Origin of the sequence: Amycolatopsis iheyensis (assembly GCF_024703995.1) — a bacterium.
In the GTDB taxonomy this organism is placed as follows: domain Bacteria; phylum Actinomycetota; class Actinomycetes; order Mycobacteriales; family Pseudonocardiaceae; genus Amycolatopsis; species Amycolatopsis iheyensis.
Genome location: NZ_JAMXQV010000009.1, coordinates 56766 through 280064 on the forward strand (window position 1 = coordinate 56766; position 223299 = coordinate 280064).

Annotated in this window: 227 protein-coding genes and 3 pseudogenes (2 of these 230 running past the window's edge); 137 read left to right on the plus strand and 93 right to left on the minus strand. The window is 72.5% G+C overall.

Annotation, left to right across the window (positions count from 1 at the left end):
• From M8542_RS18995 to M8542_RS19015, 5 genes are all read right to left on the minus strand, one after another.
• A protein-coding gene (locus M8542_RS18995) for an MFS transporter (protein WP_257921533.1) crosses the window boundary here: on the minus strand, positions 1-786 show its 5' portion. It extends 573 nt beyond the left edge of the window; only the first 786 of its 1359 coding nucleotides appear in the window; its start codon is at positions 784-786; the stop codon falls past the left edge of the window.
• A gap of 19 nt (positions 787-805) precedes the next feature.
• Positions 806-1717: an amidohydrolase family protein gene (locus tag M8542_RS19000; protein ID WP_276586728.1), complete on the minus strand. Its 912-nt coding sequence runs from the start codon at positions 1715-1717 to the stop codon at positions 806-808.
• Entirely contained in the window at positions 1717-2742 is a 1026-nt protein-coding gene (locus M8542_RS19005; RefSeq protein ID WP_257921535.1) for an amidohydrolase family protein, read from the minus strand. The genes M8542_RS19000 and M8542_RS19005 overlap by 1 nt, the downstream gene beginning before the upstream one ends.
• A 165-nt stretch (positions 2743-2907) precedes the next feature.
• Positions 2908-4248: an MFS transporter gene (locus M8542_RS19010; RefSeq protein ID WP_257921536.1), complete on the minus strand. Its 1341-nt coding sequence runs from the start codon at positions 4246-4248 to the stop codon at positions 2908-2910.
• Positions 4249-4322: 74 nt separating this feature from the next.
• Positions 4323-5108, minus strand: a complete 786-nt coding sequence (locus M8542_RS19015; protein WP_257921537.1) for an NAD(P)-dependent oxidoreductase — start codon at positions 5106-5108, stop codon at positions 4323-4325.
• Between the two features lie 75 nt (positions 5109-5183).
• Here M8542_RS19015 and M8542_RS19020 point away from each other — a divergent pair, with 75 nt between their 5' ends.
• From M8542_RS19020 to M8542_RS19040, 5 genes are all read left to right on the plus strand, one after another.
• A complete protein-coding gene (locus tag M8542_RS19020; RefSeq protein ID WP_257921538.1) occupies positions 5184-5861 on the plus strand; it encodes a GntR family transcriptional regulator in 678 nt (225 codons plus the stop codon).
• 220 nt (positions 5862-6081) lie between these two features.
• Positions 6082-6786, plus strand: coding sequence for a 4-carboxy-4-hydroxy-2-oxoadipate aldolase/oxaloacetate decarboxylase (locus M8542_RS19025; RefSeq protein ID WP_257921539.1), 705 nt, complete (start codon positions 6082-6084; stop codon positions 6784-6786).
• Positions 6783-7802 (plus strand): 4-oxalomesaconate tautomerase, encoded by a 1020-nt coding sequence (locus tag M8542_RS19030; protein ID WP_257921540.1) that lies wholly within the window; start codon positions 6783-6785, stop codon positions 7800-7802. The genes M8542_RS19025 and M8542_RS19030 overlap by 4 nt, the downstream gene beginning before the upstream one ends.
• A gap of 10 nt (positions 7803-7812) precedes the next feature.
• A complete protein-coding gene (locus tag M8542_RS19035; RefSeq protein ID WP_257921541.1) occupies positions 7813-8769 on the plus strand; it encodes a catechol 2,3-dioxygenase in 957 nt (318 codons plus the stop codon).
• 155 nt (positions 8770-8924) lie between these two features.
• Positions 8925-9776, plus strand: coding sequence for a carbohydrate-binding protein (locus M8542_RS19040; protein ID WP_257921542.1), 852 nt, complete (start codon positions 8925-8927; stop codon positions 9774-9776).
• A 163-nt stretch (positions 9777-9939) separates the two neighbouring features.
• Here M8542_RS19040 and M8542_RS19045 read toward each other — a convergent pair whose 3' ends face one another.
• The 4 genes from M8542_RS19045 to M8542_RS19060 are packed head-to-tail and all read right to left on the minus strand — an operon-like array spanning position 9940 to position 13658.
• Complete coding sequence (locus M8542_RS19045) at positions 9940-10902, minus strand: LysR family transcriptional regulator (protein ID WP_257921543.1); 963 nt, start codon at positions 10900-10902, stop codon at positions 9940-9942.
• Between the two features lie 26 nt (positions 10903-10928).
• A complete protein-coding gene (locus M8542_RS19050) occupies positions 10929-11393 on the minus strand; it encodes a DUF1772 domain-containing protein (protein ID WP_257921544.1) in 465 nt (154 codons plus the stop codon).
• Positions 11394-11443: 50 nt separating this feature from the next.
• Positions 11444-13120, minus strand: coding sequence for an MOSC and FAD-binding oxidoreductase domain-containing protein (locus M8542_RS19055; protein WP_257921545.1), 1677 nt, complete (start codon positions 13118-13120; stop codon positions 11444-11446).
• Positions 13121-13133: 13 nt separating this feature from the next.
• A complete protein-coding gene (locus tag M8542_RS19060) occupies positions 13134-13658 on the minus strand; it encodes a CGNR zinc finger domain-containing protein (protein WP_257921546.1) in 525 nt (174 codons plus the stop codon).
• 68 nt (positions 13659-13726) lie between these two features.
• Here M8542_RS19060 and M8542_RS19065 point away from each other — a divergent pair, with 68 nt between their 5' ends.
• Genes M8542_RS19065 through M8542_RS19075 form a run of 3 tightly spaced genes read left to right on the plus strand, consistent with a single transcriptional unit; the run spans position 13727 to position 15810 of the window.
• A complete protein-coding gene (locus M8542_RS19065) occupies positions 13727-14596 on the plus strand; it encodes a DUF427 domain-containing protein (protein WP_257921547.1) in 870 nt (289 codons plus the stop codon).
• A gap of 1 nt (position 14597) precedes the next feature.
• Positions 14598-15305: an SDR family oxidoreductase gene (locus tag M8542_RS19070; RefSeq protein WP_257921548.1), complete on the plus strand. Its 708-nt coding sequence runs from the start codon at positions 14598-14600 to the stop codon at positions 15303-15305.
• On the plus strand, positions 15298-15810 hold the full coding sequence (locus M8542_RS19075; protein WP_308210268.1) for a VOC family protein: 513 nt from the start codon (positions 15298-15300) through the stop codon (positions 15808-15810). The genes M8542_RS19070 and M8542_RS19075 overlap by 8 nt, the downstream gene beginning before the upstream one ends.
• Here the strand turns inward: M8542_RS19075 and M8542_RS19080 are convergent.
• From M8542_RS19080 to M8542_RS19105, 6 genes are all read right to left on the minus strand, one after another.
• A complete protein-coding gene (locus tag M8542_RS19080; RefSeq protein ID WP_257921549.1) occupies positions 15776-16318 on the minus strand; it encodes a cysteine hydrolase family protein in 543 nt (180 codons plus the stop codon). The genes M8542_RS19075 and M8542_RS19080 overlap by 35 nt on opposite strands.
• An 11-nt stretch (positions 16319-16329) precedes the next feature.
• On the minus strand, positions 16330-17694 hold the full coding sequence (locus M8542_RS19085) for an MFS transporter (protein ID WP_257921550.1): 1365 nt from the start codon (positions 17692-17694) through the stop codon (positions 16330-16332).
• A 353-nt stretch (positions 17695-18047) separates the two neighbouring features.
• Entirely contained in the window at positions 18048-18491 is a 444-nt protein-coding gene (locus M8542_RS19090) for a MarR family winged helix-turn-helix transcriptional regulator (RefSeq protein WP_257921551.1), read from the minus strand.
• Positions 18492-18530: 39 nt separating this feature from the next.
• On the minus strand, positions 18531-19391 hold the full coding sequence (locus M8542_RS19095) for an NmrA family NAD(P)-binding protein (RefSeq protein ID WP_257921552.1): 861 nt from the start codon (positions 19389-19391) through the stop codon (positions 18531-18533).
• A gap of 9 nt (positions 19392-19400) precedes the next feature.
• On the minus strand, positions 19401-20168 hold the full coding sequence (locus M8542_RS19100; RefSeq protein ID WP_257921553.1) for an SDR family oxidoreductase: 768 nt from the start codon (positions 20166-20168) through the stop codon (positions 19401-19403).
• Positions 20169-20290: 122 nt separating this feature from the next.
• Entirely contained in the window at positions 20291-20593 is a 303-nt protein-coding gene (locus tag M8542_RS19105; protein ID WP_257921554.1) for a putative quinol monooxygenase, read from the minus strand.
• A 91-nt stretch (positions 20594-20684) separates the two neighbouring features.
• On the opposite strand from M8542_RS19105, the gene M8542_RS19110 reads away from it, so the two are divergent.
• From M8542_RS19110 to M8542_RS19125, 4 genes are read left to right on the plus strand one after another with little or no spacing between them, the layout of a single operon-like run.
• Complete coding sequence (locus M8542_RS19110) at positions 20685-21197, plus strand: winged helix-turn-helix transcriptional regulator (protein ID WP_257921555.1); 513 nt, start codon at positions 20685-20687, stop codon at positions 21195-21197.
• 40 nt (positions 21198-21237) lie between these two features.
• Positions 21238-22260, plus strand: a complete 1023-nt coding sequence (locus M8542_RS19115) for an LLM class flavin-dependent oxidoreductase (RefSeq protein ID WP_257921556.1) — start codon at positions 21238-21240, stop codon at positions 22258-22260.
• Between the two features lie 39 nt (positions 22261-22299).
• Entirely contained in the window at positions 22300-22899 is a 600-nt protein-coding gene (locus M8542_RS19120; protein WP_257921557.1) for a TetR/AcrR family transcriptional regulator, read from the plus strand.
• Positions 22899-23393 (plus strand): nitroreductase/quinone reductase family protein, encoded by a 495-nt coding sequence (locus M8542_RS19125; protein ID WP_257921558.1) that lies wholly within the window; start codon positions 22899-22901, stop codon positions 23391-23393. Before M8542_RS19120 ends, M8542_RS19125 begins: the two co-directional genes overlap by 1 nt.
• On the opposite strand, the gene M8542_RS19130 is transcribed toward M8542_RS19125, so the two are convergent.
• Entirely contained in the window at positions 23390-24079 is a 690-nt protein-coding gene (locus M8542_RS19130) for an IclR family transcriptional regulator (protein WP_257921559.1), read from the minus strand. The two genes, M8542_RS19125 and M8542_RS19130, sit on opposite strands and share 4 nt — an antisense overlap.
• A gap of 93 nt (positions 24080-24172) precedes the next feature.
• On the opposite strand from M8542_RS19130, the gene M8542_RS19135 reads away from it, so the two are divergent.
• The 11 genes from M8542_RS19135 to M8542_RS19185 all read left to right on the plus strand — a co-directional run bounded on the left by M8542_RS19135 (position 24173) and on the right by M8542_RS19185 (position 36530).
• Complete coding sequence (locus M8542_RS19135) at positions 24173-24562, plus strand: nuclear transport factor 2 family protein (RefSeq protein ID WP_257921560.1); 390 nt, start codon at positions 24173-24175, stop codon at positions 24560-24562.
• Positions 24563-24587: 25 nt separating this feature from the next.
• Positions 24588-25412 (plus strand): SDR family NAD(P)-dependent oxidoreductase, encoded by an 825-nt coding sequence (locus M8542_RS19140; protein ID WP_257921561.1) that lies wholly within the window; start codon positions 24588-24590, stop codon positions 25410-25412.
• Complete coding sequence (locus M8542_RS19145; protein ID WP_257921562.1) at positions 25405-26181, plus strand: SDR family NAD(P)-dependent oxidoreductase; 777 nt, start codon at positions 25405-25407, stop codon at positions 26179-26181. The genes M8542_RS19140 and M8542_RS19145 overlap by 8 nt, the downstream gene beginning before the upstream one ends.
• Positions 26178-27602 carry an FAD-dependent oxidoreductase gene (locus M8542_RS19150; protein WP_257921563.1) on the plus strand — a complete coding sequence of 475 codons (1425 nt, stop codon included), beginning with the start codon at positions 26178-26180 and terminating at the stop codon, positions 27600-27602. Before M8542_RS19145 ends, M8542_RS19150 begins: the two co-directional genes overlap by 4 nt.
• The gene (locus tag M8542_RS19155) at positions 27599-28891 is read left to right on the plus strand and encodes an MFS transporter (protein ID WP_257921564.1); all 1293 of its coding nucleotides are present in this window, start codon (positions 27599-27601) and stop codon (positions 28889-28891) included. The genes M8542_RS19150 and M8542_RS19155 overlap by 4 nt, the downstream gene beginning before the upstream one ends.
• A 32-nt stretch (positions 28892-28923) precedes the next feature.
• Positions 28924-29445, plus strand: coding sequence for a MarR family winged helix-turn-helix transcriptional regulator (locus tag M8542_RS19160; protein ID WP_257921565.1), 522 nt, complete (start codon positions 28924-28926; stop codon positions 29443-29445).
• A 130-nt stretch (positions 29446-29575) separates the two neighbouring features.
• Entirely contained in the window at positions 29576-30775 is a 1200-nt protein-coding gene (locus M8542_RS19165) for a homogentisate 1,2-dioxygenase (RefSeq protein WP_257921566.1), read from the plus strand.
• Positions 30742-31572 carry a hypothetical protein gene (locus M8542_RS19170; protein WP_372508552.1) on the plus strand — a complete coding sequence of 277 codons (831 nt, stop codon included), beginning with the start codon at positions 30742-30744 and terminating at the stop codon, positions 31570-31572. Before M8542_RS19165 ends, M8542_RS19170 begins: the two co-directional genes overlap by 34 nt.
• Positions 31569-32735 carry a fumarylacetoacetase gene (fahA, locus tag M8542_RS19175; RefSeq protein WP_257921568.1) on the plus strand — a complete coding sequence of 389 codons (1167 nt, stop codon included), beginning with the start codon at positions 31569-31571 and terminating at the stop codon, positions 32733-32735. Before M8542_RS19170 ends, fahA begins: the two co-directional genes overlap by 4 nt.
• 607 nt (positions 32736-33342) lie before the next feature.
• Complete coding sequence (locus M8542_RS19180; RefSeq protein ID WP_257921569.1) at positions 33343-34965, plus strand: GMC family oxidoreductase; 1623 nt, start codon at positions 33343-33345, stop codon at positions 34963-34965.
• Positions 34962-36530: a succinic semialdehyde dehydrogenase gene (locus M8542_RS19185; RefSeq protein ID WP_257921570.1), complete on the plus strand. Its 1569-nt coding sequence runs from the start codon at positions 34962-34964 to the stop codon at positions 36528-36530. Before M8542_RS19180 ends, M8542_RS19185 begins: the two co-directional genes overlap by 4 nt.
• Here M8542_RS19185 and M8542_RS19190 read toward each other — a convergent pair whose 3' ends face one another.
• A complete protein-coding gene (locus M8542_RS19190) occupies positions 36531-37337 on the minus strand; it encodes a glycoside hydrolase family protein (protein ID WP_257921571.1) in 807 nt (268 codons plus the stop codon).
• A gap of 87 nt (positions 37338-37424) precedes the next feature.
• A complete protein-coding gene (locus tag M8542_RS19195; RefSeq protein WP_257921572.1) occupies positions 37425-37817 on the minus strand; it encodes a DUF6069 family protein in 393 nt (130 codons plus the stop codon).
• A gap of 66 nt (positions 37818-37883) precedes the next feature.
• On the opposite strand from M8542_RS19195, the gene M8542_RS19200 reads away from it, so the two are divergent.
• A complete protein-coding gene (locus tag M8542_RS19200) occupies positions 37884-38405 on the plus strand; it encodes a MarR family winged helix-turn-helix transcriptional regulator (protein WP_257921573.1) in 522 nt (173 codons plus the stop codon).
• A 4-nt stretch (positions 38406-38409) separates the two neighbouring features.
• On the opposite strand, the gene M8542_RS19205 is transcribed toward M8542_RS19200, so the two are convergent.
• Positions 38410-39855 (minus strand): phospholipase D-like domain-containing protein, encoded by a 1446-nt coding sequence (locus M8542_RS19205; protein WP_257921574.1) that lies wholly within the window; start codon positions 39853-39855, stop codon positions 38410-38412.
• Between the two features lie 55 nt (positions 39856-39910).
• Positions 39911-40843 carry a LysR family transcriptional regulator gene (locus M8542_RS19210; protein WP_257921575.1) on the minus strand — a complete coding sequence of 311 codons (933 nt, stop codon included), beginning with the start codon at positions 40841-40843 and terminating at the stop codon, positions 39911-39913.
• Between the two features lie 82 nt (positions 40844-40925).
• Between M8542_RS19210 and M8542_RS19215 the strand changes: the two genes are divergently transcribed.
• The 3 genes from M8542_RS19215 to M8542_RS19225 are packed head-to-tail and all read left to right on the plus strand — an operon-like array spanning position 40926 to position 44324.
• Positions 40926-41645 (plus strand): succinate dehydrogenase cytochrome b subunit, encoded by a 720-nt coding sequence (locus M8542_RS19215; RefSeq protein WP_257921576.1) that lies wholly within the window; start codon positions 40926-40928, stop codon positions 41643-41645.
• Position 41646: 1 nt separating this feature from the next.
• Positions 41647-43578, plus strand: coding sequence for a fumarate reductase/succinate dehydrogenase flavoprotein subunit (locus tag M8542_RS19220; RefSeq protein ID WP_257921577.1), 1932 nt, complete (start codon positions 41647-41649; stop codon positions 43576-43578).
• Positions 43575-44324, plus strand: a complete 750-nt coding sequence (locus M8542_RS19225; protein ID WP_257921578.1) for a succinate dehydrogenase/fumarate reductase iron-sulfur subunit — start codon at positions 43575-43577, stop codon at positions 44322-44324. Before M8542_RS19220 ends, M8542_RS19225 begins: the two co-directional genes overlap by 4 nt.
• Here the strand turns inward: M8542_RS19225 and M8542_RS19230 are convergent.
• Positions 44319-45968 carry an alpha/beta fold hydrolase gene (locus M8542_RS19230; protein ID WP_308210270.1) on the minus strand — a complete coding sequence of 550 codons (1650 nt, stop codon included), beginning with the start codon at positions 45966-45968 and terminating at the stop codon, positions 44319-44321. The genes M8542_RS19225 and M8542_RS19230 overlap by 6 nt on opposite strands.
• A 211-nt stretch (positions 45969-46179) precedes the next feature.
• A complete protein-coding gene (locus M8542_RS19235) occupies positions 46180-46932 on the minus strand; it encodes an SDR family NAD(P)-dependent oxidoreductase (RefSeq protein WP_257921580.1) in 753 nt (250 codons plus the stop codon).
• Positions 46933-47003: 71 nt separating this feature from the next.
• On the opposite strand from M8542_RS19235, the gene M8542_RS19240 reads away from it, so the two are divergent.
• On the plus strand, positions 47004-47921 hold the full coding sequence (locus M8542_RS19240) for an RNA polymerase sigma-70 factor (protein WP_257921581.1): 918 nt from the start codon (positions 47004-47006) through the stop codon (positions 47919-47921).
• Between the two features lies 1 nt (position 47922).
• Here the strand turns inward: M8542_RS19240 and M8542_RS19245 are convergent, their stop codons facing one another.
• Positions 47923-48084, minus strand: coding sequence for a hypothetical protein (locus tag M8542_RS19245; RefSeq protein ID WP_257921582.1), 162 nt, complete (start codon positions 48082-48084; stop codon positions 47923-47925).
• 216 nt (positions 48085-48300) lie between these two features.
• Between M8542_RS19245 and M8542_RS19250 the strand changes: the two genes are divergently transcribed.
• Positions 48301-48909, plus strand: a complete 609-nt coding sequence (locus tag M8542_RS19250; protein WP_257921583.1) for a hypothetical protein — start codon at positions 48301-48303, stop codon at positions 48907-48909.
• Here M8542_RS19250 and M8542_RS19255 read toward each other — a convergent pair.
• On the minus strand, positions 48890-50557 hold the full coding sequence (locus M8542_RS19255; RefSeq protein ID WP_257921584.1) for an alpha/beta fold hydrolase: 1668 nt from the start codon (positions 50555-50557) through the stop codon (positions 48890-48892). The two genes, M8542_RS19250 and M8542_RS19255, sit on opposite strands and share 20 nt — an antisense overlap.
• A gap of 155 nt (positions 50558-50712) precedes the next feature.
• Here M8542_RS19255 and M8542_RS19260 point away from each other — a divergent pair, with 155 nt between their 5' ends.
• Positions 50713-51279 carry an RDD family protein gene (locus M8542_RS19260; protein WP_257921585.1) on the plus strand — a complete coding sequence of 189 codons (567 nt, stop codon included), beginning with the start codon at positions 50713-50715 and terminating at the stop codon, positions 51277-51279.
• Here the strand turns inward: M8542_RS19260 and M8542_RS19265 are convergent.
• Together M8542_RS19265 and M8542_RS19270 are read right to left on the minus strand one after the other, a co-directional pair.
• Complete coding sequence (locus tag M8542_RS19265; RefSeq protein ID WP_257921586.1) at positions 51160-51807, minus strand: response regulator; 648 nt, start codon at positions 51805-51807, stop codon at positions 51160-51162. The genes M8542_RS19260 and M8542_RS19265 overlap by 120 nt on opposite strands.
• Positions 51808-51826: 19 nt before the next feature.
• Positions 51827-53026 (minus strand): sensor histidine kinase, encoded by a 1200-nt coding sequence (locus tag M8542_RS19270; protein WP_257921587.1) that lies wholly within the window; start codon positions 53024-53026, stop codon positions 51827-51829.
• A 133-nt stretch (positions 53027-53159) separates the two neighbouring features.
• On the opposite strand from M8542_RS19270, the gene M8542_RS19275 reads away from it, so the two are divergent.
• Complete coding sequence (locus M8542_RS19275) at positions 53160-53630, plus strand: hypothetical protein (protein ID WP_257921588.1); 471 nt, start codon at positions 53160-53162, stop codon at positions 53628-53630.
• Positions 53631-53881: 251 nt separating this feature from the next.
• A complete protein-coding gene (locus M8542_RS19280; protein ID WP_257921589.1) occupies positions 53882-54232 on the plus strand; it encodes an STAS domain-containing protein in 351 nt (116 codons plus the stop codon).
• A 67-nt stretch (positions 54233-54299) separates the two neighbouring features.
• Here the strand turns inward: M8542_RS19280 and M8542_RS19285 are convergent, their stop codons facing one another.
• The 3 genes from M8542_RS19285 to M8542_RS19295 all read right to left on the minus strand — a co-directional run bounded on the left by M8542_RS19285 (position 54300) and on the right by M8542_RS19295 (position 56906).
• Positions 54300-54878: a maleylpyruvate isomerase mycothiol-dependent enzyme family protein gene (locus M8542_RS19285; RefSeq protein ID WP_257921590.1), complete on the minus strand. Its 579-nt coding sequence runs from the start codon at positions 54876-54878 to the stop codon at positions 54300-54302.
• Positions 54875-55864, minus strand: coding sequence for a carbon-nitrogen hydrolase family protein (locus tag M8542_RS19290; RefSeq protein ID WP_257921591.1), 990 nt, complete (start codon positions 55862-55864; stop codon positions 54875-54877). The genes M8542_RS19285 and M8542_RS19290 overlap by 4 nt, the downstream gene beginning before the upstream one ends.
• 76 nt (positions 55865-55940) lie before the next feature.
• A complete protein-coding gene (locus M8542_RS19295; RefSeq protein WP_257921592.1) occupies positions 55941-56906 on the minus strand; it encodes an AraC-like ligand-binding domain-containing protein in 966 nt (321 codons plus the stop codon).
• 94 nt (positions 56907-57000) lie between these two features.
• Here M8542_RS19295 and M8542_RS19300 point away from each other — a divergent pair, with 94 nt between their 5' ends.
• Complete coding sequence (locus M8542_RS19300; RefSeq protein WP_257921593.1) at positions 57001-58146, plus strand: alpha/beta hydrolase family protein; 1146 nt, start codon at positions 57001-57003, stop codon at positions 58144-58146.
• On the opposite strand, the gene M8542_RS19305 is transcribed toward M8542_RS19300, so the two are convergent.
• The 3 genes from M8542_RS19305 to M8542_RS19315 are packed head-to-tail and all read right to left on the minus strand — an operon-like array spanning position 58133 to position 59369.
• Positions 58133-58597, minus strand: a complete 465-nt coding sequence (locus tag M8542_RS19305) for a MarR family winged helix-turn-helix transcriptional regulator (RefSeq protein ID WP_257921594.1) — start codon at positions 58595-58597, stop codon at positions 58133-58135. The genes M8542_RS19300 and M8542_RS19305 overlap by 14 nt on opposite strands.
• A gap of 50 nt (positions 58598-58647) precedes the next feature.
• The gene (locus tag M8542_RS19310) at positions 58648-58806 is read right to left on the minus strand and encodes a hypothetical protein (RefSeq protein WP_257921595.1); all 159 of its coding nucleotides are present in this window, start codon (positions 58804-58806) and stop codon (positions 58648-58650) included.
• Positions 58803-59369 carry an LOG family protein gene (locus M8542_RS19315; RefSeq protein ID WP_257921596.1) on the minus strand — a complete coding sequence of 189 codons (567 nt, stop codon included), beginning with the start codon at positions 59367-59369 and terminating at the stop codon, positions 58803-58805. The genes M8542_RS19310 and M8542_RS19315 overlap by 4 nt, the downstream gene beginning before the upstream one ends.
• A 68-nt stretch (positions 59370-59437) precedes the next feature.
• Here M8542_RS19315 and M8542_RS19320 point away from each other — a divergent pair, with 68 nt between their 5' ends.
• Together M8542_RS19320 and M8542_RS19325 are read left to right on the plus strand one after the other, a co-directional pair.
• Entirely contained in the window at positions 59438-60232 is a 795-nt protein-coding gene (locus M8542_RS19320) for an alpha/beta hydrolase (RefSeq protein WP_257921597.1), read from the plus strand.
• Between the two features lie 53 nt (positions 60233-60285).
• Positions 60286-60426 carry a hypothetical protein gene (locus M8542_RS19325; protein ID WP_257921598.1) on the plus strand — a complete coding sequence of 47 codons (141 nt, stop codon included), beginning with the start codon at positions 60286-60288 and terminating at the stop codon, positions 60424-60426.
• A 9-nt stretch (positions 60427-60435) separates the two neighbouring features.
• Here M8542_RS19325 and M8542_RS19330 read toward each other — a convergent pair whose 3' ends face one another.
• The 8 genes from M8542_RS19330 to M8542_RS19365 all read right to left on the minus strand — a co-directional run bounded on the left by M8542_RS19330 (position 60436) and on the right by M8542_RS19365 (position 72261).
• Positions 60436-61290 carry a helix-turn-helix domain-containing protein gene (locus tag M8542_RS19330; protein ID WP_257921599.1) on the minus strand — a complete coding sequence of 285 codons (855 nt, stop codon included), beginning with the start codon at positions 61288-61290 and terminating at the stop codon, positions 60436-60438.
• Between the two features lie 224 nt (positions 61291-61514).
• On the minus strand, positions 61515-65825 hold the full coding sequence (eccCb, locus tag M8542_RS19335) for a type VII secretion protein EccCb (RefSeq protein WP_257921600.1): 4311 nt from the start codon (positions 65823-65825) through the stop codon (positions 61515-61517).
• 3 nt (positions 65826-65828) lie between these two features.
• Positions 65829-66215 carry an effector-associated constant component EACC1 gene (locus M8542_RS19340; RefSeq protein ID WP_257921601.1) on the minus strand — a complete coding sequence of 129 codons (387 nt, stop codon included), beginning with the start codon at positions 66213-66215 and terminating at the stop codon, positions 65829-65831.
• Between the two features lie 115 nt (positions 66216-66330).
• Positions 66331-68157, minus strand: a complete 1827-nt coding sequence (locus M8542_RS19345; protein WP_257921819.1) for an HtaA domain-containing protein — start codon at positions 68155-68157, stop codon at positions 66331-66333.
• A gap of 2 nt (positions 68158-68159) precedes the next feature.
• On the minus strand, positions 68160-68972 hold the full coding sequence (locus M8542_RS19350) for a hypothetical protein (RefSeq protein WP_257921602.1): 813 nt from the start codon (positions 68970-68972) through the stop codon (positions 68160-68162).
• A 343-nt stretch (positions 68973-69315) separates the two neighbouring features.
• Positions 69316-70095: a heme ABC transporter ATP-binding protein gene (locus M8542_RS19355; RefSeq protein ID WP_257921603.1), complete on the minus strand. Its 780-nt coding sequence runs from the start codon at positions 70093-70095 to the stop codon at positions 69316-69318.
• Positions 70096-70162: 67 nt separating this feature from the next.
• The gene (locus tag M8542_RS19360; RefSeq protein WP_257921604.1) at positions 70163-71197 is read right to left on the minus strand and encodes a FecCD family ABC transporter permease; all 1035 of its coding nucleotides are present in this window, start codon (positions 71195-71197) and stop codon (positions 70163-70165) included.
• Positions 71194-72261 (minus strand): heme/hemin ABC transporter substrate-binding protein, encoded by a 1068-nt coding sequence (locus M8542_RS19365; protein ID WP_257921605.1) that lies wholly within the window; start codon positions 72259-72261, stop codon positions 71194-71196. The genes M8542_RS19360 and M8542_RS19365 overlap by 4 nt, the downstream gene beginning before the upstream one ends.
• Before the next feature lie 85 nt (positions 72262-72346).
• Here M8542_RS19365 and M8542_RS19370 point away from each other — a divergent pair, with 85 nt between their 5' ends.
• Positions 72347-72856: a neocarzinostatin apoprotein domain-containing protein gene (locus M8542_RS19370; RefSeq protein ID WP_257921606.1), complete on the plus strand. Its 510-nt coding sequence runs from the start codon at positions 72347-72349 to the stop codon at positions 72854-72856.
• On the opposite strand, the gene M8542_RS19375 is transcribed toward M8542_RS19370, so the two are convergent.
• A complete protein-coding gene (locus M8542_RS19375; RefSeq protein WP_257921607.1) occupies positions 72843-73316 on the minus strand; it encodes a hypothetical protein in 474 nt (157 codons plus the stop codon). The genes M8542_RS19370 and M8542_RS19375 overlap by 14 nt on opposite strands.
• A gap of 122 nt (positions 73317-73438) precedes the next feature.
• Here M8542_RS19375 and M8542_RS19380 point away from each other — a divergent pair, with 122 nt between their 5' ends.
• On the plus strand, positions 73439-74614 hold the full coding sequence (locus M8542_RS19380) for an MFS transporter (RefSeq protein WP_257921608.1): 1176 nt from the start codon (positions 73439-73441) through the stop codon (positions 74612-74614).
• 4 nt (positions 74615-74618) lie between these two features.
• On the opposite strand, the gene M8542_RS19385 is transcribed toward M8542_RS19380, so the two are convergent.
• The 3 genes from M8542_RS19385 to M8542_RS19395 form a co-directional block, all read right to left on the minus strand.
• Positions 74619-75512, minus strand: a complete 894-nt coding sequence (locus tag M8542_RS19385; protein ID WP_257921609.1) for an isocitrate lyase/PEP mutase family protein — start codon at positions 75510-75512, stop codon at positions 74619-74621.
• A gap of 22 nt (positions 75513-75534) precedes the next feature.
• Complete coding sequence (locus tag M8542_RS19390) at positions 75535-76710, minus strand: sialidase family protein (RefSeq protein WP_308210269.1); 1176 nt, start codon at positions 76708-76710, stop codon at positions 75535-75537.
• A 145-nt stretch (positions 76711-76855) separates the two neighbouring features.
• The gene (locus M8542_RS19395) at positions 76856-77299 is read right to left on the minus strand and encodes a hypothetical protein (protein ID WP_257921610.1); all 444 of its coding nucleotides are present in this window, start codon (positions 77297-77299) and stop codon (positions 76856-76858) included.
• Between the two features lie 122 nt (positions 77300-77421).
• Here M8542_RS19395 and M8542_RS19400 point away from each other — a divergent pair, with 122 nt between their 5' ends.
• From M8542_RS19400 to M8542_RS19425, 5 genes are all read left to right on the plus strand, one after another.
• Positions 77422-77913: a winged helix-turn-helix transcriptional regulator gene (locus M8542_RS19400; protein WP_257921611.1), complete on the plus strand. Its 492-nt coding sequence runs from the start codon at positions 77422-77424 to the stop codon at positions 77911-77913.
• 105 nt (positions 77914-78018) lie between these two features.
• Positions 78019-78939 (plus strand): NmrA family NAD(P)-binding protein, encoded by a 921-nt coding sequence (locus M8542_RS19405; protein WP_257921612.1) that lies wholly within the window; start codon positions 78019-78021, stop codon positions 78937-78939.
• A 54-nt stretch (positions 78940-78993) separates the two neighbouring features.
• A complete protein-coding gene (locus tag M8542_RS19410) occupies positions 78994-79791 on the plus strand; it encodes an FkbM family methyltransferase (RefSeq protein ID WP_257921613.1) in 798 nt (265 codons plus the stop codon).
• 49 nt (positions 79792-79840) lie between these two features.
• Positions 79841-80695: an LLM class F420-dependent oxidoreductase gene (locus tag M8542_RS19415; protein ID WP_257921614.1), complete on the plus strand. Its 855-nt coding sequence runs from the start codon at positions 79841-79843 to the stop codon at positions 80693-80695.
• Between the two features lie 139 nt (positions 80696-80834).
• A complete protein-coding gene (locus M8542_RS19425; protein ID WP_276586730.1) occupies positions 80835-84518 on the plus strand; it encodes a CARDB domain-containing protein in 3684 nt (1227 codons plus the stop codon).
• A 42-nt stretch (positions 84519-84560) separates the two neighbouring features.
• Here M8542_RS19425 and M8542_RS19430 read toward each other — a convergent pair whose 3' ends face one another.
• The 3 genes from M8542_RS19430 to M8542_RS19440 all read right to left on the minus strand — a co-directional run bounded on the left by M8542_RS19430 (position 84561) and on the right by M8542_RS19440 (position 86602).
• Positions 84561-85706: an NAD(P)/FAD-dependent oxidoreductase gene (locus M8542_RS19430; RefSeq protein WP_257921615.1), complete on the minus strand. Its 1146-nt coding sequence runs from the start codon at positions 85704-85706 to the stop codon at positions 84561-84563.
• A 74-nt stretch (positions 85707-85780) separates the two neighbouring features.
• On the minus strand, positions 85781-86020 hold the full coding sequence (locus M8542_RS19435) for a hypothetical protein (protein WP_257921616.1): 240 nt from the start codon (positions 86018-86020) through the stop codon (positions 85781-85783).
• 231 nt (positions 86021-86251) lie between these two features.
• Positions 86252-86602 (minus strand): cupin domain-containing protein, encoded by a 351-nt coding sequence (locus tag M8542_RS19440; protein WP_257921617.1) that lies wholly within the window; start codon positions 86600-86602, stop codon positions 86252-86254.
• A gap of 71 nt (positions 86603-86673) precedes the next feature.
• On the opposite strand from M8542_RS19440, the gene M8542_RS19445 reads away from it, so the two are divergent.
• A complete protein-coding gene (locus tag M8542_RS19445) occupies positions 86674-87609 on the plus strand; it encodes a GlxA family transcriptional regulator (RefSeq protein WP_257921618.1) in 936 nt (311 codons plus the stop codon).
• A gap of 95 nt (positions 87610-87704) precedes the next feature.
• On the opposite strand, the gene M8542_RS19450 is transcribed toward M8542_RS19445, so the two are convergent.
• From M8542_RS19450 to M8542_RS19460, 3 genes are all read right to left on the minus strand, one after another.
• Complete coding sequence (locus M8542_RS19450; protein ID WP_276586731.1) at positions 87705-88328, minus strand: HAD family hydrolase; 624 nt, start codon at positions 88326-88328, stop codon at positions 87705-87707.
• 131 nt (positions 88329-88459) lie between these two features.
• Entirely contained in the window at positions 88460-89320 is an 861-nt protein-coding gene (locus M8542_RS19455) for a S1 family peptidase (protein ID WP_257921619.1), read from the minus strand.
• Positions 89321-89368: 48 nt separating this feature from the next.
• Positions 89369-90016 (minus strand): TetR/AcrR family transcriptional regulator, encoded by a 648-nt coding sequence (locus tag M8542_RS19460; RefSeq protein ID WP_257921620.1) that lies wholly within the window; start codon positions 90014-90016, stop codon positions 89369-89371.
• A gap of 106 nt (positions 90017-90122) precedes the next feature.
• Here M8542_RS19460 and M8542_RS19465 point away from each other — a divergent pair, with 106 nt between their 5' ends.
• Entirely contained in the window at positions 90123-90632 is a 510-nt protein-coding gene (locus tag M8542_RS19465) for a DUF4863 family protein (protein WP_257921621.1), read from the plus strand.
• Entirely contained in the window at positions 90629-91318 is a 690-nt protein-coding gene (locus M8542_RS19470; RefSeq protein WP_257921622.1) for a nitroreductase, read from the plus strand. Before M8542_RS19465 ends, M8542_RS19470 begins: the two co-directional genes overlap by 4 nt.
• Here the strand turns inward: M8542_RS19470 and M8542_RS19475 are convergent.
• Positions 91300-92181 (minus strand): CU044_5270 family protein, encoded by an 882-nt coding sequence (locus M8542_RS19475; protein WP_257921623.1) that lies wholly within the window; start codon positions 92179-92181, stop codon positions 91300-91302. The genes M8542_RS19470 and M8542_RS19475 overlap by 19 nt on opposite strands.
• Positions 92174-92764, minus strand: a complete 591-nt coding sequence (locus M8542_RS19480; RefSeq protein ID WP_257921624.1) for an RNA polymerase sigma factor — start codon at positions 92762-92764, stop codon at positions 92174-92176. Before M8542_RS19480 ends, M8542_RS19475 begins: the two co-directional genes overlap by 8 nt.
• A 116-nt stretch (positions 92765-92880) precedes the next feature.
• Between M8542_RS19480 and M8542_RS19485 the strand changes: the two genes are divergently transcribed.
• A complete protein-coding gene (locus tag M8542_RS19485; protein WP_257921625.1) occupies positions 92881-93894 on the plus strand; it encodes an amidohydrolase family protein in 1014 nt (337 codons plus the stop codon).
• Positions 93895-93900: 6 nt separating this feature from the next.
• Here the strand turns inward: M8542_RS19485 and M8542_RS19490 are convergent.
• Positions 93901-94829: pseudogene (locus M8542_RS19490) on the minus strand (NADP-dependent oxidoreductase).
• Positions 94830-94918: 89 nt separating this feature from the next.
• On the opposite strand from M8542_RS19490, the gene M8542_RS19495 reads away from it, so the two are divergent.
• Positions 94919-95743, plus strand: a complete 825-nt coding sequence (locus M8542_RS19495) for an AraC family transcriptional regulator (RefSeq protein ID WP_257921626.1) — start codon at positions 94919-94921, stop codon at positions 95741-95743.
• Here M8542_RS19495 and M8542_RS19500 read toward each other — a convergent pair.
• Both M8542_RS19500 and M8542_RS19505 read right to left on the minus strand, forming a co-directional pair.
• Positions 95644-96081, minus strand: a complete 438-nt coding sequence (locus tag M8542_RS19500; protein ID WP_257921627.1) for a hypothetical protein — start codon at positions 96079-96081, stop codon at positions 95644-95646. The genes M8542_RS19495 and M8542_RS19500 overlap by 100 nt on opposite strands.
• 62 nt (positions 96082-96143) lie before the next feature.
• Positions 96144-97451 carry an MFS transporter gene (locus M8542_RS19505; protein ID WP_257921628.1) on the minus strand — a complete coding sequence of 436 codons (1308 nt, stop codon included), beginning with the start codon at positions 97449-97451 and terminating at the stop codon, positions 96144-96146.
• Between the two features lie 143 nt (positions 97452-97594).
• On the opposite strand from M8542_RS19505, the gene M8542_RS19510 reads away from it, so the two are divergent.
• Complete coding sequence (locus M8542_RS19510) at positions 97595-98434, plus strand: PaaX family transcriptional regulator (RefSeq protein WP_257921629.1); 840 nt, start codon at positions 97595-97597, stop codon at positions 98432-98434.
• On the opposite strand, the gene M8542_RS19515 is transcribed toward M8542_RS19510, so the two are convergent.
• Positions 98415-98960 carry a helix-turn-helix domain-containing protein gene (locus M8542_RS19515; protein ID WP_257921630.1) on the minus strand — a complete coding sequence of 182 codons (546 nt, stop codon included), beginning with the start codon at positions 98958-98960 and terminating at the stop codon, positions 98415-98417. The genes M8542_RS19510 and M8542_RS19515 overlap by 20 nt on opposite strands.
• Positions 98961-99052: 92 nt before the next feature.
• Here M8542_RS19515 and M8542_RS19520 point away from each other — a divergent pair, with 92 nt between their 5' ends.
• From M8542_RS19520 to M8542_RS19535, 4 genes are read left to right on the plus strand one after another with little or no spacing between them, the layout of a single operon-like run.
• On the plus strand, positions 99053-99268 hold the full coding sequence (locus M8542_RS19520; RefSeq protein WP_257921631.1) for a DUF3311 domain-containing protein: 216 nt from the start codon (positions 99053-99055) through the stop codon (positions 99266-99268).
• Positions 99265-100725, plus strand: a complete 1461-nt coding sequence (locus M8542_RS19525; RefSeq protein WP_257921632.1) for a sodium:solute symporter family protein — start codon at positions 99265-99267, stop codon at positions 100723-100725. The genes M8542_RS19520 and M8542_RS19525 overlap by 4 nt, the downstream gene beginning before the upstream one ends.
• Positions 100715-101026 carry a TIGR04076 family protein gene (locus M8542_RS19530; RefSeq protein ID WP_257921633.1) on the plus strand — a complete coding sequence of 104 codons (312 nt, stop codon included), beginning with the start codon at positions 100715-100717 and terminating at the stop codon, positions 101024-101026. The genes M8542_RS19525 and M8542_RS19530 overlap by 11 nt, the downstream gene beginning before the upstream one ends.
• Positions 101023-101979, plus strand: a complete 957-nt coding sequence (locus M8542_RS19535; RefSeq protein ID WP_257921634.1) for an LLM class flavin-dependent oxidoreductase — start codon at positions 101023-101025, stop codon at positions 101977-101979. Before M8542_RS19530 ends, M8542_RS19535 begins: the two co-directional genes overlap by 4 nt.
• Before the next feature lie 24 nt (positions 101980-102003).
• Here the strand turns inward: M8542_RS19535 and M8542_RS19540 are convergent.
• Together M8542_RS19540 and M8542_RS19545 are read right to left on the minus strand one after the other, a co-directional pair.
• Positions 102004-102423 (minus strand): annotated as a pseudogene (locus M8542_RS19540) (aldo/keto reductase); the annotation flags it as partial.
• A 25-nt stretch (positions 102424-102448) separates the two neighbouring features.
• The gene (locus tag M8542_RS19545) at positions 102449-102901 is read right to left on the minus strand and encodes a VOC family protein (RefSeq protein ID WP_257921635.1); all 453 of its coding nucleotides are present in this window, start codon (positions 102899-102901) and stop codon (positions 102449-102451) included.
• A gap of 113 nt (positions 102902-103014) precedes the next feature.
• Here M8542_RS19545 and M8542_RS19550 point away from each other — a divergent pair, with 113 nt between their 5' ends.
• From M8542_RS19550 to M8542_RS19560, 3 genes are all read left to right on the plus strand, one after another.
• Positions 103015-104004: a helix-turn-helix transcriptional regulator gene (locus tag M8542_RS19550; protein WP_257921636.1), complete on the plus strand. Its 990-nt coding sequence runs from the start codon at positions 103015-103017 to the stop codon at positions 104002-104004.
• Between the two features lie 144 nt (positions 104005-104148).
• A complete protein-coding gene (locus M8542_RS19555) occupies positions 104149-105462 on the plus strand; it encodes a GH25 family lysozyme (RefSeq protein ID WP_257921637.1) in 1314 nt (437 codons plus the stop codon).
• 35 nt (positions 105463-105497) lie between these two features.
• A complete protein-coding gene (locus tag M8542_RS19560; protein WP_257921638.1) occupies positions 105498-106226 on the plus strand; it encodes a D-Ala-D-Ala carboxypeptidase family metallohydrolase in 729 nt (242 codons plus the stop codon).
• A 77-nt stretch (positions 106227-106303) separates the two neighbouring features.
• On the opposite strand, the gene M8542_RS19565 is transcribed toward M8542_RS19560, so the two are convergent.
• Together M8542_RS19565 and M8542_RS19570 are read right to left on the minus strand one after the other, a co-directional pair.
• Positions 106304-107266, minus strand: coding sequence for a helix-turn-helix domain-containing protein (locus tag M8542_RS19565; protein ID WP_257921639.1), 963 nt, complete (start codon positions 107264-107266; stop codon positions 106304-106306).
• Between the two features lie 195 nt (positions 107267-107461).
• The gene (locus M8542_RS19570) at positions 107462-108340 is read right to left on the minus strand and encodes a GntR family transcriptional regulator (protein WP_257921640.1); all 879 of its coding nucleotides are present in this window, start codon (positions 108338-108340) and stop codon (positions 107462-107464) included.
• A gap of 120 nt (positions 108341-108460) precedes the next feature.
• Here M8542_RS19570 and M8542_RS19575 point away from each other — a divergent pair, with 120 nt between their 5' ends.
• The 6 genes from M8542_RS19575 to M8542_RS19600 all read left to right on the plus strand — a co-directional run bounded on the left by M8542_RS19575 (position 108461) and on the right by M8542_RS19600 (position 113005).
• Positions 108461-109528 (plus strand): isocitrate/isopropylmalate dehydrogenase family protein, encoded by a 1068-nt coding sequence (locus M8542_RS19575; RefSeq protein WP_257921641.1) that lies wholly within the window; start codon positions 108461-108463, stop codon positions 109526-109528.
• Complete coding sequence (locus tag M8542_RS19580) at positions 109525-110874, plus strand: NAD-dependent succinate-semialdehyde dehydrogenase (protein ID WP_257921642.1); 1350 nt, start codon at positions 109525-109527, stop codon at positions 110872-110874. Before M8542_RS19575 ends, M8542_RS19580 begins: the two co-directional genes overlap by 4 nt.
• On the plus strand, positions 110871-111284 hold the full coding sequence (locus M8542_RS19585; RefSeq protein WP_257921643.1) for a cupin domain-containing protein: 414 nt from the start codon (positions 110871-110873) through the stop codon (positions 111282-111284). Before M8542_RS19580 ends, M8542_RS19585 begins: the two co-directional genes overlap by 4 nt.
• An 80-nt stretch (positions 111285-111364) precedes the next feature.
• Positions 111365-112444, plus strand: coding sequence for a hypothetical protein (locus tag M8542_RS19590; RefSeq protein ID WP_257921644.1), 1080 nt, complete (start codon positions 111365-111367; stop codon positions 112442-112444).
• Between the two features lie 10 nt (positions 112445-112454).
• On the plus strand, positions 112455-112802 hold the full coding sequence (locus M8542_RS19595; protein ID WP_257921645.1) for a TraR/DksA family transcriptional regulator: 348 nt from the start codon (positions 112455-112457) through the stop codon (positions 112800-112802).
• Positions 112799-113005, plus strand: coding sequence for a hypothetical protein (locus tag M8542_RS19600; RefSeq protein ID WP_257921646.1), 207 nt, complete (start codon positions 112799-112801; stop codon positions 113003-113005). The genes M8542_RS19595 and M8542_RS19600 overlap by 4 nt, the downstream gene beginning before the upstream one ends.
• 7 nt (positions 113006-113012) lie before the next feature.
• Here the strand turns inward: M8542_RS19600 and M8542_RS19605 are convergent, their stop codons facing one another.
• On the minus strand, positions 113013-113972 hold the full coding sequence (locus tag M8542_RS19605) for a GlxA family transcriptional regulator (RefSeq protein ID WP_257921647.1): 960 nt from the start codon (positions 113970-113972) through the stop codon (positions 113013-113015).
• Positions 113973-114065: 93 nt separating this feature from the next.
• Between M8542_RS19605 and M8542_RS19610 the strand changes: the two genes are divergently transcribed.
• The 7 genes from M8542_RS19610 (at position 114066) to M8542_RS50370 (ending at position 119980) form a co-directional block, all read left to right on the plus strand.
• On the plus strand, positions 114066-114647 hold the full coding sequence (locus M8542_RS19610) for an HD domain-containing protein (RefSeq protein ID WP_257921648.1): 582 nt from the start codon (positions 114066-114068) through the stop codon (positions 114645-114647).
• 130 nt (positions 114648-114777) lie between these two features.
• The gene (locus tag M8542_RS19615) at positions 114778-115962 is read left to right on the plus strand and encodes a lipid-transfer protein (protein ID WP_257921649.1); all 1185 of its coding nucleotides are present in this window, start codon (positions 114778-114780) and stop codon (positions 115960-115962) included.
• A gap of 1 nt (position 115963) precedes the next feature.
• Positions 115964-116425: a MaoC family dehydratase N-terminal domain-containing protein gene (locus M8542_RS19620; protein ID WP_257921650.1), complete on the plus strand. Its 462-nt coding sequence runs from the start codon at positions 115964-115966 to the stop codon at positions 116423-116425.
• Entirely contained in the window at positions 116422-116826 is a 405-nt protein-coding gene (locus tag M8542_RS19625) for a MaoC/PaaZ C-terminal domain-containing protein (RefSeq protein WP_257921651.1), read from the plus strand. Before M8542_RS19620 ends, M8542_RS19625 begins: the two co-directional genes overlap by 4 nt.
• A 15-nt stretch (positions 116827-116841) precedes the next feature.
• Complete coding sequence (locus M8542_RS19630) at positions 116842-117669, plus strand: SDR family NAD(P)-dependent oxidoreductase (RefSeq protein ID WP_257921652.1); 828 nt, start codon at positions 116842-116844, stop codon at positions 117667-117669.
• Positions 117666-118805: an acyl-CoA dehydrogenase family protein gene (locus M8542_RS19635; RefSeq protein WP_257921653.1), complete on the plus strand. Its 1140-nt coding sequence runs from the start codon at positions 117666-117668 to the stop codon at positions 118803-118805. The genes M8542_RS19630 and M8542_RS19635 overlap by 4 nt, the downstream gene beginning before the upstream one ends.
• 35 nt (positions 118806-118840) lie before the next feature.
• A complete protein-coding gene (locus M8542_RS50370) occupies positions 118841-119980 on the plus strand; it encodes a TetR/AcrR family transcriptional regulator (protein ID WP_257921654.1) in 1140 nt (379 codons plus the stop codon).
• Here M8542_RS50370 and M8542_RS19645 read toward each other — a convergent pair.
• On the minus strand, positions 119967-120896 hold the full coding sequence (locus tag M8542_RS19645) for a CocE/NonD family hydrolase (protein WP_257921655.1): 930 nt from the start codon (positions 120894-120896) through the stop codon (positions 119967-119969). The two genes, M8542_RS50370 and M8542_RS19645, sit on opposite strands and share 14 nt — an antisense overlap.
• 73 nt (positions 120897-120969) lie before the next feature.
• Positions 120970-121830, minus strand: a pseudogene (locus M8542_RS50640) (CocE/NonD family hydrolase); the annotation flags it as partial.
• Between the two features lie 104 nt (positions 121831-121934).
• Here M8542_RS50640 and M8542_RS19655 point away from each other — a divergent pair.
• The 7 genes from M8542_RS19655 (at position 121935) to M8542_RS19685 (ending at position 130607) form a co-directional block, all read left to right on the plus strand.
• A complete protein-coding gene (locus tag M8542_RS19655) occupies positions 121935-123185 on the plus strand; it encodes an MFS transporter (RefSeq protein ID WP_257921657.1) in 1251 nt (416 codons plus the stop codon).
• Between the two features lie 3 nt (positions 123186-123188).
• The gene (locus tag M8542_RS19660; protein ID WP_257921658.1) at positions 123189-124022 is read left to right on the plus strand and encodes an alpha/beta fold hydrolase; all 834 of its coding nucleotides are present in this window, start codon (positions 123189-123191) and stop codon (positions 124020-124022) included.
• 9 nt (positions 124023-124031) lie between these two features.
• Complete coding sequence (locus tag M8542_RS19665; protein ID WP_257921659.1) at positions 124032-124628, plus strand: TetR/AcrR family transcriptional regulator; 597 nt, start codon at positions 124032-124034, stop codon at positions 124626-124628.
• Positions 124629-124673: 45 nt separating this feature from the next.
• Entirely contained in the window at positions 124674-126167 is a 1494-nt protein-coding gene (locus M8542_RS19670) for a carboxylesterase/lipase family protein (protein WP_257921660.1), read from the plus strand.
• 252 nt (positions 126168-126419) lie between these two features.
• The gene (locus tag M8542_RS19675) at positions 126420-127634 is read left to right on the plus strand and encodes a PucR family transcriptional regulator (protein ID WP_257921822.1); all 1215 of its coding nucleotides are present in this window, start codon (positions 126420-126422) and stop codon (positions 127632-127634) included.
• 153 nt (positions 127635-127787) lie between these two features.
• Entirely contained in the window at positions 127788-130121 is a 2334-nt protein-coding gene (locus tag M8542_RS19680) for a molybdopterin cofactor-binding domain-containing protein (protein ID WP_257921661.1), read from the plus strand.
• Positions 130122-130130: 9 nt separating this feature from the next.
• Positions 130131-130607, plus strand: a complete 477-nt coding sequence (locus M8542_RS19685) for a (2Fe-2S)-binding protein (RefSeq protein WP_257921662.1) — start codon at positions 130131-130133, stop codon at positions 130605-130607.
• A 33-nt stretch (positions 130608-130640) separates the two neighbouring features.
• Here the strand turns inward: M8542_RS19685 and M8542_RS19690 are convergent, their stop codons facing one another.
• Both M8542_RS19690 and M8542_RS19695 read right to left on the minus strand, forming a co-directional pair.
• Positions 130641-132362 carry a BCCT family transporter gene (locus M8542_RS19690; RefSeq protein ID WP_257921663.1) on the minus strand — a complete coding sequence of 574 codons (1722 nt, stop codon included), beginning with the start codon at positions 132360-132362 and terminating at the stop codon, positions 130641-130643.
• Positions 132363-132463: 101 nt separating this feature from the next.
• A complete protein-coding gene (locus tag M8542_RS19695) occupies positions 132464-135319 on the minus strand; it encodes an AfsR/SARP family transcriptional regulator (protein WP_257921664.1) in 2856 nt (951 codons plus the stop codon).
• 122 nt (positions 135320-135441) lie between these two features.
• Between M8542_RS19695 and M8542_RS19700 the strand changes: the two genes are divergently transcribed.
• Genes M8542_RS19700 through M8542_RS19785 form a run of 18 tightly spaced genes read left to right on the plus strand, consistent with a single transcriptional unit; the run spans position 135442 to position 154741 of the window.
• Entirely contained in the window at positions 135442-136194 is a 753-nt protein-coding gene (locus M8542_RS19700) for a hypothetical protein (RefSeq protein WP_257921665.1), read from the plus strand.
• Between the two features lie 59 nt (positions 136195-136253).
• Positions 136254-137450, plus strand: coding sequence for a hypothetical protein (locus M8542_RS19705; RefSeq protein ID WP_257921666.1), 1197 nt, complete (start codon positions 136254-136256; stop codon positions 137448-137450).
• 26 nt (positions 137451-137476) lie between these two features.
• Positions 137477-137938, plus strand: a complete 462-nt coding sequence (locus M8542_RS19710; RefSeq protein WP_257921667.1) for a hypothetical protein — start codon at positions 137477-137479, stop codon at positions 137936-137938.
• Positions 137939-137950: 12 nt separating this feature from the next.
• Positions 137951-138145, plus strand: coding sequence for a hypothetical protein (locus tag M8542_RS19715; RefSeq protein WP_257921668.1), 195 nt, complete (start codon positions 137951-137953; stop codon positions 138143-138145).
• Positions 138142-140811 (plus strand): hypothetical protein, encoded by a 2670-nt coding sequence (locus tag M8542_RS19720; protein ID WP_257921669.1) that lies wholly within the window; start codon positions 138142-138144, stop codon positions 140809-140811. The genes M8542_RS19715 and M8542_RS19720 overlap by 4 nt, the downstream gene beginning before the upstream one ends.
• Positions 140808-142739: a hypothetical protein gene (locus M8542_RS19725; RefSeq protein ID WP_257921670.1), complete on the plus strand. Its 1932-nt coding sequence runs from the start codon at positions 140808-140810 to the stop codon at positions 142737-142739. The genes M8542_RS19720 and M8542_RS19725 overlap by 4 nt, the downstream gene beginning before the upstream one ends.
• The gene (locus M8542_RS19730) at positions 142736-143227 is read left to right on the plus strand and encodes a hypothetical protein (protein WP_257921671.1); all 492 of its coding nucleotides are present in this window, start codon (positions 142736-142738) and stop codon (positions 143225-143227) included. Before M8542_RS19725 ends, M8542_RS19730 begins: the two co-directional genes overlap by 4 nt.
• A gap of 11 nt (positions 143228-143238) precedes the next feature.
• Positions 143239-143784, plus strand: coding sequence for a hypothetical protein (locus tag M8542_RS19735; protein ID WP_257921672.1), 546 nt, complete (start codon positions 143239-143241; stop codon positions 143782-143784).
• Positions 143784-145844: a hypothetical protein gene (locus tag M8542_RS19740; protein ID WP_257921673.1), complete on the plus strand. Its 2061-nt coding sequence runs from the start codon at positions 143784-143786 to the stop codon at positions 145842-145844. Before M8542_RS19735 ends, M8542_RS19740 begins: the two co-directional genes overlap by 1 nt.
• Positions 145844-146179, plus strand: coding sequence for a hypothetical protein (locus M8542_RS19745; protein WP_257921674.1), 336 nt, complete (start codon positions 145844-145846; stop codon positions 146177-146179). The genes M8542_RS19740 and M8542_RS19745 overlap by 1 nt, the downstream gene beginning before the upstream one ends.
• A gap of 10 nt (positions 146180-146189) precedes the next feature.
• On the plus strand, positions 146190-146711 hold the full coding sequence (locus tag M8542_RS19750; RefSeq protein WP_257921675.1) for a hypothetical protein: 522 nt from the start codon (positions 146190-146192) through the stop codon (positions 146709-146711).
• Positions 146708-148177, plus strand: a complete 1470-nt coding sequence (locus tag M8542_RS19755) for a baseplate J/gp47 family protein (protein WP_257921676.1) — start codon at positions 146708-146710, stop codon at positions 148175-148177. Before M8542_RS19750 ends, M8542_RS19755 begins: the two co-directional genes overlap by 4 nt.
• 3 nt (positions 148178-148180) lie before the next feature.
• Positions 148181-150421, plus strand: a complete 2241-nt coding sequence (locus M8542_RS19760) for a hypothetical protein (protein WP_257921677.1) — start codon at positions 148181-148183, stop codon at positions 150419-150421.
• Positions 150418-151158 (plus strand): hypothetical protein, encoded by a 741-nt coding sequence (locus tag M8542_RS19765; RefSeq protein ID WP_257921678.1) that lies wholly within the window; start codon positions 150418-150420, stop codon positions 151156-151158. Before M8542_RS19760 ends, M8542_RS19765 begins: the two co-directional genes overlap by 4 nt.
• Positions 151158-152135: a hypothetical protein gene (locus tag M8542_RS19770; protein WP_257921679.1), complete on the plus strand. Its 978-nt coding sequence runs from the start codon at positions 151158-151160 to the stop codon at positions 152133-152135. Before M8542_RS19765 ends, M8542_RS19770 begins: the two co-directional genes overlap by 1 nt.
• Positions 152132-153067, plus strand: a complete 936-nt coding sequence (locus M8542_RS19775) for an ATP-grasp domain-containing protein (RefSeq protein WP_257921680.1) — start codon at positions 152132-152134, stop codon at positions 153065-153067. Before M8542_RS19770 ends, M8542_RS19775 begins: the two co-directional genes overlap by 4 nt.
• Positions 153064-153786 (plus strand): hypothetical protein, encoded by a 723-nt coding sequence (locus M8542_RS19780; RefSeq protein ID WP_257921681.1) that lies wholly within the window; start codon positions 153064-153066, stop codon positions 153784-153786. Before M8542_RS19775 ends, M8542_RS19780 begins: the two co-directional genes overlap by 4 nt.
• Positions 153787-153805: 19 nt before the next feature.
• On the plus strand, positions 153806-154741 hold the full coding sequence (locus M8542_RS19785) for a GH25 family lysozyme (protein ID WP_257921682.1): 936 nt from the start codon (positions 153806-153808) through the stop codon (positions 154739-154741).
• A 203-nt stretch (positions 154742-154944) separates the two neighbouring features.
• On the opposite strand, the gene M8542_RS19790 is transcribed toward M8542_RS19785, so the two are convergent.
• Genes M8542_RS19790 through M8542_RS19800 form a run of 3 tightly spaced genes read right to left on the minus strand, consistent with a single transcriptional unit; the run spans position 154945 to position 157138 of the window.
• Complete coding sequence (locus tag M8542_RS19790; RefSeq protein WP_257921683.1) at positions 154945-155862, minus strand: NADP-dependent oxidoreductase; 918 nt, start codon at positions 155860-155862, stop codon at positions 154945-154947.
• 17 nt (positions 155863-155879) lie between these two features.
• Complete coding sequence (locus M8542_RS19795) at positions 155880-156479, minus strand: HD domain-containing protein (protein WP_257921684.1); 600 nt, start codon at positions 156477-156479, stop codon at positions 155880-155882.
• A gap of 41 nt (positions 156480-156520) precedes the next feature.
• Positions 156521-157138, minus strand: a complete 618-nt coding sequence (locus M8542_RS19800) for a TetR/AcrR family transcriptional regulator (RefSeq protein WP_257921685.1) — start codon at positions 157136-157138, stop codon at positions 156521-156523.
• An 80-nt stretch (positions 157139-157218) separates the two neighbouring features.
• Between M8542_RS19800 and M8542_RS19805 the strand changes: the two genes are divergently transcribed.
• Complete coding sequence (locus M8542_RS19805) at positions 157219-158688, plus strand: FAD-dependent oxidoreductase (protein WP_257921686.1); 1470 nt, start codon at positions 157219-157221, stop codon at positions 158686-158688.
• Between the two features lie 62 nt (positions 158689-158750).
• Here M8542_RS19805 and M8542_RS19810 read toward each other — a convergent pair whose 3' ends face one another.
• Genes M8542_RS19810 through M8542_RS19820 form a run of 3 tightly spaced genes read right to left on the minus strand, consistent with a single transcriptional unit; the run spans position 158751 to position 161285 of the window.
• Positions 158751-159845 (minus strand): CaiB/BaiF CoA transferase family protein, encoded by a 1095-nt coding sequence (locus tag M8542_RS19810; RefSeq protein ID WP_257921687.1) that lies wholly within the window; start codon positions 159843-159845, stop codon positions 158751-158753.
• 1 nt (position 159846) lies between these two features.
• The gene (locus M8542_RS19815) at positions 159847-160254 is read right to left on the minus strand and encodes an enoyl-CoA hydratase-related protein (protein ID WP_257921688.1); all 408 of its coding nucleotides are present in this window, start codon (positions 160252-160254) and stop codon (positions 159847-159849) included.
• Complete coding sequence (locus M8542_RS19820) at positions 160251-161285, minus strand: phosphotransferase family protein (RefSeq protein ID WP_257921689.1); 1035 nt, start codon at positions 161283-161285, stop codon at positions 160251-160253. The genes M8542_RS19815 and M8542_RS19820 overlap by 4 nt, the downstream gene beginning before the upstream one ends.
• A 104-nt stretch (positions 161286-161389) precedes the next feature.
• Between M8542_RS19820 and M8542_RS19825 the strand changes: the two genes are divergently transcribed.
• The 4 genes from M8542_RS19825 to M8542_RS19840 all read left to right on the plus strand — a co-directional run bounded on the left by M8542_RS19825 (position 161390) and on the right by M8542_RS19840 (position 165445).
• Complete coding sequence (locus tag M8542_RS19825) at positions 161390-162229, plus strand: TetR-type transcription factor C-terminal domain-containing protein (protein ID WP_257921690.1); 840 nt, start codon at positions 161390-161392, stop codon at positions 162227-162229.
• Between the two features lie 122 nt (positions 162230-162351).
• Positions 162352-163521 (plus strand): acyl-CoA dehydrogenase family protein, encoded by a 1170-nt coding sequence (locus M8542_RS19830; protein WP_372508564.1) that lies wholly within the window; start codon positions 162352-162354, stop codon positions 163519-163521.
• Between the two features lie 83 nt (positions 163522-163604).
• Positions 163605-164243 (plus strand): GntR family transcriptional regulator, encoded by a 639-nt coding sequence (locus M8542_RS19835; protein WP_257921692.1) that lies wholly within the window; start codon positions 163605-163607, stop codon positions 164241-164243.
• On the plus strand, positions 164240-165445 hold the full coding sequence (locus M8542_RS19840; RefSeq protein ID WP_257921693.1) for an MFS transporter: 1206 nt from the start codon (positions 164240-164242) through the stop codon (positions 165443-165445). Before M8542_RS19835 ends, M8542_RS19840 begins: the two co-directional genes overlap by 4 nt.
• On the opposite strand, the gene M8542_RS19845 is transcribed toward M8542_RS19840, so the two are convergent.
• From M8542_RS19845 to M8542_RS19855, 3 genes are read right to left on the minus strand one after another with little or no spacing between them, the layout of a single operon-like run.
• Complete coding sequence (locus tag M8542_RS19845) at positions 165406-166161, minus strand: SDR family NAD(P)-dependent oxidoreductase (protein ID WP_257921694.1); 756 nt, start codon at positions 166159-166161, stop codon at positions 165406-165408. The two genes, M8542_RS19840 and M8542_RS19845, sit on opposite strands and share 40 nt — an antisense overlap.
• An 11-nt stretch (positions 166162-166172) precedes the next feature.
• Positions 166173-167165 carry an LLM class flavin-dependent oxidoreductase gene (locus M8542_RS19850; RefSeq protein ID WP_257921695.1) on the minus strand — a complete coding sequence of 331 codons (993 nt, stop codon included), beginning with the start codon at positions 167163-167165 and terminating at the stop codon, positions 166173-166175.
• 10 nt (positions 167166-167175) lie between these two features.
• Positions 167176-168705: an acyl-CoA synthetase gene (locus M8542_RS19855; RefSeq protein WP_257921696.1), complete on the minus strand. Its 1530-nt coding sequence runs from the start codon at positions 168703-168705 to the stop codon at positions 167176-167178.
• A 116-nt stretch (positions 168706-168821) separates the two neighbouring features.
• Between M8542_RS19855 and M8542_RS19860 the strand changes: the two genes are divergently transcribed.
• On the plus strand, positions 168822-169439 hold the full coding sequence (locus M8542_RS19860; RefSeq protein ID WP_257921697.1) for a TetR family transcriptional regulator: 618 nt from the start codon (positions 168822-168824) through the stop codon (positions 169437-169439).
• An 8-nt stretch (positions 169440-169447) separates the two neighbouring features.
• Here the strand turns inward: M8542_RS19860 and M8542_RS19865 are convergent, their stop codons facing one another.
• The 4 genes from M8542_RS19865 to M8542_RS19880 are packed head-to-tail and all read right to left on the minus strand — an operon-like array spanning position 169448 to position 173665.
• Positions 169448-170851 (minus strand): MmgE/PrpD family protein, encoded by a 1404-nt coding sequence (locus M8542_RS19865; protein WP_257921698.1) that lies wholly within the window; start codon positions 170849-170851, stop codon positions 169448-169450.
• Positions 170848-171669, minus strand: a complete 822-nt coding sequence (locus tag M8542_RS19870; protein ID WP_257921699.1) for a cyclase family protein — start codon at positions 171667-171669, stop codon at positions 170848-170850. The genes M8542_RS19865 and M8542_RS19870 overlap by 4 nt, the downstream gene beginning before the upstream one ends.
• Complete coding sequence (locus tag M8542_RS19875; protein ID WP_257921700.1) at positions 171666-172481, minus strand: HpcH/HpaI aldolase/citrate lyase family protein; 816 nt, start codon at positions 172479-172481, stop codon at positions 171666-171668. Before M8542_RS19875 ends, M8542_RS19870 begins: the two co-directional genes overlap by 4 nt.
• The gene (locus tag M8542_RS19880) at positions 172478-173665 is read right to left on the minus strand and encodes a CaiB/BaiF CoA transferase family protein (protein WP_257921701.1); all 1188 of its coding nucleotides are present in this window, start codon (positions 173663-173665) and stop codon (positions 172478-172480) included. Before M8542_RS19880 ends, M8542_RS19875 begins: the two co-directional genes overlap by 4 nt.
• Before the next feature lie 245 nt (positions 173666-173910).
• On the opposite strand from M8542_RS19880, the gene M8542_RS19885 reads away from it, so the two are divergent.
• The 9 genes from M8542_RS19885 to M8542_RS19925 are packed head-to-tail and all read left to right on the plus strand — an operon-like array spanning position 173911 to position 183447.
• Positions 173911-175155: an ABC transporter substrate-binding protein gene (locus tag M8542_RS19885; protein ID WP_257921702.1), complete on the plus strand. Its 1245-nt coding sequence runs from the start codon at positions 173911-173913 to the stop codon at positions 175153-175155.
• A complete protein-coding gene (locus M8542_RS19890) occupies positions 175152-176165 on the plus strand; it encodes a branched-chain amino acid ABC transporter permease (RefSeq protein WP_257921703.1) in 1014 nt (337 codons plus the stop codon). The genes M8542_RS19885 and M8542_RS19890 overlap by 4 nt, the downstream gene beginning before the upstream one ends.
• Positions 176162-177208: a branched-chain amino acid ABC transporter permease gene (locus M8542_RS19895; RefSeq protein ID WP_257921704.1), complete on the plus strand. Its 1047-nt coding sequence runs from the start codon at positions 176162-176164 to the stop codon at positions 177206-177208. The genes M8542_RS19890 and M8542_RS19895 overlap by 4 nt, the downstream gene beginning before the upstream one ends.
• On the plus strand, positions 177205-177939 hold the full coding sequence (locus M8542_RS19900) for an ABC transporter ATP-binding protein (RefSeq protein ID WP_257921705.1): 735 nt from the start codon (positions 177205-177207) through the stop codon (positions 177937-177939). Before M8542_RS19895 ends, M8542_RS19900 begins: the two co-directional genes overlap by 4 nt.
• Entirely contained in the window at positions 177926-178627 is a 702-nt protein-coding gene (locus tag M8542_RS19905; protein WP_257921706.1) for an ABC transporter ATP-binding protein, read from the plus strand. The genes M8542_RS19900 and M8542_RS19905 overlap by 14 nt, the downstream gene beginning before the upstream one ends.
• Positions 178628-178665: 38 nt before the next feature.
• Positions 178666-179958: an MmgE/PrpD family protein gene (locus M8542_RS19910; RefSeq protein WP_257921707.1), complete on the plus strand. Its 1293-nt coding sequence runs from the start codon at positions 178666-178668 to the stop codon at positions 179956-179958.
• The gene (locus M8542_RS19915) at positions 179958-180593 is read left to right on the plus strand and encodes an aspartate/glutamate racemase family protein (RefSeq protein WP_257921708.1); all 636 of its coding nucleotides are present in this window, start codon (positions 179958-179960) and stop codon (positions 180591-180593) included. The genes M8542_RS19910 and M8542_RS19915 overlap by 1 nt, the downstream gene beginning before the upstream one ends.
• Positions 180590-181969: an FAD-dependent oxidoreductase gene (locus M8542_RS19920; RefSeq protein WP_257921709.1), complete on the plus strand. Its 1380-nt coding sequence runs from the start codon at positions 180590-180592 to the stop codon at positions 181967-181969. The genes M8542_RS19915 and M8542_RS19920 overlap by 4 nt, the downstream gene beginning before the upstream one ends.
• Before the next feature lie 8 nt (positions 181970-181977).
• Positions 181978-183447 carry a dihydroorotase gene (locus tag M8542_RS19925; RefSeq protein ID WP_257921710.1) on the plus strand — a complete coding sequence of 490 codons (1470 nt, stop codon included), beginning with the start codon at positions 181978-181980 and terminating at the stop codon, positions 183445-183447.
• Positions 183448-183466: 19 nt separating this feature from the next.
• Here M8542_RS19925 and M8542_RS19930 read toward each other — a convergent pair whose 3' ends face one another.
• The 3 genes from M8542_RS19930 to M8542_RS19940 form a co-directional block, all read right to left on the minus strand.
• Entirely contained in the window at positions 183467-184285 is an 819-nt protein-coding gene (locus M8542_RS19930) for an IclR family transcriptional regulator (RefSeq protein ID WP_257921711.1), read from the minus strand.
• Between the two features lie 66 nt (positions 184286-184351).
• Positions 184352-185353 carry an SdiA-regulated/phytase-like domain-containing protein gene (locus M8542_RS19935; RefSeq protein ID WP_257921712.1) on the minus strand — a complete coding sequence of 334 codons (1002 nt, stop codon included), beginning with the start codon at positions 185351-185353 and terminating at the stop codon, positions 184352-184354.
• Positions 185354-185519: 166 nt separating this feature from the next.
• Positions 185520-185936: a hypothetical protein gene (locus M8542_RS19940; protein ID WP_257921713.1), complete on the minus strand. Its 417-nt coding sequence runs from the start codon at positions 185934-185936 to the stop codon at positions 185520-185522.
• Between the two features lie 212 nt (positions 185937-186148).
• Between M8542_RS19940 and M8542_RS19945 the strand changes: the two genes are divergently transcribed.
• The 3 genes from M8542_RS19945 (at position 186149) to M8542_RS19955 (ending at position 189143) form a co-directional block, all read left to right on the plus strand.
• Positions 186149-187438 carry an LLM class flavin-dependent oxidoreductase gene (locus M8542_RS19945; RefSeq protein WP_257921714.1) on the plus strand — a complete coding sequence of 430 codons (1290 nt, stop codon included), beginning with the start codon at positions 186149-186151 and terminating at the stop codon, positions 187436-187438.
• A gap of 74 nt (positions 187439-187512) precedes the next feature.
• On the plus strand, positions 187513-188430 hold the full coding sequence (locus M8542_RS19950) for an ABC transporter substrate-binding protein (RefSeq protein WP_257921715.1): 918 nt from the start codon (positions 187513-187515) through the stop codon (positions 188428-188430).
• Positions 188431-188897: 467 nt separating this feature from the next.
• The gene (locus M8542_RS19955; RefSeq protein ID WP_257921716.1) at positions 188898-189143 is read left to right on the plus strand and encodes a phenylacetaldoxime dehydratase family protein; all 246 of its coding nucleotides are present in this window, start codon (positions 188898-188900) and stop codon (positions 189141-189143) included.
• Here M8542_RS19955 and M8542_RS19960 read toward each other — a convergent pair whose 3' ends face one another.
• The gene (locus tag M8542_RS19960; protein WP_257921717.1) at positions 189144-190040 is read right to left on the minus strand and encodes a LysR family transcriptional regulator; all 897 of its coding nucleotides are present in this window, start codon (positions 190038-190040) and stop codon (positions 189144-189146) included.
• Between the two features lie 101 nt (positions 190041-190141).
• Between M8542_RS19960 and M8542_RS19965 the strand changes: the two genes are divergently transcribed.
• The 5 genes from M8542_RS19965 (at position 190142) to M8542_RS19985 (ending at position 193765) form a co-directional block, all read left to right on the plus strand.
• Positions 190142-190774 (plus strand): dihydrofolate reductase family protein, encoded by a 633-nt coding sequence (locus tag M8542_RS19965; protein ID WP_257921718.1) that lies wholly within the window; start codon positions 190142-190144, stop codon positions 190772-190774.
• Between the two features lie 285 nt (positions 190775-191059).
• Positions 191060-191428, plus strand: coding sequence for a roadblock/LC7 domain-containing protein (locus M8542_RS19970; protein ID WP_257921719.1), 369 nt, complete (start codon positions 191060-191062; stop codon positions 191426-191428).
• Between the two features lie 31 nt (positions 191429-191459).
• Entirely contained in the window at positions 191460-191825 is a 366-nt protein-coding gene (locus tag M8542_RS19975; RefSeq protein ID WP_257921823.1) for a hypothetical protein, read from the plus strand.
• A gap of 20 nt (positions 191826-191845) precedes the next feature.
• Positions 191846-192514 carry an ABC transporter substrate-binding protein gene (locus tag M8542_RS19980; RefSeq protein ID WP_257921720.1) on the plus strand — a complete coding sequence of 223 codons (669 nt, stop codon included), beginning with the start codon at positions 191846-191848 and terminating at the stop codon, positions 192512-192514.
• Between the two features lie 312 nt (positions 192515-192826).
• A complete protein-coding gene (locus M8542_RS19985; RefSeq protein WP_257921721.1) occupies positions 192827-193765 on the plus strand; it encodes an anti-sigma factor RsbA family regulatory protein in 939 nt (312 codons plus the stop codon).
• A gap of 404 nt (positions 193766-194169) precedes the next feature.
• On the opposite strand, the gene M8542_RS50375 is transcribed toward M8542_RS19985, so the two are convergent.
• Positions 194170-194661, minus strand: a complete 492-nt coding sequence (locus M8542_RS50375; protein WP_257921722.1) for a helix-turn-helix domain-containing protein — start codon at positions 194659-194661, stop codon at positions 194170-194172.
• 196 nt (positions 194662-194857) lie between these two features.
• On the opposite strand from M8542_RS50375, the gene M8542_RS19995 reads away from it, so the two are divergent.
• Genes M8542_RS19995 through M8542_RS20005 form a run of 3 tightly spaced genes read left to right on the plus strand, consistent with a single transcriptional unit; the run spans position 194858 to position 196937 of the window.
• A complete protein-coding gene (locus M8542_RS19995) occupies positions 194858-195877 on the plus strand; it encodes an NADH-quinone oxidoreductase subunit B family protein (RefSeq protein ID WP_257921723.1) in 1020 nt (339 codons plus the stop codon).
• Positions 195874-196356 (plus strand): NifU-related iron-sulfur-binding protein, encoded by a 483-nt coding sequence (locus tag M8542_RS20000; protein WP_257921724.1) that lies wholly within the window; start codon positions 195874-195876, stop codon positions 196354-196356. The genes M8542_RS19995 and M8542_RS20000 overlap by 4 nt, the downstream gene beginning before the upstream one ends.
• Positions 196353-196937, plus strand: a complete 585-nt coding sequence (locus M8542_RS20005; RefSeq protein WP_257921725.1) for a DUF5947 family protein — start codon at positions 196353-196355, stop codon at positions 196935-196937. The genes M8542_RS20000 and M8542_RS20005 overlap by 4 nt, the downstream gene beginning before the upstream one ends.
• Positions 196938-197082: 145 nt before the next feature.
• Here the strand turns inward: M8542_RS20005 and M8542_RS20010 are convergent, their stop codons facing one another.
• On the minus strand, positions 197083-197793 hold the full coding sequence (locus M8542_RS20010) for a GntR family transcriptional regulator (protein ID WP_257921726.1): 711 nt from the start codon (positions 197791-197793) through the stop codon (positions 197083-197085).
• 103 nt (positions 197794-197896) lie between these two features.
• Between M8542_RS20010 and M8542_RS20015 the strand changes: the two genes are divergently transcribed.
• From M8542_RS20015 to M8542_RS20040, 6 genes are all read left to right on the plus strand, one after another.
• Positions 197897-199165, plus strand: coding sequence for an MFS transporter (locus tag M8542_RS20015; protein WP_257921727.1), 1269 nt, complete (start codon positions 197897-197899; stop codon positions 199163-199165).
• Entirely contained in the window at positions 199162-200100 is a 939-nt protein-coding gene (locus tag M8542_RS20020) for an NAD(P)-dependent oxidoreductase (RefSeq protein ID WP_257921728.1), read from the plus strand. Before M8542_RS20015 ends, M8542_RS20020 begins: the two co-directional genes overlap by 4 nt.
• A 5-nt stretch (positions 200101-200105) precedes the next feature.
• Positions 200106-201476, plus strand: coding sequence for an acyclic terpene utilization AtuA family protein (locus M8542_RS20025; protein ID WP_257921729.1), 1371 nt, complete (start codon positions 200106-200108; stop codon positions 201474-201476).
• Complete coding sequence (locus tag M8542_RS20030; protein WP_257921730.1) at positions 201469-201792, plus strand: DUF4387 domain-containing protein; 324 nt, start codon at positions 201469-201471, stop codon at positions 201790-201792. The genes M8542_RS20025 and M8542_RS20030 overlap by 8 nt, the downstream gene beginning before the upstream one ends.
• Before the next feature lie 72 nt (positions 201793-201864).
• The gene (locus M8542_RS20035) at positions 201865-202263 is read left to right on the plus strand and encodes an STAS domain-containing protein (protein WP_257921731.1); all 399 of its coding nucleotides are present in this window, start codon (positions 201865-201867) and stop codon (positions 202261-202263) included.
• Positions 202264-202347: 84 nt separating this feature from the next.
• Positions 202348-202806, plus strand: coding sequence for an ATP-binding protein (locus M8542_RS20040; RefSeq protein WP_257921732.1), 459 nt, complete (start codon positions 202348-202350; stop codon positions 202804-202806).
• Between the two features lie 6 nt (positions 202807-202812).
• Here M8542_RS20040 and M8542_RS20045 read toward each other — a convergent pair whose 3' ends face one another.
• The gene (locus M8542_RS20045) at positions 202813-203553 is read right to left on the minus strand and encodes an ATP-binding protein (RefSeq protein WP_257921733.1); all 741 of its coding nucleotides are present in this window, start codon (positions 203551-203553) and stop codon (positions 202813-202815) included.
• Between the two features lie 230 nt (positions 203554-203783).
• Between M8542_RS20045 and M8542_RS50380 the strand changes: the two genes are divergently transcribed.
• On the plus strand, positions 203784-203927 hold the full coding sequence (locus M8542_RS50380; protein ID WP_257921829.1) for a hypothetical protein: 144 nt from the start codon (positions 203784-203786) through the stop codon (positions 203925-203927).
• A 39-nt stretch (positions 203928-203966) separates the two neighbouring features.
• Here M8542_RS50380 and M8542_RS20055 read toward each other — a convergent pair whose 3' ends face one another.
• The gene (locus M8542_RS20055) at positions 203967-204869 is read right to left on the minus strand and encodes an SDR family oxidoreductase (RefSeq protein WP_257921734.1); all 903 of its coding nucleotides are present in this window, start codon (positions 204867-204869) and stop codon (positions 203967-203969) included.
• Between the two features lie 98 nt (positions 204870-204967).
• On the opposite strand from M8542_RS20055, the gene M8542_RS20060 reads away from it, so the two are divergent.
• Positions 204968-205537, plus strand: a complete 570-nt coding sequence (locus M8542_RS20060) for a TetR family transcriptional regulator (RefSeq protein WP_257921735.1) — start codon at positions 204968-204970, stop codon at positions 205535-205537.
• Positions 205538-205950: 413 nt separating this feature from the next.
• Here the strand turns inward: M8542_RS20060 and eno are convergent, their stop codons facing one another.
• Positions 205951-207234, minus strand: coding sequence for a phosphopyruvate hydratase (gene eno / locus M8542_RS20065; RefSeq protein ID WP_257921736.1), 1284 nt, complete (start codon positions 207232-207234; stop codon positions 205951-205953).
• Positions 207235-207321: 87 nt separating this feature from the next.
• A complete protein-coding gene (locus M8542_RS20070; RefSeq protein ID WP_257921737.1) occupies positions 207322-207894 on the minus strand; it encodes a TetR/AcrR family transcriptional regulator in 573 nt (190 codons plus the stop codon).
• Between the two features lie 107 nt (positions 207895-208001).
• On the opposite strand from M8542_RS20070, the gene M8542_RS20075 reads away from it, so the two are divergent.
• From M8542_RS20075 to M8542_RS20095, 5 genes are all read left to right on the plus strand, one after another.
• The gene (locus M8542_RS20075) at positions 208002-208958 is read left to right on the plus strand and encodes a hypothetical protein (protein WP_257921738.1); all 957 of its coding nucleotides are present in this window, start codon (positions 208002-208004) and stop codon (positions 208956-208958) included.
• A gap of 33 nt (positions 208959-208991) precedes the next feature.
• Positions 208992-209780, plus strand: coding sequence for an alpha/beta fold hydrolase (locus M8542_RS20080; protein WP_257921739.1), 789 nt, complete (start codon positions 208992-208994; stop codon positions 209778-209780).
• A 96-nt stretch (positions 209781-209876) separates the two neighbouring features.
• Positions 209877-211190, plus strand: a complete 1314-nt coding sequence (locus M8542_RS20085; RefSeq protein WP_257921740.1) for an MFS transporter — start codon at positions 209877-209879, stop codon at positions 211188-211190.
• Positions 211187-211891, plus strand: a complete 705-nt coding sequence (locus M8542_RS20090; RefSeq protein WP_257921741.1) for an SDR family NAD(P)-dependent oxidoreductase — start codon at positions 211187-211189, stop codon at positions 211889-211891. Before M8542_RS20085 ends, M8542_RS20090 begins: the two co-directional genes overlap by 4 nt.
• Before the next feature lie 12 nt (positions 211892-211903).
• Complete coding sequence (locus tag M8542_RS20095) at positions 211904-213241, plus strand: amidase (protein WP_257921742.1); 1338 nt, start codon at positions 211904-211906, stop codon at positions 213239-213241.
• Between the two features lie 5 nt (positions 213242-213246).
• Here M8542_RS20095 and M8542_RS20100 read toward each other — a convergent pair whose 3' ends face one another.
• On the minus strand, positions 213247-213981 hold the full coding sequence (locus M8542_RS20100; RefSeq protein ID WP_257921743.1) for a FadR/GntR family transcriptional regulator: 735 nt from the start codon (positions 213979-213981) through the stop codon (positions 213247-213249).
• Between the two features lie 56 nt (positions 213982-214037).
• On the opposite strand from M8542_RS20100, the gene M8542_RS20105 reads away from it, so the two are divergent.
• The 5 genes from M8542_RS20105 to M8542_RS20125 all read left to right on the plus strand — a co-directional run bounded on the left by M8542_RS20105 (position 214038) and on the right by M8542_RS20125 (position 217296).
• A complete protein-coding gene (locus tag M8542_RS20105) occupies positions 214038-214841 on the plus strand; it encodes a polysaccharide deacetylase family protein (RefSeq protein WP_257921744.1) in 804 nt (267 codons plus the stop codon).
• The gene (locus M8542_RS20110; RefSeq protein WP_257921745.1) at positions 214838-215512 is read left to right on the plus strand and encodes an SDR family NAD(P)-dependent oxidoreductase; all 675 of its coding nucleotides are present in this window, start codon (positions 214838-214840) and stop codon (positions 215510-215512) included. The genes M8542_RS20105 and M8542_RS20110 overlap by 4 nt, the downstream gene beginning before the upstream one ends.
• 20 nt (positions 215513-215532) lie before the next feature.
• On the plus strand, positions 215533-216648 hold the full coding sequence (locus M8542_RS20115; protein WP_257921746.1) for a 3-isopropylmalate dehydrogenase: 1116 nt from the start codon (positions 215533-215535) through the stop codon (positions 216646-216648).
• A gap of 2 nt (positions 216649-216650) precedes the next feature.
• Positions 216651-217085: a hypothetical protein gene (locus M8542_RS20120; protein WP_257921747.1), complete on the plus strand. Its 435-nt coding sequence runs from the start codon at positions 216651-216653 to the stop codon at positions 217083-217085.
• Between the two features lie 82 nt (positions 217086-217167).
• On the plus strand, positions 217168-217296 hold the full coding sequence (locus M8542_RS20125; RefSeq protein ID WP_257921748.1) for a hypothetical protein: 129 nt from the start codon (positions 217168-217170) through the stop codon (positions 217294-217296).
• A gap of 41 nt (positions 217297-217337) precedes the next feature.
• Here the strand turns inward: M8542_RS20125 and M8542_RS20130 are convergent, their stop codons facing one another.
• The 4 genes from M8542_RS20130 to M8542_RS20145 form a co-directional block, all read right to left on the minus strand.
• Positions 217338-220148 (minus strand): AbfB domain-containing protein, encoded by a 2811-nt coding sequence (locus tag M8542_RS20130; protein ID WP_257921749.1) that lies wholly within the window; start codon positions 220146-220148, stop codon positions 217338-217340.
• 119 nt (positions 220149-220267) lie between these two features.
• On the minus strand, positions 220268-222124 hold the full coding sequence (locus tag M8542_RS20135) for an acetoacetate--CoA ligase (RefSeq protein ID WP_257921750.1): 1857 nt from the start codon (positions 222122-222124) through the stop codon (positions 220268-220270).
• On the minus strand, positions 222121-223041 hold the full coding sequence (locus tag M8542_RS20140; protein ID WP_257921751.1) for a VOC family protein: 921 nt from the start codon (positions 223039-223041) through the stop codon (positions 222121-222123). The genes M8542_RS20135 and M8542_RS20140 overlap by 4 nt, the downstream gene beginning before the upstream one ends.
• A gap of 17 nt (positions 223042-223058) precedes the next feature.
• On the minus strand, positions 223059-223299 hold the 3' end of the coding sequence (locus M8542_RS20145) for an acyl-CoA dehydrogenase family protein (RefSeq protein WP_257921752.1). It continues 953 nt past the right edge of the window; the window shows 241 of its 1194 coding nt (coding positions 954-1194); its start codon lies beyond the right edge, outside the window; the stop codon is at positions 223059-223061.

A 223299-nucleotide genomic window follows, 5' to 3' on the forward strand; every position in this document is an offset into this window, starting at 1 on the left:
CAGCAGCAACGTCGGCAGCAGGTACTTCTTCTTCAGCAGCAACCGCAGCGGCGCCTTCGCGACCGGCGCTTCGTCGATCGGCGGCGCGGGCTCGGGCAGCGGGCCCTTCTCCGCCGCGACGCGCTCCTCGATCTCCCGCAGCACCGCGTCCGCCTTCGCGTGTTCGCCGCGGCTTTCGTACCAGCGCGGGGATTCCTTCAGCTGCCGCGTGAACAGCACCAGCAGCACGCCGAGCGCGCCCCACAAGTAGACCAGCCGCCACGACCACGAGTTGATCGGCACCACCGCGCTCGCGATCAGGTTGGTCACCGGCGTGCCGCAGATGCCGATCACGATGGCGTAGGCCTGGTACTTGCCGCGGTTGGCCGCCGGGTACAGCTCGTTGACGTAGATGACCGCGACGACCGTCATCGCCGACAGGCCCGCCGACGTCAGGACGCGGAACACCCCCAGCGACACGACGTCCCACGAGAACACCGCCGCGAACGAGAAGACGCCGAACCACACGGTCGTCCACATCAGCGCGTTCTTGCGGCCGAAGCGGTCGGCGAGCGTGCTCGCCACGATCGAGCCGAAGAACATCCCGACGAACGACAGCGAAGTCACGTACGCGACCTGGTTGACGGTCACGCCCCACAGCTTGATCAGCTTGGGCGCGGTGGTGGCGAAGCTGTTGATGTCGGCGAACTCGAAGAAGTAGGCGAACGAGACGGCGAGGATGGTGACCTTGTGGAAGCGCGAAATCGGCAGGCGGTTCAGCCGGTTGAGCGCGTTGGCGTGCTGCATTGCATGCCCTTCGGGGGGTTCAGGCGGTTTCGCCGGGCCAGTAGAGGCGCATCGGGTTGTCGACGAGCAGCTTCCGCTGCAGTTCGGGGGTGTCCGCGATCCGCGGCACGTAGTCGACCAGCAACCCGTCGTCGGGCATGTGGTCCGTCAGGTTCGGGTGTGGCCAGTCAGTGCCCCAGAGCACCCGGTCAGGGAACTCGGTGACGACGCGGCGGGCGAAGGGCACGACATCGGTGTAGGCGTGCTTCTCGCCGTCGAGAGCTGGCGGCCCGGTCACCGTGAGCCGCTCCGGGCAGCTCACCTTGACGTGGACGTCGTTGCGGTCGACGAACGCGAGGAACCGGTCGAACTCCGGGCCGTGCACGGGTTTCGTGACATCGGGGCGTCCCATGTGGTCGATCACCAGCGGCGCGGGCAGCGAGCTGAAGAAGTCTTCCAGCTCGGGCAGGTCCGCGGCCTCGAAGTAGAGCACGACGTGCCAGCCCAGCGGCGCGATCTTCTCGGCGATCGTGCTCAGGTCTTCCTTGGGCGAGGCGTCGACGAGCCGTTTGACGAAGTTGAACCGCACCCCCCGGACGCCGGCCGCGTCGAGTTCGCGCAGCTCGGCGTCGCCGATGTCCGGCCGGACGGTCGCGATCCCGCGCGCCCGGCCGCCGGCCGCGCGGACGGCGTCGACCATCGCCGAGTTGTCCGCGCCGTGGCAGGTCGCCTGCACGATGACGGTGCGCGTGAAGCCGAGGTGGTCCCGCAGCGCGAACAACTGCTCTTTGCTCGCGTCGCAAGGTGTGTACTTGCGCTCCGGCGCGAAGGGGAACTCGGCCTGCGGGCCGAAGACGTGGCAGTGGGCGTCGACCGCGCCGTACGGCAGTGCGAAGTCCGGTGTGGACGGATTCGCGTACCAGTCGAGCCAGCCGGGCGTCTTGGTCGCCATCATCGGTTCTGTCCGGTGAGGAGGGCGTCCAGCCGCGGGTAGACGCGCCGGGCGTTGTGCTCCCGGATCGCGGCCCAGTCCTCTTCGGACAGTTTCGCGGCCTCGGCGTAGCGGCGGGTGTCGTCGAAGTGGTGACCGGTCCGCGGGTCGACGCTGCGGACGGCGCCGATCATCTCCGACGCGAAGAGGATGTTGCGCGCCGGGATGACGTCGAAGAGCAGGTCCGAACCCGGCTGGTGGTAAACGCAGGTGTCGAAGAAGACGTTGTTCAGCACGTGGTCCTCGAGCTCCGGCTTGCCCAGCGCCATCGCCAGGCCGCGGAAGCGGCCCCAGTGGTAGGGGACCGCGCCGCCACCGTGCGGGATGACCAGCCGCAGCGTCGGGAAGTCGGTGAACAGGTCGCCCTGCACGAGCTGCATGAACGCGGTCGTGTCGGCGTTGAGGTAGTGCGCGCCGGTGGTGTGGAACGCGGGGTTGACGCTCGTGCTGACGTGCACCATCGCCGGGATGTCGTACTCGACCATCTTTTCGTAGACCGGGTACCACGACCGGTCGGTGAGCGGCGGGGCGCTCCAGTGCCCGCCGCTGGGGTCGGGGTTGAGGTTCAGCGCGACGGCGCCGTACTCCTCGACGCAGCGGGTCAGCTCGGGCAGGCAGGTGGCGGGGTCGGCGCCGGGCGACTGCGGGAGCATCGCGGCCGGCGCGAACCGCTCGGGGTAGAGCGTGCTGACGCGGTGGCAGAGCTCGTTGCAGATCGACGCCCACTCGCTCGAGGTCTCGAAGCCGCCGACGTGGTGGGCCATGAACGACGCGCGGGGCGAGAAGATCGTGAGGTCGATGCCGCGTTCGTCCATCAGCTTGAGCTGGTTCGGCTCGATCGTCTCGCGCAGCTCGTCGTCGCTGATGCGCAGGTCGGCGCGGGCGGGCGCGGCGGCGCGGTCGTCGAGCGACGCGATCTGCTGGTCCCGCCACGCGGCGAGCGCGGGCGGGGCGGTCGTGTAGTGGCCGTGGCAGTCGATGATCAAGGTAGGTCCTCGTCGTTGCGCATGCTTGATAGTCGCACACTAATCGTCGAAGAAATTGTTGACAATATCTGCGACGAGATTGACTCACGGTGAGGGTGCGGCTGCACACGGGTCTGCCCTGCCCCGGCGGGGTGCCGGAGCAGGGCAGGACGGGTTGCCGGGGGCTCAGGCGTTCTGCGAGCCGTGGACCGGCGCTTGCGCGGGCCGGCCCGCGTGCGTCGAGAACCCGCCGTTGCGTCGCACGAGAGCCACCATCACCGCGCCGAGCACGCCGGCGATCGCGAACACCACGAAGCCGAACGACGACAGCCCGCCCGCCACCAGGACCCCGCCCAGCCACGGGCCGAACACCGCGCCCAGCCGGCCGACGCCGGAGACCCAGCCCAGCGCCGTCGCGCGGCTGTCGGCGGGGTAGTAGGCGCCGACCGCCGCGTAGATCAGCGTCTGCGCGCTGAACAGCCACGCGCCGGTGAGGAACACGACCACGTAGGTGACGACCAGCGGCAGGTGCACCGCCAGCAGGCCGACGCCGCCGGCGGTCAAGGCGAACCAGATGATCGCGACCGGCCGGGCGCCGAAGCGGTCCGCGAGCCGGCCGGCGACGAGCATGCCCGCGATGCCGCCCAGGTTGATCACCAGCAGGAAGCTGATCGCGGAGCCGAGGTTGTAGCCGCTGCCGCGCATCATCGTCGGCAGCCAGGTGTTCACGCCGTACACGAGCAGCAGCCCGGCGAACGAGGCGATCCAGAACAGCAGCGTCGTCGTCCGCACCGACGGCGTGAACAGCCCGCGCAGGCCGCCGCGGCGGCCTTCGGCCGGCTCCGGCGCGAACGTCTCGAGCGGGACGGCGAACTTGGCCGCGATCGCCCGCGCCCGGTCGGTCCGGCCCTTGGCCAGCAGGAACGTCATCGACTCCGGTAGCAGGAAGACGACCGCGGGCAGCACCACGACGAGCAGCAGCGCGCCGATCCAGTAGACCGAACGCCAGCCCATCGACTGGACCAGCGTCATGCCCAGCGCGCCGGCCAGCGCGCCGCCGGCCTGGTGGGCGGTCATCACGGTGGTGACGGCGAGGTTCTTGCGCCACGCCGGCGCGTACTCCATGACCATCGCGATCGCCGAGGGCAGCAGGCCGCCGAGGCCGATGCCGGCGACGAACCGCGCCGCGCCGAAGACCTCGACCGACGGGGCCGCGGCGCAGACCGCCGCGGCCAGGGAGAACACCGTGACGCCGGTGATGATGATCTTCCGGCGGCCGGTGCGGTCGGTGAGGATGCCGGCCCCGAGCGCGCCGAGCATCATGCCGAACGTCGTCAGGCTGCCGATGGTGCCGCCGCCGACCGCGGTCAGGCCGAAGCTCTTGTCGGCCAGCACGCCCGGCAGGGTCGCGCCGTAGACGAACAGGTCCAGCCCGTCGAGCAGGACGAGGACCCAGCACAACGCGGTCACCCGGATCGACAGCCGGACCGTGGCGGCGGTCGAGCCGCCGAGTTCTCGAGTGGACATCCTCGTCCCTTTCGTCCGGGGCAGCGAAGATGTCCGAAGCTACTCTGGTTGAGATATTGCCCACAAGACTCGCGTCAAGATTGTTTACAATCCTGTGAATCAGCTAGGTGGGCCAGCTGGTCCCTCGACGCGCCGGCGACGTCGGCGCGGACACCCAGCTCGCCGAGCATCTCGGCGGCCGCGGCCATCTCGGCGGTCCGCCGGACGGCGTGCGTGTAGGAGCCGTCGACGAGCCGGTCGACGGTGGCGGCGTTCGCCGCGGTGAGCTCGTCGACGATGATCTTGCGCAGCCAGTCCTCGCAGCCGGCGGCGCGGGCCGCCTGCAGGGCCTCGACGACGGCGGCGGACATGCCCTTGAAGAACACGCTCCGCAGCAGCTTGCGTTCGGCGGCCAGGCCGGCGTCCCCGGCCATGGTCTCCACCGCGGCGCCGAGGGAGTTCAGCGTGGTGGCCACGCTTTCCGCGGCGACGCCGGTGGCGAGCATCGGCACGCGCAGGCCGCGGCCGGGAACCGGCGCCATGATCGCGATGTCGGCGAACGGCACGTCGTGCCCGGCGGCGAGGGTGGCGAGCTCGCGCTTGGTGCCGGGGGAGGCGGTGTTGAGGTCGGCCCAGGCGGCGCCGGGCTTCAGGCCGGCGAGCCCGGCTTCGAGCGCGTCGACGGCCGCGGCGGCCTTGTTCACGCTGAGCACCAGGTCGGCACCCTCGGCGGCGTCGGCTTCCGAGCCGGTGGCAACCACGCCTTCGGCTGCGGGCACGGCCGGGTCGTAGCCCCGCACGACGGCCCCGGCGGCGACCAGGTCGCGGGCGAGCGCGCTGCCCGCTTCGCCGAGTCCCAGTACCGCGATGGTTGCGGACATAGCAGAATCCTCTCTACAAGCTACGATCGAGTACACGATGTGCTCGACAAAATTGTCAACAAACTGAGGTGAAGGATGACCGAGAGTGCTGCGGGCGGGCAGCCGGGGGAGCGTTCCGTGGTGGCGGCCATCCGTGACGCCATCGTCCGCGGCGAGTTCGTGCCGAACCAGAGACTGGTGGAGGCGGACCTGTCCGCCCAGTTCGCGGCGAGCCGCGCCACGGTGCGGGCGGCGCTGATCGAGCTGACGAACGAGGGGCTCGTCGAGCGGGTGCAGAACCGGGGCGCGCGCGTGCGGGCGGTGTCGCTGGAGGAGGCCGTCGAGATTTCCGAGGTGCGCATGATGCTGGAGTCGCTGTGCGCGGCGAAGGCGGCGGAGCGGATTTCCGACGCGGAGATCAACGAGCTGGAGGAGCTCGGCGAGCTGATGCAGCACGCGGTGGCGGCGGGCGACGTCGTCGGGTATTCGGGGCTCAACCAGCGGTTGCACCGGCGGGTCCGCGAAATCAGCGGCCAGAAGACGGCGGCGCAGGTGCTGGAGCGGCTGCGTGGGCAGAGCGTGCGCCACCAGTTCCGGTTGGCGATGCGCCCGGGCCGGCCGCAGGTGTCGCTGCCGGAGCACCTGGCGATCATCGACGCGATCTGCGCCCACCGCCCGGAGCGTGCGGCCGAGGCCGCGCGGGCGCACTTGGGCAGCGTCATCGAGGCCCTGAAGGCGGCCGACGCCGCGGAGGTCTCGCACCTGCGCCCGTAATCGTGGCGCGGGATGCACCGAACGCCACATTGGGGCGCTTGAGTTCTGGCCCCCGGGAGTCTTGGGCGCGCCCCAATGTGGCCTTCGGTGCGTCAGGCGCACCGAAGGGGCCCTTGGGTGCGTCAGACGCAACCAAGGCCACATTGGGGCGCTCTCAGCCATCTCGCATGCCCGCCAAAATTGTTGACAATTTCGTCTACGGAACCGTACCGTAGGCCGTATGAAGCCCGTCATCGTCACTGATCCGCCTCGTGCCGACCTCGCGCAGGTGACCCGGCTCGCTGACTACGGCGTCGCCACCGTTCACGAAGCTCTCGGGCGCTCCGGGCTGCTCGGCCCCGATCTGCGGCCCATCCAGGACGGCGCGCGCATCGGCGGCACGGCCGTCACCGCGCTCTGCTGGCCCGGCGACAACCTCATGATCCACGCCGCCGTCGAGCAGTGCCGCGAAGGCGATGTCCTCGTCGTCACCACCACTTCGCCGTGCCGCGACGGGCTTTTCGGCGAGCTGTTCGCCACCGCGCTGCGGTACCGGGGCGTGAAAGGCCTCGTCATCGACACCGGCGTCCGCGACGTCGCCGACCTGCGTGCCCTCGGCTTCCCCGTCTGGTCGGCCGCCGTCAGCGCGCAGGGCACCGTCAAGGCCACCGCTGGCGCCGTGAACGTGCCCGTCGTCATCGGCGGGCAGCTTATCCGGCCCGGTGACGCCGTCCTGGCCGACGACGACGGCGTCATGCGCGTCCGCCGCGAAGACGTCCAAAGTGGACTCGATGCTTCGCGGGCCCGGCTGGAAAAGGAAGCCGCGGCGCGGGAAGCGTTCGCCCAGGGGCAGCTCGGCCTGGACCGCTACGGGCTTCGCGAGAAGCTCGAAGCCCTCGGTGTCCGGTACCTGACCGCCGAGGAGTACGAGAAGGAGCAGGCATGACCGGCGTGCGCTGCATGCTCATGCGCGGGGGCACCTCCAAGGGCGCCTACTTCCTCGCCGAGGACCTCCCGGCCGACCCGGAAGCCCGCGACGACCTGCTCCTGCGGATCATGGGCACCCCCGACCCGCGCCAGATCGACGGCCTCGGCGGGGCCCAGCCGGTCACCAGCAAGGTCGCCATCGTGTCCGAAGCGGACGGTCCGGACCACGACGTCGACTACCTGTTCCTGCAGCTGGGTGTCGAAGAGGCCACCGTCTCCGACCGGCAGACCTGCGGCAACCTCCTGGCCGGCGTCGGGCAGTTCGCCGTCGAACGCGGGCTCGTGCCCGCCGGGCCGGAGCGCACCTCCGTGCGCGTGCGGCTGGTCAACACCGGCAGCATCGCCATCGCCGGCTTCGCCACCCCCGGCGGCGAAGTCGACTACCGCGGCGACACCGCCATCTCCGGCGTGCCCGGCACCGCCGCCCCGGTCGAGCTCGACTTCACCGAGACCGAAGGGTCCGTCTGCGGCAGCCTCCTGCCCACCGGCAACGTCCGCGACGACGTCGGCGGCATCGCCGTCACCTGCGTGGACAACGGAATGCCGGTGGTTGTCGCGCGTGCCGAAGACCTCGGCGGCGAACCGGGCATGACCGAGCGGATCGACGCGCTGCGCATCGAGGCCGGGAAGCTGATGGGCCTCGGTGACGTCCGCGGCTCGTCCGTCCCGAAGACCACGCTGGTCTCCGCCCCGCGCGATGGCGGCGCCATCGCCACCCGCACCTTCATCCCGGTCAAGCCGCACCCGTCGATCGGCGTGCTCGGCGGCGTCAGCGTCGTGACGGCGTTGCTGCTCGACGGCGCCGTCGGGGCCGAGCTCCTCCGGAAGCCGCCGGCGGGCGAGCCGATCGAGATCGAGCACCCGAGCGGCAAGCTGGCCGTGGCGATCGAGTTCGAAGAGTCCCGCGTCCGCCGGTCGACGGTCATCCGCACCGCGCGGAAGTTGTTCGACGGCACCGTTTTCCCCCGTTCCTGAGGAGCCATCGATGCCCCAGCCCTCGCCGCGTCACGAGATCGCCCACCTCGGCCACGTCGAGCTGTTCACCCCGGAACCCGAGAAGAGCCTGGACTTCTTCGTCCGCGTGCTCGGCCTGACCGAGAACGGCGCCGACGGCGACTCCGTCTACCTGCGCACCTGGGACGACTACGAGCACCACAGCCTGAAGCTCACCGCGGCGAAGACGTCCGGCGTCGGGCGGACTGCGGTGCGCGCCACCAGCGAGGAAGCCCTCAAGCGGCGGGTCGTCGCGCTGGAGGAGCGCGGGCTGGGCGTCGGCTGGGAGGACGGCGACGCCGGCATCGGCCCGACGTACGTGTTCCGCGACCCGGACGGCCACGAGCTCGAGGTCTACTGGGAGACCGAGCGCTACCGGCCGCCGGAGCACCTGCGGCCCGCGTTGAAGAACCAGGCTCAGGCCTACCCGGGGCGCGGTGTCGGGGTGCGCCGCCTCGACCACGTCAACTACCTGGCCCGCGAGGCCGAGGTCAACGGCCGGTTCGTCTGCGACGCGCTCGGCGGCCGGGTGACCGAGCAGATCCAGCTCGACAGCGGCGTGATTTCCGGGCAGTGGACGCACTTCGCGCAGAAGTCGTACGACATCGTGTACACGAACGACTGGACGAAATCGAGCGGCCGGCTGCACCACATCGCGTTCGCCACCGACACGCGCGAGGACATCCTGCGCGCGGCCGACATCGCGCTCGACAACGGCGTCCACATCGAGACCGGGCCGCACAAGCACGCGATCCAGCAGACGTTCTTCCTCTACGTGTACGAGCCGGGCGGCAACCGCGTCGAGCTGTGCAACCCGACCGGGCGGCTGATCTTCGCGCCGGACTGGGAGCCGGTCACCTGGACCGAAGCCGAGCGGGCCAAGGGGCAGGCGTGGGGGCTGAAGACGATCGAGTCGTTCCACACGCACGGCACGCCACCGGTGGACTGACGCTGCCCCGAACGGCGGCATAACGTCGCGGCGCGCGGGATCGCATGCCCCGCGCGACCTGCGGCGACGCCGGACACCCCGACGAAAGTCGCTGCCGCGCAACGGAAAACCCGGCTTAGCATCCGCCTCCCGAGTCTTCAGGAGGAGATGCGCCGATGCGGAAGCTGCTTGCCGTCCTCTGTTCCGCCCTCGTGACCACGGTCGCCCTCGCCGCACCGGCGTCGGCGGCGCCCGCGACCGTGCCCGGCCTGACCGGCGCCGCCGCAAAGGCCGCCGCCGGGCCGATGGCCGACCGGTTCTACCAGGTGCGCCGGGAGCGAGCCGCCCAGCAGCGGCACACCTTCTGGGGTCCCGAACCGCAGCTGAACACCGGCGCGGACGGGCTGGTGGTCACCCAGAGCGTCACGCCGGGCCTGCGGGTGTCGAACCGGTCGGACGTCATCTACGCGCCGACGATGAAACCCACCGGGCATTCGTGCGTGGAGGTGGTGACCGCGTACGGCCTGGGTGAAGCCGCGCAGGTCTGGGCGTGGGACTGGTGCCGTTCGGTGGCGCCGGCCAAGGTCGTCCCGATCGACAGCGCTTTCCTGGCCACCTACACCAGCACGGTGAACGGGCACCCGGCCTACACCGTGCAGGAGGTCCGGACCAGCGCGTCGGGCAACAAGTGGACGGCGTCGCTGTACAACGTGAAGACGGGTGCGTGGGACACGCTGTTCACCCAGAGCGGCAGCGACCAGAGTTCGCTGAACGAGGGCTGGGACATCTTCGAGCTGTACTCGACGCGTGACCCCGCGACGGGCAACGCGTACTACTGCGCGGACGCGCGGGGCGCGGTGTTCGAGTCCAGCTCGCTGAAGCTGCGCGTGGGCGGCCAGTGGGTGGCGGCATCGCCGACGAACTCCCCGCTGCGGCCGACGGCGAACCCGCGGCCGGCTGACTACGACTGTTCGACGTTGCGGTTCGAGGTGCCGTCGCCGAACTCGGCGTGGCGGGTGACGGTGTGAGGTCGGCGGGTGGGCGCCGCGGCGGTGCGCGTTCGAGGTGCCGTCGCCGGAGCCTGCCTGGCGGGTGAGGTCAGCCGGTCGGCAGGAGCTGGCGGCCGCCGTACCACCAGTGGTTGAAGGTGGCGTCGCAACCCTGCCGGGCGGTGGCGGTTGGCGAGTGAGGTCAGCCGGTCGGCAGGAGCTGGCGGCCGCCGTCGTGCCACCAGTGGTCGAACGCCGCGCTGCAGCCCTGCCGGCCGGCGTAGTGGTCGACCACCGCCGCGTGGATCTCCGCGGCGTGCGCGGCCACCGCCGTGCCCGGGCGGTAGCAGAGCCGCAGCTCCTGCCACAGCGGGGCGCCTTCGATCGCGCGCACCGCGATCGCCGGCCGGTCTTCGCGGGTCGCGAGGGCCGGTGCCACCGCCATGCCCGCGCGGACCAGGTCCAGCAGCGTCGCCAGGCACTGTGGCCGGTGTGGCTGGTCCAGTGCGATGCCGTGGCGGTGGCACACGCGCTGCAGGTACGCCGACCACCGCGTGGTGCCCGGCGGGTCGTCGGCCCACGGGTGCTCGCCCAGCCCGGCGAACGGGACCGCGCGGGCGCCGGCGAGCGGGTGCCCGGGGGCGAGGATCACGAACACCGGCTCTCGCGGGTGGATCACCAGCGTCTCGACGCCGTCGGGGACCACCGGGTCCGGCAGCGGCGGCAGGTAGACCAGCGCGAGGTCGAGCCCGCCCGCGGCCAGCCGGGCGAGCGTGGCGGTCTCGTCCTGGTCTTCGTGCACGCTCACGCCGTGGCTCCACGGCACCTCACGCAGCCACCGCGCCAGCGCGAGGTGCAGGAAACCGCAGTACCCGCCCAGCCGCAGCGGCCCGGCGGGCGCCCGCCGCTCACCGATCCGTTCGGTCAGCGCGGAAACCCCGGCGAGCACGGTCCGGGCCTCGGCGACGACGTCCGCGCCGAGCCGCGTCGGGACGCAGCCGGTGGGGGAGCGCACGAACAGCGCTCCGCCGACCGAGCGTTCGACGCGCCGCAGCAACCCGGACAGCGCGGGCTGCGAAACGTGCAGCACCCGGGCGGCGCGGCTGAGACTGCGCGCGTCGGCGACCGCGACGAGTGCGCGCAGGTGACGCAGTTCGAGCTCCACGGCCCCTCCGCATGTCCGGGTGGCGCTCAGCCGGATCCACTGTAGGCCCGTTGATCAGCGGGGACATCCGACCTGAGTCGGGCGGTCGCGGCGAACCCGGCGGCAGCGACCGCCAGTCCGGCACGCACCCAGTCCCAGCGGTTCCAGTCGGCCAGCGCCCTGGCGACGTCGCCGGGTGGGAAGCCGGGGTCCAGGAGCGCGAGGTTGGCGGGCACGAAGTAGGCCAGCAGCGCGAACGTCCCGATCAGGCACGCGGTCGCGCCCACCCAGGGCCACGCCGGGCGCCGGAAAGCCGCGATCGTGGTCAGGATCAGCGAAGCCAGCTCGAAGGGGAAGACCGTCGCGCCCGTGGCGGGGCCCTCGGTGGCGAACCGGGCGAGGAATGCCTCCGGGGACGCGGCCTGCCAGGACGGGACGATGACGATCTGGGTCAGCAGCGCGCCCCCGGCGAAGGCGGCGGTGGTGGCGGTCGCGAGAGTGCCGAGTTTCATGCCCTTCTGACGAGCCACCGCCCGGGGTTGTGACCGGAGTCGACATGTCGTCAGAGGTCCAGCACGACGTCCTCGGCGGGCCGGGCGCAGCAGATCAGCGCCTCGCCCGCCGCCGCGGGTTCGAGTGGCTCCGGGGCGTACTCCACGCCGCCCGAGAGCACCGGTGTCACGCACGTGTGGCAGACCCCCGTCCGGCACGACCAGCGCGTCGGGACGTCGCACGCCTCGGCGAACTCGAGCAGGCTCGGGTAGCTCTCGCGCCACGGCACCGTCAGGCCGCTGCGGGCGAACGTCACCGCGGGGCCCGGGCCCGGCGAGCCCGCCGGGGGATGCGGGGCCGTCCGCACCGCGTCGGTGATCCCGGGGTTGATCGCCGAGACGCCGCCGAACAGTTCACTGTGGACACGGGACGCGTCGATGCCCAGGGACACCAGGGCTTCCCGCATCGCCGTCATGAACGCGTCCGGCCCGCACAGGTAGGCGGTCGCCTCGCACGGAAGGTCCAAAGTGGACAATGTGGCGACCGTGAGGCGACCGGTCTCCGCCGTGTAGTACACGTGTTCGTGGGCGTTCGGAAGGTCTGTCAGCAGCCGGTGCGCCTCGTCGGCGAACGCGTGCTCCGCCGCCGAACGGGTGGTGTGCAGCCACCAGACCTCCCGTTCGCTTCGGCTCGCCGCCAGCGCGTGCAGCATCGCCAGCACCGGCGTCACGCCGATCCCCGCCGACAGCAGGACCACCGGGCCGTCACCGGCGGCCAGGACGAAGTCGCCACGCGGGGCCGCGACCTCCACCGTCGCACCCGCCGCCAGCCGCGTGTGGAGGTAGCCGCTCACCACCCCGTCGCGCTTGACGCTGATGCGGTACGCGTGCTCGGACGGCGCCGCCGAGAGCGAGTAGCTGCGGACCGGCGCCGGGTCGCCGGCCCCGGGCACGCGCAGCGTCAGGTACTGGCCCGGTTCGGGCCGGGGGAGTGGCGCGCCGTCGTCGGCGGTCAGGTGGATCGACGCCACCGACGCGCTTTCGGGCACCACCCGGGCCACCCGCAACGGCCGAAACCCGCGCCACCCGGCCGGTGCGGGAGCGGGCGCGGCCGCCAGCAGGTCGCGGAACGACGCCTGCCAGCCCGGGCTCAGCGCGGGGACGTCGACCGCCTTGCGCAGCGTCTCGGGGTCGCGGTCCGGCAGGTAGAGCAGCGCGTCGACGTCGGCGACGCTCAGCTCGTGCCGCCCGGTCCGGGTGCGGACGATCTCGTCGCCGGCCTGGACGTGCCCTTCGGTGATGACCCGCAGGTAGAACCCCGGCCGGTGGTGGGCGACCAGCAGGGCCGGCATCCGCGGCTCGCCCAGGCGCATCCCGACGCGGAAGCACGTCACGCGCGGCTGGGTGACCTCGAACTCGGCCTCGCCGACGCGGTACCGGTCGCCGATGTGCACCTCGTCGTCGGGCAGGCCGTCGACGGTGAAGTTCTCGCCGAACTGGCCGTCTTCGAGGTCTTCGCGGCCGAGGAAACGCCGCCAGTGCTCGTAGGACTCGCGCTGGTACACCAGCACCGCGCGGATCTCGCCGCCGTGCCCGCCCAGGTCGCCCTGGCCGTCGCCGTCGACGTTGAGCCTCCGGACCAGCCGCGGGCCCTCGACCGGGTACTTGAAGATTCCCGTGTGGACGGTCCGGCCCTGCCAGGTCACGTCCTTCGGCAGGCCGACGTTGAGGGAAACCAGCCGTGCCATGTGTTCGTCTCCTTCAGTCCGCGGCCGTGCGGGAGCGCTGGTAGTGCCGCCGGGCCTTCATGCGGTTCCCGCAGACGGCCATCGAGCACCAGCGGGCGCTGTTGGGCTTGCTGTGGTCGATCAGGAACAGCCGGCACTCCGGGTTGGCGCACGGGCGCAGCCGGCCGGGGCTCGACTTGGCCAGCGCGTCCCACGCGAGCACGGCCCGCGCGGCGGCGGCCCGGCCGGCCGGGACGTTCAGGTGCCACTCGACGCCGTCTTCGCCGAAGGACGCCCGGTAACCGGCGCCGTCGACGAACGCGCCCGCCGCGGCCGGTCCCACCTCGCCGCGCACGATCCGCTGGAGCACGGACCGCGCTTCGACCAGCGCGCGGTGCTCGTTGTCGGTTGCCGGCTGCCCGTGGGCGGCGAGCCACTCCCGGGCAGCCGCCGGGTCCGCGAGGTCGTCACCCGGGATGCCGTCGTGCACCGGCGTGGTGTTCAGCAGGTCCAGCAGCAGCGTCTCGTCGCTCATCGTCGGCCTAACCTCCAAACTCATGCTTGACAGGTTACACCACCGATGCTTCCATGTCTAACCATCAAAGTTCTTCAGAAAGGTTAGAAGTCATGGGACTGGCCTGGCAGCAAGGACCACTGGCCACGCGGGCCGTGGGGCACTTCCTGGTCGAGCAGCCGCTGCCCGAGCGGCTGCTGTTCGCCGAGCCGCTGCGGCGGCGGATGCGCGTGCGGTTCGGCGGCGAGTGGGTGGCCGACAGCGAGGACGTCGTCCTGCTGCACGAGCCCGGTCGCTACCCGGTGGCGTACTTCCCGCTCGCCGACGTCCGCGAAGGCGTGCTCGCCGCCGAGAACCGGACGACGACGCACCGCGAGCTCGGGCCGGCCGAGTGGTTCACCGTCCAGGCGGCGGGCAAGCAGGCGCCGCGCGCGGCCTGGCGCTACACCGGCCTCCCGGGTCACGCGGACGTCCTGCGCGACCGCGTCGCCTTCGCCTGGCGGGCGATGGACGCCTTCTACGAGGAGGACGAGCGGATCGTCGGGCACGCCGCCGACCCGTACCACCGCGTCGACATCCGGCGGACTTCGCGGCACCTCGTCGTGCGCGACGGAGACCGCGTCGTCGCCGAAACCCGGCGCCCGGTCGTGCTGTACGAGTCCGGCTTCGCGCCGCGCTGGTACGTGCCGCGCGAGGACATCGACCTGACCGCGCTGACGCCGGTCGACGGCGAGACCTTCTGCCCGTACAAGGGGTTGGCCGGCTACTTCGACATCGGCTCCGGCAAGCGCGCCGCCTGGTCGTACCCCGAGGCGTGGCCCGAGGTCGAGCGGGTGTCCGGGTTCGTGTCCTTCGAGCCGGACGTCGTCGAGGTGACCCTCGACGGCCGGAAGCTGGCCCTCGAACCGGGCCAGACCGTCACGCCGCACGGCATCGACCGCGGCCTGGACCCCAGCGAGCTGCTCGCCGGAAAGGGGAACTGAGATGACTTCGCTGACGGACCGCACGGTTCTCGTCATCGGCCGCGGCAGCGGGATCGCCCGCGCGGTGACCCTCGCCGTCCGCGCCGCCGGGGCCACCGTCGTGGTCGCAGGCCGGGACGAAAAGACCTTGGTCTACGACGATCCGGGGATCAGCACCGCGCAGGTCGACCTCACCGACGAGGCTTCGGTGGCCGCGCTGGCGCACCGGCTCGGCTCGGTCGACCACATCGTCTCGACGGCCTCGGCCCGCGCCCGCGGCATGGTGGGCGAGCTCGCCCACGACGTCGTGCTCCGGTCGTTCGACGTCAAGGTGCTCGGCCCGCTGCTGCTGGCCAAGCACTTCGCGCCGCGGCTGCCCGAAGACGGCTCGTTCGTCTTCTTCTCCGGATCGTCGGCGCGCAAGCCCACCACGGGCATGCTCGCGGTCGGCGCCACCAACGCCGCGGTCGACGCGCTCACCCGCGGTCTCGCGGTCGAGCTGGCGCCGATCCGGGTGAACGCGATCTCGCCGGGCACCGTCGACACCGGGGCCTACGACGCTCTCGGCGACGAGAAGAAGGCCGCGCTGTTCGCGACCCGCGCGGCCACCAGCCCCGCCCGGCGCGTCGGCCGCTCCGAGGACATCGCCGAGGCGGTGGTGTTCGCGCTGGGCGCCACGTTCCTGACCGGGGTCTCCCTCGGCGTCGACGGTGGTGAACCCCTTGTCTGAGCTGGAGTTCCGCCTCGAAGTCCTCACCCTGCCCGTCGCCGACGTCGACCGGGCGAAGCGGTTCTACACCGAGCGGGCCGGCTTCACCCTCGACGTCGACTACCAGCCGAACAGCGGGTTCCGCGTGGTCCAGCTGACCCCGCCCGGCTCGGCGGCGTCGATCCAGCTCGGCACCGGGCTGACCGACGCGGCCCCCGGCTCGGCCCGGGCGGGCTACCTGGTGGTGGCCGACATCGAAGCAGCGCACGGTGAGCTGGCCGGCCGCGGCGTGCCGGTCGGTTCGTTGCGGCACAAGAAGTCGGCGGACTGGCAGGGTGACTTCGCGCCCGGCGCCGACCCGGACCGGCGCGACTACGCGAGCTTCTTCGACTTCGCCGACCCGGACGGCAACACGTGGACCGTCCAGGAGCGCGGATCGAGCAGTTCATCCCGGACGTTCCCGCTGATCACCCAAGGCGTATACGCGCGCTCTACTTCGTCCCGGCCCACTCATCGACCGTCGTGACCCGGCCGCGGCGGGCCAGGACGTCGGTCAGCAGGGTGTCGTGCAGTGCCGGGTTCGGGTCGGCGCACGCGTCGCCCAGGACGGTGAGCTCGTAGTCGAGGTCGGCGGCCCGCAGGGCCGTCGAGAGGACCACGCCGCCGGTGGCGATGCCGGCCAGCACGAGGTGCGTGACGTCCTGGGCGGCGAGGATCTGGTCCAGGTCGTTGCCGGCGAAGGCGCTGACGCGGTTCTTGAACACGACGATCTCGCCGTCGGCCGGGGCGACGTCGGGGTGGATCTCGGCGCCGGGGTCGTCGGCGGTGTAGAGGTGCGCGGGCACGGCGCCGAAGATCCGGTTGCGCGGGTGGACGTCGGTGTGCCCGGCCCGCAGCCGCAGGGCGACGTGGACGACGAGGACACCGGTGGCGCGGGCCGCCCGGAGCGCGTGGACGGCGCGGGGCAGGTAGTCGTCGTCCACCCGGGACAGCGGCGAGCGCTGGAGGTCCATCGAGAGCAGGGCGGTGGCCATGGGAGGCCTTTCTACGCGGGGCCGCGAAGGCGGCCGAGGGAGCGGTCGAAGAGCGTCACGAGCAGGTAGAGCCCGCCGGCGGCGAGCATCACCCAGGCCAGCGTGTGCATGCCGCCGGTGTCGGCGTGCGGGCCGAAGGAGGCGGCGGTCGCGGAGGAGGCGATCATCGAGCCGACGTAGGCGAAGGTGCGCAGCAGACCGGCGGACGACGCGGTGCGTTCGGGATCGGACTGGAAGTAGACGGAGTTCTGCAGCGCCAGGTTGTTCAGTCCCTGCGGGAGGCCGAAGATCAGGGCCACCAGCACAAGCATCCACAGTGGACTGCTGCCGGTGAGGGTGAGCAGCACGACGCAGGCGGCGATCTGCCCGACGGCGCCGAGCAGCAGCTTGCCGCGCACCCCGCGGCGCCGGCCGGAGACGATCGAGACGCCGATCGCGGTGAGGAACATGGGGATCTGCACCAGACCGGCGTCGAAGGCGGAAAGCCCGAAGCCTTCCTCGGTCCACTCGCTGAAGCCGTAGAGGAAGGCGTACGCGACGACGTAGGCGACGACCGCGCGGCCGTAGGTGGCCAGCAGCGGGGTGTTGCCGCCGAGCACCCGCAGGTCGATGAACGGCGTGGGGGTCCGCAGTTCCCGGACGGCGAACGCCCCGCCCACCAGGACGGTGAGCACCGGCAGGTACCAGGTGCTCACGTGCGGGTTCATCAGGAACAGCAGCAACGACGTGAGGGTCGCGGCGAACAGGCCCATGCCGGGCAGGTCGAGCCGGCTCAGGTCGCCGCGTCGCACGGACTCCTTGGGGAGGCGCAGGAAACCGAGGACGATGGCGGCGGCCGCGAGCGGGACGTTGAGCGCGAAGGTGGCTCGCCAGCCGCCGACGCCGATGAGCAGCCCCCCGAGCAACGGCCCGACGACGGCGATGGTCTGGTTCGCCACGGCGAGCGCGGTGAGCACGCCCTGCGGGTTGTCCTCGCCGGTGCGCTCGGCTTCGCTGCGCAGCAAGGCCATGGCGGCGGGATAGCCGGCACAGGTCCCGAACCCGAGCAGCACCCGGGCGGCGATCAGCACCCCGAGGTTCGGGGCGACGGCCCCGAGCACACCGGCGAGGCCGACGAGGCTGGTGCCGGCGAGGAAGAGCCGCCGCGGCCCGAAGAGATCGATGAGCCGCCCGACGACGGGCTGGCCCAGGGAGGTGGCGAGGTAGAGGGCGGAGACGAGCCACGCGGTTTGCGCGGGCGGCGCGCCGAGCGCCCAGCCGATGGGGATCAGGGCGACCGAGATGATGGTGGAGTTGATCGGATTCAGGACCGAGCCCAGCATCATCGCGGGCAGCAGCCGCCGGTCGAAGCCGGGTTTGGTGGCTTGGTCAGTCATGGCTCGGCCCCCTTTGCGGGTGCCGTCGGTCGGGGCTGGTCGTGGGGATGGGGGTTCGGTCGCCGCTCCGCCCGCCGGGCGGTCGCCGCCGGCCGGTGTCCGGGCTTGCCGCGAGAACACGAGCCTGCCCGCCGCGCCGAGCGGGCGCGGGTGGCCGCCGGTCGGGGTTCAGTGTGGGGCCGGTTGCTTGGCCGTTGGGGTGTGGCCGCCGGTCGGGGTCGAGGTTCGGTGCGGGGCCGGTTGTCTGGCCGCTGGGCTGTGGCCGCCGGCTCGGGCCCAGGCCGGCCGCGGGCCTGCCACCGCGCCGGCCGACCCCGCGCGACCGCCGGGTGAAGTGCTGCTTCGTCGTGCGCTCAGTCATCGATCAACCGGCCCAGCACCGACATCGCCGCGAGCACCGTCTGCCGGTCCTTCTCGCTGCACCTCTCCTGCAGCTTCTCCGCCAGCCACTCGCCCCGGGCCTGGCGCCCTTCCTCGACCCGGCGGCGGCCCTCTTCCGTCAGCGTGAGCAGCTGGCGACGGCCGTCTTCGGGGTCGGGGTGGCGCTCCACCAGGCCGCGCTCGGCCAGTGCGGTGATCGTCGCCGTCATCGACTGGTGGCGGACGCTTTCGATCTTCGCCAGGTCGCCCGCCGTGAGGCCGGGTGAGTCGGCCACCCGGCCCAGGTGCGCCAGCGCGGACGCCTGGCCCAGCGTCATGTCCTCGGGCTGGGCGGCACGCAGGATGCGCCGCCGCAGCCGGCTGATGACCGCGCGGACCGCCTCGGAAGCCTCGACGGAGGAAGGGGACAAGCTCATGGTCCACACCGTATATCGCGCAGCTAAAACTGTACAGTTTTAGCTGCGGAACTCACCTCGGTTCCGCTTGACGAACTCCTCGACGGTCAGCGGCTCGACGCCGGTCAGCGTCCGGACGACGTCGTTCGTGCCGGCGAAGATCCCGTTCCGGTAGTCGACCGCGACGTTGACCAGGTGCTGGACGCGGTGCGCCGGGTGCCCGCGCCGCTCGAGGTCGGCGCGGAACTCGTCGAGGCCGACCGGCACGTAGGTGAACTTCCGGCCCAGCGCGCGGCTCATCGCCTCGGTGATCGCGTGGTGGTCGAGCTCGACCGGGCCGAACAGCGGGTACGTCTTCCCGGCGTGGGGCGCGGGGTCCGCGAGGACGGCGGCGATCACCCGTCCCTGGTCCTCGGCGGCGATCGGCGCGTGGCGCGCGTCGGCGAACGGGAGCCGCAGCTCGCCGGCCGCGAAGTCCGGGAACAGGACCAGCCACTCGGCGAAGAACGTCGGCCGCAGGTGCGTCACGGTCCCGGCGAAGTGGTCGAGCAGCCGCTCGCCGAGCCAGTGCTGGCAGGCGGCGTTGCTGCCGGCGTCGCGCCGCGCCGAGATCTGCGACATGTTCACCAGTGCGCCGACGCCGTTCTCCTCGGCGGCCTGCAGCAACACGGCGGTGGCGTCCAGCAGCCCCGGCGCGATGGGGTGGACGAAGTAGGCCGCGTCGACACCTTCGGTCGCCCGGGAAACGGCGTCGAGGTCGTGCAGGTCCCCGACGACGACGTCGGCGCCCGCGGCGGTGAGCCGCTCGGCGCGTTCGTCGGCGCGGTGGACCAGCGCCCGCACGCGGTGTCCCCGCTCCAGCAGTGCGCGCACGGCGTACCCGCCGGTGCGCCCGGCGGCGCCGGTGATCAGGATGGTCATCGCGCGCCCCTACCAGTCCAGCCCGGCCGGCCGGAACGGCTCGGTCTCCGGGGCTTCCTTGCGGGCACGCAGCACCTTCTCGGCCGGCGGGCCGACGGGCACGCGCAGCGGCGGGTCGGGCCGTTCGATCGTGTCGGCGACGACCGCGGCGACCTCTCCGGCCGTGACGACCTCGCCGCGCAGCGCGCCGAGCTGCCGGTACAGCGGGAGGTACGGGTCGTCGTCGGCGAAGAACGTCTTGGCGCCGGCGGCCCCGTCGGTGGCGACCGCGCCCGGCTGCACGATGCTCACGCCGACGCCGAAGTGGCCCGCCTCGATGGCCAGCCCTTCGGCGAACGCTTCGAGCGCCCATTTGCTGGCGCTGTAGGGCGTGATGATCGGCAGGGCGATCCGGCCCTGGACGCTGGAGACGAACACGAGCCGGCCGGCACCGCGTTCCCGCATGGCCGGCAGCACGGCCTGCGCCACCCGCAGCGCGCCGAAAGTGTTGAGCCGGAACAGTTCTTCGACCTCGTCGAGCGGCACGGTCTCCAGCGGCGCGCGGACGGTCGCGCCGGCGTTGCTGACGAGCACGTCGATCTCCCCGGCGGCCGCGATGGCCGTCGAGACGCTGTCGGCGTCGGTGACGTCGAGCCGCAGCCGCTGGTCGACGGGCAGGTCGGCCAGGGTTTCGAGCCGCCGCGCGGTGGCGACGACCCGGTGCCCCCGCCTCGCGAGTTCGACGGCGACGGCCCGGCCGATGCCCCGGGACGCGCCGGTGATGAGCACGGACGACATGGTGGTTCTCCTTGGGTGGTGACGAATGCGCCGCCACAGCGGCGCCGATCAGGCGCGGGCTGTCTTCCCGCACGAAGTGCGCGCCCGGCACGGTCACTTCGGTCTGGCAGCCGGCGCGTCGGTCACGAGGTCGCGTCGCCGACGAGGGTGCCCCTCATCAGCCAGGTCGGTCCTTCGGCGTACGCGCCCGCTTCGGCGAAGAACGCGCCGAAGTAGGGGCCGGTGGCGTGGGCTTCGAACGCGGCGACGTCGGCGTAGACCTCGTTCAGGTAGTAGACGTCCGGGTCCCGCTCGTCGGCGATCACCTCGAACCGGTGCGAGCCGGACTCGTGGGTGAGCGAGTCGCGCGCGGTGCGCCGGGCCGCCTCGACGAAGTCGTCGCGGTGCTCCGGCTGGACGGTGAAGGACACCAGGAACTGGTACATGGGAGCCTCCCGGGAGTGCAGTTCATTCACTGAACTCCGACCGTAGCACAGCTCAGTTCAATGAACGAACTGCACGAGGTAGAGTGGGCACATGGCACTGCCCAGCACCTACGCGGAGCGCAACTGCTCGTTGTCCCGGGCCCTGGAAGTGGTCGGCGAGCGGTGGACGTTGCTGATCGTCCGCGACGCCTTCCACGGCGTCCGGCGCTTCGGCGACTTCGCCACCCAGCTCGGCATCCCGCGCGCCGTCCTGACCGCCCGGCTGAAGACGCTGGTCCGGGAGGGCGTGCTGGTGCGCGACGACGAGAGCGCCGAGTACCGGCTGACCGAACGCGGCGTCGCGCTGTGGCCGGTCGTGCGGGCCCTGATGCACTGGGGTGACGAGGCGTACTCACCCGCGGGACCGAAGCGCGACCTGCGCCACGATGCCGACGGCGGCCTGATCGACGCCGGGAACCGCTGCCGGGCGTGCGGCGCCGTCGTCCCGGTGCCGGAGATCCGGATCGAGCCCGGCCCGGGCTACGAGCCCTCGACCGCCGAGAAGGACCCCGTGTCCGAACAGATGAGCCGCCCGCGCCTGTTGCTCGAACCACTCGCGCGGTAGACGCGGGAATCAAACCCGGCCGCCCGGCGCTGGAGGTGGCGTGAAGAACATCGGTTTTCTCTCGTTCGGCCACTGGTCGGCGAGCCCGCACTCGGAGACCCGCTCCGCCGCGGACTTCCTGCACCAGTCGATCGACCTGGCCGTCGCGGCCGAGGAGCTCGGCGTGGACGGCGCGTACTTCCGCGTGCACCACTTCGCGCGGCAGGCGGCGAGCCCGTTCCCGCTGCTCTCGGCGATCGGCGCACGCACGTCGAAGATCGAGCTCGGCACCGGCGTCATCGACATGCGCTACGAGAACCCGCTGTACATGATCGAGGACGCGGGCGCGGCCGACCTCATCTCCGGCGGCCGGCTCCAGCTCGGCATCAGCCGGGGATCCCCCGAGCAGGTCGTCGACGGCTGGCGGTACTTCGGCTACGCCCCGGTCGAGGGCGAGACCGACGCCGACATGGCCCGCGAGCGCACCGAGGTCTTCCTCAAGCTCCTCGAAGGCGAGGGCTTCGCCCAGCCGAACCCGCGGCCGATGTTCGCCAACCCGCCCGGCCTGCTGCGGCTCGAGCCGCACTCCGAGGGCCTGCGCGAGCGCATCTGGTGGGGCTCCGGTTCGAACGCGACCGCCGTCTGGGCCGCGAAGCTCGGCATGAACCTGCAGAGCTCGACGCTCAAGGACGACGAGACCGGCGAGCCGCTGCACGTCCAGCAGCGCAAGCAGATCGAGGCCTACCGCGAAGCGTGGAAGGAAGCCGGGCACGAGCGCGAGCCGCGGGTTTCGGTCAGCCGCAGCATCTTCGCGCTGACCAACGACGTCGACCGCGCCTACTTCGGCCGCGACCGCAACTCGCGCGACCAGGTCGGCATGATCGACGAGAACACCCGCGCGATCTTCGGGCGGTCCTACGCCGCCGAGCCGGACGAGCTGGTGCGCGAGCTCAAGGCCGACGAGGCGATCCAGGTCGCGGACACGCTGCTGCTGACCATCCCGAACCAGCTCGGTGTCGAGTACAACGCCCACGTGCTGGAGAGCATCCTCACCCACGTCGCGCCGGAGCTCGGCTGGCGCTGAGGTCTATCACCCGTTTCCATCACTTGATAGAATCGGGTGGTGGGTGAGACCGAGCAGCGGCTGGTGGCCGCCGCCGAGCGCCTGTTCGCCGAACACGGCGTCGGCGCGGTCTCGCTGCGCACGGTGATGCAGGCCGCCGGGACGAATGTGGCGGCGATCCACTACCACTTCGGCTCCAAGGAAGGCCTGCTCGACGCAGTCCTGCGCAGCCGGCTCGACCAGGTGGCGGCGGAGCGTCAGGCGGCGCTCCCGGCGGTCGACGTCACGGTGGCCGACCTCGCGCACGCGTTCGTGCGGCCGGTGGTCGCGGTCCTCGAGGCGGGCGGCGAGCACTGGATCCGCCTGGTCGGCCGCCTGCTCGCCACCGGCGACGACGGCCTCGCCACGCTGTCGGAGTCGTTCCTGCGGCGCAACGCCGCGTTCGTCGCCCTGCTGGAGCGGCTGAGCCCGGGTGTGCCGCGCCGGACGCTGAACTTCCGCCTGACCCAGGCCATGCACCTCACGCTCACGGTCCTGGGCGACATCGACCGCACCCGCCGCCTGCAGGCTTCGGACGCGACGACCGAGGAGGTCGTCGCCGACCTCGCCGACGTCGTGACGTCCGTGCTCGCCGGGCCGCCGACCGCGAGGAGCACGTGATGGGACGCTTCAGCCTGCCCGAAGAGACCCCGCCGGGCCTGGACTCACCGGTGACCGCACGCGTGATCAAGCACGCGGCCCGGCTCCAGGTGAAGCTCTTCCGGCTGACCAACGGCCGCGTCGGCGCGAAGTGGCGGATCGGCGCGGGTTTCCGCAAGCCGGTGCCGACACTGCTGCTGGAACACCGCGGCCGCAAGTCGGGCCGGCTGTTCACGACTCCCTTGCTGTACTTGGCTTCCGGGCCGGACCTGGTGATCGTCGGGTCCCAGGGCGGGCTGCCGAAGCACCCTCAGTGGTACTTCAACCTGCTGGCCGAGCCCGCAACGCACGTCCACCTGCGTAAGCGGCGGGCGGTCGCGGTTACGGCGCGAGTGGTCGCGGGGGAGGAGCGGGACGCGCTCTGGCCGCGGCTGGTCGAGCTGTATGCGGACTTCGCGAAGTACCAGGCGTGGACCGAGCGGGAGATTCCGGTCGTGGTGCTCAGCCCGCGCTAACCCAGCAGCGCCCCCAGCCGCTGGGCGGCGGCGACCACCAGCCGCCCCAGTTCGTCGGGATCGGGTGCCTCGAACAGGGACAGTCCGATGCTCGTCTCCGGGTGGTCGCGCCCGGCCGGGACCATTGCCGAGATTCCCGTGATGCCCGGCGCTATCTCGCCCTTCGACACCGCGAAACCCCGCTCCCGCGCCGAAGTCACCTCTGCGCGCTCGCCTGGCACGAACGGTCCCGCCGCCAGCAACGCCAAGCCCGCCGAGCCGCGGCCGATCGGGTCCAGCTGGCCCGTGCGGAACGCCACGTGCATCGCCGCGCGCCGCGGCTCTACGATCATCAGCATCCGGACCTGCTCCGCGTTCTCGCGCACCACCAGGTGCGCCGACGCCTGCGCCGAGTCCGACAGCTCCTCCAGCACTGGCCTCGCGAGCGTGCGCAGGTCCTGCTCCACCGGCTCCGCCAGCCGCACCAGGCCAGTGCCCAGCGAGATGCGCTTGAAGCGGTCGCGGCGGCACAGGTAGTGCGCTTCCAGGGTCCGCACGAGCCGGTGCGCGACCGTGCGGTGCACGCCGATGCCGTCCGCGATTTCGGTCAGCGTCAGGCCGCCCGGGTGCTGAACGAGCAGCTCCAGCACCTGCAGCCCGTGGTGCAACGTCTTCGAAGTCCCGGACGCGGGCAGCGTCGATTCCACACACGGCTCCCTTGACGACACGAAAGTGGCGACCTACTGTCCTACACATATTAGCACGCCGCGTGCGAATATAGCACACCAACGGAGGTTCCGATGCGGGTGGCGACCGAAGACGTCGTGGCCGTGCACCAGCTCTACGGCGCCCAGAGCCACGCCATCGACTCGGGCCGCGCCGCCGAGTGGGCCGCCACCTTCACCGAAGACGGCGAATTCCACTCGCCGACCTACCCCGAGCCCGCCGCCGGCACCGGTGAGCTGACCGCGTTCGCCGAGCGCTTCCACGCGTCCGGGGAGACGCTCAGGCACGTGATCAGCACGATCCACGTCCGCCCCGGCGACACCTCGGACACCCTGCGCGCCGACGCCTACCTGCAGATCGTCGCCGCCACGCGCTTGGTGCGGCTGACCGTCCTCGAGGACGAACTGGCCCGCACCGATGGCGGCTGGCGCGTCCGGCGGCGCACCGTCCATCGCGATTCATGACCCACCACGAAAGAGAGAAACGACGATGACGACCCACGAGCCCACCGGTCCCGGGCGGGTCCTGCACCAGCCGGTCAGCACGCGCTACCCCGAGTTCCCCGGCAAGGTCGCCGTGGTCACCGGCGCCGCCCGCGGCATGGGTGCCCGCTTCACCGCCGCGCTGGCCACCCGTGGCGTCGACGTCGTCGGCGGCGACATCGACGGCGATGCCATGGCCGCCACCGCGGCCGAACTGAGCGGCGAGGAATCCCTGGAGGCCAAGCCCGGCCGGATCGTGGCCGCGACCCTCGACGTCACTCGGGCCGGCGACCACCTCGCCCTGGCCCAGCGCGCGATCGACGAGTTCGGCCGGATCGACTTCTGGGTCAACAACGCCGGCGTCTTCCCGTTCGCCGAGGTCCCCGAGATCACCCCGGAGCAGATCCGCGCGACGTTGTCGGTCAACGTCGAAGGCGTGCTGTTCGGCGCGCAGGCCGCGGCGAAGCACATGAACCCCGGCGGCGCGATCGTCAACATGTCCTCCGTGTCGGCCGTGCGCGTGCGCAAGGGCCGCGGGGCCTACTGCAGCTCCAAGGCCGCCGTCGCGCACCTGACCGAGTCGCTCGCCGTCGAGCTGGGCGACCAGGGTCTGCGCGTGAACTCGATCGCGCCCGGCTACATCGACACCGAGATGACCCGCTGGATCCAGGACGACGCCCCGGCGCTGGCCAAGGCCCTCGACGCCGTGCCGCTGCACCGGATCGGCTCGCCCGAGGAGGTCGCGGGCGTGCTGCTGTTCCTGCTGTCGGACAGCGCGCGGTACGTGACCGGGCACAGCATCGCCGTCGACGGTGGTTCCCGGCATGTCTGAGTACCCGGACGTCGTCCTGGTCACCGGCGCGGCGGGCGGCATGGGCGCGGCCCACGCCCGCGCGCTCGGTGCCCGGGGCGTGCACGTCTGCGTCGCCGACGTCGCCGATCCTGCGCCGGTCGTCGACGAGATCGTCGGGGACGGCGGCTCGGCGTCGGCGCACCATCTCGACGTCACCGATGCCGCGCAGTGGACCGCGGTCATCGGCGAAATCCGCGCGCGGCAGGGGAAACTCGGCGGGCTGGTCAACAACGCCGGGATCTCGCGGCGGCTCGAGTTCATGGACACGACCGCCGAAGTGTGGGACCAGGTCGTCGCGGTCAACCTGAGCGGGCCGTTCCACGGGATGCGCGCGGCCGCGCCGCTGATGCGGGACTCCGGTGGCGGCTCGATCGTCAACATCTCGTCGATCTCCGGGCAGATCGGCTACTTCTCACCCGCGTACTCGGCCAGTAAATGGGGCCTCACCGGGCTGTCGAAGTCGGCCGCCGGGAACTTCGCGAAGTGGGGCATCCGGGTCAACTCCGTCCACCCCGGACTCGTCGGCACGGCGCTGCTGCAAGGCGCCGACAGCTTCGTCAAGTCCGCTGTGGACAGTGTGCCGGCCGGACGCATGGGGCGTCCGGAGGAGATCACCGACGCCGTGTTGTTCCTGCTGTCGGAAAGGTCCACGTACATGACCGGCAGCGAGGTCACCGTCGACGGCGGCCTCGTCTCCAACGGGCTCTACCACCGCATCGTCGCGGAATCGGGAGGTGACCTCGGATGAGCGCCGAGGAGTACGACGTCGTCGTCGTGGGTGGCGGGGGAGCGGGGCTCGCCGCTGCCGTGTCCGCGGCCGAGCACGGCGCGTCCGTCCTGCTGTTCGAGGCCGAGAAGGAACTCGGTGGCTCGACGCAGCTGTCGGCGGGCATGTTCACCGCCGCCGGCACCAGTGTCCAAAGGGGACTGGGTATCGAGGACACGCCGGCGAAGTTCTTCCAGCACTACATGGACCTCAACCAGTGGCAGCTCAAGCCCGGCCTGGTGCGCGCGTTCTGCGAGGAGTCCGGCCCGGCGCTCGAATGGCTGATCGGGCTGGGCGCCGAGATCCCGGCGAAGGTGTCGCACAACGCGCATTCGCCGGGCCTGACGCGGGCCGGCGTCGAGGACGTCTGGCGTGCGCACGTGCCGAAGGACCAGGGCTACGGCCTCGTCCAGGTGCTCGACCGGGCCCGGCGCAAAGCCGGTGTCGAAGCCGTGCTGAACACGCGGGTCGAGCGGCTGCTCATCGAGGGCGGGCGCGTCACCGGCGTGGTCGCCGACGGGATCGAGGTGCCGGCGAAGTCCGTGATCATCACGACCGGCGGCTTCGCGCAGGACCCGGCGCTGGTCACGCGGCACTACCCGGCCGCCGACGCCGCGGGCGAGGACCTCTTCGTCGTCGCGGCGGACGGCTCGCGGGGTGACCACCTGGCGTTCGGCGAGCAGGTCGACGCCGCGATCGCCGGTGACGGCTGGGGCCTGCTGCTGCCGACCGCGTACTTCCAGCGGCTGCACCACTGGCAGTCCGGTTTCCCGCCGGTGTCGCGGGTGCTGGTCAACGCCCACGGCCGCCGGTTCATGGACGAAGACGCCTCTTACGCCGTCTCCGGCGGGATCATCGACGCCCAGCACGGTCCCGTGTGGACGGTCTTCGACGAGCGGGCCCGCACCACCCTGCCCGCCGGCTACGCGCACTGGGACGCCGGCCACGTCCTCGCCGAGGCCGAAGCGGGCCGCACGATCCGCGCCGGCAGCGTCGAAGAGCTGGCCGGGAAACTCGGCGTGCCCGCCGACGCGTTGCGGGCGACGATCGACCGCTGGAACACCAACCTGCCCGAGGACCCGGACTTCCTGCGGCACGAAACGCTGGCCGCCAAGGGCCGCACCGAACCACCCGAGCCGATCGGGAAGGCGCCGTTCTACGCGGCACGCACGCTGCCCGCCGAGCTCGTCTGCACCCACGCCGGACTCGAGATCGACGGCACCGCCGCCGTCCTCGACGCGCGCGGGGAGCGCGTGCCCGGCCTGTTCGCCGCGGGGGAGGCCGGAGCCGGTGTGCTCGGGCCGCGGTACGTCGGCGGCGGGAACGCCGTCGCCAACGCCATCACCATGGGCCGGGTCGCCGGCCGCACCGCCACTCACTCACCGTCGAGGAGCACCCCATGACCGTCCAGACGTCCGCCGGGGTCGGGAGAAGCACCGTCCGCAAGGTCGGGCTGCGCATCATGCCGATCGTCGGCCTGCTCTACATCTTCAACTACATGGACCGTGCGAACATCGGCTACGCCCAGCTCGGCATGGGCAAGGAGCTGGCGATCGACGCGGCGACGTTCGGCGCCGCGTCGGCGATCTTCTTCCTCGCCTACGTCGTGTTCGAAGTGCCGAGCAACATGATCATGAAGAAGGTCGGCGCGCGGCTGTGGCTGAGCCGGATCGCGGTCAGCTGGGGCATCGTCACGGTCGTCACCGGGTTCGTCGCGAGCACGACGCACCTGATCATCGCGCGGATCGTGCTCGGCATCGCCGAAGCCGGCCTCTTCCCGGGCCTGCTGCTGTACCTGACGCTGTGGTTCCGCGGCAAGGAACGCGGCCGCGCGATCGCCACGCTCGCCCTGGCCCAGCCGATCGCGCTGATCCTCGGCAGCCTGACCGGCGGCTGGATCCTCGACCACGCGCACTGGCTCGGGATGAGCAGCTGGCAGTGGGTGTTCGTGCTGCAGGGCGCGCCGGCCGTGCTCATCGGCGTCGTCACGTTCCTGTGGCTGCCGGACAAGCCCGCCGACGCGAAGTTCCTCACCACCGAGGAGCGCACCTGGCTGCAGACCGAGATCGACAAGGAGTACGTGCCGGAGGAGAAGGAGACCTTCCTCGGCCAGCTGCGCGCGGTGCGCGACGGCAAGGTGCTGCACCTGGCGTTCTCGAACCTGTTCATCGCGTGCGGCCTGTACGGGCTGACGTTCTTTCTGCCGCTGATCGTCAAGCAGCTCGACCCGAAGTACTCCTCGACCAACATCGGGCTGCTCGGCGCCATCCCGTACGTCGTCGGCGCGGTCGGCATGCTGCTGCTGGCCCGCAACTCCGACCGGACCGGCGAACGCAAGGGGCACGTGATCGCCTTGGTGCTCGTGGCGGCGCTGGGCTTCTTCGGCGCCATCATGTTCAAGTCGGTGCCGGTGCTGTCACTGGTGAGTCTGTCGCTGGCGGCGGTCGGCGTGCTCGGCTACCTGGCGCCGTACTGGGCGATGGCGTCGAAGGTGCTGTCGAAGGAGCACACGGCGGTCGGGCTGGCCGCCATCAACTCGATCGCGGCGCTGGGCGGGTTCTTCGGCCCGTACGCGATCGGGCTCGCGGCGACGGACACCGACGTCACGGTCGGGCTGTACTTCCCGATCGGCTGCCTGGTGCTCTCGGCGATCATGCTCGCGTTCCTCAAGGTGCCGCGCGAGCGCAACTAGTTTCGAGTTTGACTATTTGTTAGGGTCGAGGGATGGACAGGGAGCTGGACTTCTGGTCGTTCGTCGAGCTGGCCAACCGCCGGCTCTCGAGCGAGTACGGCTTCCGCCACCAGCTCGCCACCGAGGTGCTGCTCACCCTCAACCGGGCGTCCGACCTGGTCACCTACGACCTCGAAGCCGCCGTGCACCGGCCGCGCGGCCGGTCGTGGTCGGCGTTCCGGCTGCTGTTCGTGGTGTGGCTCGCCGGGCCGCTGGAGCCGAAGAGCGCCGCCCGGCTCACCGGGATGAGCCGGGCGGCGGTCTCCAACCTGATGAAGACGCTCGTCGCGGACGGCCTGCTCGACCGCATCCCGGACGAGCGTGACGGCCGCTCGGTGCAGCTGTCGCTGACCGAGGCGGGCCACGAAGAGATGGTTTCGGTGTTCCGCGAGCACAACGAACGCGAGTTCGGCTGGACGGACGCGCTCACCGAGACCGAACAGCGCATCCTGGTGATGCTGCTGGGCAAGCTGATCACCAGCCGGGCCGAGTTCGACACCCGCAGCCGCAGCTAGCCGCCCTGCCGCAGCGGTCGTGAGTGTTTAGGGCGGTTAGACCCGCCCTAAACACTCACGACGACTTGCGCCGAACCTTGAAGATAGTAAAACTCTGAACTATATTGAGTCGACCGGCTAGGAGGCGACCATGGCGTACTACCGCCGCGCGGGGACCATCCCGCCGAAGCGGCACACGCAGCACCGCACCCCCGAGGGCGGGCTGTACTACGAAGAGCTGATGGGCGAGGAGGGGTTCTCGTCGGACTCGTCGCTGCTCTACCACCGCGGGGTGCCGTCGGCGATCGTCGACGCGACGCCGTGGGAGCTGCCGGACCAGACGCTCACCGAGAACCGCCCCCTGGTGCCGCGCCACCTGAAGCTGCACGAGCTGTTCGCGGGCAACGACTGGAAGAGCGCCGACGTCGTCACCGGCCGCCGGCTGGTGCTGGGCAACGGCGACGTGCGCATCTCCTACGTCGCGGCGGGGGAGACGTCGCCGCTCTACCGCAACGCCGTCGGCGACGAGTGCGTGTACGTCGAGTCCGGCGGGGCGCGGGTCGAGACGGTGTTCGGCGTGCTGGAGGCGAGGCAGGGCGACTACGTGATCCTGCCGCGCGCGACCACGCACCGCTGGGTGCCCACCGGTGACGAGCCGCTGCGCGCGTACGTCGTCGAGGCGAACTCGCACATCACGCCGCCGAAGCGCTACCTCTCGAAGTTCGGCCAGCTGCTGGAGCACGCGCCCTACTGCGAGCGCGACCTGCACGGGCCCGACGAGCCGTTCCTGGCCGAGGGCGAGGACGTCGAGGTGCTCGTCAAGCACCGCGGCTCGCGCGGCATCACCGGCACCCGGTACGTCTACCCGACGCACCCCTTCGACGTCGTCGGCTGGGACGGGTTCCTCTACCCGTACACCTTCAACATCGCCGACTTCGAGCCGATCACCGGCCGCGTGCACCAGCCGCCGCCCGTGCACCAGGTGTTCGAGGGGACCAACTTCGTCATCTGCAACTTCGTCCCGCGCAAGGTCGACTACCACCCCCTCTCGGTGCCGGTGCCGTACTACCACTCCAATGTGGACTCCGACGAGGTGATGTTCTACTGCGGCGGGAACTACGAGGCCCGCAAGGGCTCCGGCATCGCGCAGGGTTCGATCAGCCTGCACCCGGGTGGGCACAGCCACGGCCCGCAGCCCGGCGCGGTCGAGCGGTCGCTCGGCGCGGAGTTCTTCGACGAGCTGGCCGTCATGGTCGACACCTTCCGCCCGCTCGAACTCGGTGAGGGCGGGCTCGTGAGCGAAGACCCCGGCTACGCGTGGACCTGGTCCGGACGGGGGCCGGTCGCGTGATCCCCGCACTCTTCGCCGGGCTGTGCGACGACGCCGCGGTGTTCCCGCCCGGGCTCGCGCCGCTGCCGGACGCCGTCGCCGCGCACGACGTCCACGAGAAGTCCTGGTACGCCGACCTCGTCGGCCCGCTGGTGCTCGCCGCCCCGGCGTTGGACGCGCTGGGCGACCTGCTCGGGGCGCGCGACACGCCGTTGCCGGTCGCGGTGACGCTGCCGGGCGGGCCCGCGCAGCTGCCCGGCGTGCTCGACGCCGCGAAGGTGCTGCCGGTGGACCTGCGGGCGCTGGAGATCGCCGTGCCGGACGAGCTGGGCGTCGACGAGGTGCTCGCCGCGATCTCGGCGGCCACCGCGCCGGTGTACGTCGAGATCCCGCGGGACGACCGCCGGCTCCCGCTGCTGGACGCGCTGGCCGGGACGGGTCACCGGGCCAAGTTCCGGACCGGCGGGGTGCGGGCCGACCTGTACCCGTCCGAGGCCGAGCTGGCCGCGGCGATCTGCGCCGCGATCGACGCCGGTGTCCCGTTCAAGGCGACCGCCGGGCTGCACCACGCGCTCCGCAACACCGACCCCGAAACCGGGTTCGAGCAGCACGGGTTCCTCAACCTGCTGCTGGCCGCCGGTGACCCGGACAACGCCGAAGCGCACCTCGCCGAGCGTGACGGCGCGGCCGTCGCGGCGCTGGTCCGGAACCTGGACGACGGTGCCCGCGGGCGGTTCACGTCGTTCGGCACGTGCAGCATCAGCGACCCCCTGACCGAGCTGGCCGGCCTCGGCCTGCTGCCCCGAGGAGAGGCATGACCACGATCGACATCCCGGCCGGCTCCCCGTTCGGGACCGGCAACCTGCCCTACGGCGTGTTCTCGACCGCGGGGGGCGCGCCGCGCGTCGGCGTGCGGGTCGGGGACTCGGTGCTGGACCTGGCGGTCGCGCTGGGCGACGACGTGTTCACCGCGCCGTCGCTGAACCCCTTCATGGCGCAGGGTTACGACCGCTGGGTGGCGGTCCGCTCCCGGCTGACGTCGCTGGTGGCCGGCGAGGTCCCGGACGACGCCGTGCACGCGGTCGCCGACGTGACGATGCACCTGCCGTTCGAGGTTGCGGACTACGTCGACTTCTACGCGTCGGAGCACCACGCGTCGAACGTCGGCCGGCTGTTCCGGCCGGACGCGGAACCGCTGCTGCCCAACTGGAAGCACCTGCCGGTCGGCTACCACGGCCGGGCCGGGACGGTGCTGGTCTCGGGCACCGACATCGTCCGCCCGAGCGGCCAGCGCAAGGGCGACCCGGCGCCGGTGTTCGGCCCGAGCACCCGGCTGGACATCGAGGCGGAGCTGGGGTTCGTCGTCGGCACGGGCACGCCGTTGCACACCCCGATCACCCCGGACGACTTCCCCCGGCACGTGTTCGGCGCGGTGCTGCTCAACGACTGGTCGGCACGCGACATCCAGGCGTGGGAGTACGTGCCGCTGGGCCCGAACCTCGGCAAGAGCTTCGCGACGTCGATCTCGGCGTGGGTGGTCCCGATCCTCGCCCTGGAGGCGGCGCGGGTCCCGCTGCCCGGGCAGGACCCGGAGCCGCTGCCGTACCTGCGGGAGAGCCGCCCGTGGGGGCTCGACATCGAGCTGGTGGTGGCGTGGAACGGCGAGGAGGTCAGCCGGCCGCCGTACCGCGAGATGTACTGGTCGCCGGCGCAGATGCTGGCCCACCTGACGGTGAACGGCGCTTCGTCGCGGACGGGTGACCTGTACGGGTCGGGGACGATCTCGGGGCCGGAGAAGCGGCAGCGCGGGGCGTTCCTGGAGCTGAGCTGGGGTGGTGCCGAGCCGCTGACCGTGCAGGGGGAGGAGCGGAGCTTCCTGCTCGACGGGGACGAGGTCGTGATCACCGCGACCGCGCCGGGCGTGGGTGGTGACCGGATCGGGTTCGGGGAGGTGCGCGGGCGGATCCTGCCCGCGGACTGACCTGGCCGCCCGGCCCCGTGCGGTGAATGAAGCTTCTATGTCAAGTTGCTTCGTGTAGCTGGTGTTGGTGGTCGGCGAGCAGGGCTCGGTAGCTGGTGTTGGTGAGGTGGGCAGGTCGGGTTCGCGCAGCGCGGCGCGGGCGACGGCCCGGGCGTCGATCGGGCCGGACTAGCCGCGAGTGCGGGCCGAGGCCCAGCCTCAGCGGCGCAGGAGTCCGTCGGGGTGGCGGGCACGGTCTGCTGGGCGAGTTTGCGGCCGGTGCCGTCGACCGCGACGGCGGTGCGGCTGGACTCGTGCGGATCGATTCCGATGACCACCACGGCAGTGGTGCGTGTCTGTCCCTTTCTTCACAAGCCACTACCGGCAACCTCATTCAGAGCCACCACGTGATCAAGACCGGACCCTGGCCGCAGCTCGTGCGGCAGCTCCAACCCTGACACTGAGACTCGTTCATGTCCTCGGACGACATAAATGAGTCATTCACCACGTCCGGGCGAGCCGCCATCCGGCCGAACCCGGCGTTGCGCTCCCGGGCCCCCGCGCTATACGGTGAACCGAACTAGAACAGGTTTCAGTTTCGGAAGCCGGGCCGGAGCGAGGAGCGGACATGGCGAAGCGGGGCGACGAGGCCGACTACGTGGTCGTGGGATCGGGTAGCTCCGGTGCCGCCATCGCGGGGCGGCTGGCCGAGGCCGGGGCCAGTGTGATCGTCCTGGAAGCGGGCAAGACCGACGAGAAGCTGATGGTCAGGAAGCCCGGTCTCGTCGGCCCGATGCACGCCGTGCCGCAGCTCAAGAAGCCCTTCGACTGGGGCTTCTACTCCGTGCCGCAGAAACACGTTCTCGATCGCACGATGCCCGTGCCGCGGGGCAAGGTCGTCGGCGGGTCCAGCTCCATCAACGGCATGGTCTACGTCCGCGGCAACCGGGCCAACTTCGACTCCTGGGCTGCCGAAGGCAACACCGGCTGGGACGCCGAAAGCGTCAACGCCGCGTACAAGCGCATGGAGGACTTCGAGGACGGCGAGAACGCCTTCCGCGGCGCGGGCGGCCCGATCCGGGTCACCCGCAACAAGATCCCCCAGGAGGGCTCGCTCCAGTTCATCGAAGCCACCTCCGACGCCCTCGGCTGCAAGATCCTCGACGACTACAACGCCGAGTCCCAAGAGGGCGTCAGCCGGATGCAGCAGAACGCCGCCGACGGCCTGCGCTACAGCGCCTCACGCGGCTACCTGCACCACCTCGCGCCCGCGTCACTCGAGCTGCAGTCGCGGGTGCTGGTGACGAAGGTCGTCCTCGAAAACGGGCGCGCGCGAGGCGTCGAGGTCGTCGACGCCGATGGCACGCACCGCACCGTCCGGGCCGGCAAGGAGGTCATCCTCTCCGCCGGGTTCATCGGCTCCGCGCAGCTGCTGATGCTCTCGGGCATCGGCCACGCCGAGCACCTCAAGGAACACGGCATCGACGTCGTCGCGGACCTGCCGGTCGGGGACAACCTGCACGACCACATGTTCCACGCGCTGACCTTCCGCGTCTCCTCCAGCAAGAACCGCGGCACACCGGCCTACTTCGCGCGCGGCCTGGCGCGCGAGCTGATGCGCCCCGGCACCACCTTCCTGGCGAACTCCGTCTTCGAGGCAGTCGCGTTCCTGCGCACCTCGCAGGCCGCCGACGTCCCCGACCTGCAGCTGCACCTGCTGCCCTGGGCCTACGTCACGCCCAACCAGGACGCGCCGATCCGCCACGACGTCGACAAGCGGCCCGCGCTCACCGTGCTGACCACGCTGATCTACCCCAAGAGCCGCGGCACGCTCCGGCTCGCCTCGGCCGATCCGGCGGCCGCGCCGCTCGTCGACCCGCAGTACCTCGCCGACCCGGCCGACCTCGAAGTGCTGGGCGAGGGCTCGGAGATGGCGCGCGAGATCTTCGCGTCGAAGGCGTTCAAGGGCACGGTCAAGGAAGAGCTGCACCCGGGCGAAGCCCTCAAGGGCCAGGAACTGCGCGACGCGATCCTCAACCGCGCGACGTCGGTCTACCACGGTGTCGGCACCTGCCGGATGGGTGTCGACGAGCTCGCCGTCGTCACGCCCGACCTCAAGGTCCGCGGGGTCGAGGGCCTGCGGGTCTGCGACGCCTCGATCATGCCGTCGATCACCGGCGGCAACACCAACGCCCCCGCCATCATGATCGGCGAGCTGGGCGCCCAGCTGGTCCTCGGGAGCCGGTCATGACCCTCACCCCGCTCGAGCTCACCCGGCCGGCGTCGGTCACCGACGCGTTCCTGCGGGAGCTGGTCGCACGGGTGCCGGGCGGCGAGACGTGGGAGCTCACCGAGGTCTACACCGGCGAGAAGCTCGTCGGGCTGCCGCAGTCGACGCCCGACGACATCGAGCGCGCGTTCGCCGTCGCCCGCGAGGCGCAGCGCAAGTGGGCCGCGACGCCGCTCAAGCAGCGGCTGGCGGTGTTCAAGCGGGCGCACGCGCTGTTCGTCGACAACGCGCGGAACGTCGCCGACCTGATCCAGGTCGAGAGCGGCAAGAACCGGCGGATGGCCATCGAGGAGACCTGCGACCCGCCGATGGTGATGAGCCACTACCTGCGGCGGGCGGGCAAGCTGCTGGCGCCGGTGAAACGCGGCGGACCGGTCCCGCTGGTGACGTCGGCGACCGAGATCCGGCAGCCCAAGGGCGTCGTCGGGATCATCGCGCCGTGGAACTTCCCGTTCGCCACCGGCATTTCCGACGCGATCCCGGCGCTGATGGCCGGCAACGCGGTGGTGCTCAAGCCGGACAACAAGACGGCGCTCTCGCCGCTCTACGGCATCCGGCTGCTCGAAGAGGCAGGCCTGCCCGAGGGGCTGTTCCAGGTCGTCTGCGGTGAGGGCCCGGACGTCGGCCCGACGCTCATCGACCAGGCCGACTACGTGATGTTCACCGGCTCCACGGCGACCGGCCGGGTGATCGGCGAACGCGCCGGGCGCAACCTCATCGGCTGCTGCCTGGAGCTCGGCGGCAAGAACCCGATGCTGGTGCTCGAAGACGCCGACCTCGAGGAAACCGTGCGGGGCGCGATCTTCGGCGCGTTCGGCAACACCGGCCAGATCTGCATGCACATCGAGCGGATCTACCTGCCGGAGTCCCGGTACGAGGAGTTCAAGCAGGCGTTCGTGGCGGCGACCGAAGCACTCGACGTCCGGGCGGCCTACGACTTCGGGCCGGACATGGGCTCGCTCGTCTCACCCGACCACATGCACCGCGTCAAGTCCCATGTGGACGATGCCATCGCGCGGGGTGCGACCGTGCTGACGGGCGGCAAGCCGCGCCCCGACCTCGGCCCGGCGTTCTTCGAGCCGACGATCCTCGAAGGTGTCACGAAGGACATGGTCTGCGGCGTCACCGAAACGTTCGGACCCGTGGTCGCGCTGCACAAGTACCGCACCGTCGACGAGGCCGTCGCGCTGGCGAACGACACCGACTACGGCCTCAACGCGTCGGTCTGGAGCCGTGACGTCGCCGGGGCGCGTGCGGTGGCCGCGCGCCTGGAGTCCGGCAACGTCAACATCAACGACATCCTCGCGACGGCGTTCGCGGCGAAGAGCACCCCGTCGGGCGGGGTGAAGAGCTCCGGTGTCGGCGCGCGCCACGGTGACCAGGGCCTGCTCAAGTACACCGACGGGAAGAACCTGGCGGTGCTGAAGAAGCAGGTCATGGGGGCGCGGCCCGGGCAGTCCTACGAAAAGTACGTCGAGGGCATGCTTTCCGGGCTGAAGCTCATGCGGCGGCTGCGCATCCGGTAGTCACGTGGCGCGGTAGGCGGCGCCGCTCGCGTTGGGCGTGGTGCCGGAGTAGAGGCCGGTCGGGGTGGTCGAGGTCGACAGCGAGAACCAGGCGTAGCGCTCGACGTACGACGTCCCGTTCAGCATCGCCGTCGACTTCTTCACGAAGTCCGTTTGCTGCGCGGCCGACGGATAACGCGGGGTGCTGCCGGAAAAGTCGATCAGGGCGTACTCGGTGAGCCACACGGGCAGGTGGTAGCGGTCGTGCACCCGCTGCAGGTAGCCCTGCAGCTGCCCGGTGGCGGCCGTCGAGAAGTCGCCGCCGTACCAGTGCAGCGGGATGAAGTCGACGCGGTAGCCGCGTGCGGCCGCGCCGCTCATGAACCGGTCGAGCCAGCCGCCCGCGACGTCGCCGCCGAAGGCCACGGCCGGCGCGCCGAGGCGCAGCCCGGTGGACTGCAGCCGCGGCCACAGGTCGAGCGCGGTCTCGACGGGCATGCTCGCCTGCCCGGCCAGGTCGGGCTCGTTGAACCCGAGCAGCGTGCTGCCCGCAGCCTTGGCGCGGTCGAGCTGGTCCTGCGTGACGGAGCCGCGGCCCCAGATCATCGGCACGAACTCCGTGCCGGCCGGTTTCGCGATGCCCTGCGGATCGGCTGCCCAGGTGTAGAACCAGCGCGCGCCGACGTCGGCTAAATCGGCGGTGGCGCCGGCGAAGGGATTCGCGCTGACGCCCTTCTTGGCACTTGCCCCGGCGGCGGGCGCGGCCAGGCCGCCGAGGGTGAGCAGGACGACCGCCGCGACGGCGAAGACCTTCCGCAGGTGATTCACACACCGATTGAGCGCGCTTTCCCGACGTGGGGCAAGAACCCGGCCGATGCCGGGGGACGAACAGGAAACCGCGGTGCCCGATCGGCCTCAGCGGAGTCGTCGCGCCCGGAACGCCGTGACGACGGCGGTCGCGACCACGAGGTGCATCAGCATCAGCCCGACGACGTTGGCGGCGGTGGCGCCCGCCATCAGCAGCAGCAGGTCCGGGACCCAGGTCAGGACCAGCACCGACGGGACGACGATGCGCAGCGCCTTCGGGGCCCGGCGGGCGATCAGGATCCAGCCGGCCGCGCCGGCGAGCAGCCCGGCGACGGTCGCCGGCAGGAAGGCGGGGGCGTTGAGGCCCATGCCGATGCCGCCGTCGTCGAGGGACGACGCCACGAGCGCGATCACGGTGTTCACGGCGGCGGCCGCCACGACGGCGAGGCCGAGGCGCAGTGCGGTGACCGACGTCGGGGTGGCGGTGGTGGTCGTGGTCATCGCTTCCTCCTTGGGTTGCGTGTTCAACCCAAACGGTAGGTTGGGTTGCGTGTTAAAGTCAAGTCCGTGAGTGAGGAAGCGGCGCCGGCCCGCGGGCTGGGCGAAGACGAGCACCGGGCGTGGATCAACCTGGTCAAGGTCCTGCTCACGCTGCCGGGGGTGCTGGAGAGCCAGCTGCTGCGCGACTCGGACCTCACACTGCTCGGCTACATGATCCTGGCGCGGCTTTCGGTCGTGCCGGAGGAAACCCTGCGGATGAGCGAGATCGCGGAGATGGCCAACGGGTCACTCCCGCGGATCTCCCACGCGGTGGCCCGGCTGGAGGACCGGGGCTGGGTGACGCGCAAGGTCTGCACGGGCCAGGGCCGCCGCTTCACGACGGCGACCCTGACCGACGCGGGCCGCGCGCACCTGCTGGCGTCATCGCCCGAGCACGTCACGCTGGTCCGGCGGCTGGTCGTCGACCCCCTCGGCGCCGACTTCGTGCCCATCGGCGACGCGGTGGCGAAGATCGTCGAAACCCTCGGGTTGCCGACCGAGGTGTTGAAGCCGGGCGAAGAGGTGGCCGGCCGCCGTCCCGGCGACTAGGGCCTCAGCCGTCCACCAGCAGTCCTCGGAGCGGGCCTTGCAGCCGGCCGGCTCGGCGTGACACGCCCGGCAGCAGCACCAGCCGGTGCGTGCGGCGCTCGCCCCGGCGTTCCCGCTCGGCTTGTTCCTCCGCCAGCGGCCGCCACAGCCGGTCGACGACGTCGGCCGGATCCCCGGCTACTTCCGAAATCGGGCGGCCCAGGTGCTCGGCCCACAGACGCAGCCGCGTGGTGCGGACCAGTTCCCGGTCGTCGGTCGCGATGTTGACCTCGGTGTCGTTGAACAGCGAGTGCTCGTTGAGGTTCGCCGAGCCCAGCGTCAGCCACTCGTCGTCCACGATGCCGAGTTTCGCGTGCACGTAGACCGGTGCCGCGGAATCCCCGTCGTGCGCGCTGATCGTCGTCGCCAGCAGGCGGCCGTGGCCGTCGTCGGCGTCGATGAGGCGGCCCAGCTGGCCGCGCGTGGTGTCGGCGCCGTTGCTCGGCTTGCGCGGCAGCAGCAGGACCACGCGGAACCGGTCGTCCGGCGGGGTGCGCAGCTTGTCGAGCAGCACCTCGGCGATCTCGGGCGACCACAGGAACTGGTTCTCCAGGTAGATCAGCCGCCGCGCCGAGCGCAGTGCGCGCAGGTAGCCGTCGAGGATCGTGAACTCGCCCTTCGGCGCGAAGCCGTAGGTGCCGTCCGGCACGGTCCGCAGCAGCTGGACGGCGGTGTCGCCGGCCGGCTCCGGCACCGCGGGCGCCGGCAGCTGTTCGCCGGCGACCTCGGTCCACCGTGCCCGGAAGTGCCCGGCGACGTCGGCGACGACCGGTCCTTCGAGCCGGGAAACCAGGTCGTGCCAGCCGATCGAGCGCGGTGGGTGGGCGGGGCTGTCGTGCCGGTCGCCCTCCAGCGCGGTGAAGTCCACGCCGCCGGCGAACGCGACCGCGTCGTCGACCACCACCAGCTTCTCGTGGTGGCAGTGCATGGTCCGCTCCCGCGAGTCCAGCACGCAGCGCACGGCCGAGCCGTCGGTGAACTTCCGCTGCTCCGCCTTGGCCAGGCCCCGCGTCGGCTGGAACGCCGGGAGCGGCGGTCCCGCCCAGAGCAGCACCCGGACCTCGACGCCGCGAGCCGCGGTTTCGGCGAGCAGCTCACGCAGCGTCAGCGCGCCCGGCTCGCGGGTCAGCCGGAAGTCCGCGCTCGCGTGCCAGTTGGCGATGTGCACGTGGGACGTCGCCCGCCGGATGGCGGCTTCGATCGACGGCAACGCTTCCTCGCCGTCGACCAGCACTTCGACGTGGTTGCCGGCGCGGACCGCGGCCCGCCCGCCGAGCCGGTCTTCCGCGCCGCCCGGCTCGAGCACGTCACCCCAGCCGAGCTTGCGCAGCCGCCGGCGGTGGTGGGCGCACAAGACGCTTTCGAGCCGGTCTCCGAGCCGTTCGTCCACCTTGTCGAGAAAGGGCTTCACCGTCCCATGTCACTACAGATCGGCCGGGTTCGCCGCGCAGTGACGCTCCGCCTCATCAGGGTGACGCACGGTCGGAACCCACCAGGGGTTCGATGCCGGGCGGCAGGTGCGCGGGGTCGGTGACGAACCCGAGGATCGCCGCGCGCAGCGCGCGCACCGCCCGCGTGGGCTCGACTTCCTTGCGGTAGGCGAGCTGCACGATGCGCGTCATGCCCGCGTCGGCGGCGAACCGTGTCATCCGGAACCGGGCGCCCGCCACGGTGCTCGGCACCACCGCCGCCCCCACCCCGGCCCGCACCAGTTCGAGCACGGCGTCCATCTCACCGCCTTCGATGGCGAACGACGGCTCGAAACCCGCGGCCCGGCAGGCGTTCACCGTCGCCTCCCGGACGTCGTAGCCGCGCCGGAACATCACCAGCGGCACGTCGGCCAGCTCGCGGACGTCGAGCCGGGCCTTCGCCGGGCCGTCCCCGGAGTCGATCAGCACCAGCTCTTCGAGCAGCAGCTGCGTCGACGCCAGCCGCTGGTCGCCCGGATTCCGGGCGCCGGCCAGCAAAGCGAGGTCGAGCGCGCCTTCGGAAAGCCCTTGCCGCAGGTCGCCGGACCCGCTTTCGTGCAGCTCCAGCTGGATGCCCGGGTACCGCCGCCGGAACGCGGCCAGCATCGGCGGCAGCAGGCCCGTGCACAGGCTGGGTGGCGCGCCGAGGCGGACCCGGCCGCGGTCGAGCTCGTCGAGCTCCCGGATCGCGCGCCGCGCGCTTTCGCTCTCCGCGAGGATCCGCCGGGCGAACGGCAGCAGCGTCTCACCGGCCTCGGTGAGCGAGACGTTGCCGCGGATCCGGTGGAACAGCGGCGCGCCCAGGTCGTGTTCGAGCGCCCGGATCTGCTGCGACAGCGAAGGCTGCGCGACCCGCATCTGCTCGGCCGCGCGCGTGAAGTGACGGTGTTCGGCGACGGCGACGAAGTACGCGAGCTGGTGTGGCTGCATGCCTCGATGATAGGTGATGGCTATCGAGTGCAGAGTCATGATGTCTTTGACCTCTGGTGAATGGGCTCCTAACGTCAGTCGAGTGGTAAACGACCTCGCAGACCGGCCCGCGGTGCGGCGGCGCCGCTCGGGTGCCCGGCAGTTCTGGGACTCGACGATCGGCAAGAAGAGCGTCATGGCGGTCAGCGGCGCGCTCCTGCTGGCGTTCGTGTTCGCGCACATGGTCGGCAACCTGAAGACCTTCCTCGGCGCCGACGACCTCAACCACTACGCGCACTGGCTGCGCACCATCGGCGAGCCGGTCCTGCACTACAGCTGGTTCCTCTGGATCCAGCGGGTGGGCCTGCTGATCGCGCTGGTCCTGCACGTGACCGCGGCCGTGCAGCTGGTGAAGCGCGACCGCGCCGCCCGCCCGGTGCGCTACGTCCACCGGCGCCCGGTGCGCGCGACGTTCGCGGTGCGCACGATGCGCTGGGGCGGCGCGACGCTCGCCGTGTTCGTCGTTTGGCACATCCTCGACTTCACGGTGGGGAAGGTGAACCAGGACTTCGTGCCCGGTGACCCGTACCACAACCTCGTCGCGGACTTCCAGGTCTGGTGGGTGAACGTCATCTACCTCGTCGCGCTCGCGATGCTGGGCCTGCACATCCACCACGGCTTCGCCAGCGCCGCCCGCACCCTGGGGGTCGCGAGCGTGCGGCGCGAGCGGGCGATCAAGCTTGTGGGCAGCTCGATGGCGGTCGCGGTCGCGGGCGGCTACGCCCTGGTCCCGGTCGCGATCATGACGGGACTGGTGCGCTGACATGACCGACTACACCACCGGCGACCCGATCGCCGACACCAAGGCGCCGGCCGGGCCGATCGAAAACCGGTGGAGCGAACGGAAGTTCTCGGCGAAGCTGGTCAACCCGGCGAACCGGCGCAAGCACCGCGTGATCGTGGTGGGCACCGGCCTGGCCGGCGGCTCGGCGGGGGCGACGCTGGCCGAGCAGGGCTACCACGTCGTGCAGTTCTGCTTCCAGGACTCGCCGCGGCGCGCGCACTCGGTGGCCGCGCAGGGCGGGATCAACGCCGCGAAGAACTATCGCAACGACGGCGACTCCGTGTACCGCCTGTTCTACGACACGGTGAAGGGCGGCGACTTCCGGTCGCGGGAGTCCAATGTGTACCGGCTGGCCGAGGTGTCGGCGCAGATCATCGACCAGGCCGTCGCGCAGGGAGTGCCGTTCGCCCGCGAGTACGGCGGCCTGCTCGACACCCGCTCGTTCGGCGGGGTCCAGGTGCAGCGCACGTTCTACGCGCGCGGCCAGACCGGGCAGCAGCTGCTGATCGGCGCCTACCAGGCGTTGTCGCGGCAGATCGACGCGGGCAACGTCGAGCTGCACCCGCGGACCGAGATGCTCGACCTGGTCGTCGCCGACGGGCGGGCGCGGGGGATCGTCGCCCGCAACCTGGTCACCGGCGAGATCGAGACGCACCTCGCCGACGCCGTCGTGCTGGCGACCGGCGGGTACGGCAACGTCTTCTACCTGTCCACCAACGCGAAGGGCTCCAACGCCACCGCGATCTGGCGGGCGCACAAGCGCGGCGCGTACCTGGCGAACCCGTGCTTCACCCAGATCCACCCGACGTGCATCCCGCGCTCGGGCGAGCACCAGTCGAAGCTGACGCTGATGAGCGAGTCGCTGCGCAACGACGGCCGCATCTGGGTGCCCCGGGCGAAGGGCGACACCCGGCCGCCGGGGGAGATCCCCGAAGACGAGCGCGACTACTACCTCGAACGGCAGTACCCCAGCTTCGGCAACCTCGTGCCACGCGACATCGCGTCGCGGGCCGCGAAGAACATGTGCGACGCTGGGTACGGCGTCGGTCCCGGCGGGCTCGGGGTGTACCTCGACTTCGCCGACGCCATCGCGCGGATGGGCCGCCCGGCCGTGGAGGCCAAGTACGGCAACCTCTTCGACATGTACGAGCGCATCACCGCGGAGAACCCGTACGAGGTGCCGATGCGCATCTACCCGGCCATCCACTACACGATGGGCGGCCTGTGGGTCGACTACGACCTGCAGAGCACGATCCCCGGCCTGTTCGTGATCGGCGAGGCCAACTTCTCCGACCACGGCGCCAACCGCCTCGGCGCGTCCGCGCTGATGCAGGGCCTGGCCGACGGCTACTTCGTGCTGCCCGCCACCCTCAACGACTACATCGGCCGAGGCGGCTTCACCGAGGTCGCCCCCGACGTGGTCACCCAGGTCGAAACCGAGGTGCGCGACCGCGTCGAGCGGCTGCTGGCGGTGAACGGCACGCGCAGCGTCGACTCGTTCCACCGCGAGCTGGGCATGCTGCTGTGGGACCACTGCGGGATGTCCCGCTCCCGCGAAGGGCTGCGGAAGGCGCTGGACCGGGTTCCCGGGCTGCGCGCCGAATTCTGGCGAGACGTCCGCATCCCCGGCTCCGGCGACCAGCTCAACCAGGAGCTGGAAAAGGCGGGCCGCGTCGCCGACTTCCTGGAGCTGGCCGAGCTGCTGCTCGTCGACGCGATCGCGCGGGAGGAGTCCTGCGGCGGGCACTTCCGCGAAGAACACCAGACCCCGGACGGCGAGGCGCAGCGCGACGACGAGGGCTTCTCGTTCGTCGCCGCGTGGGAGTACGGCGGGCCGGACGCGCCACCCGTGCTGCACCGCGAAGAGCTCGTCTTCGAGCACGTCCACCCGACCCAGCGGAGCTACAAATGAACCTCACCGTCCGCATCTGGCGCCAGGCCGGCCCGGCCACCGAAGGCCGGCTCGTCTCCTACCCGGTCGACGGCATCAGCCCGGACATGTCCTTCCTCGAGATGCTGGACGTGCTCAACCAGGAGCTCATCGAGAACGGCGAGGAGCCGGTCGCCTTCGACCACGACTGCCGGGAGGGCATCTGCGGCTCCTGCGGGGTCGTGATCAACGGGCAGGCGCACGGGCCCGAGCGCACGACGTCGTGCCAGCTGCACATGCGCTCGTTCGCCGACGGCGACGTCGTGGACGTGGAACCGTGGCGCGCCAAGGGGTTCCCGGTGATCAAGGACCTCGTCGTCGACCGCTCGGCGCTCGACCGGATCGTCCAGGCCGGTGGTTACGTCAGCACGCCGACCGGCAGCGCCCCCGACGCGCACGCGACGCCCGTGCCCAAGCCGGACGCGGACCTGGCCTTCGACAACGCGACCTGCATCGGTTGCGGCGCCTGCGTGGCGGCGTGCCCGAACGGTTCGGCGACGCTGTTCACCGCGGCGAAGGTGACGCACCTGTCGCTGCTGCCGCAGGGACAGCCGGAGCGTGCCCAGCGCGTGCTCGACATGGTGGACACCATGGACGCCGAGGGCTTCGGCGGCTGCACCAACACCGGCGAATGCGTGGCCTCCTGCCCCAAGGGCATCCCGTTCGCCAGCATCACCACCCTGAACCGCGAATTCCTGAAGGCCAGCCGGGCCGGCCGCCGCTCATGAGCGGCGGTTGACCGCGCTGATCGAGTCCTGCAAGCGCTGCCGTTCGGTCGACCGCGCGTCCCGCGGCGCCGGGGCCGCCGGCGCGTCTGGCTGACCGGCCGGGCCGGCGACGGGGAAGACCTCCTTCTCGCCGGGCAGCGGGACACCGGGGCAGATGATCGCCGCGGGCCGCGGGCCGCCGAGGAAGAAGCCGTTCACCAGTTCGTCCACACAGGAATTGCCGCTGACGGCGTACTGGCCGTGGAACGGCGAATCCGCGACGGACAACATCGGGACGCCGGCCGCCCGGGCCGCCGCCTCGGCCTGCTCGTAGCCGGTCTGCGGGTCGAACTCGCCCTGGACGACGAGCACGTTCTTCGCCGCCTGCGCCGGGAGCTTCGGCAGCGGGTGACGGGGGAGGTCCGACCAGTAGCCGCACGGCTCGCTGAGGCCGTAGGCCCACCCGAACAGCGGGTAGGCCGGGCCCTGCCGGTCGCTGAGGAGCTTGTACCAGGTCGCCGCCCGGGCCGGCTGGTCGCCGCACGCCACGGCCAGCCGCGTGCCGGGCACGTCGACGTAGTCCGGCCGGGGCTCGGCGGCCACGTCGGCGACGGTCAGCTCGGCCGCCGGGACACCGAACTCGGCGCGCGAGGCGCGATCGAGGTCATCGTCGAGGGCGGTGGGCGGCGGGGCCGTGCCGGTCATCGCCGCCACGCCCTTGGTGAGCACCAGGGCGGTGGCCAGCCACTGCCGGGTGCTGCCGTTGCCGACGAAGAGGTGGTCGAAGACGTCCGGCGGCACGCCTTTGCCCTTGAAGAAGACGCGCAGCTTCTCCCACGTCTTCCGGACGTCGACGGCGCTCTTGCCGAGCTGGTCGGGGAACCGCCGGGCGAGCCACGGCGCGTAGACCCGGTCGAACTGGCGCTGGTCGATCGCCGGGAAGGCCTCGAAAGCGGCCTGGAGCCGGCCTTCGAAGTTCACGCTCGAGTCGAGGACGACCTTGCCGGCGTGCTCGGGGAACAGGGACGCGTACTTGGCGCCGAGCCAGGTGCCGTAGGAGTAGCCGAGGTAGTTCAGCTTCTCGTCGTGCAGGAGGGCGCGGATCAGGTCCATGTCGTGCGCGGTCTGCCAGGTGGTGACGAACGGCGCGAGCGCGTCGCTCTGGCAGGCCTCGGCGAGGACGCGCGGGGTCCGCTGGTGCAGCGCGATGCTGCGGGCCGAGCGGTCACGGGCGTCGAGGTCGTCGTCCTGCGGCAGCCGCCCGGTCGGCACCCGGCAGACGAACCCGGCGTCGGCGGTGCCTTCCTGGCCGGTGCCCCGCGGGTCCATGCCGACGAAGTCGTAGTGCTCGTTGACGGCGGGTTCGAGGCCGGCCAGCGCACCGGCGAGCGAGGTGCCCTGCCCACCGGGCCCGCCCGGGTTGACGAGAACGGCCCCATCCCGCCGCCCGGCGGCCTTGACCCGGCTGACGGAGACCTGGAGATCGACGCCGGTCGGCGCGGCCCAGTCCCGCGGAACGGTGATCTTCGCGCACTCGGCCGGCCGCGCGCCCGGCTTGAAGGGGCAGGCGCCCCAGCTGACCTGCTGGGTGAGGTAAGGAGCGAGCGGATCGGGAGTGGTGGCGGCGGCGGGCGCGGTCGCGACGACCACCATCGACACGGCCACCGCCAGCCCAGCACGGGACGTTCGCACCGCGGTCTTCCTTCCTCGCGCAGCTCAGCCAAGGATCACCCAAGCACGGCGGGATGGTCGGGGGCAGCGCGAAACCGGGAGTCCGCTCGATCCGGTGACGATCTTGACGGTGGGTGGCGTGCGGCCGGCCACCGGTACCTCGGGCGTGCCGGCGGGGTGCCGGTCGGCACCGGCCGCTGACCCCTCACCACGGCACAGGACCGTCCTCCCCGAAGAACCCGCCGGTCGGTCCGTCCGCGCCGAGCGTCGCCATCCGCACCACCACCGCGGCACCCTGCGCCGTGGTCAGGAACCCGGTGTGGTTGTTGATGTCGGTGGCCACGAAACCGGGGGAGACGGCATTGACGAGCACACCGTCCTTGCGCAGCTCGTTGGCGTACTGCACGGTCAGCGCGTTCAGCGCGGTCTTGGACGGCGAGTACGCCGCCGACGCCGGCAGCCGCGTCAGCGGGCCGTCCGGGTCGCTCGCCAGGGCCAGCGAAGCCGCGCCGCTGCTGACGTTGACGATCCGCGGCGACGGCGACCGCCGCAGCAGCGGGAGCAGCGCGTTCGTCACCGCGATCACCCCGAAGACGTTGGTCTCGAACACCGCCCGGACCATCGCCGGGTCGACCGTGCTCGGCACCTGGTCGACGGCGTCGGCGGGCGAGACCGGCCCGGAACCGGTGATGCCGGCGTTGTTGACCAGCACGTCGAGCCGGCCGAAACGCGCCTCGACCTGCTGCGCCACCGCCCGGATGGTCGCCGGGCCGGTGACGTCGAGCTCGACGGCGTGCGTGTCGCCGCCGATCGCCGCGGCGGCCTCCGCGCCGCGGTCGTGGTCGCGCGCGCCGAGCAGGACCGTCATGCCGAGGCCGGCGAGCTGCTCCGCGGTCGCGCGGCCGATGCCCTTGTTCGCCCCGGTGACCAGGGCGACCTGCGTGGTGTGTTCGTTCATGCCCCCGAGACGAAACAGCCTCCTCCTTCTGTGACATGTCACAGCCGGCCGGGCTGTCTCGTCTCGAGGGCATGACCCCAGCCGAGGAGTTCGAGCACCTCCGGCCGCTGCTGTTCTCGATCGCCTACCGGATCCTCGGCAGCGTGAGCGAGGCCGAGGACGCGGTCCAGGAAACCTGGCTGCGCTACGAAGCCAGCCCGACGCGGGCGGCGTCGCCCAAGGCGTTCCTGTCCGCGACGGTGTCCCGGATCGCGATCGACGTCCTGCGGTCGGCGCGCGTCCGGCGGGAGGCCTACGTCGGGCAGTGGTTTCCCGAGCCGCTGCTGACCGACCCCTACGAAGACCCGGCGCGCGCGGCGGAGCTGGCGGACTCGCTGTCGATGGCGGCGTTGCTGCTGCTGGAGCGGCTCAGCCCGCTCGAACGGGCGGTCTTCGTGCTGCGGGAGGTGTTCGGGTTCGGGTTCGGCGACGTCGCGTCGGCGGTGGGCCGCTCGGAGGCGGCCTGCCGGCAGCTCGCGGTGCGGGCGCGCCGCCACATGGACGCGGGCCGCGCGCGGTTCGCGGCCGACCGCCGGGAGCGGGCCGAGCTCGCCGAGCGCTTCTTCGACGCGTTCCGCGAAGGGGACTTCGACGGGCTGCGGGCCCTGCTCGCGGCCGACGTGCGGATGGTCGGCGACAGCGGCGGCAAGGCGCCGCAGTGGGGCGAGAGCCTCTTCGGCGCCGAAAAGGTGGCCCGGCTGGTGACGGCGATCGTCGGGCCGTTCCTGCGGATCGGCGGCGTCGTCGAAACGCGGGAGGTGAACGGCCAGCCGGGCGCGATCCTGCGCGACCGCGACGGCAAGGTCGTCAACACCCTGGCGCTGGACATCCTGGACGGCCGGGTCCAGACCATTCGCGCGGTCCTGAACCCGGACAAGCTGACGCACCTCGGCCCGGTGGCGAACGCCTGGGCGGTGGTCCGCGAGACGAACCGCGCCCGCCGGCGGTGAGTCAGCGCTTGCGGCCGAGGGCCTCCCGCTTCACGAAGCCGATGACGGCGGTGGCGACGAACAGCACCGCGCCGATGATGATCAGCCAGAACAGGCCCTTGATCGCGATGCCGAGAACCACGACGACGGCCCAGATCACGAGGAGCCCGACGAGAAGACCCATGGCGGTGTCCCTTCCGAAGACGGTGCCCGGAGAGATACCCGCTGCGCGGCCGGCTACACGTGGTCCGCCCGCGGTGCCGGAAATGCACCGCGCCGTCCGTTGTGGACGCGTACGTCGGCGGGCGTACCCGAAGTGTCGCTTTCGCGCCGACGCGCACAGGCGGCCCGCCGCGGGAAGGTCGAGCCGTCACCCGCACCGGCTCGAAGGAGTCCCATCGTGTCCAGCACGCGCACCCCGGCGATCGCCGGCTCGGCCGTCTTCCTGCTCGCTTACCTCGCCGTCAGCTTCACCGGCCCGCTCGCCGACCGGAGCCTGCCGCTGCCCGACGCGCCGGCCGCCGACGTCGCGGCCTACTACGGCGCCAACCCCCTCGCCGCCGTGGTCGTCGCCGGGCTGCAGGCCGTGTCCGTGCTCGGGTTCGCCGTCTTCGCGCGGGCCTTCGAACGGCGGTCCGTGCGTGCGGTGGCGGGGGTTTCCGTGCTGGCGATGCTGGTTTCGTGCGCGCTCTCGGTCGTCCTGGCGGCCGTCGCCGGGTCCGCGTCGCTCGACACCGTGCAGGCGCTGCGGCTGGGGAGCTTCTACGCCGGTGGGGTCGGCAACGTCGTCACCCTGGGCGTCTTCGTGCTCCTCGCCGCGAAGGGCGGGGCGCCGGCCCGCTGGTTCGGGTACGTGGCCGGCGCCCTGGCGACGCTTTCGGTGCTGTCATTGGCGTTCTACTACGCGAGCGCCCTCCTGCCGGTGGGCCGGGTCCTGTCGATGGTCTGGACGGTCGTCGTCGCCGTCCTGCTCACCCGGCAGCGGGCCGTCACCGGTTCAGCGCGCTGACCTCGTCCCGGACCCGGGTGCGCACCGCGGCCTTCTCGTCCGACAGTCGCGTTTGGACAGCCGTAGCTCCGCGCACCGGGCCGGCGACCGGGTACACCCGGTCCTCGCCCGGCAGCGGGACGCCCGGGCAGGTCGTGGCGCGTGGCCGGGAGTTCTTGGTGAGGAAGACGTTCACCAGCCCGTCGACGCACGGGTTGCCGGCCAGCGCGTACTGGCCGTGGAACGGCGAGTCGTCCACCGATACCAGCGGCACGCCGGCCGAACGCGCACCCGCCGACGCCTGCTCGTAGCCCGTCTGCGGGTCGAATTCGCCCTGCACGACCAGGATGTTCCCGGCCACCGACGCCGGCACCCCGGGCAGTTCGTGCTGTGGCGCGTCCGACCAGAAGCCGCAGGTCTCGCCGAGACCGTAGGCCCAGCCGAAGAGCGGGTACCGCGGGCCCTGCCGGTCGCTGAGCCGCCGGTACCAGGCCGCGGACCGGGTCGGCTGGTCGCCGCACGCGACGGCGAACCGGGTGCCGGGCCGCTGGGTGTAGTCGGGCGCCGCCGCGGCCACCCTGGCCGGCGTCACCTCGGCGGCCGGAACCCCGAACGCCTGGTGCGCCACGGTGTCCAGCTGCGCCGCGAACGCGGGCGGGGGCGTGGCGGCGGTCCCGTCGAGCGCAGCCGCGCCCTGGAGGAAGACCAGCGCGCCGAGCAGCCACTGGATCTCGCTGCCGTTGCCGACGAAGATGCCGTCGAAGGTGTCGGGGGAGACGTCGTGACTGCCGTAGTAGGCGCGGACGCGCTCCCACTTCGCCTTGACCTCGGCGGGTGTCGCACCCAGCTGCGCGGCGAAGTTCCGGGCCAGCCACGGCACGTAGACGTCGTCGAACTGCCGCTGGTCGATCACCGGGAACGCCTCGAAGTCGGCCTGCAGCCGGCCGTCGAAGTCGACGCTGGAGTCGAGCACGGTCTTGCCGGTGTGCTCCGGGAAGAGCGACGCGTACTTCGCGCCGAGCCAGGTGCCGTAGGAGTAGCCGAGGTAGTTGAGCTTCTCGTCGCCGAGCAGGCTCCGGATCAGGTCCATGTCGTGGGCGGTCTGCCAGGTCGTGACGTACGGCGCGAGCGCGTCGCTCTGGCACGCCTCCGCCGTGGCCCGCGGCACCTGCTGGTGGGCCGCGACGCTCGCCGCCGAGCGGTCCCGGGCGTCGAGCGGGCCCTTCGGCAGCCGGCCGACCGGGACCTGGCACTGGAAACCCGCGTCGGCGGTGCCCGCGTGCCCCGTGCCGCGCGGATCCATGCCGACGAAGTCGTACCGCGCGTGCACCGACGGCTCCAGCGCGGCGAGCGAGCCCGCCAGCGGCGTGCCCTGGCCGCCCGGCCCGCCGGGGTTGAGCAGGAGCGCGCCCTCGCGCTCGCCGGTCGCGGCGGCGCGGCTGATCGACACCTGGAGGTCGGTGCCCGCGGCGGGGTCGGCCCAGTCGCGGGGCACGGTGACGAGCGCGCACTGCACGGGTTCGTCCTGCGCGCCCGGTTTGAACGGGCAGGCGCCCCAGTCGAGCTGCTGGCCGGTGTAGGGCGTGAGGGGATCGGCGGTCGCGATGGGCGTCGCGGCCGCGAAGAGCGCGACGGTCGCGGCCGCCAGTCCTGTCCGGGAGATGCGCACCGGGGGTCCTTTCCGTGGGCGGTGGGTGCGCCCGAGCCTGGCCCGGCCGCGGCCGCCGGTGATCAGCCCGGAGGACGAACTCGCGGCGCCGGCCTCGGCCCCGGGTATGAGACGCTCAGCGCGCGCGGCGCCGCCGGGACCGAGATCATGGGCCCATGACCGGTTCCCGGCCGGGGCCCGGCGTCGTCGGGCGCCGCCTCGTGCAGTTCCTGCTGGACGAGTTCCTCGTCTTCGTGCCGATGCTGCTGCTCGCGATCGCGGTCGTGTGGGTGTTCCACCCGCACGGCACGGGCCTGCTGCTGTTCCTCAAGGTCGTCGTCTACACCATGCTGGCGCTGGACTTCCTCGGCCTGGTGTTCGTCAACGTGTGGTGGCCCTACCGGCACGGCGGCCAGACCCCGGCGATGCGCTGGCTGCGCCTGCGGATCGAGACGCTGGACGGCGGGCACCCGTCGCTGGGCGCGTTCGCGCTCCGGGACCTGCTGATGGTCGTCGACGGTTTCGCGTGGGGGCTGGCCGGGATCGTCTTGATGCTGTGCACCCGGCGGCGCCAGCGCTTCGGCGACATCGTCGCGCGCACGGTGGTCGTGCGGGTGCCGCGCTCAGCGCACCAGCCCGCTTTCCCAGGCCCAGATGGCGATCTCGGTGCGGTTGCGGGCGCCGAGCTTGCGCTTGGCCGCGCCGATGTGCGTCTTGACGGTGGGCAGCGACACCACGAGTGACCGGCAGATCTCGTCGTTCGTCTCGCCGCGCGCGACCGCCTTCACGACGTCGAGCTCGCGTGGGGTGAGCGGGCTTTCCGGTTCGCTCGCGCGGGGATCGCGGCGCGCGAAGTGCGCGAGCAGCTTCGTCGTGATGGCGGGGGAGACGAGCGCTTCGCCGTGGGCGGCCGCGTGCACCGCTTCGATCAGCAGGTTCGGCCCGGCGTCCTTGAGCAGGAACCCGCAGGCGCCGGCGCGCAGGGCCGCGTGGACGTTCTCGTCGAGCCCGAACGTCGTCACCATCACCACGTGCAGCGGGTCCGGGACGTCCGGGCCGGCCAGCAGCTCGGTCGCCCGCAGCCCGTCCACGACGGGCATCCGGATGTCCATCAGCGTGACGTCCGGGCGCAGGTCCCGGGCCAGGCGCACGGCCTGGTCCCCGTCGGCGGCCTCGCCGACGACCTCGAGGTCGGGCTCGCCTTCGAGGATCAGCCGGAACCCCGCGCGGACCATCGCCTGGTCGTCGGCGATCAGCACTCGCGTCGGCACCCGGCCCCTTCCCTCGCCCTCACCCCGGTTCGAGCGGCAGCCGCGCGACGACGCGCCAGCGCTGCCCGTCCGCCGGTCCCGCGTGCACCGTACCGCCCACCGCCGCCACCCGCTCCGCCATCCCGAGCAGGCCGTAGCCACCGCGGCGGGCGGGCCGGGCGGCGCCGTCGTTGACCACCTCGATCCGCAGCTCACCCGGCGGTTCGTGGTGGACGAGCACGCGGACCTCGGCGGCGTCGGGCGCGTGCCGGCGGACGTTGGTCAGCGACTCGGTGAGCAGCCGGTGCGCGGTGGTCACCACCTCCGGCGCGACCGCGACCGCGGCGAGATCGGCGCCGAGGTCGAGGTGGACGCGGTCGTCGTCGGGGACGGCGCGGTCCACGGCGGTGGCGAGGTCGGCGGGCGGGACGAACAGGTCCTCTTCGCCGGTGCGCAGCGCGCCGACGAGCCGGCGCATCGCGGCCAGCGCCGCCGCCCCCGCGGTTTCCAGCTCGGCGAACGTCGCGGCGTCGCCGCCGGTGCGCTCGGCGACCCGGTGCGCGGCCTGCACCCGCACGACGATGCCGGTGATCTGGTGGGCCACCAGGTCGTGCAGTTCGCGGGCCAGCCGCAGCCGCTCGGTGCCGCGGGCTTCGAGGACCTCGACGCGGTGGCGGACGTCGGCGTCGCGCAGGACCAGGCCGCCGGCCAGCGCCGCGCCCCAGACCACCGCCGCGCCGGCCGAGTAGAGCGCGGCCGGGGTGTCGGCGCCGTAGCGCAGGATCGGGCCGAGGGTGACCGCGGCGCCGCCGAGCACCGCCTGGGCGGTGGCCGCGCGCGGCGAAAGCCGGTGGCAGCAGGCCCCGACGAGCAACGCGATCGCGAACGCTTCGGCCGCGCCGGGCTGGGGCGGGAGACGTGAGCCGGCCGCGGCGATCCCGGCGGTGATCCCGGTGCTCAGCAAGGAAAGCCCGGAGACGGCGCCGGCCAGGACGGCGATCCGGTCGGGGAACCGCCGTCGCAGCACGGCCAGCAACGCCACCACCGGGCCGACCCCCGGCGCGAACTCGAGCGCGATGGTGGCCAGCTCACCCCGCACCGGCCCGGTCCCGACCGCGAAAACCAGGTCGAGCACCACGAGCGTGCCGAGCACGACGGCTTCGGCGACGAAGGGCCCGCGGCGGCCGGTCCAGGGGATGCGGGCCGGTTGCCTCGGGAGGTCGTGGCCTCGGGCGCTCATGCGCCGATCGTGCCCCACCCGGCGGCGTCGCGCCGCCTTCGCGCCGAGATCTCGTACCGGGGTATGAGAGCGCGGCCGGATCTCGTGCCCGCGGCTGATCTTGCGGGCGGCCGAGCCCCGCAGACTCGGGGCCATGACCGACCACAACGGAGGCATTCCGATGCGCGAGGCGGACGTCATGACGAGCCCACGACCGGCGGGCGGCCGAATCGAAGGCCTGCCCGGCTGGTACTTCCTGCTGGTGGGACTGCTCGTCGCGAGCACCGATCTGAGCCAGCAGTTCAGCGATCGGTACGCGTGGGCGGCGTTGCTGCCGGTCGCGGTCCTCGCGGTGCACCTGACCCTGTGGTTCACGCTGCTGTCCCGGCGGCGGAAGTACCTGCGCGCGGTGTGGCGCAGCAAGCAGGCGCTGGGGCTCGTCGCGGTGCTGTTCGTGCTGCGGCTGCTGCTGCAGGTGGGGCTCACGAAGCTCACCGACGAGGCGGCCCCGCTGCACAGCTACCGGCACCTGGTCATCGGCCTGGTGATGCTGGTCGTGACGACCGCCGGCGCGTGGTTCGACCAGTGGCTGGTGCTGCGGGTGGTGAACCGGGACGCGCGCTGAGGGCGGGCCACGGAAGGGGCACAGTCCGGGCCGGACGCTGCCACGCGGGTCCGGGGGCGGTACCGTCGACGGGCAGCGGTTCAGTCCGGTAGCCGTCGCACCGCGACCCGCGGCCCCCGTTCCGGGGCCGGCGTGGGACTGGACTGGTGCACGGGCGGTTTGGCCTCACACCCCTTCGAGGAGGCCAAACCATGGTTTCGATCCCCGTTCCGCCGCCCCGGGACAGAGCGGGCCCGGCCGGAACGTTCGAAGTGAGCAAGACCCCGGAAGCCAGCGTGGTCGCGGCGGCCGGCGAGCTCGACCTCGCCGTCAGCGACCGGCTCACCGCCCTGCTGGACCGGGAAGTCCGCGCGATGCCCCCGGCGCTGCTGTTCGACGCCACGGCGGTGACGTTCTGCGCCGCCCGGGTGCTGACGGTCCTGCTGGACACGACGGCGGACGCGAGCGTGCTCGGGGTGCCGTTCGCGGTCGCGGGCCGCAGCCGCGCGTTGCTGCGGCCGGTCACGGTGCTGCGGCTGGAGCAGGTGCTGCCGATTCACGAGGACACCGATGAGGCGCTCGCTTGGCTCGGGCTGCTGCCGCGGTTGACTGAGCCCGTTTAGCCGGTCACGAGCCACGGCGCCGGTCCGCGCGAACTCCGAACTGGATGCCAGTTCGCCGCGCCGCCGGTCAGGAGCGCCAGCGCCACCCGGTCTGCCGCGGGCGTCCGGGCAGGTCGGCGCGGTCGGTGGCCCACTTCAGCGCCGTCCACGGGTCGACGTCACCCAAACTGGGCGCCGCCGTCGGGAACAGCTCCTTCAGCAGGTGCGTGCACAGCTCCGGCGGTGGGGTGAGCGAGCGGCCGAGCCCGCGGGCGATGTCTTCGCCGTGGACCAGCAGCTCGCCGCAGCCCAGCGCGGCGAACTCGGCCGGGCCCGCCGGGCCGGTCGGGTGGAACGCCCGCACCGACGCCTCCGTCGTCCGCACGACCGCGGCCAGGATCGCCGCTCCGGCCAAGGCGAACTCGAGGGCGTCGGCGGGCGATGACCCGTCCTCCGCGACCGCCAGGAACCGCACGTACCGGTCGGCCGGGCGGGCGACCAGCTGACCCGCGTAGGACACCAGGCAGTCCCCGATGTGCGCGGCGGTCTGCTGCGCGGCCCAGTCACCCGTGCCGGGCAGGGCGGCCCAGTCGCGGTCGGTCTCGGGCGTCAGGACTTCGCGGACGGCCGCGATCGCGGCGTCCAGATCGGCGGCAGGAGTGATCACCGGGGAACCGTAGCGGGCACCGGCTCTTCCGGCTCCAGCGCGGTGTACACCGCCGGCGGCGCCGGGTTGCGGCTGATCAGCAGCCGGAAGACGTCCGGGCGGGCGTAGTGGCCCACCGGGTCGGCCGCCGACTTGGCGATCGCGATCAGCGCCGGGTCGAGGTCGGCGTAGAGGATGCCTTCCTCGGTCTCGGGTAGCGGCTCGGCCAGGGGCGTGCCTTCCGGCCCGTAGATCCGGGCGAAGCCGCCGCCGAGGCCGAGGAGCTGCCGCTGGGTGTCGTCGGCGCAGAACAGGTCCTGGCCGGCGGTGCCGACGACCGCGCACGGGGCGACCACGAACGTCTGGCCTTCGACGGCGTAGAGCAGGCTCGCCGCGGTGTTGACCTCGGGGCCGAGCGCGGTCGCGGCGCCCCGGTAGACGGAGAAGCTCGGCCACGCGGCGACGTGGATCTGCTCGCCCATGCTGTACATCGCGTACTTCGTCAGCGGCTGCAGGTGCTCCCAGCAGTTCAGGGCGCCGATCCTGCCGAGGCTCGTGTCGTGCACCTGCAGGTCGCTGCCGTCGCCCTCACCGAACACCGAGCGTTCGACGTGGGTCGGCTTGAGCTTGCGCCGCACGGCGACCAGCTCGCCGGTGTCGGACACGAAGGCCTGCGCCATGTACAGGCTGCCGCCGGCGCGCTCGCTGAACCCGAACACGACGTGCGTGCGGTGCGCGGCGGCGGCCTCGCGGATCCGGTCCATCTCGGCGCCGTCGCGGGTCATCGAGTTCGCCGCGTAGCGCGGGACGAACCGCATGCCCGCGGCGGGCGAGCCGAGCCAGATCCACCACGGGTAGCCGGGCAGGAAGGTCTCGCCGAAGGTGACCAGCTGCGCGCCACCCGCGGCGGCTTCCCCGATCAGGCCGGCGAGCTGCTCGACGCCGGCGGCGAGATCGAGCCACCGGGGCTCGGCCTGCACGGCGGCGACGCGAACCGGTGCGTCCATGGCATACCTCCATCGCTGGGTCTGCCGACCACGATGGGCCCCGGGCGGGCGGGGTAGCTGACCGCGCGTGCCGTGGTCACCGACCGCGCGTGCCAGGCCGGTGCCGCCGTCGGTACTCGCCCGGCGTGCACCCCGCTGCGGCCCGGAACGCCCGGTGGAAGCCCGAATCGCTCTCGAAACCGCACGCCGCGGCCACCGCCGCGATCGGGCGGTGCGGCGCGGCCACCAGCATGGCCCGGGCCCGCTCGAGCCGGATCCGGCGCAGGCGCGCGGCGACGCCGTCCTCGCCCAGCACGCGGTAGAGCGTGCGGCGGGACATCGCGCAGGCGGCCGCGACGCGCTCGGCGTCGAGCCGCGGGTCGTCGGCGTGCTCGCGTAGGTAGCGCTCGACGCGCTCGCGAGCCAACGCGGTGGCCGCGTCCTCGGCCGGGGCCGCGCGGCCGGCGAGGGCCGCGGCGGCGGTGAGCAGCCCCAGCGCGTGCGGGACCAGCAGCAGGGCCTCGTCGCCGCCCGGGCCGACCGTGCGTGCCAACGACGTCAGGAACGCCGGGACCGGGGCCGCCGGACCGGCGCCGGCGAGGGCCCGGGCGGTCAGCTCGCGGGTGTCGCGCACCGGGAGGCGGGCCTTCGGCACCTGGACGACCAGCTGCTGGAAGGGCCCGTCGAAGTGCAGGGTGTAGGGCCGGGTGCTGTCGTAGAACGCCATGTCGCCGCCGGCCAGCAGCGCGACGCGACCGTCCTGCTCGACGCGGCCGCGACCCCGCAGCTGGATGCTGGCGAGCAGGTACTCGTCGGCGCTGCGGCCGATCAGCGACGGCGTGCGCCGGACGTGCTGGCCGTCGGCCAGGACGGTGGACAGCTCCAGGTCACCGACCGGCGCGTGCCGGATCCGGCCCCGGAACCCGCGGTCGGCGACCCGCTCGGCGGTCAGCGGCACGAACGTCGCGGAGATCAGCTCGCGCCAGTACGCGAACGCCTCCCGCGCCGGCACCGTCGTGGTGGCCAGCTCGGCGAAGGCGTGGCGGTCCACGGCCGGCGGCATCGCCCGATTGTCGGCGACGGGTGCGGCGTCGTCCAGTTGCCGGTTGGTCCAGGACCGTGATAGTCATGAATCTGGACTAACTGAAGGGGGTGCCATGGCCGTCATCGAGCTGACCACGTTCACCGTCCGGCCCGACCGCACCGCGGCGATGCTCGCCGCGCGCCCCGGGATGGTGGCCGCGTTCCGCGAGGGCCGCCGCGGGTTCGTCTCGGCCAAGCTGGTGCGCCTCGACGCCGCCACCTGGCTCGACGTCGTCGAGTGGACCGACGACACCGCGTGGGACGAGTCGAAGGCCAAGGGCGGCGACGACCCGCGGGTCGCGGAGTTCTTCGCCACGATCGACGCGCTGGTCAGCGCCCGCCGCGGCGCCCGGTACGACGACGAGCAGGACGGCCCGCGGCCGGTGCGCACCATCGCCTACGGGCCGCACCCGGCGCAGGTGGGGGAGCTGTACCTGCCGGCGGGCGCCGGGCCGTTCCCGGTCGTCGTGCTGCTGCACGGCGGGTACTGGACGGCGATGTTCGACCGCCGCCCGATGACCCGCCTCGCCGACGACCTGGTCGCCCGCGGGTACGCCGTCTGGAACGCCGGCTACCGCCGGCTCGGCGACGGCGGCGGCTGGCCCGCCACGTTCGAAGACACCGCGGCGGCCGTCGACGCCGTCGCCGGCCTGGACCCGGCGCTGGACCGCACCCGCGTCGCGGTGGTCGGGCACTCCGCGGGCGGCCAGCTCGCGGCGTGGACGGCGCACCGCGCGGCCCTGCCCGCCGACGCGGTGGGCGCGGCGCCCGCGGTGGTGCCGGTCGCGGCGGTGTCGCTGGCGGGCGTCCTGGACCTGGCGGAAGCCGACCGGACGCGGTTCGGCACGGTCCTGGCCGACCCGGACGCCGAGCCCCCGGCCGGGGCGCCGGAGCCGGCGTATCCCGAACTCTGGCCCGCGGTCGCGGCGGAGGTCGGCGAAGGCGTGGTGAACCTGCTGCTGGGCGGCCACCTCGACGCCGTCCCGAAGCGCTACGCCACGACGTCGCCGAGCGCGCTCGAACCCGCGGGAGTCCCGGTCCTCGCGGTGCACGGCGAAGCCGACGACATCGTCCCGCCGTCGTACAGCCGCACCTACGCCGAGCACGCGCCGGACGCCCGCCACCTCGCGGTCGAGGGCGGCCACTTCGAGGTCATCGACCCCGGCCACGACAGCTGGCGGCAGGTGCTCGAGTGGCTCGCCGAGGTCACTCCGCGCTGACGGCGTCGCGCTGGTGCGCGGTGATGTCGGCCAGCGTGCGCTTGAACCGCTCGTAGCCGGCCTGCCCGAGCCGGCCGGCGTGCCGCTGCTGGATGGCGGCCATGATGGTGTCCGCGGCCCGCATCTGGGCGAGGCCGCGCGCGGTGGGGCAGATCAGCTTCGCGCGGCGGTCGGTCGGGTCCGGCCGCCGCTCGACGTAGCCGAGCGCCACCAGCTCGTCGATGAGCGTGCCGATGATCTGCTTGTACTGTCCGGAAAGCCGGGAGAGCTCGGTCGCGCGCACACCGCCGGGATCCAGGTAGGCGAGCACGGCCCCGTGCCGGTGCTTGAGGTCGTCGAAACCCTGCTCGGCGAGCGTGGCGAAGAGCTCGCGCTGCACCGCGAACAGGAGCCGTCCCGCGAGGACGCCCAGGTCGGGGTCCGTCGCGTTCCGCTCCGCGCGGGTGACCATCCGCCGCTCCTTCACCGGTGTCCTTGGCCGACACCTTAGCGAGCGGCCGCTCAGCTGGGCGGTTCCACCTCGCCGGCGTCTTCGTGGACGTCCTGCGTGTCGGGCTTTTCGCGCTCGGGCTCCGGGATCTCGATGTCGAGGTCGACGTCCGGGGTGCCGGGCGGGCGCGGAACGTCGGGGGTCAGGGGGCCTTCGTCGGATTCGCTCATGGGCCCGGGGTACCCGGTGGACGGTGGTCCGAAGCCGCGGACTCCTCGAGGTGCGCGAAAACGGCCGCGCCGTCGGCGGCGATGTGGACCAGGTCCGTCAGCGGGAGCGGCAGGAAGCCCTCGTCCTCCATGCGGCGCAGCTGCAGGATCAAGCCGTCGTAGAAGCCTTCGGTGTTGAGCAGCACCACGGGCTTGCGGTGCAGGCCGTGCTTGCGCAGCTCGAGGACCTCCGTCGCCTCGTCGAGGGTGCCGAGGCCGCCGGCCAGCACCACGATCGCCTCGGACCGCGACAGCAGCAAAGCCTTGCGCTCGGCCAGGTTCTCGGTGATCACCAGCTCGTCGGTGTCCTCGCGGGCGTGCTCGCGCAGCAGCTCGACCGAGATGCCGACCAGCCGGCCGCCACTCGCCCGGACGCCGTCGGCGACGACCTTCATCAGGCCGCTGTCGGAGCCACCCCAGACGAGCGTGTGGCCACCTTTGCCGAGCAGCTCGGCGAACTCGCGGGCGGGCCGGGTGTAGCGCTCGCCGAGGTCGGCGGCGGAGAGGAAGACGCAGATGTGCACGCACCCGAGGCTACCCGGGCACCGTCCACTCGGGAGCGAACGGCGGGGCGGCGGCGGAGAATGCGGGCATGCAGGTGGTCGTGCGGGTGGCGCTGGTCGTCGCGGTGGTCGTGCTGGTGGTGCTCGCGCTCGCTTGGGTCTTCCAGCGGCGGCTGATCTACCTGCCCGACACCACAACCGTGCCGCCGGCCGCCGAGGTGCTGCCCGGCGGCGAGGACGTCCGCCTGCGCACGAGCGACGGCCTCGACCTCGGCGCCTGGTTCGTCGCACCGCCGGGCGCGCCGGCAGCCGTCCTGGTGGCCAACGGCAACGCCGGCAACCGGGCCGGCCGGGCCCCGCTGGCCGCGAAGCTCGCGCGGGCCGGCCTGGCGGTGCTGGTGTTCGACTACCGCGGGTACGGCGACAACCCCGGCGATCCCAGCGAAGCGGGCCTCGCGCTGGACGTCCGCGCGGCGTACCGGTTCCTGACCGGGCGGACGCCCGCGCCGATCATCTTCTACGGCGAGAGCCTCGGGTGCGCGGTGGTGGCCGAGCTCGCCCTCGAACACCCGCCGGCCGGGCTGCTGCTGCGGTCGCCGTTCGTGGATCTGGCTTCGGTGGGCGCGGAAAGCTACCCGTTCCTGCCGGTGCGGTTGTTGCTGCGCGACCGGTTCCCGGTCCGCGACGAGGTGACGCGCCTGAAGGTGCCGACGGTCGTGGTCGTGGGCGGGCGGGATTCGGTCGTGCCGCCGGAGCAGAGCCGGGCGGTGGCCGCGGCGGCGTCGGCGCGGCTGGTGGAGGTGCCGGGGGCCGACCACAACGATCCGGTGCTGGCCGACGGCCCGGAGCTCGTGGACGCTGTGCGGTCGCTGGTGCCGCGGTAGCCGATCACCGGATCGGGATGTTTGCCCTTCGCCAACCGGGGCATGCCTCGACCATGGTTGAAGCGGGCATCACCGAGATGACAGGCCGGGCCGGGGCCATCGCCGCGTTGCGACGGGTACTTCTCGCCTTCGGGGTCGGCGGGGCGCTGGCGTGCCTCGCCTGGATGGCGTTGTGGCTCGCCATGCACCTTTAGTCAGGCCGCTCAGGAGCGGGGCAGCGGTTCGGCGTTCCACGACGCCAGGATCCGCAGGGCTTCGTGCGCCGGGGAGCCCGGCTCGGCGGTCAGGACCATCAGGCGCTGGCCACTGCCGTCGGGGCTGTCCCAGACGTCGCAATCGAGGGTCAGCTCGCCGACCACCGGGTGGCGGTAGCGCTTGACGCCGTAGCCCGCGGCCGTCACGTGGTGGGCCGCCCACCACGTGCGGAACTCCGGGTGATGGATGGAGAGGTCACCGACCAGGTCCGCCAGCTCCGGCGCGTCCGGGTCGCGCGCGGCTTCCAGGTGCAGGGCGGCGACGGCCGTGCGGGCGGCCTCCGGCCAGTCGACGTGCAGCGCACGCATCCGCTCGTCGGCGAACAGCAGCCGGACGTAGTTGCGGTGGTTCGCCGGGTGGGCGGCGAAGTCGGTGAACAGCGCCGCGGCCGATTCGTTCCAGGCCAGGATGTCCATCCGGCGGCCGAGCACCATCGCGGGCGTCTCGCCGAGCCGGTCGAGAAGCCGTTTCACCGCGGGACGCAGCTTTTCCGCCGACCGGCGCCGCGGCCGCCGGAACGGCTTGCCCGCCAGTTCGTAGAGGTAGGCCTGCTGGTCGTCGTCGAGCCGGAGGGCGCGCACGAGGGTGGGGAGCACGGCCGCGGAGGCGGGCACCCGGCCTTGTTCGAGCCGCGTCAGGTAGTCGACGCTGATCGCGGCGAGCTGGGCCACCTCTTCCCGCCGCAACCCGGCGACCCGACGTCGCGTGCCGGGTTCGGGAAGCCCGACATCCCGCGGCTCGAGCTGGCCGCGGCGGGCTTTGAGGAAGTCGCCGAGTTCGCGCGGCCGGCCGGTCGGGTCCATGGGGTCATTGTCTCCCGGTTGCGCGTGGAGAGGGTGGTCAGGATCCTTCCCCGGCTGGGTCGGTCGGGTCGGCTGGGTGGGCTGGCTGGCTGGGTCGGGCTGGGGCGGTAGCGCCGGGTCGGGCTGGGCTGGGTCGGTCGTGCTGGGCAGGGCCCGGTCGGCCGGGTCGTGCCGGCACCAACCGCCGCGGCCACACCGGCGAGTCATCTCCCCGCCGAAAGCACTCAGCCCTTGGCCTCCGCACCCACCTCGGTCTCCGCCGGCCGCGGATCCACCACCGCGTCCTGGTCGATCCACGAGACCTGGATCAGCTGCTTGCCGAACTTGCGGCTGACCAGCGTGCCGCGCCCCGGCGGCATGGCGCCCGCGCGGACCGTGCCGACCAGCGCGCCCTCTTCGCGCGAGCCATTCATCACCAGGCCCGGCTGCGCGACCTCGCGGAGCTTGCCGATGATCGGGTCGTACAACGCCTTGCTCCCGCCGCCGGCGCGCCGGACCACCACCAGGTGCAGGCCGACGTCCTTGGCCTGGGGCAGGAACTCGGCCAGTGGCCGCAGCGGGTTGCTCGTCGAGGTGGCCACCAGGTCGTAGTCGTCGACCAGGATGAACAGCTCCGGGCCCGTCCACCACGACCGGTTCCGCAGCTGCTCCTGCGTGATGTCCGGGCCGGGCAGGCGCCGCTGCATCGAACCGTGTACGTCGCTGATCATCCCCTCCAGCTGCGTGGACGACACCGCGTAACCGAGCAGGGCGTCGCCCTGCAGGTAGCCGAGCATCGTGCGCCGGTAGTCCACCAGCAGGATGACCGCTTCCTTCGGGGTGTAGCGCTCGGCGATCCCGCGGGCGATCTGGCGCAGCAGGTTCGTCTTCCCGGACTCGCCGTCGGCGAAGGCGTAGAAGTGCGGCTCGGCGTTGAAGTCGAGGTACACCGGTTGCAGGGCCTCTTCGTCGACGCCGATCGGGATCAGCCGGGTGTCGCGGGCCGTGTCGGCCTCGAGGAGGTCGTCGTAGTCGATCAGCTGCGGCAGCAACCGGACTTCCGGGGCGGCCGGGCCGGTCCAGGCCGCCTTGATCCGCGTCACCGCGTCGGCCGTCCCGGCGGCCGTGGTGGCGGGGTCGCTCGAACCGTCGATGCGCGGCAGGCACGTGAGCATGTGCAGCTTCTCGCGGCTGAGCCCGCGACCCGGCTGGTGCGGCGGCACCTTCACCGCGGTGCGCCGGTCGATGTCCGACTCGGTCGGGTCCCCGAGGCGCAGCTCGAACCGCGTGCCCAGCAGGTCCTTCACCGCCGGGCGGATGTCGGCCCACCGGTTGGCCGCGAGGACCACGTGGATGCCGTAGGACAGCCCCAGGGCGGCGAGCCGCGTGATCGTGGCTTCGAGCTCTTCGAAGTCGTCGCGCAGGGCCCGCCAGTTGTCGACGATCAGGAACGCGTCGCCGAACGGGTCCTGCTCCGGGCCGATCTCCCCGCGCCGCTTGCGGGCGCGGAACTCGGTCATCGAGTCGATGCCCAGCTCCCGGAACCGCCCTTCGCGCTCGCTGAGCAGGGCGGTCAGCTCGGCCACGATCCGCCGGGCCTTGTCCGGCTCGCGCCGGGCGACCGCGACCCCGCCCACGTGCGGCAGGTCGGCCAGCGCGGCGAGCCCGCCGCCGCCGAGGTCGAGGCAGTAGAACTGGGCCTCGGCCGGGGTGTGGGTCAGCGCCGTCGACAGGATCAGCGTCCGCAGCATCGTCGACTTGCCGGACTGGGGTCCGCCGACGATGACGCCGTGGCCGGCGGCACCGGAGAAGTCGGCCCACAGCGGGTCGCGCCGCTGTTCGTACGGGCGGTCGATGATGCCCAGCGGCACCTGCAGCCGCCCGGCGCCGGCGAAGCCGGCGGGCGACAGGCCCCGGTCCCCGGTCGGGCCCAGGTCCGGCAGCAGCGCGTCCAGCGGGTACGGGTCCCGCAGCGGCGGCAGCCACACCTCGTGCGCGGGCGGGCCCAGCTCGGCCAGCCGCGACACGACCACGTCCAGCTCGGTGCCGGGCGCGGCCGCGTCGTCCTCGACCGGCAGCGGGTCGGAGACGTAGGCGGTCTTGAACCGCACCGGGTCGTCGGTGCCGATGCGCAGGTACCCGGACCCGGGGATGCGGGGCAGCTCGTAGGCGTCGGGGACGTTGATGACCGAGCGGGACTCGCTGGCCGACAGCGTGCGCAGCGCGATCCGGTACGACAGGTGCGTGTCGAGCCCCCGCAGCCGGCCCTCCTCGAGCCGTTGCGAGGACAGCAGCAGGTACATCCCCAGGGAGCGGCCCACCCGGCCGATCGCGACGAACACGTCGACGAAGTCCGGCTTCGCCACCAGCAGCTCGGCGAACTCGTCGACCACGATGAACAACGCGGGCAGCGGGTCGAGGCCGGCGCCGTTCTCACGGGCCTCGTTGTACTTCCAGACGTTCTGGTGGCCGCCGTTCTGCCGCAGCACCTCCTGGCGGCGGTTCATCTCGCCGAGCAGCGCCTCCTGAGCGCGGTCCAGCAGCGCGACGTCGTCGGCGAGGTTGGTGATGACCGCGGAGACGTGCGGCGCCCGCTCGAGGCCGCGGAACGTCGCACCGCCCTTGAAGTCGATGAGCACGGCGTTCAGCTCGGCCGGCGAATGGGTCGTCAGCAGGCCGAGCATCAGCGTGCGGAGGAACTCGGACTTGCCGGACCCGGTCGCGCCGACGCACAGGCCGTGCGGGCCCATGCCCTCCTGCGCGGACTCCTTGAGGTCGAGCTCGACCGGCCGGCCGTCCTCGCCGACGCCGAAGGGCACGCGGTAGCGCTGCCGGATCGGACGCCGCCGCCAGGCCTGCTGGATGTCGAAGGTCGCCGGGGTGCCGGGGATGCCGAGCAGCTCCAGCAGCGACGGGTCGGACAGCAGCGGGTCCGGCGCCTCGACCGGCTCGCCGGTGAACGCGGCGCTCTCCAGCGTGGCGATGATCTGCTGCAGGTCGGCTTCGGAGTCCGGGCGGCCCGGGAGCGCGGTGAGGAACCGCTTGCCGTTGTAGAGGCCCCAGCCGACCCGGTCCGGCAGGGTGGCGGCGAGCTCGGGATCGAGCTTCGACTCCGCCGGGTCGGTGAGCACGAGCTCGATGCGCGCGCCGAGCAGCCGTTCGATCTCGGCCGGGATCTCCGCCCAGTGGCGGGCGGTGACGACGACGTGCACGCCCATGTCGAGGCCGCTGCCGGCGATCTTCTTCATCGCCTGGCGCAGCCCGGGCACCTCTTCGTCGAACTGGTCCCAGCCGTCGACGACGACGAACAGGTCGGCGTTGTCCCCCGGCGGCAGCTTGCCGAGCTCGCGCACCCTGCGGAACTGGGCGAAGTCGTTCAGCCGCGCGGCGCGGAAGAGCTTGTGGCGCCGGGTGATCTCGGCGTCGATCCGGCCGAGCAGCCGCTCGATCCGGTCGCCGTCGAACGGGCTGACGACCTCGCGCACCTCGGGCCCGGACAGCCCGCTGAACTGCCCACCGGAGTCGAAGCAGTAGAAGGCCACCTCGCCCGGGGCGTTGCCGGCCCGCAGGCCTTCGAGCATCGTCCGGACCAGCACGGACTTCCCGGACCAGATCTTGCCGACGACGCCGATGTGCCCGTCCTGGCCGGTGAAGTTCACCCGCAGCACGTCGTCGCCGGGACGCCCGGAGCGGTACGCCTGTCCGATCGGCACGACGAGCGCGCCCGGCACCGCCGGCCCCGGGCTCGCGAGCAGTTCCTCGAGGCGCGGCGACTCCGCGTACTCGTCGACGATCAGCCGCCGCGACTTGACGTTCGCGATCTTGAACGAGCCTTCGGCGGTGTTGTACCGGCTCGGCAGCTGGATGCGGTCCGCGTCGTCGCGGCGGCGGAGCTCGTCGTAGACGTAGGTGTAGAGGTCCTCGGCGGTGATGACGTCCGCGTCGCCGCGGGCCGCGACGCCGCCGCTGAGGCCCTTGATGACCGCGTCGGTGAAGATCGAGAACGGCTGCGGCTCGTTGAGCACCAGCTTTTCGTCTTCGTACGCGCGTTCCACCGCGTTGGTGGCCGTCATGATGTAGGTGCCCTTGCCGAGGCTGTCGACGATCTCGACCCGGCTCTCGGACTTGGCGGCCGGCAGCCGCAGGGCGATCCCGCTGTAGCAGCAGTCGAGCAGGACGGCCTTGTTCCGCGCCGGGCATTCGCGCAGCAGGCTGTGGACGAGCGTCGCCGGCACGGCGGTCGACCAGGGCCGGTGGGATTCCGTGTCGTTGGTGGCGAAGAAGAGCTGACGGTCGGCGTTCTTGATGCCGTGCCCGGAGATGTAGAGCAGCACGAGGTCGTCGGGCGAGCAGTCGCCGAACAGCTTCTCCATCTCGTACTCGACCAGCGACTTCCGGTTGTCGAGCACGACCGACACGGTGTCGAACTCGCCGATCGCGGGATCCTGCAGCAGCTGGGCCAGCTGCTGGGTCTCCTGGACCGGGGCACGCAGGTTCGGCAGCTTGGGGTCGACGTAGCGCGACGTCGCGACGAGCAGGGCCAGGCGTCGTCCCATGGCCTACTTTTCCGGCGTGTCTTCGGCGGCCCTGTGCTCTGCGACTGCTTGGTGCTTTTCGACGATGAGCTCGATGACGCGGCGCTGGTCGGCCCCGGACAGCGCGGTCAGCTCGACCTTGTCCTCGCCCTGGACCCACGTCACCGACCGGGCCTTCGAGCGGCCGAGCCACGCGACGATCACGCGGTACACCGCGGCGACCGTGCCACCGGAGAGCACCAGGTCGCCGAGGGCGGTGCCGAGACCGGACTTCGCACCCGGCTCCGCGGCTTCTTCGACGCGGCCGACCCGCACGTCACCCAGGTCGCGGAGATCTTCGTAGAGCGCTGTCGTCGCGTCGTCCAGCAGGTCCGGGTCCGCGGCGTCCACCCGCAGCACGACGTCGTTCATCAGCGCCCTCCCACCCTGTTCGCGCGATAGCCGTGCCAGCCTACGACAGGTCGTCTCGCGCGCGCAGGCAGTGACCGGAACCGGGGCGGCCGGTCGCCCGGCCGCCCCGCCACGCTCACCGGCCGCGCGCCACCCGCCGCCTGGCCAGCAGCACCAGCCCGCCGCCGCCGGCCAGCAGGGCGATGCCCCAGTAGAGGCCGGTCAGGGAGACGCCGGTGTCGGCCAGCCCGGCCGGGCGGAACGCGACGTCCGGCACGAGGTCACCACCCCCGCCCGCGGCCGGGGCGCCCGCGCCGGGGCCGCCCGCCGGGGGCAGGGTCGCGCACTGGGCCGCGAGGGTGACCGTCGGCTCGTCGAGGACGTCACCGGCCTGGTAGAAGTTCGCGAACGCGTCCGCGCTGGTCAGCGTCGCCTTGATCGCCGACACCGTGAGCGTGCCCGCGCCGGGGGTCTTGACCGCCGAGGCCAGGTCGAGGTTCGCCAGTGCGACGCCCGGCTTGCTGACCGGCGGGGACGGTGCGCCCGCGGTCGTCCGCAGGTCGACGTCGGCGTAGAGCGTGCCCTTGCCCCCGGCGACCGTGATCTTCGGGTTCGCCAGCGTCAGGGTGAAGAAGTGCGCCGGGTAGCTGAAGGTGATCTTGCCGGTGAACGCCGTTGTGAACTCGCTGTCCGAGGTCAGCGTGCCGCTGGCGAGCGGGAACCGGTAGGCGCCGGTGGGGATCGCCTTGCCGGCGACCTCGTCGACGTTCGTGATCTCCGCGCCGCCGTCGGCCGTGATCGCGTTGCCCGTCCCGCCGCCGACGTAGGAGCGGAAGCTCTTCTTGAAGCCCCACAACAGGTTTCCCTGCGCGATGGTGCCGGGGGAGAGGGTGCAGGCCGTCGGTGGCGGGGTGGTCGTCGACGTCGACGTCGGCGGGGTCGTGGTCGGCGTCGTCGAGGTCGGCGGGGTGCCTGGGAAGACGAGCCGCCCGGCGTCGAGGTCGGTCCCGGCCGGGTAGAAGCCCGCGAACGCGCCCGCGCCCGCCTCGGTCAGCTTGGCCGAAGCCAGCTCGACGACGACGTTCTCGCCGTCCTTCGTCGCCGGCTTCACGGTGATGTCGGCGAAGTCCACTTCGGACGGTTCGCGGACCTGCTGAGGTGCGTCCTTGGTGCCGTAGAAGCGGTAGCCGATCGACGCGCTCAGCTTGCCGGTGCCGTCGCCGGCCAAGGTCACCTTCGGGTTGGCGAGGCTGAACTGCCAGATCATGTGCGGTTCGAGGGTGAACACGACCCGGCCGCCGAAGGAGGCGCTGCCCTTGGTGCCGTCCCACGTCGCCGGCCCGGCGGGCCAGCGGTAGGGCAGCGGCGCGGTGTTCGGCGCGGCGTCGTCGAGGGTGGCGCCCCGGTCCGGGGTGATGGTGCCGCCGAACCGGCTGATGTACGCGCGCCAGCTTTGCTTGAGGCCCCAGGCGAAACCGGCGCCCGAGGTGCCGGGGCCGGGGTCGCCGAGGCCGGTGAACTTCAGCGGTGTGGTGCTGTCCCAGGTCAGGTCCGGGGTGTCCCAGCCGAACACGTACACGCTGAACGGCTGGGTCTTGGCGTTGTAGGTCGTGCCGGCCGAGGTGTACTCGGCCTTCACCGTGACCGTGAGTTCCCAGCTGCCGTCGGCGTTCAGCGGGATCTGCGTTCCCACCGGGTCCTTCTTGACGAGCTTGCTGACCTGGAACCCGGTGGCGGTCCGGGCGCGCACGTCGTCCTTGGCCGGGCCGACGCGGACGCCGAAGCCCTTGCCGTCGTTGGCGGCCGGGTCGAACCCGCTGCCCTTGACGGTGATCGACGTGCCGGCCGGGTCGAGCCCGGTCGCCGGGGTGACGGTCACCGCCGGGCCGGCGGCCAGCGCCGGGGGGACGACGAGGCAGCCGAGCAGCGTCGCGGCACCGGCCGCGACGAGCAGTCTTCGCATCTTCACGAGGGAGTTCCTTCCTGGTTCCTGAGGGTGCGACGGCGTCGCAGGAGGGGTGGGACGAGCAGGGCGGCGGCGGTGACGAGCAGCGCGGCGCCGGCCACCACCCACCACCAGGCGCCGCGGGCGGGCTCGGCGACCGCCGCGGGCACGGGGGTCGGCGTGGGTGTCGGTGTCGCGCTGGCGAGGGCGCTCGACGTCGGCGTCGAGGGGGTCGTCGTCGGGCTCGGCGGCGGCGCGCTGGTGACCGGCGCGGCGTGCTCCGGCGCGGCCTGCTTCGGCACGGCGAACGACACCGGCGTGAAGGTTTCGTTGTTCGCGTTGGCCACGCCGTGCGCGCCGACCGTGATGAGTCCACAGCGGACTTTCAGGCAGTCGACGTCGACGACCGCGCCGTCGCGGTCGGTGGCGCGGAACTTCGCGCCGGGCACCACGAGCTGGGTGCTCCAGCCGCCATCGGCGCCGATGACACCGCCGTTGGCCGAGCCGGCGGTGTCGCCGCCCGGGAAGGCGATGAACCGCTGGAACCCGCGGTTGTCCTTGGCTTCCTTGTCCGGCACGTACCGGTAGGTCGCCCCGGCGGAGCCGCCCTTGCTGGGCTGCCACGCGCCGTCGGCGACCCAGCCGAACAGCAGGTAGATCCCGCCGAAGCCCTTCGGGACGGACTGGAACCCGCTGCCGCGCACGGTGAGCACGGTGGCGTAGGCGGGATCGGCGGTCGCGGGGGACACGCTGACCCGCGCCGCCGCATGAGCGGGCGGGGCGAGCACCAGCGGCAGCAGGGCCGCGGCCAGGACCAGGCCGGTTCGGCGCATGGGGGTTCTCCTAGGCGGATCGGTGGGGGACGGGGCGGCAGGTTTGGGTGGCGGCGTGGTTTGGTGGGTTGTGGCGAGGGCCGGGTTGGTTTGGCGCGTGGTTTCCTGGCGGGTCGGCGGTCGGCGGCGTGGTTTGGTGAGTTGCGGCGAGGACCGGGTTGGTTGGCGCATGGGTTGTGCTAGGCGGGTCGGCGGGCGGCGGGCGGCGGCCTGGTTTGTTGGGTTGCGGTGAGGGCCGGGTTGGTTTGGCGGGGGCCTGGCCGGGTCGGCGGTCGGCGGCGGGTGGCAGCGCGGTCTGGCGGGCCGCGGCGAGGACCGGGCCGGTTCGGCGCATGGGGTTCTCCTAAGCGGGCCGGTGCGGCAAAACGACAGGGCGGCCGGTGCGCGGGTGCGGGAACACCTCGACCGGATGCCGGTAGACCTCGCTGAGCAAGGCCTCGGTGAGCACCTCCGCCGGCGGGCCGGTCGCGGCGACAGCCCCGGCGGACAGCAGGGCGATCCGGTCGGCGTGCGCGGCGGCCAGGCCGAGGTCGTGGAGCACCACGAGCACGGCGTCGCCCGCGGCCGCCCGTGTGGCGGCCAGCGTCATGACCCGCTCGGTGTGCCCCAGGTCCAGCGCGGCGGTCGGCTCGTCGAGCAGGAGCAACGGCGCTTCCTGGGCCAGCACCCGGGAAAGCGCGGCGCGGGCCTGCTCGCCACCGGAGAGCGTGGGGAAGCGACGGTGCGCGAAGCCGGTCATCTCGGTGGCGGCCAGCGCCCGCTCGATCGACCTCTTGTCGCCGGCTTCGGCCGCCGTGCCGCGCCACGGTGCCCGGCCCATCGCGACGACTTCCTCAACGGTGAACGGAAAGGTGACGGTGGTGCGCTGGGGGAGCACCGCCCGCCGCCGGGCCTGCTCGACCAGTGACCAATCCGCCAGCCGGCGCTCGGCGAGCCGCACCTCGCCCGACGCCGGCTCGAGGTCGCCGGCCAGCAGCGCCAGGGCCGTCGACTTGCCGGCGCCGTTCGGCCCGGCCAGCACGAGGACTTCGCCGGCCCGGACGTCGAGCGAAACCCCGGCCAGCAACCGGCGTCCTTCGACGGCGTACGTGACATCGGCCAGCGCGGCCGCGCTCTCGCTCATGTCGGGCCCCCGGGCCGGTGGTCGGCGAGCAGGGCAGGCGTTCCGGCGCCGTTCGCCGCGCGCTCGCTCATGCCCAGCCCCCGGCCCGGCGGCGCGTCCGCAGCAGCAGCCAGAAGAACACCGGTCCGCCGACGATCGCGGTGAGGATGCCGATCGGCAGGTCGGCGTAGTCGAACGTGGTGCGGGCCGCCAGATCGGCCGCGGCCAGCAGCACCGCGCCCGCCAGCAGCGATGCCGGCACCAGCACCCGGTGGCCGGGCCCGGTGAGCATCCGCACCGCGTGCGGCACGATCAGCCCGACGAACCCGATCACGCCGGAGTAGCACACCGCGGCCGACACCATCAGCGCCACCACCACGATCCCGGTGGCGCGCAGGCGTTCCACGTGCACGCCGAGGTGCCGCGCCGGGCGTTCGCCGAGCGTGAGCAGGTCCAGCTTGCGCGCCATGAGCAGCGAAATCACCACGCCGGCGACGACCAGCGGCAGGATCGACCCGACGTAGGGCCAGCGCGCCGAAGCCAGCGAACCCAGCTGCCAGAACACGATCTGCTCACGCGCGGCCTGATCGCCCGAGAACAGCAGGAACGCGATCACCGCGCTCGCCACGGCGTTGACCGCGACGCCGGTGAGGATGAGCGTCACGACTTCGCTGCGCCCGCCGGAGCGGGACAGGAAGTACACGGTCAGCGTCGTCACCAGGCCGCCCACGAACCCCAGCGCCGGCGTGGTGAACGCGCCGAAGAACGTCCAACCGGCCACAATGGACAGACTGGCGCCGACCGCCGCGCCGGCGGACACGCCGACCACCGCGGGCTCGGCCAGCGGGTTGCCGAACAGGCCCTGCATCAGCGCTCCGGCGACCCCGAGCACGCCGCCGACGAGCAGGCCGAGCACCACCCGCGGGAACCGGACCTGCCAGAGCGTGCCCTCGGCGAACGGGTCGGCCAGGCCCGGCCCGAGCCCGATGTGGTGCAGCAGCGACGTGACGACGTCGGCGACCGGGATGGCGAACTGGCCGGTGCCCGCCGACACGCAGGCCACGACGACCAGGGCGATCGTGAGCCCGGCGAAGAGCGCGGTCACCTTGACCGGACGGCTCATCCGCCCGCTCCCGGGGCGTACAGCGCGCGGGCGAGCGCGTCGAGCACGCCGGGGGTGCGCGGCCCGAAGCTCAGGATTTCGCTGTCGGCCATGTCGACGAACCGGCGGTGCAGCCCGGCCGGCGTCTGCGCGACCCCGGGGACCTGCAGCAGCCCGTCGGGGCCGCCGACCGACTCGAGTCCCTTGGTCATCAGCAGGATGACGTCCGGGCGGGCCTTGACGAGGGCTTCCGGCGTCATCGGCCGCATCCCCTCGACCCCGGCCTCGCTCGCGACGTCGACGGCGCCGAGTGCGGTGATCAGCGAATCGGCGCCGGAGCCGCGGCCGAACAGGTAGTACACGCCGGCCTGCCCACGCAGGTAGAGGAACACCACACGCAGCTTCCGCGCCGGCTCGGCGGGCGCCAGCCGGGTGATCTCGGCCTTCTTGGTCGCGATGTCCTCGTCGAGCCGCGCCGAAAGCCGTTGTCCCGCTTCGGGAACGCCGAGCGCCGCCGCGGTGTCGTGCACGAGCGCGCCGACGTTGTCCATCGTCCGCTTCGGATCGAGCACCACCACCGGGATGCCGGAGTCGCGCAGCTGCAGCACGACGTCCCAGGGCCCGAGCGTGGTGTCGGTGAGGATCACGGTCGGGCGCAGTGCCATGATCGCTTCGGCGTTGAGCTGGTGACCGTTGCGCGTGACGAGCGGAAGCCGTTGCGCCGCCGGGAATCCCGTCGAGACGTCGCGGCCGACGACCCGGTCGCCGAGGCCGAGCCCGAACACCGTCGCGGCGAGCGTGCCCGCCATGTCGAAGGCGAGCACCCGGCTCGTGTCGGTGACGGTGACGCGGGTGCCCTGGTGGTCGGTCACCGTCACCGGCAGGTGCTGCGCCGGTGGCGGCGCGGATATGTCGGCTTGGGCGAGCACCGCGGAGCTCGGCCCGGTCCGGGACTTCGGGTCCGGCACCGGTTTCAGTGCGGCGAGCGGCTCCGCGGTGTGCGGTGCCGCGGGAGCCGTCGCGCAGCCGGCCACGGCGGTGATCAGCAACAGGACGGCAGCGGGCAGCAACCCCCTTGACAACATTAGGTTAGCCTAACCATATTGATCGCGAGAAGGTAAGCCTTACCTAAGCTCGTTACGCTGTCGTGATCGAAGGGAACTCCCCGTCATGTCGAAGAGATCCGTCCTGCGCGTCGCCGTCGTCGCCACCGCGATCGCCGCCGTCGCCGGCACGGCCGCGGCGCCCGCACTGGCCTCCGCCGGCTCCGCCACGCACAACGGCTTCACCCTCAGCGCGTCCAACGCCACCGGCCTGGCCGCGGCCGGCGAGACCATCACGGTCACCGGCAGCGGCTACAACCCCGCGAACGGCTACTACGTGGCGCTGTGCGCGGTGCCCGAGGACTACTCCTACGGCACCAAGCCGAGCCCGTGCGCGGGTGGCGACGGCCAGGGCGGCACCGGCGTCGGGCCGTCGGCGTGGGTGACGAACCTCCCGGGCGGCACGGCGACGATCGCCGCGAACGGCACGTTCACCGCGCGGATCCGCGTCGCTCAGGCGAACAGCGGCCTCGACTGCGGCGACGCGGCGGTCACCTGCGCGATCGTTTCGCGGCGCGACCACCTCTCGGCCGCGGACCGCACGGCCGACGTGTTCATCCCGGTCACCTTCTCCTGAGTGCCGCCGCGGGGCGCGGTTCGCGCCCCGCGCGCGGTTTCCGGCGCCGGTAGACGACGAGCAGGAGGGCCACCCCGACGACGCTCAGGACGTGGGTCGCGATCCGGCCGGTGACCGGCAGGCCGCGGACGAGATCACTCACCGAGGCGACCCCGAGCACGACGGTCAAGCCGCAGTAGACCGGCAGCCAGAGGCCCGCCAGCCGCGGGTAAAGCGCCACGACCAGCAGTCCGGCGCCCAGCGCGAGGTTCCAGGAAACCCCGGCGAAGCTCGGCTGGGCGGGGTGGGTCATCCCGGCCATGCCGGGCATCCCCGCCATGTCGGCGTGCGGGTCGGCGGGCAGGAACAGCGCACCGAACCCGAGCCCGGCCTGCACGAGGGCGAGCAGGGCGAGGACGTACCGCGCGAGCCACTTCTCGGGCGCGGCCAGCCGGGTTCCGTCGGCGAGAAGTGTCGTCACACTGGGGGATACGGCTGGCGGGCCCGATCGGTTGAAAGTGATCTTGAACCGCGTTCGGGGGACTTCGGCACTGATCCTCCACGGTTGACCTCGACCAAGGTTCAGGTCTTAGCGTCGCCACTATGACCGAAACGACTGTCACCGGCGTCGCGCGACCACCGCGGCCGCTGGTGGCGACCCTCCTCGGCGTCAGCACCATGACGATCATGGCCAGCGCCACCATCACCCCGGCGCTGCCCGGGATGGAACGCCACTTCGCCGGCCAGCCGCACGCCGAGCTCCTCGTTCGGCTGGTGCTCACCATGCCCGGGTTGGCGATCATGGTCTCGGCGCCGCTGCTGGCCCGGCTCAGCGGGCGGACCGGGCGCGTTCCGGTGCTCGCCGCGTGCCTGGTGCTCTACACCCTCGGTGGGGGCTCCGGTCTGTTCTTGGACTCCCTGCCCGCGTTGCTCGCCGGGCGGGCGCTGCTCGGCGTCGGCATCGCGGGTGTGATGACGACGTCGACCGCGTTGCTCGCGGACCACCACGACACCAGTGACCACGGGCGGGTGCTCGGGTTGCAGGGGGCGGCGATGGGCTTCGGCGGGGTCGTCGCGCTGCTGCTGGGCGGGGTGCTGGCGGCTGTCGACTGGCGGGGCCCGTTCGCCGTCTACCTGCTCGCTCTGCCGCTGCTCGTCCTGGTGCTGCGGTACGTGCCCGAAGCCGATGCGCAGCAGCCGCCCGACGCTGAAACGGCGACGCCGTGGCAGCCGCGGCTGCTCGGCCGGTACGCGGTCATGTTCCTCGGCGTGGTCGTCTTCTACACCGTGCCGACGCAGGCGCCGTTCTGGCTCGCCGAGGTCGGCGGTGCGGGCCCGGCGGCCGCCGGGGCGCTCATCGCCGCGGTGAACCTGGTGATGACGGTCGTGGGCTTGAACTTCCGGTGGCTGCGGGCGCGGTGGGACTTCCCGGTGCTGGTGACCGCCATGTTCGTGGCCTTCGCGGTGGGGCTGGTCGTGCTCGGTGTGGCGGGTGGCCTGGCGACGGCGGCCGTCGGCATGGTGGTGGTCGGCGTCGGGATCGGCCTGCAGAACCCGGCCGTCAACGGCTGGGTGGTGGCCTCGGTGGCGCCGGGCACGCGGACGAAAGCCTTGGGGCTGCTCACCTCGGCGTTGTTCCTGGGGCAGTTCGCGTCACCGCTGCTCGCGCAGCCGGTGGCCGACGCGGTGGGCTTGGGGCGGACGTTCGTCTTCGCCGGGGTGCTCGCCGCCGTCGTCGGCGTGGTCGTGGCGGTGGTGCACTTCCTACGTCGCCGGTGACGGGTCAGCCGTTGCCGAAGCGGTCGCCGATTTCTTCGACCTCCGGCAAACCGACCTGCGCGGCGAAGTCGGTCAGACCGGGCAGGTCGCCGACCACTTCGGCCGGTGTCCCGTCGACGGCGATGCGCGCCAGCACCGCGCGCATCGCCCCGGTGGCCGCCAGCAACGCCGACAGCGGGCAGATCACCAGCCGGAACCCCAGCTCGCGCAGCCTTTCCCGGCCCAGCGGCGGGGTCTTGCCGCCCTCGGCCCAGTTGAACAGCAGCGGCACGTCGCGGAACGTGTCCGCCACCCGCTCGATCTCCGCCTCGGACTGCAACGCCTCCACGAACAGCAGGTCGGCGCCCGCGTCCCGGTACCGCCGCGCCCGCTCGATGGCCGCGTCGAGGCCTTCGACCGCGCGGGCGTCGGTCCGCGCGATCAGCACGAAGTCCGGGTCGTGGCGGGCGGCGACCGCGGCCCGCACCCGGTCGGTCATCGTCTCGGCCGGCACGACGCGCTTGCCCTCCAGGTGCCCGCAGCGCTTCGGCGCGACCTGGTCCTCGAGGTGGATTCCGGCGATCCCGGCGGCCTCGTACTCGCGGACCGTGCGGATGACGTTCAGCGCGTTGCCGTAGCCGGTGTCGGCGTCGGCGATCACCGGCACCTCGACCGCCGACCGGATCCGGGCCGCCGCCTGGACCATCTCGGTCATCGTCAGCAGCCCGACGTCGGGCCGGCCGAGCAGCGACGCCGTCGTGCCGAAGCCGGTCATGTAGACCGCCGGGAACCCCGCCGCCTCGACCAGCCGGGCGCTCAGCGCGTCGAACGCGCCCGGCGCGACGACCGGCTCGTCGCCGGCCAGCAGCTCCCGCAACCGCGCCGGACCGGGCACCCGCGGCCCGAGCAGATCGGCCACGTCGATCACCTCCCGACGAAACTCACCGTACCTGCCCCAGCGGGATCCGCTGGAACACGATGGTCTCGTACGGGCCGGCCGCGCCCGTCTCGTACAGCACCCCGACCGTGCCGGGATCGGCCTGCACGAGGTCGGAGTAGGCCGCCGGGCCGCCGGTGAGCGTGCGGCCGGGACGCCAGGTGTGGCCGCGGTCGGTGCTCAGCCGCAGCTGCAGCACCGCGCGCGTGGCCGGGTCGGCCGGGCCGGAGTACACCAGCAGCCACGGGATCGTCGTCTGCAGCACGCTGCCCTCGACCTTGGTCCCGGACACCGCCGGCTGGACCTGGTACGGCTTCACCAGCGTCCTGCCGCCGTCGACGCTGTAGCCGTCGACGCGGTGCTCGGCCGCGGAGCCCTGGTTGCGGCTGGAGAAGTAGAGCGTGCCGTCGGGCAGCTCGGTCGCGGTCGTCTCGTTCGCGGCGACGACGCCGTCGGTGCGGTCGTCGGTGAAGCCGATGTGCCAGGTGCGGCCGTTGTCGTCGCTGTAGAGGTCGTGACCGCCGTAGTACTTCGCCTCGGTGCCGACGTCGGCCGAGCCGGCGGGCGGGGAGCTCGAGTGGTTGGCGGGCACGATGATCCGGCCGGCGTGCCGGCCGTGGCGCAGCAGCGTCGCGTGCCCGGGCCCGGTCGCGTACCAGCGCCAGCCCGGCAGCTTCGCCTCCGCGGTGATGTCGCGCGCCGGGGACCACGTGCGGCCGTTGTCCTTGCTGCGCAGGACGAACACGCGGCGGGTGTCCTGCGCGGACGCCTGGCCGGACATGATCTGCTTCTCCGACACAGGTCCGTTGTGGACGGTCAGCAGGACGAGCTCGCCGTCGCGGGCGAGCACCGGGGTCGGGTTGCCGGCGGTGGCGTCGCCGTTGCTGTCCACCACCGACAGCGCGCCCCACGTGCAGCCGCCGTCGCGCGAGGTGCGCGAGACCGTCTGGATGGCGCCGGAGTCGCCGGCCGAGTCGCGCCGGCCTTCGGCGAACGCGACCAGCGCGCCGTTCGCGGCGCGGACCACCGCGGGGATGCGGAAGGTGTCGTAGCCCTCGGTGCCCGAGGTGAAGGGGACCGAGGACGCGCACCCGGGCGTGGCCGACGCCGCGGGGGCGAAGGGCAGCCAGACCATGGCCGCCGCGAGCAGCATCGTGCCGAACCTGCGAATCGATGACACCGGCTCCGCCTCCTGGGGACTGGGGGAGAGGACATGGGATGTCGGACGTCCTATGTCTGGACAACCTAGGCAGCCGGTGCGCCGCCGTCAAGAAGAACGCTGAGCGCCCGGACGGGCACTCAGCGCGAAGGGGGAACGGGTCGGGTTACCGCGGGCAGGGGCCGAAGAACAGGCACTCGACCAGCGCGCGGACGTCGTGGGCCCGCGCCCGCGGCTCGAGGTCGTCGAGCTCGGCCGTCAGTGCGGGGAGGTCGACCGTGCCGCGTGCGGTGAGCGGGTACTGCCGTTCGGTGGTGTCGTGCGCGGCGCAGCCGCTGCCGTGCAGGTTGCCCGCGGGAACGGCGGCGAACACGACGTCGCCTTCGTTGTCGAAGGTGAAGTAGCACTGCAGGACCGACGGGGTCGCATCGCCGACGGTGTTGGTCCGCGCCCCGCCGAAGCTCGCCGGGTACGACCAGCCGGCGGTGGGATCGTCGAGGAACTTGGCGTCGCCGGGCCCGGCGTCCCCGTCGAGCCGCCAGCCGCGTCCGATGAGGTGGTCGTGCACCTCGAGCTGGCGGGCGATGAGCAGGTCGGTCGGCGTGGTCATGGCGGTTCCCTTCGGGTGGGGCGGGGCCCCTCCCAGTGTGGCCGAGCCGGCCGTCCACGATCGGGTGACCGTCGACGGCTGACTTGTGCCCGGTATAGTCAGCGCGGTTCCCAGGAGGTGCCGTGTCGCAGGAAGTCATGACCCTGGCCGGCCGGCGGGCCGACCGCGACGGCTGGTCCGCCGCCGGGTGGTGCCCGATCGAGCGCGCGCTGGAGCTGGTCGGCACCCGGTCGGCGATGGTGCTGCTGCGGGAGGTCTACTTCGGCGGCCGCCGCTTCGACGAGCTGGTCCGCCACGCCGGGGTGACCGAGGCGGTGGCGGCCAAGCGGCTCAAGCAGCTGGTCGAGGCCGGCGTGCTGGCCCGCACACCATACCGGGAGCCGGGGCAGCGGGTGCGGTACGAGTACGTCCTGACCGAGCGCGGCGGTGAGCTGTTCCCGCTGCTGCTGGGCCTCAAGCGGTTCGGGGAGCAGCTGCCGCGGGAGGAGCCGGGCGAGCTGCGCCTGACGCACGCCGGCTGCGGGGCCCGGGTCGAGTCGCAGGTGCGCTGTGAAGCCGGGCACGAGGTGCCGCCCGGCGAGACGGTCGCGCGTGTCGTGAACCTCCGGGACTGAGTTCTCCCGCGGACACCCGGTATCGACGTCGGTCCAGCTGACTTGACAAAACAAAAGTCAGCTAGCAGGGTGGCGGAACACCGACGGCGAAAGGGAAGCACGACGATGACGAACGTCAGCCCGGTCCTGGTCACCGGGGCCACGGGCCGCCACGGCAGCACCGGCGCGCACGTGGTGCGGCGGCTGCGGGAAGAAGGGCGGGCCGTGCGGGTGCTCGCGCGCACGCCCGGTGAACGCACCGAGGCGCTGGCCGGGCTGGGCGCCGAGATCGTGCGCGGCGACCTGCGCGACCGCCGGAGCCTGGTCCCCGCGCTCGACGGCGTCGAGCTGGCGTACTTCACCTACCCGATCGACGCGGGCGTGGTCGGCGCGGCGGCGAACTACGCCGCGGCGGTGCGCGAAGCCGGTGGCCGCCCGCGCACGGTCGTCATGTCGATGGGGCCGGCGCACCCCCGGCACCCGAGCGACCGCGGGCGTGACCAGTGGCTGGCCGAAGAGGTCCTGCAGTGGGCCGGGCTGGACCTGCTGGTCCTGCGCGTGGCCGCCGCGTTCCACGAGAACATCCCGGTGCTGCACGGTCGCTCGGTCGGCCGCGAAGGCGTCATCCGCAACTGCTTCGGCGACGCCGAGGTCGCCTGGATCAACGGGGCCGACGCGGGCGAGCTCGCCGTCGCCGCGCTGCTGCACCCCGAGCGGTTCGACGGCCCGGTGTGCCACCCCGCCGGGTCGGAGCAGTTCAGCCACGCCGGCATCGCCGCGTTGCTGGCCGAGGATCTGGGCCGCCCGGTGCGGTTCGAAGCGATTTCCCGTGAGCAGTGGCGACAGGAGCTGACCGAGTTGTCCACTGTGGATACTTCCGGCGTGGTCAACCCGGACATGGCGGCACACATCTCCGCGGTGGCGTCGGCGGTCGCGGACCGCGGTCCCACCCGCGCCGCCGACGCCGCGGCGCTGACCGCTCTGATCGGGCGCCCGCCGGTGCCGCTGCGGGACTACCTGCGGACCAGCCGGAAAGCGTTCGCCTGAATCCCGCCGGAAGGGGGTGGACCGCGGGCGCCGGTTCCTGGTAAGCCTCTGCGCGTGACCCTGGACGCGATCGCCCTGCACAGCATCAATCCCTGGGAAGTGTCGTTCCTGCGCGAAGAGGTGGGCGGGTACTTCGCCCACGGCGTCGACCTCGAGCCCGGCTCGATCGTCCTCGACGTCGGCGCCAACGTCGGGGTCTTCTCGGCCGCCGTCTACGAGCGGCTGGACGGCGAAGTGCGGATCTACGCCTTCGAGCCGCTGCCGCCCCTGCACGAGACGCTCGACCGCAACGGCCGCGAGTTCTTCGGCGGCCGGCTGACGGCGTTGCCGTTCGGGCTGGCCGACGCCGAAGCCGAACTCGACTTCAGCTACTTCCCGGCGGCGACGATCTTCTCCTCGTCCACGCGCGACGAAGGCAACGTCGAGGCCGAGCGGCGCCGAGTCACGGCGGGCATCGTCGAGATGATCCGCGCGGGCGGCCTCGGCCCGGCGCTGCGCCGCGTGCCGGCGCCCGTCCTGCGCGGGATCGTGGGCCGCAAGCTGCGGGTGATGCGGGAGCTGGAGACCCACCGCGTCCGGGTTCGGCCGCTTTCCCCGGTGCTGGACGAACAGGGCATCGACCGGATCGACCTGCTCAAGATCGACGTCGAGGGCGCGGAGCTCGCGGTGCTGCGGGGCGTCGAGGACCGGCACTGGCCGCTCGTCCGGCAGGCGGTCGTCGAGGTCGAAGGGTGGGAACGCACCCACGAGAGCGTCCGCGACGTGTTCGCGGCGCGCGGGTTCACGGTCGAGGCGGAGCAGAACCCGGTCCAGCGGGCCGCCGACATCGGGATGGTGTTCGCCCGCCGCTGACCGAAGGCGTTGCCTTGCCGCGCACGGCAATGTTCTAGCCTCGCGCCCTGTGAAGTTCGGAATCCGCTACAGCACGCCCCACTTCGGCGTCGACCCCGCCAAGCTCACCCGGTTCGCCCAGGACGCGGAAGAGCTCGGCTTCGAATCGCTCTACGTCCCGGAACACATCGCGCTCCAGCCCGGCACGAAGGTCGGGCCGGTCGAGCTGAGCTCGTCGCTGCCCTACGGTGACCCGCTCGACTGCCTGACGTTCGCCGCCGCCGTGACGAGCCGGATCCTGCTCGGCACCGGTGTCCTGCTGCTGCCCTACCACCAGCCGGTGGTGCTCGCGAAGCGGCTGGCGACGGTCGACGTGCTCTCGGGCGGGCGCCTGCGGCTGCTCACCGTCGGCGTCGGGGCACTGCCCGGCGAGGCCGCGGCGGCCGGGGTCGACTTCGCCACCCGCGGCCGACGGGCCGACGAAGCGATCGAGGTGCTGCAGTCGCTCTGGGCCGGCGACGAGAACGGCGTCAGCCACGCCGGTGAGTTCTTCGGCTTCGAAAACCTGTGCAGCTTCCCGAAGCCGACGGGGTCCGGGACACTGCCGATCCACGTGGGCGGGTCCAGCCCGGCCGCCGCTCGGCGTGCGGGGCGGTGCGGGGACGGCTTCTTCCCCGGCGGCGGGCTCTCCGCCGAGGACCGCCGGAGCCGGCTCGAGCTGGCCCGTGCCACGGCCGCCGAAGCCGGTCATGACCCGGATACCTTGCAGTACACGCGATGGGGATCGACCGGAATGTCCGAAGAGGACGTCCGGGAGCTGGCCGGGGAGGGTGTCACGCGGGTGGTCGTGACGCCGGCCGCGGTCGACCCGGCGGGGTGGCGAGCGGAGATGACGGCGTTCGCGCGGACGCACGGGCTGGGGTGACCCTGCGCTGAGCCAATCGGGCGATTCGGACTCAGTCGCAAATTTTCTGTCATGTGTCGACTTCTTGCATCAAGACGCCCGCTTGTTGCATGCTCTGGTGGCTCCGGGTCCCCCGCCGTCTCAAAGAAGAGAAGTCGCCATGACACGCATGAGCCTGTCCCGGCTGCTCGCCGGTCTCCTCGTCGCGGGCCTCTCCGCGACGGGGATCTCCCTCGCCTCCGCCGCCAGTGGCGCGCCGCCGGGCGCCGCGGCCACCCCCGCCGCGCTCGCCGACGTGCCCTTGACCCGCTCGGTGTCGGCGAGCAGCGCCCTGCCCGGCTACCCCGTCTCCAACGCCGTCGACGGCAACCAGGCCACCTACTGGGAGTCCGCCAACAACGCGTTCCCGCAGTGGATCCAGGCCGACCTCGGCTCCGCCAAGGCGCTCTCGCGGATCGTGCTGAAACTCCCGGCGACCTGGGAGTCCCGCACCCAGACCCTCGCCGTGCGCGGCAGCACCGACGGCACGAGCTTCACCGATCTCGCCCCGGCCACCGGGTACGCCTTCGCGCCGAGCGCCAACACGGTCACCATCCCGGTGACCGCGACGACCCGGTACGTGCGGCTGGCCGTCACCGCGAACTCGCAGTGGCCGGCCGCGCAGCTCTCGGAGTTCGAGCTGTACGGACCGGACACCGGGGACACGCAGGCGCCGTCCGCGCCCGCGAACCTCGCGCTCACCGAGCCCGGCTCCGGGCAGGTCCGGCTGACCTGGTCGGCCTCGACCGACGACGTCGGCGTCACCGGCTACACCGTCTACCGCGACGGCACCCCCGTCACGACAGTCACCGGCACCGCCTTCACCGAGACGCGGCCCGCCGGCACGCGCGTCGAGTACTTCGTGCGCGCCAAGGACGCCGCCGGGCACGAGTCCGCCGACAGCAACCACGTCGTGCGCCAGGGCACCCAGGCCGCGACGAACCTGGCCGCGGGCAAGCCGATCGAGGCCTCCTCGAGCGTCTTTTCCTTCGTCGCGGCCAACGCGAACGACAACAACACCGGCACCTACTGGGAAGCCTCGGGGCAGCCGGGCACGCTGACGGTGAAGCTCGGCGCGAACGCCGATCTGGACCAGGTCGTCGTGAAGCTCGACCCGGACCCGGTCTGGGGCGCGCGGACGCAGACGTTCGAGGTGCTCGGCCGCGACCAGGGCGCCACGACGTTCACCACCCTCAAGGCCGGCGCCGACTACCGGTTCGACCCGGCGGCCGGCCAGAACACCGTGACCGTCCCGGTCAGCGGCCGGGCGGCCGACCTGCGGCTGCGGTTCACCGCCAACTCCGGCGCGCCCGGCGGGCAGGTCGCCGAGCTCCAGGTGTTCGGCACCCCGGCGCCGAACCCGGACCTCGTCGTCACCGGCACGACGTGGACCCCGGCGAACCCGACCGAGACCAGCCAGGTCGCGGTCAGCGCGACCGTGAAGAACGCGGGCACCGCGGCCTCGCCCGCCACCACCGTGAACGTCAGCCTCGGCGGGACCGTCGTAGGGAACGCGGCGGTCGGCGCCCTCGCCGCCGGCGCGTCCACCACGGTGACGGTGAACGCGGGCACGCGCCCGCAGGGCACCTACAGCGTGTCCGCCACCGTCGACCCGGCCGGCACGGTCGTCGAGCAGGACGACACCAACAACACCTTCACCGCACCGACGTCGCTGGTGATCGCCCAGGCGCCGGGGCCGGACCTCGAGGTCACCGGCATCACGTCCAGCCCGCCGAACCCGGCGGCCGGCACCGCGGTGTCGTTCACCGTGGCCGTGCACAACCGCGGCACGAGCGGCGCGGGCGCGTCGGTGACCCGGCTGAGCGCCGGCAGCACCACGTTGTCCGGTGACACGGGCGCGATCGCGGCCGGCGCCACGGCGAACGTCGCGATCGCGGGCACGTGGACCGCCACCAACGGCGGCGCCACGCTCACCGCGACGGCCGACGCGACGAACACGGTCGCGGAGACCAACGAGTCCAACAACGGCCTGTCCCGGGCGATCGTCGTCGGCCGCGGCGCGGCCGTGCCGTACGTCTCCTACGAGGCCGAAGCCGGGCAGTACCAGGGCGAACTGCTGCGGACCGACCCGCTGCGCACGTTCGGGCACACCAACTTCGCCACCGAGTCCTCGGGCCGCCAGTCGGTGCGGCTGGCGAACCAGGGGCAGTACGTCGAGGTCACCTCCACGAACCAGGCGAACTCCATCGTGGTGCGCAACTCGGTCCCCGACGCCCCGGCCGGCGGCGGCCAGGACTACACGCTCAGCCTCTACGTCAACGGCACGTTCGCGCAGAAGCTGACGCTGTCCTCGACGCACAGCTGGCTCTACGGCACCACCGACGACCCCGAAGGACTGACCAACCGGCCCGGCGGCGACGCGCGGCGGCTGTTCGACGAGTCGCACGCGCTGCTGGCGCAGTCGTACCCGCCGGGCACGAAGTTCCGGCTGCAGCGCGACAACGGCGACAACGCGGCGTACTACGTCGTCGACCTGGTCGACCTCGAACAGGTCGCGCCCGCGTTGCCGAAGCCCGCGGAGTGCACGTCGATCACCGAGTACGGCGCCGTGCCGAACGACGGCGTCGACGACGCGCCGGCCATCCAGCGCGCGGTGACCGACGACCAGAACGGCAGGATCGCCTGTGTCTGGATCCCGGAAGGACAGTGGCGGCAGGAGGCCAAGATCCTGACCGACGACCCGACCGTGCCCAACGGCGGTGGCCAGTACAACCAGATCGGCATCTCCAACGCGACCATCAAGGGCGCCGGGATGTGGCGCTCGCAGCTGTACTCGCTGATCCAGCCGCAGGACGCGGGCACCATCAACCACCCGCACGAAGGCAACTTCGGGTTCGACATCGACAAGAACGTCCAGCTCTCCGACATCGCGATCTTCGGCTCCGGCCGGATCCGCGGCGGCGACGGCAACGCCGAAGGCGGGGTCGGGCTCAACGGCCGCTTCGGCACCGGCACGAAGATCTCGAACGTCTGGATCGAACACTCGAATGTCGGTGTGTGGGTCGGCCGCGACTACAGCAACAAGCCGGAGCTGTGGGGACCGGCCGACGGCCTGGAGTTCAGCGGGATGCGGATCCGCGACACCTACGCGGACGGCATCAACTTCACGAACGGCACGCGCAACTCGCGGGTGTTCAACTCGTCCTTCCGGACCACCGGCGACGACTCGCTCGCGGTGTGGGCCAACCAGTACGTGAAGGACCCGTCGGTGGACATCGGGCACGACAACGTGTTCACCAACAACACGATCCAGCTCCCGTGGCGCGCCAACGGCATCGCGGTCTACGGCGGGTACGGGAACCGGATCGAGAACAACCTGGTGTACGACACGATGAACTACCCGGGCATCATGCTCGCGACCGACCACGACCCGCTGCCGTTCTCGGGGCAGACGACGATCGCGAACAACGCCCTCTACCGCTGCGGCGGCGTGTTCTGGGGCGAGCAGCAGAAGTTCGGCGCGATCACGTTCTTCGCGCAGGGCAAGGACATCCCGGGCGTGACGCTGCGCGACACGGAGATCCACGACTCGACCTACGACGGCATCCAGTTCAAGACCGGTGGCGGCGTGGTGACGGCGGCGATCACGAACGTCAAGATCGACGAGTCGGACAACGGCGCGGGCATCCTGGCGATGAGCGGCGCCCGCGGCAGCGCGACCTTGACGAACGTGACGATCACGGGTTCGGCCAAGGGTGACGTGGTGGTGGAGCCGGGATCGCAGTTCGTCATCACCGGAGCACCCGTCCCGGCGGCGGTCACGGGCCGGCGCCGGGCCGGGTAGGGGACCGGGTGCCGGGGCGGACGCGTCCCGGCACCCGGCCTGTCACACCGCGGCCGGCTGAGCCGCCAGCCGGTCCCGCCGCCGCGCGTCCTTGGCCCACCACTTGCGCACGCCCGGCTTGCGGCTCTCGTACTTCAGCTGCCAGACCGTGCTGCGGCACACCCATTCCTTGACTTTCGCGCCCAGCCGGCCGCCGAGGTGGAGGCGGATCGCGGTGTCGTCGCGGTGGGAGAACTGGAAGATGCCCGCCCGCCGGCCCAGGCTCAGGCACTGACCCGCGAAGCCGACCTCGACCGGTGACGGCGGGCGGCCGTCGAGGCGGCTCAGCACGGTTTCGGCGGCCTGCGGGCCGAGCTGGACCGCGGACTGGCAGCCCATCCGGTAGGGCAGGCCCGACGGCGCGGCCGCGTCGCCGGCCGCCAGCACGCGGTCGTCGTCGACGCTGGTCAACGTCTCGTCGGTGCGCAGGCGGCCGGTCTCGTCGGTGCTCAAGCCGCTGCGCCGGGCCAGGTCCGGCACGCCGAACCCGGCGGTCCAGATCGTCACCGGGCTGGGCAGCTCGCGGCCGTCGGTGAGCCGCACGGCGTCCCGCGTCACCTCGCGCACCACCGCGTCGACGAGCATCCGCACCCCGAGCGCGGCCAGCCGCGAGGCGACCGCCCGCCGGCCCGCGGGGTGCAGGTACGGCCCGAGCTGTCCGCCGCAGACCAGCGTCACGTCGTGGCCCGCTTCGGCCAGTTCGGCGGCGGTCTCGATGCCGGCCGGACCGGCGCCGACGACCGTCACCGCCGTCGCGGCCTCGACCACCGGCCGCAGCCGCCGCGCCTCCTCGAAACTCGTGACGGGGTAGGCGTGTTCGGGCGTGCTCGCGCTGTGGCTGCCGACGGCGTAGACCAGGTAGTCGTACCCGGCGGTGGCGCCGCTCGCCAGCGTCACGGTGCGGGCGGCGGTGTCGATCCCGGTGACGCTGTCGACGACGAGCCGGACCCGCCCGGCCAGGACGTCCTGGTAGGCGACGACCGCGTCGTCGGAGCCGCCGACGAGCTGGTGCAGGCGGATCCGCTCGACGAAGTGCGGCCGCGGGTTGACCAGGGTGACGCGCACGTCGGCGCGCCCGGTCAGGCGGTTGGCGGCCATCACGCCGGCGTAGCCGCCGCCGATCACGACCACCTCCGTGGTCTCGCTCATGGTGTCTCCTTCGCTGACGGGGTTCGCCCCTCCAGACACCGCGATGCCGGCCGCTGTGACAGCTGTGTCCCAGCTCACGCGTCGGTGGGAGCGCGGCTCCACCGCAGGGCCGCGTGCCAGGCGGCGATCAGCGCCTCGTCGTCGGCGTAGCTCGGGCACGTCCCGATCGGCACCCACGTGTGTTCGACCGGTTCCCCGTCCTCGACCCGCAGCACGGTGACCCCCGGGTACTCCAGCACTTCGCGGCCGTGCTCGGCGGGAACCGAGACCGCGCGGGTGCCCAGCCGCAGCCGCACCTGCCGTTCGCCCGTCATCGCCTCCGCTTCCCGTGATGCTCCACGAGGGTGTCGCGCCCCGGCCGGAATCTGTAACACCATTCCCCCGGACCGGGGCGCGAACTGCGGTGAACGGCGGGTGCCCGCCGCCGGGCGGCCACCCGCCGCGACGAGCGGATAGGCCGGTCGGCCCAAGGCGTGCCCGGCGAGTGCGCGATCGTGGCGGTACGGGTGGATCGCGGCAACCACCCGCCAGTCGCGTCCCCGACCTCACGGGGTCACCACATCTAGCCTTGCGGGTAGAAGAGGAACAGCGTGCAGCCGGTCGGGGACGCGGGCACGTGCCACGTGCCGGCCGGGGCGTGCAGGAACGTGCCGGGCGGGTAGTCGCGCGCCGTCGTTGAAGGTGCCGGAGACGACGTAGACCTCCTCCGGGCCTGGCTCGTGGACGTCGCGGCGCGGCCACGACGTGCCGGGGTCCATCTCGAGCACGTTGGCGTGCGCGCCGGCCGGGCTCGTCCACAGTGGACGGAGCCGGATGCCGGGGAACAGTTCACGGACCGGGGCTTCGTCGACGGAGACCGCGGTGTAGCCCTCCTGGGCGAGGATTTCGGCGTGCATGCGGCCCACGATGCCGGGCGCTCGCGCGCCGGGACAGTGTCGGGAACGACACCATGAGGTACTTTTCTGCCATGCATCGCGTGGTGGCCCTGGTGCGGCCGGTGCAGTCGACGTTCGAGCTGGGCTGCGCCGCCGAGGTGTTCGGCACCGTGCGCGGCGGGGTGCCGCAGCACTACGAGTTCGACGTGTGCACCGAGACACCCGGCCCGGTGCCGACCTCGGCCGGGTACGCGATGTCGGTGTCGCGGGGGCTTTCGGCGCTGGCGTCGGCGGACACCGTGCTCATCCCGGGCTGGGCGCCGGTGGAGGCGCCGCTGTCCCCGCGGGTGCGCCGCGCGTTGCTGCGGGCCCACGCCCGGGGCGCGCGGCTGGTCACGATCTGCTCCGGCGTCTTCGCGCTCGCCCGCACCGGGCTGCTCGACGGCCGGTCGGCCACCACCCACTGGGCCCGCGCCGACCAGCTGCGGCGGGAGTTCCCGCGGGTGCGGGTCGACCCGGACGCGCTGTACGTCGACCACGGCGACGTCGCGACGAGCGCGGGCGCCGGCGCGGGGATCGACCTGTGCCTGCACCTGGTCCGGCGCGACCACGGCGCCGCGCACGCCGCGCTGGTGGCCCGCCACATGGTGATGCCACCCCACCGCGACGGCGGCCAGGCCCAGTACGCCCCGCCGGCACCGCCGTCCGACGCGCTGGACGGCCTGCTGGAGTGGGCCGGGACGCGCCTCGGGACGCCGTTGCCGGTGGGGGAGCTGGCCGGCTACCTCAGCGTGTCGCCGCGCACGCTGGCCCGCCGGTTCGCCGACCAGCTCGGCACGAGCCCGGGCGCCTGGCTGCTGGCGCGCCGAGTGGCGGAGGCACGCACGCTGCTGGAGGAGACGGACCTCCCGGTGGAGGCGATCGCGGCCCGGGTCGGGCTGACGTCGGCGGTGAACCTGCGGCGCCGGTTCCACGCGCTGGTGGGAACGACGCCGGGTGCTTACCGGCGCGCGTTCCGGTCGTCGTGAGGGGGGTGCCGGTCGGGGTGCGGGTCGGGTGGTTCGCCGGCCGCGCCGCGGCCGGCCTGCTGCCGCGCCTACCGGTCGCCGGGAGCCTTCCCCGCCTACCGCTCAGCGCCCTCCAGCCACGCCGCCAGGTCCGGCACCACGACATCCGCGCCGGTCAGCGACACGTGCGCCTGGGTCCGCACCCCCACGCAGTACGCCCCCGCCGCTTTGGCCGCCGCCACTCCCGCCGTCGAATCCTCGAAGACCACCGTCCGGGCCGGGTCGACCGCCAGCTCGCGGCACGCCCGCAGGTACCCCTCCGGATCCGGCTTGCCCCGGTCGACGTCCTCGGCCGTGACCAGCACCGACAGCAGCTCGAGCACGCCGATCGCGACCAGTTCGGCCTTCGCGTACTCGCGCGTCCCCGAGGTCACCACGCCCACCGGCATCCCGGCGCGCAGCGTCCGGACCAGCTCCGCCGCGCCGCGGACCGGCTCGGCCGGGCGGGTCGCGTACGACATCGCCTCCGCGAACAGGTCCTCGACCGTCGCGCCCGGTGGGAAGCTCGCCAGCTGCTCCGTGAGCACCACCTTGCCCGGCCGGCCGGCGAACGAGCGCAGCAGCTCGGCGTCGTGGGGGACCCGGTGGGTCTCGTACAACCGCCGCCAGGCCTCCTGGCTGCGTGGCTCCGTGTCCACCAGCGTCCCGTCGAGGTCGAACAACGCCGCGTCGAAGTTCATCGCACCGCCTTCCCAGCCGGCACCGCGCCGCTCAGCGCGAGCACGGTGAATCCCATCAGCACGACCGTGAACACCGCAACGTCGCCGGCGTACACAAGCGCTCCCCGGCTTCCGCCGTCCTTCGGCGCGGGTCAGCCGATCTGGGCGCGGATCCAGTCCGCCACCACGTCCACCCGCGCGATCGTCTCGGCGCCCGGTTGCGGGCACGGCGGCCCGGTGTTCACGATCGCGACCAGGCGGCCCGTGTGGTCGTCGTCGGTCGAGGTGAAGAACGGGCCGCCGGAGTCCTCCGGGCAGGGGCCGTTGTCCACCGTGCGGGTGCCGATCGGCAGCGCCTCCAGCGTCGCTTCGGCGATGCCCGACACCCGGAACCGGCCGCGCTTGAGGTGGTCGGACGGCCCGAGCACGGTCGCCGAATGCGAGCCCCAGCCCGCGAACTGCAGCTCCTCACCGACCGACGGGCGGGTGTCGGCCAGCTCCACCGGGGTGAGACCGGTGACCGGCGTGCTGAGCTTCGCCACCGCCAGGTCGTTGACCGGCGACTGGCGGACGTCGACGACCTCGGCCGTGTGCCCGCCGGGGTCGCTGTCCTTCAGCCGGCCGATGGTCACCGTCATCGTGTACCGCGGCCGGCCGCCGATCCTGACGTCCTTGAGGTCGTGGAAGCAGTGCCCGGCGGTGACCACCCACTGCGGCGCGACCAGCGAACCGCTGCAGGCGCCGTCGCGGACCCCGCCGCCGGGGACCGGGATGTCCGCCGACGTCAGCTTCGCGTTGAAAGGCAGGATCGGCGGTGGCGGCGCGGCTGCCGGGCCGCGGCCCAGCGCGCTGGTGTCGGGCAGGCTGTGCCCGCCCGATCCCGCGGCCAGCACGGGCCCGGGAGCCGGGAGGCCGGTGACGGTGTGCGCGAACGCGGCGCCGGCCCCCACCAGCACCGCGACGACCACCGACCGCGCGCGGAAGCGCCGTCGTCGATCCGAAGGTGTCCTCACACCTCTTATGCACGGATGAGAGCGCCGAATGGTTGCGGCTCACCGGCTTTATCCGGCTGAGCTGCGGCGACGCGGGGGTTTCTTCGCCGCCGCGATCGCCGGCCACAGCACCGAAACGACCGCTTCGGGAATTTCCTCCCGGCTCTCCCCGCGGTAGAACGCCGCGAAGTAGCTGCCGAAGCACATCGTCGCGATCGTGTGCTTGTCGAGGCCTGCCGCCACCGCGCCGCGCTCCTGCAGCTGGGTCAGCACGTTCTCGACCAGGGTGACCCGCGGTTCGACGGCGTGCTCGCGCAGGATCCCCAGCAGCTCCGGGGTGCGGATCGCCTCGCCGGCGAAGTTGCCCATCAGCACCATGGCGTCCGGGTTGAAGTACGCGGGGTCGAGGCGCCGGACGGCTTCGGTGAACGCTTCGCGTGGTTCCATCCGGCTCAGGTCGACGGTGTAGGAGTCCCGCTGCTTGCGGAAGCCGTAGTCCAGCGCGTCGACGACCAGCTCGAACTTCGTGCTCCAGCGCCGGTAGAGCGTCGGGCGGCTGACCTTGGCGTCGGTCGCGATGTCGCCGATGGTCATGAGCGAGTAGCCGTCGCGGACGAGGCGGTTACGGGTGGCCAGGATGATCGCTTCGTCCAGTGCCGCGTCACGGGGGCGGCCGCCGGGCCGCGGCGCGGCTTCTTCGTTCGTCGCTGGCGCCATGGCCGGAGCCTAGCGGATACGTTACGGCTCCTGCTTGTTAAGTTACGATACTTGACTGTAACGAAATGCGGCCTTACCGTCGGAACACCCATGGAAGGAGCTCACGATGACCACGGCCCAGGACCTGATCGACCGGAGCGTCCCGTTCCTCGAGGACGTCAAGAACCGGACCGCCGGCGGCGAACTGGAGGCCTGGCTCAACGAGCACCACGGGCCGGGCAGCCCGCTCCACGACGACCTCGCCGGCATGATCACCGACGGCGTCGCAGCGGGCTGGGCCGCGAACATCGAGGTCGACGGCCCGAAGTACCGGCGCAGCCGGATCGCGGACCCGCGGGAGGTGCTCAACTACTTCAGCGTCACCGCCGTCTACATGGACAGCGTCGAGCCCTACCGCGGGCAGTACCACCAGCACCCCTACGGCGAGCTCAACCTCGTGGTCCCGCTCGACGCGGGCGCGAAGCTGATGGGGCCCAACGGCTGGAGCGGGCCCGGCTGGACCGCGCCGGGGCCGGGCAGCCACCACTACCCGGAGGTCAAGGGCGGCGCCCTGATCGCGTTGTTCTACCTGCCGGCGGGCCGGATCTCCTACGACATCACGCCGCCGGTCGAGTGAGCGGCACCGTCGAGGAGGCGCTGCTGACCCGCCGCAGCTGCCGGGCGTTCCGCGCCGATCCCGTGCCACGCGCGCAGGTCGAGCGGCTCCTGGCCCTGGCCGCCCGCTCGGCCAGCAACTCCAACTGCCAGCCGTGGCAGGTGCACGTGCTGACCGGTGCGGCGAAGCGGGCGCTGACCGAGGACCTGCTCCGCGCGCACGACGAGGGCGCGCGGTCGGCGGGCGAGTTCGCCTACCAGCCCGGCGCGGACCAGTGGCCGGAGCCGTTCCGCGGCCGGCGCCGCCGGTTCGGGGACGGGCTCTACCGCGAAGCACTCGGCATCGCGCCCGGCGACACCGCCGGTCGCACCGGTCACCACCGCCGCAACTACGACTTCTTCGGCGCCCCGGTCGGGCTGGTCCTCACGGTCAGCCGGCTGCCCCTGCAGGGCGCGCTGGTGGACGCGGGGGTGTTCCTGCAGGGGCTGATGCTGGCCGCGCGCGGGGCCGGGCTGCACACGTGCGCGCAGGCGTCGCTGCTCGACTACCACCCGGTCCTGCGGCGGCACCTGCGCGTGCCCGGCGACCACGTGATCGTCTGCGGCGTCGCCCTCGGCCACGCCGACGAAGACCACCGGCTGAACGACCACCGCACGCCGCGCGAGCCGGTCACGTCGTTCGCGTCCTTCTACGACGACGGACGCTGACCCGCTTCGTCGACGAAGGTCTTCACCGTCACCGCGCTGTCCTGGGTCCCCAGGAACTGGTGGGTGGTGGTGTCGAAGACCAGCACGAGCGGCTGGGTGCCGGGCCGGGAGCCGGGCTGGGGCCAGGTGATCCCGATGCCCGGGCGGCCCGCGCCGTCGGTGACGTGGTCGAGGGCCTTCAGCCCCGGCACTTTCGCCGCAGCCTCGAACAGCGCGGCGTAGGCGGCGGGCGGCAGGGCCTGCTCGTCGGCGAGGGTGAGCACGGTCTTGCCCATCGAGTTGGTGCTGTCCTTCGCGCTGGGGCGCGTGTTCAGGTAGGCCAGCATCGCGTCGGCGGTCGTCGGCAGGTCCGCGTGGTAGGCGGGGGAGGGCCGGCAGTCCTCCAGGGTGCCTTTCTTCGCCGGGTCGTACGGGCCCGAGTACGGTTCCTTGCCGTCGTGGCAGCCCGGCAGCGGGGTGTCGCGGGCCAGCAGGCCGTCCCGGGTGCCGTCGACCGACAGCCAGATCTCCCGCGTGTGGTGGTCGGGGTATTCGGTCTTCACGTAGAGGAACTGGTCCGGTCGCGGCGGCTTGACCGGCTCCTTCAGCGCCGCGCTCGCCGCTTCGGTCAGCACCCGCACCGGATCGGCGTTCGCGACGCCGACGCCGATGCCCACCTGCTCGGCCGGGGCGAGGGTCACCACCGCGGTGATCGCCGCGGCCAGGCCGATCGAGGCGCCGGCGACCCAGAACCAGCGCCGGGACCGGTGCGGTCGTTCGCCGCGCGCCGCGGCCAGCAGCCGCTCGCGGGCCGGGGTCAGGTGCTCGGCCGGCGCGAAGCCGACGGTGTCCGCGCGCTCGCGGATCAGATCGAGCTCATCCATGGCGGGAGGTCTCCTTCACGAGGTCGAGGGCGCCGAGCTCGGCGCGGACGCGGCCGCGGGCCCGGTTGAGCCGCGATTTCACGGTGCCGACGGGAATGGCCAGCGCTTCGGCGACTTCCTGGTAGCCGAGCCCTTCCGCGGCGACGAGCAGCAGCACGTCCCGCTCCCGTGGGCGCAGTGCCGCCAGCGCGCGGTCGAGGTCGGCGCCCATGGCCTGGGCGCTCACCTGGTCGGCGACCCGGTCGGCGTGGTTGTCCTCGGCGTCCGGCGGGCCGATCGCGAGGCGCAGCTTCAGTTCGCGCACCTCGGCCCGCCACTGCCGCGAGACGAGGTTCGTCGCGATGCCGTAGAGCCACGGCCGGGCGTCCGGCCGCGAGAGGTCGAACTTCGCCCGCTTCGCGAACGCGACGAGGAAGGTGTCGGCGAGGACGTCGTCGGCGGCCGCGGGGCCCAGCCGGCGGGCCACGTACCGGTGGATGTGCCGCGCGTGGCGGTCGAAGATGACCGCGAACAGGCTGGGCTCGTGCCGCGACCGCGCGATCACGCTCGCGTCGTCGTCGGCTTCGGTGTCTTCCGGGGTCATCGCCCGCCTTCCGCTCCGGACAGTGTCATTCGCTGTTCTCGCGGGCCTCGGAGCGGGTTCGGGAATCGGCGGCGAAAGTGACGCGGGTCACGTCCGGCCGGCGGTACGGTCGGATCATGCTGCCCAAGATCGCGTTGGAAGAGGCCTACGAGCATCCCGAGCGCGTCGCCCGGCTGCTGGGCGACGAGGACGCGCTGGCCGAGGCGTCCGACCGCGGCGGGGTGACACCGGAGTTCTACCGGCCGGTGATGGCGAAGCTGGGCGAATTCGACGACGTGCGGCTCGGCAGCATGGACCGCGCGGGCATCACGCACACGATCCTTTCGCTGACCGCGCCGGGCATCCAGAGCATCCTCGACCCGGCGGCGGCGACCGCGGAAGCGCGCCGGCAGAACGACTTCCTGGCCGAACAGGTGGCCCGGCACCCGGACCGCTACTCGGCGTTCGCGGCGGTCGCCCTGCAGGAGCCGGCCGACGCGGCGGCGGAGCTGCGCCGCGCGGTCACCGAACTCGGCTTCAAGGGCGTGCTCGTCAACGGCTACACGAACATCGGCGACAGCGAGCACGGCAGCTACCTCGACGAGCCGCGCTACCACGGGTTCTGGGAGACCGTGTGCGAGCTGGACGTGCCGTTGTACCTGCACCCGCGGCCGTCCCTGCCGGGTGGCCAAGCCCTGTACGCCGGGCATCCGGAGCTGAAGGGCGCGACGTGGGGCTTCGGCACGGAAACGGCGTCGCACGCGGTGCGCCTGCTGCTGAGCGGCCACTTCGACCGCTTCCCGGCGGCGAAGCTGATCCTCGGGCACCTGGGTGAGGCGCTGCCCGCGCTGCTGTGGCGGACGCAGCACATGTTCGAGGCCAACCCGTTCGACAAGCGGCCGCGCCGCACGCTGCCGGAGTACGTGGCGGACAACATCTGGATCACGACGAGCGGCACGTTTTCCGACCACGCCTTGACGAACGCGGTGCTGACGGTGGGCGCCGACCACATCATGTTCTCGGTGGACTACCCGTATTCGGAGAACGCGGGCGCGGCCGAGTGGATCGAGCGAGCCCCGATCAGCGAGCTGGACCGCCGCAAGATCACCCACGGCAACGCGGCGGCGCTGTTCGGCATCGAGCTCGGGTGAGCCGGCTCAGACGGTGAGCACCAGCTTTCCCCGCAGGTGCCCGCTTTCCAGCCGCCGGTGGGCGTCGGCGACGCGCTCGAACGGGAACGTCTCCGGCACGTGGACCCGGAGCTCACCCCGCTCGACCAGCCCGGCCAGCCCGCGCAGGGCGACCGGGTCGGGGTCGACCGCGATGCCGCTGAACCGGCGGCCCGCCGCTGCGAACTTCGCGATGAGCGTGGCGTCCTCCTCGGCCACCGCCGTCACCAGGTGACCGCCCGGGCGGAGCACGTCCAGCGAGCGCTCCGCCGTGTCGCCGCCCAAGGTGTCGAGCACCAGGTCGATGTCGTGCACCGCCTCGGCGAAGTCCACCTTCGTGTAGTCGACGACTTCGTCGGCGCCCAAACCCTCGACGAACGCCCGTTTCCCGGCGCTCGCCGTCGTGATCACGTGCGCGCCGAGCGACTTCGCGAGCTGGATCGCGACGTGGCCGACCCCGCCACCACCGCCGTGGACCAGAACGCGGTCGCCCTCGCTCACGCCGCCCAGGTCGACGAGGCCCTGCCACGCGGTCAGCCGACGACCGGCAACGCCGCTGCCTCCACATGGGACAGCGCCGCCGGCTTGCGCGCCAGGTGCAGGGCGGGCGCGGCCACGAACTCGGCGTACGCGCCGGCCGCCCGCGGGAACAGCGGCATGCCGAACACCTCGTCGCCGGCCCTGAACCGCCACGTCTGCGGCGCCGCCTCGACCACGCCGCTGACGTCCCAGCCGAGAACGAACGGCGGTGGGCCGAGCAGCGGGAACTCACCGGCGCGCAGGCGCGGCTCCAAGGGGTTCAGCCCGATCGCCCGGACCCGGACGAGGACTTCGGTCGGCCGGGGCCGCGGTTCGGGCGCGTCGACGACGGTGAGGACCTCGGGGCCCCCGAAGCTGTGCTGGGTGATGGCTCGCATACCTCGACGATGGTCGTTGCGACGCGGGCGTACCACCGTTGTCGCGCCAGGAAATCCCGGCAACCCGCCACCGGGTTACGGTGATCGTCATGACCGGACTCGTGCTCCTGACCGAGACTTCGAGCGCTTGCGGCCCGTTGGCGCACGGTGAGGATGTCGCCTCGCACTTCCACGACGTCGGCCAGCTCCGGTATGCCGCCTCCGGGGCGCTGGTCACGACGACCCGGGTCGGCACCTGGGTGGCGCCGGCGAACCGCATCACCTGGATGCCGCCGTTCCAGGTGCACAGCAGCCGGTCGCACGGCGAGACCGACGTCCGGCTGCTCCGGGTGCCGGCGACGGCGGCCGAGCGGCTGCCGGCCGAGCCCTCGGTGTTCGCCGCCGGCGCGCTGCTGCGCGAAGCTTTCCTGGCGTTGCTGAGCGACCCGGACGACGGTCCGCGCGCCCGGCTGCTGCTCGACGTCGTCATCACCGAGCTCACCCGAGCCCCGCAGGAGCCACTGCGTCTCCCGGAACCGCGCGATGCCCGCCTCAAGGCTGTCACCGACCTGCTGCACGCCGACCCGGCGAGCCCGGCGACCCTGACCGAGCTGGGGCGCCGGACCGGGGCGAGCGAACGCACGCTGAGCCGGCTGTTCGGCAGTGAGCTGTCGATGAGCTTCCACCAATGGCGCACGCTGCTGCGCGTTCAGCGGGCCCTGCTCGAACTCGGCGCGGGCACCTCGGTCACCGACACGGCGATCCGGCTGGGCTGGGCCAACCCGAGCAGCTTCATCGTGGCCTTCACCGAACTCGTCGGTCAGACACCCGGCCGTTACCGGGGTGCGGGGAGCCCGGCGGCGGTCAGGGCGTCCCAGAGGGGTTCGGCGTCGTACCGGCGGGAGCCGAGGCCTTCGACGAACTGGCAGCCGTAGCCTTCGGCGGTGAGGGTCGTGGTCCGGCCCCGGGTGTCGACGAAGCGGAGCTGGAAGCTCGGCCCCAGTTCGAGGGTGCAGGCGATGTCCTGGGGCGGAGTGGGCAGGCCGCAGGCGGCGTCGACGACCTTCCGGATCGCGGCGGCGTCGGTGGTGCGTGCTTCGGCCGGCTTGCGTTCGGGAGTGGTCGGCAGCACCGCGGTCTGCGCGGTGTCGACGAGTTCGCGGGGTGCGTAGGAGGCGGAGCAGAGCGGGTCCGCGCCGGCCGGCTGCGCTTGGCTGCCGCAGCCGGCCAGGAGGAGCAGGACTGCTCCGGTGAGGGTGACCAGTCCGCGCATGGGAGTCCTCCACAGGTCCGTTGTCCTACGGACGGGACGACCCCGGTGCCGGGTTGCACCGGTCAGCGCCGGTTCTCCTCCCGCTCCGGAGCCCGCACGACCACCTCGGGCGTCAAATCGCGCCGATGCGTCTCCCGCAACGCCAGCACGCACACCGCGGACAGCACGCAGAACGCGGCAATGGTCCAGGAAACCGGCATCGTCGAGCTGCCGCCGCGCTGCAGCTCGGCGAAGATCAACGGCGCGAACCCCGCGCCGAGACCCGCCAGCTGGTAACCCAACGACGCTCCCGTATAACGGTTCTCCGTCGCGAACAACTCCGAATACAGGGCCGCCAACGGGCCGTACATCATCGGGTGGATCACGCCCTGGCCGAGCACCAGCGCCAGCACGAGCAGCAGCCCGCTGCCGCTGCTGACCATCGGGAACAGCAGGAACCCGAACACCGCCATCACCACCGCGCCGGCCAGCACCACCGGGCGGCGGCCGATCCGGTCCGACAATGCCGACCACAGCAGGATTCCCGCCACCGCGCAGGCCGACGACAACGTCAGCGCGTTGAGCACCTCCTGCCGCGGATGTCCGTGCTGGACACCGTAAGCGAGCACGAACGTGGTCAGCGTCGCCTGGACGACGAACGCCGCCAAGCCCACGCCGATGCTCAGCAGGAGCACGCGCGGGTGATCCCGGAGGACCGCCACCACCGGCAGCCGGCGGCGTTCCGCCTTCTTCGCCGCGGCCAGGAACGCCGGGGTCTCGTCGACGCGCGCACGCACGAACAGGCCGATCGCGAGCAGCACGATGCTGAACAGGAACGGGATCCGCCAGCCCCAGGCGAGGAAGTCCGCTTCGGACGTCAGTGCCGCGGTCCCCGACATCACGAGCGTCGACACGACCATGCCGCTCGGGGCGCCGGCGTTGGTGAAGCCGGCCCACAGGCCGCGGCGGGAGCGCGCGTGCTCGGCCGACATCAGCACCGCGCCGCCCCACTCGCCGCCGACCGAGATGCCCTGGACCACGCGCAGCAGCACCAAGCCCAGCGGGGCGACCGGCCCGATCTGGTCGTAGCCGGGCAGCAGGCCGATGAGGAAGCTCGACACGCCCATCAACGTCATCGTCAGGACGAGCATCCGCTTACGGCCAAGGCGATCGCCGAAGTGACCGAAGAGCAGGCCACCCAGCGGGCGGGCGAGGTAGCCGGTGGTGAACGTGCCGAAGCTGGCGACCGTCGCCAGCGCCGGGTCGAGGTCGGCGAAGAAGACCTTGCCGAACACCACCGCGCTGGCCGTGGCGTAGAGGAGGAAGTCGTAGTACTCGATCAGGCTGCCGAGGAAGCTGGACGCGACCGCTCTGCGGAGCTGAGTGCTCATGGGGACACCCTCGTCGTGGGGGGTGGGGCGGCGGGAGCAGGTTCGTCGCGGAGGACGACGGTGAGCGCGCCGCCAACGTTAGTCATCCTCATGACGGCCGTCAATAATCTGCACAACATCAGCCGGCGGTTACGCTGGTGATCGTGGTGCACCTCGACGAACCGAACTCCGGGCCCCGCCCGAAGTCCGTCATGCTCACCTTCCTGGGCATCCACCTGCTCGACCGGGCGAGCGCGGTGTACTCGGGCAGCGTGATCGACGTGTTCGGGCGCGTCGGCGTCTCGGCGGAAGCGGTGCGCTCGACCCTGTCCCGGATGGCCGGCGACGGGCTGCTGACGCGCCACCGGCAGGGCCGCAAGGTCTACTTCGGACTCAGCGAGCGGCTCGCCGCGGTGCTGGCGGACGGCAGGCGGCGGATCTGGGAGACCGGCGCGGTCAACCGGTCCTGGGACGGCGGCTGGACGCTGGTCGGCTTCTCCCTGCCGGACACCCGCCGCGGCGACCGCCACGACCTGCGGCGGCAGCTGACCTGGGCGGGGTTCGGGCTGTTGCAGAACGGTCTCTGGGTCGCCTCGGGCGTCCGCGACGTGACGTCCATTGTGGAGCGGCTCGGTCTCGCCGGGCACGTCACGGTCTTCACGGCCGATCCCGCGAAGCCGACCGAAGCGGCCGAACTCGTCCGCAAGGCGTTCGACACCGAGACGATCGCCCTGCGCTACCAGGACTTCCTGGCGAAGTGGGACACCGGCCGGTCGGCGCTGCCCGACGACCTCACGCGCCAGCTGATGCTGCACACGGACTGGCTGCACGTCGTCCGCCGGGACCCCCACCTCCCGGCCGAGCACCTGCCGGCGGACTGGCCCGCGATCCGGGCCGAGCAGCTGTTCCGCAAACTCGACGAGGACCTGCGTGACGGCGCGGAAGAACTGGCCCGCGAAACGCTGGAACTGATGACGCCGGGTGCTACGGCACCGGTGGGGTGACCGAGACCAGGTACTCCACCTCGGAGTCCGTGCCGTTGAGGTAGCGGTGCGGCTGGTTCGAGTCGAAGGTGATCGACTCGCCCGCCGAGACTTCGTGCACGGCGGCGCCGATCTCCACCGTCAGCGTCCCGGCCACGACGTACGCGCATTCCGTCGACGCGTGCCCCCACGGCTCTTCGCTCGTGGCCGTGCCCGGCGGCAGGATCGCGCGCAGCACTTCGAGCCGGCCGTTGCCCGGGGTCAGGCGTTCGTAGCGGACGAGGCCGCGTGGGCCGGCCAGCGTCGCGCGTGTGCCGGGGCGGCTGATCCAGACCGCCGGGGGCGCGGAGTCGAACAGCGACGCCACCGACTCGCCGAAGACGCCGGCGAGGCGTCGCAGGGTGGACAGGCTCGGGTCGGTGACCCCGCGCTCGACCTGGCTGAGCAGGGTCGCCGACAGGCCGGACCGCGCCGCCAGGTCCCGCAGGCTCAGTCCCTCGCGGGTCCGCAGACGCTTCAGCTGCGCCCCGATGTCCTGCACCGACACTGCACACCTCACCGGGATCACGTGTTGAACATCCTGGACCGCTGGCCTACAGTCCTACCACTGTGCAGTCAGACTGCACAAAGGGAGTGATCATGGCATCGCCTCGCGCGCACCGGTGGCTGCTCGTCCTGCCGTTCGTCTGGCAGGTCGCCCTCGTCCCGGTGGTCAACGACGTCCCGTACGCGCCGCTGCACATCCCCTTCCCGATGCTGTGGCAGCTGCTCGGCGTCGTGTTCACCAGTGCCGTGATCGCCGTGGTCTTCCGGCTGGACAAGCGGGCCGGCGTCACCGACGAGGACGACTCATGACCCTCGCGATCGCACTGGTCATCGTGCTGGGGACGGTCGCCGGCGCGCTCGCGTTCGGCAGGCGGGCGAGCTCGGACATGACGAACTGGGCGGTCGGCGGCCGCCGGTTCGGCACGTGGCTGTTCTGGTTCATGAACGCCGGCGAGGTGTACACGACCTTCGCCGTGCTCGGCATCTCCGGCTACGCCTGGGCGCTCGGCGCACCCGCCTACCTCGCCTTCACCAGCGTCTCGCTCAGCTACGCCATCGGGTACTGGCTGATGCCGAAGATCTGGCGGGCCGGGCGCCGCGACGACCTGCTCACCCAGGCCGACTTCTTCGCCAGCCACTACTCCGCGCGGTGGCTCGGCGTGGTCACCGCGGTCGTCGGCATCGCCGCGCTCGTGGTGTACGTGCAGATCCAGCTCGTCAGCCTCAGCCTGATCGTCCGGCTGACCCTGGGCACCGCCGTGGCGCCCGCGCTCGCCGTGGTCATCGGCGCCGTGCTGATGCTCGCGTTCGTGGTGCTCGCGGGCCTGCGGTCGGCGGCGTTTTCGGCCGGGATCAAGGACATCCTGATGGTCGTCGTGGTCGTGGTGCTGGCCGCCACGGCCGCGGGCAAGGTCGGCGCAGCGTCCCCCTTGGACATCTTCCGGCTCGCCGAGGAGCAGCACCCCGGCATCGGCAAGTTCCCCGGGCTCGACCCGGCCTCGCCGACGACGTCGGTGTGGCTGATGACCTCCGCGCTGAACGTCGCGCTGGGCAACTGGGTCTTCCCGCACCTGTTCCAGGTGTCGTACTCGGCGAAGTCCGCGACGTCGATCCGGCGCAACGCCATCTGGCAGCCGCTGTACTCGCTGGCCTACTTCTTCATCATCATGCTGGGGTTCGCCGCGCTCGTCGCGAAGACGGAGCCCGAAGGCGGCGACCTGAACGGCGCCCTGCTGCAGTTCGTCGCCGACAAGTTCCCGGCCTGGCTGGTCGGTCTCGTCGCGGGCACGGCGTTCCTGCTCGCCCTCGCACCCGGTTCGGTGCTGCTGCTGACTTCCGGGTCGTTGTTCGCGCGCAACATCGTCCGGCCGTTCCGGCCGGGGCTGTCGGACCGGGCCACGTTGCTGCTGTCCCGCGTGTCGATGGTGGTGTTCGCGGGGATCGCCGTGTGGCTGACGATCGGGCAGCAGAAGTCCCTGGTGGACATCCTGCTCTCGGCGTACTCGGCGATCGGGATGCTCGCGCCCGGCGTCTTCCTGGCCTTCCTCTGGCGGCGGACGTCGGCGGTCGCGGTGCTGCTCGGCATCGCGGCGGGGTTCGTGGCGCTGCTCGCGCCGTTCGCGAAGGACTTCTGGGCGGCCCGGCTGCCCGACTGGGAGCCCGGGCTGATCGCACTCGCCGTCAACACCGTGGTGGTCGCCGGGGTGAGCCTGGCGCGCCCGCGCCGGGAAACCCCGGCCGGAGAAAGGGAAGCCGTTGCACACTGAGCTGTACGACCTGCGGGTCACCGTCGACCGCGTCGAAGGCCGGTCGGTGTGCGGGATGGCGGTCGGGGACCACTTCGACCTCGTCGACAGCTCGCACCTGAAGATCCCGGCGGGCAAGCACTTCTGCGTCTACGCGCTGCAGGCCGTGCTGCCGTTGCTGCCCGCGAAGCAACGCGACCTGCCCGAGGGGGACTGGCTCGAGCACGACAACCTCGTGGCGTGCCCGGACCCGGAGGAGCGGCTCATCATGCGGATCGAGCGGACCGGCCGCTGCCGGCTGAACACCGAGGACCTGACGTGACCGAGTTCGGCCTGGCGTTCCAGAGCGACAAGCGACCCGGCGACTACGCCCGGCTGGCGGCCGCGGCCGAGGAGCACGGGTTCGACGTGCTCTCGGTGTTCGGCGACCTGACCTACCAGCCGCCGATCTTCCCGCTGCTGGAGATGGCGGCGGCGACGTCGCGGGTGCGGCTCGGCGCCGCCTGCTGGAACCCCTACACCCTGCACCCGTACGAGATCGGCGGCCAGGTCGCGGCACTCGACCTGGCCTCGGGCGGCCGGGCGTACCTGGGGCTCGCCCGCGGCAGCTGGCTCGGCGACATCGGAGTCGGCCAGCCGAAACCACGCACGCACCTGCGGGAGGCCGCCGGGTTCGTCCGCGCGCTCCTGAAGGGCGAACCGTATACGGGCGAGGTGTTCCGCCTCGCGACCCGGCTGAGCTACCCGCCGGAGCGGACGGAGGTGCCATTGCTGATCGGCACGTGGGGCGCCCGGACGGCGGCACTCGCCGGCGAGCTCGGCGCGGCGGAGGTCAAGATCGGCGGCACCGCGAACCCGGCCGTGGTCGCGGTGATGCGCGAGCGGATCGCCAACCCGGCCGTCGGGGTGGTCGTCGGCGCGGTGACGGTGGTGGACGAAGACGGTGCCCGGGCCCGCGCGCTGGCTCGGACCGAGGTGGCCAAGTACATGGCGGTCGTCGCCGAGCTGGATCCCACGGTCGAGATCCCGGCGGACCTGCTGCTGGCGGTGAAGACCAAGATGGCACAGGGGGACGAGGAGGGCGCGGGCGCGCTGATCCCGCGGGACCTGTTGTCGCTGTTCGCTTTCGCGGGCACGCCGGCCGAGGTCGCGGCGCAGGCCCGGGCGCTGGTGGAGGCCGGGGTGGACCGCGTGGAGTTCGGCACACCGCACGGCGTGCCGAACGACCACGGGGTCCGGTTGCTGGGTACCGAGGTGCTGCCGGCCCTGCGCTAGCCGGCGGGACGGCGACGAAGACTAGCGCTCGCAGACCGGCAGGATCTCGCGCTCGATCCCGCGGTTGAGGATCGAGTGGTGCGGCTGCTCGGTGCGGAACCGGGCCAGCTCGCGCCGCTCCGCTACCCACTGGGCTTCGACGATCTCCGACACCGGCAGGTTCGAATGGCCGATCGCCCGGATCTTGCCCGCGCGGAGGAGGTCGGTCAGGGCGCCGAGAGTCTCCTCGGCCGCCGTCACGAGCCAGCGCCGGGAACTGCCGCGGTGGTTGGGGTTCGGGCCGTTGCCCTTGGTGGCGAGGACGACGTCGTCCCGGCGGCCGCGCAGGGCCTTCCCGACGATCCGCTCGGACTCGCCGTCACCGCCGTAGGGGCCGAACATCATCGTGCCGAGGGTGAACGTGCTGACCTGGATGCCGGTGCGGCCGAAGGAGCGCATGCGCACGGGGTTTCTCCGGTACGACGGTGGTTCAGGCCGCGACGTCGACGATCCAGGTGACGCCGAAGCGGTCGGTCAGCATCCCGAAGGCCGGCGCCCACGGCGCGGGACCGAACGCTTCGATGACGGTGGCGCCGTCGGCGAGGCCCTGCCACACCGGGGAGACCTCCTCGACGGTCGCGCCGCGGACCGAGAGGAAGAACGGCTCGGTGGTGATCGTCGTGCCGTTCTCCCGGTGGGTGGCCGGCTTCTCCGGCCTGGCCGGCGCGTCGGCGCCCGGGACGTCGTAGGCCATGACGCGGAAGCCGGTGTCGGCCACGACCTGGCCGAACACCACCTTGCCGGCGTCGGGTGCGCCGGCGGGCATCCCGAAGTCGCCGTAGGTCATGACGGTGGCCTGCCCGCCGAACACCGACTGGTAGAAGTCCAGGGCCGCGCGGGCCTGGCCGTGAAAGTTCAGGTGGGCGACAGCGTTGAGCGACATGGGTGCGGGTTCCTTCACGAGTGGTGGGGCCGCCGGAGGTTTCCGGCGATGGGACCGACTCTGTCAGCAGTAGCGGACAGGGAACGTCCGCTACTTGTGGCAGGGTGAGAGCCATGCCGATCGCCTCGTCGACGGCGACGTCCGGTCGCCTGCTCTCGCTGCTGTCCCTGCTGCAGGTCCGCCGCGACTGGCCGGGGGAGCTGCTCGCCCGGCGGCTGGGCGTCAGCGAGCGCACCGTCCGCCGCGACGTCGACCGGCTGCGCGAACTGGGCTACCCGGTCCAGGCGGTCAAGGGACCGGACGGTGGTTACCGCCTCGAAGCGGGCAGCCAGGTCCCGCCGCTGTTGTTCGACGAGGAGCAGGCGGTCGCCCTCGCCGTGGCGCTGCGGCTCGCGGTCGCGACGGGCGCCGGGATCGAGGAAGCGGCGGCGCGGGCGCTGACCACGGTGCGCCAGGTGCTGCCGGCTCGCCTCCGGCACCGCGTCGACGCCCTCGCGGTCTCCGCGGCGGAGGGCCGCGGGGCGCAGGCCGACACGGACGTCCTGCTGGCGCTGAGCGCGGCGGTCCGGGCGGGGGAGGAGGTCCGGTTCGACTACCGGGCACCGGGTCGGCCGGAAGCTGACCGCCCGCCCCGGCGGGTGCAGCCCCACCACCTCGTGGTCCGGGCCGGCCGCTGGTACGTCGTCGGGTGGAGCCCGGAGCGCGAGGACTGGCGCGTCTACCGCGCGGACCGGATGACCCCACGCACCCCGACCGGCCCCCGGTTCCCGCCGCGGGAGGTACCCGGCGGAGACGTCGCGGCGTTCTTGTCGGCCCGGTTCAAGGGATCGCCGGAGGTCGACGCTTGGCCGTGTCGCGGCGAGGTGATCCTCGACCTGCCGGTTGCGGCGGTGGCGCCCTTCGCCGGGGACGGCGTGGTCGAGGCGGCCGGGGCGGCGCGGACTCGGTTGGTGTCCGGCGCTTGGTCGTGGGCGGCGCTGGCCGCGTCGTTGGCGCGGTTCGACGCCGAGGTCGAGGTTGTCGGGCCGGTCGAGCTTCGGGAGGCTTTCGCCGAGCTGTCGCGCCGGGCGGGGCGCGCAGCGGGGTTGCCCGGAGGGACGTGACGACGGGCGCTGCGTGCCGGCTCGTCCCAGCGGTGTCCCACCACGGTGCCATCCCCGCTGGTCCGCGGCCTGGGATCGTCCCGGCATCCCGAATCCGGCCCCGACCGGTGATCGACCCGGCCTGCCACTGCCAGCCTCCTCGCCATGCGCAAACTCGCTCTCGCCGTCGCGGTGCTGCTCGTGCTTCCCGGCGCCGCCGCGGTCGCGGCCGAGCCCGTTGCCGTCTGCGGGCACACCGCCGCCCAGCCCACCCTCGCCCAAGGCGCCACCGGTGCCGCGGTCACCGAGGCCCAGTGCGAACTCAACCTGGCCACCAAAGCCGGCCGGTACACGCCCATCGGCGCCGACGGCTCCTTCGGGCCGGCGACCGATGCCCGGGTGCGGGTCTTCCAGAAGTGCGCCGCGCTCGGTGTGGACGGGCAGATCGGGCCCAACACCTGGGCCGCGCTCAACTCGTGGGCCGCCCGGCCGCGCAAGTGTGCCACCCAGGGCACGGCCGGCACCGCGCAAAGCGTCGTGTGCGGCCACTCCACGGCCCGCCCGACCCTGCAGAGCGGCTCCACCGGCGTGGACGTCGAAGAGCTCCAGTGCCGGCTGAACCTCGCCATGGAGCCGGGCCACTACCCGCCCCTGACGATCGACGGCCGGTTCGGGGACGGCACCCGGACCCGGGTGATCCAGTTCCAGCACTGCGTCAACGCCAGCGCCGACGGCGTCGCCGGGCCCACCACCTGGGCGAAGGTCGCCGACTGGTCCAGCCGCAACACCTACTGCGTGCCGCCGAAGCCCGCCGGGCACCCCATCGACGGCGTCGACACCGCCAAGTACCAGCACCCCGGTGGCGCGCCGATCAACTGGGGCGCGGTGAAGGCATCCGGCGTCGAGTTCGCGACCGTCAAGGCGACCCGCGGCCTCAACGTCACCGACGACTACCTCGCCACCGACCTGCCCGCCGCGCGCAACGCCGGCCTGGCCGTCGGGCCCTACCACTTCTACACGGGCACCGCGGCCGGCACCGGCGGCGCGCAGGCCGACCGGTTCGTCGCCGCGGTGCGCGCCACCGGCTACACCGGCAAGCGCGCCGGTGACCTGCCGCCCGTGTTCGACCTGGAGTGGAAGGACGACGGCTCCGGCGGCTGCCCGCCGTATGTCACCGTCGCCGACGCCAAGGCCTGGCTCGACAAGGTCCAGACGGCGTTCGGCCGGACCCCGATCATCTACACCCAGAAGTCGTTCCTGGACTCGTGCCTCGGCGGCACCACCGCGTTGTCCGCCTATCCGATGCAGCTCGCCGACTACCGGCAGTCCGTCACGCAGCCGGCGCTGCCCGCCGGGTCGAATACCTGGCTGATGTGGCAGTACACCGACGTGGCCATCCCCGACGGCATCCCCGCGCCGGCGACCGGCGACGTCTTCAACGGCACCCAGGCCGACCTCGACCAGCTCGCCAACCGGTGAACCCCCGCAAGGAAAGGACCAGAATGAGTCTCCCCATGAGCCGCCGCACGGTGCTGCGCGGCGCCGCGGTGATCGGCACCGCCGCCGTCGTCAGCCCGCTGCTGCTCGCCGGCACCGCCCAGGCGTACCCGTGGTCCCGCACCCTCGTCGAAGGCAACACCGGCGCCGACGTCACCGAGCTCCAGATCCGGGTCGCCGGCTGGGCGGCGGATTCGCCCAGCCACAGCCGGGTCTCGATCGACGGCGAATTCGGCCCCGGCACGGCGGCCGCGGTCCGCAGGTTCCAGGCGGCCTACGGCCTGGGCGCGGACGCCCAGGTCGGCCCGGCCACCCAGGCCGCGCTCAACGCGCTGGAGCAGAGCGACGGGTCGACCGCGCACTTCGACTTCAGCGAGTTCACCGACCGGAAGAGCGGCACCTTCAACGGCGGCAAGGTCAGCGCCGCCACCGCCAAGGAGAACGCCCGCCGCTGCATGTACAAGCTGGAGGCGGTGCGCAAGAAGCTCGGGAACAAGCCGATCACGGTGAACTCCGGGTTCCGCAGCATCGCGCACAACGCGGAGATCGGCGGCGCGAGCGACAGCATGCACCTCTACGGCACCGCGGCCGACCTGAACGTGCCGGGCGTGGCCAACAAGACCGTCTACCAGAAGGCCGAGACCAGCGGGTTCTCCGGCCTGGAGACCTACAACACCGACCACCAGCACGTGGACAGCCGGGCCGACCTCGGCCGCGCGTGGTGGTGGGAGAACGGAACAGTCTGACCGGCGACTGGGGGTCTGACGCCGGAAGCCCGCCGGAATTCCGCGGGTTTCCGGCGTCAGCCAGTGCCGCTCCGCCCTCAATGCGACTGCGGGTTCTCCAGGGCCGCCGAGCAGGACGGCCAGTCGTGGAAGTCGTGGTGGGCGCTCCACAGGCGGTGCGCCGCGTCGATGTTCCAGACCGGGTCGAACGCCTGCCGCGGGGTGCCGCCCAGGTCCAGCAGGCGCGCGTCGGAGATCTGGAAGATCCCCCAGTTGCGGCTGCCGTTCGTGTTCGGCAGCACCCACAGCGGGTCGAGGAACGACGCGCAGCGGGCGATCGCCACCGCGGTGTCCGGCGCCTCGGTGAACACGGCGCGGATCCGTTGTTCCACCATCGCCGCCGACCAGCCGGCCATGCTCGTGCGGTGGTCGTAGAGCGCGTTCTTGGTGGCTTCGTCGACGACGCCGCGCGCGGGCAGGCCGGCCAGCACCTGGAACGCGGTGACCCGCCGCAGCGTTTCGGGGCCGAACGAGCCGTCGACCGAGAGCCGGCCCTGGGCGGAGACCAGCAGGTTCTGCACCTCGGTGACGCATTCGTCGTGCTGGCCCATGCTCACCGGCGGCTGGCAGGCGGGGGAGAACAGCATCCGGTCGGCGTAGCGGCCGGTGGCCGGCCCGGACCAGTCGGCGGTGACCCAGATCAGGCCGCCCGCCAGCAACGCCACGATGGCGACGGCCACGGCCGCGTACCCGAGCCGGCGCGGCGAGCGCGGGGCGGCTTCACCGGCCTCGGCCGGCTCCGGCGGCGCCTCCTCGATCCGGCCGGCGTCGGCCAGGGCCCAGAGCTGGTGCAGTTCGCGCAGTTCCTCCGCGGACGCACCGCAGACCTTGGCGAACGAGTGGACCACGCGGTAGTCGGCGGGCACGCTCTTGCCCGAGCAGTACCGGTGCAGGCTGGAGCCGCTGACCCCGGCCTGCTTGCCGAGCCGGTCGTAGCCCTGCCCGCTGCGGTCCTTCAGCACGCGCAGCTGGGCGGCGAACTTGTCCGTGTGCAGGGTCACGGTGACGGCAACACCTCGCTCGGGCCGCGGATGAACGGACGGAAGTTAACACCGTCCGGGCCCGAGCTCGGCGGAAACCGGCGGATTGGGCCACACGGCTGAGCACGCCCCGCCCATGTGGTGGTCGCTCGCCCGGTGCGGCTTGCCGCGCGTTGTCGGCGATTTTCTGCTGCTGGGCGCGGTCTGCCTCAAAGCTCAGCGCCGCGCGTTGTCGGCGACCTTCTCTTCGCCGACGGTGCTGAGGTGTTCGCGCATCAGCTCGGCGGCGTCGGCGCGGCGGCCGGCGAGGAGCAGGTCGGCGATCTCGACGTGCTCGCGGCAGCGGATGATCGCGCGGTCGCGTTCGAGCGAGCGGCGGTACTCGATGAGCCGCCGGAGGTTGTCGATGCGGCGGAGGCCCTCGATGAGGAACGTGTTGCCGCTGCACTCCATGATCGCCTCGTGGAAGGCGCGGTTGAGGGCGAACAGCTCGGCGTTGCCGACGTCGTGGATCGCGCCGTCGGCCAGCTTCCGCTGCTGGGCGCGAACCTCCTCGATCGCCCGGTGGTCGAGGGCGAACGTCGGTTCGAGGATCGCGGCGGGCTCGGTGATCAGCCGGTAGCGGTAGCTGTCCGCATACGCCCGCTCGGAGGTCAGCGCGGGCTGGAACTCCCAGCCGTAGCCGGGCAGGCGCTCGATCCAGCCCTCGGTGGCGATGCGCCGCAGCGTGCGGTTGAGATCGGCGGGTGACAGGTCGTACTGGCGGGTCAACGCGCTTTCGGTGACGCGGTCGGGGAGCTTGCCGTCGAGGCGGTCGGCCGCGATCCGCAGGTAGCGCGCTTCGTCGTCGTTCGCCACGGCGACGTCGTCGAGTTGGTCGCCGGTGCGCACGACGGTGTAGCCGCCGCGTTCGGCCGGGGCGACCACGCCCGTGTCCTCGAGCAGCCGTAGCGCGCTGCGCACGGGGGAGCGGGAGACCCGCAGGTGCTCGGCGAGGGTGCGTTCGACCAGCCGCGTGCCGGGGTCGGCTCGCTCGTCGCGGATGTAGTCGACGATGCGGGCCGCGACCTGCCGGGTCAGCGGGGTCGGTGCCATGTGCCTCCGTCCGTCCACGAGCTGCGGGCACAGCTTACCGGATGGTCTTTCGGAGGGGTATTGTACCAACGATTGGTATTATGCCATGGTGAAAGACCAAGCCGGGAAGGAAGCAGTTCAGTGAAGATCCTCGTTCTGCCGGGTGACGGCATCGGTCCCGAGATCACCGGCGCCACCCTCGAGGTCCTGCACGCACTCGACGTCGGCCTGGACTTCGAGACGCGCGAGATCGGGCACGCGAGCCTGGCCACCTCGGGGACGACGCTGCCCGCCGACGTGCTCGACCGCGTCCCCGAAGCCGACGGCGTGCTGCTGGGCCCGGTCGGCCACTACGACTACCCGCCGCGTTCCGAAGGCGGCATCAACCCCTCCGCGGAGCTGCGCACAGCCTTCAGCCTTCATGCCAACATCCGCCCGTGCCGCTCCCGGCCGGACCTCAGCATCCTGCGCAAGCCGATGGACCTCGTCCTGGTGCGCGAGAACACCGAAGGTTTCTACTCCGACCGCAACATGTACGCCGGGACGGGGGAGTTCATGCCGGACCCCGATCTCGCTTTGTCGATCCGGAAGGTCAGCGCGAAGGCGTGTGAGCGGGTGGCGCGCACGGCGTTCGACCTCGCCCGCGGCCGCCGTCGCAAGGTGACCGCGGTGCACAAGACCAACGTCGTCAAGCTGTCGGACGGGCTCTTCCTGCGTGAGGTCCGCAAGGTCGCCGCGGAGTTCCCCGAGGTGGAGCTGGAGGAGCTGATCGTCGACGCGACCGCCGCGTTGCTGATCCGCGACCCCGAGCGGTTCGACGTCCTGGTGACCACCAACATGTTCGGAGACATCCTGTCCGACGAGGCCTCGGAGCTGTCCGGCAGCCTCGGGCTCGGCGGCTCCATCAACGCCGGCGACACCATCTGCGTCGCCCAGGCGCAGCACGGCTCCGCGCCCGACATCGCCGGCCGGGGCATCGCGAACCCGACGTCGCTGATCCTGTCGGCGGCGATGCTGCTGGACTGGCGCGGCCACCGCGACGGCAACCCCGCGCTGGTCGAGGCCGGCACGCTGATCACCGAAGCCGTCGACGCCACCCTCGACGACCCCGCCACCCGCACCCGCGACATCGGCGGATCCCTCGGCACCGACGCCTTCGCCGACGCCGTCCTCAGCCACCTCGCCGAGATCAAGGGGAACGCCGCGTGATCGTCTCCGTCAACCCGGCGACCGGCGCCGAACTGGCCCGCTTCACCCCACTGACCGGCGACGAGGTCGAGTCCGCTGTGGACGCCGCCGTCAGTGCCCAGCGGCAGTGGCGGAAACGTCCACTCGCCGAGCGTGCGGCGATGCTGCGTGACCTCGCCGCCGTCCTGCGGGACCGCAAGGACCGCTACGCGCGGCTCATCGTCGGCGAGATGGGCAAGCCACTCGTCGAGGCCGAAGCCGAGATCGAGAAGTGCGCCGTCACGTGTGAGCACTACGCCAGACACGCGGCCGGCTATCTCGCCGACCGGAGTGTGACGGCCGGGGCGAGCGTCGGCTACGACCCGCTGGGGGTGGTCCTGGCCGTGATGCCGTGGAACTACCCGTTCTGGCAGTTCTTCCGGTTCGCCGCCCCGGCGTTCGCCGCGGGCAACGGCGCGTTGCTCAAGCACGCCAACAACGTCCCGCAGTGCGCGCTCGCGGTGGAGGAGGTCGTGCGGGACGCCGGATTCCCGGCAAACCTGTTCCGCACGCTGCTGGTCGGCGTCGAGCAGATCGCGCCGCTGATCGCCGACGACCGGATCGCCGCGGTCACGCTCACCGGCTCGACCGAAGTCGGCGCGATCGTCGCGGCGCAGGCCGGGGCCGCGCTGAAGAAGCAGGTGCTGGAGCTGGGCGGCTCCGACCCGTTCCTGGTGCTCGCCGACGCCGACGTCGAGGCGGCGGCGCGGGCCGCGGTGCCGGCGCGCTTCCTCAACGGGGGTCAGAGCTGCGTCAACGCCAAGCGGTTCATCGTCGAGGACGCCGTCGCGGACGAGTTCGTCGCGGCGTTCTTGCGGCACACCGCGGAGCTGAAGGTCGGCGACCCCGCCGACCCGGCGACGGCCATCGGGCCGATGGCACGGGCGAACCTGCGCGACACGCTGCACGACCAGGTCCGCCGCAGCGTCGCGGCCGGCGCGGAAGTCCTGCTCGGCGGCGAACCCGTGGACGGTCCGGGCTTCTTCTACCCGCCGACCATCCTCGACCACGTGCGACCCGGGATGGCGGCCTTCGACGAGGAGACGTTCGGCCCGCTCGCCGCGATCACCCGCGTGCCCGGCACGGCCACGGCCGTGGACCTGGCCAACCGCACGGACTTCGGTCTCGGGGCGTCGGTCTGGACGTCCGATGTGGACCTGGCTCGCGAGATCGAGGCCGGCGCGGTGTTCGTCAACGCGGTGGTCGCCTCGGACCCGCGCCTGCCGTTCGGTGGCATCAAGAAGTCCGGCTACGGCCGCGAACTGGGTGCCGAAGGCATCCGCGAATTCTGCAACACCAAGACCCTTTGGATCGGAGCCCGACCATGACCGGCCACTTCCCCGCATCGGTGCTGCGCCCCGCCGAACTGGCGGCGTTCTCGCGCGGCGGCGGGGCGAGCACGATCCCGCTGGTGACGAAGGCCCGCGGCGCCGAGGTGTTCCTCAACGGCATGACGCGGTTCGAGCCGGGCGCGGGCATCCCGCTGCACACGCACAACTGCCCGGAGAGCGTCGTGATCCTGCAGGGCAACGCGATCGTCGAGATCGACGGCGAGGAGCACGAGTTGTCCACATGGGACACGACGTATGTCGATGCCGGTGTGCCGCACCGGTTCCGGAACGCGTCCGGCACCGAGCCGATGCGTATCTTGTGGACGTACGCGTCGGTGGAGGCAACCCGGACGATCGCGGCGACGGGGGTGACCGGCCGGGTGGACGCCGAGCATCAGGGTCGTTAGCCGTACCGGGGCTGCGTAACGGGGGAAAGGGGTTGTGCGACTACCTCCCATCTGCGGAGTGCGTACCACCGGGAGGTGCCATGGCCGACGCTGTGCACGAGGTGCGTGCGCTGGTGCGGGACGAGGGCCGGCTGCGGCAGGCCGTCCAGCGCGACCAGGCCCTCCGGTACGACCGCGACACCGCCGTCGAGCTGCGCGAGCGGCTGGACGACCTGCTGGAGTCGATCACGGCGCTCGCCCGGGACGATCAGCTGTGGCACGTCATGGCCGAGACCGCGGACGAGCCACTCACCGACGAGCAGTTCAGCACGTTCGCCGACCTGGCGGCCGGCGATCTCGCCCGGCTCCTCGAGGTGTTCGGCTATCACTGCCCACCGCCGCCGCCCGTCGACGAGCTGGTCGACGACACCCTCGACGCCTTGGGCGCCGCCCGGGCCGTGGAAGGGGATCGCGCGGCACTGGTGTGGGCTGCCCGGTGGCACTTGATCACGTTCGGCATGCGGGTGCGGCGGCAGATCGAACTCGCGCCGCCGGCGGCCGCCCCCAGCACCGTCCGGCGGGTGGCTCGGCACGCCGGATCCGTCGCCAGGCAGTTGCTGCCGCTCGCCCTTTCGGTGGCCGTCGGTGTCACGACGGGTGGTGCGCTGGCCGGCGCGGTGCCCGTCGCCGTGAAGACCGCCGAGAAGCTGGCGGAGCACGGCACCAAGCTGGCTTCCGAAGGCTTCATCGGGTGGCTGTCGCGCCGGCGGGCCGCCTCCGGCGAGGCGGAAGCCGAAACCCCGCCGGTGGACGCGGATCCGCTTCACGTGCACGTCGCCGCCCTCTTCACCGTGCTCGGGGCGATACGCGCCGACGTGGGCCTGCTCGGGCACGTCGTCGAGCACGGACAGGTCGGCGTGTCCGTGCTGGAAACCCACGAGCGGCACCTCGCCCGGTTCCGCCGGCACGGCAAGCGCATCGGCGAGCTCCTGCAGGACCGGCAATGGCAGAACCTGCGCCTGCGAGGCGCTCTGCACCGCCTCGACGAGGCCGTCGACGAGGCGTTCGAGGCCGCGAACTCGTTGTACCGCAACCCCCACCGGGTCGCCGAGGCGGCTGAGGAACTCGAACGTGTCGCCCGCGAACTGCACGACGCGCTCGACGCCGTGGTGGCGAACTAGGCTGAGCCTCATGGACGAGCGCGCCGCGACGGAGCTGATCGAGACCGCGCGAGCCGAGACCGCGCGGCTGGCCGCGGTACTGACCCGGCAGCGGGACGAGATCGTGGCGGCGTCGGAGTTCAGCAACGCCGACGACGAACACGACCCGGAGGGCGCCACCATCGCCTTCGAACGGGAGCAGGTCCAGGCCCTGCTGCGGCAGGCCCAGGACGAGCTCGCGGCCCTCGATGCGGCCGCCGCGCGCGTGCGCGCCGGTGTCTACGAGGTCTGCGAACGCTGCGGCGGCCCGATCGCCGACGCCCGGCTCGCCGCCCTTCCCGCGACGCGGATCTGCATCGCCTGCGCCAACCGAAGGTGACCGCTGCTGGTCTCGCCAACCCGAGCTGCTGCGCCCGGTTCCTCGCCCAAGTGGTCTCCGATCCGCTGCCGGCCGCCGACTTCCCGGAGGGCAGCGCCGCGGTGTGTTCGCACGTGCCGGGCCTGCCGCCGGCCGCGATGGGCCGGCTGGGCGACGAAGCCGCAGTCTCCCGCGGCTCCGGCCGGGGACATCCGCTCGCGTGACGCCGGCTCAGGGGGACGGCGCGTGGAAGGCCGCGCGGTAGGCCTGCGGTGACACACCCGCGATCCGGCCGAAGTGGTGGCGGAGCGTCGGGGCCGCGCCCAGGCCGGTCTCGCGGGCGACCTGGGTGATCGCCAGGTCCGTCGTCTCGAGCAGGTGCTGCGCGCGGTTGACGCGCATGCGCAGCAGCCACTGCAGCGGGGTGGTGCCGACCTGGGCGCGGAAGTGCCGGTTGAGGCTGCGGACGCTCAGGCCGGCGTGGGCGGCGATGTCGGCGAGGGTCAGCGGGCGGTACAGGTTGGCCTCCAGCCAGGCGAGGGTGTCCTGCAGCGGGGTGGCGCGGCGGTCGGCGGGGTCGGTGTGCACGATGAACTGCGCCTGCCCGCCGTCGCGCTGCAGCGGCATCACGACCCGGCGTGCGGTGTCGGCGGCCACCGCCGCGCCCAGGTCACGGCGGACGAGGTGGAGGCACAGGTCCAGCCCCGCGGCGACCCCGGCCGAGGTGAGCAGGGCGCCGTGGTCGACGAACAGGACCGACGGCCGCACGTCGATCCGGGGGTACTGGCGGGCCAGTTCGGCCGCGTGCTCCCAGTGCGTGGTGGCGGCCAGTCCGTCGAGCAGCCCGGTGGCGGCGAGGGTGAAGGCGCCGACGCACATCGAGGCGATCCGGGCGCCCCGCGCGGCCGCGGCCCGGAGCGCGGCCACCACCGCGTCCGGCGGCGGGGAGCGGAAGCCGGCTTGGGCGGGAACGAGGATGGTGTCGGCCTGCGCGAGGCTGTCCAGGTCCCAGGGCGTCCGCAGGCTCAGCGAGCCGAACGCCGGGCTGGTGGTGATCTCGCCCTCGGCGACGACTCGGATTTCGTAGGCGGGCCGGCCCGCGACCGTGTTGGCGGTGCCGAACACCTGCCCGGGAATGGTGACTTCGAAGCCGACCACCCCGTCGAGGGCGAGGACCGCCACGACCGCCATGGCCAGAATTTAGCACAGGACGGCATTGCTGCCACTTTCCGCCGAACTGGGCCACTGCGCAGGATGGCCGTACCCCTTCTGGAGGAGCCCCGCATGGATCTCGCCCTGCCCACCGGACCCCTGGCCGAAGCGAGCTTGGCCCTGGCGCGGACGACGGAGGCGGCGCCGATCGCCGACCACAGCGTCCGCAGTTTCCTGTTCGCCCGCCTGCTGGCCGTGCGCGAGGGCAGCGTCGAGGACGACGCGTACGACGAGGGCCTGTTGTTCGCGGCCTGCGTGCTGCACGACCTGGGGCTGGGGACGCAGGCGGCGGGCCGCGCCCGGTTCGAGGTGGAGGGAGCGGACCTGGCGGCGGCGGTCCTGACGGAACACGGGGTCCCGGCGGCGGACGTCGACCGGGTGTGGGAGGCGATCGCGCTGCACGCGTGCGTGGGCATCGCGGACCGCCGCGGGTTGCTGACTTACCTGACGCACCAAGGAGTGTTCCTCGACATCGGGCGCGTGACGGTGCTCGAGGCCGCGGCGGTGGCGCCGGTCCACGCGGCCTATCCGCGTCCGGCGGGGGACACGTCGGTGCGGGACGCGATCATCGCGCACGCGTCCCGGTCCGAGGGGGCGGCGCCGCCGTTCTCGATCAGTGCGGAGCTGCTCCGCCAGCGACGGGCGGGGGCCTGAGGAGAAAATCCGTTCAGGTCCGTCGAGTACCCGAAGCCTTCCTTTGTTGCTGGTCAGAGCACTTGTCCTTGACATTAAGTGAATGTCGAGTAAGTCTATGGCCACTGATGGTTCGAGGGAAGGAAACGTCGTGGCCGACGTCGTCGTCGCCGGGGTGGGCATGGTTCCGTTCGCCAAACCCCGGGAAAGTCGCAGCTATGTGGACATGGCCGAGGGTGCGGTGCGGGCCGCGCTCGAAGATGCGGGGCTCGACTACCGGGCCGTGGGCCAGGCCTACGCCGGCTATGTATACGGCGATTCAACCTCCGGGCAGGCCGCGCTCTACGGCGTCGGGCTGAGCGGGATTCCGATCGTCAACGTCAACAACAACTGCTCGACCGGCTCCTCCGCGCTGTTCCTGGCCCGCCAGGCGGTCGCCGCCGGGGTGGTCGACTGCGCGCTCGCGCTGGGCTTCGAGCAGATGACCCCCGGCGCGCTCTCCAGCGTCTACACCGACCGCGTCTCCCCGCTCGCCCGGCACGACGACGTGCAGCGGGAGCTGCGGGGCCACGACGAGAACGCGCCGCAGGCCGCCCGGCTCTTCGGTGGCGCCGGACAGGCCTATGTGGACGAGTTCGGCATCGATCCCGCCGTGTTCGCCCGGATTTCCGTCAAGGCGCGCCGGCACGCCGCGAACAACCCCTACGCCGTGTTCCGCGATCCCATCACCCTCGACGACGTCCTGAACTCGCCGGTCGTCCACGGTCCGCTCACCCGCCTGCAGTGCTGCCCGCCCACCTGTGGCGCCGCCGCGGCGATCGTCTGCACGCCGGAGTTCGCCCGCGCCCACGGCATCGACGCCGGTGTCCGGATCAAGGCCCAGTCCCTGGTCACGGACACGCCCGCCACCTTCGAAGCCGGCGACATGCGCCAGGTCGTCGGCTACGATATGACGGTCAAGGCCGCCAACGACGTGTACGAGGCCGCAGGCGTCGGGCCCGAAGACCTCCGGGTCGTCGAGCTGCACGACTGCTTCACCACCAACGAGTTCCTGACCTACGAAGCGCTCGGCCTCACGCCGGCGGGCACCGCCGAGAAGTTCGTCCTCGACGGCGACAACACCTACGGCGGCCGGGTCGTCACCAACCCCTCCGGCGGCCTGCTGTCCAAGGGGCACCCCCTCGGCGCCACCGGGCTCGCCCAGTGCGCGGAACTGGTCTGGCAGCTGCGCGGCCAGGCGCGGGGCCGCCAGGTCGACGACGTGACCGTCGCCCTGCAGCACAACCTCGGCCTCGGCGGCGCCTGCGTGGTCACCCTGTACGAAAAGGCCGCGTGAGATGCCGATCGACAAAGTCCACATCGGACGCGATACCGGCACCCGGACGCTGCTCGTCGACCGCGGCCGGCTGCGCCTGTTCGCCAAGGCGACCGGCCAGACCGATCCGGTCTACACCGACCTCGACGCCGCGAAGGCCGCCGGGCACCCGGACCTCCCGGTGCCACCGACGTTCTTCTTCGCGGTGAGCCTCGAAACGGCCGACCCGTTCACCTGGCTCACCGACCTCGGCATCGACCTGACCACGGTGCTGCACGGCGAGCAGGAGTTCCACTACCACCGCCTGGCCCACGCCGGTGCCGAGCTGACCGCGACCGCGCGGATCACCGACGTCTACGACAAGCGTGGCGGCGCACTGGAGTTCCTGGTCACGACGACGAGCATCACCGACCACAGTGGACAGCTGGTCGCCGAAGCCGTCGGCACCACCGCGATCCGCCGGCCCGCCGAGGTGAACGCATGACGACCTGGACCGCCGGCCACGAGTTCGAGCCGCTGCCGATCGAACCGATCTCCCGCACCACCCTGGCGTTGTTCGCGGGCGCTTCCGGCGATCACAACCCGATCCACCTCGACCTCGACGTCGCGAAGGCCGCGGGCCTCGACGACGTCTTCGCGCAGGGGATGCTCTCGATGGCCTACCTCGCGCGGCTGCTCACCCGCATCGCGCCGCAAGAACGGCTGCGCTCCTACGGCGTCCGGTTCGTCGCCATCACACCCGTCGCGGCCCGCCCGGTCTGCCACGCCCGGGTCGTGTCGGTCGACGACGCCGGCGGCGAACGCCGGGCCACCCTCGACCTCGCCGTCGACCTCGACGACGGCACCACCACGCTGCGCGGCCACGCCGTCGTGGCGATCGACTGAACAGGACCCGGAACAGTGGGAAAGCTCGACGGCAAGACCGCCATCGTCACCGGCGCGGGCCGCGGCATCGGCCAGGCCATCGCCCTGAAGCTCGCGGCCGAAGGCGCCAACGTCGTGGTCAACGACCTCGACAGCGCGCCGGCGGCCGAGGTCGTCACCGAGATCACGAACCAGGGCGGCAACGCGGTCGCCTGCCCCGGCAGCGTCACCGCGCCCGACTTCGCCGAGCGCTTCGTGCGCACCGCCACCGACACCTTCGGCGGCCTCGACATCGTCATCAACAACGCCGGCTACACCTGGGACTCGGTCATCCAGAAGATGACCGACGACCAGTGGGACGCGATCCACGACGTCCACGTCAAGGCGCCCTTCCGGATCCTGCGCGCGGCGCAGCCGGTGATCAGCCGGGCCGCGAAGGCCGAAGCGGCCGCCGGGCTTCCGGTGCACCGCAAGGTCGTCAACATCTCCTCGGTCGCCGGGCTGGCCGGCAACCCGGGCCAGGTCAACTACTCCTCGGCGAAGTCGGCGATCATCGGCCTGACCAAGACCCTGGCCAAGGAGTGGGGCCGCTACCGGGTCAACGTCAACGCGGTCGCGTTCGGCTTCATCGAAACCCGGCTCACCGCGGCCCCGGCCGACGGCAGCTCGACCATCGACATCGAGGGCCAGGAGATCAAGGTCGGCGTCAGCCCGCAGATCCTCGAGGCGGCGAAGTCCCTGATCCCGCTGGGCCGCCCCGGCACGCCCGAAGAGGCGGCCGGCTCGGTCGTCATGCTGACCTACCCCGAAGCCGACTACGTCAGCGGGCAGGTCGTCGTCACCGGCGGGGGCTGGGAGTCGTGAGCTGGCGCGACGAAGAAGTCACCGCGGTCGCCACCAAGTTCGTCGAGAGCGAGCTGGTGGCGCGCCGCGAGGAGTTCGAGCGGCAGCACCAGGTCGACCGCGACGTCTGGCGCCGGGCGGGCGAGCTGGGGCTGCTGTGCTGCTCGATCCCCGAGCAGTACGGCGGTGGCGGCGGGACGTTCGCCCACGACCTGGCCGTGTTCGAGGCACAGGCACGGCTCGGCGAGACCGGCTGGGGCAACGGTGTCCACAGTGGCATCGTCGCGCACTACATCCTCGCCTACGGCACCGAAGAACAGAAGCGGCGCTGGCTGCCGGGGATGGCGTCCGGTGACCTGGTCGGCGCGATCGCGATGACCGAACCCGGCGCCGGTTCGGACCTGAAGAACATCCGCACGCGCGCGGTGCTCGACGGCGACGAGTACGTGATCGACGGCGCGAAGACGTTCATCTCCAACGGGCAGCAGGCGGACCTGGTCGTCGTGGTCGCCAAGACCGATCCGGCCGCGGGCGCCAAGGGCATCTCGCTGATCGTGGTGGAGACCGCCGCCTGCCCGGGGTTCGTGCGCGGCCGCGTGCTCGAGAAGGTGGGGCTCCCGGCCGCGGACACGTCCGAACTGTCCTTCGAGGACGCTCGGGTCCCGGCCGGCAACCTGCTGGGCGGGGAGCCGGGCCGCGGCTTCGGGCAGCTGATGACACAGCTGGCCCGGGAGCGCCTGCTGCTCGGGGTGACGGCCGTGGCGAGCGCCGAGTCGGCGGTCGCGCTCACCACCGAGTACGTGCAGTCCCGCGACATGTTCGGCCAGTCCCTGTGGGACTTCCAGAACACGAAGTTCGTGCTGGCCGAGGCGGCCACGACGGCGCGGGTCGCGCGGGTGTTCGTCGACGACTGCGTGCGCCGCCACCTCGACGGCGAGCTGGACGCCACGACGGCCGCGATGCTCAAGTGGTGGTCGACCGAGCAGTACGTGACCATTGTGGACCGGTGCACGCAGTTGTTCGGCGGGTACGGCTACATGCGGGAGTACCCGATCGCGCGGATGTACGCCGACGCCCGGGTCACGAAGGTCTTCGCCGGTTCCAACGAAACCATGAAGGACCTCGTCGCCCGGTCCCTCCAAGACGGTCGCGGGTAGGCTCCTCGAGCCGGACCGGGGAGGAGTGACCAGGGGTGAGTGCCGAGCCACCGCGCCGTCGGCCGAAGGACCGCAAGCAGCAGATCGTCGGGCAGGCGCGCGAGATGTTCATCGAGCTGGGCTACCCGAACGTCACGATGACCGCGCTCGCCGAGCGGGTCGGCATCACGGCCGGGGCGCTGTACCGGCACTTCAGCACGAAGAACGACCTGCTGGACGCGGTGCTGCGGGACAGCTTCGCCGGATTCGACCGGCCTCTCACCGAAACGGCGCTCGAGGCCGCGGTCGACGAGGCGATCGACGTCGTGACGCCGCATCCCCACGTCGCCGACCTGTGGGACCGCGAAGTGCGCTACGCCGAGCCCGGGCTGCGACGCAAGTACGTGGACGTGATGCGGGCCTGGGCCGCCGAGTTCGGGCGGGTCCTGCGCGCGCACCGCGGCGACCTGGACGAGGGGACCGAAGACCTCCTCGCCTGGGCGATGCAGTCCGGGCTCGCGTGCCTGGGCACGAGCACCATCCACGCCCAGCCGGCGAACCGCCGGACGGCGGTCCGGTCCGCGCTGCTCGCCATCGCGTCGGCGCCCGTCACGCCGACGGGTTCGTCGCGGTACGCGCCGAGCGCGGGCCGGACCCCGGTGTCCCGGCGTGAACGGCTGCTGCTCGCCGCCGCGACGCAGTTCGCGACCCAGGGCTACCAGGAGACGTCGATGGCCGGCATCGGCGCGGCCGCCGACGTCACCGGCCCGAACCTGTACAGCTACTTCGCGAGCAAGGCCGAGCTGCTGCGCGCGGTGTACGAGCGCGGCACGCACTACCTGTGGATCGGCCTGGACGCGGCGTTCGCCCGGGCCGGCCAGCCGGACGAGGCCCTGCGCCTGGTGATCGCGTCCTATGTGGAGCACGCCAGGGAGTGGGGCTCGCTCGAGGTCGGCCGGTCGGGCGAGCGCGAAGTCGAGGCGGAAACCCTGGGCGCGCAACGGGAGTACGCGGCCGAGTGGATCGCGCTGGTGCAGGAGGTCGTGCCCGGGTTGGCGCCGCCGGCCGCGCGGCTGCGGGTGCAGATCGGGTTGAAGGTGATCAACGACCTGCTGCGCACCCCGCGCATCGCGAGGTTCACGTCGGCTGACGTGAACCTCGCCGCGGTGGTGCACGCGATCCTCACGGGCACTTGACGGTGTCGGTGCAGGGCTCGCCGGGCGTGGCGAACGGGAGCTGGACGTACGACCCCTGCTGGATCTCGTAGACCCCGCCCACCAGGCCGACCGTCTGGGCGACCGACGGGATCAGCGCCGGCGAGTCGTTCGTGCCGACCGTCACCCGGAGGCGGTGGCCCGCCGGGATGGTCGCCCGGACCGGGAACACCTCGACGTCGTAGGCCTGCACCGTGCCCGGCATGGCGTAGCTCGTCGACGCCGCCGTGTGCGGGTGGTAGGGCACGGTGATCGTGCCGTCGGCCGCCGTCCACGTGCGGGCGGGGTCGAGCGCACGCTGGGAGCCGAGCAGCGCGCCGCGGCTCAGAGGTGCGGACGTGCCGTCCGGGGCGACGTCCTCGACGCGCACCACCCATTCGCTGTCCAGCGTGCTGACCTTCGCGACGATGTGGGCGCTGATCGGCCCGGCGATGGTCTGCGGCCTGGTCAGCGGCGCGGTCGTGTACGTGGTGGCGGACGGCGGCGCCTGCGTGCCGCGGTCGTCGACGTTGCACGGCGACGGCCCCAGTCCCGCCTGGTCGCGCAGGTTCTGGTCGCTGCCGATGAGGAGGAACTGGGTGACCGACGGCGTGCAGAGCGGAACCCCGCTCCACGTGATCGTGCGCCCGCCGTCGAGGGGCAGCCGGGTCGGGACGGCCCCGGCGAAGGGGTACGTCGCGCTTTGCGTCCAGGCACCTGTGGTCAGGTCGACGGTGCGCAACGGGGTCCTGGTGGCCGTGACGCCGTTGTCGATGCCCTTGAGCCAGTGGTCGAACCACTGCAGCGCGACCGCGTTGACGTGCAGGCGGTCCGGCGACGTCGGCTGGCCGAGCTGGTTGTGGTACCAGCCGCCGTTCACGAGCTGGAACCGCGGGTCCGCGTGCTGCGTGGGGAGCATCGGCGCCGACACCTGCCGCGTTCTGCAGGCCCGCGTACAGGTTCGGCTCGCCGCGCTGGAAGGCGTCGCGCCAGCCGCCCAGGATCATGGTCGGGACGTCGTTGGCGACGATGTTCCCGAGCACCGTGTGCGGGCTCCGGTCCTGCCAGTACTTCCCGTCGTAGGCGGCCGGGCCGCCGAGCGCGAGGTCCGTGACCGGCAGGACGCCGAGGCCGCCGACGTGCCCGGCCAGCGCGGAGACGAGCTGGGCGACCTCGGCCGGGGTGCGGGTCTCGGTCACCGCGTTCAGCTCGCCGACGGGGACGTTCGCGAGGAACAGCGCGGCCAGCAGCGGGTTGGTCACGCCGCCGGGCGCCACCACCTCGCGGTAGATGTCGTCGGACGGCACGATCGGCACGATCGCCTTGAGCGGCGAACCCGGGCCGATGCGGCCGGCCAGCAGCAGCTGGTCGATCCCCGCGTACGACTCGCCGATCATGCCGACGGTCCCGGTGGAGTTCGGCAGTTTCGCGGCCCACTCGACGACGCGCTCGCCGTCGGCCGACTCCCGCGGCTGTTCGAACGACCACGTCCCGCCCGACAGGCCGGTGCCGCGGACGTCGACGGTGACGTGGATGTAGCCGCGCTCGACGAGGTCGGTGTCCATGCCCATCCCGGTGTCGCCGCGCGTGGGGTCCGACTCGCCCAGGTCCTTGCCGTACGGGGTGAGCGTCAGGACGACGGGGAACGGGCCGCGGGCCGGCTGCCCGGTCGCCGGATCCGTCGGCGCGTAGACGTTCGACTCCAGCACGACGCCGTCGTCCATGGTGATGCCGACATTGTGGGTGATGCCGACGCCGTAGCCCGACGCCGCCGCCGGGGGAGCGGCGGCGAGGCCCGCCGCGGTGCCGATCGAGAGCGCGAGCAGGGCGGCGGTGCGGGTGCGGCTCGGCATCCAGGACTCCTCGAGCAGAACTAGTCAACGCTGACTAATTCACGCTAGTATGCCGCGGCCCCCACCGCCAGGGTCCCGCCCGAAGTTCCACAATGGAGGAACGTGTGACTCGCCTCGACGCGGCCGCGACGGCCGCCCGCTCCGCCGGTCCGGTCCGGCTGCGCCGCCTGCTCCCGTTCCTGCTCCCGGCGGTCGCCGCGATGACCGCGGTGTTCAACGGCATCCAGCAGGTGCTCCTCCCCACCCAGGTCGAGGCGATCGACCCGGTGCACAAGGTGGGCAGCCTGGCGTTGCTGACGACGTTCGCGGCGATCGCGTCCCTGGTGGGCATCCCGCTCGGCGGCACGCTGTCGGACCGCACGCGCTCGCGCTTCGGCCGGCGCACCCCGTGGATCGTGCTGCTGTCGGCGGTCTCGGGCGTGCTGATGATCGCGATGGCGGTGAGCGTGGACCTGGTCCTGCTCGGGATCGTCTACACGGGACTGTGGCTGACGTCGAACATGTACCAGGGCGCCCTGATCGCGATCCTCCCGGACCGCGTCCCGGAAGAACGGCGGGGCTTCGCGTCGGCGATCGTCGGCCTCGGCACCCCGCTCGGGGTGCTGGCCGGGGTGAACGTCGCCGGCCACGTCGGACGCGTCTGGGGCTACGGGGTCATCGCGGCCGTGCTCGTCGTCGCGAGCCTGGCGCTCGTGCTCGGCGTGCGCGAAGGCTCGTCGCTCGGGCGTGCGGTGCCGCGCGAGCGCGTCGACCACCGCGGCTTCTTCGAGGCGTTCCGCTCACGCGACTTCACGCTCGCCTTCGTCAGCCGGTTCGCGCTCTTCCTGTCCTACTTCACGGTCAGCGGCTACCTCTACTACACGCTGACCGACTACCTCGGCAAGGAGAACGTCCCGGGTGGCGACGTCGTGGTGGCGGTCAGCGACCTGCTCACCGTCACCACTGTCGCCTGGGTGCTGGTGGCCACCTTCCTCGGCTGGCTGGCGGACAAGATCGACCGCCGCAAGCTGTTCGTGGGCATCTCGGCCATCGGCCTGGCCGGCACCATGGCCATCCCGGTCCTCAGTCCGACGTGGACCGGCATGGTCGTGTACTCGGTGTTCCTCGGGATCTTCATCGGCACCTACTTCGGCGTGGACCTCGCGGTCATGTCGCTCGTGCTGCCGCACCCCGACCGCGTCGGCCGGGACTTCGGCCTGCTGGCCGTCGCGACCGGCCTGCCGCAGATCCTCTCGGGCGTGCTCGCCGGTGGCCTGATCACCTTCTTCGGCGGGTACACCGGCTTGTACGCCTTCGGCGTGGTCGCCGCCCTCGTTTCCGGTGTCACAATCCTCTTCGTCAAGAAAGTCCGGTGAGCCGTGCCGTTCGTGACCACGCCCGCGGGCGCCCGCATCGCCTGGGACTCCTTCGGCGGCGAGCAGCTGCCGCCGGTGGTGCTCGTCCAGGGCTACAGCGCCCAGCTGCTGGGCTGGCGGCCCGGCTTCTGCGAAACGTTGGTGGCCGACGGGTTCCGCGTCATCCGGTTCGACAACCGCGACGTCGGGCAGTCGCAGCGGTACCCCGGGGGCGGGTACGACCTGGGTGACCTCGCGGACGACACCGCGGCGCTGCTCGACGGGCTCGGCCTGGACTCGGCGCACGTCGTCGGGCAGTCGATGGGCGGGATGGTCGCGCAGGAGCTCGCGCTGCGCCACCCGGGCCGGGTGCGGTCGCTGGGGCTCGTCTACACCGCGCCGTCGCTGCGGTACTTCCGGGGCCGGGACGAGATCCTGGGCCGGCTCGACGCGCCGGTCCCGGCGACGCGCGAAGAGTTCGTCGCGTACTACCCGGCCGCCGAAGCGTTCTGCCGCTCGAGCGCCTACCCCCAGGACGTCGGGTGGCTCATCGAGGTCGCCGGGCAGATCTGGGACCGGGGCTGGGATCCCGGCGGCCCGGAGCGGCAGCTGCGGGCCCTGCTCGCCACGCCCGACCACGACGACGCGCTGCGCGAACTCCGGGTGCCCACCACGATTCTGGCGGGCGACGCCGACCGGCTCGTCGACCCGGCGGCCGCCACCCGCCTGCACGAGGTCATCCCGGCCTCGACGCTGACGATCTTCCCCGGCATGGGGCACGAGCTGCCGAAGCCGCTGTGGGGCGAGATCGCCGGGCTGCTGGGTGCGAACGCCCGCCGAATGGTCAGCGAGTACTAGTCTTGCGGCATGGCCCCTTCGCAGTCCGCGCCGCTGCCCGTGCAGAAGCGGGCCTGGGACACGCGCGAGCGCATCCTGGCCGCCGCCGTCGCCTGTCTCGCCGAGGACGGCTACGCCGCGACGACGACGTCGCGCATCCAGGAGCGCGCCGGCGTCTCGCGCGGGAGCCTGCTGCACCAGTTCCCGTCGCGCGACGACCTGCTGATCGCCGCGGTGCAGCACCTCGCGCGGCAGCGCGTCGACCAGATCGACGTCCCGCGCGCGGCCGGCACGCTCGACGACGCCGTCGAGCAGATCTGGCTGACCTTCCACGGCCCGCTGTTCAAGGCCGCGCTGCAGCTGTGGGCCGCGGCGCAGCACAACCCGCAGCTCGCGGCGGCGCTGCGGCCGCGCGAACACGAGCTGGGCGGGCACATCCGCGGGCTGATCACCCGTCTGTTCGGGCCGGAGCACGTCGCGCACCCCGCGTTCGCCGACCTCGTGCCGCTGCTGGTGGCGAGCATGCGCGGCGTGGCGCTGACCTACACGTTCGAGCCGCGCGACCACCTGACCGACCCGAACCTCGCGACGTGGAAGCGGCTGGCCCACCGAATCTTGGACGCATAACTAGTACGGCTTGACTAATTTCGCCGGAGTGGGGAAGCTGCGGACATGACGAGTGTCGCTTCCGCGCGGGTCCGGACCGAACACGGTGTCGTCGAAGGCCGCGAGGTCGACGGCCTGCACCACTTCCGGAACATCCCTTACGCCGCGCCGCCGTTCGGGCCGCGCCGGTTCCGGCCACCGTCGCCGCCGGCGGGCTGGGACGGCGTCCGCGACGCCACCCGGCCCGGGCCCGCCGCGCCGCAGGTGGCGGAGGAGAACCCGCTGGGCGCGATCTACGCGGCGACCGAGACCGGTGAGGACTGCCTGACCGTCGAAGTGTGGACGCCGGACCCCGGCCGCGTCGGACTGCCCGTCATGGTGCACCTCCACGGCGGCGGCTACATCTACGGCGCCGGCTCGCTGCCCGGCTACAGCGGCAGGAACTTCGCCCGCGACGGCGTCGTGCACGTCGGCGTCAACTACCGGCTGGGCATCGACGGCTTCCTCTACCTCGGCGAAGGCCACGACAACCTCGGGCTGCGCGACCAGTCGGCGGCGCTGGCCTGGGTGCAGCGCAACATCGCCGCGTTCGGCGGGGATCCCGCGCGCGTCACGATCTTCGGCCAGTCCGGCGGGGGCGTGAGCGTCATGAACCACCTCGCGTTGCCCGCTTCCCGCGGCACGTTCGCCGGCGCGATCGCCCAGAGCGGCTGCTCGATGGCGTCGGTGGACGCCGACGAGGCGTGGCGGGTGACCCGGCAGGTCGCCCGCGACCTCGGCGTCGCGCCGACCGTGGCGGGACTGTCGTCGGTGAGCCTCGACCGCACGGCGGCCGCGTCGTTCAAGGCGTTGAAGCGCTACGCGCTGGGCCTGGTCCGCGGCGATCGGCGGGCGCTGCTGCTCAGCCCGTTCCGCGGCGTGCACGGCACGGAGTTCCTGCCGGCGAACCCGGTCCGGACGGCGGGCACCGCGCCGGGGGTCCCGCTGCTCGCCGGCACGGTGCGCAACGAGGCCGGGCCGCTGATCGAAGGCATCGCGAGCGTCGCGGGCCCGGTGGCGCCGCTGATCCGCCTGGGCCTGCGCCGCACCTTGGGCATGGACGCCGCGACGGTGCGCGCCTACCGCGAAGGCCCGCGCCGCGTCCGCGGACTGGCCGCGCTGGTCGAGGCCGGCTGGACGGACTGGGGCTTCCGCATCCCGACGATCCGCCTGCTCGAAGCGCGGCCCGAGCCGTCGTGGCTGTACGAGTTCCGCTGGCAGCGCGAAGGCATCCCGCCGGGCTCCGGCTCGTTCCACGCGATCGACCTGCCGTTCGTGCGCGACGACCTGGAAACGGTGCTGGCGCTGGGAAAGCCCGCGGTCGACGCGTTCGGCGCGGCTCCACCGGCGGAGCTGGCCCGGCGCATGCACGCGGACTTCATCCGCTTCGCGACGACTGGTGATCCCGGCTGGGCGCCGTACGACCACCGCACGCGGGCGACGATGGTGTACGACACGGAGAGCCGGGTGGTCGACGACGCCGCGGGCGCCGAGCGGGCGGCCTGGGCCGGGCGGCGGTGAGGGAGAGAGGTGTCCGGTTCGCGGGATCGGCCGGTGACCGAACGCGGCCGGTGACCTCGACTGGGCGCCGAGTGGGAGGGCGGGCGGCGGTGGGCGGGTCGGCCGGTGACCGAACCCCGGCCACCACCGGCGACTCCGGCCGAGCGCCGAGCGAGCGGCCTGGGCGACGGTGACAAGGCGCGGTGACAAGGCGGCGTTGACAACACGGGCTTAGGCTCTCGGCGACCGGACCGTGAGGGAGCGGTGAGCCAGATGCGCGAGCACCAGCCGGAGGTCCGGGCGACGGCGAGCCTGCTCGCGACCAGCGTCCTGGCGCGGCTCGACGAGCTCACCGACGCCCTGGTCGCCGTGATCCTGGCGCAGAACCCCGGCTACCACCTGGTCGACGTCGTGCCCGACGACGACCTGCGGTGCTCGTGCCGCGACAACCTCCGCCGCGTGCTGCAGCTGATCGACCAGGGGAGTGGCGAGCCGGCCGAGGAGCTCTACGACGCGGCGAGGCTGACCGGGCGGCGCCGGGCGGAGCAGCAGCTGCCGCTCGACGACGTCCTGCGCTCCTTCCGCCTCGGCGGGCGGCTGGTCTGGCAGGCGCTGACCGAACAGGCGCGGGCGGCCGGCGACGTCGACACCGAAGACATGCTCGACCTCGCGACGCTCGTCTGGGAGGTCGTCGACGCGATCTCCGCGCAGGTCGCCCTCGCCTACCACGCCGCCGAGCGGAACCTCGTCCGCGCCGACGAGCAGCGCCGCGCCGCGCTGTGGGAAGGCCTGCTGCAGGGCCGCGCGGCCGAGCCCGGCTTCGCCTACGAGGCCGCCCGGACGCTGCGGCTCCCGGCGTCCGGTCCGTACGTCGTCGCCGCGGCCGCGGGCGTCGCCGACGCCGCCGCTGTCGAGCCGCTGGCCCAGGCGCTCGAACGCGCCGGCTCGCCGTCCGCCTGGCAGCTGCGTGCCGACCTGCTCGTCGGGCTGATCTCGGTGCCCGGCCGGGACGTCGCGAAGGCCGCCGCCGTGGTCGGCGCCGCGGTCTCGGTGCCGGCCGGCGTCTCCCTCGTCGTCGACGGCCTGGCCGGGCTCGGCTCGGCCTACCAGCAGGCGGTGCTCGCGATGCGGACCGTCCCGCCGCGACGCACCGAGGTCGTCTGCCTGGCCGAGCGGCTGCCCGAGGCGCTGCTGCTCAGCTCGCCCGAGCTGACCGGGTCGCTGATGGAGGCGTGGCTGGGCGGCCTGCTCGACCTCGCCGGCGAAGAGCGCGACCTGCTCGTGGACACGCTCGCGACGTGGGTGCGCACCGGCGGTTCGGCGACCCGCTCGGCGCAGGCGTTGCACTGCCACCGCAACACCGTGCTCAACCGCGTCCACCGGCTCGAGACGCTGACCGGGCACCGCCTCACCGGCGGTGACCTGCCGCTGGAGCTGGCGCTGGTCGTGCGGGCGCTGCCGTTCCTGCCGCCACCCCGCGTGCCCTGATCGGCACCGGCTGTGCACTGTGCACAGCCGCACTAGCCCAAAAGTAGGCACGTCGCTCCTTCTTTCGGCGGGTGACGTATGTAACACTCCAGCGCGGCGGTGCCCTCCGGCCGCACTTCTCCGACACCGTCGTTCGAGAGGACCCAGCTGCTCATGCTCGACCCCGAACTCCACGCGCCCCCACCGCGCACCTCCGAGGCGCGGCCGATGGGCCGCCGCCGGTTCCTCGGCTTCGTCCTCGCCGCTCCGACCCTCGCCGTCGCCGCGCAGATCGGCGCCGCCGAGCTCGCGCCCGAGCGGGCGGACGCGGCGATCCCGTCCCTGCCGCAGCCCGAGGACATCTTCGACCTCGGCGACCTGCAGAACCTTGCCGCCGCGCCCACCTCGGGCCTGATCACGGTCGGCGTCGGCGCCGACGGGCGCGCGTCGTTCGCGGTGCCGCGCACCGAGGTCGGCCAGGGCATGACCACGGCGGTGGCGATGATGATCGCCGAGGAGCTCGACCTGCCGCTGGACCACGTCGACGTCACCCTCGCCGACGCCCGGCCCGAGCTGCTGATGAACCAGCTCACCGGCGGGTCCAACTCGATGCGCAGCATCTACGTCCCGGTGCGGACCGCCTCGGCGATCGCCCGGCAGCGGCTGCTCGCCGCGGCCGCGGCCAAGTGGGGCGTGCCGGTGTCGCAGCTGACCACGTCCGGCGGCGTCGTCCGGCACTCCAGCGGCAAGCAGGCGGGCTACGGCTCGCTTTCGAAGGCCGCCGCGTCGGCCAAGACCATCAGCGTCGCCGCCACCCTCAAGCCGCAGGGGCAGTTCCGCGTGCTGGGCACGCCGCAGAACCGGCTCGACGCGCTGGCCGCGGTGACCGGCAAGAAGACCTTCACCCTCGACATGGACGTCCCGGACGCCCTGCCGACGATGGTCGCCCGGCCGCCGACGATCAACGGCAAGCCCCGCGCGATCCTCAACGCCGCCGAGGTCAAGGCGATGCCGGGGATCACCGACGTCGCGGCGATCACCTACGGCGTGGCGGTCCGCGGCCGCACGTTCGGCCAGTGCATCGACGCGATCCGCGCGCTGAAGGTCACCTGGAGCGCGGGCACGGTCGACGGCGAGTCCGACGCGACGGTGCTCAAGAAGCTCAAGGCCGCGCAGCTGCCGATGACCGTGCCCGGGTTGCTGGACCAGTACATCGACGCCGAGTTCACCTTCGCCGCCGCCAGCAACAGCCCGCTGGAGACCGGCGCCGCGATCGCCGACGTCCGCGCGGACCGGGCGGAGATCTGGTCGTGCGTGAAGGTGCCGATCGTCGCGCAGGAGGACATCGCCGCCCGGCTGGGCCTGCCGCAGAGCGCGGTCAAGGTGCACGTCACCCAGGGCGGCGGCTCGTTCGGCCGGCACCTGTTCCACGACGCCGCCGCCGAAGCGGCCGAGGCGTCGCAGCGGATGGGCAAGCCGGTCAAGCTGATGTGGTCGCGCACCGACGACTTCCGGCAGGGCCGCATCCACCCGATGTGCGTCTCGCGCGTGCGGGCGACCTACCTGCTCGGCAACGTCATCAGCTTCGAACAGCGGCACACGAGCGTCCAGACGGAGTTCAGCCACGGGCTGGGCGAGATGATCACCGCGACGGCCGCGAAGCTCCCGATCGCCGGCAACCTCAGCTTCGCCGAGTCGATCTTCCTGCTGAGCCAGTCCTCGCCGTACAACTTCGGCGTCACCACCCAGCTGCTCAACGAGATCCCGCTGAAGTTCAACACCGGCAGCATGCGCAACATCTACTCGCCGAACGTCGTGACGGCCGAGGAGCTGGTCGTCGACCAGCTGGCGAAGAAGTTCGGCAAGGACCCGGTCGCGTTCCGCCGCGAGTTCCTCAAGGACGACCGGCTGCGCGCGGTGCTCGACAAGGCCGTGCAGGTCGGGAACTGGGGTCGCGCGCTGCCCGCCGGGGTGGCGCAGGGGATCGCGCTGCACTCGGAGTACCGCGGCGCGGTCGCCGTGCTGGTGGAGATCGACTGCCGGCCCGAGACGGTCAACCGCAAGGTCCGCGACGGCGTGACCGGCCCGCGGGTGTCGAAGGCGACCGTGGTCGTCGACCCCGGGTTCGCGATCAACCCGCGCGGGCTCGAGGCGCAGATGATCGGCGGCCTCAGCGACGGCATCGCGATGTGCCTGACTTCCAGCCTGCACATCAAGGACGGCCTGCCGCTGGAAGGCAGCTGGGACAACTACTTCTACACCCGGGAGTGGAACACCCCGCCCGAGACGCAGGTGGTGATCATGCCGAACACGTCGTCGAACCCCAGCGGCGCCGGCGAACTCGCCGTGGCGCCGTCGTTCGCGGCGGTCGCCTGCGCCTACGCCAGGGCGGTCGGCAAGATGCCGACGTCGTTCCCGATCAACCACGGCACGCTCTCGTTCGAGCCGTTGCCGCTGCAGCCGTCCACACCGCCGTCGCCCACCGACGGCCTCGACCACGCCTACTAGGAGCCCGCCGTGCCGAACCAAACGTTCAAGGTCAACGGCCGCGTGGTCACCGTCGACGCCGATGACGACCTCCGCCTGCTCTGGGTGCTGCGTGACCTGCTCGGGATCACCGGTCCCAAGTACGGCTGCGGGCTCGACGTCTGCAAGGCGTGCACGAGCCACATCAACGGCAAGGCCTTCAACCCGTGCTCGGTCCGCGTCGCCGACATCAAGGACACGGACGAGATCACCACGATCGAAGGCCTGCCCGCGACGGTGGGCAAGGACCTGCACCCGATGCAGGAAGCCTGGCTGCAGCTGGACGTCCCGCAGTGCGGCTACTGCCAGCCGGGCCAGATCATGGCCGCGGTGGCCAAGGTCCGGCAGGCGCGCGAGGCGGGCCGGGACATCACCGACGCCGACCTCGACGAGATCCGCAACATCTGCCGGTGCGGGACCTACGCGCGGATCCGCGACGCGATCAAGGAAGGCGCGAAGGAGATGTGACGCCGCGGGTGAAGGCCGTCGCCGCGACGGCCTTCACGCGCCGGGTCGGTGCCGGCGACGGCGGCGACCGGCGTCGGTGCGTTCCTCGTGCAGTTCCTTCAACGACCGCATCATCGCGTCCTCCTGCTGCATCAGCGGGTCGCGCCGCAGGTCCTGCCACACCGACAGGCACAAGCCGACCATCACGAACAGGAACGGGACCGCGATCAGGATGGTCAGGTTCTGCAGCCCGGTCAACGCCTCGTTGCCGCCGACCAGCAGCATCACCGCTGCCACCGCGCCCATCAGCACGCCCCAGAAGATCACCACGCTCTTGCGCGGGTGCACACTGCCGCGCTGGGACAGCGTGCCCATCACCACCGAGGCCGCGTCCGCGCCCGAGACGAAGAAGATCGAGACCAGCAACATCACCAGCACCGCGATCGGCACGAACCACGGCAACGTCTCCAGCAGCTCGAACGTCGCCGACTGGGCGCTGCCCGCGCCCGCGATGTCCGTGCCCGCGCGCTGCCTGCTGATCGCCGCGCCACCGAAGATCGCGAACCACACCAGGCTCACCACGCTCGGGATCGCGATCACGCCGAAGATGAACTGGCGGATCGTGCGGCCGCGGGAGATCCGGGCGATGAACATGCCCACGAACGGCGTCCACGAAATCCACCACGCCCAGTAGAACACCGTCCAGCCGGACAGCCACGTCTGCATCTGCTCGCCACCGGTCATCCCGGTGCGGCCGGACATCTCCGCGAACTCGCGGAAGTAGTCGCCGATCGCGCCGGGCACGATGTTGAGGATCAGCACCGTCGGCCCGACCACCAGCACGAACACCGCGAGCACCGCCGCCAGCACCATGTTGATGTTGGACAGCCACTGGATGCCCTTCGCCACCCCGGACACCGCCGAGGCGATGAACGCGACGGTGAGGAGCGCGATGATCCCGACCAGCAGGCCCTTGCCCGGGTCGTCGATCCAGCCGACCGCGCCCATGCCGCCGCCGACCTGCAGCGCGCCGAGACCCAGCGAGGCGGCCGAGCCGAACAGCGTGGCGAAGATCGCCATGACGTCGATCGCCTTGCCCAGCGGGCCTTCGCTGCGCCGCTGCCCGAGCAGCGGCGCGAACACCGAGCTGATCAGCTGGCTGCGGCCCTTGCGGAACGTGCTGTAGGCGATCGCGAGCCCGACCACGGCGTAGATCGCCCACGGGTGCACGGTCCAGTGGAACAACGTCGTCGCCATCGCGGTGTGCACGGCTTCGTCGGACCCGGCGGCCGCGGTGCCCGGCGGCGGGCTCGCCAGGTGCGAGACCGGCTCGTACACCCCGAAGAACATCAGCCCGATGCCCATGCCGGCGCTGAACATCATCGCGATCCACGACGACGTCCGGAACTCCGGCAGCTCCTTGTCCTGCCCCAGCGGGATCCGGCCGTACCGGCTGATGGCCAGGCACACCGCGAAGAGGACGAACCCGCTGGCGGTGAGCACGAAAGCCCAGCCGCCGTACGGGATCACGACGTCGTTCAGGACGGCGGAGGCGACGTCGGCGAGGCTCCGCGGCGCGAGCACGCCCCAGCCGATGATCGCGAGCACGAGCACCGCCGCCACCCCGAACACCACGCGGTCGGTGTCGGCGGGCCGGTCGGCCGCGACGTCGAGCGGGACGTGCTCGTCGGGCGGGTGTCCCGGACCCGTGGTGTCCGGGGAGTTGGCGAGATCCGCCACCGCTTCTTCCGCTTGCCTGCCGTCCTGCGAACTCATCGTTCAGCCCGCGCCGCTGTGAGCGCGATCTCCTTTCGCCCGAGTTGACCCTTTTGCACCACCTGCACCCTAACCAGTGCGGGCGTGGACGGCAGCATGCGTCAGGGGTCCTCGGCCGGCCGGACCAGGCCGAGGTCCGCCGAGCGCTTCTCGATCTCGTCGGCCGCCGGGTGCAGGTTGTGCGCGCGGTAGAGCTCGATGGCCTGGTGCCAGGCGTCCCGGGCCCGGTCGCACTCGTCGAGGGCGCGGTGCGCGTCGCCGATCGCCGCGAGCGTGCCCGCTTGGCGGTAGGTGTTGTCCAGGTGCCGCCAGAGGGCGAGCGCCTCCCGCGAGCGGCCGAGCGCGTCACCGTGGTGGCCGGATTCCCGGGCGATCGTGGCGAGGCTGTCGAGTGCGTCGGCTTCGCCGTAGACGTCCTCGCGTTCCCGGCACAGGGCCAGCCCCGCCTCGGCCTGCGCGCGGGCTTCCCGGTGCCGGCCGAGCCGGCTCTGGCAGGCCCCGATCATGCTGAACGCGCGGGCTTCCCACTTCGGGTCGCCGAGGGCGCGGTACAGCTCGAGCGCGCTGGTGGCGTGCCCGAGGGCCCGCTCGTCGTCCTTCTCGTTGATCCAGTGCAGCGCCAGGACGAAGTGGACGCCCGCCTGGCCGAGGGTGTCGCCGATCTCCCCGGTCAGGACCAGCGACCGGTTCAGGTGGTGCAACGCCTCGGCGGGTTTCCCGAACGGGCCGTAGACGAGCCCGAGCCGGCGGTGGGCGCGGGCCCGCACGGCGACGTCGCGCAGGCGTTCGGCCGCGGCGAGGCCGGCCAGCCACGACGTGATGTTGGCCTGCAGGTAGCCGCGGCGGTAGTGGAAGTTGTCGAGCGTCCAGGCCAGCTGCCAGACGCTGGTGTCCCAGCCGGCGTCCTCGGCGGCCTGCCGCGCCGCCAGCACGCACTCGTGGTTGACGTCGAACCAGCTCATCGCGGCCGCGTCGTCGGCCAGCGGGGCCGGGACGCAGCCGGCGGGCGGCTCGCCGACGTCGATCGGCGGGTGCTGCCGGTCGAGCAGGCGGCTGCCCCGGTGGCCGGTGTGCAGGTGGAAGCCGACCAGCCGGCGCAGGGCCGCGCGCCGGGCGGGCTCGGGCTCCTCGGCCAGCGCGGTGGTCCGGGCGTGCTGGCGGACCAGGTCGTGGAAGCGGAACCGGCCGGTGACCGGCTGCTGGAGCAGGTGGTCGTCGACGAGGCTTTCCAGCAGCCGCTCGGCTTCGGCCGCCGTCGTCCCGGCGAGAGCCGCGGCGGCGGGCACGTCGACGTCCGGGCCCGGGTTCAGGCCCAGCAGCCGGAACATGCGCTGCCGCGCGGGATCCAGCTGCCGGTAGGACAACGCGAACGCGGCGGCGACGCTGCGGTCGCCGGCGGAGAGCTCGGCCAGCGGCCGGGTCGCCTGCCGCAGCCGGCCCGCCAGGTGCCGGACTGTCCACACGGGACGGCTCCGCAGCCGCGCCGCCGCGATGCGGATGGCCAGCGGCAGATGCCCGCAGAGCTCGACGACCTCCCGGACGCCGTCGGGGTCGTCGGCGAGCCGGTCGTCGGCGACGATCCCGGTGAACAACGCGATCGCGTCGGCTTCCGGCAGCACGTCCAAGGACAGGACGCGGGCCGGCTCCAGGTCGAGCAGGCGCCGCCGGCTGGTGATCAGCAGCAGGGTGCCCGGGCTGCCCGGCAGCAGCGGCCGCACCTGCGCGGCGTCCGCGGCGTTGTCCAGCACGACGAGCGCCGACCGGCCGGCGAGCTCGGCCCGCCAGAGCGCGGCCCGGGCGTCCGCGTCGTGGGGGATCTTCTCGGCCGGCACGCCCAGCGCGCGCAGCAGGGTGTCCAGCGCGGCCGCCGGGGTGACCGGCGGCTGGCCGGAGGTGTGCCCGTGCAGGTCGAGGAACAGCCGGGCGTCGGGGTAGTCCCCGGCGAGCCGGTGCGCGGCGTGGATGGCCAGGGTCGTCTTCCCGATGCCGGCCATCCCGTCGATCGCTTCGATGACGACGGCCGTGGGCGCGGTGCGCGCGACACCGGCGCGGACGGCCAGCAACCGCGCGAGTTCGGCTTCGCGGCCGGCGAAGTCGGCGATGTCACCGGGAAGGTCGTTGCGGACCGCGGTCGCGGTAGCGCGTTCCGCGACGGGGTGGGCCGGTCCGGAACCGGCGGGCAACAGCCGCGGGTCGTTGTCGAGCACCCGGCGGTGAATCTCCGTCAGGCGCGGCGAAGGGTCCAATCCGAACTCTTCGACGAGAACGGCGCGGGCGCGCGTGAACGCGTCGAGCGCGTCCGCCTGGCGGCCCGCGCGGTACAGCGCTGTCATCAGCTGGCCCCACAGCCGCTCGTGCCCGGGGTGCTGCTCGCTCAACGCGGTCAGCTCGCCGATCAGCGCTTCACCGGCGCCGCTGGCGAGATCGGCGTCGACCCGGTCCTCGATGGCGCCGAGCCGGAGTCCGTGCAGCCGCCGCGTTTCCGCCAGCAGCGCCGGGATGCCGGCGAAGTCCTCGTACGCGTCACCGCGCCACAAAGCCAAGGCGCGTGACAACTTCGCCGACGCTGTCACCGGATCTGCCGCGGTTTCCCGGGCATCGGCGACGAGCCGTTCGAACTCGCGCGAGTCGAGCACGTCGGGGGACAATCGCAGGGCGTAGCCGGTCGCGTGCGTGACGAGCAGGTCGGGGGCGCCCAGCGCGGTGGCGACGGGCGCCAGCGAGCGGCGCACGCGGGACATGTAGGTCCGCACCGTCCGGTGGGTGTCGGGCGGGGCGTCCATGCCCCACAACGCATCCGCCAAGGCACTGACGGCGGTGACCCGGCCGCCGTGGGCGACCAGGAGCGCGAGCAGGGTGCGGATGCGCGGGCCGCCCAGCTCGAGCGGCCGGTCGTGCACGCGGACCTCGAACGGGCCGAGCACGCGGAACTCCGGCCGGTGGCCCGGATCGTCCATTCCCACCTCGCACAAGTGGACGGTGCCCCGCGGCTGGATACGGGTCCGTTCGGCCCAATTCGCCGACCGGTCTGTCGACGGACTGTCGACGGATCGTCGACGAGGCTTGGCACGGTAGCCCCATGGACGTCGCCAGTGAGATCGTGGTGCGGCTCGCCGATCCGGCGGCCCGCGCTTCAGTGCTGACCGCCGAGGCGCTGCTCGCGATCGCGGCGGTGGCCTACGAGCTCGACCCGGCCGTGGTGACCGACCCGGTGACGGCGACGTTCGACCGGGTCGACCTCGCGGTGCCGCTCGACTCCCGGGTGTCGGCCATGGCCCAGTTCCGCCGGACCGGGGAGCCGGTGCCGTGGGAGGTCGCCGCGTCCTGGGACACCGGGCTGGCGCCGGCCGCCGCGGCCGACGCGGTGTGGACCGGCGCCGTCGTGGTGCGGACGGCGGTCCTGACCGACACCATCGTGGCCGTCACGGCCGGACAGTCCGGTGTGGACAGTCCGGTCGCGCTCGACGCCACCCTGCGGATGAGCCCGCCGGAGCAGGACCCGCCCCCGGCGCCGGTCTCGCTGCCCGTGCTCGTGGCGTTCCTCGCCGCGGGTGCGGACACCAGTCCCCGCGACCTGTTGCGGGCGACGCCGGCGGCCCGGCTCGGGGCGGCCCGGTACGCCGTCGAGCCCGTGCCGGCCGGGGCGCCGGCCCGGCGGTTCGACCGGCTCGTCTGCTGGGCGCTGCCCGGCACGACGTTCGACGACCCGGCCTGGCCGGGAGCCCAGAGCGACACGACGCCGGAGCAGCGGCGCGCGGACCGGTTGCGGGCCGCGCGGAGCTGGCTTGCCGGCCAAGGCGTCGCCGTGATCACCACCGCGGAGCCCACATGACGACCAAGTCCCGCGTCCGACGCGCAACGCCGACGGCAGAACCACCTATGGAGATCGGTATGGCCACGCTCGTGCAACCGGCATTTCCCTTCGTCGACGTCATCATCGACACCAGCGCGCTCGTCCCGGCGGCCCAACGCTCGCCGGGCGTGGTCGCCGTCGTCGGCAACGCCGACGGCGCCGCCGCGCCCGCGTCGACGCCGCTGGTGGTCACCAGTCACGCCGACGTCATCGGCCTGTTCGGCAAGAACAACGCGGCGACGGCGCTGAGCCGCAGCCTCGACCTGGTCCTCGCCCAGGACCCGCGGCCGAGCAAGGTCTACGGCGTCCGCACGCCGGCCGCGGGCAACTACGCCGCCGCGCTCGCCGGGCTCGAGGCCGCCGACGACGTCACCTTCGTCTGCCTGGCCGGGGAGACGGCGGTGGGCGCGGCCACCAACGGCGGCACGCCCGCGACCGGGCTGCGCGCGCTGGCCGAGCACGTGGAAACCATGTCGGCGGCGGGGAACCGGCGGATGGCGGTCGCGATGATCGACCCCGCCATCGCGCGGACCGCGACCTATGTGGACACCGTGCTCGCGAGCGGCTCCTACGGCGCCTTGAAGAGCGCGACCGGCCGGATGATCCTCGTCGCCGCGCGGGGCGCGACCACCGACGAGACGGCGAGCCCGAACCCCGTCGCCGACGCGGCCGCCGCCGTGATGGGGGCGATCGCCGGGCACACGCCGGCCACCAGCGTCGTGCTCAAGCAGGTCCGCGGCTTCACCGTCCCGATCGGACAGCAGTACGTGCCCGCGGAGGTCACCGGGCTGGCCGGGCAGGGCGTCATCCCGCTGATCGACCCGGCACTCGTGCCCGGCACCGGGCTGTTCCTGGGCGACGGCGGCACGTTCTCCACCGACCCGGCCCGCAACTACGTCGACATCTGCCGGGTGCTCGACGACATCGAGTTCCGATTGCGGGCCGGGCTGATCGGCACGGTGGGCGACGCCCGGATCACCAAGGCCGGGCTCACGTCGGTGCGGGTCCGGGTGGAGGGGATCCTCGGCCCGCTGCAGCTCGGCGCGGTGATCGACGACTTCGCCGTCACCATCCCGCTGCTGGCGATCCTCGCGCTGCCGGAAAGCGCCCGCAGCGCCGCCGAGCAGGCCCAAGTGGTCACCGCCCGCCAGACCCGGCAGGTGTCCGTCCTCATCAGCGTCACGTACGGGCCCGCGGTGCACCGGCTCAACGTGACCCTCGCCCCCCAGTTCTGAGTACCGCGCACTGACCAGGAGCCACGATGTCGAGTCCCGAAACCAGCTGGAACACCCGCCTCGCCGTGCACTACACCGACGACCGGGGCGCCGACCACGAGATCTCGCCGATCCAGTCGTTCACCCCGACGTTCGCCACCACGGCCGAGCCGCTGCACAGCATCGAACGCACGCACGTAGGCGTGGTGACCCAGCCGTACTCCCTGACGTTTTCCCTGACGGTCAACGCGATCGGGCCGGCCACCGCGCAGCTGACCGCGCTGGCGCTGAACGCGACCGAGTTCAGCATCTCGGTGCAGGAGCGCTCCGGCGACGACTGGTCGTTCTCCACGATCGTGCTCAGCCGGTGCGTCATCACGAGCGCCTCGCCGACGGCCGCCACGGTGACGGGCGCGCCCCAGGCGACGTTCTCCGGTTTCTCCATGCACGTCGACGCCACCGACGCCGGTGGCGCCAAGACGTCCGGCCCGCTGCAGTCCGCGCTCTAGAGGAGAACCCCGGTGCTCGACGAACTGGCCCCCGACGACGGGAGCGGTGTCATCCTGCCGTCCGAGGGGGACGGCTCCGGGACGGGGGAGCTCGTGTTCCAGTTCCCGGTGGAGATCGAGGTGCGCCTGGTGGCGCCGCACGACCCGGACGAGCTGGTGACCACGGCGCTGGACCGGCTGACCGCGGCGTTGCAGGGGCTCACATGACCGCCGTGCGCGTGCCGGTGCGGATCCGGCTGGACCTGACCGGGGACCCGGCCGACAGCCACGTCCTCGACGTGGTGCGCCGGGCGGCGGTCGAGGCCGCGTCCCGGGTCGCCGACCGGGCCGGGCGTGCCTACGCGCTCGACGGTGCCACCTTCTCCGACCAGGCACCGGACGTCAGCGTGCGGTTCGCCGGCGACGCCGTGCCGGCGTGGGCCGCCGCCCACCTGGAAGCCACCGCGCACGCGGCGGTCCGGACCGTGACGGCGGCCCTGCGCCCGGCCCCGGCGCCCGCGTCGGCGCCGGGTCCCACGACCTTCCGGTTCCGGCGGTTCGCCACCACCTTCGAGGTGCTCGACGCGCTCGACGCCTATTACGGCGGCGCGGCACGCCCACCGCGGGTGCTCGTGGTCGTCGCGAACTCCGGTGGCGCGCCCCTGATGCTGGCGGTCGTCCTCGGCCCGGACGGGACGGCCGGTGTCGAGTGGGGGATCCTGCTCAACCGGTTCGTCCTGCCGGCCGACGGCCGGGACGCGGAGTCGGTGCCCGGCTACGCCGTGGGGCCGGCGGACTCGTTCCACCTCGTGGCCGAACCCGCGACCGACGACGCCTTCCGGGTGGAGCTGGCCGCGGCCCTGGTGCGGATCTGGCGGGCCACCGGCTCGGCCGAACCCGAGTCCCGCCTCGCCGAGCGGGCGGCGGCCCGGGCCAAGCGCTTCCGGCTCAAGGGCGCGCTCTACGAGTTCCGGTCCGGGGGAGTCCCGGTGGCGTGGTTCGCCGGGCGGGCCGGGCTCGCCGACCGCGACGGGCTGCCGCTGCTCGTGCTCACCGAGGAGGTGGCCGCCCAGCCGGGCGCCGACCGGTACGGCAAGGACTGCCCGCCGCTGCGCTACGACCCGGACGCCGCCGACGACGCCGACCCGGACCGGCCCTTCCTGCACGAGCTGGAGGTGTCCGATTGGGACGGCGAGGACTTCGGCGACCTGATCGACTCGATCGCCGCCGAGCTGGGCGTGCCGAAGCCGCGGTTCATCGGGTCGTTCGTCTTCGCCGCGCTCGACGTCATCACGCGGCGCAGCGAAAGCCTGGGCCGGCTGCCGGCCACCGAAGCCCGCCAGGAAGTGCTCGGCCACCTCGTGCGGGCCCTGGAAGCGGTCAACGTCCTGCTGTTCGCCTACACCAAGGCGGTACTGGCCCGGGACAAGGCGAAGAAGCTGCCCTGCCCGCTGGCGGGGCAGGCCGGGGACTGGGCGGGCTACCTGCACCGCGACTACTTCCCGCGGCGCCGCAAGGTGGTCGCGTCGCTGTTCGTCGCCGCCTGCCAGGACGCCCTGCTGGAGGTCCTGGAGAAGAGCGCGGCCGACATCGCCCACCGGCGGGCCACGACCGACTGGCTGCGCGGCACCCGGGTCGTCCTGACGGTCCTGCTCGCCGACCTGCCCGAGCTGACCGACATGCTCGGCAAGCTGCGCCGGGCCAAGCAGCTCAACGACAGCACGGTCCGGTTCACCCCCGAGCCGGGGCGCAACCACCAGTCGGTCGACGGCGTCGAGGTCGTCCGCACCCCGGTCTTCCCCGGCCGGGACGTGCCCGGCCGCGACCCGTTCCGCACCGGCTACCGGATCAAGGACGCCCAGGGCCGGTGGCACACGCTCGCCGAGGTCGAGGCCACGGTGAAGACCCTGCGGTCCACGGCGCAGCTCACCGATCCCTTCCTGGAGAAGCTGGCCGACGTCGGCTCGGTGGTGCGCCGGCTGCGGGTCGCGCAGCAGCTGGACGCGGTGGGCGCGGAGACCGCCGGACGGGTGGTGACCGACGCCGTCGACCGTGAGTTCTTCGCCGTGCTGGAGGAGATCGCGAAGACCAACGAGGAGAAGACGCAGGAGGCCCGCGACGACCGCATGGTCGCCTACGGCCTGGCGACCTTCGAACCGGACGCGGCCAACGACGTCCACGCCAAGCTGACCGGCGTGCACCAGCTGGCCGACAAGCGGCTGCGGGCGATGTTCACCCGGAACAACGCCGGGGCGTCGATCTTCGGTGACGAGCACATCTACGTCGAAGGGCTCGCCGCCCTGGCCGGGCACGAGATCGCGAAGGCCCGGTTCCGGGAGTTCTTCGAGCTGGCCGGGATCACCCTGCTGGCCGTGTTCTTCCCCGAGGCGGCGTTCGTCATCGGGTTGTTCCAGGCCGCGGAAGGCATCCACACCGCGCACGAGCACGCCGATCTCCAGCGGTCGCTGCTCGGCGGCGATGACATCCTTTCCCGCGCGCAGGTCGAGGCCGAGCTGGCCGGGGCGTGGGTGCAGGGTTTCCTGGCCATCGCGCCGGAGCTGCCCGCCGTGGTGCGCGACGGGATCGCCGGGGTGCGGGCGCTGGCCAAGGGCGAGCTGACCGAGGCCACCTCCGCGGCCCTGCGCCGCAAGCTGCTCGAGGTGTCCGGGCACCTGGCGACGATCACCGCCGAGCACTTCGCCGCGAGCTTCCTCACCCAGCTCGCCGCGGGCTACGTGCTGAACCTGGCCCTGTCCGAAGTGATCAGCGAGGTCGCCGCCGCGGTGGCGGCCGACTACCGGACCGACGGCACGATCCCGGGCGTCGAGATCACCGCGTACGCCATGCGGACGCTGGCCGCCGCGGTGACCGCGAGCTCCGGAGCGGGATCGTGACCGGCCGCGCCCGGCTCGTCATCGACCCCGCGGCCGCGGCGCGGGTGAGCGCGCAGGTGCGGCGCTTCCCGGCGCTGCGGGACGCGGTCGAGAACATCTCCAAGGCGGCCGGGATCCCCGAAAAGCTGGTCGGTGAGCACCTCGACCGGTCGGTGCTGCGGGCGCTGGAGAACCTCGGCGAGCAGTACGTGACCGAGATGGGCGCGGCCGTCGAGAAGATGGGCCGGCTGCGCGAAGAAGTCGACGGCTACTACCGGAAGGCCTTCGGCCGGAAGCTGAAGACCGAAGAGCTGGCCGGCCTGAAGTCGGCGCTGGAGCGGTTGCGTGACACCAGCCTCGAGCTGGTGTCGCCGGAGGCTTGGGCCCAGCAGCGGTTGCGGAGCCACCCCGAAGGGCCCGGCAGCACGGCGCAGGCCGGGCAGGCGCCGGTGGTCCAGGTGCGGGACCCGATCGAGGGCGTCGACACCTTCGACGTCGACGCGCGCCGCCCCGCGGGGGAGCCCGTGGTGCGCCCGGCCACGCCGCGCTGGGCGACGCGACGCTCGGCCCAGCGGATCGACGCGCTGCCCGAACAGCTGCGCGTCGCCCTCCGGCGCGCCCGCTTCCTCCGGGCGTCCACTGTGGACGCCGCGCTCGAGGGCCGGCCCGGGGCGACGATCCGGATGCTGGAGGAGCTGCGCGACGTCCTGCGGCCGCAGGAGCTGGCCCAGGTCACGGAGGCGGTCGGGATGGTCCGCACGCCGGACGCGCAGTACGCGCTCGGCGGCGGCCTGCGGGGCACCCGCCCGCCGGATCCCCACGTGCAGGCGATGTACCACGTGCTGCCGCTCGCCGAGCGGACGGTGCTCGACCGGGTGGCGGCCGTCGATCCCGAGTTCGTGCGGGCCATGGCGCTCGGCGAGGACCGGCCCGGTCAGGCCCAGGGCACGCGGGTGCCGTGGCGCGAGCGGGAGATGGACGCCTTCACCGCCGAACACGGTCTCGGCGCGGGGGAGCGAGCCGACCTCGAACGCGCGCTCATCGCGCTGAACCGGGCCCGGGAGACGGAACGCCGCGCGGTCGAAGCCGGCGTCGGCGAGTCGGCCGAAGCCCGCTCGCGCGCCAAGCAGCTCGACCGGCAGGTCGCGACGCTCGGCCTGCCCCCGACCGGGCGGATCGCCGAAGCACTGCGGGGTTCCGCGCTGCTGCGCGACTTCGGCACCCGCAACCCCGATCACCTGCTCGAGCTCGCCGGTGCGTGGCTGGAGAAGGCGGACCGCGACACCCGCGCGGGCGAGCCGCTGGTCCCGCTGGAGGTCTACGTCCGCGACGTGATCATGAGCAAGCACGTCCGCGGCATGGGTGGCGAGTTCGGCGCGGTCTTCCAGCTGGGCAAGGACGTCCTGGTGCTCAAGGCCCCGGACATCGGGGTCACCGTGGGCGGCACGGACTTCATCGTGCTGGTGACGCGCGAAGGCACGGCCAAGGGGGAAATCTGGCTCTGCGACAACAAGACGCTGTCGCAGGCGGGGCTCGGCGAGGTGAGCAGCCTCGTGGAAAAGGGCGGGAAGAACCTGGGCAAGGACGTCGCCGCGCTGGCGAAGCGCGTCGAGGACCTGCCCCACCCCCTGACGAAGCTGGACACCTTGGCGCTGGAGGCCGCCGACCGCCTGCGCCGGGCGAACGAAGAGGTCGGGCCGATCCTGGCGCCGTTGTCGGACAAGGAGATCGCCGCGCCCGACGTCCAGGCCAGGGTGGCCGCGATCCTCGACCGCCCGGACATCGGCGTCCGCCGGGTCATCACGAACGCCGGCGGCGAGCTGGCCTACCTGCAACAACGCCTGCTGGACATGAAGGTCGACCTGGCCGACCTGCGCTCGAGCTTCGCCGAGATCGTGGCGGGCCTGCGGAAGCCGGGCACCGGGGCCACCGGGAGAGGAACACGATGAGCTTCTTCGAACCGTACTTGCACACGCCCAGCGCCGTGCTGTCCGACGGCATCGTGCCGGTGCCGCTGTGGGCGGTGACCCAGCTGTCCATCGACTCGACGTACTTCGTGCCGCAGGTCGGCGGGACCCGGCGGCGGGTCGCGGTGGTCAGCCACGACGACTCGCTGTCGCTGAGCGCCGTCCTGATCGGACCGTTGCGCTTCACGTGGAAGGTCGCGCTGGAGAACCTCGCCGAGTCGAGCCGGCAGGGCACCGCGCTGTCGCGGGTCACCGGCGGCACGCAGAGCGGCCTGGTGCTGATCACCACCGCCACCATCCGGACGGACCTCGCGGTGCAGTCGCTGACCTTCGCGCAGAGCGCGCAGCGGCGCGACACGCTCGACGTCGCGATCCGCCTGCTGCACCTGCCACGCCCGGGCAGCCTCGCGAAGCTGCTCGACGTCTCGTCGATCGGCGTCGGCGCGTTGACCGACGCCCTGCCGGTCTGAGGGGAACGACCATGCCCAGGACACTGCCCGCCCTGATCAGCCGCCCGCTGCCGCCCACCGCGCCGCCGCCGGCCGACCCCGCCGAGCAAGTGCTGCAGCAGGAGCTGACCGCCGGGCTGCCCGCGCGGATCGACCTCGACGCCGCCCGCGCTCTCGTGCTGGCGGTGCCGCTCGGGGTGGCTCGCGCGGTGCTCGCCGCGGACCCGTCGACGGTGGTCTTCAGCACCGCGGATCCCGGCGACAGCACGGCTTTCCGGGACGACGGCGCCGCGTGGCCCCGGCTCACGCTGGTGGTGGCCGGGGCGATCGGGACGACGGTGCCGGTGGTGGCCGGCGTGCCCGTCCGCCTGGCCGGCTCGCCGGGGACCGCGGCGGTCGAGGTCATCGTCGACGAGCTCGTGCTCACCGCGGGCACACTGCGCAGTCCCGGCCGGTTCGCCAGCCGGCTTTCGCTGCGCTGGACGGACCTCACGCTCGGGCGCGACGACGGCCCGCCCCACCCGCTGGGCGACCCGGGCGTGCCGGTGCTGCTGTCGCAGCTGTCGGAGGAGATGTGATGGCCGGCTTCCGCGGGTTCACGTTCACCACCGGCCACGAGGTCGTCCCCGGCACCGTGCCCGCGTGGGCGCTGGTGTTCCGCGAAGGCGTCCACGACAGCGAGCTGTGCACCATCGGCAGCGACGCCTACGTCGGTTCGGTGAGCGCTTCGCTGCCGGTCGGCCTGACCGGCGGCAGCTACGAGATCGTCGTCGAGGGGATGACGGCGGAGGACTACCGCAAGATCAGCCTGCCGGCCGGCACCCCGCTCGACGCCTCACTCCACCTGTGGTGGAAGGACGCCCCGACCGGCGTGCTCGGCGGCCTCGCGAAGTTCACCGGGCTGGACAACCCGCTTTCGGCGACGACGCCGGAGCCGCCGAAGGGCAGCCTCGTCGCCGAGCTCCGGGTCGACCGGCTGTCGCGGCGCCCGGGCTCCCGGCGGATGGACGTGGTCGTGAAGGGCCGCGAGCGGGTCGTGGCGCGGCTGGCCGAGCACCACGTGGAAGGCCGCTGCTTCGGCGCGCCCAAGCCGGCGCCCGGCGGGGCGGATCCGGGGTCGAAACCCGGTGACCAGGGGAAGAACGGCCTGGAGGTGGCGGTCGGGAAGATCGCCGAGGGGATCGTGTCCGTGCGCGGCTACGAGCTGCGGGCAGCGCAACCCACACCGGACGTCCGCAACTACGCGGCCGTCCCGGCGGGCACCGCGCTCGAGGCCTTGCACGAGCTGAGCACCCAGGCGCAGGCGGCGCTCGGGCTCTACAGCCAGGAGATCGCCGTGATCCGCGACGGGATCCTGCACCTGGGCGAGTGGACCAAGAGCGGCACGATCCCGCGGCTGGACGTCGACCGGCCGATGGACGACGAGAGCGGCCTGCTCGCGCTCGAGCGCGGCGCCGACCTGCCGCGGGACGCGCGGCTCCCGCCCGGGTTGTTCGGCCCCCGGCCGCCGCGGCGCACGGTCGCGGTGACCGCACTGGGCCGCCCGGACCTCAAACCGGGGGACCGGATCTCCCCGGTGCTGCCGCCGGAGGACTTCGAAGTCACCGAGCCGCCGAGCATCGGCGCGACGCTGCTCACGACGCTGCCGAACCTGCCGGTCGGCGTCGCCGACCCCGACGCCGACGCGTCGGTGTGCCGGATCATCGAGGTGCGGCACGAGATCTCGCGGGAGAAGGGGTTCCTCACGACGATCCGCGCGGTCGTCCTCGCGAGCGAGGAAGACGACGGGTGGGATCACGTCACGCCCGGCACGGCGAAGGAGGCGAAGCGGGCGCGGCAGGCCGGCGTGCCGTTCGCCGACAGCGCGCACGGCGCGGCGAGCACCATCGGCAACGTCGTCGCGGACCTGACCGGCCGGGTGTTCGGCGCGACCCGGTCGCGGCCCGCGGTGGTCCACGACCACGCCGTGTCCCCGGACACGCCCCGCCACACCAGCGAGGTCTGGCACTCCGACGCCGCGCCGGACGGCCTCCCGGGGGCGGCGCAGCGCACGAAGATCACCGCCGACGCGCACGCGGAGCTGACCCAGGTGCCCTACGTGACGCCGTTCGCGTGGGGCAGCTACGGCCTCGTCCTGCCGCGCTACCCCGGCACCCGGGTGGTGCTGGCGAACGTCGGCGGCAGCTCGGCCGACTTCGTCGACGTCGGCGCGTTGTGGCCGCAGGACGCCGGCCCGCAGGCGCGGCCGGGGGACTACTGGCTGGCCCTGCCGGTCGAGGTCGACGAGCGGGAACACCTGCGGGACCCGGACCGGCAGACGCCGAACGACGGTCCCGCCACCCACGACCTCGTCGACGGGGACGGCACCCGCGTCATCGAGACCGCGCGGTTCGTGCTGCGGGTCACCGACCAGCTCACCCAGGTCCCGGGCCGGCCGGTTCCCGACGACGACCTCGGCGCCGGCACCGTCCTGATCGAGAGCCGGGCCGGCGACGGCGCCGCGCGGATCGTGCTGAAGGGCGACGGCAGCGTCTCGATCACCGCGAAGTCGATCACCTTCGAGGCCGAGGACACGATCAACCTCGCCGCCAAGGACGTCCGGGTGCAGCTCGACGGCGGCACGATGGACGTGAGCTGATGGCCGCGCCGGTCACGACCAAGGGCTCGTTCGGCTGCCGGCACGACGGCACCGCGTCGCCGACGGCGAGCGACCCGCGGCTCACCATCGGCGGCGAGCAGGTCGTGCTCTTCGAGAGCGTCACGGCCTTCGGCCCGTACGACAAGTGCGGTGCGCCGAACCCGCCCGGGGTCTGCGTCGCGACCGCGGTCCTCCTGCCGAACCCGGGACGGTCGAGGCTCCTGACGGTGGGGACCAGCCCCGTCCTGCTCGACTCCGTCCAAGCCACTTCCACCCCCGCGGCCGTACCGCTGAAGTCGGTCGCCGCCGGGAACTCCGTGCTCACCGCATCGTGAAGGAGCTCCGATGACCGCTTTGCCCCCGCCCCCGACGCCACCGGGCGCCGTGCCGGGCGACGACTCCGCCGCCCGCCGCCGCGCGCTGCTCGGCGTCGGCGTGCGCGCCGACCTCGTCGACCCCGCCGACACCGCGCGCGACCTCGTGCTGCGCGCCACGGGATCCGGCGTCGACCTCGACCTCGTGGACGGCGTGGACGCGCTCTGCCAGGACCTCGCGGTCGGGCTGACCACCCTGCGCGGCAGCGACCCGTTCAACCTGCGCTTCGGATTCCTGGGCCTGACACCGATGGTGGAGCAGACGTCCCCGGTGCTCGCGCGGGAAGGCCTGCGCAGCGCGGTGGTGGAGATGGTGGCCGCCGACCCGCGGGTGCGCCGGGTGGTCGACCTGTCCGCGCCGTCGCCCACCGGTGACGTCGCGTCCCGCCGGCTCGACGTCACCGTCTCGTTCGAGGCGGTCAGCGGCGATCCGGCCACTTTGGACACCGGCGGCCTCGCCTCCGGCACCCCGTTCGGGGAGGTGGCCCCGTGAGCGACGAGACCAGCATCGACCTGACCGACGTCCTGGCCGTCGACGAGACTGTCACCCGCTCCACCGGCAGCGCCGGCTTCGGCGTGACCGACGCGGGATTCCTGCCCAAGCCGTTCACCCGCCTGCTGGCCGAGAAGATCGCGCTGGCCCAGCAGCTGATCGACCCGGCGATCGACCTCTCCAGCGGCAGCGTGGTGCGCAAGCTGCTGGAGGTCACCGCCCTGGAGGACGCGCGGACGTGGGCGGCGCTGGCCGCTGAGTACGACGACAGCTTCGTCAGCACGGCCCGGGGGCAGGCGCTGTCCGACCTCGGCGAGGAGCTCGGGATCGCCCGGCCGTTCCTCACCGCGACCGGGGCCGTCACGCTGACGCTCGCGAAAGCGCTGCCGTCGAGCGTGCCGGAACTGGTGCTGCCACGCGGTTCCCGGCTGGCCACGCCGGGCGGGCACCGCGTCGCGCTCGCGGCCGCGGTGCGGTTCACCCCCGGGGTGACGTCCGCGGTCGTGCCGGTGACGAGCTTCGACCCGGGTCCCGTCGGCAACCTGGACCCGGCCGTGACCGGCACCGGCGGCACGCACCCGCAGCGGATCGACCGGTGGGAGATCGCCGACACCAAGCTGGAAGCGATGATCGACGCCGACGTCGCGGCCGGCTTCCTCGCCACCGCTTCGTCGATCGGCCAGGGACTCGTGCGCGTGCAGCACACGCAGGCGCTCACCGGCGGCAACGCGCAGTTCGACGACGACCGCTACCGGGCGCTGCTGCTGGCCGCGCCGCGGTCGCTGTGGACGGCCGACTCGATCGCCGCCACGGTCGCGCTGGTGCCCGGCGTGCGGCAGGTCGTCGTGCGCGACGGCTGGGGCGGGCTCGACCTGTCCCAGTCGATCTTCGGCCAGTTCGCGTTCTTCGAGCGGCTGTTCGCGGCCGACCGGGACATGTCGTCGCCGTTCTTCGTCACCGTGCTCGTCGCGCCCACCGAGGCCGCGGTCTGGGACGGCGCGGCCGGCCTGCGCGCGGCCGTGCAGCAGGCGATCCGCGACGTCCGGCCGGTCGGGATCTTCCCGGACGTGGTGCGGGCCGAGCAGGTGTTCTTCACCGTCGAGGCCGACATCGTGACCTCGGGCCTGGCCTTGCCGTCCGGGTCGGTCGCCGGCCGCAACCTCAGCCCCGCCGCGCTCGCGCTCAAGCAGCGGCTGGCGGCCCGGCTGCGCGGGGTCGTCGACGGGCTGACGCTGGCGGAACCGGTGCGGGCCGCCGCGTTGTCGGCGGCGATGATGGCCGAGCCCGGCGTCGTCGACGTCAGCGGGCTGCACCTGATGCGGTTCCCGTTCGCGGTCGACGACGTCGGGTCGGGCGGGGAGAGCGACACCTCGCCGGACGTGCTCGACCTGGACGAGAACCTGATCGTCGGCGCCGACCAGATCGCGGTCTTCGTCGAGTCGCCCGGCCGGCTGACGGTGCGGTGAGCCATGACGAAACCCGTGACCCCGCTCGACCCGGACCGCCTCGGCGCCGGTGTCCTGGCCGCCGCGGCGGCCGAGCTGATCGGGCCGCTGGCCCCGGCGGCCACTCCGCGACCGCTGACCCTGCGCCCGTCCTCAAGTGGCCCCACCGGGCAGGCCGAAGTGGTCGTGGACTTCCCCACCCGGCAGCCGCTGGTGCTGTGCACCGTACTGTCCGATGTGGACGCTCAGGGGCTGACGATCCTGCCCGCGCTCGAGGCCGGCAAGGATGCGCCGCAGACGCTTCCGGTGGTGACGTTCGCACCGCACACCGCGGCAGGCACCGCGTTGGTGGCCGCCGTCCCGCCCGCGGGCAAGGCGCCGTTCACCCTGCTGGCGCGGGGGATCCGCGGTGGCAAGGCCGGGGTCGGGCTCACGGCCGCGCAGCTGATCGCCGCGGTGCGGTTCGACCTGGTCGACGGCGTGCTCGGGCGGCTGCTCACCGTGCTGCTCGACGAGAAGGGCCGGATCCGGCGCACCGCACGGCAGATCCGCGCGATGCGGACCCTGGCGGTGGCGAGCGGCAACGCACTCGACCGGATCGGCGCCGACCTGTCGTGTGCGCGGTTCTCCGACGAGCTGTTCTGGGACGCCGAGGAGCAGACACCGGCCACCCGGCCACTGAGCACGGGCGAAGACGACGCGTCGTACCGGGCCCGGCTGCGGGTCCTGCGTGGCGTGCGGCTGCCCAGCGCGCCGTGGCTCGGCTCCGCGTTGGCCGAGTTCCTCGCCGACGTCGGCGTGCCGAGCACCGTGACCGTCGACGAGTCGGCCGACCCGCAGCTGATCGCGCTGCGGCTGGTCGCCCCGGGCGCACCCGGCGCCATCGGGCAGCTGCTCAACGCGATCCGGCGGGTGCACCTGATTTGGCCCGCAGGCAGCACCGAAGGCGACGACGCGCACGCGCACCGCCTGCTGCCCCCGGACGTGGTCGCGCGCGTCGACACCCAGCGGGCGGCGCTGGCCACCTGGCAGGTGCAGCCCTTCCAGCCGCTGGCGCCCACCGTGGCGGAGGCGCTGACCACCCTCGACGCCCGGTGCGGCCGGCTGGGCGCCCGGCCGTGGCCGAAAGTGCTGCGGGGACAGGACAACACGGGCGGGTCGCGGTTCGAGCTCGGGTTCGGCGCGCAGCTCGCCGCGCCGGTGGCCGCCCAGCTCGACGCCGCGGTCAGTGCGGCCACCGCGCTCAAGGACCCGAACCTGGTGCCGAAGCCGCGGTCGGCGGACCCGGCCGGGGCCTGGCTGCTGCGTGCGTGCGGCCTGCGGACGGTCGAGCCGGCCGCCGACGGCACGGTGTTCGTCAGCACCGCGCCGATGGGCCCGCTCGTGGTGGACGTCGAGCCCGACGCGTCCGGCGATGTCCCGCTGACGCTGAGCGCGCGGCTGGTGTCGCCCACCGATCCGGACCACGACGTGCCGGTGGTCGCGGTGATCGCCGCGCTCGCGGGCGCTCAGCTGACCCCGGCGGCGGATCCCGCCGCGGTGCTGGCCGCCGCGCGCTCGACCAGCACGGTTCCCGGGTTGGATGCCGCGCTGGACAGCCGGAGCGTGCCGAAGGTGACCGACGTCGCCGCGTTCGCCCGGCAGCTGGGCACGGTGTCGCCGCGCGACTACGTGCTCTTCGACCTCGGCGCCACCCGCACCGCCGCGGTGATCGCGAACTCGGCCCTGCTGAGCCCGCTCTTCACGACGGCCACCGCGGCCGGCGCGAGCAGCGTCGTCGCGCTGGCCACCGGCGCCGGGACGCTGGCGCTGGTGTTCGGCGTGACCGGGCTGCCGCTGGCGGGCGCGAACCTGGCGGGGGAGCACACGCTCATCCACCGCTGGCAGGTGCGCGGGCCCGGGGACCAGCACGCCACGCTGTCGGCGAAGCGCGGCGCGGTCGTCACGATTCCGCTCTTCAACAGCGGAATCAGCGTCGTGTCGTGCGTGCTGGGGCAGCGCTCGGGGGCGAACGACCCCTACACGTGGCGGCCCGCCCTGCCCGACGGCGCGCTGCTGACCCTGCGCCAGTACGAGCACCTGCTCAACATCGTCGAGCTGGTCACGCCCATCGGGGTGCGGGCCGACACCTTCGCCATCCGGCGGCGGCACGTCGACGTGGACGGCTCCGGCGCGTTCACCGGCCTCGACATCGCCGCCGCCCGGGCCTACCGGCACTACCGCCTCGCGCCGTCCGCGCGGGCAGGACAAGGAGAGATCTCATGAGCGACGAAGAGCTCGTCTACGGGGTGCCGGCACGCAAGATCGTCGAAGCACTGCGGGGCGCGGGGGTCGCGGAAGACGACGTGATCGCGGTGCTGGGCCGGGCCATCGCGCGGTCCTCGGGCGACCTCACGGCGACGCAGACGCCGCCGTTCGTGTTCCAGACCAGCGTTCCCCAGTTCGCGCCGCAGTGCGAGCTGGACTTCGACCCGACGTTCAGCCACCCGGACTTCGTCGACGGGGTGACCGTGGTGCAGGCGGGGGAGACGCCGACCGAGATCGGCTTCAACCGCCGGTTCCACGCCATCGAGACCGACCTCGGGGGTGTCGCCGAAGCCCTGCGCACCGTCAGCAACTGCATCAAGGAGCTGCGGCTGGAGCTGTTCGGGGTGGTCCAGGAGCTGCAGGTGAAGATCACCGCGATCGATCACCGGATCGACCCCCTCAAGGACAAGGCGGAGACCAAGGAGACGAAGGAGAAGGAGAAGGACAGCAAGGAGGGCAAGGAAAGCAAGGAGAAGGAGGGCAAGGACAACAAGGAGAGCAAGGAGAAGGACAGCAAGGAAGGCAAGGAGAAGGACCGCGGGAAGGACGGGCAGAAGGAGTTCGTCGACCTCGCCGGGACGTTCCCGCCGGGCGCGCCGCCGACGTCGGTGTCGGAAGGCGACGAGCGCACGTTCATCTCCCTGGCGGACCGCCCCGAAGTCGGCCGGGACGCACTGTCCGAAGAGGACAGCTGATGCTGCTGATCCTCGCCCACGACCACGACGAGCCCGCCCGGGCCCTGGCCGAGCGCTGGGGCGACGCGGCGCTGCTGCTCACCGTCGGCGACCTCCACCAAGCCCGCTGGAGCCTGGAGATCGACCGCGACGGCCGGGTGCGCGCGGCGCTGGCGCTCGGGACCCCGGTGCCGGTGACGGGGGTGGTGAACCGTCTCGGCGTGTTCACCGACGCGGACCTGGCCCGGGTCCACCGCGAGGACCGCGCCTACGCGGCGGCCGAGCTGACGGCGTTCGCGCTGGCCTGGCTGGACGCGTGCCCCGCCCCGGTGCTGAACCCGCCGAACCCCCGCTGCCTCAACGGCCCGGCGTGGTACCCGGAGGAGTGGGCGGCCGCGGCCGCTTCGGTGGGTTTGCGGGTGTCGCCGCCGCGACGCCGGGTCGAGCTGGGGCCGGCGCCGGTCGCGGTGGTTCCGGAGTGGCCCGACGCGAGGCCGGCGAACGTGGTGGACGGCCGCTGCCTGGGAGACGTGCACCGGGTGGTGGGGGAGAGGCTGTGCGAGCTGGCCCGCCAGGCGGGGACACCGTTGCTCACGGCCACGGTGTCCGGCGCGGGGGCGGATGCTGAGGTGCGGGAGATTTCGGCCTGGCCGGATCTGGCTGATCCCGAGGTGGCGGACGCGGTTTTGGCTGCGCTCGGCGGGTGCCCGAGGGGTGCATCCGGCTTGGCTGCTGCGGGTGGTGCTTCGGGTTTCGCCGGTGCGGCGGCTGGTGCTGTGGGTTTCGAGGGTGCGGCGACCGCCTCGGCGCCTGAGGTGGCGGGTGCGGTTCTGGGTGGGAGTTCGGCGGGCGCGCCCGCCTCGGCTGGTCCCGCGGCAGCCGAGGGTCCGCTGCCCCCCGCGGTGAGCGACCCCGGACCCGAGGCAGCCGCTGGGGGTGGTCGCCTCGGGTTCGGGGGTGCGGCAGGCTCTCCCGGCCTCCAGGTGGTGGCCGGATGACCATCCTGCTCTGGGGCCTCCTCCGGGACCAGCCGATGGCCGCGGTCCTGGCTCGGCTGCGGCAGCTCGGCGCGCCCGTCCGGTTCCTCGACCAGCGGCACGTCCTCGACACCACGGTGCGCATCGACGGCACCCACACCCGGGTCACCGTCGCGGGGGAGCCGTTCGACCTCGGCCAGGTCCGCGCGGCCTACCTGCGCCCGCACGACAGCACCCAGCTGGCCGCCCTGCGTGCGCTGCCGTCGTCGCCCGAATGGCGGCACGCCGCCGACGTGGACCAGGTGCTCAACGCCTGGTCCGACCGCACCCCCGCCTACGTCCTGAACCGGCCGGCCGCCGCCGCGGGGAACGCGTCCAAGCCCTACCAGCTGCGTGCGGTCGCCGCCGGCGGGTTCCTCGTGCCGCCGACCCTCGTCACCAACGACCCGGAGCGGGTCCGGGCGTTCGTCCGCGAACACGGCGAAGTCATCGTGAAGTCGACCAGCGGGGTCCGCAGCCGGGTGCGCCGCCTCGGGCCCGCCGACGCCGCCCGGTTCGCCGCCGTGACTGCCTGCCCGACCCAGTTCCAGCGCCGGGTGCCGGGCACCGACGTGCGCGTGCACGTCGTCGGCGCCGAAGTCTTCGCCGCCGAGGTCGACAGCGACGCCGACGACTACCGCTACGCCCGGGCACTCGGCCGCCCCGACCCCGTCCTGACGGCGTTGGACCTGCCGCCGGACGTCGCCGATCGCTGTCTCGGCCTGGCGAAGCGGCTCGGGCTGCCGGTGGCCGGCATCGACCTGCGCCGCACCCCGGACGGCGAGTGGTACTGCTTCGAAGTCAACCCGTCGCCGGGTTTCACCTACTACGAGTCGAAAACCGGCCAGCCGATCGCGGCGGCCGTCGCCGCGTTGCTGGCCGCCGCGGAGCTGTGCGAGGAGCGGGTGTCATGACCACAGTGGACACCGAGGAGATCACCTTCGGCGGCGCGCGGGTGTTCACCGCGGAGCTGTTCACCGCCGCGGAAGTCGACGTCGTCCGCGCGGTCGTGGACGACGTGCCCGCCGGGCTGTGGCACGAAGGCCGGCGCACGCCAGACGGCGGCAGCATGGGCACGATCGGCGAGCCGCTCTACCGCAACCGCGAGCGCCTCGAGCACTACGCGGCGTGCGCGCGGGCGGAAAACCGGGTGCTGTACCGGCATTTCCGCGTCGTCCACGAACGGGTCGCGGCCTTCTTCGAGCAGCGGTACGGACTGCCGGTGGTGTACGCCGAAGAGCTCGCCGTCCCCGGCTTCCACGTGTTCGGCTTCGAAGGCCCCGGCGAGTACCTGGGCGGCTGCTGGCACGTCGACGTCCTCGAGACGCAGGCGCCCTGCCTGGTGGCGCGCGACGCCGACATCACCGCGGTGGTCAACTTCACCGTGCCGTTCGAGCTGCCGGACGGCGGCAGCGGCATGGACCTGGAGGCCGACGGTCCGGCCGCCACCGCGGCCCGCCGGGGCGGCGGTCAGGCGATCACCGTGCCCTACCGCGCCGGGCGGATGCTCTTCACGGAATCCGAGGTGTGGCACCGGATCTCCGGCTCCCGGTGCCTTTCGCCCGGCCAGCGCCGCGTGACCCACCAGGGCCACGGCGTCCGGCTCGACGACCGGTGGATCTTGTTCTGGTGACCGGGAAAGGAGTTCGCTGATGGCGAGGGGAACCGACGTCCATCCGTTCTACCAGCGCGGCCTGCGCTGGGACCAGGTGAGCGATCTCGCGTTCGCGTGGGTCAAGGTGTCCGACGGTGGCGCGCCCTACACCCGCGCGGAAGCCGGCGTGGTCCACCGGCCGGACACGCACGTGGCCGGCGCGAAGTCGCGCGGGATCCCGGTCGGCGGCTACCACTACGCGCAACTGCGCCCCGGCCCGCAGGCGCAGGCCGACGTCCTGCTCGCCGAGGTCCGGCGGCTCGGCGCGACCGGCGTCTGCCCGCTGCTCGACCTGGAGGCGCCGTTCCGGCCGGACGGCGCGGCGGAGGCGTTCGGCACCGCGTTCTGCCGGCACGTGGCCGACGCGGGCTTCCGCCCGGCGGTTTACCTGAGTTCGTCCTTCGCCGCCGCGCTGCGACCGGACCGGTGGGACGTGCCGGACCTGGTGATCGTGATCGCCCGCTTCGGCGCGCGCCCGGAGGCGCCGGGGGCCGGGCGCTACCCCGGCCGCTACGACGTCCACCAGTACACCAGCGGCGGCACCCTGCCGGGGTCGGCCGGCGCGGTCGACTTCGACGAGTCCTACACCGGCAACCACCTCGACCCGGAGGAAGACATGCCTTTCAGCAGCGACGACTTCGTCAACCTCATGTGGGGGAACGTCTTCGACGTGACCGGCAACCGCAACTACGCCCAGTTCCTCAAGGACATGGACGCCAAGATCACCGCGCTCGGCTCGTCGCTGGACGCGGTCACGAAGCTCATCACCGACAGCGCGGCGCACCCGGTCGACGCGCGGCAGCTCGCCGACGCGCTCGAGGGCAAGCTGGTGGCCGACCTGGTGCCCGCCGTCACCGGGGCGGTGGCCGAAGCCGCGGGCGCCGAGACGGCGGACGAGGTCCGCAAGATGCTGGTCGAGCGCCTGGGGGTTTAGGCGTCCACGCGGGGTGAACGCGGCGGGCGCGTCCGTCAGCGGAAGCACCGCTCCGACCGGCACTCGGAGCCGGCCTTCGCCGACGGGCTCGAGGGCAAGCTGGTGGCCGACCTGGTGCCCGCCGTCACCGGGGCGGTGGCCGAAGCCGCGGGCGCCGAGACGGCGGACGAGGTCCGCAAGATGCTGGTCGAGCGCCTGGGGGTTTAGCCGTCCTCACGGACGCGGATGATCGTCTTACCCGCGCCACGCCGGATGAACGCCGCGGGCGCCTCCGCCAGCGGAAGCACCGCCCCGACCGGCACCCGGAGCCGGCCTTCGCGGACGCGCTGGGCCAGGTCCGCCAGCCGGGCGCGGTCCGGCTCCACCACGAAGAACACCGTGCGGCCCGCCGTCGCGCGGATCCGGGGTGGCTCCGCGATCGTGACCAGCGTGCCGCCCTCGCGCACCAGTGCCGCCGAGCGGTCGAGGACTTCGCCGCCGAGGACGTCGAGGACCACGTCCGCCTCGCCCAGGTCCGCCAGGCGGTCCGCCGTCGGCTCGAAGAACGCCGACGCGCCCAGCCCGAGCACCGTGTCGCGGGCGCTCGCCCGGCCGGTGCCGATCACGTACGCACCCGCCTCGCGGGCCAGCTGCACCGCGATCGAGCCGACCGCGCCCGCGGCGCCGTGGACCACCACGGTCTGCCCGGCGGTGAGCCGGCCGTGGTCGAACAACGCCTGCCACGCGGTCAGCCCGGAGATCGGCAGCGCGGCCGCCGTCGTGTGGTCGATGTCGGCGGGCAGCGGCGCCAGGTTGCGGGCTTCGACGGCCGTGTACTCGGCGAGCGAGCCGTCGCGGGCCCAGTCGGCGAGGCCGAACACGCGCTGGCCGACGCTCAGCCCGGTGGTCCCGTAGCCGAGCTCCGCGACGACGCCGGACAGCTCGTGCCCGGGCACGCTCGGGGTGCGATCGTGGCCGGCGCGGTCGGTCCAGGTGGCCGGCCAGTCGAGCTCGCCGGGGGTGAACCCGGCGGCGTGCACCCGCACGACGACGTCGTTCTCGGCGGCGTGCGGGTGGGGCAGTTCGGCCGGGGTGAGCCCGGCGGGACCGGCGGCCCGGTCCCGGACGGTGATGGCTTGCACGGTGGTCCTCCTGAAGGTCAGTCCTGATCGAGCGGGTTGCGGCGCATCCGGGTGTCGAGGTCGTTGCGGATCGCGGCGCCCGCGGTGCTTTCGGGCTTGCGGGCCGCCTGGTCGTGGAAGCACCGCAGGAACTCGTCGACGAGGGTCAGCCGCGGGTAGCGGGCCAGCACCTCGCCGCGCAGGCCGGCGGGCACGTCGGTGACATCCCGTCCGGCGATGTCCAGCGCGGCGGCTCGCGACAGCAGGAACCCCTCCGGGTCCTCGGCCGGATCCACCTCGGCGAGCATGTGCCGGACGATCACCTCGGCCAGCCGCGTCCGCCGCGCGGCCGGCCAGCCGGCGCCGGCGGCGAACACCCACGCCACGTGCCCGCCGGCCACTTCGAACGGCCTGGTGTGGCTGTCGAACTCCGCGACCAGCCCGACGTCGTGCAGCATGGCCGCGACGAACAGCAGCTCGGCGTCGAACTCGACGTGGTGGACCGCCCCGAGCGCCACGGCCCAGGCGTACACCCGCATCGAATGGTTGAGCATGGCCGGCGACGAGTAGGTCGTCGCCACTTCCACGGCGTGCCCGGCAGCCGGGCTGTCGGGGAGGGCGATCGAGGTGAGGTCCATGAGCCGAGCATACTCGTTAAGTTACGACTAGGCCATGTAACCTAACTGCCCTGACCGGCCTGGTGGTGGCCCACGAGGGGCAGGAAGAGCTCGTCGACGATCGACCGGATGCGGGCGGGCTTCGCGGGCCGGAGGTCCATCAGCAGGTCGAGGCGGAGCAGGTCGAACGGGAGCGCGAGGACCGCCGCCGGGACGCGGTCGAGGTCGAGCTCGCCGCGGTCGTGGGCGCGCCGGTAGATCGTGCGGCCGAGGGGGAGTGGCTGCTCGCCCACGATCCGGTCGCGGACCTGGGCCGGGGTCAGGCCGGTGTCGGCCAGCAACCCCGAGAACGCGGTGGCGGCGGCGATGGCGAAGAACCCGGCGAGGGCCTCGCTCGCCGCCGTGAGCTGGGCGAGCAGGTCGGTGCGCAGGGCGCCGGTGTCCGGCTGGGTCACCGGGTTCATGTCGCGGTGACGCTCGATCGCGGCGAGCACGAGTTCGTCCTTGTTGGCCCAGCGCCGGTAGAGCACGGCCTCGCTGGTGCGGGCGCGCACCGCGACCGACTCCATCGTCAGGCGGGCGTACCCGGTCTCGGCCAGCTGCTCCCACGCGGCGGCGAGCAGCGCGGACTCCAGTTCCTTGCCGTGCCGCCGCCGGCGTTCGGGTGTTCCGGTGACCATCTCGGCACGATAGAAAGCCTTTCCTTTCTCGGCAACCCCGGCTATCGTCGATAGAAAGGAATTACTTTCTTGGAGGACCGATGGAGCCGCAGGTGCTGATCGTCGGCGCCGGACCGACCGGGCTGACCCTGGCCTGCGGGCTCGCCCGCGCCGGCGTGTCGTTCCGCCTGCTCGAGAGCGCTGCCGGCCCGCAGCGCGGGTCACGCGGCAAGGGGGTCCAGCCACGCACCCTCGAGGTGTTCGACGACCTCGGCGTCGTCGACCGCGTGCTCGCCCACGGCCGCCTCGCCATGCCGATCCGGTCGACCGGGCCCGACGGCCAGGTGACGCTCGGGGGCGGCGGGACCGCGGGCGACCGGCCGGACATCCCGTACCCGGCGAGCCTGATCACGCCCGAATGGCGGGTCGAGGAAGCGCTGCGGCTGCGGCTGGCGGAGCTCGGCGGCGCGGTCGAGTTCGGCGCCACGCTCGCCGGGTTCGAGCAGTCGGCCGAGGGCGTGACGGCGGTCGTCGTCAAGAACGGCGAACCCGAGACGGTCACCGCGCGTCGGCTGGTCGGCTGCGACGGCGGGCACAGCACGGTCCGCAAGCAGGCGGGCATCGCGTTCGAAGGGGAGACGCGCGAGGCGGTCCGGATGATCGTCGCGGACGTCGAGGTCGACGGCCTCGACCGCGAGGCCTGGCACATGTGGCGGCACGCCGAAGGCCTCGTCAACCTGTGCCCGCTGCCCTCCACCGGCCTCTTCCAGTACCAGGCCGGCCTCGCACCCGGCCAGGACGCCGGGCTCGGCCTCGCGAACCTGCAGGCCATCCTCGACCGGCGAAGCGGCCGGACCGACATCCGTCTCCACGAGCCGCAGTGGACGTCGTTGTGGCGCGCCAACGTCCGCCTCGCCGAGCGCTACCGCGCGGGTCGAGTGTTCCTCGCCGGCGACGCGGCGCACATCCATTCACCGGCGGGCGGCCAGGGGATGAACACGGGCATCCAGGATGCGCACAACCTCGCCTGGAAGCTCGAGCGCGGTTCACCGGCGTTGCTCGACAGCTACGAAGCCGAGCGGCGGCCGATCGCGGCCGGCGTGCTCGCGCTGTCGGACGCGCGGCTGAAGGAGGCGATCGAGCGGCAGGGCATCCCGCTCCGGCGCGACGCGGACACGATGCAGCTCACCGTGAACTACCGGGGCTCGGCCCTGTGCCGCGACGACCGCGCCGAGACGGCGTCGCTGCGCGCCGGCGACCGCGCGCCCGACGCGACCAAGCTGGCGACGGTCGACGGCGAACGCCGGCTGTTCGACCTGACCCGGGGCGGGCGTTTCACCCTGCTGAGCTTCGGAGCGGCACAGGGACTTCCGGCCGGGCCGCGGACGATCCGGGTCGTACAGCGGCCGGCCGGCCCGGACGAGGTCGCCGACACCGGAGGGCATCTGGCCGCGGCCTACGGCGCGTCGGCGCGCACGGTCGTGCTGATCCGGCCGGACGGCTACATCGGGTCGATCTCCGACGCGGGCGACGTCGCGGCGGTGGCGGACCACCTGGCCGCGCTCGGCTGAGGCAGGCCCGCGCCGTGCCTGGCCGGAGGTCGAAGGACTGGCGAAGCATCAGGCCCGGTGGGTCAGGCCTCCCAGTCCGCGAGCACGGCGTCGGTGTCCGCGCCCGGCCGCGGAGGCGCGGTCGGATGCGCCGCCACCGTACGGGAGAAACGCGGCGCCGGCGCCGCCTGCTCGACCCCGTCGATCTCGATGATCGTCCCGCGCGCGGCCAGGTGGGGGTGAGCCGACACTTCGTCGGTCGCCAGCACCGGCGTCACGCACGCGTCCGTGCCGTCGAACACCTTCGCCCACTCGTCGCGGGTGCGTGTCTCGAAAACCTCCGTGAACCGCGCCCGCAGCTCCGGCCAGCCGGCCCGGTCCAGCTGGCCGGGCAGCTCCGCGGGGTCCAGCCCCAGACCGGCCAGCAACGCGCGGTAGAACTGCGGCTCGATCGCGCCCACCGCGACCCACCGGCCGTCTCCGCACCGGTAGGTGTCGTAGAACGGGGCGCCGCCGTCGAGGAGGTTCGCCTCGCGCTCCGCCGACCAGGTGCCCTGGCCACGCATCGTCCACAGCATCTGCAGCAGCGCGCTCGTGCCGTCGACCATGGCCGCGTCGACGACCTGGCCTTCGCCGGAGCGCTCGCGCTCCCACAGCGCCGCGAGGACGCCCATGACGAGGAACAGTGAGCCGCCCCCGAAGTCGCCGACCAGGTTCAGCGGGGGCACCGGGGGCTCGCCCGCGCGGCCGATCGCGTGCAACGCCCCGGTCAGGCCGATGTAGTTGATGTCGTGGCCGGCGCGCTCGGCCAGCGGCCCGTCCTGGCCCCAGCCGGTCATGCGGGCGTACACGAGCTTCGGGTTCACCTCAAGGCAGTCGTCCGGTCCGACGCCGAGACGTTCGGCGACACCGGGGCGGAAGCCTTCGACGAGCACGTCGGCCCGGGCGATCAGCCGGCGCACCCGCGCGCGGCCGTCCTCGGTCTTGAGGTCCGCGGCCACCGAACGGCGGCCGCGCAGCAGGTAGTCGGGCTTGCCCCCGGTCAGGTCGAGGGTGCCCTGCGGTCGTTCGACCCGCACGACGTCGGCGCCGAGGTCGGCCAGCAGCATCGCCGCGTGCGGGCCCGGGCCGATGCCCGCCAGCTCGACGACGCGCAGCCCGGTCAACGGTCCGGCCATGTCAGTTCCTTTCGGGCCGCGGTGGGCCGGGGTCGTGGTCAGGTGAACTCGGGGGCCCGCTTGGCGAGGAAGGCCGCGACGCTGCTTCGGCGGCCGGGACCGCGGTCTCACGCAGCAGCCGTTTCGTCGCGACCTGGGCGCCCAGCCCGAGCCGGTGGGCCTCCTCGGCGGTGACGACGGGGTTCAGCAGCGCGAGGGCCGGCGCCCGGTGCAGGCCGAGGGAAGCGGTCAGCGGCGAGCTGCCGCCGTCGGGGGAGAAGCCGAGCTTCGTGTGGGCCAGGGTGAACCGCGCGGACGTCCCGGCGACCAGTTCGTCCACAGTGGAGGGACCGAGCGGGTTGCCGCGGGCGCCGTCGGCCAGCCGGATCCGGGCGACGCGTCCGTCGAGGACGTAGGTGAGCGCGCTCATCGGATGGCGGCCAGGTCGCCGTCGAGTGCGGTGTGGCCGCGTTCGGCGAGGCCGGGCACGAGCTCGCCGAGGCGGTCGAACCCTTCGCCCACCGTGAGGCCTTGCCGCGCGCGGTAGTGGATGCCTTCGAAGATGGCGGCGATCTTGTAGTACGCGAAGCCCAGGTACCACGGCAGGGCGGCCAGGTCCCGGCCGCTGCGTCGCGCGTAGGCCTCGACCAGGAAGCCGGCGGACGGGAAGCCGGGCACCCGCGCGGGTGTCGTGGCGACGGGGTTGTCCGGGCCGTCCCACCAGGCGACCGCGGAGGCGAGATCGGCCAGCGGGTCGCCCAGGGTGGCCATCTCCCAGTCGAGCACGGCCACCACCTGCCCGCCGGCCGGGTCGACGACGAGGTTGTCCAGGCGGTAGTCCCCGTGCACGATCGCCGCCGCGCCGGTTTCCGGCACCCGCTGCCCGAGCCGGCCGGCCAGCGCGGTGAGCTCGGGCAGGTCGCGGCTGTGCGAGGCCGCCAGCTGCTTCGCCCACCGCCGCAGCTGGCGCTCGAGGTAGCCGTCCGGGCGACCCAGGTCGCCCAGCCCGACCGCGGCGGGATCGGTGGCGTGCAGCCGGGCCAGGACGTCGACGAGCGCGTCGGCCAGGCGGGCGGCTTCCGCGGCACCGAGGGATTCGAGCTGGTGGCGTTCGCGCAGCACCGCGCCGTCGGCGAACGTCATGACGTAGAACGGCGCGCCGAACACGTCGGCGTCCCCCTGCACGATCGGCCGGGGGACCGGCACCGCGCTCGGGTGCAGGGCGGCCAGCACCCGGAACTCGCGGCCCATGTCGTGGGCCGTCGCCAGGACGTGGCCCAGCGGTGGCCGCCGCAGCACCCACCGGCCGGACCCGTCGCCGAGCAGGTAGGTCAGGTTGGACCGGCCGCCGGCCAGCAGCTCCACCCGCAAGGGCCCGGACAGCAGCCCGGGAACGTGCTCGTGGAGGAACTCGGCCAGCGCGGGGACGGACACCCCCGGCGGCCCTGCTTCCGGTGTCATGCGCCAGACCTTCCGAAACCGAGCGATCGAACGGTAAAACTGAACAAGTTGTCGAGTACGATCCCCGAGACGTTCGGGACTGTCAAGCGCCGAGAGGACGAGCCGTGGGGGCACGGGGAACAGCGCCGGAAGAGGCCGACACCCGGCAAGCGGTGGGCGCTCGGCTGCGCGCGGCGCGCCGGCGCGCCGGGCTCACCCTGCGGCAGGTGGCCGTGGCCCTGGAAGTCAGCGCCGGGACGTGGAGCGCGGTGGAGAACGGCCGGACGAAGATCGACGACGCCCGGCTCGCCCGGGCCGCGAGCCTGCTGTCGGTCGACCCGGCGGTGCTGCGCGACCCACCGCGCGCGGCGGGCGGTGGCTGGCGCGACTTCGCGCCGCTGCGGCTCGAACCGCCGCTGGCCGGCGCGCTCGAGGCGTTCGTCGAGCTCGGCTACCACGGCGCCACCATCCGCGACATCGCCCAGCGCGCCCGGCTGTCGGTGCCCGGCGTCTACCACCACTGGCCGGCCAAGCAGGACCTGCTGGTGGCCCTGCTCGACCTGACCATGGACGACCTGCTGACCCGCGCCCGCGCGGCGCGGGCCGAAGCGGACGGCCCGGTCGAGCGGTTCACCCGCCTGGTGGAATGCCTGGCGTTGTTCCACACCCACCGGCGGGAGCTCGGGTTCATCGGCGCGAGCGAGATGCGCAGTCTCGCCGAGCCCAGCCGGATCCGCATCGCGGCCGTCCGCCAGGAGATGCAGCACATGGTCGACGACGAGGTGGTGGAGGGCTGCCGCCGCGGGGTGATGACCACGCCGCTGCCGAAGGAGGCGGCGCGGGCGGTGGTCACGATGTGCACCGCGCTGCCGCAGTGGTGGTCACCCGGCGGGCCGTCGTCGCCGGAGACCGTCGCCCGTCAGTACGTCGAGTTCGCCCTGGACGTCGTGAAGCTGGTGCGTTGACAACTCCGAGCGTCGGTCCGTACGGTCGATCCGACCAAGCGATCGGTCTTGTTCAGGAGTGTCTCGTGTCGGATTACGATCTTCCCGCCCCGTCTGCGCGTGCCGTCGACCTCCGCGACCGGATGCTGGCGTTCGTGCGGGACCGGGTGCTCCCGGCCGAGGCCGAGTACCTCGAGCACCGCCGCGCCGCGGGGCCGGCCGACCACGTCGTGCCGCCGGTCGTCGAGCGGCTGAAGGCCGAGGCGAAGGCCGAAGGGCTCTGGAACCTGTTCCTGCTGGCCGAGTCCGGGCTGACGCAGCTGGAGTACGCGCCGATCGCGGAGCTGTCGGGCTGGAGCCTCGACCTGGCGCCCGAGGCCATCAACTGCCAGGCGCCCGACACCGGGAACATGGAGCTGCTGCACCTGCTCGGCAGCGAGCAGCAGCGACGGGACTGGCTCGCGCCGCTGCTCGCCGGGGAGATCCGGTCGGCGTTCGCGATGACCGAACCGGACGTCGCCAGCAGCGACGCCACGAACATCGCCACGCGCGTGGTGCGCGACGGCGACACGTACGTGATCACCGGCCGGAAGTGGTGGACGAGCGGGGCGATGGACCCGCGGTGCGCGTTCTTCATCGTGATGGGCAAGACCGACCCCGAGGCGGCCACGCACCGGCAGCAGACCATGGTGCTCGTCCCGCGCGGCACGCCCGGGGTCACGATCGTGCGGGACCTGCCGGTGTTCGGCCACCACGACCAGCACGGCCACGCCGAGGTCCGTTTCGACGACGTCCGCGTGCCGGTCGAGAACGTGATCGGCGAAGAGGGCGGCGGGTTCGCCGCCGCACAGGCCCGGCTCGGCCCGGGCCGCATCCACCACTGCATGCGGGCTCTCGGCGCGGCGGAACGCGCGCTCGCGTTGCTGGTCGAGCGGGCCCGGGACCGGGTCGCGTTCGGCGGGCCGCTGGCCGACCAAGGTGTGGTGCGGCAGCAGATCGCCGAGTCGCGGCTGGAGATCGAGCAGGCCCGGATGCTGTGCCAGCGCGCCAGTCACGTCATCGACGTCGCGGGCAACAAGGCCGCCCGCGATCTGGTCGCGATGGCCAAGGTGGCGGTGCCGCGCGTGGCCACCCGCGTGATCGACCGCGCGATCCAGGTCCACGGCGGCGCCGGGGTCACCGACGTGACCCCGCTCGCCGCCATGTACGCCTGGCACCGCGCGATGCGGCTGTTCGACGGCCCGGACGAGGTGCACTTGCGGTCCATCGCGAAGGCCGAGCTCCGGCGGACCCCGGAGCTGCCCCCGAAGTGACGCCGGAGCCGCGGGTCACGCGGGCGTCCGGGCGTGATCCATCGCATAGATGCAAGCTTGCATCTATGCCTTAGCGTGGGCGGGTGCCGACTTCACCGACCCTGAGCGCGGCCGACCGCGCCTACACGCTGACCAAGGAGCTGGTGCTCTCCGGTGAGCTGCCGGGCGGGCACCTGTTCAGCGAAGGCGAGATCGCGGACCGGCTCGGGGTGAGCCGCACCCCGGTGCGGGAGGCGTTCCTGCGGTTGCAGGCCGAGGAGCTGCTGACGCTGGTGCCGAAGCGCGGGGCGATCGTCGCGCCGGTGCCGCCGGGTGAGGCGGAGGACGTCCTGGACGCGCGGGAAGCGGTGGAGTCGGCGGCGGTGCGCCGGCTGCTGCGCACCCCGGCCCGGGTGGCCGCGGTGGCCGACGAGCTGCGCGCCGTCCTCGAAAAGCAGCGCGAGCACGCCGAACGCGGGGACCTGCCGGCGTTCGCGGAGGCCGACGAACTGTTCCACCGCACGGTGGTGGCGGCGGGCGGCAACGCGCTGACGATCCGCTTCTACGGCGGGCTTGCCGATCGCCAGCGGCGGATGAGCGTGCACGCGCTGGGCCCGGTGCCGGAGCAGCTCCCGGTGGTGCTGCGCGAGCACGCGGAGCTGGTGGAGATCATCGAAAGCGGTGACGCGGCGCGGTTCGCGACGGCGTTGCGGGCGCACCTGGACGGGACGCACCGCCGATGACGAGGCGGCTCACCTGGCAGCCGGCCGCCGCGGCGATGTTCGTCTGTGGCTGGGGTGGCAACCAGTTCACCCCGCTGCTCGTCATGTACCGGCACGCCGGCTACCCCACCCTCACGGTCAACGTCCTGCTGGGCGCCTACGTCGTCGGGCTCGTGCCCGGCCTGCTGCTCAGCGGCGGGTGGTCCGAACGTCTCGGCCGCCGTCCGGTGCTGATCGGCGGTGTCGTCGCCTCGCTGCTCGCCAGCGTTTTCCTCGCGGCGGGCGGCGAAGGCGTCGCATGGATCGCCGCGGGGCGGCTGGTCACCGGGGTCGGGGTCGCCGTGGCGATGGCTGTCGGGACCACCTGGGTCACCGAACTCTCGGACCGCCGGGAAGCCGGCGCCCGCCGTGCCGCGCTGTGGCTCACCGCGGGCTTCGGGCTCGGCGCCGGAGTCGCCGGCGTGCTGGCCCAGTGGGGGCCCGCGCCGATGGTCCTGCCCTACCTCGTGCACGTCGTCCTGGCGGCGGCCGTCCTGCCGTTCCTGCCGCGGCTGCCCGAGACCCGCCGGGAAGCCACGCGCCCGGGGTTCGCCGGCGTCCGGCACCCGCGGTTCACGCGCGTGATCCTGCCGATGGCGCCGTGGATCTTCGGATCCGCGGGCGTCGCCTACGCGATCATGCCGCAGCTCGTCGGGGACCGGCTCGGCTCGTGGGGGCTGCTGTACTCGACGACGCTCACCGTCGCCACCCTCGGCGCCGGCGTGCTCGTGCAGCCGATCGGCAAGCGGCTCGACCGCCCGACCAGCGCTCGCGCCGTCGCGACGGCCATGGTCGTGATGTCGGCCGGGCTCGCGCTCAGCGCCGCCGCCGCGGTCGTCCGCTCACCCTCGCTGGCCCTCGTCGCCGCGGTCGCCCTCGGGGGCGCCTACGGCATCGCCGTCGTCGCCGGGCTCCTGGAACTGCAACGCCTGGCCCGGCCGGGCGAACTGGCCGCGCTGACCGGCGTCTACTACGCACTGGCCTACGTCGGCTTCCTGCTGCCGTCGATCCTGACCCTGCTCAGCGCGGTGGCCGGCTACCCGGTCCTGCTCGGCGGCCTGGTTTTCGTCGCCCTCGGCGGGACGGCGGTGATCCTGCGGCACTCCCGCGCCCACCTGCCGGCGGACGCGGGAGTGCCGGATCGTCACACGAGCGAAGCGGTGAGCCCGCCGTCCAGGACGTAGTGGCTGCCCGTGACCCAGCTCGCGCGGTCGGAGGCCAGGAACGCCGCCACCTCCGCGATGTCCTGCGGGGTGCCGAGCCGGCCCTGCTTCGCCGCGACGAGGTCGCCGAAGGGCACCTGGGTCGCCGCTTCGAAGTCGGGGACGAGCCGCTCGACCATCGCGGTGTCGGCGAAGCCCGGGCAGACCGCGTTGACCCGGATCCCGGCCGGGCGCATCTCCACCGCGGCGACGCGGGTCAGCTGGATGACCGCCGCCTTCGTCGCGCAGTAGGAGCCGAGCAGCGGGCTGCCGCCGACGCCCGCGATCGAAGCGATGTTGACGATGTTCCCCTTGGACTCCACCAGGTGCGGGGTCGCCGCCTTCATCGTGACGAACGTGCCGCGCACGTTGACCGCGAAGATCTTGTCGAAGCTCTCCGTCGACTGCTGCAGCAGCGGCGACGACACCTCGATCCCGGCGTTGTTCACCAGGACGTCGAGGCCGCCGAGGAGGTCGACCGCCTGCTGGATGGCCGCCTGGACCTGGCCTTCGTCGGTGACGTCGCAGTTGGCGACGCCCGCGGCGCCGATCTCCTCGGCCGCCTGCTTGGCCGCGTCCGCGTTCATGTCGCTGACCACGACCCGCGCGCCGCGTTCGGTGAACAGCGCGGCGATCGCCTTGCCGATCCCGGCGCCGGAGCCGGTGACGAAGACGCGCTTACCCTCGAGTTCGGACATGCTGGTCCCTTTCACATCGCTTCGATCTTGGGCAGGATCTCTTCCTTGAGACGCTTCAGGTCGTCGAGCGTCTTCGCAACCGGGACGTCCGCGAACGGCGGCCACAGGAACGGCATCGTCAGCCCGGCTTCCTGGTACCGCTTCAGCTGATCGGTGATCTGCGCTTCCGACCCGACGAGCAGGTTGGTGCCCTTGCCCCGGTTGGTCTGGTCCATGTCCTGGTCGGTGATGACGAACCAGATCATGCTGGAGATCTCGAGGTCGTCGACCGACCGCGGGGTGTCGAGGGCTTCGAGCTCCCGCTGGATCTCGGTGCGCCAGCGCTGGATGTCCTCGGGCGAGTCCTGGATGCCGATCCAGCCCGACAGGCCGTACTTCGCGATGCGGGCGGCCGAGCGCTTCGCGTCCTTGAGGCCGCTGAAGAAGATCGGCGGGTGCGGCTTCTGCACCGGCTTGGCGCCGAACCCGGCCGGCTCGAAGTCGGCGAACTCGCCGTGGTACTCGAAGACCTCGTTGGTCCAGATGCCCTGCATGATCTCCAGGGTTTCGCGCACGTGCTTGTGCCGCTTGGGAAAGATGTGCGCGGCGCTGGCGGCGGCGAACTCTTCGGGCATCCAGCCGGAGCCGACGGCGACGTTGAGCCGGCCGCCGGAGAGGTGGTCGATGGTGGCCAGCTCCGCGGCGAGCACGCCGGGGGAACGGTACGGCGTGTCGATGATGCTCATGCCGATCCGGACCTTCGAGGTCTTCGCGGCGAGCCACGGGAGCAGCGGCATGCCCTGGAGGAACTCGCCCCGCGAGCTCACCGGGAGCTGCCTGCCCATTTCGTCGAGCATCCCGAAGGGGTACTGCATCTCCCCGCGGTCCGAGGCCTCCGGGACGATGATCCGGTCGAGCGTCCAGACGGAGTCGAAGTCGAGGTCTTCGGCCAGCGCGGTGAGGTCCTCGAGTTCCTTGACGGTCACCTTGTCCCGGAAGTTCGGCAGGTAGAGCGCGAGTTTCATGGTCTTCCTTTCAGCTGGTGAGGGTGGTGCGGATCTCGGCTTTGAGGACCTTGCCGACGGTGGACCGGGGGAGTTCGGGCCAGACTTCGATCTGCTTGGGCGCCTTGACGCTGCCGATGCGGTCCTTGACGAACGTGATCAGCTCGCTTGCGTCCAGCTCGGCGCCGGGCTGGAGCTGGACGACCGCGGTGACGCGCTCGCCCCACTTGTCGTCGGGCAGGCCGATCACGGCGCAGTCGCGGATCGCGTCGTGGGCCATCACAACCTGTTCGACCTCGGCGGAGTAGACGTTGAATCCGCCGGTGATGACCATGTCCTTGGCTCGGTCGACGATGTGGAGGTAGCCCTCGTCGTCGAGGAAGCCGATGTCGCCGGTGTGGTGCCAGCCGTGCGCCGACGCCTCCGCGGTGGCCTCGGGGTTGCGGTAGTACCCGGCCATCACGAGTGAGCCGCGTACGCAGATCTCACCGCGTTCGCCTTGGTGAACAGCGTTTCCCTCGGCGTCGAGGATCGCCACGGTGACCAGCGGCGACGGCCGGCCCGCCGACGCGAGGCGTCCGGTGTGGACAGTCCCGTCGGGACGCCGGTGCTGCGCCGGCGACATCGTCGAGATCATCATCGGCGCCTCGGACTGGCCGAAGAGCTGGGCCATCGGCCCGATCCGGTCGAGGGCCTCGGCCAGGCGCGCCGTCGACATCGGGGCCGCGCCGTACCAGAAGCACCGCAGCGACGAAAGGTCCGTGGTGGGCAGGGTTTCGTGGCCGAGCACCATGTAGATGAGCGTCGGCGGCAGGAACGTGTGGGTGACGCGGTGGCGTTCGATCAGCGCTAGGAACCGGCCGACGTCCGGCTTGGCCATGATCACGACCTCGCCGCCGCGGGCCAGGACCGGGAAGCAGAGGACGCCGGCCGCGTGCGTCAGCGGGGCCAGGGCCAGGTACACCGGGCGCTCGTCGAAGGGGTAGCTCATCAGCGTGATCGCCGACATCGCTTCGAGGTTGCGGTCGGTCAGCATGACGCCCTTGGGCCGGCCGGTGGTGCCGCCGGTGCCGACCAGGGCGACGACGTCGTCGGGTTGCGGGGCGGCGGCCGAGAGGTCTTCGCGGGCGGCGTCGACCCAGTCGTCGAACCCGGGGGCGAAGCCGTCGCCGTCGCCCAGGCGGACGAGCGTGGTCAGCTTCGGCAGCTGCGGGGCGATCTTGCCCACCAGGTCCTCGAAGGCGGGCTGGAAGATCAGGGTGGTGCAGTCGAACAGGTCCAGCAGCTCGGCGTTCTCGCCCGCGGCGTTGCGCGGGTTGATCGGGCACCACACCGCGCCGGCCCGGGAGATCCCGAAGACGCAGGTGAACGCGGTCGGGTCGTTGGCCGAGAGGATGCCGACCTTGTCGCCGGGCGCGACGCCGGAGCGTCGCAGCGCGCGGGCGACCGCCTCGGCGAGCTCGACCACTTGGCCGTAGGAACGGGACACCCCGTCGAGGGTCAAGCAGGGCGCCCCGGGGTCCAGCGAGGCGCCTTTCTCCAGGTAGAAGAACAGAGACATCGTCGTCCCTCCCGACTTCGCCGGCGGCTGGTGACGACCTTGGCCGCCGTTTGGACGGATGTCAAGATTTTCTTGGACGATTGGCCAGAGAAGTGCTCGATGGTATGTTCGGCCTCGTGACCAGCGCAGCCGCCGTCCGGCGCCGGAACCGGGTCGACAAGTTCGAAGAACGCCGCCGGGAACTGGCCGACGCGGCGTTGCTCGCCTTGGCCGATCTCGGCTACGCCCGCACGAGCCTGCGCACGATCGCCGAGCACACGCAGTTCTCGCACGGGCTGCTGCACTACTACTTCGCCGACAAGGTCGAGCTGATCACCTACTGCGTCCGCCGCTACAAGGCGGCGTGCGTGGAGCGCTACGAAGGCGGGGTCGCCCAGGTGGGCACGCCCGCCGAGCTGGCGGCGGCGTGCGCGGACGGCTTGGCCGCGGCGCTCGGCGACGCCCCGCTGATGCACCGCCTCTGGTACGACCTGCGCACGCAGTCGATGTTCGAGGAGGCGTTCCGCGAGGACGTCGCCGAGATCGACGCGAGCCTGCGAGACATGATCTGGCGCAACGTCAGCGCGTACGCCGACTTGGCCTCGGCCCAGCCGAACTGCCACCCGGCCGAGGCGTACGCCCTGTTCGACGGCCTTTTCCAGCAAGCATTGCTGGGCCACCTGTCGGGCACCGAAACAGCCCTCGACGACTTCCGGCGCGCGGTGCGGGGACTCTTCCCGCGCCTGGTGGGCTGAACTCTGCCTCAGGTGTGGAGCAGCCCGGTCAGCTCCGTCAGGTCACCCAGGTCGGCGAGGCCGTAGGTCAGCTCCGTGATCCGCGCGCTGACGTCGTCGGGGAGCACCCGCGCGGCGTTCAGGCGGAACTTCGTCGCCAGCTCGTCGGCCGAGAGCGGGTTCTGCGGGCCGCCGCGGTTGGCGTCGACGCGTTCCTCCAGCTCGCGACCGTCGGTCAGCCGCACCCGCAGGACCGCCGGGAACTGGTGGGGGAAGATCTCGTCGCAGCGGGCGTCCGGGACGCAGTCCACCTTCGCCGCCAACGCGAGCCGTGCGGGGTCCGCCGCGGCTTCGTCGGTGAAGTCGTCGTGGAAGACGCCGAGCCCGCCGCCGCCCAAGAGGCCGGCGGCCACCGTGTAAGGACCGGAGAACGCCGCGTGGTAGCCGGACTGCGGCCGGATCTTGGCCTCTCGCGGCTCGCCGATCGTCCGCAGCACCGCCGTCGGCGCGCCCAGTTCCAGGTGCTCGACCTCGGCCGGGTCGACGCCGCGTTCGCGCAGCCGGCGGGCCGCGTCGATGCCCGCGTGGGTGAAGTGGTTGCAGGGATAGGGCTTGAAGAAGATCCCGGGCAGCTCCCAGCGCTCGCCGAGGCCGTCGACGATCGCGGCCACATCGGACTGGTCGCCGCAGAACGCCTGCAGCAGGCCGAACCGGCCCTCCAGCACCGTGGGCGGGCCGGTGATGCCGTGGCGTGCCATGCCCGCCGCCGTCACCGCGGCGTGGGCCGCCCAGCCGCAGTGGACGCGCTTGACCGTGCCGCCGGTGCGGTTGGCTTCCAGCAGTCCGGAGCCCATGCTGGCCGCGATGCCGAGCGCGTCGGCGATCCCCTCGGCGTCCACATCGGACAGCATCGCGGTGGCGGCCGCCGCGCCGAGCGCGCCGCAGATCGCCGTCGCGTGCAGGCCGCGTTCGAAGAACACCGAGTTGCCGAGTTCCTCGTCGTAGCCCGCCATGCCGAGCCGCACGGTGATCTCGACGCCAACGCCGATCGCGTCGAGCAGCTGGGCCCCGGTCGCGCCCCGGGACTCCGCGACGGCCAGCGCGGCCGGCACGACGGACGCCGACGGGTGCAGCACCGACGGCAGGTGCGTGTCGTCGAAGTCGAGCGAGTGCGCGAGGGTGCCGTTCACCAGGGCCGCGCTCGGCTCCGGCAGCCGGTCGCCGGTGCCGATCGCCGTCGCGCGGCCGGCCCCACCCCACTCACGCACCAGGGCACCGACGGCCGCCGCCGGCTTCTCGGCGGTGGCGGCGAGGCTGTTGCCGAGGACGTCGAGGACGCGCCGGGCGGCGTCGTCGCGCAGCTCGGGCGGCAGTCCCTTGGCCCGCACCGACGTCGCGAACGCGGCCAGCTGCTGGACGATCGTGGCACTCATGCGCTCACCGCCGCGAGCGGACGCACGGGGGAGCCGGTGCCGCCGACGATCCGCAGTGGCGCCAGCACGAACGTGAACTCGTGCACGCCTTCGGCCGCGACGGCCTCCAGGTTCAGGTGCTCGAGGATGTAGATGCCCGACTCCACCAGCAGGATCCGGTGCACCGGCAGCACGGCGTGCCCGGCCCCGGCCGGGATCTGCTCGTAGGCCGTGGTGTCCGCGCCGGTCGCGACGACTTCGCGGGCCGCCAGCCACTCCGCCGCCGACTCCGTCGCGCCCGGGACGCCGGTTTCCTTGCCCATGTACGCGGCGGCGTCGTCGAAGGTGCGCGCCCAGCCGGTGCGGATCAGCGCGACGTCCCCGCGGCCGGGCTCGGTTCCGGCCCGCTTCGCCGCCGCGTCCAGGTCGTCGGCCGTGACGCCGTACCCCGGCTCCAGCGTGTCGACGCCGTGGACGGCAGCCACATCGAGGAGCACCGCGCGGCGCAGCAGACCGGGGAGGTTCTCCGCGCCGTGCGTGCGGAACACGCCGCCCTGCTGGGCCTCGGCGGCGTCGACGTCGCCGTGCAGCTTGCCGTCGTGGCTGACGTGGGAGAGCGCGTCGATGTGGGTGCCGACGTGCCCGCCGGTCACGATGATCTCGTTGGCGGCCGAGCCGCCGTCCGGGCGGCGCATGTCGCCGTGGCGGCGGATCAGCGTCATCCGGAACCCGGGGTGGTTCGGCGAGCAGGGCATGCCGGTGAAGAACGGCTGCCCGAGCTCGATCAGCCGGACCCCGCCGGCGATCGCCGACAGCAACCGGTCCTGGTGACGTGTCATGAGTGCTGGCCTTCCTTTTCTGCCGCGAGCGCGAGCACCCAGCGGGCGCGGGCCACGATCGCGGCGTCGACGAACTGTCCGTGGTGGTCGATCCAGGCCGCCGACCCGGTGGTTTCCAGGTGGTCGAGCAGGTCGCTCGCCCAGGCGGTTTCCGCGGGATCGGGCGCGCAAACCTCGTGCACCACGGGGATCTGGGCGGGGTGGAGCACCGACCGGCCGAAGAACCCGGCCGCCCGCCCGGCTTCGGTGCTGGCGCGCAGGCCGTCGAGGTCGCGCACGGCGGTCCAGACGCTCTGCACCGGGCTCGGCAGCCCGGCCGCCCGCGCGGCCACGACCACCCGCGAGCGCGGCCAGGTCAGCGCGTCCCCACCGGCGACGCGCAGGTCCGCGGCGAGGTCGGCCTCACCGAGGGAGATCCCGGCGACGAGCGGGTGCGCGGTGGCGATCGCGAGGGCGTTTTCCACGCCCAGCGCCGATTCCAGCACCGGGTACACCGGCACGCCGAGCGTGTCGGCGACCCGGCGCACCTCGCCCGGGTCCTCACACTTCGGCACCCGGACACCGACGGCCCCGCTCAGCGCCTTGATGTCGGCCTCACCGGCGTCGGTGCCGGGCGCGTTGATCCGGACGAACGCCTTCGCGCCGTCGTCCAAAGCGGACTGCGCGTTTCGCCGCGCCACGTCCTTCGCCGCCGCGGCGACGGCGTCTTCGAGGTCGATGATCACGGCGTCCGCGTCGCCGGCCAGTGCCTTCGCGATCCGGTCCGGCCGGTCGGCCGGCACGTAGAGCCAGCTGCGCAGGACCTCGTTCACTTGATCACGCCTTTTTCGCGCAGCGAAGCCAGTTCGGGCTCGCCGAGGCCGAGGCGGCCGAGCACTTCGGCGGTGTGCGCGCCGAGCGGCGCCCCGGCCGACGTGATCCGCCCGGGTGTCTCGGACAGCCGGAACAGCACGTTTTGCATCTTCACCGGCCCCAGCTCGTCGTCGTCGACGGTCGTGATGCTGTCGAGGGCCGCGAACTGCGGGTCGGTCATGACGTCGGCGGCGGTGTAGATCGGCGCGACCGCGGCCTGGGCCTCCTCGAACGCCTTCACGACCTCGTCGCGGTCGCGGTCGGCGATCCACGAGCCGACGGCGTCGTCGAGCAGGTCGGCGTGCTGCGCGCGCTCGGCGCCGCTGGCGAACCACGGTTCGTCGATCAGCTCCGGGCGGCCGACCAGCCGCATCACGCGCTCGGCGATGGACTGGGCGCTGGTGGAGATGGCCACCCAGCTGCCGTCGCGGGTGCGGTAGGTGTTGCGCGGCGCGTTGTTCGTGGAGCGGTTGCCGGTGCGCGGCTGCAGCGTGCCGAGCTGGTCGTAGGCGATGATCTGCGGCCCGAGCAGCGTCAGGATCGGCTCGATGATGGCCAGGTCGACGACCTGGCCCCGGCCGGTCTGGTCTCGTGCGCGCAGCGCGGTCATCACGGCGTAGGCGGTGGTCAGCGCGGCGATGCCGTCGGCGAGGCCGAACGGCGGTAGCGTCGGCGGGCCGTCGGGTTCGCCGGTGATCGCGGCGAACCCGCTCATCGCTTCGGCGAGGGTGCCGAAGCCGGGGCGCTTGGCGTACGGCCCGATCTGCCCGAAGCCGGTCACGCGGGTGAGCACCAGGCCGGGGTTGATCTTGCTGAGCTCGTCGTAGCCGAGGCCCCAGCGTTCGAGGGTGCCCGGGCGGAAGTTCTCGACGACGACGTCGGCATCAGCAACTAGGTTCTTGAAGATCTCCTGGCCCTCGGGGGAGCCGAGGTAGAGGGTGATCGCCTTCTTGCCGCGGCCGAGCATCTTCCACCACAGGCCGACGCCGTCGCGCTGCGCGCCGTGGCTGCGGACGGGGTCGCCGTTCGGGTGCTCGATCTTGATCACCTCGGCGCCGTAGTCGCCCAGCAGGGTCGCGGCCAGCGGGCCGGCGAACAGGGTCGCGGTGTCGAGCACCCGGATCCCGGACAAAGCGCCCGTCATGGGGCGTACCTGCCTTTCTCGTCCGGCGGCGCGGTTCTCAGTACCGTTTCGCCGGGGGGAACACTTGCGAACGTCATGTTTCGTAGCGATGCCTCTCCGTGTTTCCCAAGTTCGCACTGATCGCACGGGTCCGTCAAGTTATGCGCAGATGTTGACCTGAAGTCGGGGCGGGTGTCACGATGACCGGCAACAAACCTGGCGTTTCGCTAAGCGGAACGACAGCCCTTCCAGTGGGAAGAGGTGACATGTCCGCACGAATGCTCGTCGCGGGACTCGGGGCGGTGGCCCTGCTCGTGACCGGGTGCGGGGGATCGGCTCCGATGGGGGCCGGGGGCGCCGCCGCGGGGCGGGACGAGGGCCCGGTCAAGATCGGGGCACTGCACCCGGTCAGCGGCTCGAACGCGGTCGACGGCCTGCAGATGCGCCGCGGCGCGCAGCTGGCGGTCGACGCGATCAACGCCGCCGGCGGCATCTCCTCGCTCGGCGGCCGCAAGGTCGAGCTGGTCACGGGGGACACGCAGGGCAAGGCCGACATCGGGCAGAGCGAGGCCCAGCGGCTGATCTCGGCCGGCGCGGTCAGCCTGGTCGGCACGTACCAGAGCGCGGTGAGCACCAACGTCGCCGTGGTGGCCGAGCGCAACCGGGTCCCGTTCGTGATGGACGTGACCGCCTCCGACGCCATCTTTTCCCACGGCTACCAGTACTCCTTCCGCGTGCAGCCGGGCAGCAAGGCGATCGCGACGGCCGCCGCCCAGTACCTCAAGGCGGTGTCCGAGCAGGCCGGCAAGCCGGTCCGCAAGGTCGCGTTCCTGCACGAGCAGAGCGACTTCGGCAGCGGCGCGGCCGACGCCTTCACCGCGGTGGCCAAGGGGCTCGGCATCGAGGTCGGCCCGAACATCAGCTACGACGCCACCACCGTCAGCGACCTGACCGCTCAGGTCACGCAGGTCAAGGCGGCGGGCGCGGACGTGCTGGCGGTCGCCGGCTACTACCGCGACAGCCTGCTGGCGGCCAAGGCGATCGCCTCGGTCAAGCCGGACCTCAGCGCGGTCTGGGGTGTCTCGAACGGCGCGTACGACCAGCCGAAGTTCGTCACCGACGCGGCCGCGCTCGGCAACCTCTACTTCAGCACCAACTACCACTACGACGCGACCAACCCCGCGACCGTCGCGCTGCGCGCGAAGTACCAGCAGCTCTACGGCGACCCGATGCGCACCGGCGCGGTCCTGTCCTACGACGCGGTGCAGGTGATCGCGCACGGCGTCGAAAAGGCCGCGAGCACCGACCCGCGGAAGGTGCGCGACGCCATCGCCGGCGCCCAGGTCGCGCCGCTGACCGTCGGCCGCGGCGAGATCCAGTTCGCCCCCAACGGCGACAACCGCAACGCCTTCCCGGTGCTGATGCAGGTCCGGGACGGGCGGGTCCAGCAGGTGTATCCCCCCGAAAAAGCCGAATCCCGGCCCGACTACAGGGTGGCGTGGCGACCATGACCGAACTCGACACCGGGGCGCCCGTCGTCCCCGACACCGCCCCACCCGACCGGAAAGCCCGGGCGGACAAGGGGTTCCTGAGCCGCGCCGGCATCGTGGCCGCCGTCCTGGTCCTCGCGATCGTCGTCGCGCTGGTGCAGTCGGGCAGCGGCCTGGTGGTCTGGCAGTCGGTGGTCACCGGCATCCTGACCGGCGGCCTCTACGGCCTGATCGCGATGGGCCTGACGCTCATCTTCGGCGTGCTCGACATCGTCAACTTCGCCCACGGCGCGTTCCTCACGGTGGCGATGTTCCTGTCGTTCGGGATGATCCAGGCGACCGGGCTGCACCCGTACCTGACGCTCGTCGTCGCGGTGCCGGTGCTCTTCCTGCTCGGCGCGGCCGTCCACCGTGGACTGCTGTCCGGCGCCGGCGGCCGGTCGCTGGAGAACCAGCTGCTCATCACCCTGGGTTTGTCCTTGCTCTTGGAGAACGGGCTGCTGATGTTCTTCGGCGCCGAGCCCAAGACCATCGACCTGCCCGGTGACTTCCAGTTCCCGTTGCTGGGCGCGGTCGTCGCGGGGTCGCGGCTCTACGCGTTCCTCGGCGCGATCGTGCTCGGCGGCCTCCTGTTCTGGCTGCTGCGGCGCACCCGGCTGGGCACGGCGATCCGCGCGGTCGCGGCCAACGCGCCCGGCGCGTCACTGGTCGGCATCAACGTCCGCCGCATGCACACGCTGACCTTCGCCATCGGCACGGCGTGCGCCGGGGCCGCCGCGGTCCTCGCCGGCCCGCTCGTCACCGTGACCCCGACGCTGGGGGAGCAGTTCAACATCACGGCGTTCGTGGTCGTGGTGCTCGGCGGCATGGGCAACGTCGTCGGTGCGCTGGTCGGCGGCCTGCTGATCGGTCTGGTCGAGCAGCTCACCACGATCTACCTCGGTGGCCAGAGCTCCCTGCTCGGCGTGTTCGTGGTGTTCGTGCTGGTGCTGTTCCTCCGCCCGCAGGGCCTGTTCGGGAGGCGCGCATGAGCATCACGATCGAGGCGCCCGCGGGTGCCGCGGAAGCCGCCAAGGCGCCGCCGCTGCGGCCGCAGAACAAGCAGCTCGCCATTCTCGCGATCCTCGTGCTGATCGCGATCCCGCTGCCGCTGATCCTGCCCGCGGCCCAGGGTGCGGTCGCCGTCCGGATCCTGATCTTCCTGCTGATGGCCGTCGGCTGGAACATCATGAGCGGCTTCGGCGGGATGTTCAGCTTCGGCCACGCCGCGTACTTCGGCCTCGGGGCGTACACCAGTGCGTACCTGCTGGTGAAGCACAACGTGTCGCCGTGGATCGGGATGCTGGCCGGGATGGCGGTGGCCGCCGCGGTCGCCGTGGTCATCGGCTACTTCTCCTTCCGCTACAAGCTCCAGGGCGCCTACTTCGCGCTGGCGACGTTCGCGTTCGCGGAGATGCTGCGGCTGATCGTCACGAGCAGCACGTTCGCCAACAAGTCCATCGGCTTCAGCGTGCCGCTGATCCAGGACTCGTCGCTGTGGCTGATCCAGTTCCCGGCCGACTCGCCCGCGTACTTCTGGGTGGCGCTGGTCCTGGCCGGGGCGGCGGTCGCGATCAGCATCGTCTTCCTGCACTCCCGCGCCGGCCGGTACGTCACCGCGATCCGCGACGACGAGCTGGCGGCCGCGTCCCTGGGTGCTCCCGTGCTGCGGCACAAGCTGCTGACGGTCGCGCTGTCCGCGGCGATCACCGCCGTCGCGGGTGCGTTCTACACGCAGTACTACCTGTTCGTGAACCCCGACCTCGGGTTCGGCTCGGCCATCTCGATCCAGGCCATCGTGCCGGTGGTGATCGGCGGCATCGGCACGGTCTGGGGCCCGGTGGTCGGCGCCATCATCATCGGCTCGCTCACCGACGTCACGGCAACCCTCCTGCGCACCCCGCCGGAGTTCTTGAGCTTCCTGCAGGGGCGCAGTGGACTCGACGTCGTGCTCTACGCGGTGCTGGTGATCCTGATCGTGCGGTTGCTGCCCAAGGGAATCGTCGGAACGCTCGCCGCGAGGAGGCGTCGATGAGCATCGTCGAGGTGAGCGGCGTCGGCAAGGCGTTCCGCGGCGTGCACGCACTGTCCGATGTGGACCTCGACGTCGCCGAGGGGGAGATCCTCGGCGTCATCGGGCCCAACGGCGCGGGCAAGACCACCCTGTTCAACGTCATCTCCGGCGCGCTGAACCCGGACACCGGCCGGGTCCGCCTGGCGGGCGACGACGTCACCGGCCGCGCCCCCGACCGCATCGCGCGGGCCGGCATGGTCCGCACGTTCCAGCTGATGCGGCCCTTCGCGAGCATGACGGTCGCGCAGAACGTCAGCCTCGCCGCCCAGCACCACCGCCTGAGCGCGAAGAAGCTGCGGGAGCACTCGCTGGACGTCGTCGAGCGCGTCGGCCTCGGACCGTGGGCCCACCGCACCGCGACCGACCTGCCGACCGCCGGCCTCAAGCGCCTCGAGCTGGCCCGCGCGCTGGCGACCCGGCCCAAGGTGCTGCTGCTCGACGAGGTGCTGGCCGGGCTGGTCCCGGCCGAGCGCGAGCCGGTGCTCGACCTGCTCGCCGGCCTGCGCGAGCAGGAGGGCGTCACGCTGGTGTTCATCGAGCACATCATGGCCGCGGTGATGCGGCTGGCCGACCGCGTCCTCGTGCTCGACCAGGGCCGCGTGCTGGCCGTTGGCGCGCCTGCCGAGGTCACCAGCGACCCGCGGGTCATCGACGCCTACCTCGGTGAGGAGCCGACCCATGCTGACGCTTGAGAAGGTGTGCGCCGGGTACGGCCGGATGCGGATCCTGCACGACGTCGACCTGCACCTCGACGCCGGCGAGATCGTCGCGCTGGTCGGCGCGAACGGCGCGGGCAAGACCACGACGTTGCGCAGCATCTGTGGCCAGCTCAAGCCGCTGTCGGGCCGCGTCACCCTGGACGGTGCGCCGACCGCGGGCCGCCGTCCGGACCAGCTGGTGCGCGACGGCCTGGTGCACGTGCCCGAGGACCGGGCGCTGTTCGGCACGCTCACCGTCGAGGAAAACCTGCGGATGGGTGCCTGGACGCGCACACCCGCCCAGGCCGCGAAGTCGCTGGACGAGGTCTACGAGCTGTTCCCGGTGCTCGCCGAGCGCCGGGGCCAGATCGCCCAGACGTTCAGCGGCGGCCAGCAGCAGATGCTCGCCATCGGCCGCGCGCTGATGGCCGGGCCGCGGCTGCTGATGCTCGACGAGCCGTCGACCGGGCTTTCGCCGAAACTGACCTGGACGGTGCTGGAAGCGGTCCAGCGCATCCGGGACAGCGGGGTGGCCGTGCTGCTGGTCGAGCAGAACGCGAAGCAGGCGCTGGCCATCGCCGACCGGGCGTACGTGCTGGAGAGCGGCTCGACCGTGCTGCAGGGCACCGGTGCCGAGCTCGCCGGCGACCAGCGGGTCAGGAAGGCATACCTGGGACTGTGAAACGCGAACAAGCCGCTACCGCATCGCTGGGTGCGTGGGTGTCCGAACTGGACGTCCCGGACACGGTGGTGGACCGGCTCTCCCTCGTCCTGTTCGACGTCGTGGGCGTCACCGCTTTGGGTGCTTCGCTGCCGGAACAGCGTGCCCTGGTCGAGGCCTGGCGGGCACCCGCCGGTCCGGCGCCGCTGATCGGTGGCGGACGCTGTGTGACGACCGACGCGGCGGCCTGGCTCAACGGCGTCGCGCTCGTTTCGCTGGAGCTGGACGAGGGCCACAAGTACGCCAAGGGCCACCCCGCCGCGCACGGCTTCCCCGCGGTGCTGGCGCTGGCGGCCGAGCTGGACAGCACGGGTGCGGACACCGCGGCGGCGCTGCTGGCCGCCTACGAGGTGAGCGCGCGGTTCGGCCGCGCGACCACCCTGCGTCCGGGCGCGCACCCGCACGGCAGCTGGGGCGTCCCCGGCGCGGCGGCGGGCTGCGCGCGGCTGCTGGGCCTCCCGCCCGGGGCGACCGCCGCCGCCATCGACACCGCGGCCGGCCTGGTGATCGCGGGGCACTTCGACTCGGCGACCCAGGGCAACCCGGTGCGCAACGCGTGGCTGGGGGCGTCGGCGACGTCGGGACTGGCCGCCGCCCGGATGGCGGTGGCCGGGATGGCCCGCAACACCGGCACGGCCGCGCTCTCCCTCGGCACGCTGCTGGGTTCGCTGGACGCCGGGCAGCTGACCGCGGAGCTGGGTACGCGGTGGGACATCACACGCGGCTACTTCAAGCGGCACGCGTCCTGCTCCTTCACCCACCCGGCCGCCGACGCGGTCCTCGCCTTGCGGTCCCGGCCGGGGTTCCGTCCGGACGGCATCACGCACGTCCTGGTGGAGACCCACGCCCTCGGGGCGGGGCTGTCCGATGTGGACTGGTCGAACCGGCTCTCGGCGATGTTCTCGACGCCGTTCGTGGTGGCGACCGCCGCCCTGTCCGGGGAGATCGGCCCGGAGAGCCCGCTCGACGACACCGGTGTGCGGGCGCTGGCGAGCCGCGTGCGGCTGGTCGAGGCCCCGGACCTCACGACGCGCCTGCCGGGCGAGCGCGCGGCCCGCGTGACGATCGCGTTCGACGACGGCACCTCGCTGGTCCGCGAGGTACCGAACCCGGTCGGCGACGCCGATCATCACCCGCTGACCGAGCCGGACGTGGCCGGCCTGCTCGGGAAGTGGCTGCCCAAGCCATTCGTGGACCGTGCCGCGGCGCTGGCCCGCGACCTGCCGAGCCTGCCCCACGTCGGCGCGGCTTTGCGCGAGCTGGCCGAAATCGACACGAAGGAGCCGAACTGATGCGTGCCCTCGCGGTGACGCCCATCCACCTGCCGCCCGAGGAGATCCGGCGGCGGCAGGACCGCTACGACCGGCTCGCGCCGCCCGGCCTCGAGATCGAGCTGCGCGACGTCGGCCCCGCGGCACCGGCCACATTGGACACCGGTGAGTCCGTGCGCGCGTCCGAACGCGAGGTCGCCGCAGCCCTCGCCGCCGCCGGTGCCGGCTGGGACCTGGCCTTCCCGGACTGCGTGCTGGACCCGGCCGTCCCCGACGCCGTCGCGGAGCCGTCGTTGCCGGTGCACGGCCTGCTCAAGCTCTCGGCGACCCACCTCGCCGCGAAGGGTGTCCGGTTCGGCGCGGTCGTGCGCAACGAGGCGATCGCCGAGGAGTTCGCCAAGCGCATCGCCGCCTACCGGCTGACCGAGTACTTCGTCGGCGTCCGCGTGCTGGACCTGCCGTTCTCCGCGATCGCCGAGACCGAAACCTGGAACGCCGCGCTCGGCACCGCCGTCGGCGAACTCGCCGCGTCCGGCGCGACGGCGGTGCTCAACGGCTGTTCCGCCGTCGACGTCGAACCCGCCGACCTGCCCGCCCGGATCGTCGACCCGACCGAGCTGGCCATGCGGCTGCTGGCCGTGGAGGAGCAGCGGTGACCGACGGACCCGACCTCGTCGTCGCCGGAGCGGGCGGCGGGCTCGCCGGCGCCCTGCGCGCGGCCGAGCTGGGACTGAGCGTGCTGGTCGTCGAGGCGAGCGAGCACTTCCGGCGCGGCAACAACACCTCGATGTCGACGGCGATGTTCCCCGGGGCCGGCTCCCGCTGGCAGCGCGACGAGGGTGTCGACGACTCACCCGAGAAGTTCGTCGCCGACATCATGGCCAAGACGCACGGGCAGGCCGACCCGCGCCTCGCGCGCACCCTGGCCGAGGTCAGCGCGCCGCTCGTCGAATGGCTCGCGGACTCCGCCGGGCTGCCGTTGTCACTGGTCACGGACTTCAACTACCCCGGCCACTCCGTGCTCCGGTGCCACACGATCCCGGGCCGGCACGGCTCCGGCGTCGTCGACCACCTCGCCCGGCGCGTGACCGAGCACGAGAACGTCGAGCTGCTCGCGCCCGCGCGCCTGGTCGATGTGCTGTCCGATGTGGACGGTGTGCGCGCGGCCGTGGTCCGCTACCCCGACGGCACCGAGGAGGAGATCCCGACCCGGGCGGTCCTGCTGGCCACCAACGGTTTCGGCGCCGACGCCGACCTGGTCGCGAAGCACCTGCCGGAGATCGCGGGCGCGCTCTACCAGGGCAGCGACCAGTCGCTCGGCGACGCGCTGCGCATCGGCGAGAAGCTCGGCGCCGCCACCGGGTTCCTCGACGCCTATCAGGGCCACGGCGCGGTGTCCGCGAGCGCCGGCACGCTCGTCGGCTGGGCGACCGTCATCCACGGCGGCTTCCTGGTCGACCTCGAAGGCCGCCGCTTCGGCGACGAAACCCGCGGCTATTCCGAGTACGCCGCGGAACTGGCCGCACGGCGCGGTTCGACCGGCTGGATCGTCCTCGACGAGACGATCTTCGAGCAGTGCCAGCCGTTCCAGGACTTCCGGGACGTCGTCTCCGCCGGCGCGCTGGTCTGGGCCGACGACGCCGCCGGGCTGGCGAAGGCAACCGGCTTGCCCTCGGACGTCCTCGAAGCGGAACTCGCCGGCACCCAAGCGATCGCGCGCGGCTCACAAGCCGACGAACACGGCCGCACCCACTGGGAACGCCCCCTGTCCGGCCGGCTCGCCGCGGTGCGCGTGGTGCCCGCGCTGTTCCACACCCAGGGCGGCCTGCTGGTCGACGAGCACGCGGCCGTCGTCGACACCGACGACCGCCCGATCCCCGGGCTCTACGCCGCCGGAGGCGCCGCGGCGAGCATCTCCGGGCACGGCGCCGCCGGCTACCTGCCCGGCAACGGGCTCCTGCCCGCCTTCGGGCTGGCCTACCTGGCCGCCGGCGACGTCGCCCGGCGCCTGAACTCGAACACCGCAAGCTGAGGAGAGACATGGCAACGACGGAACTGCTCGTGAAGAACGTCCGGGTCGTCCGGCCCGACGACGCCGACGGGTCCGAGCCCGAACTGCTGGACATCGTCGTGAACGACGGCACGATCACCCGCGTGGCGCCGAACCTGCCCACGGACGACGTCGCCCAGGTCGTCGACGGCCGCGGGCTGCTGGCCTTCCCCGGCGTCGTCGACGCGCACCAGCACTGGGGCATCTACAACGAGCTGGCCACCGACACCCGCACCGAGAGCCGCGCGAGCGCCCAGGGCGGCGTCACGACGTCGCTGACGTACATGCGCACCGGCCAGTACTACCTCAACAAGGGCGGCAGCTACCGCGACTTCTTCCCCGAGGTGCTGAGCGCGGCCGACGGCAACGCCTACGTCGACTACGCCTTCCACCTCGCGCCGATGAGTTCGCAGCACATCTCCGAGATCCCCTACCTGGTCGAGGAATTCGGCGTCACGTCGTTCAAGATCTTCATGTTCTACGGCAGCCACGGCCTGCACGGGCGCTCCACCAGCCAGAGCGACTTCCTGATGATCCCGCCGGACGAGCGCTACGACATCGCGCACTTCGAGTTCGTCATGCGCGGGGTCCAGCAGGCGCGCGAGGTGCTGACCGAGTACGCGCCGCACCTGTCGCTTTCGCTGCACTGCGAGACGGCGGAAATCATGACGGCGTACACGAAACTGGTCGAGCAGGACGGCTCGCTGTCGGGCCTGCGGGCCTACAGCGCGTCGCGGCCGCCGCACTCCGAAGGCCTGGCCGTCACCATCGCGTCGTACCTGGCGCACGAGACCGGGCTGCCGAACATCAACCTGCTGCACCTGTCGTCGGAGAAGGCGTTGTCGGCCGCGTTGACGATGGGGAAGGCGTTCCCGCACATCGACTTCCGGCGCGAGGTGACGATCGGGCACCTGCTCGCCGACGTCGACACCGCGTCCGGCATCGGCGGCAAGGTCAACCCGCCGCTGCGTGAGCGCGACGACGTCGAGGCGCTGTGGCGGCACGTGCTCGCCGGCGACGTCGACTGGGTGGTCAGCGACCACGCGTGCTGCCGCGACGAGCTGAAGTTCGGTCCGGATCGCGACGACGTCTTCCTGGCGAAGTCCGGCTTCGGCGGCGCCGAGTACCTGCTGCCCGGGCTGGTCGGCGAGGGCACCAAGCGTGGCCTGTCGTTGCAGCGGATCGCGCAGCTGACGTCGCGGAACCCGGCCCGCCGCTACGGGTTGCTCAAGAAGGGCACGATCGCCGAGGGCTTCGACGCCGACTTCGCGCTGGTCGACCCGGACGTGCGGTGGACCGTGCGGGCGGCGGAGTCGGAGTCGACGCAGGAATACACGCCGTTCGAGGGCTTCGACATGACGGCGAAGGTGACCGACACGTTCGTGCGCGGCAACCACGTGTTCGCCGACGGCAAGATCAGCGGTGACCCGGTCGGCCGTTACCTCGAGCGCGGGAAGTGAGGGCCGGGCGGCCGGTGCCTCACCGGCCGCCCGACTCCTGCAGCCAGGCCCAGCTTTGCCGGATCTCGGCCGCGGCTTCGCGCACGAGATCGCGGTAGCGGGCGACGGCGTCGGGCGTGAAGCGGTACTGCGGGCCGCAGACGCTGATGGAGCCGTGGACGTCACCGTCCGGCCCGAACAGGGGAGCGGCGACCGAGCCCGCGCCGGGCTGGCGTTCTCCGAGCGAGACGGCGACGCCGTCGCGGGCCACCTCGGCGAGCACGTCCCGCAGCCGTTCGGCGGTGGTGATCGTGTGTTCGGTCAGCGCCGGGAGCTCCTTGTGCAGCAACGCTTCGCGGTGATCCTCGGGCAGGGACGCGAGGATCACCTTGCCGGACGAGCCGGCGTGCAGCGGGAACCGCCGGCCGAGCTCCACGGTCATCTTGATCTCACGCGGGCTCTCGAACTGGTCGAGGTACACGCGTTCGTCGCCGACCAGGCCGGAGAGCGTGGTGGTCTCGCCGGTTTCGTCCCGCAGCCGCCGCAGCACGGGGACGGCCGCGACCCGGGCGTCGTACCGGCGCAGGGCGCTCGCCCCGAGCGCGACGGCCGCCGGGCCGAGCCGGTAGCCGGCCACGCCGGGGTCGGTGGCCAGCATCTCGCGCGAGACGAGCGACTGCAGGATCCGGTACACGACGGCCTTGGACAGGTCGAGCTCACGGCTGATCGTGCTGACGCCCAGGTAGCGGGGGCCGCCGGTGAAGAGCAGCAGCACGTCGGCCACCCGGGCGGCGGCTTCGGTGCCCGCGTTGTCCGACGCCGTGGCGGGCTTGCGCCCGGCGGTACTGTTGACGGCCAAGCTCGTGGTCCTCGCATTGTTTCGCTGACGGGAACGCTCGGACCGGAATCATAGCACTTTGCCGCGCTATCGCCGTGAACTCGTTCCGGCCAGCGATACGCAGGGCAGCGTGCCGGCGCGCAGGGCGTGGTCGCCGTCGTTGCCGTCATCGGCCCAGACGACCGCCTTGCGGCCCGCCGAGCAGGTCGACGCCGGGGCGATCGCGAAGCCCTCGTTGTTGTAGTTCGGCATCTTCGCGGGGCGGGCGTAGGTCGCCGAGACGGTGAACTTCCCGTCGGTGATCTTCAGCGTCGCCGTCTTGCCGGAGCAGGTGTCGTCGCAGACTGCCCAGAGGCTGCCGGTGTCCGGCTCGAACTCGAGCTCCATGACCTTCGGGAAGCCGGAGGAGAAGGTGGCCACCTTGGTGAAGCCGCCGCCGTTCTGGTCGAGCGCGTAGGCGTAGACCTTGCCGGTGTCTTCGAGGCCGACGAAGTAGAGGCCGCTGCCGTGGCGGGCGTAGGCGGCCGGGTCGTAGGCCGCTTTCGCGTGGTCGTCCCGGAAGCCGTGGGCGACCAGGAAGCTGTCCGGGATCCAGGTGATGCCCTCGAAGCCGCCGTTGTCGCCGACCTCGGGCAGGTCGCCGGTGAGGTCCCACTCCGCGGCGGCGTTCAGGGACCTGCCCGAGGCGCCCGCGTCGAACCGCAGCACCTTCAGCAGGCTGCCGTCGCCGTCGTTGTCGCGTTCGGTCGCGGCGACCACGCCGTCGGGGGTGGCGACGACGCCCTCGGCGTCCGGATCGCCGCTGCCGTCCTGGTAGTGCAGCTTCCGGCCGGCGTCCGGAGTCCAGCGGCCGCCCTGGGGAGCCAGCCGGTACAGGGTGCCGGGGCCGTTCTTGACCGCCCACAGCACATCGGCGCTCCCGAAGGACAGTCCACTCAGGTTTTCGCCGAACACGCCGGCGGTGTCGGCGACCGTGACGGCCGGGTCGCCGGGCCACTTCGCGGTGGCCGCCTGCGCGGTGGTGGGGGAGAGGGTGAGAACGAGGACCGCGGCGGCCGCGGGCGCGGCGAAGCGACGGGGGATGCGCACGTTGTGCTCCTGAGGGCCGGTGGGCTGGGGCGGAACAACGCGGCGTTGCCAAGAACTTCCCTGACGAACCGGACCGTACCCCACTTGATCGACAAGGGGCAACCGTCGCGGTGGGTGAAGATCCGGTCGCGGGTTGATTCTGTTAGGAAACTTTCTTAACTTCAAGTCAGCGTTTGGTCTCGCACCACACCCGCGGTGCCGCCTCGGTCCCGGACGCGACGCAGTCGACGCCCTGACCCGCCGCCGGAGCGGGATAGCTGAACACGACCGGCGGGTCGTCGTCGCTGCCGACGGAGAACTCGAGGACGCCCGTGCCGTGGCGGGACTTCGAGTAGTACGTGGTGTGGGGGCCGATGGCGGTGGTGATGCCGTCGCCGTCCTCGGCCGGCTCGTGGACGTTCAGGACGTAGTCCCCGGCGGTGTACTTGCCCTGGTTTTCGTGCCCGGCCTCGGCCGGCGTGACGCTGACGACCTCGGGCGCGACCGGATCGGCGGCGGCGGCGAGCACGGTCGCCCCGATGGCGACCACGGCCACCCCGGCGGCGACCGCGGCCACCGCGAGGCGCTTGGCGGTGAACTCCATGATCCCTCCTCCGGCTCGTGCTCAAGCTAAGGGACCGCGCGACGTGGCCACCTCGGCCGAAGGGGCAGGTCAGGGCTTCCCGCCTCGTCCTTTCGGCCGATCTTCGGCCGGCCGGTCGAGCCGGTCCGGGAATACCCGCGCGGTGATCCGGTTGCACCGGTCATGGCGAACCCGGCGGCAGCGGGGTCACCCACCAGCGAAGGAGCCGACCTGTGAATCCGAGGCCGTTGCACTTCAACGCCTTCATCTGGCCGAACGGCTACCACGAGTCCGCCTGGCGGGTCGTCGGCGACGACGTGCGCGGGGTGCTCGGGCTGCCGTACTACGCGGACATCGCGCGGACCGCCGAGCGCGGGCTGATGGACTCGATCTTCCTGGCCGACAACATCGCCATCGCCGAATACCGCGTCACGCACCTGCCGCAGACGATGTTCGACCCGATTTCGGTGCTTTCGGCGCTGGCCGCGGTCACCGAGAAGATCGGCCTGATCGGCACCGGCTCGACGACCTACAACAAGCCGTGGGAGCTGGCCCGCCGGTTCGCCACGCTGGACCACCTCAGCGGCGGCCGGGCCGGCTGGAACATCGTCACCACCATCACCCCGTTGGCCGCGGCGAACTTCGGCGAGAACGCCCACCCCGACCACGCCGACCGGTACGAGCGCGCCCACGAGTTCGTCGACGTCGTCACGCGGGCGTGGGACAGCTGGGACGACGACGCGATCGTCGGCGACCGCGAACGGGGCGTCTGGGCCGACCGCGCCAAGCTGCACGCGCCGCGCTTCCACGGCAAGTTCTACGAGGTCGAAGGCGTGCTGCCGTTCCCGCGGTCACCGCAGGGGCGGCCGGTGCTCGTCCAGGCGGGACAGTCGGCCGCCGGGATCGGGCTCGCCGCCCGCTACGCCGAGCTGGTGTTCTCCGGGCCGCCGTCGCTGGAAGCGGCGGTGAAGTTCCGCGCCGAGCTCGACGCCCAGGTCGTCGCGGCCGGGCGGGACCCGGAGAGCGTGCGCGTCCTGCCCGCGCTGATGGTGACGCTCGGGGGCACCGAGGCCGAGGCGAAGGCCCGCGCCGAGCGGCTCGAGGAGCTGGCCAGCCCGGAGTTCCGCTGGCAGAACGCGCTCTACACCGCCGGGCTGGACCCCGACGCGTTCGACCCGGACGCCCCGCTGCCGGCCGAACTACGGGCCGAGGGCGGGTCTTCGCGCTTGCAGCAGCTCGCCGCGGCGGCACGTGCGCGTCCCGAGGCCCCGCTGCGCGAGATCGCCGGGGCGATCACCGGCGGCGCGGGACAGGTCCACTTCGTGGGCACCCCCGAGCAGCTGGCCGATCATGTGCTCACCTGGCAGGACGCCGGCGCCGTCGACGGGTTCACCATCATGGGCTCGACGCTGCCCTACGAGCTGACCGCGTTCGTCGACCACGTCGTGCCGATCCTGCAGGCCAAGGGCCGGTACCGGACCGAGTACACCGGCTCGACGCTGCGTGAGCACCTCGTTCCGTGATCCCAGCATGTGGTTTCTGTCGGTGCTGCTGGTTAGGGTCCTGATCGTCCGATCTTGACTGAGGAGTGTGGGACGTGGGCTGGACCCGGAACATCCGAGTGGCCGCGCTGGTGGCGGTGGCCGCGCTGGGCCTGACGGCGTGCGGCGGCGGGGACGACAAGCCCGCCGCGGCGGGCAAGGGTGGGGCGCCGATCGTCGTCGCGTCCTTCAACTTCACCGACAGCCAGATCCTGGCCGAGATCTACGCGCAGGCGCTGGAAGCCAAGGGCTACCCGGTCACGCGCAAGCTGAACCTGGGGTCGCGGGAGCTGATCTACCCGTCGCTGAAGTCCGGTGAGCTGCAGTTCATCCCGGAGTACCAGGGCTCGGCGATCGCCGCCGGGTTCGGCGCGGAACCGGTGAAGGACGGCAAGGGCGAGCACGAGCAGCTGGCGAAGCTGCTCGAGCCCAGCGGCGTCTCGCTGCTGGACTACGCGGCGGCCGAAAACAAGAACACCTACATCGTGAAGGCCGACCTGGCGAAGTCGAAGGGCCTGGCGACCATCGGCGACCTGAAGAAGCTCGACAAGGTCGTCCTGGCCGGCGGCCCGGAGTGCGAGAAGCGGTTGACGTGCTTCAAGGGCTTCACGGACGTCTACAAGCTGACGAACGCCACGTTCCAGACCGTCCAGGAGCTCGGGCCGCGGGCGCAGCAGCTCGACGCCGGCGCCGTCACGGTCATCCCGGTCGACTCGGTGAGCCCGCTGGCCGGCGACCCGAAGTACGTCGCGCTGAAGGACGATCTCGCCATGGTGCCGACCGAGAACGTGGTGCCGGCGGTGACCAAGAAGGTCCTCGACGAGCGTGGCGCGGACTTCACGGCGGCGGTCAACGCGGTGAGCGCGAAGCTCACCACGGAGGGGATGCGCGACCTCAACAAGCGCGTCGACTCCGAGGGCGAGAAGGCCGCGGACGTGGCGAAGGACTGGCTGTCGGCGCAGGGCCTGGGCTGAGCACGGTCAGCCGGGGATCTCGAGCCGGGCACATCGTGGGTGCCCGGCTCGAACCCGGCGAGTCTCCCCGCAGCTGGCGACCGAACGCACCGAGCCGGCGCGACGGCGGCCGGGGTGGCGATGGCCTGCTTCGGCGTGCAGCACCGTTCGGCGGCCGAGCCGGCCGTCGTCCGGTCCGCGCTCGCCGAACTCCTTACGGCCTGCTGACCATCGCCTACTGGGACGACCCGGAGCTGGCTGGGCGAAGGGCGTGCGGTCGACGAAGCCGGGTTCTTCGTGGAGGTGGTGCGCCCGTCGACGACCCGGTTCGAGACGCTCTTCTCGAACGACCGCGTCGAGGGCGTCGCGGCGCTGGCCGAAGAGCTCAGGCGGCGGAACACGCGTACTGGGGCGGCGCCCGCGACCGGCTTCCGCTGGCCCAGCGGGATCCGCTCGAGCCGGGCGCCGGGCCGGCCGCCACCGCCGAAGTGGAACCGGTCCTGCGCGCGGGCATGGACTTCCTGTGTGACGACGGCCGTTCGGTGGGCTGCTCCGCCAACCGCTACCTCCGCGTGCTCGGCGAAGACGGCCAGGCGGTCGACAAGAGTTTCGGCATGAGCTGGTGGCGCGGCCTCGCGGACCTCGACCGCTGGGTCACGGTCGCGACGGCCGATGAGCAGTACTTCGAGTACCTGGGTTGCCATCCGGGCACGGGGTTGCTGCGCGCGGTGTAGTCAGGCGCGGGGCCGGGGTGGTCCGCTGCCGATGGTGGCGGCGGCTTCGGTGAGGGCCGCCAGGAGCGCCGTCGTCGCCGGTGGGTCGGGTGGTTCGCCATACGTCGCCGCGTAGATGTGCCGGTGGGAGTCCGGCAGTTCGCTCGCCTCGATGCCGTCGATGCGGTGGGCGCGCAATGCCAGCCCGGGGGTCGTCGCCACGCCCAGGCCGGCCACCACCAGCGCCTGCATCACCACCATGTCGTCGGAGGTGTAGCCGATCCGCGGCTCGAACCCCGCGTCGGCGCACAGGGACAGCAGATGACCGCGGCAGCGTTCGCAGCCGGCGATCCACATCGCGTCGCGCAAACCCGGCAGAGACTGTGACGGCTTCGTCGACAGCAAGTACAGCGGGTCGTCGAGCAGGTGGTGGAGGCGGATGTCCGGCGGCTCCGGCTCGGTTTCGGCGTAGCGGAAGATGATCGCGACGTCGATCTTGCCGGTGCGCAGCAGTTCCAGCGCCTCGGGCGGCTGCGTGTCGGTCAGGCCGATCTCCAGCCCGGGGTAGGTGCCGGTCAGCGCCGTCACCGCGCGCGGGATCAGCGAGCCGATCACGGACGAGAAACCGGCCACGCGCACCCGCCCGGCACTCAGCCCGACGTGGGCGGACAGTTCGGCGTCGGCGGCGTCGATCCGGCCGAGGATCTCCGCCGCGCGGGACGCCAGCAGCTGCCCGGCGGGGGTGAGCCGGATCCCGCGCCCGGCCCGCTGCAGCAGCTGCGCGCCGGTCTCGGCTTCGAGGCGGGCGAGGTGGTGGCTGACCGTCGGCTGCGTGTAGTGCAGCTCCTTCGCCGCCGCGGTGACCGAACCGAGCCGGGAGAGCGCGTCGATGACGCGGAGGCGGGTGACGTCCAGCAACCCATCGATCCCCTCTATGGGACGGCAAGAGCATTGACATTAGACGGACACGCCCGGCCACGGCACGCTTTGAGGACGATCACGACAACCGAGGAGCGACCATGGCACTCGTCCGCGTCCAGAACTTCGCCGTCTCCCTCGACGGCTTCGGCACCGGTGAGGGGCAGAGCGCCGACGCCCACTTCGGGCACGCCGGGGACCGGCTGCACGAATGGATGTTCACCACCCGCTGGTGGCAGCCCGGCGGCAGCGGCGGCGTCGACGACGCCTTCGTCCGGCAGCACGACGTCGGCATCGGCGCCGAGATCATGGGCGCCGGGAAGTTCGGGCACCCCGGCTGGCACGAGGACCCGGACTGGCGGGGCGCGTGGGGCCCCAACCCGCCGTTCCACACGCCGGTCTTCGTCCTCACCCACCACCGGCGCGAGCCGATCGAGATGGCCGGGGGCACCACCTTCCACTTCCTCGACGCCTCGCCCGCCGAAGCGGTCGACGTCGCCCGCGAAGCCGCCGGGGGCAAGGACATCCGGGTCGGCGGTGGCGCCACCACGATCCGCGAGTTCCTCAGCGCCGGCCTCGTCGACCACCTGCACGTGGTCGTCGTGCCGATCCTGCTCGGCCGCGGCGTGCGCCTCTGGGACGGGCTGGAGGGCGTCGAGCGCGACTTCCAGGTCGAGTCGACGTCGTCGCCGAGCGGCGTCACGCACGTGACCTTCACCCGCACGACCGCCTGAACGGCCGTTTCCGGCGAATCCGCGGCAAATGCTTGATCAAAGAGCCGCGGGTCGAGTGGTGATTTTCTTTCGGTTACACAAACCATTCTGTTTCACCCGATCGTGTAAATGCGCCGCGTGACCATCTGACACGGATAGTCGTGCAGTGATGATGGCGGTAGGGTCGCCGGCGGCAGGCAACCCGAATGGCTGATCATTTCTTCCGCCACCGGCTTGCTCATGAATTCGTCCGGGATGACTGCGTCCGTCCTGCCTGGTCGGTCATTCCGAAAGAAAGCAAGGAAATTGGACTTCGACGCACTGGCCGCCGAACTGCGGAACCTGCGGGAGAGCGTCTCCGGGGTGACGGGCACGGTGCTCGCCGCGGTCGACGGGATCCCGATCATCGCCGACTCGGTCGACCACATCGACCCCGCGAAGATCTCCGCGCTGGCCGCCGCCGACCTCGGGATCGCCCGCCAGGCAGCCGAAATGACCGGCAAGGGCACGCTGAGCCAGACCGTGGTGTTCAGCAGTGAGGGCTACATGGCCGTGCACGCCGTCGGCCGGCTGGCGCTCATGGTGGTGCTGGGGGACAAGGGGCTGAACGTCGGGCGCCTGATCTTCGAGTCCCGGCCCGTCATCGAGCGGATCGGCGCGATCCTGGCCGCCTAGCAGCAGTTCAACGGAAGGAAGCAGAATGATGATGAACATCGACACCGCGCTCAAAGAAGCCATGTCCATCACCGGCGCCGTCGGCGTCGCGCTCGTCGACTACGAAAGCGGGATGTCGCTCGGCACGAGCGGCGGCGGCGACTGGCTCGACCTGGAAGTGGCCGCGGCCGGCAACACCGAGGTCGTGCGGTCGAAGCTGCGGGTGATGTCGTCGCTCGCGCTCAACGACAGCATCGAGGACATCCTGATCACATTGCACCGCCAGTACCACCTGATCCGGTTGATGAACTCGGCGCGCAACTCGCTGTTCCTCTACCTGGTGCTCGACCGCGAGCGGGCGAACCTGGCGCTGGCCCGGCACTACCTCAAACGCATCGAAGCCGATCTGCAGGTGTAACCGGGGAGGAGGAGACGGCGATGGCCGGAGGCGGCTCCCGCGCCGCACTCGTCATCGGCTCGGCGTTGACGCACGACCTCGGTTCGCTGTTCCCGGTGGCGTTGAACCTGGCCGGCGAGGAGCTGGCGTTCACCTTCGTGTCGTCCTGCCCTTCGCCCGACGCCGTCGAAGACTGGGTCCGGCTGCGGTCGGGAGCCGTCGTGGCCGACCGGGTGCTGCACTTCGCCGTCGAGGCGGGTGGCCGGCGGATCCGCGTCGAGCTCGCCGGGACACCGGTGCGGGCCCTGGTCGTGCTCGCGGACGAAGTCACGGCGGCGTCGGTGAACGCGCCGCGCCTCGGCCGCTGGCAGGACCAGATGCCCTGCACGCTGCAGGTCGCGCTGGACGAGCTCGCCCGGCTGCTGTCGCGCTGCCACCACCGGGCCGGCGGGCCCGAGCCGCTGATCGACCTCGAGCTCGCCTACCGCCCGGACCGCGACTACGAGCTGCGCCTGGCCGGGGCGCACGAGCGGGTGCGGCCGTTCATCGCCCCGGTCCGCCCGGTGCTGGGCATGCGCTGGCGCTCGGTGACCTCGGCGCAGCGCAAGGCGTTCCTCGACGAGTTCCCGGCCGGCGCCCCGGCCCGCGGCTGGCTGCGGCGGCGGCGCACGGTCCGGATCATGGGGCTGGCGATGGAAATCTCGGCTTGAGCGTCCGCATTGTTTCGGTGTACCGGACGGGGGCGAAAAATTGTTTCGAACACCTGGGTCAAACCGCTTTCCCGGGAGCCGGGGACACTACTGTCCGGCTGGACACATCTGGTCGAAAACCCCAGGAGAGCCGGTCATTGCCCGATCTTGACCGGACTTCTCGGAGGCAGGAAGGACAAATGCGCCGATCGGGTGTAATCAATTCATCGGGCAATAGCTGAACCGCCTTGTGGCGAGTACGCTCCCAGCGATCCGCGGGACCCCCGCGGGCCGATCGACGGGCGGCGGACGCACTCAGGAGGCTCGGTGCCCATGACCATCCCGGCAGAGCCCCGCTTCCGGCACCAGGGTTGTGTCTACGGCAGTGACGCCGAGTTCCTCGCCATGGCCGTCCCGTTCGCGCGGGACGGCCTGCGGCGGAACGAACCCGTGCTCGTCGCCACGACCGCGGCCAACCTCGAGCTGCTGCACGCCGTGATGGGCGCCGACGTCGACCGCATCGCTTTCGCCGAGCCGGGATACTTCGGCCGGCGTCCGACGCGGCTGGCCGGTGCGCTGCACCGCTACTGGACGCGGCACCGGGCCACCGCGCCGACCGGCGCCGTCCGCGTCCTCGGCGAGCCCGCGCGCACCGGCGGCGGGTCCGAGGAGGGCGCCTGGCGGCGCATCGAGGCCGGCTTCAACGTGTCGTTGGCGAGCACGACGATCTGGCTGATCTGCCCGTACGACACGAGGACGGTCGACGCCGCGGTGGTCGCCGACGCCTGCCGCACCCATCCGGAATGCGTGGTGAGCGGCGAAGTGCGGCCGTCCGCGCTGTTCACGTCGCCGGCGTCGGAGGGGGCGCCGGGCGCGGCCGCGCCGCCGGGCGCCGCCGCCGAGCTGTTCCGCTTCGAGGGCGACCTGGTCGCCGTCCGGCGGCACGTGCTGGACCGGGCGAGCCCGCTCCTGCGATCGGAGCACGCGGCGACGATGTTCGGCATCGCCGTCGGTGAGGCGATCGCCTACTTGGTCGGGCACGGGATCGACCGGGCGGCCGTGTGGGTGCGGCCGGCGGCCGGCCGGGTCGTGTGCACGCTGCACAGCGACCGGCCGGTCGCCGGCCCCGCCTTCTACGGCCTCCGCCACGCCACCCGGACCGGCGCCAGCCTGTGGCTGACCGACGAGATCTGCGAATGGCTCGACATCAGCTCCGACGCCGCGGGCTGCACCATCGAACTGGCGATGCCCGCGGAGTCCGCGGCGGGCTGACCGGCCGCGATCCACCTTCGAGTGGCGGAAGTGCACCCTTGAGCTTGGCCGCGCTCGGCGGTCAGGTGGCCGGGCTTCGATCGGCTGCGGCGCAATCGCCCGTCCCCGAGCGGCGCGGCCGGGCTTCGAACCGGTTTCGGCGCGCTCGCGTGTCCCGAGCGGCGCGGCCGGCTCGGCGGGGCCTGGCGGTCAGGCGGCCGGCCCTCGGATCGGCTTCGGCGCGCTCGCCCGTCCCCGAGCGGCGCGGCCGGCTCGGCAGCTCTGAGCGGTCAGGTGGCCTCCGCGCCGGCGCCCCATACGCCCCAATGTGGCGTTGGGTGCGTCCAACGCACCGAACGCCACATTGGGTGCGTTGAGCGCACCCAACGCCACATTGGGGCGCTCGGCAACGCCCCGAACCGGCCTCAGCGCAACCGCACGTCCCCAAGCTCGTCCTCGATCCGGCGCAGGTCACGCAGCCGCGGTTCGGTCCGGCCGCCGAGCCAGCGGGTGACCGTCTTCGCCGATACGCCCAGCCGGTCCGCCGCGACCTCCTTCGTGATGCCCCGCTCCCGCAACGCCGTGGCCAGCCACTCGGCGAAACTGGCCGCCCCCACCGGCTCCGGGCCCGGGGCCGCGCGGGCCGGGAGCACGTCGAACTCGACGCGCCGGGGGTACTTCCGGCACGAGACCTCGAGCACGCCGGCCGGGCCGGCCGCGGCCAGCAGGGCCCGGAGGATCGAGTTGCCCACTTCGCGCTCTTCCGCCTCGGCGAGCGGGGTGCCCGAGAGTGACCGCCGGACGAATTCGCGGATTCCCGGAACGGCCGACGGGCGGGCCGGAAAGATCCGCGTGACGATTTCGACCGGCACCACCTCGATCGACTCGCCGCTGCTCCGGCCGGCTGATTCCGCCACGGTCGATACTCCTTCCGGTGGGTGTTCAGTGTAGTCGCGGTGGCCGATTCCGATCGTGTCCGATTCGCGGACAAGGGCGGTCTTGCCGCTGCCGGTGGACAGGTCTACGGTGGGCGTCTTCCGGGCCGGCCGTGCGGTGGGATCGCCTGCCCGCCAGGCGGAACCGGCGGCCGGCGGCCGTGGGAAGGTGCCATCGATGGTGAGGGCCACGCACGCGAGCAACGGCCCGGCGGACGACTCCGGGAATCAGCGGAAGACCGTCCACATTCTGTGGATGAATGGCGGGCTGAGCTGTGACGGCGAATCGGTGGCGCTGACCGCCGCCACCCAGCCGAGTATCGAAGAGATCATTCTCGGTGGCCTGCCCGGACTGCCCGAGATCGTCATGCACTGGCCGTTCCTCGATTTCCACAGTGGTCCCGACGGCGGCCCCGACAGCTTCATCGCGTGGTGGCACCGCGCGCACCGCGGTGAGCTCGACCCGTTCATCCTCGTCGTCGAGGGGTCGATCGCCGACGAGACGAACAAGGCCGAGGGCTACTGGTCCGGGTTCGGCACCGACCCCGCCACCGGCCAGCCGGTGACGGCCGCCGAGTGGCTCGACCGGCTCGCGCCGCGGGCGCTGGCGGTGCTGGCCGTCGGCACCTGCGCGAGCTACGGCGGAGTGCACGCCATGGCCGGGAACCCGACCGGCGCGATGGGCGTGCCCGAATACCTCGGGCGGGACTGGCGGTCGCGGGCCGGCCTGCCGATCGTGTGCGTGCCGGGCTGCCCCGCCCAGCCGGACAACATCTCCGAGACCATCCTGCACCTGCTGTTCCAGGTGTCCGGGCGGGCGCCGCGGATCGACGTCGACGAAGCACTGCGGCCGAAGTGGCTGTTCGGCAGCACCGTGCACGAGGGGTGCGACCGCGCCGGGTACTACGAGCAGGACGAGTTCGCCGACGGGCACGGCAGCCCGCAGTGCCTGGTGAAACTGGGCTGCTGGGGCCAGGTGGTCAAGTGCAACGTGCCCAAACGGGGCTGGATCAACGGTGTCGGCGGCTGCCCGAACGTCGGCGGCATCTGCATCGGCTGCACCATGCCGGGCTTCCCCGACAAGTTCATGCCGTTCATGGAGGACCCGGCGGCCGTCGGGGTGCCCGCCGCGGCGACCCGCGTGTCCGGCACCGCGATCCGCATCCTGCGGGAGATCCGGGCGGCGGGGGAGCGGTGACGCCCGGCCCGCCGGAGCAGGCCCGGCTCGAGACACTTCTGTCCACGCTGCTGGCCGGCGAGCGCCGGCCGGTCGCCGAGGAGCTCGTCCGCGAGCTGACCGGCCTGTACGCCGAAGGCCTGACCCGGATCGTCGCCCTGCTGCGGGAGAACGCGCCGGGGCTGGTCGAGGCGGTCGCCGCGGACGACGTCGTCGCGGACCTGCTGGTGCTGCACGACTTGCACCCCCTCGACACCGACGCCCGGATCCGCCGGGCCCTGGGCGGCTCGGCCGAGTACCTGGGCACCGAGGCCGGGGTCGCGCGCGTGCGGCTCGGCGCGAGCGGCGGGTGCTCGGCCGCGTCCGAGCGGGCGGTCGAAGCCGTCGTCCGGGCCGCCGCGCCGGAGGTCGCCGGGGTCGAAGTCGGCACCGAAGTCCGGCTGTACCGGATCGGCATGGGGCCACCGGGGGACGCCACGCCGGAAGGGAGAGCGTCATGAGTGTCCACACCGGACTCGAGCGGGCCGGCGCGGTGCGGGACCGGCGCTCCGCCCGGCCGCGGCGATGTGAACTGTGCGGGACACCGGTGGCCGCGCGGCACGGGCACGTGGCCGACACCGGCCGTCGTGGCCTGTTGTGCTCGTGCCGGGCCTGCTTCCTGCTGTGCACCCGGTGGGCGACCGGGGAAGCGCGGTACCGCGCGGTGCCCGAGCGCTACCTTCGGGTTCCGGGGCACCCGGCCGAAGGGCTCGACTGGCCGGGCTTGGGCATCCCGGCGGGCTTCGCGTTCTTCGTGCGCCGGGGGACCCGCGTCACGGCGTTCCAGCCGGGCCCGGCGGGTCCGGCGGAGGCCGTCCTGCCGCCGGGCGAGCTGGACCCCTGGCTGGCGGCGGCCGAGCCCGACGTCGAGGCGATCGTGGTCCGCGGCACCGAGTGCTACCTCGTCCCGGTCGACGCCTGCTACCGCCTGGCGGGCACGGTCCGCAGGTACTGGACGGGCCACGACGGCGGCCGGGAGATGCGCGAACAAGTCGGCGCGCTGTTCGAGGAGATCGCGCGGCGGGCGCGGCCGCCGGTCTAGCGCGCGGTCACCGGGTGGCGAGGAACCGCGGACAGGACCGCCTCACCATCGAGGGCGCCGATCACGATCTGGACGGGAACCCCGGTTCAGGTAGAGCCGGGGCGGCCCGGGTGCTCCCGTGGCAGGTCCGCGAGCCGGACGGCGGTCACCGGGCGGCCGCGACCGGGGTGCCCGCGAGCAGGTCGCCGAGCCCGCCGCGGGCGTCTTCGAGCACCAATGCCTCCGCCCGCGCCGAATCGCCCGCCCGCAACGCGTGCACGAGCGCGCGGTGGGACGCGTAGCGGTCCAGGCCGAACTTCTCGTCGACGCCGACGCGTTCGAGCACCCGCGAGCGCCGTTCCGGCGAGGAGAACACCCGGGTCTGGTCGAGCAAGCGCACGAGCACCGGGTTGCCCGCGCAGGACTCGACCACGCCGTTGAAGCGCTGCACCGCGTCGAAGAGCCGGCCGGCGTGCTTCGTGACGTCCTGCCCGGACTCGTGCCGCTGCTTGATGAGGATCAGCAGGTCGTCTGCCTCGTCGAGGATCGCGTCGAGCCGGTCCAGCTGCTCGGGCGTGGCGTGGCGGGCGGCGAAGCGGGCCACCATCCCGCGCAGGCCGACCTCGACCTCGGCCAGGTCCTGGACGGCGACGCCGCCGAACATCGCCACCTTGACCGTGCGCGGGCCACCGCGTTCGAGCAGGCCGTCCTGTTCGAGGCGGCGGATGGCCTCGCGCACCGGGGTCGGGCTGACCGACAGCTGCTCTGCGAACCCGCGCTCGGTGACCTTCTGGCCCGGGCGCAGCTCGCCGGTCGTGATCGCGTCGCGGATCGCGCGGTACACGCGGTCGGCGAGCGTGTCGGTCTGCAACGTCATGCACCCACCCTACTGGCGATGGCAAAACCAATTTGCAACTCTTGACCATCTTGCTATAGCAAAAGTACGGTGACGCTCACCACCAGCACGGAAGGGGCCGACGATGACGTTGACCACCCCGCGCGTCCGGTCCGGGCGCATCACGTTCTTCGTGGCCCTGGCCGTGTTCGCCCAGGAGTCGACGTGGAACCTCTACGACTCGCAGGTCCCGCCGCTGCTGCGCGCGCACCTCGGCAGCGCCGCGCTCATCGGCGCGCTCATGGGGATGGACAACCTGCTCGGCATCTTCATCCAGCCGTGGATGGGCAACCGCTCGGACGGCACCCGCACGCCCTGGGGCCGGCGCATCCCGTACCTCGTCGTCGGGATGCCGGTGGCGGCGACGCTGTTCGTCCTCATCCCGCACGCCGCGGTGTCGCTGCCGCTGCTGATCCTGGTGATGTTCGGTTACGCGCTCGTGGCGAACGCCTTCAAGCCGATCGCCGAGTCGCTGCTGCCGGACTTCATCGACCCGCGGCGGCGGAGCCGGGCGAACGCGGCGGTGAAGATCGCCTCGAGTATCACCGTGATCGTCGCGGCGCTGATCAGCATCTTCCTGATCGACGACTTCCCGAAGCTGTCCTTCGTCATCCCGGCGCTGCTGATGCTCGTGTCCGTGGCCGTGCTCGCCGTGAAGGCCCGCGACAACCGGTCCCCGGCCTACCAGGCCGCCCTCGAAGAAGACCGGCGGGGAGCCGGTGGCGGGTCGCCCCGGGTGCGGATGCGCGACGTCCTGCTCGACATCGTGCGCGACGCCGACCGCAGCCGGTTGCTGGTCATCGCGGCCGTGTTCGCCTTCGGCGGCGCGTGGTTCGCTTCGCGGTCCCTCGTCACCAACTACGGCATGGAAACCCTGGGGCTGTCCCGCGGCGACGCGGGCGGGCTGACGCTGCCCAGCGGGCTGGCCTTCATCGCGGCCGCCTACCCGGTCGCGCTGCTCGCCGAACGCTTCGGCCGGCTGCGGGTGATCCTGGCCGGCATGGCGGTGTTCGCGCTGGGCATGGTGCTCGGCACCCTGGTGCGGACGCCCGCCGGCACGATCGCCGCGATGTGCGTCGCCGCGGCGGGCGCGGCGGCGTTCATGGTCAACATGGCGGTCGTCCTGTGGAACCTCGCCCCCTCCGCCCGCGTGCTCGGGACCTACACCGGCCTGTACACCGTCGGCTGGTCGTGTGGCGGCTTCGCGGGCCCGGCGCTGGTCGGCGGCATGGTCGACGTGACGGGCTGGCCGTTCCTGCTGCTCGACATCGCGGTCGTCACGCTGGTCGCGGTGCTGCTGGTGGCCCGCGTCGCCGTCGTGCGGCGGCGCCGGACCGACGGGGCCGCGCTGTGAGCCGCGTCCTGATCACCACGGACTACCTGCGTCCCGGCGACGAAGTCGACAAGTACCTTCGCGGTGCCGGGCTGGAAACCGTGCACTCGCCCAGGTCCGGCCGGCGCGATCCCGGACAGCTCGCCGCGGCGCTCGACGGGATCGAGGCGGCGCTGGTGGGCAACGAACCGCTGACCGCCGAAGTGCTGGCCCGCGCGCCGAAGCTGCGCGTGATCGTGCGGACGGGCGTCGGCCACGACTCCATCGACGTCGAAGCCGCGGCCCGGCACGGGATCAGCGTCAGCACACTGCCCGGCGTCAACGCGAACGCCGTGGCCGAGTACACCCTCGGGCTGCTGCTCGCCGGCGCGCGGCGGCTCCTGCCGTCCGCTTCCGGGGTGGCGCAAGGAAAGTGGCCGCGCGAAGCCGGGCGCGAGCTGCGCGGGTCGACGCTCGGGCTGATCGGGTACGGGGCGTCGGCGCGGGCCGTCGTCCCGCTGGCCCGCGCGTTCGGGATGACCGTCGTCTGCGCCTCCGGCCTGCGCGGGCCGGACGTCCGGTTCGTCAGCCTGCCCGAGCTGCTGTCCACTTCGGACTACGTCTCGGTGCACACGGCGCTGACCGGCCGGACCCGGGGCCTGCTGGACGCGGCGGCGTTCCGGCGGATGAAGCCGACCGCGGTGCTGGTCAACACCGCCCGCGGCGCCATCGTCGACGAGGACGCCCTGGTTTCGGCGGTGCTGTCCGGCGAAATCGCGGGCGCGCTGCTCGACGTGGTGCGCGAGGAGCCGCTGCCCGCCGGCAGCCCGCTGCGCGGGGTGCCCGGCATCGTCGTCTTTTCGCACCTGGCCGGGCAAACCGCCGAAGCACGCCGAGCCGCGGGCCTGCGCGGCGCCGAAGAGCTGGTCGCGGCCCTCGCCGGCCGGGCCCGGCACCTGGTGAACGGAGAAAAGTGAGGACCATGGAGAAAGTGCGCGTCCTGGCGCCGAGCGGGATGCTCGGCGCCGGCTGGGACCACGCGACGGTCGAGCGCGGCATCGCGCTGGGCGCCGACGTGATCAGCATCGACGGCGGGTCGACGGATTCCGGCCCCCACTACCTCGGCGCCGCGACGGCCAAGACGACGGCCAAAGCGGTGGCCCGCGACCTGCGCAGCCTGTTCACGGCCGCCGCGGCGGCCGGGATCCCGGTGATCGTGGGCTCCTGCGGCACGAGCGGGACCGACGCCGGCGTGGACTGGGTCGCCGGGATCGCCGCCGAAGTGCTGGCCGAGGCGGGCCTGGACCTCAGGATCGCGCGGATCTACAGCGAGCAGAACGCCGCCCACCTCAAGGAAGCGCTCGACGCGGGCCGCGTGCACCCGTTGCCGCCCTTGGGGGAACTCGACGCGGAGACCTTGGAGAGCTGCACGCACATCGTCGGCGCGATGGGGCACGAGCCGATCGTCGAAGCGTTGCGCGGTGGCGCCCAGGTCGTGCTCGCCGGTCGCGCCACCGACACGGCGGTGGCCGCCGCCTACCCGCTGATGATGGGCATGCCGGCCGGGCCGACGTGGCACGCGGCCAAGATCATCGAGTGCGGTGGCCAGTGCACCGACAACCCGCGCGCCGGCGGTGTCCTGGCCACCATCGACGCCGGCGGCTTCACCATCGAGCCGCTCGACCCCGCGGTGGCGTGCACGCCGATCCTGGTGGCCGCGCACATGCTGTACGAGACCGCGGACCCGTTCGAGATGCGCGAGCCCGACGGCACCCTCGACGTCCGCGACGCCGAATACGTCGCCGTCGACGACCGGATCGTGCGCGTCGAGGGCTCGAAGTTCCACGTCGCCGCCCAGTACACGACCAAGCTCGAGGGCGCGCGGATCACCGGCTACGAAACCATGGCGTTCTCGGCGATCCGCGACCCGCTGGTGCTGGCCGGCATCGACGACTGGGCCGCGCTGATGCGGACGCTCATCACGCAGCGGGTGGGCCAGACCCTCGGGCTGGCCGACGACGAATACGCGTTCGATCTCCGGCTGTACGGCCACAACGCGGTGCTGGGCGAGCTGGAACCCGAAACCGGGCCGCCGCGCGAAGTCGGGGTGATGCTGCTGGTCAACGCGCCCGACCAGGCGACCGCGACGGCGGTGGCCAAGATCGCCAACCCGCTGTTGCTGCACCTGCCGACCGCGGCGATGGACTACTTGCCGAGCTTCGCGTTCGCGACCTCCCCGGCGGAGGTCGAGCGCGGCGCGGCCTACGAGTTCGTGCTCAACCACGTCGTCGACTGCGCGCCACTGGACCTGGTCCGGATCGAGTTCGGCACGGAAGGGAAGACCCATGCCTGAGCTGACCTTGGCGGACCTCGCCCTCGAGGTCCGATCGAAGAACGCGGGCCCGTTCTGGGTGACGATGGAGCTTTTCCTGCGTGACGGGCGCGCTTACCGGATCGCGGCGGACGAGAAGTTCCTCGACGAGCGCGTCATCGCGGCGCTCTACCGCGTGGCGGCGGACACGGTCCGGATCTTCCGGATCCCGTCGCTCAACGTCGTGAAGATCTCGTTCCCGCGGCCGGTCAGCCAGGGTTCGCTGCGTGACCGGGACGTGCACGCGGGGCAGCACCACGTGCCGCTCGCCGGTCTGGTCGTCCCGCCGGGCGCGTGACGAACCCGCGCGCCGGCTGCTTCACTGGAGGGGCGCACCGAGGTGCCGATCCCGGACGGGAGAGGAGCGACCATGTCCTCCGAGCGGCGTGTCCCCACCGGCAGCCCGCGGCAAGAAGCGGCGAAGATCCTCTCCGTGGAGCGGACCGAGCCGCGGCCGGGGTTGCTCGTCATCAGCGCGGCGGGGGAGATCGACGCCGTTTCGGTCCGGCTGCTGCAGCGCGCGACCTGGCAGGACCTGGCCCCGGTCACGGTGCTGGACCTGTCCCGGGTCACCTACCTCGGCGCGGCCGGCCTGCGGGCGCTCGGCCAGGCGTCCGAGCGAGCTGAGGCCGAGGGCCGGCGGCTGTGCCTCGTCTCGCCGCCCCACCCGGTTTCGGCCGTGCTGCTGACGTTCTGGCGCGACGAGCGGGTGAGCCGCCACCCGACGCTCGCCGAAGCGCTGCGGGCCCACCCGGTCGGCTGCGACTGAACGGGGGGCTTCCGGTGACGGCGGGTGCCGGAGCAGACTGGTGCGCATGCTGCCGGCCCCGCCGGCCGGACCCGGGAAGCCCGCGTGACCGCTTCGGGTCCGGGCGAGCGTTCCGTGTTCACGATCGACCGTGACACGCTCCCGCCGCTCAGCGCGCTCCGGCGGTGGATCGCCCGCGCGCTGCCCGACCTGGGTGCGAGTCACCTGTGGGCGGTGCAGCTGGTGGTCACCGAGCTGGCCACGAACGCCTTCGAGCACGGGGCCGGCCCGGTGGAGGTCGCCGTGTCCGCCACCCGGCAGCCGTGCTCGGCGTTGCTGGAAGTCCACGACGCCGGCGAAGGACGTCCGGTGGCCGGGACGCCGTCGTCGACGAGCCGCCGGGGCCGCGGGCTGGCGCTGGTGGCCGATCTCGCGCGGACGTGGGGCGTGCGCCCCGCGGAGCCGGGAAAGACGGTGTGGGCGTGGATCGGCTGCGGTACCGGCGCCGTCGAACCCTGCGTGGTGCGCGAAGAGCCGATCCTGATGGACCCGGAACCGTGCTGAGCTCGGTCAGTTCGGCTGTTCGCTGGTGACGACGGCCCAGACGACCTTGCCGCCGGACCACCGCGGGCTGCTGCCCCACGTGTCGGCGGAGCGCGCGACGATGTGCAAGCCGAGCCCGGCGGCGGTGGGCCGGGTGCGGGGGAGCAGCACGGCCGGGCGCGGGTCGTCGTCGAGCACGGCGATCGTCAGCCGGCCCCGCCGCAGGTCCAGCCGTAGCGTGGCCGCGGACGTGGTGTGCTGGACCACGTTCGCCGCGAGCTCGCCCGCGACGAGGATGCCGTCGTAGACGAACTGCGGGACTTCCCACCGCGTGCACGCCTCGCGCACGGCGGCGCGGGCCACCGCGGAGGCGTCCAGGCTGCGGGGGAGCACGACCTCGGTGCGCTGCCGGGACGGGCGCAGCAGGGCGCGTTCCGCGCTGCGGACGTTCTCGCCGATCGCGACCTGCCGGTGGACACCGTGCTCCCGCAACGCCTGCGCCTGGTCCCCGGCGCCGGCGGCCAGCGCGAGCGGGATGCCCGGCCACGTCCCGAGCCGGCGGGCCACCAGCCCGAACACCCCGACCGGCGCGACGTCGCCGAGGTCGAGGCCGCCGATGCCGGCGATCACGGCTTCTGGTTCGTCCGCGGCGATCTCCAGCAGGCCGTCGCGCAGCTGCCGGTAGCTGCCCAGGTGCAGGCCGCCGGTCACGGTGACCAGGGTGTAGTCCGGCTGCTGGGCCACGTCGAGGTCGAGCGCGCCTCGCATGTGTCTCCTCGGGTGGGAAGCGGTGCTGTCCCGGCACCGCAACGCTAGAACCCGGCTCCGGAATGCGGTAGGCCTCATCAGGTGCGGCCGGACGTCTCGAACGAGACACGGAGTGACCACGACGACCGCCCGGTCGTCCTGGCGTGGCCTGCCACGGCCACTTCACTGCGCACCGTCATCAGCCCGAGCAGGTACGTCGAGCCACGTCGCCAGCGGCGGCGGTGGAGAAGGTGATCGAGGCGAACACGCTGCTTTCGGGCCTGGGCTTCGAATCCGGCGGCCCGGCGGCGGCGCACGAGATCCACAATGGACTGACGGCGGCCGCGGCGAGGCGAAGCTGCCGGAGCCGCGGTTCCACGTCGGGCACCGAGTGAGGGCCTCCGGGTGTCGCATCGAGGCCCTCACTCACCGAGTCAGGACGTCTTGGCGCCGTACGCGCCGGCGGCCAGGTCCTCCAGCAGCGTGGGCCCGGTGGGCGTCCAGCCGAGCAGCTCGCGGGTCCGGACGCTCGTCGCCGCGAGGTCCATGCCGAAGAACCCGCCGATCCAGCCGTAGTGCGCCTGGACGTCCTCGGCCGCGATCGACGCGACCGGCAGGTCGAACGCGCGCCCGATGGCCTCGGCGATCGCACGGGTCGGCACCCCTTCTTCGGCGACGGCGTGCAGGCGGCTGCCCGCGGGCGCCTTCTCCAGGCCGAGCGTGACGAGGCGGGCCGCGTCGGAGCGGTGGACCGCGGCCCAGCGGTGGGTGCCGTCGCCCGGGTAGCCGGAAACGCCCTTCTCGCGGGCGATCGCCGACAGCACCGCGATGAACCCGTGGTCGCCGGCGCCGTGGACGGTCGGCGAGAACCGGAGGCTCACCGGGTGCACACCACGGTCGGCGAACTCGAGGGCGAGGTTTTCGCTGCCACCGCGGGCCGAGTCCGGGCCGTGGAACGGCGCCGGGTCGGCTTCGGTGGCGGGCCGTCCCTGGGCGAGCCCGGCGACGCCCGAGGCCAGCAGGAACGGCCGGCCGGAGCCGGCGAGCGCGTCGCCAATGGTCTGGACCGCGGCCCGCTCGGCGGCGTTCGACGCGGCCATGTTCCCGAAGTCGTGCTTGTTCGCCAGGTGGATGACGGCGTCGGCGGCCTCGGCGCCGGCGCGGATGCCGTCGAGGTCGTCGAGGTCGCCGCGGCGCACCTGGGCGCCCTTGGCCTCGACAGCGGCGGCGGACGCGTCGGAGCGGGCCAGCCCGGTGACGTCGTGGCCGGCGGCGAGCAGGTCGTCGACGACGGCGGAGCCGATCCAGCCGGAGGCTCCGGTGACGAAAACGCGCATGGGGGTGATCTCCTCAAAGTATGTCAGTGACTGACGTCGGTGACTGACATCAACCGTACGCCCGAAGTCAGTCGCTGTCATCACTTAGACTCGACGGCATGGTGCGTTGGGAACCGGGAACCCCGGAGCGGCTGCAGCGGGCGGCCCTGGAGCTGTTCGCGACTCGCGGCTTCGAAGAGACGACCGCGGCGGAGATCGCGCAGTCCGTCGGCCTGACCGAGCGCACGTTCTTCCGCCACTTCGCTGACAAGCGCGAAGCCCTGTTCCACGGTCAGGAGCTGTTCGTCCGGGCATTCGTGGCCGGAGTGGAGGCCGCGTCGCCGACGGCGTCGCCGATCGAGGTGGTGGCGGCCGCACTGGCCTCGGCGGCGGAGTTCTTCCCGGACGAGCGCCGGTCCCATTCGCGGGTGCGCCAGTCGGTGATCGGCCGGAACCCGGCGTTGCAGGAGCGCGAGGTGCACAAGATGGCGAGCCTCGCCGCGGCTTTGGCGGACGCGTTCCGCGCACGCGGGGTGGCCGACCCGGCGGCGACTTTGGCCGCGGAGTCGGGGGTCACGGTGTTCGCGGTCGCGTTCGTCCAGTGGCTGCGGGAGGGGGAGGAACGGTCGTTGGGCGAGATCGCGACCGAGGTGCTCGGCGAGCTGCGCGCGCTGACCTCGGCCGTGTGAATGGCGGCGGCCGCGGCTGCTCGGCGTTGTGGGCGTGGGCTGGGCGAGATGGCCGGCTTCGCCGGGGCTTTGCGTGTGCGTGGAGCCGCCGATCTCTCAGCTCGGCGAGCTGCGTGCGCTGACCTCGGCCGCATGAACGCCAGCGGCCGCGCCTACCGATTGCAGGAAGTCTCGCCGGTTGGTGCTCGGGCGGAGCCCGGCGTCGTGGGCGTGCGGACTCTGCAAGAGGGCCGGCTTTCGTCGCGGCGAGCGGAGCCGCCGATCCCTCTCCGTCGGGCGCGAAGAACGGTCGTTGGGCGAGATCGCGACCGAGGTGCTCGGTGAGTTGCGCGCGCTGACCTCGGCCGCATGAACACCAACGGCCGCGCCCGCGAGGTCTCCCTCGCCGACGCGGCCGCGTACTTCACGAAACCTCAGCGGCTCCCGCGCAGGGTCGCGCGCCCCGCGTACCGCGCCTCGGCGCCCAGCTCCTCCTCGATGCGGATGAGCTGGTTGTACTTGGCGGTGCGGTCGGACCGGGACAGCGAACCCGTCTTGATCTGGCCGCAGCCGGTGGCCACCGCCAGGTCCGCGATCGTCGTGTCCTCGGTTTCGCCCGAGCGGTGCGACATCACCGCCGAGTAGCCCGCCTTGTGTGCGGTGTCGACGGTCAGCAGCGTCTCGGTGAGCGTGCCGATCTGGTTGACCTTGATCAGGATCGAGTTCGCGATGCCGCGCTCGATGCCGTCGCGCAGCAACGCCACGTTGGTGCAGAAGACGTCGTCGCCGACCAGTTGGACGCGGTTGCCGATGGTGTCCGTGAGCTGCTTCCAGCCGTCGTAGTCGTCCTGGGCGAGGCCGTCTTCGATGGAGACGATCGGGAAGCGGGTGGTCAGCTCGGCGAGGTAGGCGACGTGCTCCTCGACGCTGCGCTTGCGGCCCTCGCCGCGGTAGTCGTAGACGCCGTCCGCGTAGAACTCCGACGCCGCCGGGTCGAGCAGCAGCGCGATGTCCTCGCCCGGGGTGTAGCCGCTGTCCTCGATCGCGCGGACGACGAACTCGAGCGCCTCGTCGGCCGAGGCGAGGTTGGGCGCGAAACCGCCTTCGTCGCCGACGTTCGTGCCGTGCCCGGCCTTCCGCAGCGACGCGCGCAGCGTGTGGAAGACCTCGGAGCCCATCCGCACGGCCTCGGCGAAGGTCTCGGCGCCGACCGGGCCGATCATGAACTCCTGGAAGTCGATCGGGTTGTCGGCGTGCGCGCCGCCGTTGACGATGTTCATCATCGGCATCGGCAGCTGGTGGGCGAACACCCCGCCGACGTAGCGGTACAGCGGCAACGTGTTGGCCGCGGCGGCCGCCTTCGCGACGGCCAGCGAAATCCCGAGCGTGGCGTTGGCCCCGACCCGCGCCTTGTTCGCGGTCCCGTCCGCGGCGATCAGCGCGGCGTCGACCTCGGACTGCGCTTCGGCCTCCAGCCCGACGACCGCGTCGGCGAGCTCGGTGTTCACCGCGGTGACCGCCTTGCGCACGCCTTTGCCGTGGTAGCGCGCCTTGTCGCCGTCGCGCAGCTCGACGGCCTCCCGCGTGCCGGTCGAGGCGCCCGACGGGACGGCGGCCCGCCCGAGCGAGCCGTCGGCCAGCACGACGTCCACCTCGACGGTCGGGTTCCCCCGGCTGTCGAGCACCTCACGACCGCGCACACGGGCGATTGCCGTCATCTCAGCTCCTCGTAAGTCGTCCCCAGGGGCGCCGGCGGGCGCCGTCCCGCGAGCGAGGCTAGCAGAGAGTGTCTGAATCGATCCCGGCTAATTTTCGTGGCCGGTTGATGGCTTTCCGGCGAACAGCGTGTGGACCGCCGACGGGATGGCGGCGACGGACCCGGGGCCGCGGATCGCGGTCTGCAGGAGGTAACCGGGGAGCACGCACAGCAGCACGTCCACCAGGGCGCCGGCGTGCTCCGCTGGCCCGGTCAGCGCCGCGGCCGCCGCCTCGAACGACTTCCGCAGGTGCTCGGCCAGCGCCGGGTTGCGGAGGGCCTCCGACCAGACGAGCAGGGCGATCGCGGCGAAGCCGTCCTCCGCGTGACGGGCGGACAGGAACTCCAGCGTCGCCGCCACGGCCTCGCCGGGACCGGCCGCGGTGCGCGCCGACTCGCGGACGATCGCGACGACGTCGCGGAGGTTCTCCTCGGCGATGGCGACGATCATCGCGTCCTTGCCGGGGAAGTAGCGGTACACCGCCCCGGAGGAGACGCCGGCCTCGCGCACGAGGTCCTGCATCGACGTCTCGTGGAAGCCGTCACGCAGGAAGCAGCGGCGCGCGGCGGCCAGGATGTGCGCGCGCCGCTCGTCCCGGTACTGGTCGGAGATCTTGGGCACCGGCCGAGGGTAACAAAAAACACGAACGTTCGCGTTTGACAGCCCGGCCTGGTCGGAGGCACGGTGAAGAAGGAAAGCGAACGTTCATGCGCGGAAATGCCCGATCGATGACACCTGCCCTGTCCACCGTCGCGGAGTTCCCCGAGCACTCCTTCCTCGAGAACCTCGCGGTGCGCCACGACGACTCGCTGCTCGTCACGTCGCTCAACGCGAAGCAGCTGTGGTTCGTCCCGGCCGGGGGTGCGGCGCCGTTCGTGCTGCACACCTACGACCACCTGGTCACCGCGGTCGTCGAGACCGAGCCGGACGTCTTCCACGTCGCGCTGACCGACGGCTACACCACGCACGAGTCGCACCTGAGCCGCGTCGACCTGCGGGGCTGGGTGCCGGGGGAGACCGAACCGCCGATCGAGACCGTGCTGACCTTCGACGACCGCGTCCGCGCGCTGAACGGCGCGTGCCTGGTGGCGCCGGGCGTCCTGCTGGTCGCCGACTGCTTCGCCGGACTCATCTGGCGGGTCGACCTGCCGTCGGGGACGGCCGACGTCTGGCTCGCGCACGCGTCGATGGCGCACGACCCGCTGAGCACGCTGAAGCCGCCGCAGCCGGGCGTCAACGGCGTCCGGTACGCGGCGAGCACGGGCCACCTCTACTACACCTCGACCGCGCAGAAGCTCTTCATGCGTGTCCCGGTCGACCCGGTGACCCACACGCCGGCGGGCGCGCCCGAGCACGTCGGCGGCGGCTCCATGGCCGACGACTTCTGCCTCGACGAGGACGCGGGAGTCGCTTACGTGACCACGCATCGCGAGAACACGATCGACCGCGTGCCGCTGGATCCCGGCTCGGCCGAGCGGCCCCGGACGGTGCTCGGTGACCCGCTGGACCTGCGGCTGCTGGGGCCGTCGAGCATGGCGTGGAGCCGCCGCCGGGCGGGTGTCGCCTACGTCACGACCGACGGCGGGACGACCGCGCCACCGCCGGACGGCCGGGTGCGCCCGGCGAAGGTGCTCCGGCTCGAACTGTTCGAGCAGACCGAAGCATTGCCCCACGATCAACGGTAGGATTGTGCAACAATCTCGCGAAGGGTGGCACGCATGCAGAGCGACGGAGTCCGGGTCCACGGCGCATCGGGGCAGCCGGTGCTGCTCCTGCCCGGCGGCGCCGAGGCGTGCGACGGCTTCTTCCCCGGGCTCGTCGAAGGCCTGGCCGACTGCCGGGTGATCGTCCACGACCGCCCCGGCACGGGCACTTCGGCCGTCGACGGCACCTTGGCCGGCGCGGCGGATCACCTGAGCGACCTGATCGACCGGCTCGGCTGCGGCCCGGTCGTCGTGGTCGGGCAGAGCCTCGGCGGCGCGGTGGGCGTGCTGCTGGCCCGGGCCCACCCGGAGCAGGTCGCGGGCCTCGTCCTGCTCGACCCGACGATCGTCAACGACCCCCGCACGTGTGCGCTCCTGGAGCGGATGACGCGGGTGCTCGGCGCGCTCGCGTCGGTGCCCGGGGTGCGTGGGGTGCTCACGCGGCTGCTTCGCGCGTCGATCGTCCGGTCGACGCGGAAGCAGCACCTGCGGCCGGACTGCGAGGCGGCCCAGCTGAAGATGGCGGACATCGACATCCCGCAGCTGGCCCGCGCGGTTCGCGGCATCACCGAGGTGTCCCGCGGGCTTCGGGAGCCGGACCTGCCCCGTGTCCCGGCGGTGGTGGTGACGGCGGACCGCAAGCCGGCCACGGCGATGCGCCGGGGCCACGAGCGCCTCGCGACGGCGTTCGGCGGGCGGGTCGTGTCCTGGCCGGGCGCGACGCACGGGGTGCACCTGGACCACCCCGACGAGACCCTGGCCACGGTCCGCGAGCTGGTCGGGCAGGTGAACGCGAAGGCCTGACGCGCCCTCGTCCGAACTCGGGTCTGGACGCGGGCGCGAGTTCGACCTACTGTCTTTGGTCTGACCAGTAGCTAGGTGGACAGCTGAGAGGTGCCCGTGACCAGAGTCGGAGCAGCGTCGCCCGCGTCGGACACCCTGGCCGCGCCCAGCGCGCGGCGGGCCGTGCTGGCCGGCGGGATCGGCAACTTCATCGAATGGTTCGACTACGGCGTCTACGCCGCGCTCAGCCCGGTCATCGCGTCGTTGTTCTTCCCCGGTGGCAACAGCGTCGCGGCGACGCTGTCGACCTTCGCCGTGTTCGGGGTCGGGTTCGTCGTGCGGCCCCTGGGTGGGCTCTTCTTCGGGCAGCTCGGTGACCGGCGGGGCCGCCGGACCGCGCTGGGGCTCGCGCTCATCCTGATTTCGCTCAGTACCGCCTGCATGGGGCTGCTCCCGACGTTCGCGAGCGCCGGCGTCGCCGCGCCGTTGCTGCTGCTCCTGCTCCGGCTGATCCAGGGGTTCTCCGCCGGCGGCGAGTTCACCGGGTCCGCCACGATGATGGTCGAAAACGCACAGACCGGGCGCCGCGGCTGGATCTCCAGCTGGCAGCAGTTCAGCGTCATCACCGGGACGCTGGCCGGCGTCCTCATCGTCACCGCGATCACCGACCTCGGCTCGAGCGACCTGCTGGAGAGCTGGGGCTGGCGGATCCCGTTCCTGGTCGCGCTGCCACTCGGCGCGGTCGGCTTCTACATCCGCTTCCGGATGGAGGACACCCCGCACTTCGAGGCCCTGCGCAGCACCGGCGACGTCGCGGAGAAGCCGACGCGCGAAGCCGTCCGCACCCAGCGCCGCGCGATGGTGATCGCGTTCTTCTACACCGCGCTGCCCAACATCGGCTTCTACACGTTCCTGACCTACACCCCGACGTTCCTGCGCAACGAAGCCGGGCTGAGCCTCGGCAAGGCCTACCTCGTCAACGTCGTCGGCACGGTCCTCTACGCCCTGTTCACCCTCGTGGTGGGCCGGCTGTCGGATCGCTTCGGCCGCCGCCCGATCCTGATCACGCACGCCGTCGCGTTCTTCGTCTCCGCGATCCCGATCTACCTGCTGCTCTCGAGCGGCTCGTTCCTGGTGGCGCTGGTCGTCCAGCTGCCCGCGATGCTGATCATGTCCTGCTACTCCGGCCCCGGCACGGCCGGCATCACCGAGCTGTTCCCGACCCGCCTGCGGTACTCCGCGATGGCGTTGCCCTACAACCTCAGTTCCGCGATCTTCGGCGGCACCGCGCCGTTCATCGCGACCGCGCTGATCGCCTGGCTGGGCACGCCGATCGCGCCCGCGTTCTGGGCGATGCTCGCGGCGATCCCGACGTTCGTCGTGTACGTCCGCATGCGCGAGACCGCCTTCAGCGAACTGCAGGACCGATGAGCGACCGGCTCGCCGCGATCGTCACCGGCTCCTCCTCGGGCATCGGCCGCGCCTGCGCCGCCGAACTCGCGCGCTGCGGGTGGGACGTCGTGACCCACGGGCTCGAGGGAGCGGAGACCGTCACCGGTGACATGGCCGATCCCGCGACGGCCACCGCGCTCGTCGCGGCCGCCGAACAGCGGTTCGGCCGGCTCGACGGCGTGGTCAGCAACGCGGGCGCCGGCCTGACGAAGCCGTTCGCCGACCTCGACGACGAGAACTGGCGTCAGCTGTACGAGGTGCACCTCGCGGCCGCGGCGCGGCTGCTCCGGGCGGCCCGGCCGTTGCTCGCCGTCCGCGGCGGCGCGGTGGTGGCCATGTCGAGCCTGGCCGCGGGCCACGCGCTCGACGGCCGGGCGGCCTACGGCGCGGTCAAAGCCGGGCTCGAAGGACTGGTCCGGCAGGTGGCCGCCGAGTGGGCGCCGCAGGGGATCCGCGTCAACGCCGTCGCGCCGGGCACGATCCGGACCCCGTTGGTGGAGCGCAACTTCGCCCGCGGCCTGCTCGACGAGCAAGCCGTGCTGAGCCGGACACCGATGGGCCGGCTGGGGGACCCGGGCGAGATCGCCACCGTCGTCCGGTTCCTGCTGTCGGCGGATTCTTCTTATGTCACCGGCCAAACGCTCGCCGTCGACGGCGGCTGGTCGATCTTCGGCGGTTGAGGGAGGGACGACATGACAGTGGTGCCCGACGTCGGGTGCGTGCCCACGGTGCGCGCGAGCCTGGACCGGATCCGCGAGCGCGACCCGGCCCTGCGCGCGTTCCTCGCGGTGTGCGAAGACCAGGCGATGGCGGACGCGCGAGCGCTCGACGACTCGGGGGAGCGGGCCGGCTCGATGCACGGGATCCCGTTCTCCGTCAAGGACACCTACGCGACGGCCGGGGTGCGCACCACCTACGGGTCCGCCGTCTTCGCCGACAACGTCCCCACTCGGGACGCCCCGGTGGTGGCCCGGATCCGCCGGGCGGGCGGCGTGCTGGTGGGGAAGACGAACACCCCCGAGTTCGCGATCTACATCCGCACCCTCAACGAGCTCCAGCCCGAGACGGTGAACCCGTGGGACCCGGCGCGGATCTGCGGCGGGTCCAGCGGCGGGGCGGCCGCCTCCGTCGCCGCGGGCCTCACCCCGGTCGCCCTCGGCAGCGACGGCGGCGGCTCGGTCCGCATCCCTGCCGCGTTGTGCGGGGTGGTCGGGCTCAAGCCGTCGCGGGGCGCGGTGTCCGCCGGCGGCGGGTTCATCGGCACCCGGCGGTTCTCCGTCCCCGGCCCGCTGGCGTTGCGTGTCTCGGACGCGCGGGCGATGTGGGAAGCGATGCGGGGCAAGGAAAGCAGCGAGCGCGACACCCTCGAGTTCGTCGATCGCGACACCGTGTCCGCAGGCCCGTGGCGGCTGCGCTGGGTCCCGGACAGCGGCCGCGCCGCCGACAGCGCCGTCGTCGGCGTGGTCCGCTCGGCGCTCGGCCGCCTGGCCACGCTCGACGGCTTCGACGTCGAGGACAGCACGCTCAGCTTGGAGACGCCGCGCTTCGCCGAACCCTTCTACGACGCGATGATGGCGGACCGGCTGTCGACCGGCGGCGACCGGATGCTCGCCCAGGCGCGCGAACTCCTGGCGCCCTACACCCGGCATCACCTGGAGCGGGCTTCGACGATCAGCGGCGCGGCGTATTCCGAGTCGCTCGGCCGGGGCGACGCGGCCGCCGACCACCTCGACGCGCTGCTGCACGACGTCGACTTCCTCGTCACGCCCACCACCGGCGTGATCGCGCCGGAAGGCGCGAGTGGGCCGAGCGACGCGCTACCCGAGGACGCGCGCCGCGAGCTGGTCGCGTACACGTTCCTCGCCAACTACACCGGCTATCCGGCCATCACGGTGCCCTGCGGCCTCGAATCGGGCATGCCGGTGGGGCTGCAGGTGCTCGGCCGGCCCGGCTCGGAAGACCGGCTGCTCGACGTCGCCGAAGCCGTGCAGCAGCACGTGTACGCGCCGCGGCTCGCGCCATGGCCGTGACGCGCCTACGGCAGCAACGCGGCGAGCCGGGCGCGCTGGTCCGCGCCGAGCAGCGACGCGTAGCCGTCGTACAGGGTCTGGCCGGCGAGCCGGGCGGCCGTCTCGCCGTCGCCGTCGGTGATCGCCGCGAGGATGCGCCGGTGCTCGGCGATGAAGCTGTCGCGCGCGGCCGGGTTTCCGGTGTCCGGGTCGACCGCGCCGGCGACCATGTCGAGCGTCGCGTCCTGGATCACCTGGCTGACCACGGCCAGCAGGCGGTTGCCCGCCGCTTCGCGCACGACGTCGTGGAAGCTGTTGTCCGCGGCCGCGAACGCGGCGGCGTCTTCGGCGCGTTCCATCGCGCCGATCGCTTCGGCCATCGAGGCCAGCTGCTCGTCGGTGCGGAAGCGCGCCGCCAGCTTGTTCGCCGCCGCGCCGGCGATCATCCGGTACTGGATGATCTCGAACACCGGCACGCCTTCCAGCTTCACCGCGCCGCGCAGCATGCGGGTGAGGCCCGGGGTCACTGTGCCGCACACCTCCGGCCCGGTCCGGCTGCCGGAGCTGGTGCGCACCAGGCCCATGCTTTCCAGGATCCGCAACGCCTCGCGGATCGTGGAGCGGCCGACGCCGAAGTTCTCGACGAGCGTGCGCTCGGGCGGCAGGAAGTCGCCGGGGGCGTAGTCGCCGGCGTAGATCGCCTCTTCGATCTGGGCGACCACCGCTTCGAAGGCGCGGGTTTTGCCGACCGGCGTGAACATACTGACAACCTAGCATCTGTTCAGACCAGTACCCGCGAAGTTCAGGAGTCCCGCCGATGACGACGCCCGTCCTGCTCACCTTCGACATGGACGCCGAGCTGCTCTGGACCGCCCGCGACCCGGCCGGCGCCGACAAGCCGGTCTGGGTTTCGCAAGGCCACTACGGCCCGAACGTCGGGTTGCCCCGGATCCTCGCCCTGCTGAAGCGCTACGACATCGGCGCGACGTTCTTCGTGCCCGGTCAGGTCGTCGAGCGGTACCCGGCGGCGATCGAGTCGATCCTCGACGCGGGGTTCGTCATCGAGCACCACAGCCACACCCACACCTGGTCGGACAACCTCGGCCGGGAGCAGGAGGCCGAGGAGTTCGGTCTGGCCGCGGCCGCGATCGTCAAGGCGACCGGGCGCGAGCCGAAGGGCTGGCGCTCACCGGCGGCCGAGCTGACCCCGCATTCGGTGTCGCTGATGGAAGAGCACGGGATGATCTTTTCCTCGAACCTCTTCGACAGTGACTCCGTCCACCTGCTCGAAGACCGCGGCCGCGTGACGGACATCGTCGAGATCCCGTTCGCCTGGCCGCTGGTCGACACGCCGGTGTTCATGTACACCAACCGCGTCACCGGCCGGGTCATGTCCGCGCCGTCGGCGGTGCTGGAGACGTGGACCCGCGAGTTCGACGGTCTGTCCCGGGAAGAGGGCACGCACTTCATGCTCGGCACGCACCCGCAGTTCATCGGCCGGCCGTCGCGGTTGTGGGTGCTGGAACAGGTGATCGAGCACGCGCTCGAGTCGGGCCGCGCGGAGTTCCTCTCCTGCGCCGACTACGCCGAGCGCGTCCGGCCCGGGCTGCTCGCCGCGTGAGCGCCGTCGTGACCGGCGGCGCGAGCGGGATCGGCGCCGCCGTCGTCGCCCGGCTGCGGGCGGGCGGCCGGGAAGTCGTGGTCGCGGACCTGCACCCGGCGTCCGGTCCCGCCGTCGACGTCACGGACGAGGCGTCGGTGCGGGCGCTGGCCGACCGGCTGACCGAAGTGGACCTGCTGGTGCACTGCGCGGGCACGGTCGCCGTCGGGGCGGTCGACACGGCCTCCGAGCACGACTGGGACCGGGCGTTCGCGGTGAACGTCAAGGCGGTCTGGTCGGTCAGCCGCGTGTTGCTGCCGTTGATGGGCCCGGGAGCCGCGATCGTGGTGGTCGCCTCCGCCGCGGGCTTGCGACCGATCGCCGAAATGGCGGCGTACGTGGCCTCCAAGTCCGCCGCGGTCGGGCTCGCGAAGTCGATGGCGCTCGACCTCGCGCCCCGCGGCATCCGCGTCAACTGCGTGTGCCCCGGACTCGTCGACACGCCGATGGCGCGCGCGGCCCAGCGCGACCGTTCCCCGGCCGCACGCGACGGTGTCAACGCGCGGCAGGGTTACCTGATCAGCCGCGACGGCACGGCCGACGAGCTGGCGGAAGCCATCGTGCTGGCCGGCACCAACGGCTACCTCGCCGGCGCGACCATCGCGGTCGACGGCGGCCGTTCCCTGCACTGAACCGGCGAAGGAGAAACGACATGCACGACCTCGGCGTCATCGAAGGCGACGGGATCGGCCCCGAAGTCACCGCCGCGGCCCTCGAAGTGGTGTCCGCGGCGGCCGAGCGGTTCGGCTTCGAGTTCACCGCCACGCACCACGACCTGGGCGCCGACCACTACCTGGAGACCGGGGTGGCGCTGTCCGCCGGCGACGTCGAACGGCTGAGGACGCACGACGCGCTCCTGCTCGGCGCGGTCGGCGATCCCCGCGTGCCGCCGGGTGTCCTGGAGCGCGGGCTGATCGTGGCGCTGCGCGTCGCGTTCCGGCAGTCGGTGAACCTGCGGCCCGCGCGGCTCTACCCGGGTGTCACGAGCCCGGTCGCCGGGGTGACGCCGGAGAACTGCGATCTGGTGATCGTCCGGGAGAACACCGAAGGTCTCTACGCGGGCGGCGGGTCGACGGTGCACGGCGGCACCCCGAACGCGACGGCGGTGCAGACGTCGGTGACCACGGCGGCGGCGACCCGCGAGTGCGTCGAGTTCGCGTTCCGGCTCGCGGCCGCCCGCCGCAAGCGGCTGACGTTGTGCCACAAGACGAACATCCTGGTCGAGGCGGGCCGGCTGTGGGAGCGCGTCGTCGAGGAGGTCGGGGCGGACTACCCGGACGTCGAGCGCGACTACGTGCACGCCGACGCGATGTGCCTGCACCTCCCGCTGAACCCCGGGCGGTTCGACGTGGTGGTCACGGACAACCTGTTCGGCGACATCGTCAGCGACCTCGCCGCCACGGTGATCGGCGGCCTGGGCGTGGCGGCGGGTTCGAACTTCAACCCCCGCGGCACGGCGCCGAGCATGTTCGAACCCATCCACGGCTCGGCCCCGGACATCGCGGGCCGAGGCTGGGCCAACCCGGCGGCGGCGATCTTTTCCGCGGCACTGTGTCTGGCCTCCCTCGGCGAACGCTCCGCGGCATTGGCGTGCGAGGCCGCGACGGTGAGCGTGCTGGCGGAGCTGCCGGCCCTGGCGGGGTCGGACATGGGGGTTTCGACGGCGGAAATCGGCCGGCGCGTGGCGGAGCGCGTCGCGACCACGAGCCCGGACGACGAGGGCCGGTCGCTGATGTCGGCGCTGGCGGCGCTGGCGCCCGTCCGGTGAGCATGGACGACTTCCTCGAGCACGCCAGCCGCGCCTACGGCGATCTCCGGAAACCCGGCTACGCGTTCTTCGAGGAGGCGCTCCGCACCCGGCCGTGGGAGCCGCTGGTCGAGCGGCTGCGGCAGGTCATGCGGGTCGAGGATTGGACCGACCGCGAGGACGACGTCAGCTTCTCCTACGTCCTCGACCGCAGCCGGCACTCCGAGGCGTGGCTCCTGTGGCTTTCGGCCGTGGGCCCGTTCGCGCTGCTGGTGCACGCGCCCGCGCCCGCGGCCGAACCGATGGCGCGATCCGGGGTGATCACCGGCGTCCGGCTCCTGAGCGCCGAGGAGGTCGAGACGACGGTCGACTTCGCGCCGGCCGGCGGCCGGTTTCCCGCGTCGCTGTTTGTGCTGCTCTTCGGCGATTCCGACGTCCCATGGTGGCACGCGCACTGATCCACCGGGAGTGCTCTTGGCCACTGTTCGAAGCGGCGGCACCCGGGTATTCGCGAGACTGGAAGCAGTCGAAAGGACCGCCGTGATCGAGAACCCGAAGCCCCGCCTCGTCGCGAACCCCAACCGCACCCAGGTGCGGACCGAAGCGGACCTGCACCGGGAAGCCCCGCCCGCGAACCCCGTGGTCGAGCCGGTGCCCGAGAAGCACTGAAGCCGGCCCGGTGTGGACAGTCCACACCGGACCGGCTCCGCTCACGGGGCCCAGGGCGCCGCGACCGTCCAGCTGCTGTCCGCCGTCACCGTCTGGGGCCGGTCGGAACCCGTTCCGCCACCGGAAGCGATGTAGACGGCGGAATCGAAGTGGCGCAGGAACGCGCCCGCGATGTTGAGCGACTCGAACGTCACGCCGGTGCCGCCCAGGCCCGGCCGCGTGCAGAACGTCGCGTCCGCGTGCATCAACGCCGACCCGTCGTCGACCGAGTTGCGGCCGCGTCCGTCCTGGTGGCGCAGGAACTGCCCGGGGTAGTTCACCGACTCGAACGAGTAGCACGACGACTCGCCCAGCCCGCGCCGCACCGTGTACGTCGCGTCCTGCTTGAGCAACGCGCTGCTGCCGCTGTTCACGACCTCGGTGTAGGCGAGGCCGCCCGCGTGCCGCAGGTACCGGTCGGTGTAGCCCCACGTCGTCACCCGCAGCGACTGCCGCGCGTTCACCGCCAGGGGCACCGAACTCCGCCACAGCGCCGGCGCCGAGACGTCCCACGTCGCGTCGGCGGCGAAGCTCGTCGCGGTGTCCCACGGGTTCGGGCCGCCGCTCACGGCCAGATACACGGTTTCGTCGTAGTGCCGCAGGTACCGCCCCGGCAGGTTCAGCGACTCGAACGACGTCCCGCCGGCGGCGAGGCCCGGCCGGTCGCACCAGGTGGCGTCCGCGGCGAACGTGCCGCCGGTGTCGCTGTCGATCCGGACGCGGTTGTCGGCGTGGCGCAGGAACTTCCCGGGGAAGTTCACCGACTCGAACGAGAAGCACCGCGGGTTCGCCAGGCCCGCGACGGCCCGGAACGAGCCGTCCTGCCGCGGTCCGTCGGCGCTGCCCGTGGTCAGCACGTCGGTGCGGGCGAAGGAGTCCGCGTGCCGCAGGTACCGGTCGGTGTACCCGGGCGTGGTCACCCGGAACGACCGGATGTGCCCGAGCGTCAGCGGCACCGCGGCGTTCAGGTTCTTCGAGGCGTTGATCAGGTCGGTGTGCGCCGCGCGGACCAGCGCGGTGTCGACCTTCTGCACCCGCCGGTCGTAGGTGAACAGCCCGTTGTACTCGCCTTCGACGTCGGTCAGCTCGGTGTAGACGAACGCCGAGAGGCCCTTGGTGGTCATCAGCTGCCGGGCGTCCCGGATCATGCCGGTGTAGCGGTCGTTCAGCTGCGCGGCGCTCGCCATCTGCTCGTAGGCGAAGAACTTGCCGGTGGGGCTGTACTCGTGCCCGGGGTTGCGCAGGCCGAGCCCGCCGAACTCGCCCAGCACCGAGACCCGCGCCCCGGCCGGCCGTGGTGCGTCCGGCCCGGTGTACACGTGCCAGTCGATGATGTCCCCGGTGCCCGGATCACCCTTCGACGCGCAGCAGTTGAACCCGCTGTGCGCGTCGACCAGCCGCGTCGGGTCCTGGTTCTTGATGTTCGTGGTGACGCGCCTGGTCTCGGCGAGGTTCCACTCGCCCCAGCCCTCGTTGAACGGCACGTACGTGATGACGGCGGGGGAGAAGCGGTGCTCGTCGACGATCTCGCGTGCTTCGGTCTCGAACTCGGCGATCTGCGCGGGCGTGCGGTCGGCGTTCGCGTTCGGGGTCGACGGGATGTCCTGCCACACCAGCAACCCCAGCTTGTCGGCCCAGTAGTACCAGCGAGCCGGCTCGACCTTGATGTGCTTGCGGACCATGGTGAAGCCCAGGTCCTTGTGCTTCTGCAGGTCCGAGGCCAGCGCGGCGTCGGTCGGCGCGGTGTACAGGCCGTCGGGCCAGAAGCCCTGGTCCAGCGTGCCGACCTGGAACACGAACTCGCCGTTGAGCGTCGGGCGCAGCACGCCGTTGACGTTCTTCGTGCCGACCTCGCGCATGCCGAAGTAGCTGATCACCTGGTCGACCGTCGTGCCCGCCGCGTCGCGCAGCGACACGCGCAGGTCGTAGAGGAACGGGTCGTCGGGCGACCACCGCCGCGCGTTCGGCACCGGCACCGAGAACTCGGTGAAGCCGCCGGCGGCGCTGCCGACGACGGCGCCGCCGGTCATCGACTCGGCGAAAACGGAGTAGCCGCTGACGTCTCCGCGGCCGAACACCCGCACCCGCGCGGTGTTGTCGGCCAGGTTCGGGCGGATGTCGACGGAGTAGATCGACGACGGCGCGGTCGGCTCGAGCCAGACGGTCTGCCAGATGCCCGAAGTCGGCGTGTAGAAGATGTCCGACGGGGTGGTGGCCTGCTTGCCGACCGGCTGCTTCTCGTCGCGGCCGTTCGTCGGGTCGTAGACGCGCACGACGATCTCGTTCGCGCCGCCGTTCAGCCGCGCGGTGATGTCGGCTTCGAACCGGTCGTAGCCGCCCTTGTGCGAGGCGACCTGGACGCCGTTGACCCACACGGTGGCCTCGTAGTCGACGGCGCCGAAGTGCAGCTGCACGTGCCGGCCGGCCCAGGCCGCCGGCACGGTGAAGGTGCGGCGGTAGAACATCAGGTCGCGGTTGTCGTTGCGCATGATGCCCGACAACGCGGATTCGACCGGGTAGGGGACCAGGATGCGCTCGGGCAGCGTCTGCCCGAGTGGCGGCGCGGCGTAGCGGTCGACGCTGCCGTTCGCGCCGGTGGCGGGGTTGAGGAACTCCCACTCACCGTTGAGCGACTGCCAGTCGGGCCGCGTCAGCTGCGGCCTCGGGTACTCGGGCAGCGGGTTCGTGGTGCTGACCTGCGAGGTCCACGGCGTGGACAACGGCGGTGGCTTGGGCGCCACGGCGGCGTTCGCCGCGGGCGCCACGGAAACCACCGAAAACAACGCGAGAACCAGGACGACGAAACGGCGCATCGGACTCCCCTTCGCAACGCGCACGGAACCGCGCAACCGAACATAACACGGAACATGGACAAACGGAACAGAGCAGAATTCACCAGACAATCAACACGCGAACGCCTGGCTGCCCCTGTTCACGCCCGAACACCGCTGGCGGTTGAGTCCACGGCCCGGAAGGCGGCCACCGCCGCGTGGTCGCTGATCGCGTCCGGGGCGATGACCTCCTCGGGCGGGCGGCCGAGGAGGATCTGCTTGATCGGCTTCTCCAGCTTCTTGCCGGTCAGCGTCCGGGGCACCGCCGGGACCGCTTCGATCCGGTCCGGGACGTGCCTCGGCGAGAGCTGCTCGCGCAGCGCTTGCCGGATCCGCTGCCGCAACGGGTCGTCGAGGCCGGCCGGGGCGACGACGAACAGCAGCAGCCGGCCCGGTCCGCCTTCGCCGTCTTCCAGGTGCACCACCAGGGAGTCCTCGACGCCGGGCAGCTCCTCGACGACGGCGTAGAACTCGGCCGTGCCCAGCCGGACGCCGCCGCGGTTGAGCGTGGCGTCCGAACGACCGGAGATCACGAAGCCGCCTTCTGGCGTCTTGGTCACCCAGTCACCGTGCCGCCAGACGCCCGGGTAGGTGTCGAAGTAGGCGGCGCGGTAGCGGCGGTGCCCGGGGTCGTTCCAGAACCCCACCGGCATCGACGGCATCGGCCGCCGCACGACCAGCTCGCCGACCGAGCCGGCGACCTCCTGCCCGGCCGGGTCGAACGCCGTGACGTCGACACCCAGGCACGGCGCGGTCAGCTCGCCCCGCCGCGGTGGCACCCACGGGTTCCCGGCCACGAACGCCGAGCAGATGTCGGTCCCGCCCGACATCGAGTTCACCGGGACCCCGAGCCGCTCGGTCGCCCAGTCGAACCCCTCCGCGGGCAGCGGCGACCCCGTGACACCCAGCGTCCGCAGCTCCGGCAGGTGCCCGGGCGAGACACCGGCCGCCCGGCACGCCATCAGGTACGACGGGCTGGTGCCGACCAGCGTCGCGCCCGCGGCCAGCCGCCACTGCTCCCCGAGGTCCGGGTACAGCGGGTTCCCGTCGGTGAGCACGATCGCCGCCCGGCGCAGCAGGCCGGAGACAAGCACGTTCCACATCATCCAGGCCGTCGTGGTGTGCCACAGGAGCCGGTCGCCCGGCCGGGTGTCCAGGTGGAACGCGTGCGCCTTCAGGTGTTCCAGCAGGATGCCGCCGTGGCCGTGCACGATCGCCTTCGGCAGCCCGGTCGTCCCCGAGGAGAACAGCACGTACAGCGGATGGTCGAACGGCACGCGCTCGAACCCCGGCTCCGGCGCCGAGCCGAGCAGCTCGGGCCACCCGACATCTGAGTCCACTGTGTACTGTCCATACGGGACGCCGACGACGTGCCGCACCGACGGCAGCCCGGCCCGGATCGCGGCGACGTCGGCGCTCTTGTCAATTTCCTTGGCGCCGTAGGTGTAGCCGCCGACGGCCAGCAGCACCGCCGGCTCGATCTGCGCGAACCGGTCGACGACGCTGCGCGCCCCGAACTCCGGCGCGCACGAAGCCCACACCGCGCCGAGCGACGCGCACGCCAGGAACGCCACCAGCGTCTCCGGGATGTTCGGCAGGTACGCCACCACGCGGTCGCCCCGGCCGACGCCCAGCCGCCGCAGCCCCGCGCGAACCCGGGCGACCTGGTCGGCCAGCTCGCCGAAGGTCAGCGACGCCGGCGAGCGCGTCTGCGAGTGGGCGAGCACGGCGAGCTGATCGGCAGTCCCGTCCAGCATGTGCTCGGCGTAGTTCAGCTCCGCGCCCGGAAACCACTGCGCGCCGGGCATCTCCGGGGAGCCGAGGACGCGGTCGTAGGTCCCGCGGACCTGGAAGTGGTCCCAGACCCTCGCCCAGAACCCTTCGAGGTCGGTCACCGACCAGCGCCACAGCTGTGCGTAGGAGGCGAAGCCGCGGCCGAAGACGTCCAGCTCGCTCATGCGCCGTCGTGGGCGTCGGTCATCAGGTCCGCCAGGTCCTCCGGGGCCAGGAACGACGGCGGGGGCGGCGGGCCCCACGCGTAGAGGCTCTTCTCGCCGGCGACCACGCGCGGCTCCCAGAGCTGGTCCTCGAGGATGCAGTCGATGTCGGAGTAGTACTCGGAGAAGTTGCCCGCCGGGTCGCGCAGGTACCAGAAGAAGTTCGAGCCGATGTAGTGCCGGCCCAGGCCCCAGGTGTGCCGCTCCGGGTGGCCTTCGAGCATCGCGGTGGCGCCGCGGCCGACCTCGTCGACGTCGTCGACCTCCCACGACGTGTGGTGCAGGAAGCTCACCGGCGCCTGCTGCACCAGCACGTTGTGGTGGTCGGTGGAGCAACGCATGAACGCGGCCAGTCCCGGCGCCTCGTCGCTGACCTTGAACCCGAGGCCTTCGGTGAAGAACCGCTGGGTCGCGGCCTGGTCGGTCGAGCCGAACACGACGTGCCCGAGCTTGCGCGGCCGCACCGCCGGCTCGCGGTCGATGCCGGGCGCCCGGGTGTTGGCCCGCTGGATCGAACCGGGACCGTTGTAGGCCACCGGTTCCGGCGGCTCCTGCTTCAGCCGTGGCGCGACCGAGACGACGACGTCGAGCCCGGTGCTCGGGTCCTTTGTGTACAGTGCCGCGCCTTCGATGCGGCTTTCGACGTCGAGGCGGGCCAGGGACGCGGTGATCCGGCCGAGGTCGTCCGGGTCGTCGGCGCCGATGCCGAGGGTGAGCAGCCGGCGCTGCTTGCTCCGGCGCAGTTCGAGCTGTTCGCCGCCGTCGGCGGTGGCGAACCCGGACGCGGTCGGCGTCAGGCCGAACTCGGTGTAGTACTTGGCCGTCGCGTCGACGTCCGGGACGCCGATGGCGATCTTGGTGAGGCGGTGCAGGCTCATGACGGGGTTCCTCCGGGTCAGATGAGCGGGGTGATCTGGTCGTCGCGCCCGAGCAGGGCCTTGCCGTAGACCTCGTAGTTGACCGCGGGCAGCACGATCGCGTGCCGCGCGGCGACCGCGGAATCGCGCCAGATCCGCTGCAGCGGGTTGACCTCGGCGAAGCTGCCCGCGCCGTGTGCCGAGAGCAGGATGTCGATGGCCCGGGTGATGTTCTCGACGGCCCAGCCGGTGTCGGCGCGGGTCCGGGCGCGGGTTTCG

Coding starts and splice junctions, on each gene's coding strand:
- M8542_RS19000 (WP_276586728.1), bottom strand. CDS start 1,717: ATGGCGACCAAGACGCCCGGCTGGCTCGACTGGTACGCGAATCCGTCC.
- M8542_RS19010 (WP_257921536.1), bottom strand. CDS start 4,248: ATGTCCACTCGAGAACTCGGCGGCTCGACCGCCGCCACGGTCCGGCTG.
- M8542_RS19015 (WP_257921537.1), bottom strand. CDS start 5,108: ATGTCCGCAACCATCGCGGTACTGGGACTCGGCGAAGCGGGCAGCGCG.
- M8542_RS19020 (WP_257921538.1), top strand. CDS start 5,184: ATGACCGAGAGTGCTGCGGGCGGGCAGCCGGGGGAGCGTTCCGTGGTG.
- M8542_RS19025 (WP_257921539.1), top strand. CDS start 6,082: ATGAAGCCCGTCATCGTCACTGATCCGCCTCGTGCCGACCTCGCGCAG.
- M8542_RS19030 (WP_257921540.1), top strand. CDS start 6,783: ATGACCGGCGTGCGCTGCATGCTCATGCGCGGGGGCACCTCCAAGGGC.
- M8542_RS19035 (WP_257921541.1), top strand. CDS start 7,813: ATGCCCCAGCCCTCGCCGCGTCACGAGATCGCCCACCTCGGCCACGTC.
- M8542_RS19040 (WP_257921542.1), top strand. CDS start 8,925: ATGCGGAAGCTGCTTGCCGTCCTCTGTTCCGCCCTCGTGACCACGGTC.
- M8542_RS19050 (WP_257921544.1), bottom strand. CDS start 11,393: ATGAAACTCGGCACTCTCGCGACCGCCACCACCGCCGCCTTCGCCGGG.
- M8542_RS19055 (WP_257921545.1), bottom strand. CDS start 13,120: ATGGCACGGCTGGTTTCCCTCAACGTCGGCCTGCCGAAGGACGTGACC.
- M8542_RS19060 (WP_257921546.1), bottom strand. CDS start 13,658: ATGAGTTTGGAGGTTAGGCCGACGATGAGCGACGAGACGCTGCTGCTG.
- M8542_RS19065 (WP_257921547.1), top strand. CDS start 13,727: ATGGGACTGGCCTGGCAGCAAGGACCACTGGCCACGCGGGCCGTGGGG.
- M8542_RS19070 (WP_257921548.1), top strand. CDS start 14,598: ATGACTTCGCTGACGGACCGCACGGTTCTCGTCATCGGCCGCGGCAGC.
- M8542_RS19080 (WP_257921549.1), bottom strand. CDS start 16,318: ATGGCCACCGCCCTGCTCTCGATGGACCTCCAGCGCTCGCCGCTGTCC.
- M8542_RS19085 (WP_257921550.1), bottom strand. CDS start 17,694: ATGACTGACCAAGCCACCAAACCCGGCTTCGACCGGCGGCTGCTGCCC.
- M8542_RS19090 (WP_257921551.1), bottom strand. CDS start 18,491: ATGAGCTTGTCCCCTTCCTCCGTCGAGGCTTCCGAGGCGGTCCGCGCG.
- M8542_RS19095 (WP_257921552.1), bottom strand. CDS start 19,391: ATGACCATCCTGATCACCGGCGCCGCCGGGCGCACCGGCGGGTACGCC.
- M8542_RS19100 (WP_257921553.1), bottom strand. CDS start 20,168: ATGTCGTCCGTGCTCATCACCGGCGCGTCCCGGGGCATCGGCCGGGCC.
- M8542_RS19105 (WP_257921554.1), bottom strand. CDS start 20,593: ATGTACCAGTTCCTGGTGTCCTTCACCGTCCAGCCGGAGCACCGCGAC.
- M8542_RS19110 (WP_257921555.1), top strand. CDS start 20,685: ATGGCACTGCCCAGCACCTACGCGGAGCGCAACTGCTCGTTGTCCCGG.
- M8542_RS19125 (WP_257921558.1), top strand. CDS start 22,899: ATGGGACGCTTCAGCCTGCCCGAAGAGACCCCGCCGGGCCTGGACTCA.
- M8542_RS19135 (WP_257921560.1), top strand. CDS start 24,173: ATGCGGGTGGCGACCGAAGACGTCGTGGCCGTGCACCAGCTCTACGGC.
- M8542_RS19140 (WP_257921561.1), top strand. CDS start 24,588: ATGACGACCCACGAGCCCACCGGTCCCGGGCGGGTCCTGCACCAGCCG.
- M8542_RS19145 (WP_257921562.1), top strand. CDS start 25,405: ATGTCTGAGTACCCGGACGTCGTCCTGGTCACCGGCGCGGCGGGCGGC.
- M8542_RS19150 (WP_257921563.1), top strand. CDS start 26,178: ATGAGCGCCGAGGAGTACGACGTCGTCGTCGTGGGTGGCGGGGGAGCG.
- M8542_RS19155 (WP_257921564.1), top strand. CDS start 27,599: ATGACCGTCCAGACGTCCGCCGGGGTCGGGAGAAGCACCGTCCGCAAG.
- M8542_RS19160 (WP_257921565.1), top strand. CDS start 28,924: ATGGACAGGGAGCTGGACTTCTGGTCGTTCGTCGAGCTGGCCAACCGC.
- M8542_RS19165 (WP_257921566.1), top strand. CDS start 29,576: ATGGCGTACTACCGCCGCGCGGGGACCATCCCGCCGAAGCGGCACACG.
- fahA (WP_257921568.1), top strand. CDS start 31,569: ATGACCACGATCGACATCCCGGCCGGCTCCCCGTTCGGGACCGGCAAC.
- M8542_RS19180 (WP_257921569.1), top strand. CDS start 33,343: ATGGCGAAGCGGGGCGACGAGGCCGACTACGTGGTCGTGGGATCGGGT.
- M8542_RS19185 (WP_257921570.1), top strand. CDS start 34,962: ATGACCCTCACCCCGCTCGAGCTCACCCGGCCGGCGTCGGTCACCGAC.
- M8542_RS19195 (WP_257921572.1), bottom strand. CDS start 37,817: ATGACCACGACCACCACCGCCACCCCGACGTCGGTCACCGCACTGCGC.
- M8542_RS19210 (WP_257921575.1), bottom strand. CDS start 40,843: ATGCAGCCACACCAGCTCGCGTACTTCGTCGCCGTCGCCGAACACCGT.
- M8542_RS19220 (WP_257921577.1), top strand. CDS start 41,647: ATGACCGACTACACCACCGGCGACCCGATCGCCGACACCAAGGCGCCG.
- M8542_RS19225 (WP_257921578.1), top strand. CDS start 43,575: ATGAACCTCACCGTCCGCATCTGGCGCCAGGCCGGCCCGGCCACCGAA.
- M8542_RS19235 (WP_257921580.1), bottom strand. CDS start 46,932: ATGAACGAACACACCACGCAGGTCGCCCTGGTCACCGGGGCGAACAAG.
- M8542_RS19240 (WP_257921581.1), top strand. CDS start 47,004: ATGACCCCAGCCGAGGAGTTCGAGCACCTCCGGCCGCTGCTGTTCTCG.
- M8542_RS19245 (WP_257921582.1), bottom strand. CDS start 48,084: ATGGGTCTTCTCGTCGGGCTCCTCGTGATCTGGGCCGTCGTCGTGGTT.
- M8542_RS19260 (WP_257921585.1), top strand. CDS start 50,713: ATGACCGGTTCCCGGCCGGGGCCCGGCGTCGTCGGGCGCCGCCTCGTG.
- M8542_RS19270 (WP_257921587.1), bottom strand. CDS start 53,026: ATGAGCGCCCGAGGCCACGACCTCCCGAGGCAACCGGCCCGCATCCCC.
- M8542_RS19275 (WP_257921588.1), top strand. CDS start 53,160: ATGACCGACCACAACGGAGGCATTCCGATGCGCGAGGCGGACGTCATG.
- M8542_RS19290 (WP_257921591.1), bottom strand. CDS start 55,864: ATGGACGCACCGGTTCGCGTCGCCGCCGTGCAGGCCGAGCCCCGGTGG.
- M8542_RS19295 (WP_257921592.1), bottom strand. CDS start 56,906: ATGCCGCCGGCCGTGGACCGCCACGCCTTCGCCGAGCTGGCCACCACG.
- M8542_RS19300 (WP_257921593.1), top strand. CDS start 57,001: ATGGCCGTCATCGAGCTGACCACGTTCACCGTCCGGCCCGACCGCACC.
- M8542_RS19305 (WP_257921594.1), bottom strand. CDS start 58,597: ATGGTCACCCGCGCGGAGCGGAACGCGACGGACCCCGACCTGGGCGTC.
- M8542_RS19310 (WP_257921595.1), bottom strand. CDS start 58,806: ATGAGCGAATCCGACGAAGGCCCCCTGACCCCCGACGTTCCGCGCCCG.
- M8542_RS19320 (WP_257921597.1), top strand. CDS start 59,438: ATGCAGGTGGTCGTGCGGGTGGCGCTGGTCGTCGCGGTGGTCGTGCTG.
- M8542_RS19325 (WP_257921598.1), top strand. CDS start 60,286: ATGGTTGAAGCGGGCATCACCGAGATGACAGGCCGGGCCGGGGCCATC.
- M8542_RS19330 (WP_257921599.1), bottom strand. CDS start 61,290: ATGGACCCGACCGGCCGGCCGCGCGAACTCGGCGACTTCCTCAAAGCC.
- eccCb (WP_257921600.1), bottom strand. CDS start 65,825: ATGGGACGACGCCTGGCCCTGCTCGTCGCGACGTCGCGCTACGTCGAC.
- M8542_RS19340 (WP_257921601.1), bottom strand. CDS start 66,215: ATGAACGACGTCGTGCTGCGGGTGGACGCCGCGGACCCGGACCTGCTG.
- M8542_RS19345 (WP_257921819.1), bottom strand. CDS start 68,157: ATGCGAAGACTGCTCGTCGCGGCCGGTGCCGCGACGCTGCTCGGCTGC.
- M8542_RS19350 (WP_257921602.1), bottom strand. CDS start 68,972: ATGCGCCGAACCGGCCTGGTCCTGGCCGCGGCCCTGCTGCCGCTGGTG.
- M8542_RS19355 (WP_257921603.1), bottom strand. CDS start 70,095: ATGAGCGAGAGCGCGGCCGCGCTGGCCGATGTCACGTACGCCGTCGAA.
- M8542_RS19360 (WP_257921604.1), bottom strand. CDS start 71,197: ATGAGCCGTCCGGTCAAGGTGACCGCGCTCTTCGCCGGGCTCACGATC.
- M8542_RS19365 (WP_257921605.1), bottom strand. CDS start 72,261: ATGTTGTCAAGGGGGTTGCTGCCCGCTGCCGTCCTGTTGCTGATCACC.
- M8542_RS19370 (WP_257921606.1), top strand. CDS start 72,347: ATGTCGAAGAGATCCGTCCTGCGCGTCGCCGTCGTCGCCACCGCGATC.
- M8542_RS19380 (WP_257921608.1), top strand. CDS start 73,439: ATGACCGAAACGACTGTCACCGGCGTCGCGCGACCACCGCGGCCGCTG.
- M8542_RS19395 (WP_257921610.1), bottom strand. CDS start 77,299: ATGACCACGCCGACCGACCTGCTCATCGCCCGCCAGCTCGAGGTGCAC.
- M8542_RS19405 (WP_257921612.1), top strand. CDS start 78,019: ATGACGAACGTCAGCCCGGTCCTGGTCACCGGGGCCACGGGCCGCCAC.
- M8542_RS19425 (WP_276586730.1), top strand. CDS start 80,835: ATGACACGCATGAGCCTGTCCCGGCTGCTCGCCGGTCTCCTCGTCGCG.
- M8542_RS19430 (WP_257921615.1), bottom strand. CDS start 85,706: ATGAGCGAGACCACGGAGGTGGTCGTGATCGGCGGCGGCTACGCCGGC.
- M8542_RS19435 (WP_257921616.1), bottom strand. CDS start 86,020: ATGACGGGCGAACGGCAGGTGCGGCTGCGGCTGGGCACCCGCGCGGTC.
- M8542_RS19440 (WP_257921617.1), bottom strand. CDS start 86,602: ATGCACGCCGAAATCCTCGCCCAGGAGGGCTACACCGCGGTCTCCGTC.
- M8542_RS19445 (WP_257921618.1), top strand. CDS start 86,674: ATGCATCGCGTGGTGGCCCTGGTGCGGCCGGTGCAGTCGACGTTCGAG.
- M8542_RS19450 (WP_276586731.1), bottom strand. CDS start 88,328: ATGAACTTCGACGCGGCGTTGTTCGACCTCGACGGGACGCTGGTGGAC.
- M8542_RS19460 (WP_257921620.1), bottom strand. CDS start 90,016: ATGGCGCCAGCGACGAACGAAGAAGCCGCGCCGCGGCCCGGCGGCCGC.
- M8542_RS19465 (WP_257921621.1), top strand. CDS start 90,123: ATGACCACGGCCCAGGACCTGATCGACCGGAGCGTCCCGTTCCTCGAG.
- M8542_RS19475 (WP_257921623.1), bottom strand. CDS start 92,181: ATGGATGAGCTCGATCTGATCCGCGAGCGCGCGGACACCGTCGGCTTC.
- M8542_RS19480 (WP_257921624.1), bottom strand. CDS start 92,764: ATGACCCCGGAAGACACCGAAGCCGACGACGACGCGAGCGTGATCGCG.
- M8542_RS19485 (WP_257921625.1), top strand. CDS start 92,881: ATGCTGCCCAAGATCGCGTTGGAAGAGGCCTACGAGCATCCCGAGCGC.
- M8542_RS19495 (WP_257921626.1), top strand. CDS start 94,919: ATGACCGGACTCGTGCTCCTGACCGAGACTTCGAGCGCTTGCGGCCCG.
- M8542_RS19500 (WP_257921627.1), bottom strand. CDS start 96,081: ATGCGCGGACTGGTCACCCTCACCGGAGCAGTCCTGCTCCTCCTGGCC.
- M8542_RS19505 (WP_257921628.1), bottom strand. CDS start 97,451: ATGAGCACTCAGCTCCGCAGAGCGGTCGCGTCCAGCTTCCTCGGCAGC.
- M8542_RS19520 (WP_257921631.1), top strand. CDS start 99,053: ATGGCATCGCCTCGCGCGCACCGGTGGCTGCTCGTCCTGCCGTTCGTC.
- M8542_RS19525 (WP_257921632.1), top strand. CDS start 99,265: ATGACCCTCGCGATCGCACTGGTCATCGTGCTGGGGACGGTCGCCGGC.
- M8542_RS19545 (WP_257921635.1), bottom strand. CDS start 102,901: ATGTCGCTCAACGCTGTCGCCCACCTGAACTTTCACGGCCAGGCCCGC.
- M8542_RS19550 (WP_257921636.1), top strand. CDS start 103,015: ATGCCGATCGCCTCGTCGACGGCGACGTCCGGTCGCCTGCTCTCGCTG.
- M8542_RS19555 (WP_257921637.1), top strand. CDS start 104,149: ATGCGCAAACTCGCTCTCGCCGTCGCGGTGCTGCTCGTGCTTCCCGGC.
- M8542_RS19560 (WP_257921638.1), top strand. CDS start 105,498: ATGAGCCGCCGCACGGTGCTGCGCGGCGCCGCGGTGATCGGCACCGCC.
- M8542_RS19570 (WP_257921640.1), bottom strand. CDS start 108,340: ATGGCACCGACCCCGCTGACCCGGCAGGTCGCGGCCCGCATCGTCGAC.
- M8542_RS19585 (WP_257921643.1), top strand. CDS start 110,871: ATGACCGGCCACTTCCCCGCATCGGTGCTGCGCCCCGCCGAACTGGCG.
- M8542_RS19590 (WP_257921644.1), top strand. CDS start 111,365: ATGGCCGACGCTGTGCACGAGGTGCGTGCGCTGGTGCGGGACGAGGGC.
- M8542_RS19595 (WP_257921645.1), top strand. CDS start 112,455: ATGGACGAGCGCGCCGCGACGGAGCTGATCGAGACCGCGCGAGCCGAG.
- M8542_RS19605 (WP_257921647.1), bottom strand. CDS start 113,972: ATGGCGGTCGTGGCGGTCCTCGCCCTCGACGGGGTGGTCGGCTTCGAA.
- M8542_RS19610 (WP_257921648.1), top strand. CDS start 114,066: ATGGATCTCGCCCTGCCCACCGGACCCCTGGCCGAAGCGAGCTTGGCC.
- M8542_RS19620 (WP_257921650.1), top strand. CDS start 115,964: ATGCCGATCGACAAAGTCCACATCGGACGCGATACCGGCACCCGGACG.
- M8542_RS19625 (WP_257921651.1), top strand. CDS start 116,422: ATGACGACCTGGACCGCCGGCCACGAGTTCGAGCCGCTGCCGATCGAA.
- M8542_RS19645 (WP_257921655.1), bottom strand. CDS start 120,896: ATGCTCCCCACGCAGCACGCGGACCCGCGGTTCCAGCTCGTGAACGGC.
- M8542_RS19665 (WP_257921659.1), top strand. CDS start 124,032: ATGGCCCCTTCGCAGTCCGCGCCGCTGCCCGTGCAGAAGCGGGCCTGG.
- M8542_RS19670 (WP_257921660.1), top strand. CDS start 124,674: ATGACGAGTGTCGCTTCCGCGCGGGTCCGGACCGAACACGGTGTCGTC.
- M8542_RS19675 (WP_257921822.1), top strand. CDS start 126,420: ATGCGCGAGCACCAGCCGGAGGTCCGGGCGACGGCGAGCCTGCTCGCG.
- M8542_RS19680 (WP_257921661.1), top strand. CDS start 127,788: ATGCTCGACCCCGAACTCCACGCGCCCCCACCGCGCACCTCCGAGGCG.
- M8542_RS19690 (WP_257921663.1), bottom strand. CDS start 132,362: ATGAGTTCGCAGGACGGCAGGCAAGCGGAAGAAGCGGTGGCGGATCTC.
- M8542_RS19695 (WP_257921664.1), bottom strand. CDS start 135,319: ATGGACGATCCGGGCCACCGGCCGGAGTTCCGCGTGCTCGGCCCGTTC.
- M8542_RS19700 (WP_257921665.1), top strand. CDS start 135,442: ATGGACGTCGCCAGTGAGATCGTGGTGCGGCTCGCCGATCCGGCGGCC.
- M8542_RS19705 (WP_257921666.1), top strand. CDS start 136,254: ATGGCCACGCTCGTGCAACCGGCATTTCCCTTCGTCGACGTCATCATC.
- M8542_RS19710 (WP_257921667.1), top strand. CDS start 137,477: ATGTCGAGTCCCGAAACCAGCTGGAACACCCGCCTCGCCGTGCACTAC.
- M8542_RS19720 (WP_257921669.1), top strand. CDS start 138,142: ATGACCGCCGTGCGCGTGCCGGTGCGGATCCGGCTGGACCTGACCGGG.
- M8542_RS19730 (WP_257921671.1), top strand. CDS start 142,736: ATGAGCTTCTTCGAACCGTACTTGCACACGCCCAGCGCCGTGCTGTCC.
- M8542_RS19735 (WP_257921672.1), top strand. CDS start 143,239: ATGCCCAGGACACTGCCCGCCCTGATCAGCCGCCCGCTGCCGCCCACC.
- M8542_RS19740 (WP_257921673.1), top strand. CDS start 143,784: ATGGCCGGCTTCCGCGGGTTCACGTTCACCACCGGCCACGAGGTCGTC.
- M8542_RS19745 (WP_257921674.1), top strand. CDS start 145,844: ATGGCCGCGCCGGTCACGACCAAGGGCTCGTTCGGCTGCCGGCACGAC.
- M8542_RS19750 (WP_257921675.1), top strand. CDS start 146,190: ATGACCGCTTTGCCCCCGCCCCCGACGCCACCGGGCGCCGTGCCGGGC.
- M8542_RS19760 (WP_257921677.1), top strand. CDS start 148,181: ATGACGAAACCCGTGACCCCGCTCGACCCGGACCGCCTCGGCGCCGGT.
- M8542_RS19765 (WP_257921678.1), top strand. CDS start 150,418: ATGAGCGACGAAGAGCTCGTCTACGGGGTGCCGGCACGCAAGATCGTC.
- M8542_RS19770 (WP_257921679.1), top strand. CDS start 151,158: ATGCTGCTGATCCTCGCCCACGACCACGACGAGCCCGCCCGGGCCCTG.
- M8542_RS19775 (WP_257921680.1), top strand. CDS start 152,132: ATGACCATCCTGCTCTGGGGCCTCCTCCGGGACCAGCCGATGGCCGCG.
- M8542_RS19780 (WP_257921681.1), top strand. CDS start 153,064: ATGACCACAGTGGACACCGAGGAGATCACCTTCGGCGGCGCGCGGGTG.
- M8542_RS19785 (WP_257921682.1), top strand. CDS start 153,806: ATGGCGAGGGGAACCGACGTCCATCCGTTCTACCAGCGCGGCCTGCGC.
- M8542_RS19795 (WP_257921684.1), bottom strand. CDS start 156,479: ATGGACCTCACCTCGATCGCCCTCCCCGACAGCCCGGCTGCCGGGCAC.
- M8542_RS19800 (WP_257921685.1), bottom strand. CDS start 157,138: ATGGTCACCGGAACACCCGAACGCCGGCGGCGGCACGGCAAGGAACTG.
- M8542_RS19805 (WP_257921686.1), top strand. CDS start 157,219: ATGGAGCCGCAGGTGCTGATCGTCGGCGCCGGACCGACCGGGCTGACC.
- M8542_RS19810 (WP_257921687.1), bottom strand. CDS start 159,845: ATGGCCGGACCGTTGACCGGGCTGCGCGTCGTCGAGCTGGCGGGCATC.
- M8542_RS19815 (WP_257921688.1), bottom strand. CDS start 160,254: ATGAGCGCGCTCACCTACGTCCTCGACGGACGCGTCGCCCGGATCCGG.
- M8542_RS19820 (WP_257921689.1), bottom strand. CDS start 161,285: ATGACACCGGAAGCAGGGCCGCCGGGGGTGTCCGTCCCCGCGCTGGCC.
- M8542_RS19830 (WP_372508564.1), top strand. CDS start 162,352: ATGCTGGCGTTCGTGCGGGACCGGGTGCTCCCGGCCGAGGCCGAGTAC.
- M8542_RS19840 (WP_257921693.1), top strand. CDS start 164,240: ATGACGAGGCGGCTCACCTGGCAGCCGGCCGCCGCGGCGATGTTCGTC.
- M8542_RS19845 (WP_257921694.1), bottom strand. CDS start 166,161: ATGTCCGAACTCGAGGGTAAGCGCGTCTTCGTCACCGGCTCCGGCGCC.
- M8542_RS19850 (WP_257921695.1), bottom strand. CDS start 167,165: ATGAAACTCGCGCTCTACCTGCCGAACTTCCGGGACAAGGTGACCGTC.
- M8542_RS19855 (WP_257921696.1), bottom strand. CDS start 168,705: ATGTCTCTGTTCTTCTACCTGGAGAAAGGCGCCTCGCTGGACCCCGGG.
- M8542_RS19865 (WP_257921698.1), bottom strand. CDS start 170,851: ATGAGTGCCACGATCGTCCAGCAGCTGGCCGCGTTCGCGACGTCGGTG.
- M8542_RS19870 (WP_257921699.1), bottom strand. CDS start 171,669: ATGACACGTCACCAGGACCGGTTGCTGTCGGCGATCGCCGGCGGGGTC.
- M8542_RS19880 (WP_257921701.1), bottom strand. CDS start 173,665: ATGACGGGCGCTTTGTCCGGGATCCGGGTGCTCGACACCGCGACCCTG.
- M8542_RS19885 (WP_257921702.1), top strand. CDS start 173,911: ATGTCCGCACGAATGCTCGTCGCGGGACTCGGGGCGGTGGCCCTGCTC.
- M8542_RS19890 (WP_257921703.1), top strand. CDS start 175,152: ATGACCGAACTCGACACCGGGGCGCCCGTCGTCCCCGACACCGCCCCA.
- M8542_RS19895 (WP_257921704.1), top strand. CDS start 176,162: ATGAGCATCACGATCGAGGCGCCCGCGGGTGCCGCGGAAGCCGCCAAG.
- M8542_RS19900 (WP_257921705.1), top strand. CDS start 177,205: ATGAGCATCGTCGAGGTGAGCGGCGTCGGCAAGGCGTTCCGCGGCGTG.
- M8542_RS19905 (WP_257921706.1), top strand. CDS start 177,926: ATGCTGACGCTTGAGAAGGTGTGCGCCGGGTACGGCCGGATGCGGATC.
- M8542_RS19915 (WP_257921708.1), top strand. CDS start 179,958: ATGCGTGCCCTCGCGGTGACGCCCATCCACCTGCCGCCCGAGGAGATC.
- M8542_RS19925 (WP_257921710.1), top strand. CDS start 181,978: ATGGCAACGACGGAACTGCTCGTGAAGAACGTCCGGGTCGTCCGGCCC.
- M8542_RS19940 (WP_257921713.1), bottom strand. CDS start 185,936: ATGGAGTTCACCGCCAAGCGCCTCGCGGTGGCCGCGGTCGCCGCCGGG.
- M8542_RS19965 (WP_257921718.1), top strand. CDS start 190,142: ATGGCACTCGTCCGCGTCCAGAACTTCGCCGTCTCCCTCGACGGCTTC.
- M8542_RS19975 (WP_257921823.1), top strand. CDS start 191,460: ATGAACATCGACACCGCGCTCAAAGAAGCCATGTCCATCACCGGCGCC.
- M8542_RS19980 (WP_257921720.1), top strand. CDS start 191,846: ATGGCCGGAGGCGGCTCCCGCGCCGCACTCGTCATCGGCTCGGCGTTG.
- M8542_RS19985 (WP_257921721.1), top strand. CDS start 192,827: ATGACCATCCCGGCAGAGCCCCGCTTCCGGCACCAGGGTTGTGTCTAC.
- M8542_RS19995 (WP_257921723.1), top strand. CDS start 194,858: ATGGTGAGGGCCACGCACGCGAGCAACGGCCCGGCGGACGACTCCGGG.
- M8542_RS20005 (WP_257921725.1), top strand. CDS start 196,353: ATGAGTGTCCACACCGGACTCGAGCGGGCCGGCGCGGTGCGGGACCGG.
- M8542_RS20010 (WP_257921726.1), bottom strand. CDS start 197,793: ATGACGTTGCAGACCGACACGCTCGCCGACCGCGTGTACCGCGCGATC.
- M8542_RS20015 (WP_257921727.1), top strand. CDS start 197,897: ATGACGTTGACCACCCCGCGCGTCCGGTCCGGGCGCATCACGTTCTTC.
- M8542_RS20025 (WP_257921729.1), top strand. CDS start 200,106: ATGGAGAAAGTGCGCGTCCTGGCGCCGAGCGGGATGCTCGGCGCCGGC.
- M8542_RS20030 (WP_257921730.1), top strand. CDS start 201,469: ATGCCTGAGCTGACCTTGGCGGACCTCGCCCTCGAGGTCCGATCGAAG.
- M8542_RS20035 (WP_257921731.1), top strand. CDS start 201,865: ATGTCCTCCGAGCGGCGTGTCCCCACCGGCAGCCCGCGGCAAGAAGCG.
- M8542_RS20045 (WP_257921733.1), bottom strand. CDS start 203,553: ATGCGAGGCGCGCTCGACCTCGACGTGGCCCAGCAGCCGGACTACACC.
- M8542_RS20055 (WP_257921734.1), bottom strand. CDS start 204,869: ATGCGCGTTTTCGTCACCGGAGCCTCCGGCTGGATCGGCTCCGCCGTC.
- M8542_RS20060 (WP_257921735.1), top strand. CDS start 204,968: ATGGTGCGTTGGGAACCGGGAACCCCGGAGCGGCTGCAGCGGGCGGCC.
- eno (WP_257921736.1), bottom strand. CDS start 207,234: ATGACGGCAATCGCCCGTGTGCGCGGTCGTGAGGTGCTCGACAGCCGG.
- M8542_RS20075 (WP_257921738.1), top strand. CDS start 208,002: ATGACACCTGCCCTGTCCACCGTCGCGGAGTTCCCCGAGCACTCCTTC.
- M8542_RS20080 (WP_257921739.1), top strand. CDS start 208,992: ATGCAGAGCGACGGAGTCCGGGTCCACGGCGCATCGGGGCAGCCGGTG.
- M8542_RS20090 (WP_257921741.1), top strand. CDS start 211,187: ATGAGCGACCGGCTCGCCGCGATCGTCACCGGCTCCTCCTCGGGCATC.
- M8542_RS20095 (WP_257921742.1), top strand. CDS start 211,904: ATGACAGTGGTGCCCGACGTCGGGTGCGTGCCCACGGTGCGCGCGAGC.
- M8542_RS20100 (WP_257921743.1), bottom strand. CDS start 213,981: ATGTTCACGCCGGTCGGCAAAACCCGCGCCTTCGAAGCGGTGGTCGCC.
- M8542_RS20105 (WP_257921744.1), top strand. CDS start 214,038: ATGACGACGCCCGTCCTGCTCACCTTCGACATGGACGCCGAGCTGCTC.
- M8542_RS20115 (WP_257921746.1), top strand. CDS start 215,533: ATGCACGACCTCGGCGTCATCGAAGGCGACGGGATCGGCCCCGAAGTC.
- M8542_RS20120 (WP_257921747.1), top strand. CDS start 216,651: ATGGACGACTTCCTCGAGCACGCCAGCCGCGCCTACGGCGATCTCCGG.
- M8542_RS20130 (WP_257921749.1), bottom strand. CDS start 220,148: ATGCGCCGTTTCGTCGTCCTGGTTCTCGCGTTGTTTTCGGTGGTTTCC.
- M8542_RS20135 (WP_257921750.1), bottom strand. CDS start 222,124: ATGAGCGAGCTGGACGTCTTCGGCCGCGGCTTCGCCTCCTACGCACAG.
- M8542_RS20140 (WP_257921751.1), bottom strand. CDS start 223,041: ATGAGCCTGCACCGCCTCACCAAGATCGCCATCGGCGTCCCGGACGTC.